At 61.0% G+C, this 176,218-nt stretch carries 170 protein-coding genes, 2 tRNA genes and 1 pseudogene (1 of these 173 only partly in view); 68 read left to right on the top strand and 105 right to left on the bottom strand.

Annotated elements, in window-relative coordinates; genetic code table 11:
* Nucleotides 1–201, top strand: a 201-nt coding sequence (locus RRH01S_RS34670; RefSeq protein ID WP_210165233.1) for a hypothetical protein, incomplete at its 5' end; no start/stop codon positions are given.
* A 482-nt stretch (nucleotides 202–683) separates the two neighbouring features.
* Nucleotides 684–2,633: a M23 family metallopeptidase gene (locus tag RRH01S_RS11970; RefSeq protein ID WP_042471777.1), complete on the top strand. Its 1,950-nt coding sequence runs from the start codon at nucleotides 684–686 to the stop codon at nucleotides 2,631–2,633.
* A 39-nt stretch (nucleotides 2,634–2,672) separates the two neighbouring features.
* Here the strand turns inward: RRH01S_RS11970 and RRH01S_RS11965 are convergent, their stop codons facing one another.
* The 7 genes from RRH01S_RS11965 to RRH01S_RS11935 all read right to left on the bottom strand — a co-directional run bounded on the left by RRH01S_RS11965 (nucleotide 2,673) and on the right by RRH01S_RS11935 (nucleotide 12,858).
* Entirely contained in the window at nucleotides 2,673–3,182 is a 510-nt protein-coding gene (locus tag RRH01S_RS11965) for a P-loop nucleotide/nucleoside kinase family protein (RefSeq protein ID WP_042471774.1), read from the bottom strand.
* A 150-nt stretch (nucleotides 3,183–3,332) separates the two neighbouring features.
* Nucleotides 3,333–5,933, bottom strand: coding sequence for an ATP-dependent chaperone ClpB (gene clpB / locus RRH01S_RS11960; protein ID WP_012652529.1), 2,601 nt, complete (start codon nucleotides 5,931–5,933; stop codon nucleotides 3,333–3,335).
* A 246-nt stretch (nucleotides 5,934–6,179) separates the two neighbouring features.
* Entirely contained in the window at nucleotides 6,180–6,884 is a 705-nt protein-coding gene (locus RRH01S_RS11955) for a DUF4167 domain-containing protein (RefSeq protein WP_012652530.1), read from the bottom strand.
* A 346-nt stretch (nucleotides 6,885–7,230) separates the two neighbouring features.
* On the bottom strand, nucleotides 7,231–8,106 hold the full coding sequence (prmC, locus tag RRH01S_RS11950) for a peptide chain release factor N(5)-glutamine methyltransferase (RefSeq protein WP_037218835.1): 876 nt from the start codon (nucleotides 8,104–8,106) through the stop codon (nucleotides 7,231–7,233).
* The gene (prfA, locus tag RRH01S_RS11945) at nucleotides 8,103–9,182 is read right to left on the bottom strand and encodes a peptide chain release factor 1 (protein ID WP_007692133.1); all 1,080 of its coding nucleotides are present in this window, start codon (nucleotides 9,180–9,182) and stop codon (nucleotides 8,103–8,105) included. Before prfA ends, prmC begins: the two co-directional genes overlap by 4 nt.
* A gap of 31 nt (nucleotides 9,183–9,213) precedes the next feature.
* A complete protein-coding gene (ptsP, locus tag RRH01S_RS11940; RefSeq protein WP_007692131.1) occupies nucleotides 9,214–11,481 on the bottom strand; it encodes a phosphoenolpyruvate--protein phosphotransferase in 2,268 nt (755 codons plus the stop codon).
* A 102-nt stretch (nucleotides 11,482–11,583) separates the two neighbouring features.
* Nucleotides 11,584–12,858 (bottom strand): aspartate kinase, encoded by a 1,275-nt coding sequence (locus RRH01S_RS11935; RefSeq protein ID WP_012652533.1) that lies wholly within the window; start codon nucleotides 12,856–12,858, stop codon nucleotides 11,584–11,586.
* Nucleotides 12,859–13,218: 360 nt separating this feature from the next.
* Between RRH01S_RS11935 and ubiG the strand changes: the two genes are divergently transcribed.
* Nucleotides 13,219–13,965, top strand: a complete 747-nt coding sequence (gene ubiG, locus RRH01S_RS11930; RefSeq protein ID WP_042471770.1) for a bifunctional 2-polyprenyl-6-hydroxyphenol methylase/3-demethylubiquinol 3-O-methyltransferase UbiG — start codon at nucleotides 13,219–13,221, stop codon at nucleotides 13,963–13,965.
* Between the two features lie 19 nt (nucleotides 13,966–13,984).
* Here ubiG and RRH01S_RS11925 read toward each other — a convergent pair whose 3' ends face one another.
* The 5 genes and pseudogenes from RRH01S_RS11925 to RRH01S_RS11905 form a co-directional block, all read right to left on the bottom strand.
* Nucleotides 13,985–14,542 (bottom strand): DUF3291 domain-containing protein, encoded by a 558-nt coding sequence (locus RRH01S_RS11925; protein ID WP_234711683.1) that lies wholly within the window; start codon nucleotides 14,540–14,542, stop codon nucleotides 13,985–13,987.
* Nucleotides 14,543–14,568: 26 nt separating this feature from the next.
* Complete coding sequence (locus tag RRH01S_RS11920; RefSeq protein WP_034521501.1) at nucleotides 14,569–14,997, bottom strand: DUF1178 family protein; 429 nt, start codon at nucleotides 14,995–14,997, stop codon at nucleotides 14,569–14,571.
* Nucleotides 14,994–15,851, bottom strand: coding sequence for a carbon-nitrogen hydrolase family protein (locus tag RRH01S_RS11915; RefSeq protein ID WP_042471762.1), 858 nt, complete (start codon nucleotides 15,849–15,851; stop codon nucleotides 14,994–14,996). The genes RRH01S_RS11920 and RRH01S_RS11915 overlap by 4 nt, the downstream gene beginning before the upstream one ends.
* 24 nt (nucleotides 15,852–15,875) lie before the next feature.
* Nucleotides 15,876–16,133, bottom strand: coding sequence for a glutaredoxin 3 (gene grxC / locus RRH01S_RS11910; RefSeq protein WP_012652538.1), 258 nt, complete (start codon nucleotides 16,131–16,133; stop codon nucleotides 15,876–15,878).
* A 30-nt stretch (nucleotides 16,134–16,163) separates the two neighbouring features.
* Nucleotides 16,164–16,926: pseudogene (locus tag RRH01S_RS11905) on the bottom strand (ComF family protein).
* 113 nt (nucleotides 16,927–17,039) lie between these two features.
* Between RRH01S_RS11905 and RRH01S_RS11900 the strand changes: the two are divergent.
* The gene (locus tag RRH01S_RS11900; protein WP_012652539.1) at nucleotides 17,040–17,924 is read left to right on the top strand and encodes a class I SAM-dependent methyltransferase; all 885 of its coding nucleotides are present in this window, start codon (nucleotides 17,040–17,042) and stop codon (nucleotides 17,922–17,924) included.
* 31 nt (nucleotides 17,925–17,955) lie between these two features.
* Here the strand turns inward: RRH01S_RS11900 and RRH01S_RS11895 are convergent, their stop codons facing one another.
* From RRH01S_RS11895 to RRH01S_RS11870, 6 genes are all read right to left on the bottom strand, one after another.
* The gene (locus RRH01S_RS11895; RefSeq protein ID WP_012652540.1) at nucleotides 17,956–18,138 is read right to left on the bottom strand and encodes a Flp family type IVb pilin; all 183 of its coding nucleotides are present in this window, start codon (nucleotides 18,136–18,138) and stop codon (nucleotides 17,956–17,958) included.
* Between the two features lie 78 nt (nucleotides 18,139–18,216).
* The gene (locus tag RRH01S_RS11890; protein ID WP_034522100.1) at nucleotides 18,217–18,531 is read right to left on the bottom strand and encodes a hypothetical protein; all 315 of its coding nucleotides are present in this window, start codon (nucleotides 18,529–18,531) and stop codon (nucleotides 18,217–18,219) included.
* Between the two features lie 306 nt (nucleotides 18,532–18,837).
* Entirely contained in the window at nucleotides 18,838–19,251 is a 414-nt protein-coding gene (gene mutT, locus RRH01S_RS11885) for an 8-oxo-dGTP diphosphatase MutT (RefSeq protein ID WP_012652542.1), read from the bottom strand.
* A complete protein-coding gene (locus RRH01S_RS11880) occupies nucleotides 19,248–20,057 on the bottom strand; it encodes a GNAT family N-acetyltransferase (RefSeq protein ID WP_034521504.1) in 810 nt (269 codons plus the stop codon). Before RRH01S_RS11880 ends, mutT begins: the two co-directional genes overlap by 4 nt.
* Nucleotides 20,038–21,279 carry a bifunctional glutamate N-acetyltransferase/amino-acid acetyltransferase ArgJ gene (gene argJ, locus RRH01S_RS11875; protein ID WP_042471755.1) on the bottom strand — a complete coding sequence of 414 codons (1,242 nt, stop codon included), beginning with the start codon at nucleotides 21,277–21,279 and terminating at the stop codon, nucleotides 20,038–20,040. The genes RRH01S_RS11880 and argJ overlap by 20 nt, the downstream gene beginning before the upstream one ends.
* A gap of 62 nt (nucleotides 21,280–21,341) precedes the next feature.
* Nucleotides 21,342–22,244: a peptidylprolyl isomerase gene (locus RRH01S_RS11870; protein ID WP_007692108.1), complete on the bottom strand. Its 903-nt coding sequence runs from the start codon at nucleotides 22,242–22,244 to the stop codon at nucleotides 21,342–21,344.
* Between the two features lie 246 nt (nucleotides 22,245–22,490).
* Between RRH01S_RS11870 and secA the strand changes: the two genes are divergently transcribed.
* The gene (secA, locus tag RRH01S_RS11865; RefSeq protein ID WP_042471752.1) at nucleotides 22,491–25,211 is read left to right on the top strand and encodes a preprotein translocase subunit SecA; all 2,721 of its coding nucleotides are present in this window, start codon (nucleotides 22,491–22,493) and stop codon (nucleotides 25,209–25,211) included.
* 116 nt (nucleotides 25,212–25,327) lie between these two features.
* On the opposite strand, the gene RRH01S_RS11860 is transcribed toward secA, so the two are convergent.
* Nucleotides 25,328–26,221, bottom strand: coding sequence for a LysR family transcriptional regulator (locus RRH01S_RS11860; RefSeq protein ID WP_037218850.1), 894 nt, complete (start codon nucleotides 26,219–26,221; stop codon nucleotides 25,328–25,330).
* 124 nt (nucleotides 26,222–26,345) lie between these two features.
* Here RRH01S_RS11860 and RRH01S_RS11855 point away from each other — a divergent pair, with 124 nt between their 5' ends.
* Complete coding sequence (locus RRH01S_RS11855; protein ID WP_007692105.1) at nucleotides 26,346–26,555, top strand: 4-oxalocrotonate tautomerase; 210 nt, start codon at nucleotides 26,346–26,348, stop codon at nucleotides 26,553–26,555.
* A gap of 155 nt (nucleotides 26,556–26,710) precedes the next feature.
* On the opposite strand, the gene RRH01S_RS11850 is transcribed toward RRH01S_RS11855, so the two are convergent.
* Nucleotides 26,711–27,340, bottom strand: coding sequence for a glutathione S-transferase family protein (locus RRH01S_RS11850; RefSeq protein WP_042471747.1), 630 nt, complete (start codon nucleotides 27,338–27,340; stop codon nucleotides 26,711–26,713).
* A 238-nt stretch (nucleotides 27,341–27,578) separates the two neighbouring features.
* Between RRH01S_RS11850 and RRH01S_RS11845 the strand changes: the two genes are divergently transcribed.
* A complete protein-coding gene (locus RRH01S_RS11845; RefSeq protein WP_037218851.1) occupies nucleotides 27,579–28,994 on the top strand; it encodes a lipopolysaccharide biosynthesis protein in 1,416 nt (471 codons plus the stop codon).
* 2 nt (nucleotides 28,995–28,996) lie between these two features.
* Entirely contained in the window at nucleotides 28,997–30,268 is a 1,272-nt protein-coding gene (locus RRH01S_RS11840) for a GNAT family N-acetyltransferase (protein ID WP_012652549.1), read from the top strand.
* Here RRH01S_RS11840 and RRH01S_RS11835 read toward each other — a convergent pair.
* The 4 genes from RRH01S_RS11835 to lepB all read right to left on the bottom strand — a co-directional run bounded on the left by RRH01S_RS11835 (nucleotide 30,265) and on the right by lepB (nucleotide 34,591).
* Nucleotides 30,265–31,911, bottom strand: a complete 1,647-nt coding sequence (locus tag RRH01S_RS11835; RefSeq protein WP_042471743.1) for an AMP-binding protein — start codon at nucleotides 31,909–31,911, stop codon at nucleotides 30,265–30,267. The two genes, RRH01S_RS11840 and RRH01S_RS11835, sit on opposite strands and share 4 nt — an antisense overlap.
* Before the next feature lie 174 nt (nucleotides 31,912–32,085).
* A complete protein-coding gene (locus RRH01S_RS11830) occupies nucleotides 32,086–32,916 on the bottom strand; it encodes an EamA family transporter (RefSeq protein WP_042471739.1) in 831 nt (276 codons plus the stop codon).
* Nucleotides 32,913–33,497 (bottom strand): TetR/AcrR family transcriptional regulator, encoded by a 585-nt coding sequence (locus tag RRH01S_RS11825; RefSeq protein ID WP_034521515.1) that lies wholly within the window; start codon nucleotides 33,495–33,497, stop codon nucleotides 32,913–32,915. Before RRH01S_RS11825 ends, RRH01S_RS11830 begins: the two co-directional genes overlap by 4 nt.
* Before the next feature lie 140 nt (nucleotides 33,498–33,637).
* The gene (gene lepB / locus RRH01S_RS11820; RefSeq protein WP_052365202.1) at nucleotides 33,638–34,591 is read right to left on the bottom strand and encodes a signal peptidase I; all 954 of its coding nucleotides are present in this window, start codon (nucleotides 34,589–34,591) and stop codon (nucleotides 33,638–33,640) included.
* Between the two features lie 248 nt (nucleotides 34,592–34,839).
* Between lepB and RRH01S_RS11815 the strand changes: the two genes are divergently transcribed.
* Together RRH01S_RS11815 and RRH01S_RS11810 are read left to right on the top strand one after the other, a co-directional pair.
* The gene (locus RRH01S_RS11815; protein WP_012652554.1) at nucleotides 34,840–35,820 is read left to right on the top strand and encodes an aldo/keto reductase; all 981 of its coding nucleotides are present in this window, start codon (nucleotides 34,840–34,842) and stop codon (nucleotides 35,818–35,820) included.
* Nucleotides 35,821–36,040: 220 nt separating this feature from the next.
* The gene (locus tag RRH01S_RS11810) at nucleotides 36,041–36,835 is read left to right on the top strand and encodes a class I SAM-dependent methyltransferase (protein ID WP_037218854.1); all 795 of its coding nucleotides are present in this window, start codon (nucleotides 36,041–36,043) and stop codon (nucleotides 36,833–36,835) included.
* Between the two features lie 7 nt (nucleotides 36,836–36,842).
* Here RRH01S_RS11810 and RRH01S_RS11805 read toward each other — a convergent pair whose 3' ends face one another.
* Nucleotides 36,843–37,430 (bottom strand): TetR/AcrR family transcriptional regulator, encoded by a 588-nt coding sequence (locus RRH01S_RS11805; protein ID WP_007692093.1) that lies wholly within the window; start codon nucleotides 37,428–37,430, stop codon nucleotides 36,843–36,845.
* 236 nt (nucleotides 37,431–37,666) lie between these two features.
* Between RRH01S_RS11805 and RRH01S_RS11800 the strand changes: the two genes are divergently transcribed.
* Together RRH01S_RS11800 and RRH01S_RS11795 are read left to right on the top strand one after the other, a co-directional pair.
* The gene (locus tag RRH01S_RS11800) at nucleotides 37,667–38,965 is read left to right on the top strand and encodes an MFS transporter (RefSeq protein WP_042471735.1); all 1,299 of its coding nucleotides are present in this window, start codon (nucleotides 37,667–37,669) and stop codon (nucleotides 38,963–38,965) included.
* Between the two features lie 150 nt (nucleotides 38,966–39,115).
* Nucleotides 39,116–39,200 (top strand) — tRNA-Leu (locus tag RRH01S_RS11795).
* Between the two features lie 123 nt (nucleotides 39,201–39,323).
* Here the strand turns inward: RRH01S_RS11795 and RRH01S_RS11790 are convergent.
* Nucleotides 39,324–40,148: a helix-turn-helix domain-containing protein gene (locus tag RRH01S_RS11790; protein ID WP_012652557.1), complete on the bottom strand. Its 825-nt coding sequence runs from the start codon at nucleotides 40,146–40,148 to the stop codon at nucleotides 39,324–39,326.
* A gap of 97 nt (nucleotides 40,149–40,245) precedes the next feature.
* On the opposite strand from RRH01S_RS11790, the gene RRH01S_RS11785 reads away from it, so the two are divergent.
* The 3 genes from RRH01S_RS11785 to RRH01S_RS11765 all read left to right on the top strand — a co-directional run bounded on the left by RRH01S_RS11785 (nucleotide 40,246) and on the right by RRH01S_RS11765 (nucleotide 43,839).
* The gene (locus RRH01S_RS11785; protein WP_042471731.1) at nucleotides 40,246–41,175 is read left to right on the top strand and encodes a phytanoyl-CoA dioxygenase family protein; all 930 of its coding nucleotides are present in this window, start codon (nucleotides 40,246–40,248) and stop codon (nucleotides 41,173–41,175) included.
* Nucleotides 41,176–42,717: 1,542 nt separating this feature from the next.
* Nucleotides 42,718–43,311, top strand: a complete 594-nt coding sequence (locus RRH01S_RS11770; RefSeq protein WP_012652559.1) for a YqaA family protein — start codon at nucleotides 42,718–42,720, stop codon at nucleotides 43,309–43,311.
* A 15-nt stretch (nucleotides 43,312–43,326) separates the two neighbouring features.
* Nucleotides 43,327–43,839: a disulfide bond formation protein B gene (locus RRH01S_RS11765; protein WP_012652560.1), complete on the top strand. Its 513-nt coding sequence runs from the start codon at nucleotides 43,327–43,329 to the stop codon at nucleotides 43,837–43,839.
* A gap of 29 nt (nucleotides 43,840–43,868) precedes the next feature.
* Here the strand turns inward: RRH01S_RS11765 and RRH01S_RS11760 are convergent, their stop codons facing one another.
* On the bottom strand, nucleotides 43,869–44,426 hold the full coding sequence (locus RRH01S_RS11760; RefSeq protein WP_007693658.1) for an HNH endonuclease: 558 nt from the start codon (nucleotides 44,424–44,426) through the stop codon (nucleotides 43,869–43,871).
* 111 nt (nucleotides 44,427–44,537) lie between these two features.
* Entirely contained in the window at nucleotides 44,538–45,182 is a 645-nt protein-coding gene (locus RRH01S_RS11755) for a DNA-3-methyladenine glycosylase family protein (RefSeq protein ID WP_012652562.1), read from the bottom strand.
* 43 nt (nucleotides 45,183–45,225) lie between these two features.
* Between RRH01S_RS11755 and gluQRS the strand changes: the two genes are divergently transcribed.
* Nucleotides 45,226–46,107, top strand: a complete 882-nt coding sequence (gene gluQRS / locus RRH01S_RS11750; protein ID WP_042471829.1) for a tRNA glutamyl-Q(34) synthetase GluQRS — start codon at nucleotides 45,226–45,228, stop codon at nucleotides 46,105–46,107.
* On the opposite strand, the gene RRH01S_RS11745 is transcribed toward gluQRS, so the two are convergent.
* Complete coding sequence (locus RRH01S_RS11745) at nucleotides 46,072–47,004, bottom strand: YihY/virulence factor BrkB family protein (RefSeq protein WP_012652564.1); 933 nt, start codon at nucleotides 47,002–47,004, stop codon at nucleotides 46,072–46,074. The two genes, gluQRS and RRH01S_RS11745, sit on opposite strands and share 36 nt — an antisense overlap.
* Nucleotides 47,005–47,102: 98 nt before the next feature.
* Here RRH01S_RS11745 and RRH01S_RS11740 point away from each other — a divergent pair, with 98 nt between their 5' ends.
* The 6 genes from RRH01S_RS11740 to RRH01S_RS11715 all read left to right on the top strand — a co-directional run bounded on the left by RRH01S_RS11740 (nucleotide 47,103) and on the right by RRH01S_RS11715 (nucleotide 51,686).
* Nucleotides 47,103–47,936, top strand: coding sequence for an SDR family oxidoreductase (locus RRH01S_RS11740; protein ID WP_034521543.1), 834 nt, complete (start codon nucleotides 47,103–47,105; stop codon nucleotides 47,934–47,936).
* Nucleotides 47,937–47,958: 22 nt separating this feature from the next.
* Nucleotides 47,959–48,162, top strand: a complete 204-nt coding sequence (locus RRH01S_RS11735; protein WP_007693648.1) for a twin transmembrane helix small protein — start codon at nucleotides 47,959–47,961, stop codon at nucleotides 48,160–48,162.
* Between the two features lie 13 nt (nucleotides 48,163–48,175).
* Entirely contained in the window at nucleotides 48,176–48,754 is a 579-nt protein-coding gene (locus tag RRH01S_RS11730; protein WP_034521548.1) for a cob(I)yrinic acid a,c-diamide adenosyltransferase, read from the top strand.
* A 198-nt stretch (nucleotides 48,755–48,952) separates the two neighbouring features.
* A complete protein-coding gene (locus RRH01S_RS11725; protein WP_034521550.1) occupies nucleotides 48,953–49,702 on the top strand; it encodes an electron transfer flavoprotein subunit beta/FixA family protein in 750 nt (249 codons plus the stop codon).
* A 24-nt stretch (nucleotides 49,703–49,726) separates the two neighbouring features.
* The gene (locus tag RRH01S_RS11720) at nucleotides 49,727–50,656 is read left to right on the top strand and encodes an electron transfer flavoprotein subunit alpha/FixB family protein (RefSeq protein WP_012652568.1); all 930 of its coding nucleotides are present in this window, start codon (nucleotides 49,727–49,729) and stop codon (nucleotides 50,654–50,656) included.
* Between the two features lie 151 nt (nucleotides 50,657–50,807).
* Nucleotides 50,808–51,686, top strand: coding sequence for a 3-hydroxybutyryl-CoA dehydrogenase (locus RRH01S_RS11715; RefSeq protein ID WP_007693639.1), 879 nt, complete (start codon nucleotides 50,808–50,810; stop codon nucleotides 51,684–51,686).
* Nucleotides 51,687–51,918: 232 nt separating this feature from the next.
* Here the strand turns inward: RRH01S_RS11715 and tlpA are convergent, their stop codons facing one another.
* Nucleotides 51,919–52,584 carry a thiol:disulfide interchange protein TlpA gene (tlpA, locus tag RRH01S_RS11710; protein WP_012652569.1) on the bottom strand — a complete coding sequence of 222 codons (666 nt, stop codon included), beginning with the start codon at nucleotides 52,582–52,584 and terminating at the stop codon, nucleotides 51,919–51,921.
* A 23-nt stretch (nucleotides 52,585–52,607) separates the two neighbouring features.
* On the opposite strand from tlpA, the gene argH reads away from it, so the two are divergent.
* The 4 genes from argH to RRH01S_RS11690 all read left to right on the top strand — a co-directional run bounded on the left by argH (nucleotide 52,608) and on the right by RRH01S_RS11690 (nucleotide 58,596).
* A complete protein-coding gene (gene argH / locus RRH01S_RS11705) occupies nucleotides 52,608–54,008 on the top strand; it encodes an argininosuccinate lyase (protein ID WP_034521553.1) in 1,401 nt (466 codons plus the stop codon).
* Nucleotides 54,009–54,107: 99 nt separating this feature from the next.
* A complete protein-coding gene (gene lptM / locus RRH01S_RS11700; RefSeq protein ID WP_007693633.1) occupies nucleotides 54,108–54,302 on the top strand; it encodes an LPS translocon maturation chaperone LptM in 195 nt (64 codons plus the stop codon).
* 13 nt (nucleotides 54,303–54,315) lie between these two features.
* The gene (lysA, locus tag RRH01S_RS11695) at nucleotides 54,316–55,587 is read left to right on the top strand and encodes a diaminopimelate decarboxylase (RefSeq protein ID WP_007693631.1); all 1,272 of its coding nucleotides are present in this window, start codon (nucleotides 54,316–54,318) and stop codon (nucleotides 55,585–55,587) included.
* A 249-nt stretch (nucleotides 55,588–55,836) separates the two neighbouring features.
* Nucleotides 55,837–58,596 (top strand): TIGR02302 family protein, encoded by a 2,760-nt coding sequence (locus tag RRH01S_RS11690; RefSeq protein ID WP_034521556.1) that lies wholly within the window; start codon nucleotides 55,837–55,839, stop codon nucleotides 58,594–58,596.
* 52 nt (nucleotides 58,597–58,648) lie between these two features.
* Here the strand turns inward: RRH01S_RS11690 and RRH01S_RS11685 are convergent, their stop codons facing one another.
* The 3 genes from RRH01S_RS11685 to RRH01S_RS11675 all read right to left on the bottom strand — a co-directional run bounded on the left by RRH01S_RS11685 (nucleotide 58,649) and on the right by RRH01S_RS11675 (nucleotide 60,476).
* Nucleotides 58,649–59,008 carry a response regulator gene (locus tag RRH01S_RS11685; RefSeq protein WP_007693627.1) on the bottom strand — a complete coding sequence of 120 codons (360 nt, stop codon included), beginning with the start codon at nucleotides 59,006–59,008 and terminating at the stop codon, nucleotides 58,649–58,651.
* 180 nt (nucleotides 59,009–59,188) lie between these two features.
* Nucleotides 59,189–59,737 (bottom strand): hypoxanthine phosphoribosyltransferase, encoded by a 549-nt coding sequence (hpt, locus tag RRH01S_RS11680; RefSeq protein ID WP_034521559.1) that lies wholly within the window; start codon nucleotides 59,735–59,737, stop codon nucleotides 59,189–59,191.
* An 88-nt stretch (nucleotides 59,738–59,825) separates the two neighbouring features.
* Nucleotides 59,826–60,476: a hypothetical protein gene (locus RRH01S_RS11675; RefSeq protein WP_034521564.1), complete on the bottom strand. Its 651-nt coding sequence runs from the start codon at nucleotides 60,474–60,476 to the stop codon at nucleotides 59,826–59,828.
* A 210-nt stretch (nucleotides 60,477–60,686) separates the two neighbouring features.
* Between RRH01S_RS11675 and ftsE the strand changes: the two genes are divergently transcribed.
* The 4 genes from ftsE (at nucleotide 60,687) to RRH01S_RS11655 (ending at nucleotide 64,076) form a co-directional block, all read left to right on the top strand.
* Nucleotides 60,687–61,346 carry a cell division ATP-binding protein FtsE gene (gene ftsE, locus RRH01S_RS11670; RefSeq protein ID WP_007693621.1) on the top strand — a complete coding sequence of 220 codons (660 nt, stop codon included), beginning with the start codon at nucleotides 60,687–60,689 and terminating at the stop codon, nucleotides 61,344–61,346.
* Nucleotides 61,339–62,385: a cell division protein FtsX gene (locus RRH01S_RS11665; protein ID WP_080705428.1), complete on the top strand. Its 1,047-nt coding sequence runs from the start codon at nucleotides 61,339–61,341 to the stop codon at nucleotides 62,383–62,385. The genes ftsE and RRH01S_RS11665 overlap by 8 nt, the downstream gene beginning before the upstream one ends.
* 84 nt (nucleotides 62,386–62,469) lie before the next feature.
* Entirely contained in the window at nucleotides 62,470–63,177 is a 708-nt protein-coding gene (locus RRH01S_RS11660; RefSeq protein WP_042471825.1) for a YdcF family protein, read from the top strand.
* A gap of 98 nt (nucleotides 63,178–63,275) precedes the next feature.
* A complete protein-coding gene (locus RRH01S_RS11655; protein ID WP_012652577.1) occupies nucleotides 63,276–64,076 on the top strand; it encodes a lysophospholipid acyltransferase family protein in 801 nt (266 codons plus the stop codon).
* On the opposite strand, the gene RRH01S_RS11650 is transcribed toward RRH01S_RS11655, so the two are convergent.
* On the bottom strand, nucleotides 64,073–64,606 hold the full coding sequence (locus RRH01S_RS11650) for a gamma-glutamylcyclotransferase (protein ID WP_012652578.1): 534 nt from the start codon (nucleotides 64,604–64,606) through the stop codon (nucleotides 64,073–64,075). The genes RRH01S_RS11655 and RRH01S_RS11650 overlap by 4 nt on opposite strands.
* A 51-nt stretch (nucleotides 64,607–64,657) precedes the next feature.
* On the opposite strand from RRH01S_RS11650, the gene RRH01S_RS11645 reads away from it, so the two are divergent.
* The 3 genes from RRH01S_RS11645 to RRH01S_RS11635 all read left to right on the top strand — a co-directional run bounded on the left by RRH01S_RS11645 (nucleotide 64,658) and on the right by RRH01S_RS11635 (nucleotide 66,268).
* Nucleotides 64,658–65,671, top strand: a complete 1,014-nt coding sequence (locus RRH01S_RS11645) for a DUF2125 domain-containing protein (RefSeq protein ID WP_034521567.1) — start codon at nucleotides 64,658–64,660, stop codon at nucleotides 65,669–65,671.
* Between the two features lie 77 nt (nucleotides 65,672–65,748).
* Nucleotides 65,749–65,997: a type II toxin-antitoxin system Phd/YefM family antitoxin gene (locus RRH01S_RS11640; RefSeq protein WP_012652580.1), complete on the top strand. Its 249-nt coding sequence runs from the start codon at nucleotides 65,749–65,751 to the stop codon at nucleotides 65,995–65,997.
* A complete protein-coding gene (locus tag RRH01S_RS11635) occupies nucleotides 65,987–66,268 on the top strand; it encodes a type II toxin-antitoxin system RelE family toxin (protein WP_012652581.1) in 282 nt (93 codons plus the stop codon). The genes RRH01S_RS11640 and RRH01S_RS11635 overlap by 11 nt, the downstream gene beginning before the upstream one ends.
* 46 nt (nucleotides 66,269–66,314) lie before the next feature.
* Here the strand turns inward: RRH01S_RS11635 and RRH01S_RS11630 are convergent, their stop codons facing one another.
* The 3 genes from RRH01S_RS11630 to RRH01S_RS11620 form a co-directional block, all read right to left on the bottom strand.
* Nucleotides 66,315–67,244, bottom strand: coding sequence for a prephenate/arogenate dehydrogenase family protein (locus tag RRH01S_RS11630; RefSeq protein ID WP_034521570.1), 930 nt, complete (start codon nucleotides 67,242–67,244; stop codon nucleotides 66,315–66,317).
* A complete protein-coding gene (gene hisC / locus RRH01S_RS11625) occupies nucleotides 67,241–68,350 on the bottom strand; it encodes a histidinol-phosphate transaminase (RefSeq protein ID WP_012652583.1) in 1,110 nt (369 codons plus the stop codon). The genes RRH01S_RS11630 and hisC overlap by 4 nt, the downstream gene beginning before the upstream one ends.
* 103 nt (nucleotides 68,351–68,453) lie before the next feature.
* The gene (locus RRH01S_RS11620) at nucleotides 68,454–69,233 is read right to left on the bottom strand and encodes a class I SAM-dependent methyltransferase (protein ID WP_007693610.1); all 780 of its coding nucleotides are present in this window, start codon (nucleotides 69,231–69,233) and stop codon (nucleotides 68,454–68,456) included.
* A 55-nt stretch (nucleotides 69,234–69,288) separates the two neighbouring features.
* Here RRH01S_RS11620 and gloB point away from each other — a divergent pair, with 55 nt between their 5' ends.
* From gloB to RRH01S_RS11605, 3 genes are all read left to right on the top strand, one after another.
* The gene (gloB, locus tag RRH01S_RS11615) at nucleotides 69,289–70,059 is read left to right on the top strand and encodes a hydroxyacylglutathione hydrolase (RefSeq protein WP_007693609.1); all 771 of its coding nucleotides are present in this window, start codon (nucleotides 69,289–69,291) and stop codon (nucleotides 70,057–70,059) included.
* A complete protein-coding gene (locus tag RRH01S_RS11610) occupies nucleotides 70,059–70,484 on the top strand; it encodes a cupin domain-containing protein (protein WP_034521573.1) in 426 nt (141 codons plus the stop codon). Before gloB ends, RRH01S_RS11610 begins: the two co-directional genes overlap by 1 nt.
* Nucleotides 70,485–70,616: 132 nt before the next feature.
* Nucleotides 70,617–71,774, top strand: a complete 1,158-nt coding sequence (locus RRH01S_RS11605) for an esterase (protein WP_034521576.1) — start codon at nucleotides 70,617–70,619, stop codon at nucleotides 71,772–71,774.
* Nucleotides 71,775–71,804: 30 nt separating this feature from the next.
* On the opposite strand, the gene yddG is transcribed toward RRH01S_RS11605, so the two are convergent.
* On the bottom strand, nucleotides 71,805–72,704 hold the full coding sequence (gene yddG / locus RRH01S_RS11600; protein WP_034521580.1) for an aromatic amino acid exporter YddG: 900 nt from the start codon (nucleotides 72,702–72,704) through the stop codon (nucleotides 71,805–71,807).
* A 47-nt stretch (nucleotides 72,705–72,751) separates the two neighbouring features.
* Nucleotides 72,752–73,528, bottom strand: a complete 777-nt coding sequence (locus RRH01S_RS11595) for a DUF3108 domain-containing protein (protein ID WP_012652588.1) — start codon at nucleotides 73,526–73,528, stop codon at nucleotides 72,752–72,754.
* A 244-nt stretch (nucleotides 73,529–73,772) separates the two neighbouring features.
* Here RRH01S_RS11595 and rpmB point away from each other — a divergent pair, with 244 nt between their 5' ends.
* On the top strand, nucleotides 73,773–74,078 hold the full coding sequence (rpmB, locus tag RRH01S_RS11590; RefSeq protein ID WP_007693604.1) for a 50S ribosomal protein L28: 306 nt from the start codon (nucleotides 73,773–73,775) through the stop codon (nucleotides 74,076–74,078).
* Between the two features lie 116 nt (nucleotides 74,079–74,194).
* Nucleotides 74,195–74,833 carry a queuosine precursor transporter gene (locus RRH01S_RS11585; RefSeq protein WP_034521583.1) on the top strand — a complete coding sequence of 213 codons (639 nt, stop codon included), beginning with the start codon at nucleotides 74,195–74,197 and terminating at the stop codon, nucleotides 74,831–74,833.
* A 49-nt stretch (nucleotides 74,834–74,882) separates the two neighbouring features.
* Here RRH01S_RS11585 and RRH01S_RS11580 read toward each other — a convergent pair whose 3' ends face one another.
* From RRH01S_RS11580 to RRH01S_RS11565, 4 genes are all read right to left on the bottom strand, one after another.
* The gene (locus tag RRH01S_RS11580) at nucleotides 74,883–75,899 is read right to left on the bottom strand and encodes an esterase-like activity of phytase family protein (RefSeq protein WP_034521586.1); all 1,017 of its coding nucleotides are present in this window, start codon (nucleotides 75,897–75,899) and stop codon (nucleotides 74,883–74,885) included.
* 86 nt (nucleotides 75,900–75,985) lie between these two features.
* Nucleotides 75,986–77,884 carry a cobaltochelatase subunit CobT gene (gene cobT, locus RRH01S_RS11575; protein ID WP_034521589.1) on the bottom strand — a complete coding sequence of 633 codons (1,899 nt, stop codon included), beginning with the start codon at nucleotides 77,882–77,884 and terminating at the stop codon, nucleotides 75,986–75,988.
* A gap of 17 nt (nucleotides 77,885–77,901) precedes the next feature.
* Nucleotides 77,902–78,891, bottom strand: a complete 990-nt coding sequence (gene cobS / locus RRH01S_RS11570) for a cobaltochelatase subunit CobS (protein WP_007689997.1) — start codon at nucleotides 78,889–78,891, stop codon at nucleotides 77,902–77,904.
* A gap of 308 nt (nucleotides 78,892–79,199) precedes the next feature.
* A complete protein-coding gene (locus tag RRH01S_RS11565) occupies nucleotides 79,200–79,820 on the bottom strand; it encodes a J domain-containing protein (RefSeq protein WP_007689999.1) in 621 nt (206 codons plus the stop codon).
* Between the two features lie 106 nt (nucleotides 79,821–79,926).
* Between RRH01S_RS11565 and RRH01S_RS11560 the strand changes: the two genes are divergently transcribed.
* Nucleotides 79,927–80,214 (top strand): BolA family protein, encoded by a 288-nt coding sequence (locus tag RRH01S_RS11560; RefSeq protein ID WP_012652592.1) that lies wholly within the window; start codon nucleotides 79,927–79,929, stop codon nucleotides 80,212–80,214.
* Nucleotides 80,215–80,220: 6 nt separating this feature from the next.
* On the opposite strand, the gene RRH01S_RS11555 is transcribed toward RRH01S_RS11560, so the two are convergent.
* From RRH01S_RS11555 to RRH01S_RS11545, 3 genes are read right to left on the bottom strand one after another with little or no spacing between them, the layout of a single operon-like run.
* The gene (locus RRH01S_RS11555) at nucleotides 80,221–81,531 is read right to left on the bottom strand and encodes an HlyC/CorC family transporter (protein ID WP_034521591.1); all 1,311 of its coding nucleotides are present in this window, start codon (nucleotides 81,529–81,531) and stop codon (nucleotides 80,221–80,223) included.
* On the bottom strand, nucleotides 81,528–82,661 hold the full coding sequence (gene aroB / locus RRH01S_RS11550) for a 3-dehydroquinate synthase (protein ID WP_042471721.1): 1,134 nt from the start codon (nucleotides 82,659–82,661) through the stop codon (nucleotides 81,528–81,530). The genes RRH01S_RS11555 and aroB overlap by 4 nt, the downstream gene beginning before the upstream one ends.
* Entirely contained in the window at nucleotides 82,658–83,248 is a 591-nt protein-coding gene (locus RRH01S_RS11545) for a shikimate kinase (RefSeq protein ID WP_012652595.1), read from the bottom strand. Before RRH01S_RS11545 ends, aroB begins: the two co-directional genes overlap by 4 nt.
* A 160-nt stretch (nucleotides 83,249–83,408) precedes the next feature.
* Here RRH01S_RS11545 and RRH01S_RS34380 point away from each other — a divergent pair, with 160 nt between their 5' ends.
* The 5 genes from RRH01S_RS34380 to RRH01S_RS11520 all read left to right on the top strand — a co-directional run bounded on the left by RRH01S_RS34380 (nucleotide 83,409) and on the right by RRH01S_RS11520 (nucleotide 87,324).
* On the top strand, nucleotides 83,409–83,576 hold the full coding sequence (locus tag RRH01S_RS34380; RefSeq protein ID WP_007690010.1) for a hypothetical protein: 168 nt from the start codon (nucleotides 83,409–83,411) through the stop codon (nucleotides 83,574–83,576).
* Between the two features lie 11 nt (nucleotides 83,577–83,587).
* Complete coding sequence (xerD, locus tag RRH01S_RS11535; protein ID WP_037218894.1) at nucleotides 83,588–84,547, top strand: site-specific tyrosine recombinase XerD; 960 nt, start codon at nucleotides 83,588–83,590, stop codon at nucleotides 84,545–84,547.
* Nucleotides 84,548–84,610: 63 nt separating this feature from the next.
* Complete coding sequence (locus tag RRH01S_RS11530) at nucleotides 84,611–85,564, top strand: acetyl-CoA carboxylase carboxyltransferase subunit alpha (RefSeq protein WP_012652597.1); 954 nt, start codon at nucleotides 84,611–84,613, stop codon at nucleotides 85,562–85,564.
* A 229-nt stretch (nucleotides 85,565–85,793) separates the two neighbouring features.
* Entirely contained in the window at nucleotides 85,794–87,098 is a 1,305-nt protein-coding gene (locus tag RRH01S_RS11525) for a L,D-transpeptidase family protein (RefSeq protein WP_042471717.1), read from the top strand.
* Nucleotides 87,091–87,324, top strand: coding sequence for a sulfurtransferase TusA family protein (locus RRH01S_RS11520; protein WP_007690018.1), 234 nt, complete (start codon nucleotides 87,091–87,093; stop codon nucleotides 87,322–87,324). Before RRH01S_RS11525 ends, RRH01S_RS11520 begins: the two co-directional genes overlap by 8 nt.
* Before the next feature lie 125 nt (nucleotides 87,325–87,449).
* Here RRH01S_RS11520 and RRH01S_RS11515 read toward each other — a convergent pair whose 3' ends face one another.
* Both RRH01S_RS11515 and RRH01S_RS11510 read right to left on the bottom strand, forming a co-directional pair.
* Entirely contained in the window at nucleotides 87,450–88,631 is a 1,182-nt protein-coding gene (locus RRH01S_RS11515; protein ID WP_042471714.1) for a CobW family GTP-binding protein, read from the bottom strand.
* Between the two features lie 13 nt (nucleotides 88,632–88,644).
* A complete protein-coding gene (locus RRH01S_RS11510; RefSeq protein ID WP_012652600.1) occupies nucleotides 88,645–89,811 on the bottom strand; it encodes a D-alanyl-D-alanine carboxypeptidase family protein in 1,167 nt (388 codons plus the stop codon).
* 302 nt (nucleotides 89,812–90,113) lie between these two features.
* Between RRH01S_RS11510 and RRH01S_RS11505 the strand changes: the two genes are divergently transcribed.
* From RRH01S_RS11505 to RRH01S_RS11495, 3 genes are all read left to right on the top strand, one after another.
* Nucleotides 90,114–91,274, top strand: coding sequence for a M20 aminoacylase family protein (locus RRH01S_RS11505; RefSeq protein ID WP_012652601.1), 1,161 nt, complete (start codon nucleotides 90,114–90,116; stop codon nucleotides 91,272–91,274).
* A gap of 120 nt (nucleotides 91,275–91,394) precedes the next feature.
* A tRNA-Arg gene (locus tag RRH01S_RS11500) sits at nucleotides 91,395–91,471 on the top strand.
* Nucleotides 91,472–91,583: 112 nt separating this feature from the next.
* Nucleotides 91,584–92,075 (top strand): P-loop NTPase family protein, encoded by a 492-nt coding sequence (locus tag RRH01S_RS11495; RefSeq protein WP_234711682.1) that lies wholly within the window; start codon nucleotides 91,584–91,586, stop codon nucleotides 92,073–92,075.
* Here the strand turns inward: RRH01S_RS11495 and RRH01S_RS34795 are convergent.
* Nucleotides 92,072–92,506, bottom strand: coding sequence for a DUF6074 family protein (locus RRH01S_RS34795; protein ID WP_234711681.1), 435 nt, complete (start codon nucleotides 92,504–92,506; stop codon nucleotides 92,072–92,074). The genes RRH01S_RS11495 and RRH01S_RS34795 overlap by 4 nt on opposite strands.
* A gap of 88 nt (nucleotides 92,507–92,594) precedes the next feature.
* Between RRH01S_RS34795 and RRH01S_RS11485 the strand changes: the two genes are divergently transcribed.
* Nucleotides 92,595–93,188 carry a GNAT family N-acetyltransferase gene (locus RRH01S_RS11485; protein WP_042471709.1) on the top strand — a complete coding sequence of 198 codons (594 nt, stop codon included), beginning with the start codon at nucleotides 92,595–92,597 and terminating at the stop codon, nucleotides 93,186–93,188.
* 34 nt (nucleotides 93,189–93,222) lie between these two features.
* Here RRH01S_RS11485 and RRH01S_RS11480 read toward each other — a convergent pair whose 3' ends face one another.
* Nucleotides 93,223–93,489, bottom strand: coding sequence for a BON domain-containing protein (locus RRH01S_RS11480; protein ID WP_039973618.1), 267 nt, complete (start codon nucleotides 93,487–93,489; stop codon nucleotides 93,223–93,225).
* A 205-nt stretch (nucleotides 93,490–93,694) separates the two neighbouring features.
* Between RRH01S_RS11480 and dxr the strand changes: the two genes are divergently transcribed.
* Entirely contained in the window at nucleotides 93,695–94,888 is a 1,194-nt protein-coding gene (gene dxr / locus RRH01S_RS11475; protein ID WP_042471707.1) for a 1-deoxy-D-xylulose-5-phosphate reductoisomerase, read from the top strand.
* Between the two features lie 51 nt (nucleotides 94,889–94,939).
* On the opposite strand, the gene RRH01S_RS11470 is transcribed toward dxr, so the two are convergent.
* Nucleotides 94,940–96,208 (bottom strand): alginate lyase family protein, encoded by a 1,269-nt coding sequence (locus RRH01S_RS11470; protein WP_234711680.1) that lies wholly within the window; start codon nucleotides 96,206–96,208, stop codon nucleotides 94,940–94,942.
* A 108-nt stretch (nucleotides 96,209–96,316) separates the two neighbouring features.
* On the opposite strand from RRH01S_RS11470, the gene RRH01S_RS34790 reads away from it, so the two are divergent.
* Entirely contained in the window at nucleotides 96,317–96,469 is a 153-nt protein-coding gene (locus tag RRH01S_RS34790) for a hypothetical protein (RefSeq protein ID WP_234711679.1), read from the top strand.
* A 354-nt stretch (nucleotides 96,470–96,823) separates the two neighbouring features.
* Here RRH01S_RS34790 and hemA read toward each other — a convergent pair whose 3' ends face one another.
* From hemA to RRH01S_RS11450, 4 genes are all read right to left on the bottom strand, one after another.
* Nucleotides 96,824–98,035 (bottom strand): 5-aminolevulinate synthase, encoded by a 1,212-nt coding sequence (gene hemA / locus RRH01S_RS11465; protein WP_034522106.1) that lies wholly within the window; start codon nucleotides 98,033–98,035, stop codon nucleotides 96,824–96,826.
* Nucleotides 98,036–98,254: 219 nt separating this feature from the next.
* The gene (locus tag RRH01S_RS11460) at nucleotides 98,255–99,049 is read right to left on the bottom strand and encodes an FAD binding domain-containing protein (RefSeq protein ID WP_007690043.1); all 795 of its coding nucleotides are present in this window, start codon (nucleotides 99,047–99,049) and stop codon (nucleotides 98,255–98,257) included.
* 18 nt (nucleotides 99,050–99,067) lie between these two features.
* Nucleotides 99,068–101,413 carry a xanthine dehydrogenase family protein molybdopterin-binding subunit gene (locus RRH01S_RS11455; protein WP_012652619.1) on the bottom strand — a complete coding sequence of 782 codons (2,346 nt, stop codon included), beginning with the start codon at nucleotides 101,411–101,413 and terminating at the stop codon, nucleotides 99,068–99,070.
* A gap of 83 nt (nucleotides 101,414–101,496) precedes the next feature.
* Nucleotides 101,497–101,985, bottom strand: a complete 489-nt coding sequence (locus tag RRH01S_RS11450) for a (2Fe-2S)-binding protein (protein ID WP_012652620.1) — start codon at nucleotides 101,983–101,985, stop codon at nucleotides 101,497–101,499.
* A gap of 296 nt (nucleotides 101,986–102,281) precedes the next feature.
* On the opposite strand from RRH01S_RS11450, the gene RRH01S_RS11445 reads away from it, so the two are divergent.
* The 3 genes from RRH01S_RS11445 (at nucleotide 102,282) to RRH01S_RS11435 (ending at nucleotide 109,097) form a co-directional block, all read left to right on the top strand.
* Nucleotides 102,282–102,599, top strand: coding sequence for a YMGG-like glycine zipper-containing protein (locus RRH01S_RS11445; RefSeq protein WP_007690049.1), 318 nt, complete (start codon nucleotides 102,282–102,284; stop codon nucleotides 102,597–102,599).
* Nucleotides 102,600–102,923: 324 nt separating this feature from the next.
* On the top strand, nucleotides 102,924–104,849 hold the full coding sequence (locus RRH01S_RS11440) for an autotransporter assembly complex protein TamA (RefSeq protein WP_110924619.1): 1,926 nt from the start codon (nucleotides 102,924–102,926) through the stop codon (nucleotides 104,847–104,849).
* Nucleotides 104,850–104,912: 63 nt separating this feature from the next.
* On the top strand, nucleotides 104,913–109,097 hold the full coding sequence (locus tag RRH01S_RS11435) for a translocation/assembly module TamB domain-containing protein (RefSeq protein ID WP_042471700.1): 4,185 nt from the start codon (nucleotides 104,913–104,915) through the stop codon (nucleotides 109,095–109,097).
* A 54-nt stretch (nucleotides 109,098–109,151) separates the two neighbouring features.
* Here RRH01S_RS11435 and RRH01S_RS11430 read toward each other — a convergent pair whose 3' ends face one another.
* The 3 genes from RRH01S_RS11430 to RRH01S_RS11420 form a co-directional block, all read right to left on the bottom strand.
* Entirely contained in the window at nucleotides 109,152–109,880 is a 729-nt protein-coding gene (locus RRH01S_RS11430; protein ID WP_042471698.1) for a haloacid dehalogenase type II, read from the bottom strand.
* 102 nt (nucleotides 109,881–109,982) lie between these two features.
* The gene (locus tag RRH01S_RS11425; RefSeq protein ID WP_110924618.1) at nucleotides 109,983–110,753 is read right to left on the bottom strand and encodes a helix-turn-helix domain-containing protein; all 771 of its coding nucleotides are present in this window, start codon (nucleotides 110,751–110,753) and stop codon (nucleotides 109,983–109,985) included.
* Nucleotides 110,754–110,860: 107 nt separating this feature from the next.
* Nucleotides 110,861–111,289 carry an Lrp/AsnC family transcriptional regulator gene (locus tag RRH01S_RS11420; protein WP_007690060.1) on the bottom strand — a complete coding sequence of 143 codons (429 nt, stop codon included), beginning with the start codon at nucleotides 111,287–111,289 and terminating at the stop codon, nucleotides 110,861–110,863.
* Nucleotides 111,290–111,425: 136 nt separating this feature from the next.
* Here RRH01S_RS11420 and rocF point away from each other — a divergent pair, with 136 nt between their 5' ends.
* The 3 genes from rocF (at nucleotide 111,426) to RRH01S_RS11405 (ending at nucleotide 114,197) form a co-directional block, all read left to right on the top strand.
* Complete coding sequence (gene rocF / locus RRH01S_RS11415) at nucleotides 111,426–112,361, top strand: arginase (protein WP_042471694.1); 936 nt, start codon at nucleotides 111,426–111,428, stop codon at nucleotides 112,359–112,361.
* A 20-nt stretch (nucleotides 112,362–112,381) separates the two neighbouring features.
* Entirely contained in the window at nucleotides 112,382–113,584 is a 1,203-nt protein-coding gene (rocD, locus tag RRH01S_RS11410; RefSeq protein WP_042471690.1) for an ornithine--oxo-acid transaminase, read from the top strand.
* 136 nt (nucleotides 113,585–113,720) lie between these two features.
* Nucleotides 113,721–114,197 (top strand): chemotaxis protein CheW, encoded by a 477-nt coding sequence (locus RRH01S_RS11405; protein ID WP_007690066.1) that lies wholly within the window; start codon nucleotides 113,721–113,723, stop codon nucleotides 114,195–114,197.
* 84 nt (nucleotides 114,198–114,281) lie between these two features.
* Here the strand turns inward: RRH01S_RS11405 and RRH01S_RS11400 are convergent, their stop codons facing one another.
* The 10 genes from RRH01S_RS11400 to RRH01S_RS11355 all read right to left on the bottom strand — a co-directional run bounded on the left by RRH01S_RS11400 (nucleotide 114,282) and on the right by RRH01S_RS11355 (nucleotide 124,856).
* Nucleotides 114,282–115,943 carry an OFA family MFS transporter gene (locus RRH01S_RS11400; RefSeq protein WP_012652628.1) on the bottom strand — a complete coding sequence of 554 codons (1,662 nt, stop codon included), beginning with the start codon at nucleotides 115,941–115,943 and terminating at the stop codon, nucleotides 114,282–114,284.
* Between the two features lie 118 nt (nucleotides 115,944–116,061).
* On the bottom strand, nucleotides 116,062–116,319 hold the full coding sequence (locus tag RRH01S_RS11395; protein WP_007690081.1) for a formate dehydrogenase subunit delta: 258 nt from the start codon (nucleotides 116,317–116,319) through the stop codon (nucleotides 116,062–116,064).
* Nucleotides 116,309–117,136, bottom strand: coding sequence for a formate dehydrogenase accessory sulfurtransferase FdhD (gene fdhD / locus RRH01S_RS11390; RefSeq protein WP_042471686.1), 828 nt, complete (start codon nucleotides 117,134–117,136; stop codon nucleotides 116,309–116,311). Before fdhD ends, RRH01S_RS11395 begins: the two co-directional genes overlap by 11 nt.
* 34 nt (nucleotides 117,137–117,170) lie before the next feature.
* Complete coding sequence (gene fdhF / locus RRH01S_RS11385; RefSeq protein WP_042471682.1) at nucleotides 117,171–120,050, bottom strand: formate dehydrogenase subunit alpha; 2,880 nt, start codon at nucleotides 120,048–120,050, stop codon at nucleotides 117,171–117,173.
* A gap of 5 nt (nucleotides 120,051–120,055) precedes the next feature.
* Nucleotides 120,056–121,612, bottom strand: coding sequence for a formate dehydrogenase beta subunit (locus RRH01S_RS11380; protein WP_042471678.1), 1,557 nt, complete (start codon nucleotides 121,610–121,612; stop codon nucleotides 120,056–120,058).
* Nucleotides 121,609–122,028 (bottom strand): formate dehydrogenase subunit gamma, encoded by a 420-nt coding sequence (locus tag RRH01S_RS11375; protein ID WP_374188751.1) that lies wholly within the window; start codon nucleotides 122,026–122,028, stop codon nucleotides 121,609–121,611. Before RRH01S_RS11375 ends, RRH01S_RS11380 begins: the two co-directional genes overlap by 4 nt.
* A 178-nt stretch (nucleotides 122,029–122,206) precedes the next feature.
* A complete protein-coding gene (locus RRH01S_RS11370; protein ID WP_012652634.1) occupies nucleotides 122,207–123,103 on the bottom strand; it encodes a LysR family transcriptional regulator in 897 nt (298 codons plus the stop codon).
* Between the two features lie 120 nt (nucleotides 123,104–123,223).
* Complete coding sequence (locus tag RRH01S_RS11365; RefSeq protein WP_012652635.1) at nucleotides 123,224–123,571, bottom strand: DUF3088 domain-containing protein; 348 nt, start codon at nucleotides 123,569–123,571, stop codon at nucleotides 123,224–123,226.
* A gap of 73 nt (nucleotides 123,572–123,644) precedes the next feature.
* Entirely contained in the window at nucleotides 123,645–123,983 is a 339-nt protein-coding gene (locus RRH01S_RS11360) for an ArsR/SmtB family transcription factor (protein WP_034521629.1), read from the bottom strand.
* 102 nt (nucleotides 123,984–124,085) lie between these two features.
* On the bottom strand, nucleotides 124,086–124,856 hold the full coding sequence (locus tag RRH01S_RS11355; RefSeq protein WP_007690093.1) for an SDR family NAD(P)-dependent oxidoreductase: 771 nt from the start codon (nucleotides 124,854–124,856) through the stop codon (nucleotides 124,086–124,088).
* Between the two features lie 98 nt (nucleotides 124,857–124,954).
* On the opposite strand from RRH01S_RS11355, the gene RRH01S_RS11350 reads away from it, so the two are divergent.
* Both RRH01S_RS11350 and glpD read left to right on the top strand, forming a co-directional pair.
* Nucleotides 124,955–125,728 (top strand): DeoR/GlpR family DNA-binding transcription regulator, encoded by a 774-nt coding sequence (locus RRH01S_RS11350; RefSeq protein ID WP_007690094.1) that lies wholly within the window; start codon nucleotides 124,955–124,957, stop codon nucleotides 125,726–125,728.
* Nucleotides 125,729–125,845: 117 nt separating this feature from the next.
* Nucleotides 125,846–127,357: a glycerol-3-phosphate dehydrogenase gene (gene glpD / locus RRH01S_RS11345; RefSeq protein WP_037218908.1), complete on the top strand. Its 1,512-nt coding sequence runs from the start codon at nucleotides 125,846–125,848 to the stop codon at nucleotides 127,355–127,357.
* A gap of 10 nt (nucleotides 127,358–127,367) precedes the next feature.
* On the opposite strand, the gene soxR is transcribed toward glpD, so the two are convergent.
* Nucleotides 127,368–127,832: a redox-sensitive transcriptional activator SoxR gene (soxR, locus tag RRH01S_RS11340; protein WP_007690096.1), complete on the bottom strand. Its 465-nt coding sequence runs from the start codon at nucleotides 127,830–127,832 to the stop codon at nucleotides 127,368–127,370.
* Between the two features lie 74 nt (nucleotides 127,833–127,906).
* Between soxR and RRH01S_RS11335 the strand changes: the two genes are divergently transcribed.
* Together RRH01S_RS11335 and RRH01S_RS11330 are read left to right on the top strand one after the other, a co-directional pair.
* Nucleotides 127,907–128,482: an NADPH-dependent FMN reductase gene (locus RRH01S_RS11335; protein WP_007690097.1), complete on the top strand. Its 576-nt coding sequence runs from the start codon at nucleotides 127,907–127,909 to the stop codon at nucleotides 128,480–128,482.
* A gap of 185 nt (nucleotides 128,483–128,667) precedes the next feature.
* Complete coding sequence (locus RRH01S_RS11330) at nucleotides 128,668–129,879, top strand: acyltransferase family protein (protein WP_042471671.1); 1,212 nt, start codon at nucleotides 128,668–128,670, stop codon at nucleotides 129,877–129,879.
* A gap of 67 nt (nucleotides 129,880–129,946) precedes the next feature.
* Here RRH01S_RS11330 and RRH01S_RS11325 read toward each other — a convergent pair whose 3' ends face one another.
* Genes RRH01S_RS11325 through RRH01S_RS11315 form a run of 3 tightly spaced genes read right to left on the bottom strand, consistent with a single transcriptional unit; the run spans nucleotide 129,947 to nucleotide 133,736 of the window.
* Complete coding sequence (locus tag RRH01S_RS11325) at nucleotides 129,947–131,068, bottom strand: mandelate racemase/muconate lactonizing enzyme family protein (protein ID WP_042471668.1); 1,122 nt, start codon at nucleotides 131,066–131,068, stop codon at nucleotides 129,947–129,949.
* Nucleotides 131,069–131,089: 21 nt separating this feature from the next.
* Nucleotides 131,090–132,589 (bottom strand): aldehyde dehydrogenase, encoded by a 1,500-nt coding sequence (locus RRH01S_RS11320; protein ID WP_012652643.1) that lies wholly within the window; start codon nucleotides 132,587–132,589, stop codon nucleotides 131,090–131,092.
* Nucleotide 132,590: 1 nt separating this feature from the next.
* Complete coding sequence (locus RRH01S_RS11315; protein ID WP_042471664.1) at nucleotides 132,591–133,736, bottom strand: iron-containing alcohol dehydrogenase; 1,146 nt, start codon at nucleotides 133,734–133,736, stop codon at nucleotides 132,591–132,593.
* 118 nt (nucleotides 133,737–133,854) lie between these two features.
* Here RRH01S_RS11315 and RRH01S_RS11310 point away from each other — a divergent pair, with 118 nt between their 5' ends.
* Nucleotides 133,855–134,754: a LysR substrate-binding domain-containing protein gene (locus RRH01S_RS11310; RefSeq protein WP_012652645.1), complete on the top strand. Its 900-nt coding sequence runs from the start codon at nucleotides 133,855–133,857 to the stop codon at nucleotides 134,752–134,754.
* Between the two features lie 73 nt (nucleotides 134,755–134,827).
* Here the strand turns inward: RRH01S_RS11310 and RRH01S_RS11305 are convergent, their stop codons facing one another.
* The 6 genes from RRH01S_RS11305 to RRH01S_RS11280 all read right to left on the bottom strand — a co-directional run bounded on the left by RRH01S_RS11305 (nucleotide 134,828) and on the right by RRH01S_RS11280 (nucleotide 140,420).
* The gene (locus RRH01S_RS11305; RefSeq protein ID WP_012652646.1) at nucleotides 134,828–135,235 is read right to left on the bottom strand and encodes a F0F1 ATP synthase subunit epsilon; all 408 of its coding nucleotides are present in this window, start codon (nucleotides 135,233–135,235) and stop codon (nucleotides 134,828–134,830) included.
* Nucleotides 135,236–135,310: 75 nt separating this feature from the next.
* Nucleotides 135,311–136,741, bottom strand: a complete 1,431-nt coding sequence (atpD, locus tag RRH01S_RS11300; protein ID WP_034521637.1) for a F0F1 ATP synthase subunit beta — start codon at nucleotides 136,739–136,741, stop codon at nucleotides 135,311–135,313.
* A 23-nt stretch (nucleotides 136,742–136,764) separates the two neighbouring features.
* The gene (locus RRH01S_RS11295; RefSeq protein ID WP_012652648.1) at nucleotides 136,765–137,649 is read right to left on the bottom strand and encodes a F0F1 ATP synthase subunit gamma; all 885 of its coding nucleotides are present in this window, start codon (nucleotides 137,647–137,649) and stop codon (nucleotides 136,765–136,767) included.
* A gap of 29 nt (nucleotides 137,650–137,678) precedes the next feature.
* Nucleotides 137,679–139,208: a F0F1 ATP synthase subunit alpha gene (gene atpA / locus RRH01S_RS11290; protein WP_034521639.1), complete on the bottom strand. Its 1,530-nt coding sequence runs from the start codon at nucleotides 139,206–139,208 to the stop codon at nucleotides 137,679–137,681.
* Nucleotides 139,208–139,774 (bottom strand): F0F1 ATP synthase subunit delta, encoded by a 567-nt coding sequence (locus RRH01S_RS11285; RefSeq protein WP_007690120.1) that lies wholly within the window; start codon nucleotides 139,772–139,774, stop codon nucleotides 139,208–139,210. Before RRH01S_RS11285 ends, atpA begins: the two co-directional genes overlap by 1 nt.
* 262 nt (nucleotides 139,775–140,036) lie before the next feature.
* The gene (locus tag RRH01S_RS11280; RefSeq protein WP_037218917.1) at nucleotides 140,037–140,420 is read right to left on the bottom strand and encodes an AGROH133_08824 family phage infection protein; all 384 of its coding nucleotides are present in this window, start codon (nucleotides 140,418–140,420) and stop codon (nucleotides 140,037–140,039) included.
* Between the two features lie 254 nt (nucleotides 140,421–140,674).
* On the opposite strand from RRH01S_RS11280, the gene RRH01S_RS11275 reads away from it, so the two are divergent.
* Nucleotides 140,675–141,730: a nucleotidyltransferase family protein gene (locus RRH01S_RS11275; protein ID WP_234711678.1), complete on the top strand. Its 1,056-nt coding sequence runs from the start codon at nucleotides 140,675–140,677 to the stop codon at nucleotides 141,728–141,730.
* Nucleotides 141,731–141,732: 2 nt separating this feature from the next.
* Here RRH01S_RS11275 and RRH01S_RS11270 read toward each other — a convergent pair whose 3' ends face one another.
* On the bottom strand, nucleotides 141,733–143,964 hold the full coding sequence (locus tag RRH01S_RS11270; protein ID WP_012652653.1) for a primosomal protein N': 2,232 nt from the start codon (nucleotides 143,962–143,964) through the stop codon (nucleotides 141,733–141,735).
* A gap of 178 nt (nucleotides 143,965–144,142) precedes the next feature.
* Between RRH01S_RS11270 and RRH01S_RS11265 the strand changes: the two genes are divergently transcribed.
* A complete protein-coding gene (locus RRH01S_RS11265; RefSeq protein WP_042471661.1) occupies nucleotides 144,143–145,348 on the top strand; it encodes a S41 family peptidase in 1,206 nt (401 codons plus the stop codon).
* Between the two features lie 80 nt (nucleotides 145,349–145,428).
* Here RRH01S_RS11265 and RRH01S_RS11260 read toward each other — a convergent pair whose 3' ends face one another.
* Complete coding sequence (locus RRH01S_RS11260) at nucleotides 145,429–146,157, bottom strand: nucleoside/nucleotide kinase family protein (RefSeq protein WP_052365199.1); 729 nt, start codon at nucleotides 146,155–146,157, stop codon at nucleotides 145,429–145,431.
* The gene (locus tag RRH01S_RS11255; protein WP_042471658.1) at nucleotides 146,154–147,110 is read right to left on the bottom strand and encodes a GNAT family N-acetyltransferase; all 957 of its coding nucleotides are present in this window, start codon (nucleotides 147,108–147,110) and stop codon (nucleotides 146,154–146,156) included. The genes RRH01S_RS11260 and RRH01S_RS11255 overlap by 4 nt, the downstream gene beginning before the upstream one ends.
* A gap of 243 nt (nucleotides 147,111–147,353) precedes the next feature.
* Here RRH01S_RS11255 and RRH01S_RS11250 point away from each other — a divergent pair, with 243 nt between their 5' ends.
* Nucleotides 147,354–148,289, top strand: a complete 936-nt coding sequence (locus RRH01S_RS11250) for a tyrosine recombinase XerC (protein ID WP_012652657.1) — start codon at nucleotides 147,354–147,356, stop codon at nucleotides 148,287–148,289.
* Between the two features lie 133 nt (nucleotides 148,290–148,422).
* Entirely contained in the window at nucleotides 148,423–149,514 is a 1,092-nt protein-coding gene (locus RRH01S_RS11245; RefSeq protein ID WP_042471655.1) for a TraB/GumN family protein, read from the top strand.
* Here the strand turns inward: RRH01S_RS11245 and RRH01S_RS11240 are convergent.
* The 19 genes from RRH01S_RS11240 to sdhC all read right to left on the bottom strand — a co-directional run bounded on the left by RRH01S_RS11240 (nucleotide 149,492) and on the right by sdhC (nucleotide 170,824).
* Nucleotides 149,492–150,004: a DUF2867 domain-containing protein gene (locus RRH01S_RS11240; protein ID WP_042471654.1), complete on the bottom strand. Its 513-nt coding sequence runs from the start codon at nucleotides 150,002–150,004 to the stop codon at nucleotides 149,492–149,494. The two genes, RRH01S_RS11245 and RRH01S_RS11240, sit on opposite strands and share 23 nt — an antisense overlap.
* Nucleotides 150,005–150,106: 102 nt before the next feature.
* Nucleotides 150,107–152,968, bottom strand: coding sequence for a M16 family metallopeptidase (locus RRH01S_RS11235; protein ID WP_178128652.1), 2,862 nt, complete (start codon nucleotides 152,966–152,968; stop codon nucleotides 150,107–150,109).
* A 116-nt stretch (nucleotides 152,969–153,084) separates the two neighbouring features.
* Nucleotides 153,085–154,491 (bottom strand): dihydrolipoyl dehydrogenase, encoded by a 1,407-nt coding sequence (gene lpdA, locus RRH01S_RS11230; RefSeq protein ID WP_012652661.1) that lies wholly within the window; start codon nucleotides 154,489–154,491, stop codon nucleotides 153,085–153,087.
* Nucleotides 154,492–154,600: 109 nt separating this feature from the next.
* A complete protein-coding gene (locus RRH01S_RS11225; RefSeq protein ID WP_042471649.1) occupies nucleotides 154,601–155,239 on the bottom strand; it encodes a LysE family translocator in 639 nt (212 codons plus the stop codon).
* Nucleotides 155,240–155,257: 18 nt separating this feature from the next.
* Nucleotides 155,258–156,013, bottom strand: coding sequence for an SDR family oxidoreductase (locus tag RRH01S_RS11220; RefSeq protein ID WP_042471646.1), 756 nt, complete (start codon nucleotides 156,011–156,013; stop codon nucleotides 155,258–155,260).
* Nucleotides 156,010–156,513 carry a hypothetical protein gene (locus RRH01S_RS11215; RefSeq protein ID WP_012652663.1) on the bottom strand — a complete coding sequence of 168 codons (504 nt, stop codon included), beginning with the start codon at nucleotides 156,511–156,513 and terminating at the stop codon, nucleotides 156,010–156,012. The genes RRH01S_RS11220 and RRH01S_RS11215 overlap by 4 nt, the downstream gene beginning before the upstream one ends.
* Nucleotides 156,513–157,262 carry a DUF4241 domain-containing protein gene (locus tag RRH01S_RS11210; RefSeq protein WP_034521664.1) on the bottom strand — a complete coding sequence of 250 codons (750 nt, stop codon included), beginning with the start codon at nucleotides 157,260–157,262 and terminating at the stop codon, nucleotides 156,513–156,515. The genes RRH01S_RS11215 and RRH01S_RS11210 overlap by 1 nt, the downstream gene beginning before the upstream one ends.
* 21 nt (nucleotides 157,263–157,283) lie before the next feature.
* Nucleotides 157,284–158,522: a 2-oxoglutarate dehydrogenase complex dihydrolipoyllysine-residue succinyltransferase gene (odhB, locus tag RRH01S_RS11205; protein ID WP_007690156.1), complete on the bottom strand. Its 1,239-nt coding sequence runs from the start codon at nucleotides 158,520–158,522 to the stop codon at nucleotides 157,284–157,286.
* Nucleotides 158,512–158,754 (bottom strand): hypothetical protein, encoded by a 243-nt coding sequence (locus RRH01S_RS11200; protein WP_007690158.1) that lies wholly within the window; start codon nucleotides 158,752–158,754, stop codon nucleotides 158,512–158,514. Before RRH01S_RS11200 ends, odhB begins: the two co-directional genes overlap by 11 nt.
* A gap of 15 nt (nucleotides 158,755–158,769) precedes the next feature.
* Nucleotides 158,770–161,754: a 2-oxoglutarate dehydrogenase E1 component gene (locus RRH01S_RS11195; RefSeq protein ID WP_034521666.1), complete on the bottom strand. Its 2,985-nt coding sequence runs from the start codon at nucleotides 161,752–161,754 to the stop codon at nucleotides 158,770–158,772.
* Between the two features lie 176 nt (nucleotides 161,755–161,930).
* A complete protein-coding gene (sucD, locus tag RRH01S_RS11190) occupies nucleotides 161,931–162,833 on the bottom strand; it encodes a succinate--CoA ligase subunit alpha (protein ID WP_007690166.1) in 903 nt (300 codons plus the stop codon).
* Between the two features lie 6 nt (nucleotides 162,834–162,839).
* Nucleotides 162,840–164,036 (bottom strand): ADP-forming succinate--CoA ligase subunit beta, encoded by a 1,197-nt coding sequence (gene sucC / locus RRH01S_RS11185; protein WP_034521669.1) that lies wholly within the window; start codon nucleotides 164,034–164,036, stop codon nucleotides 162,840–162,842.
* A 27-nt stretch (nucleotides 164,037–164,063) separates the two neighbouring features.
* Nucleotides 164,064–165,026, bottom strand: coding sequence for a malate dehydrogenase (mdh, locus tag RRH01S_RS11180; RefSeq protein ID WP_007690171.1), 963 nt, complete (start codon nucleotides 165,024–165,026; stop codon nucleotides 164,064–164,066).
* 179 nt (nucleotides 165,027–165,205) lie between these two features.
* Entirely contained in the window at nucleotides 165,206–166,366 is a 1,161-nt protein-coding gene (zapE, locus tag RRH01S_RS11175) for a cell division protein ZapE (RefSeq protein WP_042471643.1), read from the bottom strand.
* A gap of 62 nt (nucleotides 166,367–166,428) precedes the next feature.
* Complete coding sequence (locus RRH01S_RS11170) at nucleotides 166,429–166,962, bottom strand: protease inhibitor Inh/omp19 family protein (protein WP_034521674.1); 534 nt, start codon at nucleotides 166,960–166,962, stop codon at nucleotides 166,429–166,431.
* A 365-nt stretch (nucleotides 166,963–167,327) separates the two neighbouring features.
* The gene (locus RRH01S_RS11165; protein WP_007690177.1) at nucleotides 167,328–168,107 is read right to left on the bottom strand and encodes a succinate dehydrogenase iron-sulfur subunit; all 780 of its coding nucleotides are present in this window, start codon (nucleotides 168,105–168,107) and stop codon (nucleotides 167,328–167,330) included.
* A gap of 17 nt (nucleotides 168,108–168,124) precedes the next feature.
* The gene (sdhA, locus tag RRH01S_RS11160; protein ID WP_007690179.1) at nucleotides 168,125–169,966 is read right to left on the bottom strand and encodes a succinate dehydrogenase flavoprotein subunit; all 1,842 of its coding nucleotides are present in this window, start codon (nucleotides 169,964–169,966) and stop codon (nucleotides 168,125–168,127) included.
* 7 nt (nucleotides 169,967–169,973) lie between these two features.
* Nucleotides 169,974–170,354: a succinate dehydrogenase, hydrophobic membrane anchor protein gene (gene sdhD / locus RRH01S_RS11155; protein WP_042471639.1), complete on the bottom strand. Its 381-nt coding sequence runs from the start codon at nucleotides 170,352–170,354 to the stop codon at nucleotides 169,974–169,976.
* A 71-nt stretch (nucleotides 170,355–170,425) separates the two neighbouring features.
* Complete coding sequence (gene sdhC, locus RRH01S_RS11150; RefSeq protein WP_007690183.1) at nucleotides 170,426–170,824, bottom strand: succinate dehydrogenase, cytochrome b556 subunit; 399 nt, start codon at nucleotides 170,822–170,824, stop codon at nucleotides 170,426–170,428.
* Nucleotides 170,825–171,137: 313 nt separating this feature from the next.
* On the opposite strand from sdhC, the gene RRH01S_RS11145 reads away from it, so the two are divergent.
* Nucleotides 171,138–171,542, top strand: coding sequence for a hypothetical protein (locus tag RRH01S_RS11145; RefSeq protein ID WP_012652673.1), 405 nt, complete (start codon nucleotides 171,138–171,140; stop codon nucleotides 171,540–171,542).
* A gap of 6 nt (nucleotides 171,543–171,548) precedes the next feature.
* Here RRH01S_RS11145 and RRH01S_RS11140 read toward each other — a convergent pair whose 3' ends face one another.
* The 5 genes from RRH01S_RS11140 to tsaD are packed head-to-tail and all read right to left on the bottom strand — an operon-like array spanning nucleotide 171,549 to nucleotide 175,063.
* Complete coding sequence (locus tag RRH01S_RS11140) at nucleotides 171,549–172,199, bottom strand: class I SAM-dependent methyltransferase (protein ID WP_042471635.1); 651 nt, start codon at nucleotides 172,197–172,199, stop codon at nucleotides 171,549–171,551.
* A gap of 21 nt (nucleotides 172,200–172,220) precedes the next feature.
* Nucleotides 172,221–172,652, bottom strand: a complete 432-nt coding sequence (locus RRH01S_RS11135) for an EVE domain-containing protein (RefSeq protein ID WP_007690188.1) — start codon at nucleotides 172,650–172,652, stop codon at nucleotides 172,221–172,223.
* A 3-nt stretch (nucleotides 172,653–172,655) separates the two neighbouring features.
* The gene (locus RRH01S_RS11130; protein WP_007690190.1) at nucleotides 172,656–172,949 is read right to left on the bottom strand and encodes a YciI-like protein; all 294 of its coding nucleotides are present in this window, start codon (nucleotides 172,947–172,949) and stop codon (nucleotides 172,656–172,658) included.
* A 30-nt stretch (nucleotides 172,950–172,979) separates the two neighbouring features.
* The gene (locus RRH01S_RS11125) at nucleotides 172,980–173,969 is read right to left on the bottom strand and encodes an NAD(P)H-dependent glycerol-3-phosphate dehydrogenase (RefSeq protein WP_012652675.1); all 990 of its coding nucleotides are present in this window, start codon (nucleotides 173,967–173,969) and stop codon (nucleotides 172,980–172,982) included.
* The gene (tsaD, locus tag RRH01S_RS11120; RefSeq protein WP_012652676.1) at nucleotides 173,966–175,063 is read right to left on the bottom strand and encodes a tRNA (adenosine(37)-N6)-threonylcarbamoyltransferase complex transferase subunit TsaD; all 1,098 of its coding nucleotides are present in this window, start codon (nucleotides 175,061–175,063) and stop codon (nucleotides 173,966–173,968) included. Before tsaD ends, RRH01S_RS11125 begins: the two co-directional genes overlap by 4 nt.
* 84 nt (nucleotides 175,064–175,147) lie before the next feature.
* Here tsaD and hemC point away from each other — a divergent pair, with 84 nt between their 5' ends.
* Nucleotides 175,148–176,077 (top strand): hydroxymethylbilane synthase, encoded by a 930-nt coding sequence (gene hemC, locus RRH01S_RS11115; RefSeq protein WP_042471630.1) that lies wholly within the window; start codon nucleotides 175,148–175,150, stop codon nucleotides 176,075–176,077.
* Nucleotides 176,078–176,082: 5 nt separating this feature from the next.
* On the top strand, nucleotides 176,083–176,218 hold the 5' portion of the coding sequence (locus tag RRH01S_RS11110; protein ID WP_012652678.1) for a uroporphyrinogen-III synthase. It continues 590 nt past the right edge of the window; 136 of the gene's 726 nt are visible here — the first part of the coding sequence; the start codon lies at nucleotides 176,083–176,085; the stop codon falls past the right edge of the window.

The following is a 176,218-nucleotide window of genomic DNA, read 5'->3' as shown; positions in this document are numbered from 1 at the left end:
ATCATTATCCGCATCACTGCGATCAATAATGAGGTGTATTCTCTTGTTCAAAACGTGACCGTCGAAGTCTATTCAAAGGATCCAAATCTCTTCAGATCCCGCAAGCTCCGCCGCCCACGTTTCTCTTTCTTCTCATCTTCAATTGTCAAAGAACAGACCAGTAAAACCAGTCAAAACCTTTTCCCTCAGACCCCAGGATAAACCCAGAACCACCAATCAGCATCACAGCCAATTCTTCAGGAAACACCAGAGCGAAAGACTTCGTCGCTAGCAGCGCCGCCGCCCTCGTTCAGTGAGTGGGCTTATAATCCCCACCCCTCGATCAAGTCAACAGACGATTTTGAAAAATGCCAAAAAAAGAACAAGTGATTGATTCTTATGATAGTTTTATGAAGGCTGCCGAAGCCGGCTCATAATAGACCCCAAAAACCCCGATAACACCGCCAGACCACGCTGGAACGGTGCCATTATACGTGGGGGATCGCATAGTATGACAATGAGCAGCCCTTGATCCCCACCCTATCGACACCAGATAAAGCCGATCTTGTCACTGAAACCGGGGCTCTCGAAGCACCGAAACAGTCCACAGACCAGATGCGCCTCATTTGACTCGTCCGTCATAAATATGCACATCTTCGCCCCCAGCTACACGGCTCGCATGAAGGAACCGGATCTCGATTGGCATGATGACGGACAAGATGATGCTCCGATCGCTCGGAAACGAGCCGCCAATCCTGGCCGATGGCAGGCGGGCGCCGGACCGACGCGAGGTTTCCCTACGCTGGCTCTCCGGAACGTTCCTCACAGGCATCACCTCCAGTATATTGATGGGCGTTGCTCTGTTTGCAGCCCTTGACGGGCGCCAGCAGCTCGCCATTCCCGCCGAAGCCTACGCGACATCGGACAGCGGCAACCATGACAGCACCGAGGATCAGGTCGTCCGCGGCGGCCGCCTCGTGTCGACCGCCATCGCGTCCAAGCCGTCCGACCGGAGCATCCTGGAAGTCTCGACGGTGGTGCGCGACGGCGACAAGGAAGTGGTGCGCCGCCAGCCCTTCGCGCATGTGAAGATCGCGCTTGCCACCAACCGTGTCGCCACAGAGACCTATCCGGCCTTCGATCCCTTGGCGATCTTTTCCGCCGACGAGAACATTCCGCCGCCCGCCAATCGTACCGGCGCCATCTACGGTTCCGACGTCGAATCCGAGGTCAGCCTGAAGACCGTGCCTTTCCCGGCCAAGGATGTGCCCTTCCCGCTCGCCGGCTCGATGTCGCTGGACGAGGTCGAGGAGAATGTCCGCTCCAACGGCTCCGTGCTCACCGACGGTAACACCCAGCTTTCCGCGCTCTATTATATCGACCCGCGTCGTTTTGCGACGGACGACACCGATGTCGACCTGACCGCCGGGCTTGCCGCCCGCATCGTCGAAGAGAACATGTCGGTCTCCGCGCCCGAGGCGGTTACGCCGCAGACACAGGAATTTGCCGACGACATTATCCCGGTCCGGGAAAACACGCCGATCGCAACGGCGCTTACCGGTGCCGGCTATCTCAAGGCGGATGCGGACGACATCACCGCAAAGATCGTGCCGTTGTTCGGCGCCTCCAATCTTTCCGGCGGCGATGTGTTGCGCATCGGCATCTTGCAGAAGGGCGAGCAGGCAAGGATCATTCGCGCAAGCATCTATCGCGGCACCAAGCATGTCCTGACCGTCGCCGAGAATGATCATGGCGATTTCGTTGCCGGCAGCGAACCGCCGATGCTCGATGCCATCGCAACCGCCTTCGACAATGACGCGCCGGTGGTTGCCACCGGCCGCGACCTGCCGAGCGTTTATGACGGTATCTATCGCGCCGCCCTTTCCTACGGCATGTCCAGGGAAATGGTGGCGCAGATCGTCAAGCTGCTCGCCAGCAACGTCGATTTCCAGGCGCAGCTGAAGCCGACGGATTCGCTGGAGGCCTTTTTCTCCGTCGCCGACGCAAACGGCCAGGCGACGGCCGATTCCGAACTGCTCTACGTCAACGCCAAATTCGGCGACACGGTCACCCGCTTCTACCGCTTCGAGGATCCGGACGATCATTCGATCGACTACTTCGACGATAGCGGCAAGAGCATCCGGCAGTTCCTGCTGCGCAATCCCGTGCCGACCGGCATCTTCAAGTCCGGCTTCGGCATGCGGCGCCACCCGATCCTCGGCTTCGCGCGCATGCATACCGGCGTCGATTGGGCAGCGCCCCGCGGCACGCCGATCATCTCTGCTGGCAACGGCATCGTCGAAAAGGCCGGCTGGGATTCCGGCGGCTTCGGCAATCAGACGTTGATCCGACATGCCAACGGCTATGTCTCCTCCTACAACCACCAGAGCGCCATCGCCAAGGGCGTGGTTCCCGGCGCCAAGGTGGTGCAGGGGCAGGTCATCGGCTTTATCGGCTCGACGGGTCTGGCCACCGGACCGCACCTGCATTACGAGCTGATCGTCAACGGCACCAAGGTCGACCCCCTGCGCATCCGCCTCCCCGGCGGCAAGACGCTGGACGGTGTCGCACTCGCCAAATTCCAGGACGAGCGCAAGCGCATCGATACGCTTCTGAGCGACGAAAAGTCGAAGCAGGTTGCAAGCAAGGACTAAACCCCAGGCGTTTGACCAGCCTGGCGGCAACCAGAGATTTCAGTCCTGACTATGCCCCAGCCGAACCAACAGCTCGGCAATGAGATCATCCACGGCCTTATGAGCGGTATCGACGACGATCGGGCGGGTGCCCCAGTCCTCATAATGCCGGTTGACGGTCTTGTCCCATGTCGGCTTTACCAATCCTTCGATATCCGTCATCCGCGTTTCAGCACGGCGGCGATGTTCGGCCCTATCCGAACAGACGACTTCCACTTCGACCGCTTGCGCGCCTGCCCGCTTTGCGACCGATAGCCAGGCATCACGCGTGATACGGATGGAATTGACCGAATCCGCGACGACCGTCTGTCCCAGCTTGAGGTTGTCCTCGGCGACACCATAGGCAATCATATAGCCGGCCGGGCCTTCATCCGCTTTCAGAACATCGGAATTTCGCAATGCGTGCTCGATTGTATCGACCCGGACATACATAGCCTTCAACCGTTTCGCCAAGGCCTGCGCAGTCGTGGTTTTACCGCTGCCCGGCAAGCCCCCGAAGATAATAAGCATGATGATGTCCCCTCTCCGAGCGATTCTCCAACGCCATGCAAGCTTCACCGAAGAGTTTTGCGGCGGCAAGGCGCTTTCGACACACGCCTCGGACGAAAAATGGCGGCCCGAGAGCCGCCATTTCATAGAGTCAAATCATGACCGCGTCGCTTACGCCGCTTCGTTGACCGGCTGGCGCGGGCGGAACAGCAATCTGTCGGAACCGCTGGTGACCAGTACGCGCGACCCATCCGGCAACTGGCCGGAGAGAATCTGCTCGGCGAGTGGATCCTGGACGTATTTCTGGATCACCCGCTTCAGCGGTCTTGCGCCATAGACCGGATCATATCCCCTATTGGCGAGCCAGTTGCGGGCATCCTCGTCGAGTTCGAGCGCGATCTTGCGTTCGGACAGCAGCTGCAGTAGCCGCTCGAGCTGGATATCGACGATCGCCCCCATCTCTTCGCGCTTCAGGCGATGGAACAGGATGATCTCATCGACACGGTTCAGGAATTCCGGCCGGAAATGCGCCCGCACCACATCCATCACCTGCTCGCGCACCTGTTCACTGTCATCACCCTCCTTAAGCTGGGTCAGGTATTCAGCACCGAGGTTCGAGGTCATGATGATCATGGTGTTGCGGAAATCGACCGTGCGGCCCTGTCCGTCCGTCAACCGCCCGTCATCCAGAACCTGGAGCAAGATGTTGAAGACATCGGGATGCGCCTTTTCGATCTCATCGAACAGCACGACCTGATAGGGCCTGCGGCGGACGGCTTCGGTGAGCGCGCCGCCTTCTTCATAGCCGACATAGCCGGGAGGAGCGCCGATCAGCCGGGCAACGGAGTGTTTCTCCATATATTCCGACATGTCCATGCGTACCATGGCCGTATCATCGTCGAAGAGGAAGCGGGCAAGTGCCTTGGTGAGCTCCGTCTTGCCGACGCCGGTCGGGCCGAGAAAGATGAACGAGCCGATCGGCCGGTTCGGATCCTGCAGGCCGGCGCGCGAGCGGCGAACGGCGCGCGACACCGCCTGAACGGCATCGCCCTGACCGACGACCCACTTCGCCAGCTCGTCTTCCATCCGCAGCAGCTTGTCGCGCTCGCCTTCCAGCATCTTGTCCACGGGAATCCCGGTCCAGCGGGAGACGATATGGGCGATGTTGTCGGCGGTGACCACTTCCTGCACCATGGAATCGCGACCGCCATCTTGCTCTTCAGCAGTCTGGAGATCCTTCTCCAGATTCGGGATCACACCATAGGCAAGCTCGCCGGCACGCTGGAACTCACCCTTGCGCTGGGCAATGGCCAATTCGTTGCGGGCCTCGTCGAGCTTTTTCTTCAGATCGGCGGCAAGACCGAGCTTCTGCTTTTCGGCCTGCCAGCGCGCGGTCAGTGCGTCGGCTTCCTCTTCCAGCGACGTCAGCTCAGTCTCCAGCCGCTTCAGCCGGTCGGCGGAGGCCTGATCGGTTTCCTTCTTCAGCGCTTCGCGCTCGATCTTCAGCTGGATGATGCGACGATCGAGTTCGTCGAGCTCTTCTGGCTTCGAATCCACCTGCATGCGCAGCCGCGCGGCGGCCTCGTCCATCAGGTCGATGGCCTTGTCCGGCAGGAAGCGGTCGGTGATGTAGCGGTTCGAAAGCGTCGCAGCGGCCACCAAGGCGGCATCGGCGATGCGGACTTTGTGGTGCTGCTCGTATTTTTCCTTCAGGCCGCGCAGGATCGAGATCGTGTCCTCGACCGTCGGCTCTTCAACCATGACCGGCTGGAAACGACGGGCAAGCGCCGGATCCTTCTCGACATGCTTGCGGTATTCGTCAAGCGTGGTCGCGCCGACGCAATGCAGCTCGCCGCGGGCAAGAGCGGGCTTCAGAAGGTTGGAGGCGTCCATGGCGCCATCGGCCTTGCCGGCGCCGACCAGCGTGTGCATCTCGTCGATGAACAGGATGATCTCGCCGTTTTCCGACTGCACCTCGTTGAGCACGGCCTTCAGCCGCTCTTCGAACTCGCCGCGAAACTTCGCGCCGGCAATCAGGGCACCCATGTCGAGCGCCATCAGCTTCTTGTCCTTCAGCGATTCCGGCACGTCACCATTGACGATGCGCAACGCCAAGCCTTCGACGATCGCCGTCTTGCCGACGCCGGGTTCGCCGATCAGCACGGGGTTGTTCTTCGTGCGGCGGGAGAGGACCTGGATGGTGCGCCGGATTTCGTCGTCGCGTCCGATCACCGGATCGAGCTTGCCCTCGCGGGCCTCGGCGGTGAGATCGCGGGCATACTTCTTCAGGGAATCGAAGCCCTGCTCCGCGTTGGCGGAATCGGCGGTGCGGCCCTTGCGGATATCGTTGATGACCTGGTTGAGCCCGGCCGGCGTGACGCCAGCCTTCTTCAGCGTGGCCGAGGTCGACGCAGACGATTCGATCGCCAGCGCCTGCAACAGGCGCTCGACCGTGACGAAACTGTCGCCGGCCTTCTTGGAGGCTTCCTCGGCAGTGGTGAAGACCTTGGCAAGCGGCTGCGAGAGATAGACCTGGCCGTCGCCGCCGGACACTTTCGGGAGCTTGGCAAGGGCGGCATCATTAGCGAGACGCGCAGCCTTGGCATCGCCGCCAGCGCGCTCGATCAACGAGGCAGCCATGCCCTGGTCGTCGTCCAGAAGCACCTTCAGCACATGCTCAGGCGTGAATTGCTGGTTTCCTTGCGACAAGGCATTGGTTTGCGCAGACTGCAAAAAGCCGCGCACGCGCTCGGAGTATTTTTCAATATTCATAGTAGACCTCCATGAATCGCTCTGCCCAGACTGGCACAGATCGATGTTTGAGATTGAGCCCCCTGAAAAGGCAGACCCCGCCCGCCGCCGATTGAGATTTGCGGCAAGGCAACAGGGGAGAATATGGGAGGGGATTTGAAGAGTTTAAAGGGTGCCGGAAACGAAAAACCCCGGCTCGCGCCGGGGTTTTTGTAAACACATGACTGGCTCCGCCTTTGCAGCAGCGACCGTGCATATGAACAATCTTTATTCCGTAGCAGCTTCCACCAGTGCGGGGGCTTCGCTCGGAACAGCTTCGCCTTCGCCCTGACCTTCAGCATCGGCATTGCGGCGCGGCTGACGACGGGGACGGTTGCCGGCATTGCGACGGCGGGGCTGGCGTTCGCCGGCAGCGACGGGCGTTTCTTCCTCGATCGCAACTTCGGCCGGAATGCCTTCGATCACCGGCTGCGGGCCGGTACCGTCGATAACCTCGGGCTCAGGCGCGGCAACGACGGCTGGAGCAGGAGCGCGGACACGTACCGGAGCAGGAGCCGGCGCCATCTGCGGCTGATCATCCATGTCATTGTCGTTCGCATCCATGTCATCCATGTCGCGGTCGGCATTGTCACGATCGTTGGGGTTCTGGTGTTCATCGCGCTGAAAGCGTTCCTGCATCTGCGCCTGCGCGCTGGCAATGATCCGGTTGTAATGTTCAGCGTGCTGAAGATAGTTTTCCGCCATAACGCGGTCGCCGGAGCTCTGCGCGTCGCGAGCAAGCGTCGCGTACTTCTCGGCGATATGCTGCGCGGTTCCGCGGATTTTCACATCGGGACCGGAGCTGTCGTAAGTCCTGGTCAGCGGGTTTGAGCCCTTGCGGTTGAAATTGTTATTGTTGTTATTGTTTCCGCCGCCGCCGCCGTTGTTGTTACCACGCCCCCGACCGCGCTTATTCTGCTGTCCTGGCCTCATAGATCCTTCACCTGAATTTTCTTAGTTGGGATGAAATTATAAACGGCACCTGCCGCCGTGGCTGGAAACCTCCAAGCCAGAGCCTGCGTGCCGCAAGCAAACTGCGCCTTTAGCGCTCGTCTGCCGCTCGACTACGTCAGATTAACTGATCACGCATTGGGTTATCTTCAACCTTTGACACTCTTATCAGAGAGCGGATCCCCGAGGCTGTCCAAGACAGGCGAATCGTCTCGCCTATTCCCAGCCGCCCAACGCGTGAGCGCAACCTATATCGCTTCCTCAGGAAATCCAAGCCTTTTCTTTGCGATAACAACAAGGTCCCACTGACCTGCTGCAAATTGTCGCGTTAATGGTGATATTGAAACACGAGCACCCGGTCGTTGTGTCCATAGTCCCGGGCCGCTTCGATTAGGAAAAATCCTGCTCCTTCAAAAACCGAAGTCACCGTCTTGCGCTGATCATAACCGATCTCCACACCGACAATACCATCCTGGTGTAGAAATCGCGCCGCATCCTTTGCGATTGCTCTGTAAGCATCCAGCCCATCAAGGCCGCCATCGAGAGCTGCCGGAGGATCGAAATTCTTTACTTCTGGAGCGAGAGTGGAAATGACACTGGACTCAATATAGGGCGGATTTGAGACAATAACGTGAAATCGACCGTGGATGGCCTCAAACCAGCTTCCCTGCACCGTGTCAAACCGCTCGGCCAGACCATTGCGCGCAGCATTCGCCCGCGCCGTTTCCAAAGCTTCGCCGGAAATATCGGAACCGATGCCCATCGCCTGCGGGCACTCATGAAGAAGCGCGAGACAGATGGCCCCGGTTCCCGTTCCCATGTCCAATAGATGGATCGTCCCATGGTCCGTCGCAAGGCGGCGCGCGTGTGGCAGCACGGTATCGACCAGAATTTCCGTATCGGGACGCGGCTCCAGCGTCGCGGGCGACAGTGCCATGGGCAGGCCGTAAAATTCCCGCTCGCCGAGAATGCGATGCACCGGCTCGTGATTAAGCCGACGTGCAATCGCCGCCCGCGCTGCTTCCACGCGATCCGGCGCCACGGCCTCGGCGCCACGCGTGACCAACTCCGTCGATGAGAGTTGAAGAAGACCGCCGACGAGGATGCGGGCCTCGGTGGCTGGATCATCGAGATCGGCCTCGATGAAGCGGGCGCGCACCTCCTGGAACAGTCCAGCGACGGTTGCTCCCGGTCCGCCGCTCATGCCTGTTCGCCAAGCTGGGCGAGCTGGCTCGCCTGATAGTCCGCGCGGAGCGCATCGACCACTTCGTCGATCTCGCCTTCCATCATCCGGTCGAGCTTATAGAGCGTCAGGTTGATGCGATGGTCGGTGACGCGCCCCTGCGGGAAATTATAGGTGCGGATGCGCTCGGAGCGGTCGCCGGAGCCGACCTGGCTCTTGCGGTCGGCAGACCGCTCACTGTCGGCGCGTTGGCGCTCCATGTCAAAGAGACGCGAACGCAGCACCTGCATCGCCTTGGCGCGGTTCTGATGCTGCGACTTTTCCGAGCTTGTCACCACGATCCCCGAGGGAAGATGGGTGATACGCACCGCCGAGTCCGTCGTGTTGACGTGCTGGCCGCCCGCACCGGAGGAACGCATGGTGTCGATGCGGATATCCTCGGCGCGGATCTCGATATCTATTTCCTCGGCTTCCGGCAAAACGGCGACGGTTGCCGCCGATGTATGGATGCGCCCGCCCGCCTCGGTTTCCGGCACGCGCTGCACGCGATGTACGCCGGATTCGAATTTCAGCCGCGAGAACACGCCCTTGCCGGTGATCGTCGCGATCACTTCCTTGTAGCCGCCGGCTTCACCGTCGCTGGCCGAGAGGATTTCCACCTTCCAGCCATTGTTCGCGGCGAAGCGCTCATACATGCGAAAAAGATCGCCGCCGAAAAGGGCGGCTTCCGAGCCGCCGGTTCCGGCGCGGATTTCGAGGATCGCGCTCTTCTCGTCGGCGGCATCCTTCGGCAGCAGCAGGATCTGGATGTCCTGTTCCAGGAGCTCGATCCGCTCCTTGACCTCGGGCAATTCCATGTCGGCGAGATCGCGCATCTCGCGATCGACCGACTTGTCGGCGAGCATGGCTTCCAGATCCGAAGCCTCGGCGATCGCCTTCTCATAGTCGCGGATCTTGGCGACGACCGGCTGCAGTTCGGAATATTCGGAAGCAAGCTTCACATAGACGTCCGCCGCCGGCCCGGCGGACATACGCGCTTCGATCTCGCCGAAACGGCGTTCCAATTCGCGCATTTTTTCAATGGGAAGGTTTGCCACCCCGCACTCCAATTCTTCTTATTTGTTCTGTCTACAACGGAATATTGTGGCTCTCGGCGAAGCCCGCAAGGATGTCGCGCATTGAAGCCGTCGGACGCTTGTCGTCCAGCGCCTCTTCCATGACCTTCGACAAGGCCTGGAGATCGAGACCCAACAGCATCGCCTTGACCGGGCCGATGGAGGCCGGCGACATCGACACCGAGCGGAAACCGAGGCCCAGCAGCGCCATGGCCGAAATCGTCTTGCCGGCAAGTTCGCCGCACAACGTCACCGGCGTCTTGTTGCGCTCGCCGGCTCGTACGATGTCGCGCAGGATGCGCAGGAACGGACGCCCGAGCGGGTCGAAACGATCCGAGACGCGCGCATTGCCGCGATCGACGGCCATCGAGAATTGGAAGAGATCGTTGGAGCCGACCGAGACGAAATCGACCGCCGCCATCAGCTCGTCGAGCTGCCACAGCAGCGCCGGCACTTCCAGCATGGCGCCGAATTGCAGCTTGCGCGGCAGGGCATGGCCGAAACGCGATAGATGCTGCACTTCCTTCTGCAGGAGTTCGCGCACCGCCTCGATCTCGGAGACCTCGGTGACCATCGGCACCATCATCTTCAATTCGCCGTCGGCGGCGGCCTTCAGCATGGCGCGCAACTGCGTGCGCAACAGACCGGGCCGATCGAGCGACAGGCGAATGGCGCGCCAGCCGAGCGCCGGGTTTTCTTCCTCATGAGCGCGGAAATAGGGCACAACCTTATCGCCGCCGATATCGAGCGTCCTGAAGGTGACGACGCGCCCGCCCGCCTGCTTCAGCACGCTGCGATAGAAGGCTTCCTGCTCTTCCGCCTTCGGCATGGTCGAGGCGATCATGAATTGCAGCTCGGTGCGGAACAGGCCGATGCCTTCCGCGCCGGATTCGGCAAGTTGCGGCAGATCGACCAGCAGACCGGCATTCATCAACAGCGAAATGCGCTGCCCGTCCCTGGTGACCGACTCGACCGAACGCAGCGCCCGGAACTGCTCCTGCCGGCGGGCGCGGAAACGCACCTTTTCTTCGTAAGAACGCTGGTGATCGGCCATCGGCCGCAGATGCACATGGCCGCCGTCGCCATCGATGATGACGGAATCGCCGTTTTCCGCGAGCGCCACAACGCCCGCTGCCTGGCCGACGACCGGGATGCCCATGGCGCGGGCGACGATGACGACGTGGCTGGTAACCGCACCCTCTTCCAGCACCAAGCCGCGAATATTGGCGCGGGGATAATCAAGCAGCTCGGCAGCGCCCATGGCGCGCGCAAAGATCACTGCATCGTTCGGGAAGCCGTCGGCGGCCGTGCGGCCGGAATAGCCGGTGAGCTGGCGGAGCAAGCGGTTGGCCAGATCCTCAAAATCATGCATGCGCTCACGCAGATACGGATCGGTCAGGCGCATCATCCGCGCCTTGGTGTCGCTCTGCACCTTCTCGACCGCGGCTTCCGCGGTCAGGCCGTTGCGGATCGCCTCTTCGAGCTTGCGCACCCAGCCCTGGTCATGGGCGAACATGCGGTAGGTTTCCAGAACCTCACGATGCTCACCCTCCATGGAGACGTCGCGGCGCGACAGCATGTCGTCGATGGAGATGCGCAGCGAACCGAGCGCCTCCGCCAGCCGGCCGATTTCCTTGTCGGTATCCTCGTTCAGGAGATTGGTGACGACGATGCGCGGCTCGTGCAGCACGACATAGCCAAGGCCGACGCCTTCATTGTAGCTGTCACCGTCGATGGTGACCGAGCGGGTAAGGTCGAGCTCGAGGCCCGGCTTGGTGATCTTCTTCAGCTCACCGGTGGCGATCATCTCGGCCAGCACCATCGCCGTCGTCTCGAGCGCTTCCAGCTCTTCTTCGCGATAGTTGCGGCTCGCCTTGTTCTGCACGACGAGAACGCCGAGCGAGCGGCCGGTGCGTAGGATCGGCACGCCGAGGAAGGAGTGGTAGACCTCTTCGCCGGTTTCCGGCAGGTAGCGGAAGGCGGGATGCGATTGCGCGTCCGAGAGATTGAGCGGCTGGGCGGAAGCGGCGATCGTGCCGACCAGGCCTTGGCCCATCTTCAATTGCGAAAGGTGGACGGCTTCCTTGTTCAGGCCTTCGGTGGCGTAGAGTTCGAGCACGCCGTCGGCGCGCAGCACGTAGACCGAGCAGACCTCCGCGACCATGTTGCTGGCGATCTGGCGGACGATCCGGTCAAGACGCTCCTGCGGCTCCAGCGGCTCCGCCATCAATTCGCGCAGCCGCTTGAGCAGAACGCGTGGACCGCCGGATAGGTCTCTCATTGCGTCTCTAGCTCCCGAAATCAAGATATTGCCGCCAGTCTTGCCCACGTCAGGGCCGGCCGAAACTCACCTCCGTCACGGTCCGTTGTCAGCAATCCTTTATCAACTCTTATCCAGACCGTAGCAGGAATGCAAAGTCCTGACTGCGAGTTCCGCATAAGGACCGTCGATCAGGATGGAAATCTTGATTTCCGACGTCGTAATAGCCTTGATGTTGATGCCTTTTTCGGCAAGTGCCTGGAAAGCGGTCGCAGCAACGCCGGCATGCGAGCGCATGCCGATGCCGATGACCGAAACCTTGACGAGGCCTGATTCGTTTTGGACGACGTCGTAGCCGATCTTGTCCTTGTTCTCGCCGAGAACGCGCAGCGCCTTTTCAACATCGCCCGAAGGAACCGTGAAGGTCATGTCGGTCTTGGAACCGTCTTCGGAAATGTTCTGGACGATCATGTCGACGTTGATATGGCTTTCGGCCAAAGGCCCGAAGATCGCGGCGGAGACGCCCGGCCGGTCGGCAAGACGGCGCAGCGAGATCTGGGCTTCATCCTTGGCATAGGCAATGCCGGTGACTACTTCCTGTTCCACGATTTCTTCCTCGTCACAAATCAGCGTTCCGGGCGGGTTCAACAGATCGCCCATGCCCGGAGCATCGGGATCTTCAAATGAAGAGCGCACGAAAGTGCGGACCTTAAAGACCATTGCCAACTCGACCGAGCGCACCTGCAGCACCTTGGCGCCGAGCGAGGCCATTTCGAGCATTTCTTCGAAGGCGATCTTCTTCAGACGACGTGCCTTCGGTTCGATGCGCGGATCGGTCGTGTAGACACCGTCAACATCGGTATAGATATCGCAGCGATCAGCCTTCACCGCTGCGGCGATCGCCACGGCAGAGGTATCGGAGCCGCCGCGACCGAGCGTCGAAAGACGATTGTCCGGGCCAAGGCCCTGGAAGCCGGCGACGACAGCCACCTGGCCTTCCTGCATGCGGCGAATGATATCCTCGCCCTCGATTTCAAGAATACGGGCCGCGCCATGGGCATTGTCGGTGCGGATCGGGATCTGCCAGCCCTGCCAGGAGCGGGCATTGATGCCCATCGCCTGCAGCGCGATCGCCAGGAGACCGGAGGTCACCTGCTCGCCGGAAGCGACGATGGCGTCATATTCCCGCGCATCGTAGATGGAATGATTGGCGCCAGCGACCTTGGGCATGTTCTGCACCCAGCCGACCAGCTCATTGGTCTTGCCGGACATAGCGGAAACGACGACCGCGACCTCATGGCCCGCGTCGACTTCACGTTTCACATGGCGTGCAACATTCCTGATACGGTCCAGATCCGCGACGGACGTTCCGCCGAATTTCATCACGATGCGTGCCATGTGCCTCTACCAGTATCAGCGCCGGGCGGCCGAAACGCGATGAGCCCGGCATGCAAAATAGCCCTTCCGGTGCAATGGCCGGAAAAGCCTAATCTCAATGGGGGCGTCTCTTAGCGAGTTTGGCAGGCGGGTGCAATAGCATGGCGCGGCGTAATAGTTCTCTTTGATACTCCACTTTGATACTCGACCAGAGCCTGCCGAGGATCGCCCCTTCCTTCTGACGATTTTAGGTGTTGACGAAAGCTGCGACAAGAACGCGGCCGGTCGTGGCGGCTTCAAAGTCGCCCAGCCCTTGACATCGGCTTGCGATCGTCCGACTTCACATCTACCGAAGTGCCACCCAGACCAAGGAACGGAACCATGAGCGAAGCGGCGAAAAGCACGATCGACCAGAGCGAAGTGGATCGCTTTTCCGCCATGGCGGCGGAATGGTGGAGCCCGACCGGCAAGTTCAAGCCGCTGCACAAATTCAATCCGGTGCGGCTTGCCTATATTCGCGACCATGCCTGCGAGAATTTCGACCGCGATCCGAAGAGCGCCCGGCCGCTGGAAGGCCTGCGCGTGCTCGATATCGGCTGCGGCGGCGGATTGCTGTCGGAGCCGGTCGCCCGCATGGGCGCCTCGGTCGTCGGTGCCGACCCTTCCGAAAAGAACATCGGCATCGCCTCGACCCATGCCAAAGCCTCCGGCGTTCCCGTCGATTATCGCGCCGTCACCGCCGAGCAACTGGCCGAGGCCGGCGAGACTTTCGATATCGTGCTCAACATGGAAGTGGTCGAGCATGTTGCCGACGTCGAGTTTTTCCTGACGACCTGCGCCAAGATGGTGCGCCCAGGCGGCCTGATGTACGTCGCCACCATCAACCGCACGATGAAGGCAGCGGCACTCGCCATCTTCGCCGCCGAAAACGTCCTGCGCTGGCTGCCGCGCGGCACGCATCAATATGAAAAGCTCGTCCGTCCGGAAGAGATCGAAAAGCCGCTCGCCGCCGACGGTCTCGAGATCATCGCCCGCACCGGCGTCTTCTATTCGCCGCTACAGGACCGGTGGAACCTATCGAAGGATATGGATGTGAACTACATGTTGCTGGCGAAGCGGGCGGGCTGAAAGCCATCTTGCTGTTGGATCAAGCTTTCAGCGTCAGCACATGCGTCAATAGATCGCGCTGGCCTATGGCATTCAACACCGCGATCTCTTTGACCTTCTCTCGGTCGATCGTCGCAAGGTTTCCATCGGCATCATAGGGTTGCTTGAAGGTGAAAGCCGCAGCGCTCGGCCCTTCATCGTAAAGCCGTTCCAGCCGCTCGGTTCCCTCTTTCCATTCGGGGACAACACCAGCGCTAACCCACCATAGGACCAGTGCCGGCCAGCTTTGCTTCACGTTCCAATGCCGCGCATGCTTCAGGGCATCGGCATGGACGCCGCTATAGGAAAAAGCCATCAGGGATTCGATATCGGCCCAGAGCGATAGCGAGGACGGTGCCGACACAAAGCCGCTGCCCTCGATGAAGCGTGGAAAGACTTGGCGGCCCCAGCATGCCGGACCTGGCACGCCGTCATAACCGGAGCGGCCGACGAAGCCATGGGCACGAGCAGCAGCCTCGAAATTGGCCTCTTCTCGCAGGCGAAACCCTTCAACCTCTGGGCTTTCATATGGTGCCACATGCAGCCAAAAATTGTACATAGCAAGATATCTGCCGCCATGTGGCATCAGTTGATATCGTCCGGCAAAACTGGGATCGCCGCGATCTCGATGCCTTCCTCGACCAGCGCCTGCGCCTCGTCCGGCGTCGCCTTGCCGATGATCCCGCGGGCGTCGGCCTCGCCATAGTGGATCTTGCGGGCCTCTTCCGGGAATTTCGCGCCGACATCCTCGGCATTCGCCTTGATGCTGTCGACCGCCTCCTTGAGCTTGATCATCGCCTCCTTGCGGACAGCGTCCATGGCAAGCGTCTGCAACTCGTCCTTCTTGCGCGCAGTGGAAACCGACGGCGCCATCAGGAGTTTGGAGATCGCACCCGAATTGCAGACGGGGCAGGTCAGGAAACCGCTTGCGACCTGGCGGTCGAAATCGGCGCTTTCCGAAAACCAGCCCTCGAACTCATGCGCCTTGTCACATCTCAGCGAATAACGGATCAAGCAGCGACGCCTCCAGCCGTCGGCGTCGCGATCTTCTCCAGCGAGAATTCACGCGCATTCTTAAGATTGGGGATCTTGTCATGGGCGGATTTGACCGCCGCAACGTCGATCTCGGCGACGAGGACCGCCTCGCCCGTGCCGCCGGCCGCCGCCAGCACCTTGCCCCAGGGATCGATAATCATCGAATGGCCGAAGGTCTCGCGTCCATCCTCATGCTTACCTGCCTGGGTGGCGGCGATAACGAACATGCCGTTCTCGATCGCCCGCGCTCGGAGCAGAATTTCCCAATGCGCCTCGCCGGTCTGCCGGGTAAAAGCGGCCGGCACCGTCATCACCTGCGCACCTGCAACAGCCTGGGCGCGGAAGAGCTGCGGAAAGCGCACGTCGTAGCAGATGGAGAAGCCAAGCTCGGCAAAAGGCAGCGACACGATGCGCGCCTCGGAGCCGGGACGATAGACCGCGCTCTCGCGCCAGCTCTCGCCATTGTCGAGATCGACGTCGAACATGTGGATCTTGTCATAGCGGCTGATGAGCTTGCCATCCGGCCCGAAGAGGAAGCCGCGATTGGCGATCTTGCCATCATCAAGCGGGATCGCCGTCGAGCCGACATGCACATGGATGCCGAGTTCCTTGGCAAGGTCCGACGCCGTGTTGACGATGATGTCATTGGCCTCGTCACGCAGCACGGCGCGCAGGCCCAGCCGGTCCTTCTGCACGGCGCCGGTCATTTCCGGTGTCTGCACATAGACGGCACCCTGCGCCGCCGCCTCGCGAACCAGCCGTGCCATGTCGGCGGCATTCTTCACCGGATCGACACCGGAACACATCTGAATGGCGGCGGCTTTGAAGGTCATCATTGTCTCCGAGGGTGATCCAGCTCAGGCGGCCAGCAGCGGATCAAGCTTGCCGGCCCGATCGAGCGCATGGATATCGTCGCATCCGCCGACATGCTCGCCATTGATGAAAATCTGCGGGAAAGTCGAGTGGCCTTTGGCCTTCTCGATCATCTCCTGGCGCAACTCGGGCGAATAGGTGGCGTTATGTTCGACATAGTCGACGCCCTTGGCTTCGAGCAGGGATTTCGCCCGGGCGCAGTAGCCGCAGAACTCACGCGTATAGATGACAACGGATGCCATGATCCACTCCGGAAAATTGCAGGTTACCTGTCATATAAGCACGTCGACAGCCCTTGCAAAGGTCAAAACCGTCACATCCGAGGCACCGGCTTTCTTCAGCACCCGCGTCGCCGCGGCCACCGTCGCGCCGGTCGTATAGACGTCGTCGATCAGCACGACGCGGCGGCCAAAAATATCGCTGGTGCGACCCTCGGGAATGGCGAAAGCGCCGCGCACATTATCCTGTCGCGCCTTCGCGCCGAGACCGACCTGCTGGCTCGTCCGCTTGATGCGCAGCAGCGTCGCTGCCAGCAACGGTTTGCCGGAGAGGTGGGCGAGATGCCGCGCAAGCTCAGCCGCCCGATTGTACTTGCGCGAGAACAGCCGCGCCCGATGCAGCGGCACCGGAATGATGGCATCGCAGGCGGCAACCGCGCCGTCGCTGGCCCGCCATCATCGGCGCCAGATCCGTGCGGTCGCGATATTTCAGTCCAAGCACGAGATCGCGGACGAAGCCGTCGTGAATGGCCGCGGAGCGCAGCCGGTCGAAGACGGGCGGATCAGCGATCGCCTCGGCGCTCAGGATCCCCGTGCCGAGATCATGGGTGAACGGGCTGCCCAGCACCTCGCAATAGCGCCGCTCGATGAAACGGACGCCGGACCAGAAGGTCGGGCAGAGGCTGCGATGCGCGCCCGTCGAGGCGCCGCAGCCTGGACAGGCTGGCGGATAGACGAGATCGGCGAGCGCCAGCCATGGTTTTGCCAAGCCGGCGCGCAATCTCGACAGCGTGATTTCGTCCCCGATGATGCCCATACGCCCCATAATGCCTATATGATTGACACTAGCTTTTTCCCGCAGGCTTTGCGAAGGGAAAACATGGCTGGCCGCGAGGCTGCGCCGATGAGATCAGATTGCAGGAAACCGCCATGGACATCGTGTTCGACCAATCGCTGCTCGCCGCCCGAAGGCACCGGGCGTTGAAACAGGGGGACACGAAAGCCGCCTTCCTGCTGGAGATCGCCGCCCGCGAATTGGCCGAGCGGCTCTCCGTCATCGAGCGGCATTTCGACGAGGCGATCGAGCTGCATGGCGCAACCGGCATTGCGGCACGCGAGGCGCTTGCGACCGGCAAGATCGGCCATATCAGGCGCATCGAAGGCGAGGCCGGCTTTGCCGCCCCCGGCGAGGAGCTGATCAAGGCACCGCTGGAGGAGCTGCCGCTGGCGGCCGAATCCGTCAATCTGGTGCTGTCGCCGCTCAGCTTGCATGTCACCAACGACACGCCCGGCGTCTTCATCCAGGTGCGGCGCGCGCTGAAGGCCGACGGCCTGTTCCTGGCCGCGATCCCCGGCCTGGGCACGCTGCAGGAGCTGCGCGACGTGCTGCTCGCCACCGAGATCGAGCTAACCGGTGGCGCCAGCCCGCGCGTCATCCCCTTTGCGGAGGTCCGCGATGTCGGCGGCCTGCTGCAACGCGCCGGCTTCACCCTGCCAGTGATCGACGCCGAGAGCTATACGGTGCGCTACGACAATCTCTTTGCACTGATGCGCGACCTTCGCGCCATGGGCATGACCAATCCGCTTGCCGACCGCAGCCGCAAGCCGCTGACGCGCGCCTTCTTCCTGCGCGCCGCAGAGCTCTATGCCGAGCGCTATTCCGACCCCGACGGGAGAATAAGGGCGACCTTCACAATTATCTATGCATCCGGCTGGACGCCGCATGAAAGTCAGCAGAAGCCGTTGCGGCCGGGCTCGGCCAAGGCACGGCTCGCCGACGCCCTGAAAGTCGAAGAGCACAAGCTCAAACAATAGATGGATGGGAATCGAACTGGAGCTGAGCGTTTCAGTTCGCCGGCGTTACCGGGCCGTTCAGCGTGTTGGAGACGAGGTTGAACACGTTTGTCAGGCTGCCGCCGAAAGCGCCAAGGCCGCTGACGATCGCCACCGACATGAGGGCCGCGATCAGGCCATATTCGACGACCGTGGCACCGGTCCTGTCATTGAAAAAACGTCGAACGGAACGCATACGCTTCAAGCTCCTAGCTTTTGAAAACGAGCGAATCCGGCGCGTTCATGCACCCGATAGGCTTAACCTCTATAGCAATCAGCAACCGCCGTCGGCACCATAGCCTTGGACGATGCAGACTGAACCGGGCTCCTGCTGCAGGACGCTGCGGCGGATGGTGTAACGCTTGCCGTCTTCGGTTCGCTGAATGGAGCCAGTTGTCATAGTGTCGAGATCGGGCGCGCTGGCAAGCACGTTGGACTTGGACTTGTCGGACAGCATTGGCGTCAGAATAAGCGACAGCGCGACCGCCGCTGTTCCAAACAGCAAAGCGATATTCAACGCGCCGGTCCTACGCGACGTGGAATAGGACTGTTCTTTTTCCTGAACAGCTTTCCAGAAATCGTCGTCCATCATGTCAAGCCTTCTTTAACGCAAACACCAACTGCTTGATTGCGACCATTGAATGCCAGAAGGTCATAAACGATCCCTTAATATCCACAGGTGAAATCGAACCATGTCGAATCGTGAGACAACGCTTTCTGACCTCTAATTTACTGATATTAAACAATTAATTTAAATTAACTATGTTTTAGCCAACAGCGGTTATCGGTGCATTGATTGCGACGACGATACCGCCGGCGACACAATTACACCTCGAGCGCGCATGTGCGGCTTTCGCCATCGATCTTGACGGAGATAATTTGGACTTCTTTGAACCTACAGCAGATCCTGTAGAAACGGGATCAACGGCTCGTCGGCCGGCGGCATCGGGTAGTCGCGCAGGGCCTGCGGCCGTACCCATTTGATCGCCTGGCCTTCGCGACCATGCGGGATACCCTCGTAACGCCGGCATATATAAAGCGGCATCAGTAGGTGGAAGGTCTCGTAGGTATGGCTGGCGAAGGTCAGCGGCGCGAGGCAAGCAACCTTGGTCTGGATGCCGAGCTCTTCCTCAAGCTCGCGGATCAGCGTTTCCTCCGGCGTTTCGCCGGACTCGACCTTGCCGCCGGGAAATTCCCACAGGCCGGCCAGCGATTTGCCTTCCGGCCGTTGCGCCAGAAGAATGCGGCCATCGGTGTCGATCAACGCACAAGCGGCGACGAGAATGATCTTGCGGCCGGCTTCGCTCATGCTTCCCCCGGGGAACGCCAGTAGCAATAACGATAGGCCTCGCGGAAACCGAAACGGGCATAAAGCGCCAGCGCCGGATCGTTGGTTGCGCCGACCTGAAGCCAGGCGGTGCGGGCACTGCGCATGCGCGCCCAGCGCAGCGCCGACGTCAGGATTTCGACACCCAATCCCTTGCGCCGATGTTCGGCCGAAACGGAAACCGACAGGATACCGGCAAGATCGTTGTCCTGCACGCAGAGCGTCGTCGCCACCGGCCCGGCATCGTCATTCTCGATGACGAAAAGACCCGATGGCGGCTTGATGCCGCTCACCACTTCCGCCAGGGCAGGCTTGAGCGCAGGATCGGCGCGATCGACCAGCAGGCTGGCGTCGACATAGCGGCCGACATCATGGCTCGGCAGATGGTCCAGCGCATCCGGCAATTCGAGATCAACGAGATCGGCGATCATGACGATGGTCTCGTCGAACCGTATCCAACCCTTGCTCTGCAACAGCTCGATCAGCATCGGCGAGGCCAGCGGCGTTTCGCGCACCACCATCAGCCGGCCATAGGCTTCGAACTTGCGCTGCGCCTTCGTCAGCCGGATCTCCAGATCACGATGGTCGGAGGGATCAAGCGGCACGACACAATTCAGCCGCTTCGACGGATGGCCCGCCGTCAACCGCACCTGCCAGCTACCGTCATACTGCACGGACGAAGCAGGCCAGGCCCGGAAGCCAACAGCTTCGAGCCTGCGCACCAACGGCAGTTTGTTCATCGTGGACAGCGCATGCATCAGTTCAATATCAGCTCCGGTAGTCGCCATTGATGGCAACATATTCCTTGGTGAGGTCGCAGGTCCAGACCGTTGCCCGGCCATTGCCTATACCAAGGTCGACTTTCACGGGAATATCCTGCTGCTTCATCACGTTGGAAGCGGCTTCCTCGGAATAGGTAGCATCGCGTTCGCCGTTGACGGCGACGCGGACATCGCCGAACCAGATGGCAAGCTTGTCGCGATCGGCCATTTCGCCAGCCTTGCCGACAGCCATGACGACGCGGCCCCAATTGGCGTCCTCGCCGGCGGCCGCGGTCTTGACCAGCGGCGAATTAGCGATCGATAGCGCGATACGCTTGGCACTAGCATCACTCTCGGCGCCGGTGACCGTGATCTCCAGCATCTTGGTGGCGCCCTCACCGTCGCGGACGACCTGGATGGCGAGATCCTTGAGGAGCTCGTTCAGCGCTGCGCGGAAGCCAGCAAGCTTCGGGTCATCGGCGCGCTCGATATGCGCCTGACCATCGGCAGCGGCGGCACCGGTGGCAAACAGCATCAGCGTATCCGAGGTCGACGTGTCGCTGTCGATCGTCATCGAATTGAAGCTCGGGCCGACGCCGTCGGAGAGCAGAGCCTGCAGGGCGGAAGCGGAAATATCGGCATCGGTGACGACGAAGGACAGCATCGTCGCCATGTCAGGCGCGATCATGCCGGCGCCCTTGGCGATGCCATTGATGGTGACCTTGACGCCGCCGATCTCGGCGCTGCGGGTGGCAACCTTCGGATAGGTGTCCGTGGTCATGATCGCCTTGGCGGCTTCGAACCAGAAGTCGCCGGTGGCATCCTTCGCCATGGTGTCGAGCACGCCGGCAAACTTGGTCGCGTCGAGCGGCTCGCCGATGACGCCGGTCGAGGCGAGGTAAACTTCGTTCTCACCGCAGCCGACGGCGGCGGCAGCCGACTTGGCGGTCAGCTCAGTCGCCTGGCGACCCTTGAGGCCGGTAAAGGCATTGGCATTGCCGGAATTGACGACGACGGCGCGGGCGATGCCATGCGAAAGGTTCGACCGGCAGAAATCGACCGGAGCCGAGGGGCACTTCGAGCGGGTGAAGACACCCGCGACGGCGGCCGGCTTATCGAACACCATGAGCAGGACATCGGTCCGGTTCTTGTACTTGATCCCGGCGGACGCCGTGATCATGCGGACGCCGCGCAAAGCCGGCATGGCAACGAAGGATTTGGGAGCAAGCGGAGAGACGGAACCGGACATGAGGCCACCTGATAATGAAGGGCCCGGAAAAACCGGGCCCAGATGGTTGTGACTGCGACTGCTTACTGCTGCGGCTGGGCGTCAGGCGCAATGGCGTCGTCCGCCGGTGCTGCATCCTGCTGCTTCTGCGCATCTTCATAGGCCTTGCTGAGCGCCGGATCGCTGATCGCGACCTTGGTGTTCTGTTTGGCCTTGTTCAGGAGTTCAAGATACTTGTCGCGCATGACGAGCTGACGAACCTGATCCTTCACCTGGTCGAACGGCGGTGGCGGAGCAACGCGCTTGTCTTCGACCTTGATGACGTGCCAGCCAAAATCGCTCTTGACCGGGGTCTTGGTGTAGGTGCCGACCGGCAGTGCGAAGGCTGCGTCTTCGAATTCCTTGACCATTCGGCCATGGGCGAAATAGCCGAGATCGCCGCCGTCGGCCTTGTTCGGGTCGGTGGACTTTTCCTTGGCGAGCGTGGCGAAATCCTTGCCGGCGTCGAGTTCCTTGATGATTGCCTTGGCTTCGTCCTCGGTCTTCACCAGGATATGGCGGGCATGGACTTCTTCCTGCTTCGGCAGGGCTGCGACTTCCTTGTCGTAGCGAGCCTTGACTTCATCGTCGGTGATGCCGTCGGCGACATGGGCCTTGAAATAGGCATTGTGCAGTTCGCGGTCGCGCAGATAGGCCATATGCGACTGGAAGTCCGGCGTCTGGTCGAGCTTTTCGGCAGCGGCGTCCTTGGCGAGCAGCTTCACGTCGATCGAAGCCGAAAGGGCGGCGACCTTTTTCTGGTCGTCAGGAAGCTGGCCGAGCTGCGGGTCGAGGTTGGCGATCGCGAGATCGAGTTCGGACTGATGGATTTCGACATCGCCGACCTTGGCGACAACCGGATCCTTCGCATCATCGGCAAAAACCGGCGCATGCAACGTAACGAATGTTGCGAAAGCAACCGCGGCAAGTTTATTGTAGTTCAACATAAAATAACCTTTCGGTGGTCTCGACCGGCTCGAAGCTGTGAATCCGGCAGGAAAAAAGCCTTCAGCAGGAGAATGTGGCCTTTCTGTATCGGCCAATTCCCGTTGACATCAATCGACCCCCCTCTTATCTGTCACGCAACCTCGCGTCCAGAACAGTTTCCGGGCGTTTTGTGCTGAACTCCCGTTTTTTTCGGAGATGGATGAAGCAGAAAACGACAGGATGAAATCTCAGAAAGGACCATTCAGATGGTCAGCCTAGGTGGAATTGCCCGCAAGTTGTTTGGCTCGTCCAACGACCGCCGGGTCAAGTCGTACCAGCCAAATGTCGTTGCGATCAACGCGCTCGAAGAGCAGATGCGTGCGCTGTCTGATGAAGCCCTCGCCGCCAAGACGGTTGAGTTTCGCCAGCAGCTTGCCGATGGCAAGACGCTCGACGATATTCTCGTTCCGGCCTTCGCCGTGGCGCGCGAAGCCTCGCGGCGCGTCCTCGGCATGCGACCTTTTGACGTACAGCTCATAGGCGGCATGATCCTGCATTCCAACGCCATTGCCGAGATGAAGACCGGTGAAGGCAAGACGCTGGTCGGAACCCTGCCGGTCTATCTGAACGCGCTTGCCGGCAAGGGCGTTCATGTCGTCACGGTCAACGATTACCTGGCGCAGCGCGACAGCGCCACCATGGGCCGCCTCTATGGCTTCCTTGGCATGCGTACCGGCGTCATCGTCCACGGCCTGTCGGATGACGAGCGTCGCGACGCCTATGCCTGCGACATCACCTACGCCACGAACAACGAGCTCGGCTTCGACTACCTGCGCGACAACATGAAGTACGATCGCGGCCAGATGGTGCAGCGCGGTCACAATTTCGCGATCGTAGACGAAGTGGACTCGATCCTGGTCGACGAAGCGCGCACGCCGCTGATCATCTCCGGCCCGCTCGACGACCGCTCCGATCTCTACATCACCATCGACGCGTTCATTCCGGGCCTGACGAAGGACGACTACGAGATCGACGAAAAGCAGCGCTCGGCCAACTTCTCCGAAGACGGCACCGAGAAACTGGAAACCATGCTGCGCGAGGCAGGCCTCTTGAAGGGTGAATCGCTCTACGACGTCGAAAACGTCGCGATCGTCCACCACATCAACAACGCGCTCAAGGCCCACAAGCTGTTCCAGCGCGACAAGGACTATATCGTCCGCAACGACGAAGTCGTCATCATCGACGAATTCACCGGCCGCATGATGCCGGGCCGCCGCTATTCGGACGGCCAGCACCAGGCGCTGGAAGCCAAGGAACGGGTGCAGATCCAGCCGGAAAACCAGACGCTGGCGCAGATCACCTTCCAAAACTACTTCCGCATGTACGACAAGCTTGCCGGCATGACCGGCACGGCATCGACGGAAGCCGAAGAATTCGGCAACATCTACGGCCTCGACGTCATCGAAGTGCCGACCAACCTGCCGATCCAGCGTATCGACGAGGACGACGAGGTCTATCGTACGCATGAAGAGAAGTTCAAGGCGATCATCGCCGAGATCCTGGAGGCGCATAAGCGCGACCAGCCGGTGCTCGTCGGCACCACCTCGATCGAAAAGTCGGAACTTCTCGCTGAGCTGATGCGCAAGCAGGGCTTCACCAACTTCCAGGTCCTGAACGCCCGCTACCATGAGCAGGAAGCCTATATCGTCGCCCAGGCCGGTGTTCCCGGCGCCGTGACGATCGCCACCAACATGGCCGGCCGCGGCACCGACATCCAGCTCGGCGGCAACCTCGAAATGCGCGTCGAACGCGACCTGCATCAGGTGGAGCCTGGCCCCGAGCGCGACGCGGCGATCGCCAGGATCGCCGAGGAAATTCAAGTGCTCAAGCAGCGGTCGATCGCTGCCGGCGGTCTCTACGTCATCGCCAGCGAACGCCATGAAAGCCGCCGCATCGACAACCAGCTGCGCGGTCGTTCCGGCCGTCAGGGCGACCCCGGCCGCTCGAAATTCTACCTGTCGCTCCAGGACGACCTGATGCGTATCTTCGGCTCTGACCGCATGGACGGAATGCTGCAGAAGCTGGGCCTCAAAGAAGGCGAAGCCATCGTCCATCCCTGGATCAACAAGGCCCTGGAACGCGCCCAGAAAAAGGTCGAAGCTCGCAACTTCGACATCCGCAAGAACGTTCTGAAGTATGACGACGTGCTGAACGACCAGCGCAAGGTCATCTTCGAGCAGCGCGTCGAGCTGATGGATGCGACCGATCTCACCGAGACCGTCGGCGACATGCGTCACGACGTCATCGAGGATCTGGTTTCCAAGCACATTCCCGAACGCGCCTATGCCGAGCAGTGGGATGCCGACGGCCTGAAGACCGCCGTCGCCAACTTCTTCGACCTGGACCTGCCCATTCACGATTGGGTCAAGGAAGAGGGCATTGCCGAGGACGACATCCGTGCCCGCCTGACGGAAGTTGCCGAAAAGGCCGCCGCCGAAAAGGCCGAGCGCTTCGGCCCCGAGATCATGACCTATGTCGAGCGCTCCATCGTGTTGCAGACGCTGGACAATCTCTGGCGCGAGCACATCGTCAACCTCGATCACCTGCGCTCCGTCATCGGCTTCCGCGGCTACGCCCAGCGCGATCCGCTGCAGGAATACAAGGCCGAAGCCTTCGAGCTCTTCCAGGCCCTGTTGAACAATCTTCGCCAGGCCGTCACCGCGCAGCTTTCGCGTGTCGAGCTGGTACAGCAGCCGGCCGAGCCGCAGCCCCCCGCGATGCACGGAAGCCATATCGACGCCACCACCGGCCAAGACGAATTCGCGCCGCTCGCTATGATCAACGAGACCGTCGTTTCTCCGGAAAACCGCGACCCGCAGAACCCGACGACCTGGGGCCGCATCGGCCGCAACGAGGCCTGCCCCTGCGGCTCCGGCAAGAAGTACAAGCATTGCCACGGAGCATTCGAGAACAACGAAGTGGTTTGAGGCTTCGCAATCTCTTAGCAACAATCAAAATGCCGCCTTTTGGGCGGCATTTTTTTGTGCGCAATGCAGACTAGCGTTGTTCGCCCGAAACGCCCGAGCGACATGCAGCGGGATCGCTATTCAGCAGATGCGCCAAAGCGTTTCAGCAGAAAATCGATCATGCTGCGCAGTTTCGCGGTAGGCCGGCGATCCACGGCATATAGCAGGTACATCGGCGAGGCGACGGGCGTCCATTCGGGCAGAACCTGCACAAGGCGGCCTCTAGCGAGATCATCAGCAAGCATGACTTCCGGCTGAAGAACAATACCCGCGCCATTCAAGGCCGCTACGCGCAGTGCATCACCATTGTCGGCAGACAATCGCCCGCTCACATCGGACCGCCATTCGCCATCCGGGCCGAACAGGTGCCACTGATCCCGGTGGCGCCAATAGGAGAGGCCGAGACAGTCATGCGCGGAGAGATCCCTCGGGTGTACCGGCGTGCCCCGCCGCTCCAGATAGGACGCTGAGGCGGCCATTATTCTTCGATATGGCTGGAGAGGACGCGCCACCAAATCGACCTCTGTGACACTGCCTATCCTGATTGCAAGTTCACAGCCTTCCCGCGACAGGTCCGGCACCCCGTTGTCCAGCATGACGTCGACGCTCACGGCTGGGTACATGGCGAGATAGTCGGACAGTGCCGGCATCAGGCGATGACTTCCGAAAGTGACAGGGGAGACGATGCGCAGGAGACCACGGGGCTCGGCTTGCAATTCGCTTGCGCTTGCATCAGCCAGTTGCACATCGGCCAACACTTGCTTGCAGCGCTCGTAATACAGCCGGCCGATTTCGGTGAGCTGCTGACGCCGGGTGGTTCGGTGCAGCAGGCGAGCTCCCAAATGTGCCTCTATTGCCCGGATTTGCTTGCCCGCCATGGTCGGCGACACTCCGGCAGCGTCGGCCGCGGCGCTAAAGCTGCCGTGCTCGACCACCCGCACGAACATGGCCATACCGGATAATTTATCCATATTATAAACCCAGAGGTTCTAAATGAATGAACATAGAGCACGTTTATCGCAGGCAAGCCAGCGGTCATAGTTCCCTTGCCTCAGCCATCTCAATGCGAGAAGGCAGTGAAACAGGAGCTCTCCAATGCCAACAATTCACCTCGAAATGCATCCCGGCCGAACGCTCGAGCAAAAGCGTGATTTCGTCCGCAAGGTCACTCAGATTACCGCTGAAACGCTCGCTTGCCCGACAGACAGTGTGGATGTGTTGATCAGCGAGATTTCTCGCGAACACTGGGCCAAGGGCGGCCAGCTCGTATCGGACAAGGTTGCGCCCCAGAAAACCGCACAATGACGCGATGATGTCCGCAGCACCAACTGCAGCGACATTGCCATCTATCGATCGATAAAATGCCGCCTCCGGGCGGCATTTTGCCTATGCAACGATCAGAGAATGACCCAATCTAGCGGCTTCGACGTGGCGCCGGTTCGCAAGCAAACCCAGCGAACTCAGACAGCGGAATACGGATCGTCGCTATATGGGTAGATCGGATAGCCGGAACCGATGATCCCCCGCACGCGATCAAACCAGGCGGCAAGTGCTGGATAATCGGTGAGAGCGAAGCCGCAATCCTCCGCTCGGTGGCCATAGGCGTAGACCGCAATATCCGCGATCGTAAACTCATTGCCGACAAGAAACGGCGTATCTGCAAGGCCACGCTCCAGCGCGGCGAGAGCACGAGCTCCGGCTGCGCGTTTGGCGGCGACCATGGCCTGATTTAGCTCGAGCCGTCCCGTCAACGTCCAGAAGCGCAGCGTACCGATGACCGGCTCGACATGATATTGCTCGAAGAACAGCCACTGCATGACCTTGGCGCGTTGATAGCGCTCCGCCGGGAAAAATGGCGTGCCTTCGGCGAGATAAGCAAGGATGGCGTTTGATTCAGCGATCGCCCGCCCATCCTCTAGTTCAAGAACGGGAATACCGCCTGCCGGGTTAAGATCGAGAAAGGCATCCGTCCGACCCTCACCCTCGAAAATCGACACCAAGCGGCTCTGGTATGGAATGTTCAGCAGCCCAAACAGGACCCTGGCCTTCCAGCCGTTCTGTGACGGCAGATAGTCGTAAAGCGTGAGCATGTGGATCCTCCACTGGTGATACATGGACTCTGTGCGCTGCGCCCACCACGGACCACCCGATTCTTGCGCGGGTACCAATAGAGATGGCTGCCGATCGCTGCTCCCTCCAAATGGCATTTGGTAAACAACCACACCGCTCCCCATGTCATTTTTACCCGCGATAAGAACCGATTCTTAACCCTCCTCTGCCAAAGCTATCGCGAGGTTGAGCTCATATTTAAAGTATTGCGTAACGATCATGACGGTCTTTCAAACAGCTGAGAGAATGCTGCCGTCCGGGCTGCGGATCGTGCTGTCGCCATATTTGCGCAAACTCGCCCCTCTTCTTACCGGCACCGACGAAAAATCCATCTCCCAACGCATGGCGCTCATCGCCTTTACCATCCGCATCGCCGGTGCCGCCCTCGCCTTCGTCTCGCAGATCGCGCTTGCCCGCATGATAGGCCGATTTGAGTACGGCATCTTCGTCTTCGTCTGGGTGTTGATGATCCTGTTCGGCAATCTCGCCTGCCTCGGCTTCCCGACCGCCATCATCCGTTTCCTGCCGCAATATGACGCCAGCGGCAATCACGACGCCATTCGCGGCCTGAACCGCACCGCGCGCCTCTTCGTGCTCTCCGTTGCCGGCGGACTGGCGCTGGTCGGCATGGTGACACTTCATGCCTTCAGCGGCATGATGGAAAGCTATTATGTGATGCCGATCTTCCTTGGCCTCATCGCCGTGCCGATGATCGCGCTCGGCGACGTGCTGGACGGCACGGCGCGCGCCAATCATTGGCCGGTCATGGCCCTGAGCCCGACCTTCCTCATCCGCCCGACGCTGATCCTGCTCTTTATGCTAGCCGCAATCCTCGCCGGCGCCGCGCATGATGCGGTCACCGCCATGATGGCAGCGCTTGCAGCCGCATTCGTGACCGTCCTCTGCCAGTATCTCGCGGTCACCTTCCGCCTGCGCCGTCACTATCCGAACGGCCCGAAAACCATCGAGTTCAACGCCTGGCTCGCCGTCGCCTTCCCGGTCTTCCTGGTCGAGGGCGTCGGCTATCTGCTGACCAATTCCGATGTCGTCGTGGTCGGCATCTTCCTTGATCCTAGCCAAGTCGCCGTCTATTTCGCCGCCGCTAAGATCATGGCGCTGGTGCATTTCGTTTATTTCGCCGTCAAGGCGGCCATCGGCCCGCGCTTTGCCGCCATCATCGCCGAGAACGACCGGACCAAGCTCGCAACCTACGCGACCGAGGCCACGCGCTGGACCTTCTTTCCGGCACTGGCCGTCGGCCTTGTCGTGCTGGCCGCCGGGCAATTCCTGCTCTCGCTGTTCGGCGCCGCCTTCACCCAGGGCCAGGTGGTGATCGCCATTCTGCTTGCCGGGGTTCTTGTGAGGGCATTGGTGGGCCCGGCCGAGATACTATTGATGATGGCGGACCGGCAGATGCTCTGTGTCTATCTCTATGCTGTCGCTCTCGTCGCTAATATCGGCCTGAACCTCCTGCTCATTCCGCATTTCGGGATCGAAGGTGCGGCCATCGCCACGGCGAGCGCCATGGCGGTCGAGGCCGTGCTGCTGCACATTGCCGTGCGCCGGGCGCTCGGCATCGTGCTTTTCGCCCTCATCCGCAGACCGATGACACTAGCAACCAGCGGGGCACTCTGACCATGGCGCGCGCTCCCTTCACCCAAAGCACCGACAGCCAAGTGAATGCGCTCACGCATACGCTCGCGGCGCTGCATTTCGAGCCGCCCAAAGCCGAGGCCCGCGTCGAGGTCGGCCGAACCGGCCGCGAACTCTGCCTCTATCCCGGCAAGCTCGGCTATGAGCTGCAGGACGAGCTGGATTTCCTTTCCAACCGCGCGATGGAGCCGAACGTCTTCTTCTCGGGCCGCTTCCTGGCGCCGGCCATGCCGCGCCTCGAGGACCGACACATCCGCCTTGCGCTGATGCGCGACCAGAGCGGCGCCCGCAGCCGGATGCGCCTGCTAATGCCCTTTACCGTCGACAAGCCGGGTTTCGCCATCGGCCCGTCGATCATTCGCGTCTGGTCGAACTCCTTCGGTCCGCTCGGTACGCCGCTGGTGGATGCCGAGGAGGCTGGCGAAACGCTCGATAATCTCTTCGAGGCGCTGATCCAGCGTGAGCTGCAACTGCCGACGATGCTGGTGCTGCCCGATATCCGCCTGAACGGCCGTTTCGCGCAGATGGCAAAGGCCGTCGCCATCGGCCGCAACCTGCCGCTGACCGTCGCCAACCCCTATCGGCGACCGATGCTCCACAGCAGCGACGATGCGCTCGCCTATCTCAAGCGGACGATCTCGAACGCGCATCTGCGCGAGATGCGCCGGCAATGGCGCCTGCTGGAAAGCCACGGCGAGGTTGTCTACTCCGTCGCCCGCCAGCCGCGCGAGATCCATCAGCGCATGGAGGAATTCCTGGCGCTGGAGGCGAGCGGCTGGAAGGGCAAGAAGCGCAGTGCGCTGGTGACCGACCGTCACCACGCGGCCTTTGCCCGTGAAGCCGTTTCCAATCTTGCCGCCGTCGACGCCGTGCGTATTCACACCATCGACCTCAACGGCCGGGCGATCGCCTCGATGATCGTACTGATGATGGGCGGCGAAGCCTATACCTGGAAGACCGCCTATAACGAGGACTATGCTCGCTATTCCCCGGGCAAGCTGTTGCTGGGCGAATTGACGGAATGGCATCTCGACGACGCCAACATCGTCCGCTCCGATTCCTGCGCTGCACCAGACCATCCCGTCATGAGCCGCTTCTGGCAGGAGCGCGAGGACATGGGCACGCTAATCATCGGCCTGACCCAGAACGGCGACCGCGACGTGCGGCAAGTGGCGGCGCAGTTGCACATGTATCGCAGCACCCGCAACATGGCGAAGCTGCTGCGCCAGAAGATCTTGTCGCTGACAAAGCGCTAGTCTTTCGTATCAACGGTCTCGGCGGCGGCCCGGTCGCGCAGCAAGCGGCGGATCACCTTGCCGGAGGTCGTCAGCGGCAGTTCGTCGACGAATTCGATCTCGCGCGGATATTCATGCATGGAGAGCCGGGTCTTCACCCAGTCGCGAATTTCAACGGCCAGCGCCTCGCTCGGCGCGTGGCCGGGTGCCAGCACCACATAGGCCTTGACGATCTCGGTACGCACGGCATCCGGTTTGCCGACTGCCGCCGCCAGTTGCACGGCCGGATGACCGCCGAGGCAATCCTCGATCTCGCTGGGGCCAATGCGATAGCCCGACGAAGTGATGACGTCGTCGTCGCGGCCGATGAAGGAGATATAGCCCTCCGCATCCTGCCGGCCGAGATCGCCGGTCAGCATCCAGTCGCCGGCAAATTTCGCCGCCGTCGCCTTTTCGTCCTGCCAATAGCCGAGGAACATCACCGGATCGGGCCGCTTTATGGCGATCTGCCCGCTCTCGCCCACCGGCACCTCCCTGCCCTCGGCATCAACGATCGCCACGCGATGGCCGGGCACCGGCTTGCCAGTCGCCCCGCCACGGCTGACGCCGAAAGCGGCGCTGGAGGACAGAACGAAATTGCACTCGGTCTGGCCGAAGAACTCGTTGACGGTCACGCCGAGGGCGGATCGCGCCCATTCATAGGTCTCGCGCCCGAGCGCCTCGCCGGCCGAACCGACGGTGCGCAGCTTGAGGTTATAAAGCGCTCGCGGATTGTCGACCGATTTCAACAGCCGCAGCGCCGTCGGCGGGATAAAGGCATTTCGCACGCCCATCTCGGCCATGATGCGGAAGGCCGTGTGAGCATCGAATTTCTGCGCCGGCGAGGAAACGACGGGCACGCCGAGCATCAAGCTTGGCAGCAGCGCGTTCAGAAGACCGCCCGCCCAGGCCCAATCCGACGGCGTCCAGAGCTTGTCGCTTGGCCGCGGAAAACCCTCGTGGGCAAACTGCATGCCGGGAATATGCCCCGGCAGAACACGGTGGCCATGCAGCGCACCCTTCGGCGGCCCCGTCGTGCCGGAGGTGAAAATCATCAGCGCCGGATCGTCCGGGCCGGTATCGGCGACCTTGAAGAGCGGCGGATGCGCAACGACGAGATCGGCAAAGCCGGCCACCCCGTCCTCGCCGCCATCGATGCTGATCACATGGGTCAGTTCCGGCAGGTGACCGCGGATCGGCCGCAGCCGCTCGAGGCCGAACCGGTTGGTGACGATGGCCGAGGCGCCCGAGACCTTCAGCCGATATTCCAGCGCTTCCGCACCGAAGAGCAGCGCCAACGGCAGGGCAATCGCGCCCATCTTGTAGATCGCGACATGCGCGACAACCGTTTCGAAACTTTGCGGCAGGAGCAGCGCCACCCGATCGCCCCGCTCAACACCGAGCGCCCTCAAAGCATTGGCGAAGGCGGCAGACCGATCTCGCAATTCGCCATAGCTCAGACTGAGATGATGGCCATCCGGGCTGAAATGTTCGAGGCAGATCCGCTCCGGCTCCCGCTCGGCCCAATCGTCGCAGACCGCACGCCCGATATTGAATTTCGCCGGAATCTCCCAGTGAAAATCACGGTAAAGGGCCTCATAGGTGTCGCGCGGGGGCAGTTTCATGCGGAATTCCGGAAAAATGTTGCAGCGCAGCTAACACCTGTCGCCCTTGGGGTTCAAGGAAACATTTGAGATTGCCACCCTCCCCAGCGGACGAATCGCCTTATTTATTGAACAATACTTCGAGGCTCTTCACGAACTGATGCGCCAATCGAGAGTTTCACGCCAAGGTCGTGTTTAATGCCCGAGCAGGATTGCACCTGACGCAACGATCACGCAGGCGATGATACGTCGAACAGCGAGGGCTTCACCGAGAAACAGCCAGCCGATTAGAACAGCGAATACGACGCTTGTTTCCCGTAGTGCCGTGATCGGGCCGGCCGGCCCGAGGGCGAATGCCGCAACAATGACGCCATAGGCAACCATCGCGACCAGACCGCCTCCAAGCGCCTTCCATGTATCCGGTGCTCGAAAGTCGACGACGAGCCGCCGACGCAGAACGAGGAATGCGACCAGCAGGAATGCCCCGTAGAGCACAAGCACCCAAGCCGTATAGGCCCCGCTTTGCCCGGTTTGACGCACTCCGATGGAATCGACTGTCGCATAGGCGGCGATGATTGCCCCTGTCACCAACGCGAACAGAATGGATGAGGTGGAGGCTCGCCCCTTCCCCAGAGCAAGACTCATAATCCCTAAAGCAACAAGGACGACGCCGGCAATCTGGTAGGAATTGATTTCGTCGCCAGTGATGATGAAACCGCCGACCGTCACCAGCAGCGGGATCGTTCCTCGCACAATCGGATAGACCTGCCCCAACTCCCCGTAACGATAGGCCGCGACGAGAAAGATGCTGTATCCCACCTGAAGGGCAGCCGAGAGAACGATATAGAGCCAAGCCCCCGACGCCGGTAAGGGATAGATCAACACAAAGGGAAGCGCGACGATCGTGCTGGCGAAGCTCATGACCGTCACGGTCCAGAGCCGGTCACCGCCGCTTCGCAAGAAGGCATTCCATGTAGCGTGCAGGATTGCGGCGGACAGCGCGAGACCGATGACAGCCGCGCTCATTGAGGCGGTCCCGCCGATGCCATAACATCGGCCGCTGCCCTTCGGGCGCTGGCAATTGCTGCTTTGCCTTGTCCCATATGGGCGAGCAGCGTTGCGCCCTCGATCAACATGAACAGGGTTGTGGCGACGTGTTCGGCCCGATCAATGGGCAAATCCTGCGCCAGAATATCCCGCATCCGTTGTTGCAGGCCGCGTTTTTGCCGTGCAACCGCCTCGAACGCGGCATGAGCAGGCTCTCCGAACTCGGCAATCGCGTGCTGGAAGAGACAGCCGTGGAAATCCAGTCTCTCAAACCAGCGTTCGTGCCAGTCCAGAATCGCCACGATCTTCTCGTATGGCGTCATCGATGTTCCGGTCAGCTGGTCGAGTTGGCGATTGAAGCGCTCCGCTCGCCAATCCAGAACCTCGACAATCAGCCCATCCTTGTTTGGGAAGTGCCGATACATAGTCATCTTGGCGACTGCAGCCTCGGCAATGATCTTGTCTATCCCCGTGGCGTGGAAACCGTCGCGCTTGAACAGGCGATAGGCGGTCTTGATAATATGTTGGCGCTTCTCGGTGGCATCGGCACGTAGCGGCATGGCAAAGCCCTTAATGATACAGACCTGTCTCACTCATATAAGGGTTGCCAAGTTTGGTCAACGGGCGATCGCACTTCCCAAGCGAGCTATTCAAGAAAACAATTGGGATAGCCCCGTCCCACCGAGCGTAGCCGCCACGCCTAGCGCACAAGCGACCAGCCGGTCTTCGTCCCGACGCGGTGAAACAACAGCCAGAACTTGCCATAAATATTCGCCTCCGGCACGAAGCCGACATCGAAGCGGCTATCGTTGGAATTATCGCGATTGTCGCCCATGACGAAATAATGTCCCTCGGGCACGCTGTATTCGCCGGTATTGTCTGCTCGGGAATTCGGCGAGAGATCGAGCGTCCGATAGCGGATACCGTTGTCCAGAACCTCGCCGAAGACGGGAAGCACACCCGGCTCCATGCTGTAAGTCGATGTGATCGTGCCCTCGGCATCGCGCGGCACGGCCTGTCCGTTGATGAAAAGGATTCCACCCTTCATCTGGACGTGATCCCCGGGCAATCCGATGACGCGCTTCACGTAGTCGACCTCCGGCGCCGGAGGATAGGCAAAAAGGACGACGTCGCCTCGCTCGGGCTTCGCGCCGAACATTTTCAGCGGAATCCAGTCGACCCGGTACGGAAAGGAATAGCGCCCATAACCGTAGTTGAATTTTGTCACGAAGGCATAATCACCCGGTGTCAACGTCGGCATCATCGAACCGGAAGGGATTGTAAAAGGCTGGGCGACGAAGGAGCGGATGAGGAGCGCGACGACGATCGGCAACAGCCAGAAAAACAGGAAGATATTGTACCAGCGGGAGAACCAGCGATATTGCCAATCGACCGTTCCTCTTCGCGCCAGCAAATAGCCGTGGATGCAGCCGAGCAGATGGAAGCACGCCGCCGCAACCGCCGCAGCCGCCATCAGGGTCAATTGCGGCAGCGCGAAGACTGCGAAAAACACCGCCAGATTGGAGAGTAGGAGATAGGCAACGGCCAGACGCCCCTTGCCGAGATAGGCCATGACCATGGCTGGCCCAAGGACCAGGCCGATGATCGCGGCCGCAAGCGGGCGGCGGTCCCGGAAGAATCGAATGAAACGCATGGAAGCTCTCCGGCTGCTCGAACCGCCATCGTTACACAACCAGTGCCTGCGTTTGAATGCCCCAGTATGGCAATCCCCACAAACTGCGCCATCTTTGTTTAGTGCTGCTTCAAAGCCTATCGCGAATTATTGAGCTAATCGGTGGAGCTTTGCTCCGCTAGTCTGATTATGATGGCACATCCACTCTGCCCCATTGCGACGGCGGAGCGCCTGCCTATCGGATATCCAGAACAGGATGGAGACGATTGATGGAATACGTGAAGTTTGGCAAAACCGGTCTTGAAGTGTCCCGCATCTGCCTGGGCTGCATGACCTATGGCGACCCCAACAAGGGCACGCATGCCTGGTCGCTGAAGGAAGAGGAGAGCCGCCCGCTGCTCCGGCAGGCGATCGAGGCCGGCATCAATTTCCTCGACACCGCGAACACCTATTCCAACGGCTCATCGGAAGAGATCGTCGGCCGCGCCATCAAGGACTTTTCCCGCCGCGAAGACATCGTACTCGCCACGAAGGTGTTCAATCGCATGCGTCCCGGCCCGAACGGCGCCGGCCTGTCGCGCAAGGCGATCTTCGATGAGATCGACAACAGCCTGCGCCGCCTCGGCACCGACTATGTCGATCTCTACCAGATCCACCGCTGGGACTACACGACGCCGATCGAGGAAACGCTGGAAGCGCTGCACGACGTCGTCAAGGCCGGCAAGGCCCGCTATATCGGCGCCTCCTCGATGTATGCCTGGCAGTTCGCCAAGGCGATCTACACCTCGCGTCTTAACGGCTGGACCGAATTCGTCAGCATGCAGGATCACCTGAACCTGCTCTATCGCGAGGAAGAGCGCGAAATGCTGCCCTTCTGCGAGGACCAGAAGATCGCCGTCATCCCCTGGAGCCCGCTGGCCCGCGGCCGCCTCACCCGTGATTGGGACGAGGCAACGGCGCGCACGGAATCGGACGAATTCGGCAAGACGCTCTACACCCAGGCGCTCGAATCCGACCGCAAGGTGGTCGAGGCCGTCGGCGTGATCGCCAAAGCTCGCGGCATTGCCCGCGCCCAGGTCGCCACCGCCTGGATCCTGCAGAAAAGCGCCGTCACCGCCCCGATCATCGGTGCCTCCAAGCCCGGCCACATCACCGATGCTGTCGCCTCGCTGGCGGTCAAACTGACGCCGGAAGAGATCGAGGCACTGGAATCGCCCTATATCCCGCACGGGGTTGCCGGGTTTAAGTGAGGATTTTGGAGCTGGCCAGGCAAAGGCAGGGATGCCGCCTCTATCTGTCTGGCCCCTCACCCAATCCGCTCCCCGTTAATGCGGGGAGCGGATTGGGTGAGGGGTAATCCCGATCTCCGAAGCGAATTGAGCCCGCGGCAAATCGCGCAAACGTTATTTCACGCCTCGGTCACAGTTGAGTCATAACAGGGTAAGCCTCCCTACCCCCGAGGATCCACCCATGCCCACCATGCCCTTCGAAGCGCGGCGTTTCCAATCCACCGCGGCCTATTACCTGCGCTATCGCATTCCCTATCCGGACACCTTGATCGCCCGCGTTGCCGAGCGCAGCAGCCTGAAGGCCGGCGACCATGTGCTTGATCTCGGCTGCGGTCCCGGCCAGCTTGGGATTGCCTTTGCGCGGCTTGAGGGTGCCACTGTCACCGCCATGGACCCGGAGCCGGAAATGCTTGCCGCCGCCGAAGCCGGCGCGAAGGAAGCCGGCGTCGGGATCACCGTCCGCCAAGGGTCTTCCTATGATCTCGGGCCGGATATCGGCAAGCTGCACCTCTGCATCATGGGCCGCTCCTTCCACTGGATGGATCGCCCGGCCACGCTTGCGGCACTGGACCAACTGATCGAGCCTGATGGCGCGGTCGTGCTGTTCCACGACAAGACGATACTGGCGAGCCCGGATTGGCGCGGTATCGTCGAAAAACTGGCGGAAACTTTTTCGCCGGAGCGGCACGAGGAGCGCCTGTTGCGCAAGGGCAAGACCTGGGCGCCGCATGAAACCATGCTGCTCGCTTCGCCCTTCCGCAACCTCGAGCGCATCGGCATCGTCAGGGAATATGTACGCGATATCGAAGACATCGTCGGCCGCGTCTTCTCGATGTCCTCCACCTCGCCGCAAGCGCTTGGCGACAAGCTGGCGGATTTCGAGGCCGCACTCCGGGCCGAATTGCGAGAGGTCGCTCCCGACGGCAAGATCACCGAGATCGTCGAAGCCAACGGGCTCCTCGCCTTCCGCGACTAAACCGTTGTCATTCCTTGCCGCTCTCCGGTGCGGGCGTTAGCTCCTGCCGGGTGGCGGCCAAGAATTCCTGCGATAGCTCGGGATTGTCCATAGCGCGCGCCAGGATGACGGCACCGACCATGGCCGAAAGGCTGACAAGCGCCTTGCGGCGGCGCTCCTCCTGCGTTTCGCCGGGTGTGATCTCCTCGAGGATCGCCGCCATGCCCATCAGGCCGCCGGTAAAGGTTGACTGCATTTTCGGGCCATGACGGCTGACTTCCTGCGTCAGCGCCGCGAAGACGCAGCCGGTCGCATGCTCCACGACATTGCGATGCGAAAGATAATGCGCGAGCAGCGCTTCCAGCGGCTCGTCCGGCGCACCGTCGACCACATGCTTCCAGCGCTCCAGCGAGCGCGACACCAGCGCCTTGCTAGCCTCGCAGGCGAGCTCATCCTTGGATTCGAAATGACCGTAGAAGCCGCCATGCGTCAGCCCGGCCGCCTTCATGATGTCGGCGACGCCAATACCGTCAAAACCCTTTTCGCGAAAAAGATCGCCCGCGACGGCAAGGATCTTCTCACGGTTCTCGGCGAATTTTTCGCGGCTCACTCTCATCAAAAAACTCCATCAGAGCTTCAATAATTCTTGATTGACAATTTATATGATGACCATCATGAATATGCAACAAATATGATCATGATCATCTAAATGCCTTTGCACAATCGTTCAAGCCGGGAGAAGGGCATTGCGATACGAGCGAATATGACATCACCGACTCTTTTCAGGCTGGCAGCCGCTGATTTTTCCCGATCTTGAACGCCCAAACACGAAACCCCACTGGAACGCATCCCATGGTCTCCACAGTCCTCGCCTCAACGCTGGCCCGCCGCAACATCCATTACGGATGGGTCGTCGTCGGTGCCACCTTCCTCACCATGCTCGTCACCGCCGGTGCCATGGGCGCGCCCGGCGTGCTTATCAAGCCGCTGGAAGACGAGTTCGGCTGGAGCACGTCGTCCATTTCCTCCGCGCTCGCCGTCCGCCTGGTGCTGTTCGGCCTCATGGGTCCTTTCGCCGCCGCCTTCATGAATTATTTCGGCGTCCGCAAGGTCATCGTCTTTGCGCTCGCCACCATCAGCGTCGGCTTCATCGGCTCGCTGTTCATGACGCAAGTCTGGCAGTTGCTGCTCTGCTGGGGCATCATCGTCGGCTTCGGCACTGGCCTCACCGCCATGGTGCTCGCCGCCACGGTCTCGACGCGTTGGTTCACCAAGCATCGCGGCCTCGTCATCGGCATGCTCTCGGCAAGCTCCGCCACCGGCCAGCTCGTCTTCCTGCCGCTGATGGCCGAGCTGACGACGCGCTATGGCTGGCGCACCACCGTGATTTTCGTCTGCGGCATGATCGTCGTCGCAGCCCTGATCGTGCTGCTCTTGATGCGCGACCGGCCTTCGGACATTAACTTGCCGCTCGTCGGCGAGATCCACGTCACGCCACCGCCGCCCGCCACCAAGAGCCTGAAGGCGGCGCTCGCCTCACCGATCGTTATCCTGAAGGAAGCCTCGACAAGCTCGACCTTCTGGATCCTCGCCGCCACCTTCTTCATCTGCGGGCTCTCCACCAATGGCCTGATCCAGACGCATTTCGTCACGCTCTGCGGCGATTTCGGCATCGTGCCGGTGGCCGCCGCCAGCGTGCTGGCGGTCATGGGCATCTTCGATTTCTTCGGCACCATCGGCTCCGGCTGGCTCTCCGACCGCTTCGACAATCGCTGGCTGCTCTTCTGGTATTACGGCCTGCGCGGCCTGTCGCTGGTCTATCTGCCCTTCAGCAATTTCACCTTCTACGGCCTGTCAATCTTCGCCGTCTTCTACGGCCTAGACTGGATCGCCACCGTGCCGCCAACCGTCAAGATCGCTGCCGACCGCTTCGGCCGCGAAAAGGCCGGCCTCGTCTTCGGCTGGGTGTTTGCCGCCCATCAGCTGGGCGCCGCCACCGCCGCCTTCTGCGCCGGCCTGACCCGCACCGAGCTCAACACCTACCTCCCCGCCTTCTTCGTCGCCGGCGCCTTCTGCGTGCTCGCCGCGATCCTGGCACTGACCATCAGCAAGCCCGGCTCGACGGATAGAGCTCCGGCAATGGCGCACTGAGGCGGGGGCGTCCCGCCAACAAAACGGCCCATGGCACCCTGTGCGCCATGGGCCATATCTCAAGTACCGGAAAACACCTGCATTCCTTCGCCAGCCGTCTTGCGCGCCCGGGCGATCACATGCTAGACACCCGCCTCGTCAGGATACGTTGCCCCATTGGCGGAATTGGTAGACGCGCTCGACTCAAAATCGAGTTTCGAAAGAAGTGCTGGTTCGACTCCGGCATGGGGCACCACCATCCAGAATTTTCATCAAATTCACCCAGGTTTTCCGCTCTTTGCCTTCAGCAAGACATGGCATCGTTCGAGACCATATCGATAGGCGATGAAAGAGGAACTGGGCGAGTCATCCCAACCGCTCAGCCTCTCATATACCGCGCCCGGAATTCGCTCGGCGTGCAGCCTTCGCGCCCGTGGAACAGTCTCGAAAAATAGAAGGGGTCCTTGATTCCGACTGCGGCGGCGATGATCTCGATCGTTTCAGCCGTTGTCGCCAGGAGCTCCTTGGCGTGATCCACGCGCATCCGAAGCTGAAACGCCTTTGGCGGCAGACCGGTTTCTTCGATAAATTTCCGGCGCAGTGTGGCAGTCGACATCCCATGCTCGGCGGCGAACGCGGCCAGGTCCAGCGGCTGCATTGTCCTTTTCCGCAACGCTTCGACGATCTCCGCGATATCGGTCGTATCGTGACGCAAAGGCGTGGCACGACTTGCCTGCCTTGCCGCCAGGACGACGATCTGGTGCAGAGCCAGCGCGGCGGATGCCCTTCCAAGGCTCTTATCGTCCAGCAGATCGGCGTGAAGATTGCGGAAGAGGCGCTGCATCGGGTCGAGATTCCGAAGTGCTACGACCGGATCGCGTTCGCTGAAGAGTCGCAACCGCACGAAGTCGCGCGTGAAAGAGCCTTCGAAAAGCGCCCATCGCTCGCTCCAGCCGTCGGCATCCGGACCATAGGAATGCTGGCGGTTTGGAAACAGCCAGAAAAGGGCTGGCCCCTCGACGCTCCGCCGGCCGCAGGCATCGGTCTCGATAAAACCCCGGCCCTGCTCCACCAGAACAACCGCATGACTCGGCAACTTCCGGCATTTGACCGCATGAGTGACATGCTGCCGTCCGCTGCCGATGACGGCAAGCCCACCGGCGGCGGCAAGGGAGGACCGATAGATTGCTTCCGTTGAGTTCATGACGAGCGAAAAGTCCAGTATGGCTTTCCTCCATGTGAGTAATTGCCATCATTTGCTAGGTTCTCGATACAACAAGCTCAAGCATCGGACGAGTGAAATGTCAATTTCGAGACAGATTACGCAGCCAGACGAGGAAAGGTTGTCCCTTACCGCAAACGGAAAGACCCTGTCGATGACCGCGGAGCGGTTCGGGTATTTGACCCCCACCGATCCGAATATAGGCGTCGAGGCGATCCGTCGCCTCTATGAGGAGAACGGCTACGTATGGCTGAAGGGCTTCTTGCCGCGAACCGAGGTCATCGAATTCCGGGGCTGGGTCTTTGCTCATCTGGCGAAAATAGGCCTGATCGAGCAAGGCACGGATCCTCGACATGGGATCGCATCGGCAGCAGGGCGGGAATATAGCGCGGCGGATCGCTGCCTCATGTCCCTGGTTCGCTCCACGACATATGAGGGCTTCTGTGCGCAGCCTCGAATCGCTCACTTTATGGATGAATTCCTGTCGGGCATTTCCTACCTGCACAAACGCAAGATCATGCGGTTTACCCGGCCGGGAACAGCGACCGCAACGCCGGCGCATTATGATCTTGTCTACTTGCGTGGGGGCACGAGCCGAGTGGTAACGGCATGGATTCCGATCGGCGACACTCCCATCGACATGGGCGGCCTGGTTTACCTCGAAGGATCGCACGCGATTGGCCTGAAGATGGAGCGCGAATTTAGCGAGTGCAACAAGGATCTCAGTCCCGAAGAACAAGTGAGCGCTTACAATAGCAATATGACGGAAGGCGGCTGGGTTTCAAAGGACCTGCCGGACATGGCGGAGCGGTTCAACACGCGCTGGCTCGCCGCAAATTATGAGGCAGGCGACATCATGCTCCACTCGCCGTTCATGATCCACGCCTCGACGACCAATCAGGATAGAGAACAACGACTGCGCCTCTCCACCGACATCAGATACCAGAATGTCGATGACGAGATCGACGTGCGATGGAACAACCATTGGACCCTCGGCGACATGTTGTAACTTTGAGTTCGGTCCGGTTGCTCTCGCCGGTGAAACAGAACGACCTGAGCAAGGCAAAAAATGCGGCCGCGTTTGATGGCCGGACAGCCAAATTTCACGCAAAAGAAAACCCGCCGGAAGCGGGCTTCTGATGAGAGCATTCAATTGGCTGAGCAAGTTTTTCAAGCGACCGTCAGTGGCCACCTCAACGAGGTCGTCAAAGCGGACGCTGCGGGCGTGTCGGCCGTTCCCGCTCTATACGCAGAGCTTTAAGAAGTGCCGCCTTCTCCAGCCGTTGGGGGACTTTGCCTGTGGTGATCTCGCGAAACACCGTGTCGGTCTTTTCGCTGATCTTGCACCTGAATCCCTTGCGGGTTTTCAAGGTTGGAGCGATATGGACTGGCATTATCTGCATCCTCCGTTTGAGTTGCTGGTCGGTTGGGCAAGGCTTTCATCACGAATATCATAATGGCGTCCGCCGTCATCGCTGACGGCTCTTACGTATCGTTGCATGCCAAGAGAAAAGAAGACGATTTCACTTTCGCACAAAAGCGGAAACCGTTTCCTATGAGAGCCTTCATAGCACGGTTTTCTGGGAACATTTTACTTTAATTTCACATTAACTTTTATATCAGCGTAACTCATTGAACATGCACGCAAGAACCCGGCCATACCTTGAAACAACGAAGCGCTCCCTCAAGTTACGGCCGGGATCTGCGGATGGAAAACCCGCCATTGCTGGCGGGCTTTCTCTACTGCTGAGCAGGTGCCGTCGCGGGCGGCGTTGACGTTGCCGGTGGCTGTGTCGTCGCAGGCGGCTGGGTCGTTGTGGTCTGAGACGACGGAGCTGTTGCTTCCATCGAGCTTGTGTGAGGCCAGAAGTTCCACGCCAATGCGGCTATAACAGCCGCCGCCAAGATAACCAGCCACGATGCCCAGGGCGGGCGGCGTGACAGCGGCGGCGTTCCGAGGTCTGGATTTGGTCTATTGAAATCATTGCTCATAGCGATACTCCTCCACATCACGAACCATAAACCCTTGGATGCAGAAAAAGTTCCAAAGCACGGTAGGGTACATGTGATAAGGGTGTCAGCCATGCAACAGGCGCCACCCAGCTGGGCAGCGATCAACAGAATTCAGTGAATCACAGGAAGATTAGCAATGAGCATGAGAGCAATACCGGCGGATATAACCGATGTTTCGATGAAGAAAATCGCGTACTGTCGTCCGGTGAAAAATAAATTAAACCGCCTCATCTAAATTCTCCTTGCATGATTATTCTAATTATTGCCCCAGCATAACATGGATTACCCAGAAATATTTATTTTCTTTGAATAATTCGTCACAGACATGGATAGAGACTGAACACGGAGACTGCAAAAACCGTCATTGGCACGGTATCCAAAACCCGAAACATAAGAAAACACTAAACAAAAACGCAGCGACGCCGATCACCCCGGCTTCACGAAAAATTTTGACTTTGTGCTGCCCGCCCAAGCTTGCGGCCATTTACAGCCACAATCCTCGTCCCTAAAGGTGTGCAACGCAGCAAAAGGGGGTACCATGCTACGTAGACTCTACGATTGGACCATGTCGCTGGCCGGCCGCAAATCGGCGGAAGTCTGGTTGGCCGTTATCGCCTTCGTCGAAAGCTCCGTCTTTCTTGTCCCCGCGGATGTCCTGTTCCTGCCCATGTCGCTGGCAAAGCCCGAACGGGCCTGGCGCTATGCGCTGACAGCGACCATCGCCTCCGTGCTCGGCGGCATCGCCGGCTGGGCGCTCGGCTACTACGCCTTCGAGACCATCGCCAAGCCGATCCTGGAATTCTACGGCAAGCTCGACGCCTTCAACCAGATGAGCGCAGGCGTCACCTACGAATGGATTGTTTTGCTGCTGGTTACCTCGGGCCTTGCGCACCTTCCGCCGATCAAGGTGGTGACGATCCTGTCCGGTGTCGCTCACATCGATCTCGGCCTGTTCATCATCTCGGCCATCGTCGCGCGTGGCGCGCGCTTCTTCTTCCTCGCCTTCCTGCTGCGCCGCTACGGCGAATCGATCCGCCACTTCATCGAGAAACGCCTCGGCCAAATCACCATGGTCGCCGCCGGCATTCTCATCGCCCTTTACGGCATCTTCCATTTTGCTCTGGCAAACTGACCACGGAGCCCCCTGATGTCCCAGACTTTGACCTCCTCTCGCGCCGGCCTTGGTTATTCGGCACTGCTCGCGATCGGCATGATCATCGTTGTCGGCTCGGCGCTTGGCTTCCAGCATATTGGCGGCTATATCCCCTGCGCGCTCTGCCTGGAGCAGCGCCAGCCCTATTACTACGGCATTCCCGTCGCAATCGTCGCAGCCCTAACGGCCATCCTTCGCCTGCCCTCCTGGATCACCCGCACGCTGCTGGCGATCGCCGGCCTGATGATGGTGGTCGGCGGCGGCATCGGCGTCTATCACGCCGGCGTCGAATGGCACTTTTGGGCCGGTCCCACGACCTGCTCCACCTCGGCCAGCAGCATGACACAGAATGCCGGCGACCTCCTGAACGAACTCAGCACCATCAAGGGGCCCTCCTGCACGGAAGCCGCCCTGCGCGTCCTCGGCATCTCGATGGCGGGCTGGAACGTCGTCGCCAGCGTGATTCTTGCGGTGATTGCCTTTGTGGGCGTGAAGAAGGCTGCATAGCCCCTTCTCTCCAGCGGAGAGAAGGTATTTTAAGGCTGCAGTTCCGTATCCCAGTAGAGATAGTCGAGCCAGCTGTCGTGCAGATAGTTCGGCGGGAACAGCCGGCCGTTATTGTGCAGGTCTTGCACCGTCGGCTGATATGGCTTCTGCGCCGGGAACATGCCCGCCTGCTTCGGCAGCTTGCTGCCCTTGCGCAGGTTGCATGGCGAGCAGGCTGCCACGACGTTCTGCCACGTCGTCTCGCCGCCATGGGCGCGCGGGATGACATGGTCGAAGGTCAGGTCGTCATGGGTGCCGCAATACTGGCACTCGAACCGGTCACGCAGGAAGACGTTGAACCGGGTAAAGGCCGGGTTGCGGGACGGCTGAACGTAAGTCTTGAGGCAGACAACGCTCGGCAGCCGCATCGAGAAGCTCGGCGACGATACGCACTGATCGTATTCGGCGATGATATTCACACGGTCAAGGAAAACCGCCTTGATCGCGTCCTGCCAGGACCAGAGCGACAAGGGGTAATAACTCAGCGGTCTATAGTCAGCGTTCAGCACGAGCGCCGGTAAGGACTGCGGGGAGACTGCAATCGTCAAGGAACCCTCCTGATCGATTCGGCATCTGCACCTGTATATTAGGCCGGTTGTTACAGGATTGTGAAGTCCAATAAATTCAGTGAAAAGAGGCTGATCTATGAGACCCACCGATTAATCGATAGGCAGCGCGTCGCGCCGGGTCTTGACGGCATAATAAGCCCAGAAAAGCCGGGCCGCGACCGAGCGCCAGGGCGCCCAGACCGCCGCTTCCCGGGCCAAAAGCTTCGGCAGAGGCCTGATCTCATGGCCGAACGCCATGCCAACGGCCGCCTGCAGGGCGACATCGCCGACCGGGAACACATCTGCGTGACCGCCGCAAAACATCAGGTAGACCTCCGCCGTCCACGGCCCTATCCCCTTGATCGACGTCAGTTCGGACAGCGCCTTTTCCGGACTTTCAGCACTCAACGACAACAGATCGATTCGGCTTTCGACAACCGCATCGGCAACCCGCGCCAGCGTGTCCGCCTTGATTCGCGACAGCCCGAAAACCCGCCAGGCATCCGGCTCCAGCCCCGCATAGGCCTCGGCCGTCACCCGGCCGAGCCTCGCCATCATCCGCCCCCAGATCGCGTCCGCGCTTGCCCGCGACACAACCTGTGAGACGATGATATGGGCCAGCCCCTCGAAGCCCGGCTCGCGCAGGCGCAGCGGCACCGGGCCAGCCTCTGACACAATCTGCCGCAGGCGTGGATCAAGCTCGACCAGCGCCGCCAGTCCTTGCCTGATATCGTCTTCATCGCGAATGATGTGCATGGCGTCTCATGGTCCGGGATTAAAATTCGTGGCAGAAGAAAGCATGATCGCGATTCCCCGTCAAAAGCCGAGATTCCGCTTTGCACCGAGCCCGAACGGCCCGCTGCATCTCGGCCATGCGCTGTCGGCGATCCTCAATCACGACTTGGCAATCAAGGCCGGCGGCGATTTTCTCCTGCGCATCGAGGACATAGATCAGGCCCGCTGTACACCCGATTTCGAAACGGGGATTTTAACCGACCTCCGCTGGCTTGGTCTTTCATGGGAGGAGCCGGTGCGCCGGCAGTCCCAGCATTTCCCAGCCTATCAGAGCGCCTTGCAGTCGCTGATCGACCGCGGCCTCGTCTATCCCGCCTTTCTCACGCGCGGCGAGGTGAAGGCGCGGGTCGCGGCGGGTGAAACAAGCGGCAAGCCCTGGCCGCGCGATCCGGACGGCACGCCTCTTTATCCACCCGACGATCGCGAGCGCAGTGTCTCTGAGAGGCAGCGATTGCTGGACGCCGGCCTCAAGCACGCCTGGCGGCTCGACATGGAGAAAGCTATCGCCGAGGTCAACCAGCCGCTCCAGTGGCGTGAAAGCGGCGATAGCGAGACGGGCGATATCCTTGCCGATCCCGCTGCATGGGGCGATGTCGTGCTGTCGCGTTCCGATGCGCCGTCGAGCTATCATCTCTCCGTGGTCGTCGACGACGCGGCACAGGACATTACCCATGTCGTGCGTGGTCTCGACCTCTTCCACGCCACCTCGATCCACCGCCTGTTGCAAAGCTTGCTCGGCCTGCCGGAGCCGCTCTACCACCATCACCGGCTGATCCTCGGCGACGACGGTCGGAAGCTGTCGAAGAGCCAGGGCGACACCGGCATCGCCGAATGGCGCCGGCAAGGCCTGTCACCGGCGCAGCTTCGCCGCCGCATCGGCCTCTGATTGCTGCTTGTCGACGTCTGGCTTGTCGACTTGCGGGCCAGCCACCTTGCCGAACAGCAGGCGCCGCACCTTGAACTTCATCAACGCCGCATTGATCTCCGCGCCCATGATGAAGATCACCGCGAGCATATAGAGGAAGATCAAGACGATCATCACCGAGGCGAGGCCGGCATAGGTGGCGGTGTAATTGGCGAAGGTCGAGAGATAATAGGCAAAGAGCAGCGCCCCGATCGACCAGAAGACCAGGGTCAGGAAGACGCCGGGGATGACGTCGAACAATCGCCGCCGCCCCGCCGCCAGCCACAGATGCAGGATTAGCAGCCCCGCCACCAACAGGAAGATGGTGCCGTAGATTCGCCAGCTGAAAACGACGTCTAGGATATCGGCGAGCCCTGGCAGCCACTGCCGCGTATAATTCAGCGCCAGCGGCACGGCGACAAGCAGAATGCTCAGAAGCGCAAAGATCAGAACCGCGATCAGCACATAGCCGAGGCTGGCGAGGCGGTTGAAATACCACGGCCGCGTTTCCGGCACGCGATAGGCGCGGTTGAGCGAAATGCGCAGCGCCTCGACACCGTTGGAGGCGAAATAGGCGGCCGCCAGCACCGAGATCGTCAGCAGCCCGCCGCGCGGAATGGTCAGCACCTGCACCACCTGATCGGCCACCGGCTTGGCGATCGCTTCCGGCCAGGTGTCGAAAATCAGGTGCACGGCGGTCGAGGAAAACTGGCTGGCGCCGAGGAAGCTCGCAAGCGCGGTGCCGAAGATCAGAAACGGGAAAACCGCCAGCAGCGTTGAAAGCGCAACATGGCTCGCCATGGCGAACCCATCGTCCTCGACGAAATGGAACACTGCATCGTAGACGACCTTGTAAAGCGCACGCACGAATGTCGGCATTCCATCTCCGCTTGCTCCCGGTCCTCATCCACCGGTTGTCGATTGTATCGGGCTCCTGAATATGGGAAACGACTCCCACTTTGTACAGGAATCATTCCATGGCAGATCAACGCACCATCATCGTGACGGGCTGCTCCTCCGGCATCGGCGCTTATTGCGCCCGGGCGCTGAAGGCCGATGGCTGGCGGGTTTTCGCGACCGTGCGCAAGGAGGTCGACCTCGGCCCGCTCGAGGCTGACGGTATCGAAACGCTGCTGATGGATTACTCTCGACCTGACACGATCTCGTCGCTGGTCGCGACAGTCCGCGAACGGACCGGCGACCGCATCGACGCCCTGTTCAATAATGGCGCCTATGGGCAGCCGGGCGCGGTGGAAGACCTCTCCACTGATGTGCTGCGCGAGCAGTTCGAGACAAATTTCTTCGGCTGGCATGAGCTGACGCGGCAGGTGATCCCGCTGATGCGCGCTCGAGGTCAGGGCCGCATCGTCAATTGCTCCTCCATTCTCGGCCTCATTCCCTATCGCTTCCGTGGCGCCTATACGGCCTCGAAATTCGCGCTGGAGGGGCTGACGATCACGCTCAGGATGGAGCTGCAGGATAGCGGCATCCATGTCAGCCTGATCGAGCCCGGCCCGATCGCCACGCGCTTCACCGCCAATGCACTCGCCAAGATCGAGGAACATATCGATCTCAAACATTCGGCCCATGCCGTCGAATACCGGCGGCAGCTGGCGCGACTGAATGGCACAGGTCCGGTCAACAAGCATAAATTGGGATCCGAAGCCGTCTATGACGTGTTAAAATCCGCCTTGAATGCGAAAAATCCGCGTCCGCACTATCTCGTGACCACCCCTGCCAAACAGGGCGTTCTTCTGAAAAGGCTGTTGCCGGCTAACCTTTTCTATCGTCTGATGCGCCGGCTGGATTAAAAGACGGGGACGGAGGAGAGCCATGTCCACATTTACCTATATCGCCGCCATCATTGTCATGGGCCTTGTCGTGCTCGTCCTCATTCGCGGCCTGTTCAACATGATGAAGGGTGATAACCCCAATCTCTCCAACCGGCTGATGCAGCTTCGCGTGCTGCTCCAGGCGGTCGCCGTCATCCTGATCATGCTGACGCTGTGGCTGACCGGCGGCGGCCGTCCGGCCTGATTGCGGGATCAAGATGGTCAAGCTCAACAAGATCTACACCAAGACCGGTGACGACGGCACGACCGGCCTCGTTTCCGGCCCACGCCGGCTGAAGCACGATCTGCGCGTCGAATCCTACGGCACCATCGACGAAACCAATTCCGTGATCGGCGTTGCCCGGCTGCATACGGCCGATATGCCCGAGCTCGATGCCATGCTGATGCGTATCCAGAACGATCTGTTCGATCTCGGCGCCGATCTCTCGGCGCCGGAAACCGATGAACCGCTTCCCTACGAGCCGCTGCGCATCATCGACAATCAGGTGTCGCGTATCGAACATGATATCGATGCTCTGAATGCCGGTCTCGAACCGCTGAACTCCTTCGTCCTGCCTGCCGGCAGCCCCGCATCCGCCCATCTCCACCTTGCCCGCACCATCGCGCGACGCGCCGAGCGGCTGATGGTGGCGCTGTCGCGCACCACGAGCGAGCGCGTCAGCCCGGCGGCATTGAAATACGTCAACCGCCTCTCGGACTTCCTGTTTGTCGCCGCGCGCCATGCCAATGATCGCGGCCGCGCCGATGTACTCTGGGTTCCCGGCAAGAATCGGTAACAAGGCAAATTATGCCTCGTACCGGGTGATCATATTGACGTTAACGTAAACGTTATTTACACCCCTAAAGCAATTTGCCTGTCTGCGGCATGGAAGCGTTGTAATTGGGAAAAAAACGCGTATCCATGTCGCCATTCGACAAACGGAACGGCGCTAAACAGGCCATGGTCTAGAGCGCAGTGTTGAAGGAAGGATTCCATGAAGATTCTGGTCCCCGTGAAGCGGGTAGTTGATTACAACGTGAAGATCCGTGTGAAGCCGGATGGGACTGGCGTTGAGCTTGCCAACGTCAAGATGTCGATGAACCCGTTCGACGAGATCTCGGTCGAGGAAGCGCTGCGGCTGAAGGAAGCCGGCAAGGCTGAGGAAGTCGTGGTCGTCTCGATCGGGCCTGCCAAGGCTGAAGAGACGCTGCGCACCGCACTCGCCATGGGCGCCGACCGGGCGATCCTGGTCGAGACCGATGATGCCGTCGAACCGCTGGCCGTCGCCAAGATCCTGAAGGGTGTAGCAGACGCCGAACAGCCAGGCCTGATCATCGTCGGCAAGCAGGCGATCGATGACGACAGCAACCAGACCGGCCAGATGCTGGCGGCCCTCCTGGGCTCGGCACAGGCGACCTTCGCCTCGAAAATCGAGATCGGCGACGGCAAGGCAACAGTGACCCGCGAAGTCGATGGCGGCCTGCAAACCATCGAGATCAAGCTTCCGGCCGTTGTCACCACCGACCTTCGCCTCAACGAGCCGCGCTATGCCTCGCTGCCCAATATCATGAAGGCGAAGAAGAAGCCGCTCGACAAGAAGACACCGGCCGATTTCGGCGTCTCGACCGAGCCGCGCCTGAAAGTGCTGAAGACGGAAGAGCCGTCCGGCCGCAAGGCGGGCATCAAGGTGGGTTCGGTCGCCGAACTCGTCGAGAAGCTCAAGACCGAAGCCGGCGTGCTTTAAGGACAGGAAAGGGAGACAATCATCATGGCCATTCTTCTTCTGGCTGACCACGACAATCAAAGCCTTTCCGACCAGACCGCCAAGACGCTGACGGCTGCCGCCAAGATTGGTGGTGACGTGCATATCCTTGTCGCCGGTAAGGGTGCCAAGGCTGCCGCCGATGCCGCTGCAAAGCTTGCCGGCGTCTCCAAGGTGCTGCTGGCCGAAAGCGACGAGCTGGCCAACAACCTCGCCGAACCACTGGCCGATCTGATCGTATCGCTGGCCGCAAGCTACGACACCATCATCACGGCCGCCACGTCGGTCGGCAAGAACGTGCTGCCGCGTGTCGCAGCCTTGCTCGACGTCGCCCAGATCTCTGAGATCACCGAGGTCGTCTCCGCCGATACCTTTAAGCGCCCGATCTATGCCGGCAACGCCATTCAGACGGTGCAGTCGAGCGATGCGAAGAAGGTGATCACCGTTCGCACGGCGTCCTTCGCATCTGCCCCGGAAGGCGGCTCAGCTGCCGTCGAGGCGATCGCCGCGGTTGCCAATCCCGGTCTTTCCAGCTTCGTCAGTGATGCGCTGTCCTCATCCGACCGTCCGGAACTGACCTCGGCGAAGATCATCATCTCCGGTGGTCGTGCGCTTGGTTCCGCCGAGAAGTTCCGCGAAGTCATCCTTCCCGTCGCCGACAAGCTCGGTGCCGCCGTCGGCGCATCGCGCGCGGCCGTCGATGCCGGCTACGCGCCGAACGACTGGCAGGTGGGTCAGACTGGCAAGGTGGTCGCACCGCAGCTCTACATCGCCTGCGGCATCTCCGGCGCCATCCAGCATCTGGCCGGCATGAAGGACAGTAAGGTCATCGTTGCCATCAACAAGGACGAAGAAGCCCCGATCTTCCAGATCGCCGACTATGGCCTCGTCGCCGATCTCTTCGAGGCGCTGCCGGAACTCGAAAAGGCGCTCTGATCGCGCCTCTTGATCTCTTTCGCAGTTGCGAAAGACTGGAAAATTGTCCTTTATGGGTCTATCAATCTTGCCGGGCTAGAAATAGTCCGGCAAATTTATGACGAAAAGCATGGCGCGCCGCCGAGAACGCGCCGCCCCGGGGGAGTTGGCAATGAGTTCGCTGAAGACGATCGGTATTATCGGAGCGGGCCAGATGGGCTGCGGCATTGCCCACGTATCCGCCATGGCCGGTTATAAGGTGCATATCTACGATCTCTCGCAGGAACGCATCGAAAGCGGCCTTGCCACCATCAACGGCAACCTTGCCCGCCAGGTCTCCTCCGGCAAGATGACCGACGAGGAACGCAAGGCGGCGCTGGCGCTGATATCGGGCTCTTCCGACCTCAACGATCTCGCCCAGGTGGACCTCGCCATCGAGGCCGCGACAGAGGACGAAAGCGTCAAGCGCAAGATCTACGCTCAGATTTGTCCGATCCTGAAGCCCGAGGCGATGCTCGCCACCAATACCTCATCGCTGTCGATCACCCGGCTCGCCTCCGCGACCGACCGGCCGGAACGCTTCATGGGCATCCACTTCATGAACCCGGTGCCGGTGATGAAGCTCGTCGAGCTGGTGCGCGGCATCGCCACCGAGGAAACGACCTTCTCCGCTGCCAAGGAATATGTCAGCTCGCTGGACAAGACGATCACGGTGGCCGAAGACTTCCCGGCCTTCATCGTCAACCGCATCCTGCTGCCAATGATCAACGAGGCGATCTACACGCTTTACGAAGGCGTCGGCACCGTCGATGCCATCGACACCGCCATGAAGCTCGGCGCCAATCACCCGATGGGGCCGTTGCAGCTTGCCGATTTCATCGGCCTCGACACCTGCCTGTCGATCATGCAGGTCCTGCATGACGGCCTGGCGGACTCGAAATACCGCCCCTGCCCGCTGCTGGTGAAATATGTCGAAGCCGGCTGGCTCGGCCGCAAGTCCGGTCGCGGCTTCTACGATTATCGCGGCGAAGTGCCAGTTCCGACACGGTAACTTTTACGGTGGCCTCCGGGCCGACCCTCGTGGTTCGAGGCCCTGCCGCCACCGCTACGCTCTGGCGTCAGCGCACCTCACCATGAGGGTGGAGCAAAGCCACCCGCCAACCGAACGGATGGTGTTGAAACCAGCGGAAATTTCATCAAGCGTAACGGGTTAGCCCTCACCCTGAGGTGGGAGTGCAGCGACCCTCGAAGGGCGAGGGCGGATGTTCAGGCAACCAGACCGCTCAAATCCCCACCGCCGCCTTGATCAGATTTTTCGCATCGTCGCTGTCCCACGCCGCCGGGCCGTTCATGGCTGAGACGAGGCAGCCCTTGCCGTCGATCAGCAGTGTCACCGGCAGACCGAAGGCCAGGCCCTGTTTCTTCAGCGCATTGAAGACGCCCATGGTGCTGTCGCGATAATAGCCAAGCTTGTCGATGCCGTAATCGGTGCGAAACGCTTTCGGCTTCTCATCGTCTCCAGTGTCGATATTGACCGCGACAACCTCGAACTTGTCGTTGCCCATGCTCTTCTCCAGCGCGTTCAAGGCCGGCATTTCCTCGCGGCAGGGCACGCACCAGGTCGCCCAGACATTGAGCAGCAGCGTCTTGCCGGAGAAATTGGCGATCGACAGCGGCTGGCCGTCCGCTCCCTTGAAGGAGACGTCGTGCAGTGAGATCGGCGTCTGCGGCGCGGCCATGGCGGCCACTTGTCCCTTGGTGAAGGGCGTCAGGGCCGCGGCGCGATCCTTGGCCGTTTCGCATTGTCCGGAGGAGGCCGTTTCACCAATACCATTGCCATACCCCGCCTCCTTCACGTATACCGCTGCCGCACCGGCGACGACCCCGGCGACGGCGGCAAGCAGGACAAGTTTCACGGACGGCAGACCAAACGGCTTCTTCGCTGTCATTACATTCTCCAGGTAGGCATCTCATGGCTGACGGCACGGACACCAAATCCTCCAACCAGATGTGGGGCGGACGTTTCGCCTCCGGCCCCGCGGCCATCATGGAGGAGATAAATGCATCGATCGGTTTCGACAAGAAGCTGTTTGCACAGGATATCCGCGGCTCCATCGCCCATGCCACCATGCTTGCCCATCAAGGCATCATTTCAACCGAGGATAAAGACAAGATCGTTCACGGGCTGAACACGATCCTGTCAGAGATCGAAGCCGGGAATTTCGAATTCTCCCGCAGCCTCGAAGACATCCATATGAACGTCGAGTCGCGGCTTGCGGCCCTGATCGGTCCGGCCGCCGGACGGCTGCACACGGCCCGTTCGCGCAACGACCAGGTGGCGCTCGATTTCCGCCTCTGGGTCAAGGAAGAGCTTCAGAAATGCGAACAGGCGCTGACCGGCCTGATCGCCGCCTTCCTCGACCGCGCCGAGGAGCACGCCGACACCGTCATGCCCGGCTTCACCCATCTGCAGACCGCGCAGCCGGTCACCTTCGGCCACCATTGCATGGCCTATGTCGAGATGTTCGGCCGTGACCGTTCGCGCGTGCGCCATGCCATCGAGCATATGGATGAATCGCCGATCGGCGCTGCCGCCCTTGCCGGCACAGGCTTCCCGATCGATCGCCACATGACGGCCAAGGCGCTCGGCTTCCGCGAGCCGACCCGCAACTCGATCGACACCGTCTCCGACCGTGACTTCGCCATCGAGTTCCTGTCGATCGCCGCTATCGCCGGCATGCACCTGTCGCGGCTGGCCGAAGAAATCGTCATCTGGTCGACGCCGCAATTCGGCTTCGTTCGCCTCTCCGACGCCTTCTCCACAGGCTCGTCGATCATGCCGCAGAAGAAGAACCCGGACGCGGCCGAACTGGTGCGCGCCAAGACCGGCCGCATCAATGGCTCGCTGGTGGCGCTCCTGACCATCATGAAGGGCCTGCCGCTGGCCTATTCCAAGGATATGCAGGAAGACAAGGAACAGGTCTTCGACGCCGCCGAAAGCCTGGAACTGGCGATCGCCGCCATGACCGGCATGGTGCGCGACATGACGATCAATGCCGCCCGCATGAAGGCCGCCGCCGGATCCGGCTATTCGACCGCGACCGACCTTGCCGACTGGCTGGTGCGCGAGGCAGGTCTGCCCTTCCGCGACGCCCATCATGTCACCGGACGCGCCGTGGCGCTTGCCGAGAGCAAGTCCTGCGATCTCGCCGAACTGTCGCTGGAAGATCTGCAGGCAATCCACCCTGCGATCACCGACAAGATCTTCGACGTCCTGACGGTCGAAGCCTCGGTCGCCAGCCGCAAGAGCTTCGGCGGCACGGCGCCGTCGGAAGTGCGCAAACAGATCGCTTTCTGGCGCGCCCGCAACTGAGACAATCGCCGGAAACCACACTCTAACAATCAGGGTGCACAAGGCGCGGAAACTTCGCTATGAAGATTGCTTCCGCGTTTGCCGCCCAAGAGGATTTCGATGCAGATCAACATGCCGCATATCATCCGCCTGACCGTCGTCCTTTCGGTCATCGGCCTTGCCGTCGTCGGATGTGGCCGCAAGGGCGATCTCGATCCGCCGAGCGCTGCGGCGACCAAGGGCGGCGACGTCTCCAAGCCGACGAAACAGCCAGGCACCGAGGACAAGAAGTTCCTCCTCGATCCGCTTCTCTAAGCAGGCCGCGACCGTGAACCATTTCCAGTACCGCGACGGCATTCTCTACGCGGAGGACGTTCCCGTTCCCGAAATCGCCAAGGCGGTCGGAACGCCCTTCTACGTCTATTCGACGGCAACGCTCGAGCGGCACTACCGCGTCTTTTCCGAAGCCTTCAGCGATGTCGACGCCATGGTCTGCTACGCGATGAAGGCCAATTCCAACCAGGCGGTGCTGAAGACGCTTGGCCGTCTCGGCGCCGGTGTCGACGTCGTCTCCGTCGGCGAGCTGCAGCGCGCCCTTGCCGCCGGCATCCCGGCAAACCGCATCATGTTCTCCGGCGTCGGCAAAACCGCGCAGGAAATGGATGTCGCGCTCGAAGCCGGCATCTATTGCTTCAACGTCGAATCCGAGCCGGAACTGGAAGTGCTGAACCAGCGCGCCGTCCGCGCCGGCAAGATCGCCCCTGTCTCCTTCCGCATCAATCCCGACGTCGATGCCCGTACCCATGCGAAGATTTCGACCGGCAAGAAGGAAAACAAGTTCGGCATATCCTGGGAACGCGCCCGCACCGTTTATGCCCGCGCCGCCAATCTGCCGGGTATCGACGCCACCGGCATCGACATGCATATCGGCAGCCAGATCACCGAGCTGCAGCCCTTCGAGGATGCCTTCAAGCTGCTGCGCGAACTCGTCGAGACGCTGCGCGGCGACGGCCATGACATCCACCATGTCGATATCGGCGGTGGCCTCGGCATTCCCTATCGCGACGACAATACCCCGCCGCCGCTACCCGACGCCTATGCCCATATCGTCAAGGATCAGCTGCGCGGCCTGAACTGCAAGATCGTCACCGAGCCCGGCCGCCTCATTGTCGGCAATGCCGGCATCCTGGTGACGGAAGTCATCTATGTGAAGGACGGCGGCAACAAGAGCTTCGTCATCGTCGACGCCGCCATGAACGACCTGATCCGCCCGACGCTCTACGAGGCCTATCACGAGATCCGCCCCGTCGAGATCACCGCGGCCAATGCACCGCGCATCAAGGCCGATATCGTCGGCCCGGTCTGCGAAACCGGCGATTATCTGGCGCTCGATCGCGAAATGGCGATGCCGAAGCCCGGCGATCTCCTGGCCGTCAGCTCCGGCGGCGCTTATGGCGCGGTCCAGGCCGGCACCTATAACAGCCGGCTTCTGGTGCCCGAAGTGCTGGTCAAGGGCAGCGATTTCCACGTCATTCGTCCGCGCCGGACCTATGAAGAGCTGATCGGCCTCGATTCGATTCCCGCCTGGCTCAGCGCATAACCCCGAAAGTCGGAATCGATTTTCGGACAGGATTATGCGCCGGCTTCATCGCGCGGCTTAATCACGTTTAAGCGAAATCCGACGAAAAAATGGCCTTTGGCGCCGCTTGCTCTCGTCTTCGCCACAAAGAATGTTATCTTTCCATGACAGGCGTCTCGCCGGGCGCTGTAAACTTGGGCGTGTGAGACGCCCCGCCATTTCCAATGGGCAGATAGCCATCCACGTCAGATCGGGGAGAAAACCGGACCGATGACCAGCCCAAGCAACCCCAAGAAGGGCGCTTTCGCCAGCCGTCCGGCGCTGGCACGGCTGGTTGCGGTCAAACGTCTCTTCGCACGGCTGGTGCTGGTGTGCGAGCAGATCCTGCCCCTGCTGCTGCTACCGCTATCGATCCTTGCCCTTTTCCTTTCGGCCGCCTGGTTCGGCATATTCCGCATCGCGCCGGATATGCTGCGCCTAGCCTTGCTTGCTGCGTTTGCCATCACCTTCGCAGCCGCCTGCTTCCCCTTCCGCCGCCTGCGCTGGCCGACCGTCGGTGAAGCCGACCGGATGCTGGAGGAGCGCAACGGTCTCCCCCACCAGCCGGTCACCGTGCAGGAAGACGAGCCGGCTTTCGACACGCCCTTTGCCCGGGCGCTGTGGCGGGAGCACCAGACCCGCATGGCGGCGCGCATCGCGGCGCTGGACGCCGGCTTCCCCCGCCCGGATATTGCCCGCTACGACCGCTTTGCGCTGCGCACCATTCCGGCGCTGCTGCTGGTGACGGCTTTCAGCTTCTCCATGTCCAACAGCGGCGGCTCGCTGAGCGATGCCTTCCTCGCGCCTGCCATCACGTCGAACAATCCTGATGTCCGCGTCGACGCCTGGGTGACGCCGCCCTATTACACCGGCGAAGCGCCGATCTACCTGACCGGCAATGCCGCCAACGCCGGCGACAGCGTCAACGTCCCGCAATTCTCCGAGCTCACCGTGCGCGTCACCGGCGCCTCCGCGGATGAGAAAGCGCTGTTCAAGCCCGCCGACAGCGACACCAGCACCGAAATCCCCGAACAGGTCGCCGACGCCGGCAAGCAGGCACCGGCAAATGGCGATACGACCGCGCCCACCGCGCAACCCGTCGCCGACACCGCTTCGCCGCCCGCGGCGCCCGGCACGGCTGCAATGGTTGCTCGCACCCATGTGCAGAAGCTGGAAAAGGGCGGCAAACTGACGGTCAACGGCAAGTCCTGGTCCTTCAATGTCGTCGTCGACAAGCCACCGGAAATCGCCTTCGACGGCATTCCGCATGCCACCGCCAACGGCTCGCTCGAAATCGGCTTCAAGGTGAAGGACGATTATGGCGTCGAGGAAGCCCGTGCCGAGATCATGCCCGTCGATGCCGATCCGCAGGCCACCCCGCTCTATGGCCTACCGGAATACAAGCTGGAGATCTCGCGTCGCGACCGCCGTGACGGCAAGGGACTGACGAGCCGCGATCTGACGCAGGATCCGCTTGCCGGCAAGAAGGTGCACATCACCCTCGTCGCACGCGACGGCGCCGGCCAGACCGGCCGCAGCGCGCCCTATGAGATGACCCTGCCCTCGCGCAACTTCGGCCAGCCGCTCGCCGCCGCCGTCGCCGAGGAACGTCAGGTTTTCGCGCTCGATACCCGCAAGATGCCGGAGGCGATCGAACTCAACAAGTCGCTGACGATCCGTCCGGACGAGACGATCCCCGATCTCGGCAATTACCTGCTGATCAAATCGGCACTGACGCGCATGAAGCTCGCCGGCGGCGATGCCGCGTTGAAGGATACTGCCGACTATCTCTGGCAGATCGCGCTCGGCATGGAAGACGCACAGCTGACCGACGCGGAGAAGGCGCTCCGCGACGCGCAGCAGAAGCTCTCCGATGCCCTACAGCGCAATGCGCCCGACGCGGAAATCAAGAAATTGATGGATGAGCTGCGCAAGGCGATGGGCGACTATATGAAGGAGCTCGCCGAGCGCATGAAGAACATGCCGGCGCAGCCCAACCAGAAGTCGGCCAATATCCTGCGCCAGCAGGATTTGCAGCGGATGATGGACCAGATCGAGAATCTTGCCCGCTCCGGCAACCGCCAGGCGGCACAGCAGATGCTGTCCGAGCTGCAGCAGATGATGAACAACCTGCAGGCAGGCCGCCCGCAACGTGACCAGAACCAGCAGCAGGGCCAGGCAAACGACAAGATGCGCCAGCAGATGGACAAGCTCGGCCGCATCCTGCGCGACCAGCAGAAACTGATGGAGCAGACCTTCAAGCTCGACCAGACCATGCGCGACCGCATGCAGCGCGGCGATCCCAACGAGGACGGCGACGACGCGCTCAACCAGCCGATGCCGGGTCTGGACGATCCGCAGCAGCCGGACATGGGTCAGCAGGACCAGAACCAGCGGCCGGGCCAGAACCAGCAGGGCCAGCAGCAGCCGGGTCAGAAGCAGGGCGACAACGAGACGGACGGGATGACCGCCGACCAGTTGCGCGATGCGCTTAAGCAATTGCGCCAGCAGCAGGATGATCTCGGAAAACAACTCGGCGAGCTGCAAAAGGAACTCGGCTCCATGGGCATGAAGCCGAACCAGAATTACGGCAAGGCGCAGCAGGAGATGAAGGGTGCGGCCGGCGAGCTCGGCCAGGGCAATGGCGAGACCGCCGTGCAAGGCCAGGGCCGTGCGCTCGACGCTCTGCGCAAGGGCACGCGCGATATGATGAACCAGCTCATGGCGCAGATGCAACAGCAGGGCCAAGGCCAGGGCCAACAGCAAGGTCAGGCCGGCCAGGGCAACCAGAACGGCCGCGACCCACTTGGCCGTCTGCGCGACGGCCCCCCCGGAATATTCGATGAAACGAACGAGAACAAAATACCGAAAATCATCGATGCGCAGCGCGCCCGTGAAATTCTCGACGCCATCCGCGAGCGCCTGAGCAACAATCCGTCACTGTCCGACGAACGGAACTATCTGGAACGCCTGCTCGATATGAGGCAGTAGGCTTGTATCGCCTTCGCCACTGTAGGCGAAGGCCCCCCTTCGATAGCGCCGATCAGGCTGCCAGAGCGCGGGCAACCGCCTTGCGGATATCCGGCAGAGCGAAGGGTTTGGAGACGACATCGACGATCTTTTCCATGAGGTCGTCGGCACGTTCGCGCTGCTCGGCATAACCGGTCATCAGCAGGATCTTCATACCGGGGCAGGTCGAGGCCGCCTGGTGCGCCAGCTCGATGCCGTCCATCACCGGCATGCGGATATCGGAGAGCAGCAGGTCGTAGACGCCCTGCTTCAGTTTTTCCAGACCTTCGGCGCCGTCGGCCGCCTCTTCAGTCTCGTGGCCATCCAGGCGCAGCGCCCGGGCGACAAAGGTGCGAAGAGAGTCCTCGTCTTCCGTGATCAGAATTCTTGCCATGGTCTATGCTCCGTGGTCCGTCATGTTCCGAGATCGAAATCACCAGAATTCCGTTTGCGATCGGTAAACGACGGAGGTGCAATCCCGTCCCGTGGTTAACGGTTCGTCATCGCTGGAGCATATTGAGACAGTCTGTCGGAGCGCCGGATTAACCTGGAATCGGCGCCCCACGAACCAAAGCTATTCGCCGGCGTCGCCGGTCACAACGCCCACGAAGGGTAGCTCGCGGAAGGCATAGGCGACATCCATGCCATAGCCGACGACGAAATAATCGGGGCATTCGAAGCCGACATAATCGGCCTCCAGCTCTTCCTGGCGCTTGACGCTCTTATCGAGCAGCACGGCGAGCGAGACGTTGCGGGCGCCGCGCTCATAGAGCAGTTCCTTGGCGAAACGCAGGGTCCGACCGGATTCCAGGATATCGTCGACCAACAGCACGTCGCGATCCCTAACGTCGCTGTCGATGTCCTTGACGATGCGAACGCCCTGGGACGTCGTGCCCGCGCCGTAGCTCGAGAGCGTGATGAATTCGACTTCCGGTGCAAGCCCGGTGTCGTGCAGCGCACGCAGCAGGTCGGCCGCGAAAATGAACGAGCCCTTGAGGATGGCGATGACGAGGAGATCCTTCGTCGGCCCGCTGGCGATCTGCGCCGCCAAAACCTTGTTACGCTCGGCGATCTGCTCGGCGGTGAAAAGCGGCTCGATATTCTTCCCGCGTACGACAGGCATTGATTGGCATGCTCCATGGCTGTGCTGCGGCACTTGTCCGCTGATCAAGCCCTAGCCCGTAGCACAATCACAAGAGCCGACACACCCCCTAAGGCATGAAGGAAAGCCGAACATCCGGCGTTTTTCCACCGGGATGCTGCAATCTGGTAGAAAAACCACGGCTTTCATGCGGCCCTATACGGTCCACGGGCGGGTTCACCACGACGCTGGTCAGCAACTGATCGCCGGAGAAGATATCGGCGCGCACCGGCGACACTGTCAGCGTGGCGCCTGTCTGGTTCTCGATGATGCCGTTGACGGTCAGCACCCGCATGCCGTTCTCGTCGCGCGGCGTCAGCGTCACATGAGTAAATTGCAGCGGTTCCGACGTTGCCTGCGCCGGCGTGCCGGACAATCCGGAAAAGCCGCCGGCAAGACCGAAAACCAAGATCGCGAGCGCTGCGATCAGCGCCACGAAACTGCGCCGCGATGCCCGCTGCAGCCATCCCTCGGCAAGACGCAAGCCTGTCATCGCGCGAACGTGAACGGCCCCCGGAGCCGGCCGGGGCTGCGGTCTTGCGCGGCTGCCCTTCTCGTGATTGCCGTTGGCGCGGCCGGGAATAACGGTCACGAACTCGGCGTCGACAATATCCGGCTTCGATCCGAAACGATGGGATAGTTGCGAAGCCGCTGCGCGTTCGGGCGGAAGCAGGTCATAGACCAGCCCCGCCTGCTGCCGACGGTGGCGAAAAGCACCCATGACGACCTCCCTTTCCGGTGATCCACATGGTTTCCACGCCCATCTGAATTCTGGGCATTGAAACGAATCCTGCCCAGTCGTAAATTTTAATGGTTAATGCTTCGCAAAGACCGCCATGAATGGGGCGCCTTCCCAGCAAAATTTACCGTCCGTTAACGCAATTGGTTAACAAGTCGCCTGATTGAACACCGCGGAAGACTGGACTGCCCGTTGATCCATTTTGAGAACGTCGGTTTGCGCTATGGCATGGGTCCGGAAATCCTCCGCGACCTGACCTTCGACATTCCGAAGAAATCGTTCCAGTTCCTGACAGGCCCCTCCGGCGCCGGCAAGACGACCTTGCTGCGCCTGCTGTTTATGTCGCTGCAGCCGACCCGCGGGCTGATCCGCATGTTCGACCGCGAAATCTCCTCGATCCCGCGCAACGAGCTACCGCTGTTGCGCCGTCGCGTCGGCATCGTCTTTCAGGATTTCCGTCTGCTCGACCATCTGACGACCTATGAGAACGTCGCCCTTCCCCTTCGTGTGCGCGGCAAGGACGAGAGCTCCTATCGCAACGACGTGCTGGAATTGCTGAAATGGGTCGGTCTCGGCGAGCGCATCAATGTGCTGCCGCCGGTTCTGTCGGGCGGCGAGAAGCAGCGCGCCGCCATCGCCCGCGCGCTGATCGACCGGCCGGAAATCCTGCTTGCCGACGAGCCGACCGGCAATGTCGATCCGCCGATGGCGCGACGACTGCTCAACCTGTTTCTCGAGCTCAATCGCCTCGGCACGGCCGTCGTCATCGCCACGCACGACCTGACGTTGATGGATCAGGTCGAAGCCCGGCGCATGATCCTGTCGGGAGGGCATCTCGATATCTATGACTGAGCCCACACCCCGCAGGAGCCCCGCCAATGCGAGGGCTGCTGGCAACACGCAAAGACCCACGACCACGCCGCCCGAGAAGAGACGGCCGGAGATGCGCGTGCGCCCGACAGGGCCGATCGTGCCCTCCTCCAACATCCAGGGCAATGCGCTGATCGTCGTCATCGCCATCATGGCGTTCCTCGCCTGCCTGACGCTCGGCGCCGTCAGCATGGTGCGCTCGACGGCGGCGAGCTGGGAGAGCCAGATCGCCCGCGAGATCACCATCCAGATCAAGCCGGACGACAATCTCGACATGGACAAGGCGCTTATCAGCGCCCGCGATATCGCGCTTGGCTTCGTCGGCACAAAGAGCGGCCAGATCGTCGACGAGGCGGCGACCGCCCGCCTGCTCGAGCCCTGGCTCGGCTCCGGCCTCGACCTTAAGGAACTGCCCGTCCCACGCCTAGTGATCATCACCATCGACGAGACGCACCCGCCGGATTTCGAGGCGATGCGCAGCCTCCTCAAAGGAGAGATTCCGCAGGCGACGCTGGACGACCATCGCACCTGGGTCGACCGGCTGGTCTCGATGGCGCACACCACCGTCCTCATCGGCACCGGCATCCTGCTGCTGGTCTTCACCGCCATGGTGCTGACCGTTGTCTTCGCCACCCGCGGCGCGCTCTCGGGCAACCGTCACATTGTCGAGGTGCTGCATTTCGTCGGCGCCGAGAGTACTTTCGTCGCCAACGAGTTCCAGAAGCATTTTTTGAAGATCAGCCTGAAGGGCTCCGCCGCTGGCAGCGCGCTTGCCGCCCTGTTCTTCGCCACCGCCGGCCTTCTGCAACGAAGCACGATCGCCACGCCGCAGACCGATCAGGCGACCGCCCTCTTCGGTACGTTCTCGGTCGGTACTCTGGGCTATCTTGGCATTCTCGCGACCATGCTCATCATAGCCTTGCTCACCACGGTCACGGCGCGCTTCACCGTCATGCGTACGATCGACGAGATCGATTTGGTTCGTTCCGACCCAGGAAGGGCCGAAAATGTACAGAATTGACGCTTTGGTAGTTATTTTTTACGGTTCAATGGCCCGTTCCTTGCCGCATTTCGGGTATAATAACGAATCATGAGCATGGACCTGATGAGTCGCAAGGCTGTGAGTTCTCAATCGTTGTGGGAGCGCTTCCACAGCGACAGGCCTGTGCGGCGCAGCTTTTTCCGCCGTTTTCTGCGCTGGGGTGGCTTTGCCTTCGTCTTCCTCGTCGCTATCGTTTTCGGCGGCTTCCTGCATTTTGCCGATTCGATCACCACGTTGAAGCCACCGCTGGAGCCGAAGGCGGATGCGATTATCGTTCTGACCGGCGGCTACCAGCGCATAGACCAGGCCGTGGAGCTGCTGCGCACCGGTGCCGGCAACCGGCTCCTGATCTCCGGCGCGCATCCGACGACGACGCCGTCGCAAATCCGCAAGCTGACGCAGAGCCCCGCCAACCTCTTCAATTGCTGTGTCGATATCGGCTACGACGCCATCGACACCATCGGCAATGCCCGCGAGGCGGCGAAATGGATCCACGCCAGAGGCTACAAGAGCATACTAGTGGTGACCAACAACTATCATATGCCGCGCAGCCTGGCGGAGCTTAAATATGTCGATCCGGCCACGGACTTCATTCCCTATCCGGTGGTCAATTCCGACCTCAAGACCAAGAACTGGTTCACGGATCCCAACGCGCTGCGTACCATGATCTATGAATACGCTAAGGTTCTTCTGGCTGGCGCCCGCAATATCACCGGTCTAGGGCGTCCGCTTGGTCTGCGCTCGCAAGAACAGAGCGACGATCCGGACTGAGATGCCGGGTGGCCTGCGGGCCGACTTTTTATTGACAGCGTAATCGTGTAGGCAAGGCTTCGAATGCTGGCGGAAGCCGGCGTATTGGGAAAGCCTTGATGATCACGCTGCGTTCGATCCTGTTCAATATCGCCTTTTATGCCAATCTGATCATTCGCATGATCGTGCTCACGCCGATCTATTTCCTGATGCCGCGCAAGGCCGCCTATGCGATCCCCAAGGCCTGGGCAAAATCCAGCGTCTGGCTGATGGAAAAAATCGTCGGCACCACCTTCGAGATCGAAGGCCTGGAGAATATCCCCAAAGGCAGCTACATCTTCGCGCCGAAGCACCAGTCCTTCTGGGACACGTTTGCGCTGCTGCCCTATCTCGACGATCCGGTCTACATTCTGAAGCGCGAGCTGATGTGGATTCCGCTGTTCGGCTGGTATGCGAAAAAGCAACGCATGATCCCTGTCGATCGCAGCGCCCGCGGCAAGGTGATGTTCGACGTGCTGAAACGCACGCGGGAGGAACTCTCGACCGGCCGCCAGCTGATCATCTACCCCGAGGGAACCCGCCGCCCGCCGGGCGCCGAGCCCGTCTACAAATATGGCATCGCCCGCATGTATCGCGACCTGGATATCCCGGTCGTCGCGGTCGCCATGCATCCAGGCCTGTTCTGGCCACGCCGCACCTTCCGCAAATATCCCGGCCACTTCAAGGTCCGCATCCTGCCGCCGATCCAGCCGGGCATGGACCCGGACTCCTTCTTCGAACGGCTGGTTCAGGAAACGGAGAAGGCAAGCGACGAGCTGCTGGTAGAAACCATCGCCAGCAACCCAAATCTACCCGTGCCGCCGACAGCCGCACAGCGTCTGGCTGACATCAGTAAGGCCAAGGTGGCGGCAGCGGGTTAAGACGCTTCCCGCATCCGCTCGATCTCGCCGGCGACCTGCTCCAGCCATTGGTCACGAATGCCCATCTCGCGCAGATGCGCCAGCGTATTGAAGACATAGGCATCGTTCGGTCCGGATTGGCCGACCGCCGATTCGACGATATGGGCCGCATCGATGGCGTCCAGGCCGCCGGCATATTGCCGGTGGTCGCGGTCAACAATATAGGCGACGGCGGTCACCCGCCGGCCATCGGCAAGGCGGATCGCCAAGGTCCTTTCCAGATAGACATGGGTAACCAGCTCGCGCTCGCGCAGATAGGTCAGCACCTCCTCCCATTCGGCGGCAGCCACACGAAAGGCCATGCCGCGGCAGGAACCACCGCGATCGAGACCCAGCACCAGCCCGGGGCTTGCCTCCGTGCCGCGATGGACCCAGGAATGAACGCAAAGGGAGCGGCGATAGCCGAAAATCAGCGCCTCTGATTTTTCGACATGACTAAACCCCGGATTCCACATGAGCGATCCGTAGCCAAATACCCAAAATTCGTCCATATCCAACGCCAAATCACTGTGACCACATCAGTTCAACCATTGGAGAACAACATGGCAGCGTCAAGCCAGAGCGTCACATCCGGCAGAGGCAAAAGCATTTGGCTCATCGGATTGGGGCTGATCGTGATCCTTGCCGGGCTTTACACCGGCGGCTGGTACTATGCGACGACGATGGTGAGGGCAAACGTGCTGAAGGCGCTCGGCCAGCAGAACGACACCGGCATTTCAGGCCAATGCGCCGACATGGCCTTCAGCGGCTTTCCTTTCTCGATCGGCCTCTCCTGCTCCAAGGTAAGCGTCGATAACCAGACCAAGGGCGTTTCCACCGCCTTCGGCAACCTCCAAGCCTCGGCGCCGGTCTATCAGCCGAACCATATCGCCTGGACGCTCAAATCACCGACGGAATTGCGCACCGCGCAAGGCCTGACCATCTCGGCCGCATGGACCGACCTCCAATCCAATCTCGTCGCCAAGGGTCGCGGCATCGAACAGAGCCAGATCGTCATCGACGGGCTGAAGGCCAGCATCGTCTCTTCCTCCACCGGCCAGAGCGCCGATGTGACCGCCGATCATACCGAGATGCATGCGCGCCAGAATGGCGACGATCTGGAACTGGCGATCGGCATCGAAAACGCCAACGCCACTATCAAGGATTTCCCGCAAGTCCTGCCGACGGCCTCGACAAGCGCCAATGTCACGCTGACCGGCAAGGCCGGCATGCTCGACGGCAGCGACAGCAACGGTCTTCATGGTGCCGCCGGCGTACTGCATCAGGCTGTCATCGATATCGGCGATGGCCGCGTTATGACCCTCTCCGGGCCTTTCAATTTCGATGATCAGGGCCTGCTGTCCGGCCAGTTCAAGCTGGAGATCAATCAGATCGGCCCCTGGGGCGATAGCCTGAAGGCAACGATCCCCGCCGCTAAGAATATCGTCAACACCGCCACCAAGCTGCTGAAGGCGCTCGCCAGCGGCGGCGACAAGGTCTCCGTCGACCTCACCGCCGATCGCGGCCGCCTTTCCCTCAGCGGCTTCATCCCGCTCGGGAAGATCCCACCGATTTGACCTCGATCATCGATCCCTTGAAGAGACCAGTTAAAAGCGCTATTTAAAGTGCTATTAAAAGATCCCTCGAGGGTACGATGACAAATGTAATTCTCGCTGAAGTGACCGCCAGCGTATCGGAATTGAAAAAGAACCCAATGGGAACCGTGGCAGCCGGCGAAGGGGCGACGGTTGCTATTCTCAACAGGAATGCGCCTGCATTCTATTGTGTCCCGGCCCGCCTCTATGAAGCGATGCTGGATCGTCTTGAGGATATGGAACTCAACGCCATCGCCGACGCGCGTGCGGGCGAGCCCATCATCAAGGTCAAGCTGGATGACCTATGAGCTGGGCTTTCTGCATGCCGCTTTAAAAGAGTGGCGAAAGCTCGATGCCAATACGCGGGAGCAATTTAAGAAGAAGCTTGCCGAGCGCTGCGAAAACCCGCGAGTACCGTCCGCCAAACTTTTCGGAAGCAAAGACCGGTACAAGATCAAATTGCGCGGCGTCGGCTATCGGCTTGTCTATGAAGTTCGCGACGAGCAGCTCGTGATTATCGTCGTGGCTGTCGGGAAGAGAGAGCGAAACGAAGTTTATAGAGCTGCAGATAGGCGCTGAGCCTTAATCTGCAGTGACGCTCGCCCTGCCCTCATCTGACTGGAACTTACTTCTTCCCATCCAGCGCGTGACGGCCAAAGTCCGGGGTATCGACATCCTGGCCAGCCTCGACGATCGAGCGGCGGATGGCGCGGGTGCGGCTGAAGAGTTCGAAGATCTTGTCGCCTTCGCCCCAACGGATCGCCCGCTGTAGGGAAGACAGATCTTCCGAGAAGCGCGACAGCATTTCCAGAATGGCATCGCGATTGTGCAGGCAGATATCGCGCCACATGGTCGGATCGGACGCGGCCAATCGCGTGAAATCGCGGAAGCCGGAGGCGGAATATTTGATCACTTCCGATTCCGTCACCGTCTCCAGATCGTCCGCCGTGCCGACAATGTTGTAGGCAATCAGATGCGGCAGATGCGAGACAATCGCCAGCACCTTGTCATGATGAGCGGCATCCATTTCGTCGACGCGCGAGCCGAGGCTTTCCCAGAAATGGCGAAGCCTCTTGATCGCCTGTTCATCCGTGCCGGGAATCGGCGTGAAGATGCACCAGCGGCCCTCGAACAGCCCGGCAAAACCGGCGTCAGGCCCGGACTTCTCTGTGCCTGCAATGGGATGGCCGGGGATGAAATACACGTTGTCGGGCATATGCGGCTGCATCTGCGCGATGACTGAGGCCTTGGTCGAGCCGACATCGGTGACGATGGCACCGGGCTTTAGATGCGCGGCAATCTCCTTGGCGACGCTTTCGGAAGCACCGACCGGCACGGAGACGATGACGAGATCGGCATCCTTGACCGCATCGGCCGACGACGGCGTGTAGCGGTCGCCGAGCTTCAGTTCCTCGGCACGCTTCAGCGTCTCGGCGCTGCGCGTCGCGATCACCACTTCCTTGGCAAGGCCGAGGCGCTTGATATCATGGGCGATCGAAGAGCCGATCAGCCCGATGCCGATCAGCGCGATCCGGTCGAACTGGATGCTGCTCATGCCTTGCGACCCATAAATTCAGTCAGCACATCGATGAAACCGAGATTGGCCTCTTCCGTGCCGATGCTGATGCGCAGCGAATTCGGGAAGCCGTAAGACCGCACCGCGCGCACGATGTAACCGCGGCTGGTCAGGAAATCATCGGCCTCAGTCGCGCGCTTGCCATCGACATCGGGGAAGTGGACGAGGACGAAATTGGCGACCGACGGTGTCACCTTGAGGCCGATCGCCTCGAGCGCCTGCGTCACCTTGTCGAGCCAGAGCGTATTGAACGCCACTGCCTTTTCCGTGAAAGCCTGGTCGCGAACGGCGGCAGCGCCAGCTGCAATGGCGCCGGCATTCATGTTGAACGGGCCGCGAACGCGGTTCAGCGCATCGATGATGTCGGCAGGCGCGTAGACCCAGCCGACGCGCAATGCCGCCAGGCCGTAGACCTTGGAGAAGGTTCGGGTCATGACGACATTGGGGTTCGCGGAAACAAGCTCGAGACCGGCCTCGTAATCGTTGCGGCGCACATATTCGGCATAGGCAGCGTCGAGCACGAGAATGACATGCTTCGGCAGGCTCGCCTGCAAGCGACGGATTTCGCTGACCGGGACATAGGTGCCGGTCGGATTGCCCGGATTGGCGATGAAGACCATCTTGGTCTTCTCGGTGACGGCGGCGAGGATCGCGTCGACGTCGACCGTGCAGTCCTTTTCCTTCACCGTGACCGGGCTCGCACCGGCAGCCATGATCTGGATCTTGTAGACCAGGAAACCATGCTCGGTGATGACGGCCTCGTCGCCGGCGCCGAGATAGACATGGCAGAGCAGGCCAAGCAGCTCGTCGGACCCATTGCCGCAGAGGATATTGGCCGGGTTCAAACCATGGACATCAGCGATCGCCTGGCGCAATTCCTTGGCCTGTCCGTCCGGATAGCGCTCCAGATTCGTCGCCGTTTCCCGGAAAGCTTCGATGGCCTTGGGGCTCGCGCCAAGCGGCGTCTCATTGGAGGAAAGCTTGAACACCCGCGCCACGCCCGGCGCATGCTCCTTGCCCGGCACATAGGCAGCAATATCGAGAATGCCGGGACGCGGGACGGGCTTGTTCATTTCCATGCTCATGGGATCGACCTTGGGAAGCGCCGGAAAACTCCGGCTTTAAACACCCCGTCGCATTAAAGCGGATTGACGAATTTGTCGAGTGTTTGCACGGCAGGAGATGGCGTCACACGCCATCGCGCGTCGTCGGTATGCCGCGCGGCGCCAGCACCGGCACGAAGACGCGACGGGAGGCGCGCACGGCAACCGGCAGACCCTGATAGAGCCGCTTCTGCGCCTCGACGATGATGACACCGGAAAAGGCCGGCCAGAGCGTGCGCCCGACCCGCTCGAAAGCGCGCCTGAGGCTCAGGACCGTGCGCAGCTTCGAGGGCGGAAAGAGCAACGCTTCAGCAGTCGCCCCCGGCGTGAAATTGGTCTCGCGCAAAAGCGAGGTAAGCTGGCCACGCGAATAGGGCCGGCCGGAGCCGAAGGGCGTATGCTCCATGCGTGCCCAGACGCCTCTGCGGTTCGGCACGACGATGACAAGGCGGCCGCCGGGCGCCAGCACTCGCCACAACTCCTTTAGCGTCTCGCGCGGGCTCTCGGCGAATTCCAGCGAATGCACCATCAGCACCCGGTCAATGGAGCTGTCCGGCAGCGGCAATTCCTCATCGAAGATCAGTGCCGTCGAGGACGCCGAATCCATCGGCCAGTTCACCGCCCCCTGCCCCGCCGGCATGAAGGCGAAGGTGCGCTCGGTGTCTGCGCGGAAGCGGTCGAGATAGGGAACGGCATAGCCGAGGCCGACAAGACGCTCCTCGGGCAGACGCGCCCAGATCGAGGACAGCGCCATGGTAATAGACTGCTCTGCCAAGCGACCGAGCTCGGAATGATAGAATTGGCGGAGGTCGACGATATCGGCGTGCATTGCCTCAAATGTTATCAGCCGAGCGTTGGACTTCAAGGCCGAACCGCCTACATTTCGAATCAACCCCCGTGAAATAAGGATGATGTCGACCATGAAACCTTTGGAATTAGAGGTATTTCTCTGCCGCTCCGATAATTTCGGCGTCCTCGTCCATGACCCCGAAACCGGCTATACCGCCTCGATCGACGCCCCGGAGGCCGGCCCTATTCTGGCGGCTGCCAAGCGCCGCGGCTGGACGATCACCCATATCCTCACCACCCATCACCACACCGACCATGTCGACGCCAATCTGGCACTGAAGGAGCAGTTCGGCTGCGAGATCATCGGCCCGATCGGTGAGGCCGTTGCCATTCCCGGTCTCGACCGCGCCTATGGCGACGGCGATAGCTTCGAGTTCGGCAATCATACCGTCGACGTCATCGAGACGCCCGGCCACACCGCCGGCCATATCTGTTACCACTTCGTCGACGACAAGCTGCTGTTTGCCGCCGACACGCTGTTCGCGCTCGGCTGCGGCAGGTTGTTCGAACGCCCGGCAATGGACATGTGGGCATCGTTGCAGAAACTTGCGGTATTGCCGGATGAAACAGCAATCTATTTCGGCCACGAATATACGCTGTCCAATGCCCGCTTCGCGTTGACGATCGACCCGGACAACGAACGGCTGAAAAGCCGTGCCGCCGATATCGAGGCGCTGCGGGCCGCGGGCAAATTCACCATTCCAACGACGCTGGCGCTGGAGAAGGAAACCAACCCCTTCCTGCGCGCCGCCGATCCGTCGATCCGCCGGCATCTCCTGATGGAAAGCCGCAGCAACGAAGAGGTCTTTACCGAGATCCGCAAGCGCAAGGATAATTTCTGATGCAGCCGCAAGAGATCATCGAGGCGCTGTCCATGCAGCGGCATCCGGAAGGCGGCTGGTATGTGCAGACATTCCGGGACGATCACGGCGGCGCGCGCGGCCATTCCACCGCGATCTACTACCTGCTGCAGGCGGGCGAACGCTCGCATTGGCATCGGGTGCACGATGCGGCCGAGGTCTGGCACTATTATGCTGGCGCACCGCTCGCCCTGCACCGCTCGGCCGATGGCAAGACGAGCGAGACCATCATCCTTGGCATTGACCTTCCGAAAGGCGAGCGCCCGCAGGCGATCATTCCCGCCGACTGGTGGCAATCCGCCGAAAGCCTGGGGGACTTCACCCTGGTCGGTTGCACGGTGGCGCCAGGTTTTGAATTTTCCAGTTTCGAAATGGCGCCCCCGGACTGGAAGCCCGTTTCGTCCTAAACATTTTACCATTCACCGACACGATAAGCGGCCCAGGACCGCTGCGTGCACCTGCCGCCTTGAAAAACCTTCGCGCTGTGTCAGCTTTACACCGGGAGAGAGACTATTGATTCATTCGGAGGAGGTTTTCTGGTGCGTTTGTTATTTCCCTTGTTCGTCGTGGCAGGCTGCGTCATGAGTGTTCCCGCCCTAGCCCTTGATGCCCCCGCCTCGCCGCCGGCGGATCGGCCGTTGAAGGAATTCGTCACCTCCGTCGAAAAAGACGGCTCGATCACCTTCCGGCTCTATGCCCCCTCCGCCAAGGCCGTGTCCGTCGTCCTCGGCTCGCGCGATCCAGTCGCGCTGCAACGTAGCGACGATGGCGTATGGAGTGCCAAGAGCGAACCGCTGAAACCCAATCTCTATGAATATTATTTCAACATCGACGGCTTCCGCAGCATCGACACCGGCGCCAATGCGCCCAAGCCGCAGCGGCAGGTGAATACCAGCCTCATTCTGGTGCCCGGCAGCATCCTCGACACCCGCAATGTTGCGCATGGCGACCTCAGGCTGGTGACGCTGCATTCCAAGGCGCTGAATTCCGAGCGGCAGATGTATGTCTATACGCCACCCGGCTACACCGATGCCTCAAAGCCGCTGCCGGTCGTCTATCTCTATCACGGCTTCGGCGACACGGTCGGCTCCTGGGTAACGCAGGGTCGCGCACCGCAGATCCTCGACAATCTTCTGGCGGAAAAGAAGATCGAGCCGATGATCGTTGTCATTCCCGACACGGAAACCGATATTCCCGATGCAATCGCCGAGAACTTCCCTGGCGCCGACCGCCGCAAGAATTTCTATCCGATCAACGCCGACGCAGCCGACCGGGAGCTGACCCAGGACCTCATCCCCTACATGAAGAAGCACTATCGGGTGCGCGACAATGCCGACGGGCGCGCCGTCGTGGGCCTGTCGCAGGGCGGATATCAGGCGCTTGTCTCCGGCCTCTCGCATCTCGGCACCTTCGGCTGGGTTGCGACCTTCAGTGGGGTTTCAACGACCACCGTGCCGAACAAGGCCGTTGATGCCGCGCTGAACGATCCCGCCAAGATCAACAAGGCGTTGCGCGGCTTCACGGTGACGGTCGGCTCGAAGGACCAGGTCACCGGCAAGGACATTGCCGGGCTCAAGGCAACCCTGGACGAAAAGAAGATTGCCCACGACTATCACGAATATCCGGACCTCCAGCATGAGATGGATGTCTGGCGGCCATCGCTGGTGGCGTTTCTGGAGAAGGTCTTCAAGAAATAGCACGGTCCGCTTCGGGCGCGTAAACTACACCTATTCCGCTACTTCCGCCTGCGCCGCCCCACCACTATCGCGGCGCAGGATCATCCGGTGCGCGGCAAGAACCGCGCCGCCGGTGACCAGCAGGCAAGCAAGCGCAATACCCCAGCTCGGCTCAGCAAAACCAAAAAGCGTCAGGATCAGCGTTGATAGCAGCGGCGCGGCATAGCTCGCCGCGCCAAGAATCTGGATATCGCCGTTCTTGACGCCGTAATCCCAAGCATAGAAGGCGGCCCCGACCGGGAAGAGCCCGAGCCCCAGCACCGCTGTCCACTGCGATGCCGTTTCCGGCCAGATCGTGTCCTCCAGGCCGAGATGGCACACCAGGGAAAGGGCCGAGGTCACCATGCAAAAGATCGTCACGACATCGGTCGACACCGCCTCAAACCGACGGGTGATCAGCGAATAGCCGGACCAAGTGAAGGCGCAGAGGAAGGCAGCGCCATAGCCGATGGCGTATGCGCCTTCGAAATGAAATCCGTTGCGGCCGACGATCAGCACCGTGCCGGCAAGACCCATCAGAGCGCCGACCATGTGATACCAGCGCAGCCGCTCGCCCGGCAAAAGTGCCGAGCCGACAACGATCAGCAGCGGCCAGAGATAGGCGATCAGCCCGGCCTCAACCGCCGGTGCCTGACGCAACGCCGTAAAATAGAGGAAATGATAGCCGAACAGCCCGGCAATGCCGGTGATCCACACCTTGGCCGGCTGGTGCAGCAGTTTTAGGCGCTCAGGCTTCAGCGCGAGAACGACGATGCCCGGGATACTGCCGATGGCAAAACAGATGGCGAGCAGCTGAAACGGCGGCATTTTGCCGGACGCCACCGTCAGCAGCGCCAGAAACGACCACATCAGGATGGCCGTGAACCCCGTCAATGTCGCTCGAAACCTCACCCCTGCCCCCACGGTCTGTTGCAGCGGGCGTCAGCATCGAAAGCCCGCTAGCTGCCGTATTTCACGGCAGTGATCGTCACGGTCCCATATTGGGTCGGGATGCGAACGTAAACCGGAGCATATACATTCATGACCTCGGCCTTGGCAAACCAGATCTCCATCCCGTCGCTCTTGGCGAGATAGAGATAGTCCTTGCGCGTTGACTTATAACCGCTCTTCGGCGTGAAGCGGACGCCGCAGGCGATCGTCTTGCCCTTGAAACCATCCGTCGAGAAGGGGTGCGACCCCTTCGGCGACAGTTTCAGATCCATCCGCATTTCGCCGTCGAAGACGGACAGCGTCTGGTTGCAGAGGTTGAGATTGGGGGTCGCCGGGAAAATCATGCCGGAAATCGGGTCAAGAACCGATTTCAGATCGCCGCCGCCAAGCGGAATCCAGCTCGCCGGCCGATTCGGTTCCGGCGTGATGCTGTTCGAGGTCACATTGCCGTCGGTATAGGCGACGTCATAGGTGCGCTCCCGTTTGCCGCTCTTGTAGTAGAGCGTGTAATGCGTCGCCTGCAGCCTGCTGTCGCCGACCACGCCGGTCACATCGGTTCTCGCATCGATCGAGGTAACGAGATCGGCAAGACCCGACGAGGTAATATCGCCTCGGATGGTGAACTGCTTGTCCTTGACCTCGGTCTTGAAATCCGCCCTGGCGATCGGAAGACCGGCGAGCGAGACGCGGTACTGGGTCTCATGCCGCACCGGATCGGCCGATGCCGACAGGGGCATCGACGCTACCAGGGCCGAAACAAAGAGCCACTTCCGAAAATGAATCATCACCGAAGCCTTCAACAAACAACAAAGAGCAGGCAAGATATATAGGCGCTTTATGTGCTCACTGCGACCACCAGAAAATAGCAGCTTTTTGACGGAATTGCGGGAAAGCTCAAGGTTTGGCTTGACGCGGACGGCTGCTCTGACTATAGAACCGCAACTTTCCAATTATGGCCTGTTGGATTGCGCGCTGGGTTTTGCCCGGAACGACTTTTCAGCGGCCGAGAAAAACAAAAGTAGGTGTTCCATGTCCCGCATGTGCGAATTGACCGGCAAGGCCGTCCTCGTGGGCAACAATGTCAGCCACGCCAACAACAAGACCAAGCGTCGGTTCCTTCCGAACCTCTGCCAGGTCACGTTGATCTCTGACGTTCTTGGCCAGCGTTATCGTCTGCGCGTTTCCGCTGCAGGCCTCCGTTCGGTCGAGCATCGTGGCGGCCTCGACGCTTTCCTTCTGAAGGCCAGCGAAAACGAGCTCAGCCAGCGTGCGCGCCTGCTGCGCCGCCAGATCATCAAGAAGACCGCCGAAGCCGCTGCTGCCGTAGCCGCTTAAGCTTTAGCACTTCTGACTAGCATACGGGCTGAGAGGCTTGCACGGATCATCTCCGGGCAAGCCTTTTCCCATGTCCGGTTTTCACTCCAACTGGTGGCATCTCCCAGGATAAAAAAATGCTTATGAAATCGCGCCATACCTTGATCTACGTTCTGCTGATGACGCTTGTCGTCGTCGCCTCGAACATCCTCGTGCAGTATCCGCTGCAGGCAACACTCGCCGGCATCAATCTTGCCGACATCCTGACCTGGGGTGCTTTCACCTATCCCGTCGCCTTCCTGATCACCGACCTGACCAATCGCCAGTTCGGGCCGAAGGCTGCGCGCAAGGTGGTGTTCGCCGGCTTCGTCGTCGGTGTCGCACTCTCCTTCGTCACCGCCCAGCCGCGCATCGCGATTGCCTCCGGCTCCGCCTATCTCGCCGGCCAGCTTCTCGACATCTCCGTATTCAACCGCCTGCGCCGCATGGCCTGGTGGCGCGCGCCGCTGTTCGGTTCGCTGATCGGCTCGATGCTCGACACCCTGATCTTCTTCTCCTTCGCCTTCGCGCCGTGGTTCGTCTTCTTCGGTCCGAACGATCCCTTCGCCATCGACTGGGCGCCGATTCTTGGCGTGTTTTCCACCTCGGCTCCGCGCTGGATCTCCTGGGCGATCGGCGATTTCTCGGTGAAGGTGACGGTCGGCCTCATCATGCTGCTGCCCTACGGCGCGCTGATGAACATGCTGAAGCCGATCCCGCAGGCGCCGACTGCGTAAGCATCAGCCATAATAGGCCGATGGAAGCCCGCGCAAGACGCGGGCTTTTTCAATTTTGGCTGACCAGCCTCTCGTCGTGCAGCCGGAATTCCAGCATCAGGCTTCGCTGCAGGATCGAATGATTGTCGTCGGAGACCATGATCAGATGGATCGTGCCGTCGGCCGCGCGGAAGGCGTCCAGCCCTTCCATATTGTCGATCTGGTAAGTGGAATTGGCTTCGAAGATGACGGTGCCGTCCACGACCGCGCCCGGCCTAATATCGCTGCCGGCAATACGGCGGATACGCACACCGATACCATGCGCCAGATCGAAACGCCGCTCCAACAGCAACAGATCGCCATCCGGCAGGAACACGCCGTCGCTGGCGTCGAAATCGTCGCTATGCCTCACGGCGAAGCGGCCCTTCAGAGGCCCATCCAGGATCGCCGCCAGCATATTGCCCTGATCATCCAGGCTGTCCTCCGCGACGATTACCGCAGCACCCGCAAGCGGGCTCGATTGCGGCGCGATCACCAGGGCTTCAAGGCTGCGGTTGGCACGCAATTCCTTTCTCGGGATGAGAATCGGAATGCTGCTATTGGGCGGCGATGTCTCGAAGCCGGGATCGGGATAGGCATCGACCCGGTGATACTGCTCATAGCTGACGAGCACATGGTCGCCCTTAAGCGCCAGCCCCTCCGCGTCCATCGCGCCCTTGCCGGCATCCGTCATACCGCGGCGGTCGATCATCGGCATGATGCGCGCATCGGCGATGCCCTTCAGCCTGCCATCCTCGTCGCGCTCGATGGTCCCGGTCAGCCAGTGGCCGGTATCCAGCACTGAGATGAAACGGCGTTGATCGGGTCGGAAACGGATGGCGGAGATGGCGCCGAGAAGCGGATTGCTCGAGCTAAGCTCAAGACCGCCCAGGAATTCGAGCGCGCCGAATCGGGTCAGCCCGGAACCGGCCTTGAATGCGGAGATCGCCGTCGCGTGGATCTCCGCCGGGCCGCCTTCCGGCGTATCCACGGCGGCGCAGCCGGCGAGCAGCATCACAAGCATGGTCGCGCGGCAGAAACGTTTCATGGGCTCTCACGGGGCCTACGGGATCAGGACGGCTATCGGTAAGCGCACCGGCCGAACGGCCGATGCTGGAAACAAGCCTAAGGCGTTCAGCTTGCGCGGCGCATACGCGAGCGCGGCTGGCTCGCCTGATCCTCGAACAGCGAGGCAAGCTGCTCGGTCATGGCGCCGGCCAGCTCGTCGGCATCGACGATCGTCACGGCGCGACGATAATAACGCGTGACGTCATGGCCGATACCGATCGCCAAGAGTTCCACCGGCGAACGCGTCTCGATCTGCTCGATCACGGCGCGCAGGTGCCGTTCCAGATAGTTGCCCGGATTGACCGACAGCGTCGAATCGTCGACCGGAGCACCGTCCGAGATCATCATCAGGATGCGGCGCTGCTCACGGCGGCCGAGAAGGCGGTTATGCGCCCAGATCAGCGCTTCGCCATCGATATTTTCCTTGAGCAGGCCTTCGCGCATCATCAAGCCGAGATTGGCGCGCGACCTGCGATAGGGCTCGTCAGCGGATTTGTAGATGATGTGGCGCAGGTCGTTGAGGCGGCCCGGCGTCTGCGGCTTGCCGCCGGCGAGCCACTTTTCGCGCGCCTGTCCGCCCTTCCAGGCCTTGGTGGTGAAGCCGAGAATCTCGACCTTGACACCGCAACGTTCCAGCGTGCGCGCCAGAATGTCGGCACAGGAGGCCGCAACCGTGATCGGTCGGCCGCGCATCGAACCGGAATTGTCGATCAGCAGCGTCACAACCGTATCGCGGAACTGCGTGTCGCGCTCCATCTTGAAGGACAGCGCCTGCATCGGGTCGATGATCAGACGCGTCAGACGCGCCGGGTCGAGATAGCCCTCTTCCAGGTCGAAGTCCCAGGAGCGGTTCTGCTGCGCCATCAGGCGACGCTGAAGGCGGTTGGCAAGCCGCCCGACTGCACCCTGCAGATGCGCAAGCTGCTTGTCGAGGAAGGCACGCAGGCGCTCAAGCTCGACCGTGTCGCAGAGTTCCTGCGCCGTCGTGGTCTCGTCGTATTCCTCGGTGAAGACGTGGTAGTCGACCTTTTCGTTGAAATCGGCAAAGGGCGTGTTCGGACGGCGGGTTTCGCCCGGCGTTTCCGAATCCTCTTCACCCTCTTCGCTCATGTCGTCATCGGAGATTTCGGCGCCGTCCATCTCGCCGTCGTCCATCTGTTCGTCTGAGGCTTCGCTGTCCTCGGCCGGCGCGGAGTCGGAGCCATCGTCGCTCTCGACATCCTGGTCGTCCTGATCCTCGCCGCTCGGCTTGTCTTCCTCGGCAGACTCCTCGTCGGAATCCGGCTCCATTTCCTGGTCGCCGTATTCCTCTGCCATCTCCATGGCCGTCAGCATGCTGCGGACAGCACGGGCAAAGCTTTGCTGGTCGTTGATGCTGGAGGTGAGATTGTCGAGTTCGCCGCCGGTCTTTTCTTCGATGAAGGACCGCCAGAGGTCGAGCACCTTGCCCGCACTTTCCGGAGGCTTCTGACCGGTCAGCTTCTCGCGCACGATCATCGCCATGGCTTCGCCGATCGGCGCATCTTCCTGCCGTTCGATGCCGGAGAAGTTCGCCTTGGCGTATTTTTCCGAGTTCATCGAGTTGAGGTTGGAGGCCACGCCGCTCATGCGCAGGGCACCGATCGATTCGACCCGCGCCTGCTCGACCGCATCGAAGATCGAGCGGGCGTCGGCGCCTTGCGGCGCCATGACGGCATGCACGCGGGCATCATGGCAGGCAAGCCTAAGCGCCATCGAATCGCCGAGACCGCGCGTCACCGCCAGCTCATGCGCCGTCGGCCGCTTCGAAAGCTCCGGCAGGCGAATGCGCTCGCCCGTCATTCCCGGACGCTCGTTGGCGAAGGCGACCTCGACCTCGGCATCGCCGGCGATCGAGCGCACGCAGCCGGTAATCGCCCGACGCAACGGCTCCATGTCCACCGGGGCGCCCGGCTTCGCTTTGGAATTGTCTCCGCGACCTGACATGACTTGTCGGTTCTTCCTTAGGCTTCGAGCACGATGTTGGCAGCACTTTCCTTCAGCTCGATGCCGAAGGCGCGCTGATAATGCTCGGCGACCAGCGGCCGCTCCAGCTCATCGCACTTGTTGAGGAAGGTGACGCGGAAGGCGAAGGCGACATCACCGAAGATTTCCGCATTTTCCGCCCAGGTGATGACCGTACGCGGGCTCATGACGGTCGACAGATCGCCGTTCATGAAGGCAGCGCGGGTCAGATCGGCGACGCGAACCATCTTGGATACGGTGTCGCGGCCCTTCTCCGTGCGGAAGGACTTCACCTTGGCGAGCACGATGTTGACTTCGTTTTCGTGCGGCAGGTAGTTCAGCGTCGTTACGATCGACCAGCGGTCCATCTGCGCCTGGTTGATCTGCTGCGTGCCGTGATAAAGGCCGGTCGTGTCGCCGAGGCCGATGGTGTTGGCGGTCGCGAACAGGCGGAAGGCCGGGTGCGGGCGGATAACGCGGCTCTGGTCGAGCAGCGTCAGGCGGCCGGAGGATTCCAGCACGCGCTGGATAACGAACATCACATCCGGACGGCCGGCGTCGTATTCGTCGAAGACGAGCGCAACATTGTGCTGGTAGGCCCAAGGCAGGATGCCGTCCTTGAATTCGGTGATCTGCAGCCCGTCCTTGACGACGATCGCGTCCTTGCCGACGAGGTCGATACGGCTGACATGGCTGTCGAGGTTGATACGCACGCAGGGCCAGTTGAGGCGGGCGGCGACCTGCTCGATATGCGAGGACTTGCCGGTGCCGTGGTAGCCCGAGATCATCACGCGGCGGTTATGGGCAAAACCGGCGAGGATGGCGAGCGTCGTCTCGCGGTCGAACAGATAGTCGGTGTCGAGATCAGGCACATAGGCGCCGCCCTTGCTGTAGGCCGGAACGCGAATATCGGAATCGATGCCAAAGACGTCACGGACCGAAACGGTGGTGTCGGGAGTCTCGGAAATATCAAGGTCAATCTTGCTCATCATGTCTCCAAGGCGGGTGACTGTCACCCAGCCATATCAATCTCAGCCATTTGTATCATGACGCCGCAGTTTATTGCCCGCATCCGTCTGGTCGGAACATCGGCGATACTTCTCCGGGACTGAAGCGAAACCTCGACGCGATGAAATGATCGCTTGCGAGCATTCTTGAACAGAGTCCCGGACAAGAAACGCCGCATCCGGAAAGTCGGCCGAGGTGCAGCCAGCCAATTGCGCACCCCGCCGCAGTTGCCCACGGCCTCAGCCGATTTGGACCATACCTGATTGAAGACGGAGAGCAAGGACAGGAATTAACAAAAACCGTTCTGTTTCAATAATTGATAAGCCTGGATGACCGCGCGGAAGCGCTCCTCCGAGCCGCGGTCGCCGCCATTGGCGTCCGGATGATGTTTTTTCACCAGTTCCTTGTAGCGGCTCTTGATTTCCGTCGAGGTGGCGTTGGCGCCGAGACCCATCGTATCGAAGGCCTTTGCCTCCAGCGTCTTCAGCTTGCGCTGCTCTGGAAAGCGCGGCCCGCTGCCCCGGCCGTCGCCATCCTTGACGAAGCCGAAGGGATCGCGAACCCGCGTATAGGCACCGGAGCGGACTTCCGATTGCAGAGGGCTGTTCTTCGCCGCCTTGTTGACGCCGACGGTCCAGGTCGGACGATGGCCGGTGATCGCTTCCTTCTGGTAGCGCGCGATCTCGCCGTCCGAGAGGCCGGAGAAATAATTGTAGCCCTTGTTGTAGTCCTTGACGTGCTCGAAGCAGAACAAAAAGAACTGCCCTTCCGCATTGCGCCCGACCGGAGCGCGATGCGTACCCTTTTTGTCGCAGCCGTCCCACTGGCACGTTGGCGGCGCCTGTTCGGGCTCCGGCTCACGTCTGCGGCGGGTTCGAATGCGATCGAAATATTTTGAATCAAGTTTCATGACGCCCTAATTATGAGGCCTCGATTACCCCACAACAAGAATTGACAAATGGGAATGTTATAGGCTTTGTGGGAACCTTTTTCGCGAACGAGGAAATGGCGGGAATATGGAAACGACGCTACAATCCCGCATTGAAAAAAAGCTCGTCGACGCCTTCGCGCCCGAGCGTCTTGCGGTCATCAACGAAAGCCACATGCACGCCGGCCACCAGCCCGACATGACCGGAACCGGCGAGACTCATATAAGAGTTCGAATCGTCTCCGCCAAGTTCGCCGGCATGCCCCGCCTTGCCCGCCACAGGGCGATCAACGAGCTTTTGAAGCCGGAACTGGATGCAGGACTGCACGCGCTCGCCGTGGAACCGGCGGCGCCTGGAGAAGCGGTGCGCTGGTAGCGAGCCCTATTCCGGCTTGTTCTCTTCCGTCTCGGCGGGGCGGATACGTAGCTTGGTGATGCGGTTCTTTTCCCGCTTCATGACGATGAAGCGCTTGCCGTAGAAGGTGAAAGCCTGGCGCTCTTCGGGGATAGTCATTGATTCGTGGATGACAAGGCCGGCGATCGTCGTTGCCTCCTCATCCGGCAGATGCCAGTCAAGCGCGCGGTTCAGGTCGCGGATCGGCACTACGCCATCGACGACGATCGAGCCGTCCGCCTCCTGGCGCACGCCCTGGATATCGAGATCGTGCTCATCGGCGATATCGCCGACGATCTCTTCCAGAATATCCTCTAGCGTGACGATGCCCTGCACCTCGCCATATTCGTCGACGACGACGGCGAAATGCTGCTTGCGGCGCAGGAAGGCATTCAGCTGGTCTTCGAGATTGGTGCTGTCCGGCACGAACCAGGGCTTCTGGGCGATCTTGACGATATCCAGGTTCTCCGGCTCGGCATTGCGCTCGGCCAGCGCCCTCAGGAGATCCTTGGCGTGCACGACGCCGATGATATTGTCGATCGTGCCACGCCAGAGCGGCATACGCGTATAGGGGCTGTCGAGAATGGCGCGCACCACGACATCGGGCGGATCGTCGGCATTGATGGCACGCATCGCTGTGCGGTGGACCATGATATCGGAGAGTTCCAGCTCGCCGAGATCAAGCACGCCGCCCAGACGGTCGCGGTCAGCCTTGACCACCGACCCCTCGCGATGCAGCAGATCGACGGCGCCGCGCAGCTCCTCATGCGCCGACAGCATCGACACTTCCCTGGAAAGGTTGATGCCGAAGACGCCGAGAATCTGCCGGACGATGGCATTCACGAAACTCGATATCGGCCCGACGACGGCGACGAAAAGGCGCACGGTGCCAGCAACATTGAGCGCAAACCGATCCGGCGCCGAGATCGCCCAGCTTTTCGGTAGCACTTCCGCGAAAATGACGAGGATGACGGTCATGGCCAGCGTTGCCAGCGCTACGCCGGAATTGCCGAAGAGACCGAGAAACACGCTGGTCGCCAGCGACGACGCCAGAATATTGGCGAGGTTATTGCCGATCAGCAGCGCACCGATCAGGCGGTCGCGGCGTTCGATCAGCTTGCGCACGATCCCCGCCCGCTCGTCGCCATTGGCCTCCAGCGTGTGAACGCGGCTACGCGAGGCCGCCGTCAGCGCGGTTTCCGAACCGGAGAAAAACGCCGACAGCAACACGAGCACGACGATCGAGGCGATCTCGGGCCAATATTCCAACAGAACCGCCAGCGTGCCTTCGACCGTCATTGCGGATGTTTTTCCTTGAGGAAGCTCAGAACCTCGGAGGACGGGACATCATCGGCCACGAAGGACTGGCCGATGCCGCGGGTGAGGATGAAGGTGAGCTGTCCGCTCTTGACTTTCTTGTCCTGCGCGATCGCATCCATCAGCACTTCGGCCGGCGGCAGCTCGCCTGGAATATCGCCCATCCGCGTCGGCAAGCCGACCGTCTTCAGATGTGCCGCAACGCGCTTGGCGTCATCGGGGCTTGCCAGATTGAGGCGCGAGGAAAACTCATGCGCCAGCACCATGCCGATCGCTACCCCCTCGCCGTGCACCAGCCGGCGGCTGTCATAGGCGGTGGCGGCCTCCAGGGCATGACCGAAGGTATGGCCGAGATTGAGCAGCGCTCGCGGGCCGTTTTCGCGCTCGTCGGCGACGACGACATCGGATTTCGCCTGACAGCTCGCCGCGATCGCCTCGATGCGCGCGGCACCTCCGGAAAACACATCCTGCCAGTTCGCTTCCAGCCAGGCGAAGAAATCCGGCTTGTCGATCAGGCCGTATTTGGCGACTTCGGCGTAACCGGCGCGGAATTCGCGTTGGCTGAGCGTGTTCAGCACGTCGGTATCCGCCAGCACCAGGTCCGGCTGGTGGAAGACGCCGACCAGGTTCTTGCCGTGATGCGTGTTGATGCCGGTTTTGCCGCCGACGGAGGAATCCACCTGCGACAGCAACGAGGTCGGCACCTGCACGAAACGAACGCCCCGGCGCACGATGCCAGCGGCAAAGCCGGAGAGATCGCCGATAACACCGCCGCCGAGCGCAATGACGGCATCGTTGCGCTCGATGCGCGCGGTCAGCACGGCGTCGCAGACGGTCATCAGATGTTCGAAGCTTTTAGTCTTCTCACCGGCCGGAAGCACCAAGCTGGACGACTGGATACCCGCCGCCTTAAGGCTCGCTGTCAGTGCATCGAGATAGATCGGCGCGACGTTTTCATCGGTGATAACGGCGGCCTTGCGGCCCTTCAGCCTCGTCGCGATTTCCGCGCCTGCCCGGGCAATCAGTCCCGGACCGATCAGAATGTCATAGGCGCGCTCGCCGAGCGGCACGCGGACAAGGCGTTCCGCTGGCGCGGATGTGATCGCATTCATGGCGTCTTGCTTTCCTGTCTTCCCTCGGCGATGGCCACAAGGACTTCATTGACCATGATATCCTTGTTCACATCGCGAGATAAAACCACGAGATCGGCTTCCGCATAGATCGGATAGCGCGCGGTCATCAGTCTTTCGAGGGTCTGTTTCGGGTTCTCGGTTTTGAGCAGCGGCCGCGTATCGCGCTTGCTGACGCGCTCCCACAGCACGTCGAGATCGGCCTTCAGCCAGACCGACAAACCGCTGCGTTTGACATGCCGGCGCGTGCGTTCGTTGATGAAGGCGCCGCCGCCGGTGGAGACGACGCGCGGCCCGCCCTTGAGCAGCCGCTTGATCACCCGCATTTCCAACGCCCGGAACTCCTCTTCGCCGTAAGCGGCAAACAGTTCCGGGATCGTCATGCGCGACACACGCTCGATCTCGATATCCGTATCGACGAAAGGAATGCCCAGCTGGTTTGCCACCACCCGACCGATCGAAGATTTACCAGCCCCCATCAGCCCGACGAAGACAAGATTACGCGTGCCCAGTGCGGCGCGCGCCCTGTCTCTGAGGCTTTCTGCAAGGGTCAGGACTTGTTCACTCATTGGCCCATTCACAATTTGTTTGGAAACGGTATCGTCAAATGCGCCTTTAGCGTCAAGACGCAGCAACGTAAACATGCCTGCATTATCCTTCGGCTAACGCTTGATGCATATGATTATAACCGATTACCGGACCAATGATTGGGACGAGGAGAGTTTTTGAATGCCGACCCTATTTCGTTTCCTCGTCATCTGCGCGGTCATCGCCGGATCGGTGTATGGGGCAATGTGGGCGCTGGTTCTCTTCGTCGATCCACAGCCGCGCGATGTAACGATCCGCCTGCCGTCGGAACGGATCAATCCACCAACGACCGGCTCGGTGAAACCATGAGGGCTGAGGCCATGGCGAGGGATTTGAGCCGCGTCCATATGGAAGCCTTTCTGGAAATGATGAGCGCGGAGCGCGGAGCGGCGGTCAACACGCTGCAATCCTACGAGCGCGATCTTGATGACCTCCATTCCTTTCTGTCCGAGCGCAGCGTCCGCCTGACCGAGGCCGGATCGAACGATCTCGGCGCCTATCTCTCCGGCCTGTCGCGCCAGGGCTTCAAGCCGTCGTCGCAGGCACGCCGGCTTTCGGCCATGCGCCAGTTCTACAAGTTCCTCTATGCGGAGGGGCTGCGCACGGACGATCCGACCGGCATTCTCGACGCGCCGAAGAAGGGCCGCGCCTTGCCGAAGACCATGGGGGTCGAGGAGGTGACGCGCCTTCTCACCCAGGCGGAAAAGGAAGCAGCCGAAGAAAGCCCCGATCAATTGCAGCGCCTGCGCATGTTGGTTCTCCTGGAACTGCTCTATGCCACCGGCATGCGGGTCAGCGAACTCGTGACCCTCCCGGCCAAGGTGCTGGACCAGGAAGGGCGCTTCCTGATGATCCGCGGCAAGGGCAATAAGGAGCGGCTGGTGCCGCTGTCGCAATCGGCCATCGCGGCGCTGAAAACCTATGGCAAGCTTCAGACGCAGGTGGCGGCCAACACCAAGCAGCCGGCACCGGAAAGCGCCTGGCTCTTCCCCGCAGCCTCCAAGCAGGGCTATCTGCCGCGCCAGGTTTTCGCGCGCGACCTGAAGGATCTCGCCATCCGCGCCGGGCTGACACCGTCGCTGATCTCGCCGCATGTCATGCGTCATGCCTTTGCCAGCCACCTGCTTGCTAACGGCGCAGATTTGCGCGTGGTGCAGGAATTGCTCGGCCATTCCGACATTTCGACGACACAAATCTACACACATGTACTGGAAGAACGCCTTCACCAGCTGGTGCAAACGCATCACCCCCTTGCCAAACAGGGCAAAAAACAGGAATAGGACCGGCACATAGATTATACGGGCCGTCTCTCGTCATAAGCAAAAGGATCGGAAACGCACCTCATGCACAATTATCTCGACTTCGAAAAACCCATCTCGGATCTCGAAGGCAAGATTCACGAGCTCAAGAAGCTCGCGAGCGAAGATGAGAGCATCGACACTTCGGACGAAGTGGGCCGGCTCGAGATTCGTGTTCGCGAGTCGATGGCCGACATCTACTCAAAGCTCAACGCCTGGCAGAAGACGCAGGTTGCCCGTCATCCGCAGCGCCCGCATTTCGTCGACTATGCCAAAGCGCTGTTCACGGAATTCACGCCGCTGGCCGGCGATCGCAAATTTTCCGAGGATGCCGCCATCCAGGCTGGCTTCGCCCGCTTCCGCGGCCAGCCTGTCGCCGTCCTCGGCCAGGAAAAGGGCAACGACACCAAGTCGCGCCTGAAGCATAATTTCGGCAGCGCCCGTCCCGAAGGCTACCGCAAGGCGATCCGCATCCTGGAAATGGCCGACCGTTTCCAGCTTCCGGTGATCACCCTCGTCGATACCGCAGGCGCCTATCCCGGCGTCGGAGCCGAAGAGCGCGGTCAGGCGGAAGCGATCGCTCGCTCCACAGAAATGTGCCTTGGCCTCAAGGTGCCGATCATCTCCGTCGTCATCGGTGAAGGCGGCTCAGGCGGCGCCATCGCGATCGCCGTCGGCAACCGCGTCTACATGCTCGAGCATTCGATCTACAGCGTGATTTCGCCCGAAGGTGCGGCCTCGATCCTCTGGCGCGATTCCACCCGCGCCAAGGAAGCCGCCACCAACATGAAGATCACCGCCGAAGACCTCAAGGGGCTTGGGATCATCGACGGCATCATCCCCGAACCGCTCGGCGGCGCGCATCGCGACCCGCAGACGGTGATCGCGGCGGCCGGCGACGTGATTTCCAACGCGCTCGGCGAACTCTCCAGCCGTTCGGGCGAACAATTGCGCAGCGACCGCCGGCAGAAATTCCTCAATATGGGTCGCAATCTCTAATTCGGATTTGATATCTGTAACCGCTCGGAACGGGAATGAGGCCAAATCTTGGCCACATTCTTGTTATCGAAGCATTATTGGCAAAGAAAAGCTTGCGACCGCGCCGCGGGCGCGTCATAGGCTGGTAAGGAATTATCAAGCATAAGCCGTCTATGCTTCCGTTTCATGTTTGGAAGGGGCGGCGAAACAGATCGTACGGCCGCTCTTCGCATCTATGGACTAAGTCAGAATGCGTATCCGTCACCTTGCCTATATGTCCCTGATGGCGCTGGCTCTCGCCGGCTGCAACGACGCGCTCGATACCGCGTCGATCGACCTGTCGAAGGTAAAGAACAAGGTCGAGCAACCGCTCCCCGACCGCATCCTTGCCGACATGACGAAAAAGGGCATGGACCGCAATTCGCCGATCATGATCCGTATCTTCAAGGAAGAAGGTACGATGGAGATCCTCAAGGCGAACCAGAACAATCGTTTCGAAGTGATCGCCAGCTACAGCATCTGCGCCTGGTCCGGCCGTCTCGGCCCGAAGGTCAAGGAAGGCGACCGGCAAGCGCCGGAAGGCTTCTACAATCTGACGCCGGCCAACCTCAATCCGAATTCCAAATACTATCTCGCCATCAATACCGGCTTCCCCAACCGCTATGACGCCGCCAATGGCCGCAGCGGCAACAACCTGATGATCCACGGCGCGTGCTCGTCGTCGGGCTGCTATTCGATGACCGACCAGCAGGTGCTGGAAATCTATGCCTTCGCGCGCGACGCCTTCAAGGGCGGTCAGAAGACAATCCAGCTGGAAGCCTTCCCCTTCCGCATGACGGCGGAAAACATGGTCAAGCACCGCCTCAGCTCCAACATCGAATTCTGGAAGATGCTGAAGGTCGGCTACGACAATTTCGAAGTGACCAAGCGTCCGCCGGAAGTCGAGGTCTGCGAGAAGAAATACGTCTTCAACCAGCAGTCCGGCGGCCCGTTCACCGCCGGCGGCAAATGCCCGGTGATGACGACACCGCCGGCGCTGCAGACCGCGCTTGCAACCTATGACAAGCAGTACCAGGCCGACTACGGCACCGCCCTGAAGAAATTCGACGGCATGGCCTGGTACGACCCGACCGAAGCCGAGCGCAAGGCCGTCGTTGCCAAGCAGCGCAAGGGCCACGATCTCGCCTATGCCCCGACCGGCACGGCGCTCGCCGCCGGCAAGATGATGAAGGTCGCCGATCTGGAATCGATGATGTCGAACCAGTCGGCACAGCAGATCGCGCGCGGCGCCACCACCGCCAATCCGACGACGGCGAGCATCCGCATGGCAACGGCCGCTCCGGCTCCGGTGGGTCCCGTTGCGCAGCAGCCGGTCCAGACCGATGAGATCGCAATCGCCACCAACATTCCCGCGAATGTGCCGATCCCGATGGCAAACCCCATGAACCCCATGGCCAGCGCGCCGCTCGCCTACGCACAGCCGCCGGTGGAAACCGCGCAGACCGACTCGGCCAAGAAGCCGCCCTTTTGGAAGTTCTGGGCCAAGGGTGAATAGCCTGGACGACGGGGTCTACGACCTGCGCGGGCTGAAATGCCCGCATCCAGCGATCAAAACGGAAAAACGCCTGCGCGGCATGCCAAGCGGTGCGGTTTTAACCGTTGAAACGACCGATCCCCTGGCAATCATCGACATCCCGCATCTCTGCAACGAGCAGGGCCATATCCTGCTGTCGAGCGAGAAGACCGAACGCGGCCATCGGTTCGTGATCCGCAAGGGGTAGCTAGTTGCAGCCGGTGGGCCATCCTCGTGGTTCGAGGGTCGCTTCGCTTCCGCCTCACCCTGTGAGGTGGCCCACAGGGCTCTCGAAGGGCGAGGCGGGTGTCTGATGTAGGCAGTATTAGGCTCTCAGAACCGCATACCCGGAACGGCGAGCGGATTGTCCTGAAGTGCGGTGCGATCCGGCATGTCGATGCTCGGCTTGCTGAGGAACGCGTCGAACAGGCCCTTCACGAAATCCTCCGGCAGATCCTTGGTGATGATCACCATGCGCGTGCGCCGGTCGTTCGGATCGGGCCAGACCGGCAGACGTACCGGCGGATGGAAGATATTCTGCACGCCATGCAGCACCACCGGACGCTCCGGCCTGTCCGACACGGACACGATCGCCTTCATGCGCAGGAGCTTCTCGCCATGCGCCGAGCGCAGCAGGTCGATGAACATTTCCAGCGCGACCGGATCGATCGGCTGCGTTTCGATGATCGAGAAGGATCGGATCGACCCGTCATGACGGGTCACGTCATGGGCGTGCTGATGCCGGTGGCCATGATGATGGTGCCCATGTCCGTCATGGTGATGGTCGTGATCGTGCCCATGGTCGTGGTGGTGATGATCATGGTCGTGATCATCCGCCTCCAGCTCGTCGTGCAGCCAGCGGCCGACGTCGGCAATCTTTGAGGCGGGATCATAGAGGCCATTGACGAGAATGGCGGCGCGGCCGGCCTCATCGCTGTCGGCCTTCAGCATTTGTGCCCGTGGATTGAGTGTCCTTAGCCGGCTTTCCAAAACACCTGCAGGAGCAGCGCCCTCGATACCGGTCTTGGAAACGATCAGCCGGTCGGCAACCGCCACCTGCTTGCGCGCTTCCTCGTGATTGTCGAGCGTCTGCAAGCCGTTGACGGCATCGACGACTGTGATCACGCCATCCAGATCGAAATTGTTGGCGATGATCGGATTGCCCATGATCGACTGCATCACCGGCGCCGGATCGGCAAGGCCTGTCGTCTCGATGACGACGCGCTTCAGCGGCTTGATGCGGCCAGTCTGCATGGCGTCCATCAGGTTCGCCAGCGTATCCACCAGCTCGCCGCGCACCGTGCAGCAAAGGCAGCCATCGGAAAGCTCGATGATGGCGTCGCCGGAGCTTTCGACCAGAAGATGGTCGATGCCAACATCGCCAAACTCGTTGATGATGACGGCCGCGTCGCGCATATCCGGATCCTTGAGGATGCGGTTCAGAAGCGTCGATTTACCGGCTCCGAGAAAACCGGTGAAAATCGATACCGGCACCCTCTGCTGCGGATTGCTCATGGTTCAGATCCGATCAGAAGGTGGGGCGTGGCATGGGGATCGGGATGCCGATAACGGAACCCGAGGTGGCGAGCTTGTCGCCCTTCGTGGTCTTGTCGCCCTTGGCCGTCAGGTCGGTCTTGTCGCCCTTGCTGGCGGTCGCGGCGTCCTGCCCGCCGATCAGGCCGGCATAGACGAAGTTCGGCTCGTGATCCATTTCGTGGATATAGGGCGAGGTCACCTTCATGCGGCCGGCTTCATCGCGCGTTTCGCTGCGGATCTTCGCGCCCTTGGCGCTGCAGATTTCGGCGGTGAGATCAGCGACCTGGTCCTGGCCCGGCCCATAGGGCCTGAGGTTCGCCAGCGTGTCCTTGCCGGAAAACTGGTTCTGGAAGCCCTTTTCCAGGAAATTGGCGGAATCATCGGCACGCGCCGCCAGGCTGTCCGTGCCGAGCACGACCGAGATCAGCGTACGGCCATTGCGGGTGGCGGACGCAATCTGGTTGAAGCCAGCAGCGCAGATAAAGCCGGTCTTCATGCCGTCGGCGCCATCGTAGCGGCCAATGAGCATGTTGATGTTCGGCACCTGCTTGACGCCGTTGGTGAAACCTTCCAGCGAGAAATAGCCGGCATATTGCGGGAACTCGCGACGCAGCGCGACGCTGAGAACAGCAAGGTCACGCGCGGTCGTATATTGGCCCTGGCCGGGCAGGCCGTTGGGATTGATGAAGTGCGTGTCGAGCATCCCGAGACGGGCCGCTTCCGCATTCATGCGTGCCACGAAGCCCTGCTGCGAACCGCCGATCGTCTCGGAAACGGCCATGGCGAGGTCATTTGCGGACTTGACCAGCATCATCTTCAAAGCATTGTCGAGCGTCATCTTCTGGCCCGGCTTGAAATACATCTTCGCGGCCGGCTGCGCGGAGGCAAGCTTGGACATGACGACGGGCGTGTCGAGCGAGACCTGCCCGGACTGGATGGCGCGGAAGGTGACGTAAGCCGTCATCAACTTGGTCAGCGACGCCGGATACCACTTGCTGAAGGCTTCCTGATGATCGAGCACGCGGCCGGTATTGGCATCGACGAGGACGTGCGGATTGGCATCGGCCACCTCAGCGGTCGACAGGAAAAGCATGGATGCGGCGGCGGCCATGGGAACAAGCCGCAAGGCGGCATACAAACGATTCTGCTTCGTCGGCACGATCTATCCTTCAGAAGTCCGAAATTCTCTCGAAAGCTCCGCCTATTTAACCTATATGGCTAGGAGAAGGCAAAGGCGATCGACGAGTTTATTTACCCGGAGGACCATACATTCGCCGAAAGCGAAACGGGTGCTCCAGTTCCATGAATTCAGACCATCTTACTCTTTTTCGACAGAAAAGTGGATGGTTTGGGATCACAGCCTTTTGATCATGCGCAGCGCTTTGAAACATGCGATGCGATGGTGATACGTGTTTGCCAGACCGAGTGCCGAACCCGATATTGAGCAGCAGGAAAGTCAATATGCCGATCTTGAACAGAGCCGCCGAACTTCAGGACGAAGTGACCGAATGGCGCCGCCATATCCATACGAACCCAGAACTCCTCTACGCGGTGGAAAAGACCGCCGCCTTTGTTGCCGAGAAGCTGAAGGCATTCGGCGTCGATGAGGTTGTCACCGGCATCGGCCGCACCGGCGTTGTCGGCCTGATCCGTGGCAAGGGTCCGGGCCGCACCGTCGGCCTGCGCGCCGACATGGATGCGCTGCCGCTCACCGAAATCTCCGGCAAGCCCTGGGCCTCCACCACGCCCGGCAAGATGCATGCCTGCGGCCATGACGGCCACACGGCCATGCTGCTGGGCGCCGCGAAATATCTCGCCGAGACCCGCAATTTCAGCGGCAATGTCGCCGTGATCTTCCAGCCAGCCGAAGAGGGCGGCGCCGGCGGCGACGCCATGGTCAAGGACGGCATGATGGAGCGCTTCGAGATCGCCGAAGTCTACGGCATGCACAACCTGCCGGGCCTGCCGGTCGGCCAGTTCGCCATCCGCAAGGGGCCGATCATGGCAGCGACGGACGAATTCACCGTCACCATCAAGGGCCGCGGCGGTCATGCCGCCTTGCCGCACAAGACGATCGACCCGATCGCCATCGGCGCCCAGATCATCACCAACCTGCAGCTCATCGCCTCGCGCAGCGCCGACCCGCTGAAGTCCGTGGTCGTCACTGTCACCAAGTTCAATGCCGGCAACGCCTATAACGTCATTCCCGACAATGCCGGTTTCGCCGGCACGGTGCGTACGCTCGATCCGGCGATCCGCGATCTCGCCGAGCGGCGCTTCAAGCAGATCGTCGCCGGCATTGCCGCCAGCCACGACGCCGAGGTCGATATCGAATTCCAGCGCAATTATCCGGTGACCTTCAACCACGCCGACGAAACCGACTATGCGCTTGCCGCCGCCCGCGACATCGCGGGTGTCACGAACGTCGTCCCCGATGTCGATCCGATGATGGGCGGCGAGGATTTCTCCTACATGCTGAACGCCCGCCCCGGCGCCTTCATCTTCATCGGCAACGGCGACACGGCAGGCCTGCACAACGCCGCCTACGACTTCACGGACGAAGCTATCGCCCACGGTGTCTCCTATTGGGTCCGCCTCGCCGAACAGCGCCTGGGCGCCTGAGGCTCCGCCGCCATTTGCCGTGCGCCTGACTAGGGCGTACGGCACCGCAAAAGCGAATTGTCCCTAGGACGTAAAAGGGCTTGGCTTCGCGCCTTTGCTTTTGTATGGATCATCTCATGTGGTCTCGTAGCTCAGCAGGATAGAGCACCAGATTCCTAATCTGGGGGTCACGCGTTCGAATCGCGTCGAGATCACCATCTTCTTCCTGAAACGACCACTACAGCCTTTGCGCCGATACCTCTGTCAGACTATCTTTCATCCATGACGCGGGTGATGGTGATCGGCAATGCGGGCGGCGGGAAGTCGACAATGTGCAGGATTTTGAGCACTGCACACGCGCTCCCCTATTACGCCATCGACAATATCCAGTGGAAGCCGAATTGGGTTCAGGCGTCTCGGTCTGAATTTACCGCCTCCCACGAGGCCTGGCTTTCACAAGAGCGCTGGCTGATCGACGGCTACGGATCGTGGGACTCCGTTCAACGTCGTATGGAGATGGCGGATACGATCGTTTTCGTCGATCACCCGATCTGGGTTCACTACTGGTGGGCCAGCAAGCGCCAGGTGAAGTCGCTCTTCTTTGGCCGCCCGGACGGGCCGGAAGGATGCCCGATGTTTCCGGTGACCATTCGTCTCTTCAAGATGATGTGGTCGCTGCATCGGGACATGCGGCCAAAGCTGCTTGCGGCCATCGAAGCGCATCGCGGGCACGCCCGGATCATCCATATTCGATCGCCAAAACAGCTTGCCGTGTTTGCCGCCGATCCAAGATCGGCGGCCCCAGAGCTTCGAAAGAGCTAGGCCAGCGCCTCTTCCGCAGCAAACACCAGCTCCAGCTCCATCTGAACCGCGCGCATGAACAGGCCGGCCTGATGACCAATCTCGTCCTCGGCGACACCCTGCCCCCTTAGCCCGGCTGCAAATCCGGCCATTTCCGACCGCCAAAAGCGATTTGCCGCCTCCCCATGCAATTGCTGCAGGGCTTCGGCACACCGTCTTACGTCTGCGGTTCGTCTGTCGGCCGGGAACTGTAGAAGCGTCATACCATCTCCGTCATTGCGGTTCGAATCACATAGCAATGCCGGTACCATCGCCGCCAGTTCTTCATAAAACGTGAACCATCTCAGAAGATTGCGCTCGAACAGCCAATGGAGATGTCGTGCTCGAACCAGCACATGAGCGCATTCGCTTGTCGCATAGGCTGCCCACGGCGTGTCGGTTGGCTTTTGCATATTGCCCTTGCAATTCGACGCGCCAGTTCCGATTGCTGTTTTAACATCCGAACGTGATCGGCATTGCCGTATCGACCAAGGAGCAGAGATGGCAGAACAGCAAGCGAGCGCAAGCTCCATCGTCCTGGCCGAGCCAAGCCTGCTGAACTTATCGGGCTTCGAGGACGCGCTGGCAAAGGGATGGTCACCCGATCCCAGGCGCCAGCAGGACAAGGCCTATGTCGAAGCCGAACTGGCTGCGCTCAGATATGACAGAGCGGGCTTCCTTGCCCGCTTCACATCCGGCGATGTCATTGCCACATCGGTGTCCGACCGCAGACCTCAGCATTTGGTCCTCCGGCCATTCTGGATCTGGGATGGAGAATTCTGCGGCTACATCACATTTCGGCATCTGCCCGGAACAAGCCAATTGCCGCTTCATCTACCGGGCCATGTGGGCTACTCGATCGTCCCGTGGAAACAGGGCAGAGGCTATGCCACGCAGGCGCTACGGCTCCTGCTGCCAATTGCAGCGCAGGCCGGCTTTGAAAGAATAAGCATCATCTGCAACGAAGATAACCTTTCATCGAGGCGGGTGATCGAGAAAGTAGGCGGCGTACTCTACCGCACCGGTGCCGATCCATCGGATGACCCGGATACGATCAAGCTGTTCTTTTGGTTGGCAACATTAAGCGGCTTGTAAATCTATGCGCGCCGGTCACAGTTTTCCGCACACCTCACCCGACCAGGATCCTGTTCCTCACCAGCCTCACCCCCGGCATCGCCTCCGCCACCGCGCTTGCGCGCTTCACCTCGTCAGACGTCGCCACTGTTCCAGCGAGGCGGATCTCCTGGCCGACGGCGGTAACCGTGACGTCGGAGGCGTCGAGACCGCCGGCGACGGCGAGTGCATTGGCAACCTCGCATTCCAGCGCGGAACGCATCGCGTTTTCGCTTTCGATCGTCGGTGCGATGCCGTGAAATGTAGCCGCCTTGAAAACCATTACCTGCTCGTCTCCTGCCGTTTCGCCGACATGAAACGTGGCACTCGGCAATTTGTTCACCGGCGGCACGTAAATTATCATTAAAATCAGTAATCTCCGGAGTGCTGGGCCGGGAGCGCGCGTTCGCCGCCAGGCGTGCGGACTTGCCGCCCTTCGCGATCTTCTGTAGAGCCATGGGCGACGACAGCAAGATGCGGATACCTGAATGACAACCGGGAGCAAGGCCAAACGCCGCCTGACGATATTGGGTTCGACCGGCTCGATCGGCCAGAACACGCTCGACGTCATTGCCCAACTGGGCGGACGCGACGCCTTCGAAATCGCAGCGATCACCGGACACGACAATATTGACCTCCTGGCAAGCCAGGCGAAAGCCTGTGGCGCAGCACTTGCCGTCACCGCCAATGAAGACCGCTATCAGGCGCTGAAGGATGCCCTAGCCGGCACCGGCATCGCCGCGGCCGCAGGCCGGAACGCATTGATCGAGGCTGCCTCCATTCCCTCGGACTGGGTAATGGCGGCAATCGTCGGCACGGCGGGCCTGGCGCCAACGCTTGAAGCCGCGCGGCGGGGCGCCGATATCGCGCTTGCCAACAAGGAATGCCTGGTCTCAGCCGGCGATCTTTTCGTGCGCGCCGTCGCAGAAGGCGGCGGACGGCTGATCCCGGTCGACAGCGAACACAGCGCTATTTTCCAGGCGCTGGAGGACGACCAGCAGCATGCGGTGGAACGCATCATCCTGACAGCCTCCGGCGGCCCCTTCCGCACCTGGTCGCGTGAGCAGATGGCCAATGTCACGCCGGCGACCGCGCGCGCGCATCCCAACTGGTCCATGGGTTTCAAGATCTCGATCGGCAGCGCCTCGATGTTCAACAAGGCGCTCGAGATGATCGAGGCCAAGCACCTGTTCAATGTCCGCCCGGACCAGATCGAGGTCGTGGTCCATCCGCAATCCGTCATCCATTCCATGGTCGGCTATACTGACGGCTCGGTGCTGGCGCAGCTCGGCTGTCCGGATATGCGTACCGCCATCGGCTATGCGTTGACCTATCCGTCCCGCACGAAACTCGACGTCGAGCGGCTGAATTTCACCAAGCTGGCGCGGCTGGATTTCGAGGCTCCGGATGAAGTTCGCTTCCCGGCGCTGCGTCTGGCGCGTACCGCCATGGAGCGCGGCGGACTGCAGGGCGCCATCATGAACGCGGCCGAGGAAATCGCTTTCCATGCCTTCGTGGATGGCCGTATCGGCTTCCTGGAAATGGCCGACATCGCCGAAGCCGTGATGGACCAGATGATCGCCACCGGCACCGCCGAAACGATGGATGCGGTCTTTGCCGCCGATGAGGAGGCGCGCCGTCGCGCGGGCGTCCTTGTGGCTCAACGGGAAAAGGCCGCGTAGCCGAGACTCCGGCGCAAATCCGAAAATCGAAAGCTCGTCGCCGCCAAACTGTCAGTCAAGCGTATAGAGAAGTGTGCCGTAGCCGAGCTGGTCATAGCCGCCACTGTTCGGGCCATAGTCGCCGCCGCCGCCTTCGGGACGAAGTTTGGCGGCGAAGGCGGAAACATTCGGGGCATCGAGCCCTTTCAGGACGACATAGTGGTTATAGAGCATCTCCCAGATCGGCCGCTCCGTTCCTCTGTCCGCCTCTGAAATCGCCGTCTGGGTGACGTCGCTGTTTTTATAGGTTGTGTACGGCACATCGTAGCCCAGATTGTATTTGGCGGCATATTCGGCACCGGCCAGCACGAGGTTGTTGTCGTAACCATAGAGATCGTCGCCCTGCGACCAAGCCATCTGGCAGATCGCGCCGACGAGAGCGATGTCGAGTGTCGTGTGTCCCTGGTCACGCCCCGACTCCTGGACTTGCGCCAGTCCGCCGTCATAGACCTTCCAGAACGTCTTGTTCAGCGCTCCATTTCCGGCGCCATTGTAGAGGTAGTCGATCGCCTCTTTGTAGATATCGACCCTATCCGTCAGCACCCCGATCGCCATTATCGAGGCAAGGTTGGAAAGATCCCAATTGGCCCAATAGTGGTCGACCTTGGCGCCGTTGTGCCGAACCAGAAAATCGTGGTTCATCGGGTAGAATATCGTAAGCATCATGGTCTGAAATCTGGCGAAATCATCGCCGGACCAGCCGCTATAGCCGCGCATGATCTCCGCCGCATTGGCCATTTCATAGCCGTAGATTCCCGCTGCGAGAAACTTGTCCGAGGTGCCGTCCACTTCCGTCAGCGTCGAGGACCAGTCGTTCAAGACCTTGATGGCCCTGATCGCGTAGGCCGGATCTCCACTGATCTTCCAGCGCAGAGCCAGGGCATAAGCGGCGGCGGCATCGTTGAAGAGCAGCGCATAGTTCTGGGCATGAACACCGTCATTGCCGCGAAAAATGACGGATACCGGCCTCGGCGTATACCCCAGTGACGCATGCCTGTTGTTGATCAGCTTTTGCCAGCCGCTGACGCTGGGCTCGGAACCGGCGGCGATCTGCTTGATGATCCGGTCGAAATCCGCTTGGCTCTGCAACAGGCCAGGATGGATGAATGTTCTTGCGCTGCTGCTTGTCGTGATCGTGTCGGTCTGGCCGGTAGCGCCGCCGTTGGTGGAAGCATTGTCGGAGGTCGAACTGGTGTTTCCTGCCGAAGCCTCCTCTTGCGGCGCGGCGGCACTCGTCGTGGAGACCGCGCTATCGGCTATGGCTCCTGCCTCCGATGTCACTGCCGATGAATCGCTGTTTGCGCTCGCTTGGCTCGTCGACGGCGCCGCTGTTTGAGTATCGGCTACGCTGTTATCAGTCAGGTTTTTGTTCAACGCGGAGACAATGACATGGACAAGGATATCGACGGGATTCGAATTCTTGCAGCCCGCCAGACCGAGGCAAAGAACCATCGCTACGACCAAACCAGCTTTTACTCGCTTGCTGCCATGGTCATGCACATACATAGTTCACCCGGATCCGCGTTGAGAAATTCCGCGTGACCGCCAGTTCTCGTAAGCCGCAAAACAGCTCGCCCACCGACAGCCTCGACTATTCCACATGACATAGATCACGGGCTCAACGTCCTTAGACCTAATTTTAGAAATTGGAGCTGTCTGCGCTCGCTTAACGAATGCCGCCTTCCAGAAAACAGCGCATAGCGGATTTCATCTGCGCATTTTGTATCTCTGTCGAGATCGGAGGCAAGCCGATGTCGTTCGCTCTCCCGACCGGCAACAGCTATGCTCATAGAGCGGTTCCTGGAAAAGTTATTTGTCTGGTTTAAATCATGCATCGGCGCTGCTGAATGCTACCGCAATCAGCAGATGTCACGACAGGATCAAGATGACAGGGCTTTAGGCCACAGCCCTTGCCAGCGCACAACGCGACCAGAGCGCGTGCAACGCTCCGACCAGATGCTCGATATCGGCGTCGGAATGCAGCGGCGTCGGCGTGATGCGCAGGCGCTCGGTCTTCTTCGGCACGGTCGGATAGTTGATCGGCTGGACGTAGACGCCGTTGTCGAGCAGGAGATCGGAGATCCACTTGCACTTGGCGGCATCACCGACCAGAACCGGCACGACATGGCTCGGGTTCGGCATATGCGGGATACCGGCGGCATCAAGCTGGGCGCGCAGCCGGCGGACACGGTCCTGATGGCGCGCGCGTTCGAACTGGCTGACCTTCAGATGCTGGATCGAGGCGACAGCGCCGGCGGCGAGCGAAGGCGGCAGCGACGTCGTGAAGATGAAGCCAGAGGAGAAGGAGCGGATGTAATCGCAAAGCGCCGTCGATGCGGCGATGTAGCCGCCCATGACGCCAAATGCCTTGCCGAGCGTGCCTTCGATGACCGTCAGCCGATCCATCAGCCCCTCGCGCTCTGCGATACCGCCGCCGCGCGGACCGTACATGCCAACGGCATGCACTTCGTCGAGATAGGTCATCGCACCGTATTTGTCAGCGAGATCGCAGATTTCCTTGATCGGGGCGATGTCGCCATCCATTGAATAGACGCTCTCGAAAGCGATCAGCTTCGGCGCCTTCGGATCGGCGGCCTTGAGCTTGGCTTCGAGATCGTGCAGGTCGTTATGCTTCCAGATGACCTTGGCGCATTTCGCGTGACGGATGCCCTCGATCATCGACGCATGGTTCAGCGCGTCGGAGAAAACGATCAAGCCGGGAATACGTGTGCCGAGCGTGCCGAGCGTCGCCCAGTTGGAGATATAGCCGGAGGTGAAGATCAGAGCGGATTCCTTGCCGTGCAAATCGGCAAGCTCCTGCTCGAGCATGACATGGTAGTGGTTGGTGCCAGAAATATTCCGGGTGCCTCCCGCACCCGCGCCACAGTGATCGATCGCCTCTTTCATCGCCTCGATCACTTTCGGATGCTGGCCCATACCGAGATAGTCGTTGGAGCACCAGACCGTCACTTCCTGCGGGCCGTTGGGCGTATGCCGGGTCGCGCGTGGAAAGCTGCCGCGATGACGCTCCAGATCGGCGAACACGCGGTAGCGGCCTTCCTTGTGCAGCCCGTCCAGCTCGCCCTTAAAAAATGCTTCGAAATCCATCATCTGCTCCAGAACCATGCAACCGTTTTTCCTGAATGCCGGTTCGCACGTCAACCCCTCAACATTGCTTTCACGCCCCACTGCGGCAAATGGCCCTTAATTTTGAACAATTCTAGACAAGAATAGACGATCACGGCGAATTGACAATTACAACCATGCCCGGCGCTGGGACGAACCGGAGGGCGACCGAGCCGCCACTCCGGCATTTTCCGTGGCGATCTATGCTGCCGCCACCGCGCGCTTGGCCATGACCTTTATCAAATTGGCGCGGTATTCGGCCGTGGCATGCAAGTCGGACATCAGCGCCGACGAATCGACGGTTGCGTTGGCAACGGCATCCGGCGCCCAGTTCGCCGCAAGCGCCTGTTCCATGCCGGCATGGCGGAACACGCCGTCCGCACCCGCGCCGGTAACCGCGACCCGAACGCCACCCACGCCCTTGGCGACGAAGACGCCGGTCATGGCGTAGCGCGAGGCCGGATTGGGGAATTTGGCGTAACCCGCCTTCTCCGGCGCCTCGAAGGTGATGGCGGTGATCAGCTCGCCGTCTTCCAATGCCGTCTCGAACAGGCCGGTGAAGAAATCATCGGCCGTAATCTGGCGCTTGTCTGTGACGATGGTGGCGCCCAAGCCCAGCATGGCCGAGGGATAGTCCGCCGCCGGATCATTATTGGCGACCGAACCGCCGATCGTGCCCATATGGCGAACATGCGGATCGCCGATCATGCCGGCGAGATCGCAGAGCGCCGGACAGACGGCACGGATCGCCGCCGAAGAGGCGACCTCCGCATGCGTCGCCGCCGCTCCGATGGTCACCCTGCGGCCATCGACGCGAATGCCCTTCAGCGACGGAATATGCCGGAGATCGACGAGATCGCTCGGCGAGGCCAGCCGCTGTTTCATGGTGGCGATCAGCGTCATGCCGCCGGAGACATATTTGCCCTCGTCGGCGCCCGACAGAAGCTTGACGGCTTCGTCGACCGAGGAGGCGCGGTGATAGTTGGTTGCATACATGGCTTTCTCCTCCTCTTCTCAGGCCACGGCCCGGGTGGCTTCCCATACCTTCAGCGGCGTGGCCGGCATGGTAAGCGTGTTGTTACCGATCGCATCGGTGATAGCGTTGATCAAAGCCGGAGGTGAACCAATAGCGCCGGCCTCGCCGCAGCCCTTGATCCCCAGCGGATTGCTCGGGCAAGGCGTGTTTTGATGCGACAGTTTGAAGGACGGCAGATCGTCGGCGCGCGGCATGGTGTAGTCCATGAAGCTTGCCGTCAGCAGCTGGCCGTTCTCGTCGTAATGCACGCCCTCGAGCAATGCCTGGCCGATCCCCTGCGCGATACCGCCATGCACCTGGCCCTCGACGATCATCGGGTTGATGATATTGCCGAAATCGTCGGCGGCGACGAACTGGATGATCTCGGTCTTGCCGGTTTCCGGATCGACCTCGACTTCGCAGATGTAGCAGCCGGCCGGGAAGGTAAAGTTGGCCGGATCGTAAAAGGCGGTTTCCTTCAGGCCCGGCTCCATGCCGGCAGGCAGGTTGTGCGCGGTATAGGCCGACAGCGCTACCTGAAACCACGGCAGCGACTTGTCGGTGCCGGCGACCTTCACCTCGCCGTTCTCGATGACGATATCGCTTTCGTCGGCTTCCATCAGATGGGCGGCGATCTTCTTTGCCTTGGCCTCCACCTTGTCGAGCGCCTTGACCACGGCGGACATGCCGACGGCGCCGGAGCGCGAGCCGTAAGTCCCCATGCCCATCTGCACCTTGTCAGTATCGCCATGGACAATGGAGATGCTGTCGATCGGCACGCCGAGCCGGTCGGCGACGAGCTGCGCGAAGGTAGTCTCATGTCCCTGGCCATGGCTGTGTGAGCCAGTCAGCACTTCGATGGTGCCGACTGCGTTGACACGCACCTCGGCCGATTCCCAGAGACCGACGCCGGCGCCGAGCGAACCGACCGCCTGGGACGGCGCGATGCCGCAGGCTTCGATATAACAGCTCATACCGATGCCGCGCTTCATGCCGCGCGCTGCCGCTTCCGCCTTGCGGGCAGGAAAGTTGCTCCAGTCCGCCTGCTGCATGGCGGCATTCAGCGACGCCTCGTAGTCGCCGGCGTCATAATTCATGATCACCTGCGTCTGATAGGGGAAAGAGCGGATGAAATTGGCGCGCCGCAACTCCGCCGGCGAAATGCCAAGCTCACGCGCCGCCGTTTCCATCGTGCGTTCCAGGAGGTAGGTCGCTTCCGGCCGTCCAGCGCCGCGATAGGCGTCGACCGGCACCGTATTGGTATAGACGGTGCGGACATTGGCGTGGATCGCCGGGATCGCATATTGCCCGGACAGCAGCGTCGCGTAGAGATAGGTCGGCACCGCCGAGGAAAACAGCGACATATAGGCGCCGAGATTGGCGATGGTGTCGACCTTCAAGCCGATGATCCGGTGTTCGGCATCGAAGGCCATCTTGACCTTGGAGACATGGTCGCGGCCATGGGCATCGGTGAGGAAAGCCTCGGTGCGGTCGGCCGTCCATTTGACGGGCACGCCGGTTTTCTTCGAGGCCCAGAGACAGACGATCTCTTCCGGATAGATATAGATCTTCGAGCCGAAGCCGCCGCCGACATCGGGCGCGATCACCCGCAGCTTGTTTTCCGGCGCGACATTGTAGAAGGCGCTCATCACCAGCCGCGCCACATGCGGGTTCTGGCTGGTGGTGTAGCAGGTATAGTGATCCTCAGCGGAATCGTAGATGCCGAGCGTTGCGCGCGGCTCCATCGCGTTCGGCGACAGCCGGTTGTTATGGATCTCGATCTCGGTGACATGCGCCGCAGCGGCAATCGCACTGTCGGTCGCAGCGCCATCGCCAATCTCCCAGTCGAAGATCAAGTTGCTTGGCGCCTCGGGATGAATCTGCGGCGCATCGGGCTTCAGCGCCTCGACCGCTTCGACGACGGCGGGAAGCTCATCATAATCCACCACGACGGCCTCGGCCGCGTCGCGAGCCTCGCCCAGGCTGTCGGCAACCACGATCGCCACGGCATCGCCGACATAACGCACGGTATCGACCGCCAGCGGCCGCCATGCACCCATCTTCATCGGCGAGCCATCCTTGGAATGGATCATCCAGCCGCAGATCAGATTGCCGATGCCATCGGCAAGCAATTGCTTACCGTCCAGCACCCCGATTACGCCCGGCATGGCCAGCGCCGCCGACGTGTCGAGGCCGGTAATCTTCGCGTGCGCGTGCGGGCTGCGGACGAAATAAGCGTATTTCATGCCCGGCGTCACCATGTCGTCGGTGTAGCGCCCCTTGCCCGTCAGAAATCGTTTGTCTTCCTTGCGCGTGACGCGCGCACCAATGCCTTCAACGCCCATGATATCCTCCCATTGGGGTTCCGGGCCCGGCAATCCGCCAAGATAACAGCCATTGGCGTTCGCCAGACAGTCTCGGTGAAATCTTACTCGGCCGCCTGCTTGGCGGCGTGCATTTCGGCATTGGCGGCAAGAACCGCCTGGACGATATTGTGATAGCCGGTGCAACGACAGATATTGCCTTCCAGCTCGGCCCGCACCGTCTTTTCGTCAAGCGAACCGCCGTGACGATTGATCATGTCGACCGCCGTCATCACCATGCCAGGCGTACAGAAGCCACATTGCAGGCCATGATGCTCCTTGAAAGCGGCCTGAACGGGATGCAGCTCGCCGTTGGCGGCCAGGCCTTCGATGGTCGTGATCGCCGAGCCAGACGCCTGCACGGCGAGGATCGAACAGCTCTTGACCGATTTTCCGTCCATATGAATCACACAGGCGCCGCACTGGCTGGTGTCACAGCCGACATGGGTTCCCGTCAGGCCAAGCTTTTCCCGGATGAAATGGACAAGCAGCGTGCGCTCCTCGCACTCGCCGCCGACCGTCCGGCCGTTCACCGTCAAAGTCACCTTTGCCATATTTTCCTCCACGCCTCTCCTCCAGAGGCAATTCCCATCATTTGACTTTTTTGAAGTACGATCAACCTCTACTTTAGAAGTAGGCGTGGATTTTCCCTCGCGCAATTTATTCCGCCTACCTATTGTAGATTCAGCTAGTTTAGCATTAAAGAAAATAAAGATGCCCAATGGACAATCATATTTTACGCGATATTTCTTCGTAGCTGCAGGACTGTAAGGACAGCCCATCGTGGTGGAGCTGAAGAATGGGACGACGTTGGCCGGGGGTCCGGCTTAACTAACGTTGGAGAGAGTGAATGAAGAAAGTTCTTATGCTCGCATTGGTCGGCTTGTCGATCGCAAGCTGCACCCCGACTGAACAAGGCGCCGGCATCGGCGCGGCATCCGGCGCCATCATCGGCGGCGCGGTGACCGGCAACGTCCGCGGCGCAGCCGTCGGCGCCGCGATCGGTGGCGTTTCCGGCGCTGTCATCGGCAGCGTCGCCGAACAGCCCGGCCAGTGCTACTACCGCGACCGCTATGGCCGTCGTTACATCGATAATTGCCCACGCGGCGGCTACCGTGATGATGGTGGCTATCGTGGCGGTTACGGCGGCTACAACAGCGGCTACTGATCAACAGCCAATAGAAATGACCAAGGTCCCGGGCCCAAAGCCCGGGATTTTTTGATTTCAGCCTCCTGGATTAAGAGCATCGGGGACGCAGCAACCTCCTCTTTACCGGCGGAAAATGACGGGCACCAACTGCCCTGTGGAAACAGCCGCAATGGCCCTAAGTCCCGGACGGAAATCCGGGATTTTTCATTTTTACGGCCGCCTTTTGTAAGTTTTCGTGTCTAAAAAGGTACACGCGGGACGCTTTTGTCTCTATGGTGCCCCCGCGTTAACCCCGGGGAAACACCAAACTGAGTAAGTTCTCACATAACCGTAAAGCGGCGTATGCGTAAAAGAACTGGCCCGAGAAAGAGTATTGCGTATCGGCGAGCAGGCACCGTAATGGCGGTTGCGGCAACACTTGCGCTCGCCCCGCTCTGTGCCAAAAACGCCTTTGCTTTCAAGCTGTTCGGCATGACCCTCTGGGGCGAGGACGAGACGACGGACCAGGTTTCCGATCCCGTCCGCTACACGGTCGATCTGAAGACCGACAATCTCGACAAGGACCTCAAGAAATCCCTGACCGACACGTCGATGCTGGTCGCCGACAAGAAGAAGCCGGTTTCCGGTGATCTCGGTGTCGTCATCAAGGCGCGCGACGATCGCGACCGGCTGATCGCTACCCTTTATGAAAAAGCCCGTTATGGCGCGGTGGTCACCATCACCGTCAACGGCACCAATCTGGACGCGCTGCCGCCGAACCCGACCTTCAGCCGCTCGACGCCCGTAGCCGTAACCGTCAGCGTCGATCCCGGCCCGTTCTTCAAGCTCGGCAAGGTCAATCTGCTGGGCGACGCGGCCGACCGCAACGTCACGCAATACGGGCTCGTCCCCGGCGGTGATGCCGGCTCGCTGACCATTATCAAGGCGGGCGACAAGATCGTCGCCGACCTTAAGAATGAGGGCCACCCACTCGCCAAACTGGACAGGCGCGATGTCGTCGCCGATCACGCGACCCGCACGGTCGAGGTGACCCTGAAGGTCGACAGTGGCCCGATCGCACCCTTCGGCAATGTCGGCGTTACCGGCCAGAAATCGGTCGATCCGGATTTCATCAAGCGCTATGCCCGCATCAACGAGGGCAAGCCCTATTCCCCGGACGAATTGAAGAAAGCCTCCGACCGGCTGCGCAAGCTCGGCGTCTTTTCCAGCGTCACCATCCGCGAGGCCGAAAAGCTGGCACCGGACGGCAGCATCCCGATGACCATCGAAGTGTCGGAAGGCAAGCAGCGCTATTTCGGGGTCGGCGCGCAATATTCCACCATCGACGGCTTCGGCCTGCAGGGCTATTGGGGCCACCGCAACCTGACCGGCCGGGCGGACTCGCTGCGCATCGAGGGATCTGTCTCCCGGCTCGGCGAAACCACCGATGTCGGCCAGCTCGACTATAGCGCCGGCATTACCTACGTGAGGCCCGCAACCCTATATCCCTCGGCGACCTTCACCACCGGCCTGAAGATGCAGAGCCTGCATCCGGATGCCTACGATGCCGATACCGCCACCGTGAGCGCCGGTCTTGCCTACGAGCTGTCCGATCAGGACACTGTCTCCGCCGGCGGCGAAATCTCCTATGAGCAGGACAGCACCGACGCCTATGGCGATCAAAACTATCTGACGGTTGCCATCCCGCTCGAATATGTCAGGGACACGCGCGATAACAAGCTGGACCCGACCGAGGGCTACCGCGCCTCGATCAGCGCCAAACCGAGCTATGAAGCGATGGGCGGTGCAGTGTTCAGCTCCTTCGAGGGCTCGATCACCGGCTATCAGGGCGTCGGCGCCAACAACAACGTCGTCTTCGCCGGCAAGCTTGCCCTCGGCTCGCTGCTTGGAGCCAACAGTATCGAGGACATTCCGGCCACCCGGCGCTTTTATGCCGGCGGCGGCGGCTCGGTGCGCGGCTACGCCTATCAGGAAATCACGCCCTACAACTCCAATGGCGATGCGCTCGGCGGCCGCTCCTATGGCACCGCCTCTTTCGAAGCTCGCATCAAGATCACCGACACGATCGGCATCGTGCCCTTCGTCGACATGGGCAGCGTCACCGACAGCGCGTTTCCCGACTTTTCCGATCTTCGCATTGGCGCGGGCGTCGGTGTGCGCTACGCTACGCCCTTCGGCCCCATCAGGCTCGATGTCGCCGTTCCCCTGAAGAAATATCCTGACGGTACGGCATATGGCATCTACGCCGGCATCGGCCAATCCTTCTGACCAGCCGTATGATCGGAGATCAGTTCAGCACGCGGTTACAAAATTGAGGTTACTGTCGCTCTCATGAGCATGTTGATTCGAATTCTCGGGAGATTGTTGCGCTTCGTCGGCTATGTCGTCGTGGCGATTCTCGTGCTGGCCATTATCGCTGTACTCGTCGTCGGCTTCGTGCCCGGCGCCACCGGCTATGCCGTGAACCGGGTGGCAAAGCTCGTCTCGACACCGGACCGCACCATCACGATTGCCCAGCCGTCCGGGCTTCTGACCGGCAGCCTCCGGGTCGGCGCAATCACCGTTACCGATACCAAGGGCACCGTTGCGAAACTGCAGAATCTGGCCATCGACTGGTCGCCGCTCTCGCTGCTGACGGGCACGTTCCATGCAGATCGCGTCGCCGCGGACGTCGTGGACCTTCAGCGCCTGCCAGTGTCGACGGTGAAAGCGGAACCTCGGGCCGCGACGAGTGAAAGCAGCGGCTTCTCGCTGCCCATCGCTCTCGATATCGGCGCCATCGCCCTGCCGGATCTACGCATAAGCCAAGCCGTCGCCGGCCAGGATTTCGCCCTTGTGGCCAATGGCAGCGTCAAGGCGAACAACAACAGCATCGATCTCGTCCTCAATGCCAATCGCCAGGATGTTCCCGACGCCAAGCTCTCGACCAACATCTCCTTTGCGCCAGCCGAAAACCGGCTGAACCTGAAGGCCGACGTCGCCGAACCGCGCGACGGCTTGCTCGCCGGACTGCTGCATCTGCCGGGTGGCCCGGCGATCGACATCAATCTCTCCGGCGAGGGGCCGCTGTCCAACTGGGTCGGCAAGCTGCAGGCGGCACTCGACGACAAGCCGACGGTCTCGATCAGCGGCCAGCACACCATGTCGGCGGACGGGCTGCATCATATTGACGTCAAGGGCGGCGGCGACGTCGATTCTCTGCTGCCACCGACCTTGCGCCCGCTATTTGCCGGCCAGACGACGATCGACCTCTCCGCCACCTTCGACGGCAAGGGCAAGATCGATATCCAGACCGGCAATCTCGCCACCGGCAGCGTCGTCATTGCCGCCTCCGGCACGCTCGATCCCTCGGGCAATAACAGCCTCAACGCCAACCTGCTCGGCACGTCGGGTCCGGTCGATTTCCGCTGGCCGATGGAAAACGGTGAGCTGCGGGCGAAGATCTCGCGCGCCGACCTCGCGCTGACGGGCGCCTCGCAGTCGGCGAAGATCGATGCCAAGGCTTCGCTCGAAAGTGCCAGCGCGCCGCAAGGCCAGATCGGCCAGATAAATCTCAGCGCCCAAAGCGACGCCTTCAACCTGGCCACCGCGTCCGGCCCGCTGCAGCTTCGCCTCGTGGTCGGTCAGACCGCATTCGTCAGCCCCGATCTCAACCGTCTGATCCGCGCACCGATTTCGCTGACTGCGCCGCTGCAGATCTCGCCCGACACGATCGGCTTCAACAACACGACGCTGGAAAGCGCCAGCATCGGCGGCACCGTCAACGGCAAGTATACGCTGTCATCGAAGGCGCTGACCGGCAACTTCAAGCTCTTCGCGCTGCCCGCCGTGCTGCCGGATGGCGTATCGAACAAGTTCGAGGGAACGATTTCGCTGGAAGGCCAGGTCGCCGGCACCGTGCCGACGAAGATCAACCTCTCCAATCTGGCGGTGAAATCGAATGTCGGCGAAATCAACGGCAATGCCACGCTCGATGGCCAGACGCTGGCGTCGAACCTGACAGCCAAGCTGCTCGACCTCTCCAAGCTGATCCCGAATGCCGAGGGACAGGCGGATATCGGCCTCAAGACCAAAGGTCCGCTGACAGCACTCGGCATCGACGCGACGGTGAAGGCCGTCAACGTCAAGCTCGCCGGGCGGTTGCTGGACACGCTTGACGTCGCGCTAACCGGAACCGCCGATCCGAATGCCCCACAGGCGGATGTGCAGGCGAACGGCGCCATCGACGGCAAGCCGATCAGCATCACCGCCAACGCCACCTCTCAAGGTGGCCGCACCAGCATTCCGGCGCTTGCCGTCGAGATCGGCCCCAACAAGCTGCAGGGCAAGCTGGATTTCTCGCCGAGTTTCGAACCGACCGGCGCGCTGACCTTCGATCTTCCCGATCTCAGCCTCATCGCCGCCCTCGCCGGACAAAAGGCGGCCGGCGACCTGAAGGGTACGCTCGACCTTTCCAACGCCAATGGCAAGATCGGCTTGAAGGTGGATGCCACCGGCGGCGGTATCCGCCGTGACGATCTCGTCATCGACAAACCGGTCATTGCGCTCACCGTCGATGACCTGAAATCCTTTTCCGCCAATGGCAGCATCCGTGCCGGCGCTATCGCATCCGGCGCCAATCGCATCGCCGATCTCGGTCTGACCTTCACGCAGCAGGGCAGCCGCACGGTGTTCGATCTCAAATCGAGCTATGACAACGCGCCGCTCACCGCCAGCGGCAATGTCGAGACCGGCGGCGGTCAGACGGTCGTCAGCCTCGACAGTTTCGCGGGTGCGCCGCGCACCATTCCGGTGAAGCTGGCCTCGCCGACCAAGATCACCATCAAGGACGGCACGGTTGCGCTGAACGGTCTGACCATCCAGACCGGCGGCGGCTCCGTGGTCGTCGATGGCACCGCGGGCCAGGCGCTGAACATCAAGGCCAAGATCGACAACCTGCCCGCCAGCCTCGCCAATGTCTTCGCCCCGACGCTTGCCGCCGAAGGTGCGATCTCCGGCACAGTGACCGTCACCGGTAAGCCGGCTTCGCCTGTCGTCGGCTTTCAGACCAATTGGTCAGGGGCTGCCACCAGCCAGACGAAATCGGCTGGGCTCGGTCCGCTCGGCATCAAGGCGAACGGCAAATTCGCCGATAACGTCGTCACCATCGACACCAACCTGACCGGCCAGAGCGGCCTGGCGCTGAACGGAGGCGGCACGGTCGCCGTTGCCGGCAGCAAGGCGCTGGCGATGAAATTTTCCGGCAACCTGCCCTTCGACGCGCTCGCCGGCCAGCTCGCGGCGCAGGGCTTGGTCATGACCGGCACGGCGAAGATCGACCTGCAGATCGGCGGCACGACCGCCGCCCCAGCTATTACCGGCACGATCACCACCGATGGCAGCCGGCTTGTCGATGTCCGCCGCAACCTCACGCTCAACGGCCTTGCGGTTACCGTCACGCTCGACGGCAAGCAGGCGGTGATTTCACGCCTCAACGGCAATCTCGCGAGCGGCGGCAGCGTCTCGGCGAGCGGCACGGTGGGCATCGTCGCGGACGGCGGCTTTCCCGCCGATATCCAGCTGAAATTCAACAACGCGACCTATGTTGACGGTACGCTGGTGACGGCAACCGTCAACGGCACGCTCGGCATCAAGGGACCGCTGATGACCGCACCGGTGCTGACGGGCAACCTGAAGCTCAACAAGGCGTCGATCACCGTGCCGGAAAAGCTACCGGCCTCGCTCTCCGAGATCAACATCAAGCACAAGAACGCTCCGGCCGCGGTCACCGCCCAGTTCAAGGATCAGAAGCCGCAGGCGCCAAGCAGCAAATCCACCAGCCTCGGCATCGAGATGCAAATCGACGCGCCGTCACAGATCTTCGTGCGCGGCCGCGGCATCGATGCGGAACTTGGCGGCAGCATCACGGTTCGCGGCACGGCGGCAAATCCAGTCGTCTCCGGCGGCTTCACCATGCGGCGCGGTCGCCTGACCATCCTCAGCCGCCGTCTGGATTTTACCGACACCAGCAAGATTACCTTCGGCGGCGACCTGACGCCGGCGCTCAACATGGAAGCCACCTCGTCGGTGAGCTCCACGACCATCACCGTGGATGTCACGGGCCTAGCGACCGACCCGCAGATCGGCTTCTCCTCCTCGCCTGCCCTGCCGCAGGACGAGGTGATGGCACAGCTGATTTTCGGCCAATCGATGTCGAAGCTGTCGGCGATGCAGATCGCCCAGCTCGCCGATGCCGCCAGCCAGCTCGCCGGCGGGCGCTCCACCTCGCTGTTCGACGGTCTGCGCAGCCATCTCGGCGTCGACGATCTCGACATCTCCACGGATTCGAACGGCCAGGCGCAGGTCGGCGCCGGCAAGTACCTGAACAAGCGCACCTATATCGAACTGCAGCAGGGCTCCTCCAACAACACCAAGGCGATTATCAATCTCGACGTCGGACGCGGAGTGAAGTTGCGGGGTGCCGCCGGCTCGAATGGCGCGGGCGAAGCAGGCATCGTCTACGAGCACGAATATTAGGGCGATATGGCCGGAAAGCCTGCTCACAGGCATTCCGGCTAACAGATACGTTAATCAAGCCCCAACGGCACTGCGATGCGTATCGACAAATTCGGCAAGGCTCTTGAACACGAAGTCCACTGGCGGGATGTTCGACGGCACCGGCGTGGCTCCGCCACCGGGCCGTCCGGAACGCCGGTCGATCCAGGCGCGGGCTAGGCCCGCCTTTGCCGCCGGCACATGATCGTGATGAAGGCTCTGTGCGGTGTGAAGCACCTGCGAAGGCGCAATACCAAAATCATCGCGCAAATGATCGAGCAGATAGGTGAAATTGCGCGGATCGGGCTTGTAGGACCCGATGTCTTCGGCCGTGTAGACCGCATCGAAATTTACCCCGAGTTTCCGATTGCTGGCCGCAAAGCTGGTGCGATCGACATTCGACAAGATGATGATCTTGTAGTGCTTCTTCAGATAGCAGAGCGCGCCGGCGGAATCCGGAAAAGGCGGCCAGTCCGGAACCGACATGCCGAAGCGGTCATGCATCTCAGAGGAGACGCGCGCACCCCAGAATTTGGCCATGCGCGCATGCACGATCCCGAGCAAAGAAGAATACCGGAGCGACGGCGTCTCAACCTCCTGCTCCATCTCCAGCCGGCCGAAGAGTTCGAGCGCCTCCTCGCGGTCCGTGGTCAGCCCGCCTTCGCTCAAGAGCGGTTGAAGAGCGTTCCAGAGGCCAGCCTCCCAATCGATGAGCGTGCCGTAGCAATCAAAGGTGAGAGCCTTGAAATCAGTCAGTTTGGTCAAGCGGGCCTCCTGAAGACAGATGTTTGTCTGGCGGAATTTCGCAGGAATCGGAGCCCTTGTGATGAGGCGAAGCTCCGAATGACTTGACCGAACCTCCGATCTTCAATCCGCGACCGACCTGCCATCTGCATCGGCATTACGGAAGGCCGATGGGGTCAAGCCGAATCTCTGCTTGAACTGTCGGTTAAAGGACGAAGCATTTCGATAGCCGAGATCATAGGCAATTTCCGAAATCGGCAGTGATGTGTTGACGAGCAGATCGACGGCACGGTCGAAAAGCTTCCGCAACTGGTATTGCCGCGGCGATTGACCGACCGCTTCCCGAAAAAGCGCATGGAACTGGCTTTGCCCAAGACCGGCCTTGCGCGCCATGTTCGTCACGCTGGTCTGCCCAAGGTCGTTTCCCAATGCGCCAGCCGCGTCAAGAACACGCCGTTCGGCCAGGCTCCGGGATGCAGCAGCCGTCGCCGGCTCCTGCTTGAGGAGCTGCAACCCGCTCAACGCCAGATGGGCGACATCCGGGGCGCGACGCCCATCCGCTTCGACCTCCCGGCCAAGCTGGTTGAAAAGCCGCCAGAGCCAAGGCTTGATCTTGATCGTCAAAGCCGACGCGTCGCTCAAGACGGAGGGAACAAGCGCGTCGGGAAGAGACGTAAGCTCCACGTCCATGACCATGAGGCTGCAATCGGCGCTCGGCACGAAATTGTGCATGCGGTCCTGCGGGATGATCGCCATGCTATTGCTTGAAACGACATCGGCCCGCCCTTCGACATCGACCAGCATGGAACCGCGCATGGGAAACAGAATCTGGCTATAGTCGTGACGATGACGATCCGGGCCGGCATATTGCCGGATTTCAAGATTGATTGACATGTTGACCTCGGGGCAAGCCACTCCATCTGACCAATTATGCGCGCGGGCATCGTCCGCAATAAGTATGCTCCAGAACAAACAACCTGACCACCGCTGTGGCCTCGTATTCAAAATCCCATCTTGCTCGTTTTCAGCAAGATATTAGACTCCGTCGTGTTGATGCCATTGATAAGCCGGATGCGGCGCAGCGTTTCGTCGAAGGAGGCGAGGTCACGGTCTTCGAGTTCGGCGATGAAATCCCACTTGCCGTTGGTGCTGTGCAGCGCTCTCACCTGCGGCAGGCCACGAAGCTGATCGGCGACCTTGTCCGCCAGCTTGCCGAGCACTTCGATGAGCACGATGGCGCGGACGCCGGCGGCGCGGGTTTCGTGGCCGGTTCGGATGGTGAAGGCGGTGATGGTGCCGGTGTCGACCAGCCGCTCGATGCGGGAAGTAACGGTCGCGCGCGAGGTGCCGGTCGCTGCCGCGAGCGAAGAGACGGAAGCGCGGGCGTTGTGGCGCAATGCACTCAGGAGGTCGCGGTCAAGATCATCCATGGACCTATCATTCTGTCAAAACGAACTTATCAATTTGTCGAAAACTACTCGATTTTCGACAATTTTCCATCTTTTTGCTGTCGCCTGCCTAACCAATAATGCGAATCAATAGCCCTAACCCTTTGGAGCGCCGCCGATGAGCGTAGAACCCACATCCGTCACCCTGATCGGCGTTCCGCTTGAGGAAGGCTCCGGCCGTCGCGGCGCCAGCATGGGGCCGACTGCCCTGCGCATTGCCGGCATCGCGACAATGCTGACCGAACTCGACCATCGCGTCACCGACAGCGGCGACCTGCATCCCACCCCCGCCGCCGACCTGCCGGACGATCCGAAAGCGCATCATCTAAAGATCGTCGGCGCCTTCACCCGCGCGCTTGAAGCCAAAGTCTATGACGTCGCTTCATCCGGCGGATTCCCGCTGATCCTCGGCGGCGACCACAGCCTTTCCATGGGCAGCGTCTCCGGCATGGCGCGCCATGCGGCAGAGGTCGGCCGGCCACTCTTCGTGCTCTGGCTGGACGCGCATTCGGACTTCAATTCGCCGGCGACATCGCCATCGGGCAATATTCACGGCATGCCCGTCGCCTTCTTCTGCGGCCAGGCGGAGATCGCCAATGTGCTGCCGGCCGGGCGGCCGCTGGTCGATCCGAAGAAGGTCTTCCAGGTCGGCATCCGCTCCGTCGATCCGCATGAGCGCGAGCAGATCCGCGAGCACGGCGTCAACGTCTTCGACATGCGCTCGCTCGACGAACAGGGTGTGGCCGCGATCATGCGCCAGGTGCTTGACACGATCAGCGCCGCCAACGGCCTGCTGCATGTCAGCTTCGACGTCGATTTTATCGATCCGGACATCGCACCGGGTGTCGGCACGACGGTGCCGGGCGGCGCGACCTATCGCGAAGCCCATCTGATCATGGAAATGCTGTCCGATAGCGGCCTCGTCTCATCGCTCGATCTCGTCGAGCTCAATCCCTTCCTGGACGATCGCGGCAAGAGCGCCCGTGTCCTGGTGGAGATGGCGGCAAGCCTGTTCGGCCGGCGCATCTTCGACCGCCCGACAAGAGCGGCATAGTATTTCTGGGGGAAATTACCATGAGCGCACCAGCCGATCTGATTGCCACCGAGCAGCGTCTCGGCGCCCATAACTACAAGCCGCTCGACGTCGTGCTCACCCGCGGCGAAGGCGTCTATGTCTGGGATACCGATGGCAAGCGCTATCTCGATTGCCTCTCGGCCTATTCGGCGGTCAACCAGGGTCATTGCCACCCGAAGATCCGCGAGGCGATGATCGAGCAGGCCGGCAAGCTGACGCTCACCTCCCGCGCCTTCCGCAACGACCAGCTCGCCTATCTCTACGAGGAACTGGCAGCACTCACCGGCTCCCACAAGATTCTGCCGATGAACTCCGGCGCCGAAGCCGTCGAAACCGCGATCAAGGCGGTGCGCAAATGGGGCTACGAGGTCAAAGGCGTGCCGGAAAACCAGGCGGAGATCATCGTCTTCGCCGACAATTTCCATGGCCGGACGCTGAGCATCATCAGCTTCTCGACCGATCCCGATGCCCGCGCTGGCTTCGGCCCCTATACGCCGGGTTTCCGCGTCGTGCCCTTCGGCGACGCCGATGCCTTCGCCGCCGCGATCAACAGCAACACTGTTGCGGCGCTGATCGAGCCGATCCAGGGCGAAGCCGGCGTCATCATCCCGCCTGCCGGTTATTTCACCCGTTTGCGCGAACTTTGCACTGCCAATAAGATCACGCTCATCCTGGACGAGATCCAGACCGGCCTCGGCCGCACCGGCAAACTACTGGCCGAGGAACACGAGGGCATCGAGGCCGACGTGACGCTGATCGGCAAGGCCCTGTCAGGCGGCTTCTATCCGGTCTCCGCTGTCCTCTCCAATTCCGAGGTGCTCGGCGTGCTGAAACCCGGACAGCATGGCTCCACCTTTGGCGGCAATCCGCTCGCCTGCGCCGTCGCCCGCGCGGCTCTGCGCGTCCTGACCGAAGAAGGCATGATCGAGAACGCCGCCGTCATGGGTGATTATTTCCTCGAAGGCCTGCGCTCGATCCGCTCCAACATCGTCAAGGATGTTCGCGGGCGCGGCCTGATGATGGCGGTGGAACTGGTGCCCGAGGCCGGAGGCGCGCGGCAATATTGCTATCAGCTCAAGGATCTCGGCCTGCTCGCCAAAGACACTCATGACCATACGATCCGCCTGGCTCCGCCGCTGGTCATCACCCGTAATCAGGTCGACTGGGCGCTGGAGCAGATCGACAAAGTCCTGGCGCGCTGAGCTCAACCTTTAGAAGAAACTAAACTACGCAAGGGCCGAAATCTCTTCCATAGGTTTAGGTTTGAGCAACATTCTTACGCTATCGTCCTGGATAGAGCGCCGGATTTGGCGCCATGCGTCAACGGGAAGAATGTTCATGGCCACGATCAATTCCACCAGCTTCAGCGGCGATACGCTGGAGATCATTGCCTTCCGGCTTCACGATCAGGAATTCTGCGTCAAGACCACCACGATCCGCGAAATCCGCGGCTGGGCGCCGTCAACGCCGATCCCGCATGCGCCGGCCGATGTCATCGGCGTCATGAACCTGCGCGGCTCAGTCATCCCAATTATCGATCTCGCCTACAAGCTGGGCATGGAGAGCACGGTCGCCAATGAACGCAGCGCCATCGTCGTGGCTGAGGTCCATAACATGGTCATCGGCATGCTGGTCGATCGCGTCTCCGACATTCTGACGATCGCTGCCGACCAGGTCCAGCCCGTCCCCGAAGTCACCGCCTCCTTCGACCGCGCCTACTGCGAAGGCATCATCGCCACCGAAAACGGCATGATCTGCTTCCTGAACCTTGCCAAGATGTTCAAGGAAGGCGAAGCCGAAGAACTCGCCGCCTGAGCGCCTACTTTTCATTTCAGTCCCCACGAAAAAGCCGCCCCGGTCGTCCGGGACGGCTTTTTCCATGCAAGTAGCGTGCCGGTTTCAGCCAAACAGTGCAAAAGTGCTTCTGATCGTCACCCAGACGCCCCAAAGCAACGGGATGCCGACGATCGCCCAGGCGATCAGCGCCTTGCCGTCGAACCCGCCCTTGCCGATGCCGAAGGAGCCCGTCGGGCCGGCATTGGCGGCGGCAGTCTTTGCCTGCAGCGCGGCCACTTCCTCATCCGACATGAACCACTTGTCCGCAAGCGGTCTTACCAGCGAGTTGGCAATCAGGCCCAGCGCCAGCATGCCGGCGAGGATATACATAGTGAAGGTATAGAGCTGCGCGCCTTCGACGCCAGCAGCCTTCTGTGCTTCACGGATGTAATTGACCACCACCGGGCCGACGATCCCGGCCGTCGCCCAGGCCGTCAGCAGCCGGCCATGGATGGCACCGACGAATTGCGTGCCGAAGATATCGGCAAGATAGGCCGGGATGGTGGCAAAGCCGCCGCCATACATCGAGAGAATGATGCAAAGGGCGCCGACGAACAGGACCTTGCTGTGAATGCCCGCCGCCCAGGGGGCAAGCAGGTAAAGCGCGATACCGATGAGGAAGAAGCAGTAGTAAGTGTTCTTGCGGCCGATCTTGTCGGAGAGCGACGCCCAGAAGAAGCGACCGCCGATATTGAAGAGCGACAAGAGACCGGCAAAGCCCGCGGCAATCGCTGCGATGGCCGCCACCTGTTCCTTGCTGAGATCGCCGAACTTCACATCCGGCAGGCCGATCAGCGCACCGCCGAAGATTTCCTGCAGCATCGGCGAGGCCATGCCGATGACGCCGATACCGGCAGAAACGTTGAGGCACAGTACCGCCCAAATCAGCCAGAACTGCTTGGTCTTATGGGCGTTGCGCAGATGCACATGCTTGGTCGTGATCATCGTGCTCTTGGCGGCGGGCGGCGTCCATCCCTCAGGACGCCAGCCGGCCGGCGGCAAGCGATAGCCGAAGGCGCCGCCCATCATGAAGACGAAATAGATCGCCGCCATGACGATGAAGGTCTGCCAGACGCCGACCGAACCATCGACGCGGAAATTGGTCATCAGCAGGTTGGCGAGCGGCGCGCCGATCATTGCTCCACCGCCGAAGCCCATGATCGCCATGCCCGTCGCCATGCCACGCCGGTCGGGGAACCATTTGATCAACGTCGAGACCGGCGAGATATAGCCGAGGCCAAGCCCGATGCCGCCGATCACGCCCGCGCCGATCCACATCAGCCAGAGCTGATGATAGATGACGCCGATCGCGGCAATCAGGATGCCGCCACACCAGCAGCAGGCCGAGACGACACCGGCCTTGCGCGGGCCGGCCCGTTCCAGCCAGCCGCCCCAGATGGCGGCGGAGGAACCGAGCAGCACGAAGAACAGCGTATAGATCCAGCCGAGATCGCTGACGCGCCAGTCGCAGCTTGTCGTGACCAAAGCGGAAAGGAGATTGAGGCTGGCGCATTCAGCCGAAGGCGGCGTCGTTGTGCCGAGCGCCTTCGACAGCGGCAGCCAGAAGACGCTGAAGCCATAGGCCATGCCGATGCAAAGATGGATCGCCAGGGCCGCCGGCGGCACCAGCCACCGGTTGAAGCCAGGCTTGGCGATAATGCGCTCGCGATCGAGCAGTCCCGGCGCCGCCGCGCCCCTTGAAATATCCGTTTCCGCAGTCGCCATGAACAACCCTCCTTGTTTCAGAGACCTGAATTCCCCAATAATTCCGCCTTGTACAGCAGCGACGGACGGATTTCCCTCTCCATCCAATAGATTTTAAAAATCAAAGACAAAGGCCGGATCAGTCTTGCTTGGCCGGCTCCGGTCTGTGGATCAGCGCGGAGGCCTCGATGACGAGAGGGCTCAAGTCGCTGTCTCCATGATCGATGATCTCGAAAAGCTGACGCCGCATGCGGGGCTCCCAGAATTTGTTGATATGCGTCGCGACACCCTGCGCCGATTCATGCGCCGGCTGCGTCTTGAAGAAGGTGGCGATCTGGTTGGCCATATAGACGAGCTTCGTCGCGGTCTTGCCGTGTGGTGTTTCGTCAGGCGACATCGGCGATGCTCCCCGGAGTAATACGCTGCGGATGGGTGAAAATCTCAAAATCGTCGCCGCGCACCAGCGCCACCAACGTCATGCCCGCCTCGTCAGCCGTGCGGATGGCAAGCGCCGTCGGCGCGGAAATGGCAACCAGAACCGAACTGCCCAGGATCGCCGCCTTCTGCACCATCTCGACCGACAGCCGGCTGGTGACCGCAACGACGCCATCGGCGCCCTTGTGACCGGAGCGAATGACTGCGCCGCAGAGCTTGTCCAGCGCATTGTGCCGCCCAACATCCTCGCGCACGGCGATCAGCCCCTGCCCCTGAACATAAAAGCCTGCCCCGTGCACGGCGCGGGTTTCGCGGTGCAAGGGCTGCGCATCATTGAGCAGCGCGATGGCGCGGACAATATCCTCATGCGACAGCGTCAGCTCGACGGCGGACACATCCGGCACCTTGCGCACCGCCTGCTCAATCGACTCGATGCCGCAAAGGCCGCAGCCAACCGGCCCGGCCATATGCCGCCGCCGAACGCGCAGCGCATCGGCGACGTCATCGACCAAGGTGATCTGCACATCGATCCCCTGCTCGTCTTCGACCGGTTCGACAGCGGCGATCTGGCCGATATCAGTGATGATGCCCTCGGTCAGGCTGAACCCGATGGCGAAGTCCTCGAGATCGTCAGGTGTTCCCATCATCACCGCATGCGAAGAGCCGCCATAGGAAAAGGCGATCGGCACCTCTTCTGGCACGATGCGGGAGCTGGAGCGGACGACGCCGTTGCGGCGCGCGGTTTCAGGGACGGTGGCGGTGGGTTTGAATTGGGTCATCGGCTTGTCGGGGTATCTCTCCACACATTCGAACTCACTCCGCAGCCTCCATTTTCCCAACAATCCGGCGAGATTGCCGGGCCTGTTCGTCATAGTCGATCTGCCATTGCGACGGGCCGTTCGATGGCGAGACCTGGACGGCCGTGACCTTATATTCCGGGCAATTGGTTGCCCAGTCGGAATAGTCGGTCGTGATGACATTCGCCTGCGTATCGGGATGATGGAAGGTCGTATAGACGACGCCTGGCGCAACGCGGTCGGTGATCAGCGCGCGCAACGTCGTATCGCCGGAGCGGCTGGCAAGCTTGATCCAGTCGCCCTCGCGAATACCGCGCTGCTCGGCATCGTGCGGATTCATCTCCAGCCGGTCCTCGGAGTGCCACATGACGTTCTCGGTACGCCGCGTCTGTGCGCCGACATTGTACTGACTGAGGATACGCCCGGTCGTCAGCAGCAGCGGGAAGCGCGGGCCGGTGCGTTCGTCGGTCGCGACATATTCTGTGCGGATGAACTTACCCTTGCCGCGCACGAAACCGTCGACATGCATGATCGGCGAGCCCAATGGCGTCTTCTCGTTGCAGGGCCACTGCACCGAGCCCATCTTCTCCAGATAGTCGTAGGAGACCAGTGCAAAGCTCGGCGTCGTCGCGGCGATTTCATCCATGATTTCGGAGGGATGCTGATAGTTCCAGCCAAGTCCCATGGCCTGCGCCATCTTTTGCGTCACTTCCCAGTCGGCATAGCCGTTGCGCGGGCTCATCACCTTGCGCACGCGGTTGATGCGACGCTCGGCATTGGTGAAGGTGCCATCCTTTTCCAGGAAGGTCGAGCCGGGCAGGAACACATGGGCGTAGTTGGCCGTCTCATTCAGGAAGAGATCGTGGACGATAACGCATTCCATCGCGGCAAGGCCGGCGGCGACATGCTTGGTGTCCGGATCGGATTGCAGGATGTCTTCGCCCTGGATGTAGAGGCCCTTGAACGTGCCATCGACGGCGGCGTCGAGCATGTTGGGGATACGCAGGCCCGGTTCGTTGTTGAGCTTCACGCCCCAGAGCTTTTCGAAGATATCGCGGGTCGCATCGTCGGAGATATGGCGATAGCCCGGTAGCTCATGCGGGAAGGAACCCATGTCGCAGGAGCCCTGGACATTGTTCTGGCCGCGCAGCGGGTTCACGCCGACGCCGGGACGGCCGATATTGCCGGTCACCATCGCAAGATTGGCGATCGCCATGACCGTCGTCGAGCCCTGGCTGTGCTCGGTGACGCCGAGGCCGTAGTAGATCGCGCCATTGCCGCCGTTGGCGAAGAGGCGAGCCGCGCCGCGCACCAGATCGGCGGGAACGTTGGTGAACTTTTCCGTCTCTTCCGGGCTATGCTGCGGCTCGGCAACGAAAGCAGCCCAATCCTCGAATTCCGACCAGTCGCAACGCTCGCGAATGAATTTTTCGTCGAACAGGCCTTCGGTGACGATGACATGGGCAAGCGCCGTCAGCAGGGCGACATTGGTGCCGGGCTTGAGCGGCAGGTGATAACTCGCCTCGACATGCGGCGTACGCACCAGATCGATGCGGCGCGGATCGATGACGATCAGCTTGGCGCCCTGACGCAGCCGCTTCTTCAGGCGCGAGCCGAAGACTGGATGGCCATCGGTCGGATTGGCGCCGATAACGATGACAACGTCGGAATGCTCAACGCTGTCGAAATTCTGCGTACCGGCTGAGGTGCCGAAGGCCTGGCCGAGGCCGTAGCCGGTCGGCGAGTGGCAGACGCGGGCGCAGGTATCGACATTGTTGTTGCCGAAGCCGGCGCGTATCAGCTTCTGCACCAGGAAGGTTTCTTCGTTGGTGCAGCGCGACGAGGTGATGCCACCGACGGATTCACGGCCATATTGATACTGGATGCGCCGGATTTCCGTGGCAACATGGGCGAAGGCCTCATCCCAAGTGACTTCGCGCCAGGGGTCGGTGATCTTCTCGCGCACCATCGGATTGAGAATGCGGTCCTTGTGGGTCGAATAGCCGTAGGCGAAGCGGCCCTTGACGCAGGAATGGCCGCGATTGGCCTGGCCATCCTTCCACGGCACCATGCGGACCAGTTCCTCGCCACGCATCTCCGCCTTGAAAGAACAGCCGACGCCGCAATAGGCGCAGGTGGTGACGACGGAATGCTCCGGCTGGCCGATCGCGATCACCGACTTCTCCGTCAGCGTCGCGGTTGGACAGGCCTGGACGCAGGCGCCGCAGGAGACGCACTCACTGTCGATGAAATGCTCATGCATGCCGGGCGACACACGCGAACCGAAACCCCGGCCCTCGATGGTCAGCGCGAACGTGCCCTGCACCTCTTCGCAAGCGCGCACGCAGCGGGAGCAGACGATGCACTTCGAAGGATCATAGGTGAAATAGGGATTGGACTCGTCCTTCGGCATCCATTTCAGATTGATGTCGCCGCTGTTGCGTGCCTTGACGTGATTGTCGCCCTCATAGCCATAGCGCACATCGCGCAGGCCAACGGCGCCGGCCATGTCCTGCAGCTCGCAGTCGCCATTGGCGGCGCAGGTCAGACAGTCGAGCGGATGGTCGGAGATATAGAGCTCCATCACGCCACGGCGGATATCCTTCAGCCGGTTGGTCTGGGTGTGCACCACCATGCCCGGCGAAACCGGTGTCGTGCAGGACGAAGGCGTGCCGTTGCGGCCTTCGATTTCGACGAGACAGAGGCGACAGGAGCCGAAAGCATCGACCATGTCGGTTGCGCAGAGCTTCGGCACCTGAATGCCGGCTTCCATCGAGGCGCGCATGATCGATGTGCCCTCGGGCACGGTGATCGGACGACCATCGACGGTCAGCGTCACCATGGTTTCGGAGCGGGAGGCGGGCGTGCCGTAATCGATTTCGGGAACGAGGGACATGGCTCTTACTCCGCCGCTTCAATCAAAGGGACCGGAGAGAAATCCTCCGGAAAATGCGTCATCGCGCTCATCACCGGATAGGGCGTGAAGCCCCCGAGCGCACAGAGCGAGCCGAACTTCATCGTGTTGCAGAGGTCGGCGAGCAGGACCCGGTTCTTCTCCGGCTCGATCCCACGCGCGATCTTGTCGGCTGTCTCCACACCGCGCGTCGAACCAATGCGGCAGGGCGTGCACTTGCCGCAGCTTTCGACTGCGCAGAACTCCATGGCGAAACGCGCCTGCTTCAGCATGTCGGCGGTGTCGTCGAAGACGACGATGCCGGCATGGCCGATCAGCCCGTCCTTGGCTGCGAAGGATTCGTAGTCGAAAGGCGTATCGAACAAAGCGCGCGGGAAATAGGCGCCCAGCGGTCCGCCGACCTGCACAGCTTTCACCGGTCGTCCCGTCGCGGTGCCACCGCCTATCTTGTCGATGATATCCCCAAGCGATAGGCCGAAGGCCGTCTCATAAAGGCCGCCATACTTCACATTGCCCGCGATCTGCAGCGGAATGGTGCCGCGCGAGCGACCCATGCCGAAGTCCCGATAGAAGGTCGCTCCCTTGTCCATGATCACAGGCACGGAGGCGAGCGAGATGACGTTGTTGATGACGGTGGGACAGTCGAACAGGCCCTTATGGGCTGGTAGCGGTGGCTTGGCGCGAACGATGCCGCGCTTGCCTTCCAGGCTGTTGAGAAGCGCCGTTTCCTCGCCGCAGACATAGGCGCCGGCGCCGGTGCGGATCTCGATATCGAAGGCCTTGCCGGAGCCGAGAACGGAAGCGCCGAGAATACCGGCGCGCCTGGCGACCTCGACCGCCTCCGTCATTACGGCGATGGCATGCGGATATTCCGAACGCGCATAGACGAAGCCTTTGGTCGCGCCCGTGGCAAGCCCGGCAATCGCCATGCCCTCGATCAAGACGAAGGGATCACCCTCCATGATCATCCGGTCGGCGAAGGTACCGCTATCGCCCTCGTCGGCATTGCAGACGATGTATTTGCGCGCTCCCGGCGCATCGAGCACGGTCTTCCACTTGATGCCGGTCGGAAAGCCCGCGCCACCACGGCCACGCAGGCCTGAATCCATGACCTCCGTGACGATATCAGCCGCAGCCATGCCGACAGCACGGCGCAGGCCCTTGAGGCCGCCATGGACTTCGTAATCTTCCAGCGAAAGGGACTCGATAACGCCGCATCGGGCAAAGGTCAGGCGGGTCTGTTCCCTAAGGAATGGGAGGTTTTCGACCTCCCCAAGACAGAGCGGATGCCCGCCGCCTTCAGCGAGCCCAGCGTCGAACAGCGCCGGCACGTCCTTGGCCTTCACCGGCCCATAGCCGATGCGCTTGCCACCGACTTCGACTTCAACCAGGGGCTCCAACCAGAACATGCCACGCGAGCCGTTGCGCACGATCTGCGCGTCCAGTCCACGGCCGGCGATCTGCCGCGCGACGGCTTCCGCCACCTTCTGAGCACCGAGCGAAAGAGCTGCGGCATCGCGGGGAACATAAATCTTCACCGTCATCGGCGCGCCTCCTTCACAAGATCTTCGGCACCTTCATCGTCGAGCCGGCCATACAGCTCGCCATCCAGCATCGCAGCCGGAGCGCAGGCGCAGAGCCCGAGACAGTAGACCGGCTCCAGCGTCACGCTGCCATCAAGCGTCGTCTGATGAAAATCGATACCGAGCAATCGCTTGACGCGCTCAGCCAGCTGATCGCCGCCCATCGACTGACAGGCCTCGGCGCGACAGAGTTTCAGGACATGTCGGCCAGCGGGATGATCGCGATAGTCATGATAGAAGGTCATGACACCATGCACTTCGGCGCGCGACAAATTCAATGCCTTGGCGATCAGCGGCAGCGTATCCTGCGGCACATAGCCGAACTCTTCCTGGATCCCGTGCAAGATCGGCAGGAGCGGACCTTCCATCGATTTCATGGCTTCGATAATGACGCCGGCACGGGCCGCGATTGCGCTCGAGCCAAGATGCAAACTCATAAGCAGCCCTCCCAGGCTTCTCCTCCGTAAACGCGCGACGACGCGGGCCTACATTCAGAGAGTCGCAGGGAAGAAGCGAGGGATCAATAAGGCAGTCTCGTCAAACGATAGAAAATTCCTATCGACCTTTATCGCTCTCCGCGAGCAATCGCGCCTCGTGCAACAGGGCCGAGACGAGCGGGGTAAACGGCTCACGATGGGTGGCGACCAGGCCGACGAGATGTTCGGCATCCGGCTCGGTGATCGGGATCTTGCGAATATCGGCGGGAAAACCGAAGGAATCGGCGATATTCTTCGGCATGATGCTCGCCCAGCGCCCGGTCTGGACATGGGAAAACAACACGATCATCGAATTGGATTCCAGCGTCGGTCTGACTGTCGCGCCGGCTTCGGCAAGGTGCCGATTGATGATGCGGCGGTTCTGCATGTCTGCGGTCAATAGACAAAGCCGAAGATCGCCCACTTCTTTCCAAGTCACAGTCGCGCGCTCGGAGAGCGGACTGCCCGCCGCCGTGATCAGATGATAGCGCTCGGCATAAAGCGGCACGCTGGTGACGCGCCCAAGCGGCTCGTTTTCCAGATAGGTGATGCCGGCATCGATCTCGAGATTTTCGAGCAGGCTCAGCACCTGCAGCGAATTGCGCGAGATGATGGAGAAGGTGACATCGGGATGCCGCTCCTGAAACGGCGCGGTGATCTTCGGCACCATGGCGAGCGCCGTTGGGATAGCCGCGATGCGGATATGGCCGGCAAGGCCCTTGTGCGCCGCCCGCATCTCCTCGCGCATCGTCCTGGCGTCACCAACGATCCGCCGCGCCCATTCGAGCACCCGCTGCCCTTCCGGGGTCAACCCCTGGAAGCGCGAACCACGACTGACAAGCATGACCCCGAGCTGATCCTCCAGCTGCCGGATCGCCGCCGACAAGGTCGGCTGCGTCACTCCGCATTCCTCCGCGGCACGGCCGAAATGCTTCTGGTTGGCAAGCGCGATGAAGAATTCCAGCTTGTCGATCATTCAACTCTCCCGAGAGGAAGAGTTAAACGGCCCAAGGCATGAGCGCAACATTGGAAAAGGAGAGGCGGAACCAACAGAGGCCACAGCCTTCCCTTTCAGATCAGATCGCCGGGTTCCCACTCACGGATGAGGATCGGGAAACCCATGCCGCTCGGAAAGTGCGGCAAGGATCTTGTCCTTGTCGGAAATGAAGGCACGACCCTCAAACACGCCGGTTTGATATTTCGACGTTTCACCATCCGCCAACACCAGCAGCGGCAGGGACTGATTTCCCTCCCCGACCAACGCGATGACGGGAAGCCTTGGCCGCGGCCACGCAATCCGCTCGACATCAAGCCGTTGTGCCAGCGCGGGAAATGATGCCAGAACCCCTTCCATCAAGGCACAATGCCAGCAATAGAAGCGCCGGCCGGGATAAGCGGGGTCCTCAAAATCGGGGCGCAGCAAAAAGAGTTTATCGCGGGTCATCATCGGTTCCGTCTATCTCGAACGATGAGAAGCGCAGCAATCCGTACGCGGCAAGCATCTCCTGGCGCCACGATCAGGAATCGAAACCGCAGAAAACCTCCCGCAGCGATTCGACCACGTCGCAGATTTCGGTACCGGCGACAGCATAATAGACGAGCCGGCCCTCGCGGCGTGTTTCGACCAGCTTCTCCAGCCGCAGCCGCGCCAGATGCTGCGACACCACCGCCTGCTGCAGACCGAGGATAGCCTCGATCTCCATCACGGTCTTTTCTTGCTTGGCCAACAGGAAGAGAATGATCAGGCGTGTCTCGTGCGACAGTGCCTTCAACAAAACGCTCGCCCGTCTGGCTCTCGCGTTCAGTTCTTCAACATTATGCTCCGCAATGCCACCAGGCGGTGGAGACAACGACATAGGACAGCCTCAGGCGATAAATTCGCATACAGATATGCGTATAATATTATGAATTGGGTGCCCGTTCAAAAAATGGCGGAACACCAAAAAAGGTCCATTTTATCAGCAGATAAGCTGCCCGCCATTAATCTCGATCACCTGCCCGGTGATGTAGCCGGATAAGCTCGGCGCCGCCAGGAAAAGATAGGTGGGCGCACAATCTTCCGCCGTGCCGAGGCGCTGCAATGGAATAGACCGGCGCGTCTGCTCCAACTTCTCCTTCGAGGAATAACGCTCGTGGAAATCGGTGGCGATGGTTCCCGGCGACACGCAGTTCACCCGGATGCCGTCCGGCGCCAGCTCCCGCGCCAGCGCTTTCGAATAGGTGGCGACGAAGGCCTTGGAGGCGGAATAGATCGCCGATCCCGGACTGCCGCCTGTGAGCGCCGAGATCGATACCGTATTGACGATCGCCGCCTGCCCGGCGCTCCTGAGCTGCGGCAGCAAGGCCCTTGTCACCTCTACAACGGAGGTCTGGTTGAGCTGGACGATCCGGCCATATTGCTCGTCGGTCAATTCGCCGGCGGGAAAGCGGCCGAGCATGGTGCCGGCATTGTTGACCAGCACGTCGATACGGTCGAATACGCCCGCAGCCGCAGCGGCGAAATCCTTCGTACCGTTCTCGCTGCTAAAGTCGGCCGGAATGAGAAAAGCGCGGCGGTCAAGCTCGGCCTCCAGCAGAAAATCCGGCAGCTCGCGTTTGCCGTCACGCCCGACATGGACGAGAACGCGCGCACCGCAATCGAGAAACTGCCGTGCCACCTCCAGCCCGATGCCGCGGCCGGCGCCGGTGATCACGACGTTGCGATTTTCGAATAGCTTCGGATGAAACATGATGGCCCTCTCAAATCGCAGAATCCGCGCACCGACAATTGCGGAATTTTCACTTTATCATATGATGATGAAAAAACGAAAGAAAGGGAGCGCAGATTATGTTCCTATCGGGACGGCAAACAGAGATTCTGGAGATCGCCAAGACTGAGGGGCGTGTGCTGGTGGAGGAACTGGCGTCGCGCTTTTCCGTGACACCGCAGACCATCCGCAAGGACCTGAACGATCTCTGCGACGGACGTGTCCTGTCGCGGGTCCACGGTGGTGCGATTTTTCCGGGTGGCACGGAAAACGTCAAATATGAAGCACGCCGCTCCATCGCCGCCCCGGAAAAGCAGGCGATCGGCCGGGCTGCCGCCGGGCTCATCCCCAATAACAGCTCGCTTTTCATCAATATCGGCACCACGACGGAAGCGGTCGGCGAGGCCCTTCTCGGCCATCACGAATTGATGGTCATCACCAACAATATCAACGTTGCCAATAAGTTACGGATTTTCCCATCGATCGAGGTCGTCATCGCCGGCGGCGTCGTGCGCGGCTCGGACGGCGGCATTGTCGGCGAGGCGGCGGTTGATTTCATCCGGCAGTTCAAGGTGGACTACGCCGTCATCGGCACCTCCGCCATAGACGCCGACGGCGCGCTTCTCGATTTCGATTTCCGCGAAGTGAAAGTGGCGCAGGCGATCATCGCCAATGCCCGCCATGTCATCCTGGTGGCCGACAGCACCAAGTTCGAACGCACCGCCCCGGTCCGCATCGGCCATCTGTCGCAGGTCCATACCTTCGTCACCGACGAATGTCGGATCGAATCCGTGCGTATCGCCGCCGCCGAACACGGCGTTCGCCTGGTCGAAACCGCACGCCGGCAGAGTTGACCACACGCAGAGCCCATCAAGAAACGTTCGTTTGACATTCGTATTGATTTCGCTTTAGATGGATTGATTTTCGAATTATCCATCTTCCAAGATGGCGGGGGCTTTGCGGAGGGGCGCGTGAGCGAGCAGATCCACGACATTTTCGTCATTGGCGGCGGCATCAACGGCTGCGGCATCGCCCGTGACGCCGTCGGGCGCGGCTACAAGGTCGCGCTTGCCGAAATGAACGATTTCGCCTCCGGCACATCGTCCGGCGCCACCAAGCTGATCCATGGCGGCCTGCGCTATCTCGAACATTACGAATTCCGCCTGGTGCGCGAATCGCTGATGGAGCGCGAAGTGCTCTGGGCGATGGCGCCGCACATCATCTGGCCGATGCGTTTCGTCCTGCCCTATCACAAGGGCGGCATCCGTCCGGCCTGGCTCATCCGCCTCGGCCTTTTCCTTTACGACCATCTTGGCGGTCGCAAGCTGCTGCCGCCGACGGCGACGCTCGACATGAAGACCGACCCGGCAGGTAAGCCGCTGAAGTCGCTGTTCACCAAGGCATTCGAATATTCCGACGGCTGGGTGGATGACGCCCGCATGGTCGTGCTCAACGCCCGCGACGCCGCCGATCGCGGCGCCACGATCATGCCGCGCACCAAGGTCATATCGGCCCGCCGTGACGGCGCCCTCTGGACGATCGAAACTGAGGACACCGTCACCGGCGAGAAGCGCCTCTTCAAGTCGCGCATGCTGATCAATGCCGCCGGCCCGTGGGTCGATCATGTCCTCTCCGACGCGTTTGGCACCAACCAGGCCCACAATGTCCGCCTGGTGCAGGGCAGCCACATCGTCGTCCGCAAAAAATTCAACGATCCGCGCGCCTATTTCTTCCAGAATCCGGATAATCGCATCATCTTCGCCATTCCCTACGAACAGGACTTCACCCTGATCGGCACCACGGACCGCGACTATAAGGACGATCCGAAGGATGTGAGGATTTCCGAAGAGGAAACCACCTATCTCTGCAACGCCGCCAGCGAATATTTCAAGGAGCCGGTTCGCCCCGAGGATATCGTCTGGACCTATTCCGCCGTGCGCCCGCTCTATGACGACGGCGCCACCAAGGCGCAGGAAGCGACCCGCGACTACGTGCTGAAGGTCGAGGGCGCGGAAGGTCAGGCACCGCTGCTCAACGTCTTCGGCGGCAAGCTCACCACCTATCGTCGCCTGAGCGAACATGCGCTGGAAAAGATCGGCGAAGCCATCGGCCTCAAGGGCACGCCATGGACGGCCAAGAGCTCCCTACCCGGCGGCGATTTCCCGGCCAAGGGTTACGAAGCCGAAGTGGTCAAGCTGAAGGCGCGTTATCCCTTCCTCACCGACCCGCACGCCCGCCGGCTGGTGCGCCGCTACGGCACCCGCGCCACCATGATCCTCGGAGACGCAAAGACCATCGCCGATCTCGGCCGCAGCTTCGGCAGCGATCTCTACGAGGCGGAAGTGCGCTATCTGATGGCACATGAATGGGCCTATACCGCCGCCGATGTCCTCTGGCGCCGTTCGAAGAAGGGGCTCTACCTCTCGAAGGACCAGGCCGCTGCGCTGGACGACTATATGGCCGGCACGCGGGTCCACGCATAAGTTCCCACCCTTACCCTTCGGGATCGAGCAATCTCGGCCCCGGCCCTTCCTCAGCCAGCACATCCCAGGGATTGCGCAGCGGACAGCTCTGCATCGAAAGACAGCCGCAACCGATGCAGCCGTCGAGCTGATCGCGCAGGCCCTGCAGCCGCCTGATCCGCGCATCCAGATCGTTCTTCCATTGCGCCGATAGATCCCGCCAGTCGGCACCCGTCGGCGTCCGGCTTTGCGGCAGCGTGTCGAGCGCTGCCTGGATTTCGGCAAGCGGGATACCCACGCGCTGCGCCACCTTGATCACCGCCACGCGGCGCAGCACCTCGCGGGCGTAACGCCGCTGGTTGCCACGACTGCGGTGGCTCTCGATCAGCCCCTTTGCCTCGTAGAAATGTAGCGCCGAGACGGCAACGCCGCTACGTGCCGCCACCTCGCCCACCGTCAACAATCTGGAAAATGTTTCAGAGTCTATTTTTGTCATGACAGGCTATTGACCTCAACTTTACTTGAGGTTTTATAGCTCTTGCTCCAAAGCGCGTAAAGCAGGAGCAACGCATGACAGAACCCACCCGCCTGGCAATCCTCTACGGCAGTACCCGCAAGGGCCGGCTATGCGACCGCGTGGTTAATTGGGTCGTCCGGGAACTGGCGCACTATCCGCTCATCGATATCGACGTCATCGATCCGCTCGATTTCGGCCTGCCGGTTCACCATGACGGCGAACATCCGGCGGTGGCAGCTCTTGCCGCACGGCTCTCGGACGCCGATGCCTTCATCGTCGTCACTCCGGAATACAATCACAGCTTCACGGCCTCGCTGAAATTCGTGCTCGATCTCGTCTACGAGCCGTGGCAAGGCAAGCCGGTCGCCTTCGTTTCCTATGGCGGCATTTCCGGCGGGCTGCGCGCAGTCGAGCAGTTGCGGCTGGTGTTTGCGGAATTGCACGCGGTCACCGTGCGCGACACCGTCAGCTTCGCCAATCCCTGGGGCCGGTTCGCCGAAGACGGCTCTCTCGAAAACCCGATCGAGGCGCGCCAATCGCTGGTGCGGATGATCGCGCGGCTGCATTGGTGGAGCGCGGCATTGAAGCCCGCCCGGGAGACACGCCCCTATCGCTCCGTCGCGGCTTAAGCGTTCGTCCACAATAGCCAACACCGCTCTTCCGTTTCTGGCAGGTACGGAAGACCGGCTCGGCGCCCGGGCCTGCGCCGCATACGCCCGGGCGCCTTTCTCCTCCTCAGTCGATCAAGCCACACCCTTGCCGACGCCGCCTCGATGGCCTAACCCAATATCTAGGCGGTTCCAGAGGGACGAGGATGGAGAAAGAGACGCGGCTGGGAGGAGCGGATTTCGTGCGCGCTGTAGCGTGCCTGATGGTGCTTGCCCACCATCTCGTGCTGCGAATGGACTTCAGCTACCTCCCCGATGCCCTGGCCCTGCCGCTCATTCTCGCACGCTTCGGCAATTACGGCGTCTCGGTCTTCTTTGTGCTCAGCGGCTTTTTGCTGTCGCGGCCCTTCTGGCTGGCGCTGGATAAGGGCTTGCCGCCGCCTTCGCTGACAATCTACGCCATGCGCCGGGCCGCCCGCATCCTGCCGGGCTTCTGGTTTGCCCTGACGGTCGGCTTCATCTTGAGTTTCACTGTCTATGATTTTCCGCTCGATCGCGAACTGGCCGGGCGCTACGTCTCCGGTTTCTTCCTGATGAGCCAGTGGCATTGGCGCACTTTCTTCCCGGTAGAGGATAACGGGCCGCTTTGGTCCATCCCCTTCGAGACGACCTGCTATGTGCTGCTGCCGATCGCTTTCCTGCTGCTCTTCAGCCCAGCCCTGAGACTGCGCACTGCCCTGCCTGCCCGTATGTTCTGGCTCGGCATCATCGCTTTAGCGCTTCTGGGCCATTGGCTGATCGTCACCTATATCCCGCTCGACAGCGTCGGGCGGGGCTGGGAGCATGGCTTCCAGGGCGGCGCAAAGGAGTGGATGCCACGCTATAATCCGATTGGTTTCTTTGCGATCTTTGCCATCGGCGCCCTGGCGTCAGGCATCCAGACCATGATCCCCAGCAAGCGCTCGCTGCTCTTTGATGTCCTGGCCAGCCTCGCTATGGTCATCGGCATCGCCGAAATCTGGATATCCGTCAGCGGTAGCTGGGAAGGTTACGGCTGGCTCGGCATTCCCTATCGCTTTCCGGTCTTTCCGCTCGCCGTTGCCGGCGCCCTCTGTGCCCTGCCGCAATCGATCGCCCTTCGCCACGTTCTCGACAATCGTCTCAGCCGCTATATCGCCACCGTCTCCTTCGGCGTCTATATCTGGCAGGATATCGTCTTGTTGTTGATGAAGAAGCTATTCCCCTGGACCTTCGGGACCGGCTCCGATGACGTGTTCGGCGGATGGTTCACCTCGAGCCTCATCGCAACCACCATCATCTTTGCGATCGGCACCCTCAGCTATGTCTTCCTGGAGCGCCCCGTCATGCGCTGGGCTCGTGCCCGCGAGCAATCGACAAGCAAGATCGTCCAAGCCTGATAAAAAGGCCGCCAAACGGACACCGCTGGACGGCAAAGAAGCTCGACTAGGGTTGCCGAGCATCCCGTCAGATACGCGTGGCTTTCAAGCGTTCCTCATCGAGAACAACCCCAAGGCCCGGTGCCTCTCCAAGATCCAGCCAACCATCCTGATGCGTGAGCGGCGACGCCATCGGAAAGTCACGTCGCGCCTCGCTCCATTCCGGATTGTCGTAGGGATATTCGAGCCAGGCCACATCGCCGACGCCCGCGCTCAGATGCGCGTTCGCCAGCACACCGATGCCGTTCGTCCAGGAGTGCGGGGTGAACTGCACGCCGGCCTCGCGCGCCTGATAGGCCAGCCGCCGGCAGCCGGTGATACCGCCGACAAGCGCCACGTCGGGCTGGACGACATCGAAGGCGCGTTCCTCGATGATATCGCGGAATTCATAGAGCTCGCGCGTCATCTCGCCGCCGGCGATGCGCAGCGATGTGGCCTGCTTCAGCTCTTTCATGCCCTTGCGGTCGGAGCGGTGCAGCGGCTCTTCCATCCAGTAGACGCCGAGCCGTTCCAGCTCCCTTGCCACCGTCAGCGCGTCCTTGAAGGTCCAGGACAACGTCGTGTCCCAGGGCATGCGCCAACCCTGATTGCAGTCGACCATAAGCTCCAGCCGGTCGCCGACCCGGGCGCGGACTGCCTCCAGCGCCTTTACATCGTCGCGCCAGCTGCTGCGGCCGCCTGACGACGAGGAAAAGCGCACTTTCATCGCCGGAAAGCCTTCGGCGATATAGCGCTCCGCCTGCTCCGCCATTGCGGCAGGCTCACGCAGGACGCCGGAGGAGGCGTAGAGCCGCACGCGGCTGGCACGGCCGCCAAGCATGCGCCAGACCGGCTCCCCGGTGATCTTGCCGGAGAGGTCCCACAGCGCCAGATCCATCGGCCAGCAGCGGCCATAGTGGAAATTGATGTGCGACAGGACTTCGTAATGGCGCTCGAGATGGCGCGGATCCTCACCGATGAACAGATCCTCATGCCCCTCGAAACCCTTCATTAGGTCGCCGGAGCCAATGCCTTCGCGACCCTCGTCATCGCGAATACGGACGATCGTCGCGTCGAAATTCCGGCGGGGCCGGCCGTCCCAGCTTGCCTTGAACGGCGGATCGAGCAGCAACCGATGATGGCTGATCTCGATGGAAACGATCCTGCTCATGATAGTGCCTCCCCGTGAACCTCAGCCGAACTGCTGCCAGATGGTCTTGTAGTCACAATATTTGTCGATCGCGTGCACCGAGCGGTCACGGCCGAAACCGGATTGCTTGAAGCCGCCGAACGGCGTGGCGAAATTCGACATGTCATAGGTGTTGATCCACACCGTACCCGCATGGATCGCCTCGGAAAAGCGATGGGCTCGGTCCATGTCCCTGGTGAAAACGGCACCGGCAAGGCCATAGATTGTGTCGTTGGCGATCTTCAGCGCCTCCTCCTCCGTATCGAAGGGAATAGCAGCCAGCACCGGCCCGAAAATTTCCTGCCGCGCCAGGCTCATGTCGTTGGTCATGTCGACGAAGACGCCGGGCGAGACATAATAGCCGCCGGTTTCGCTCAGCACCCGCTTGGCCCCGAAGGCGCGGCGTGCGCCCTCCTTCTCGCCGGTAGCGATCATCGAAAGCACCTTGTTCATATGCTCCTCCTCGATCAGCGCGCCGATCTGGGCGGCAGGGTCGAGCGGATGCTTCAGCGCGATGTCGGATTGCGTCACCGCCTCGATCTTTTCGATCAACTTATCCTGCACGGAGCGCTGCACGATCAGTCGCGTCGAGGCATGGCAGGTCTCGCCGGAATTGTAGAAGCAGCCCCAGGCGACAGCACTCGCGGCCACATCGAGATCCGCATCTTCGAAGACGACCAGCGGCGACTTGCCGCCAAGTTCCAGCGCCACGCGCTTGACGTTCGATTGCGCCGCATAGCCCATAATCAGCTTGCCGACCTCGGTCGAGCCGGTGAAGGCGATCATGTCGACATCCATGTGCAGCGCCAGCGGCTTGCCGGTCTCCTCGCCGTAACCGGTGACGACGTTGAGGACGCCGGCGGGCAGGCCCGCTTCGAAGCCAAGCTCAGCAAGCCGGATGGCCGAGAGCGAGGATTGCTCCGCCGGCTTCAACACCACGGAATTGCCAGCGGCGATCGCTGGCCCAAGCTTCCAGGCATCGATGATCATCGGATAGTTCCAGGGTGTGATCGCGCCGATGACGCCGAGCGGCACCTTGCGCACGAGAGCGCGGGCATTCGGGCCGGTCGGCGCGATCTCGTCATAGATCTTGTCGATCATCTCTCCATAGAACTGGATGCCGTCGGCGCAGAGGCGGACATCGACGGTGAGCGACGCCATGACCGGCTTGCCGACATCCAGCGTCTCCAGCATGGCGAGCTCCTCGCCATGGGCACGGATCAGCTCGGCCCATTTCAGCATGATCCTCTTCTTTTCCAGCGGCTCCTTCTTGCGCCAGACACCGCTTTCGAAGGTGGTGCGGGCGGCCACGACGGCAGCATCGATATCGGCGGCATTGCCACGCCCCAATTGCGCGCCCGGTCTGCCATCCATCGGGCGGATACGGGTGAAGGTCTCGCCGGAAGAAGAAGCCCGATAGGCGCCGTCGATAAAATGCCGCCCCTCGAGCTTCAGGCCGGAGAGAACGTTCTCCCAATAGTCGCGCGTATAGTCCTTGGTCATCTCAAATTCCTTTCGGCAGCGCCATGATGGCGGCGGCGAAGCGGTCGATCTCGGCATCCGTCACATCGCGGACGGTCGAACGCCGCATCGGCTGGTTTTCCGGCGCGCGCATTTCCTGCTCCAGATCGGCCTCATCGAAGGGCTTGAAGGCGGACGGCAGGGCGCGGACGATGCCGCAGCGATCCATCCAGCCGGAGACGAAGGCGGGCAGCGCGGCGGCACTTTCAAGACCGCAGGCTTTCGCGGCGGCATTGAGCTCATCCGTGCCGGCCTCGACCAGCCATGGCAGCGTTGCCTCAAAGCCGAGCGCGGTCGCCAGCCCATGGTGGACTGGTGCAAGGCCGGCCAGCGCATGACTGATATTATGCGCGATTGCCGTGCCGCAATTGTCGATGGCGATACCGGCAAAGCAGGAGCCGAGCAGCACATCGCCCCGCGCCTCGAGATTGCCGGGCTCTCTTACCGCCGTCTCCAGCGAGCCCGTGATCAGCCGCAGCGCCTGATGCGCGTAGAACTGCGCGCCGGGATGCGTGTTGCGGTTCGTCGCCGCCTCAAAGGCATGGATGAAGGCATCGAGGCCGCACCAGGCGGTGAGGCTGGCGGGCAGCGTCGTGGTCAGCACCGGGTCGAGGATGACGAGATCGGCCTTGGTTTCCGGCCCCCAGATCCAGAGCTTTTTGCCCTCCGGACCGGCGAAGATGTTGGTGGCCGAAGTCTCCGAACCGGTGCCGGCGGTGGTCGGCACCAGGATCTTCTTCAACGGCGTCTTTGGCAGCGGGTTGACGGCCAGCGCATAGAACATCGGATCGGCGCCGGAAGCGGCGCAACAGGCGGCGATCTTGGCGATATCCAGGGCCGAGCCGCCACCGACGCCGATCACCATATCCACGCCCTTGGCCGTCACCAGAGCTGCGCGAAGATGCGCGAGCTTCGGCTCACCGGAGAAATCCGAGAAGACCTCTGTCGAGATCCCTGCCCCGGCCAGATCGGCCTTGATCCTGTCGGCAAGACCCGATTGCGCCAGGAACGCATCGATTACCAGAAGAGTAGCAGTGACCCCCTCGAAGGATTTGACGGCGGCGGCAAGGTCAGCGAGTGCGCCGTCACCGAAGCGGATGTCAGGAATAGCAGAGATGGAGAAGGACACGGCAGATCACCCAGGAAAATGCGGTCGATTACGATGTCCTCATCCTGCATCACAATTTCAGCTCTTCAAATCCGCGCATTTATCGGGGATATTGATGATCTGAAGTTATGGAGAGACGATGCTCGAGAAAATACCGCTGGAGGCCTTCCGCGTGTTCGATACCGCGGCCCGGGCGATGAACTTTTCCCGCGCCGGCCGTGAGCTGAACATCACCCAAGCGGCCGTCAGCCGGCGTATCAAGGGGCTGGAGGATCACTTAGGCGCTATTCTCTTCACCCGGCGCGGCCGGAACCTGGCGCTGACGCCGGAGGGCGAGCGGCTGTCTCAGCGCGTGCGGGCAACACTCGAATATCTGGAGGAGAGCCTGGAGCCATTCCGCACCGGCGCCGGCGAAATCATTTCCATCGCCGCCAGTGGTTCAATCTCGCATCTCTGGCTCGGGAAGAGGCTCAGGGATTTCGGCAAGGAAAGCCCCGGCATTTCCGTACGCCTGCTGACCACGGACGTCCACTCGGAGCTGGCATCGGAGACCAACGATCTCATCATCATCTACTCCACAGGCGAACATCCACGCTGGAACCTGACGCCGCTGATGAAGGAAGTGCTGGTGCCGATCGCCTCGCCGGACTACCTCGCAAGTCGCGGCCTCGACCCGCAGGCGCTGACATCGGCCGATATCGCCGGTCTGGATCTGATCGACTACGAGCGCGCCAACGCCCACTGGATCAGCTTTCGCCAATGGTTCGGCCGCATCGGCGATCCGTTGAAGGGTAAGCTGCCGCGACCACGGCTCTCCTTCTCCACCTATATCATGGCGGTCGAAGCTGCCTTGCGCGGCGAGGGCATCGCACTCGGCAGCCTTGGGCTCATCGAAGACTATCTGCGCTCCGGCGCACTGGTCACGATCGGCAACGACCAGGTCGAAAGTGGCTTCGGCTACTATCTTGGCGCGCCGCGTTTCCGAACCCTCTCGGCTGAGGCCGGACAGTTGCACCGGCACCTGCTGGCAAACCAATAGCCTCGGCAGCACAACAAAAAAAGCGGCCGGGAAAGGCCGCTTTCGTTCGAAACCACTGACTGAACTCTAGGGATCAATCCTTCTGGATCGAGCCGCTCAGATGCGTGAGTTCCATGATGAAATGCTCAAGGCGGGACTTGTGCTCGTGATGCTCCGCATCTTCGAGTTCGGCCTTGGCGGCATTGATGCGGCGCGTCAGCTCATCCTGGTTCAGATCTTCAACCGGGATAGCGGACTCGGCCAGCAGCGTGCAGCCGGTCGGCAGAATGTCGGCGAAACCGCCGAACACGACGTAATCCTGCTTCTTGCCCGAAGCCGAATGCACCTTGACGACGCCCGGCTTGATCGTGGTCATGGTCGGCGCATGGTGGGCCATGACGGTCATCTCACCTTCGCTGGCGGGAATGACGACATCGATAACCTGCTCCGACAGAAGCAGACGCTCTGGAGACACCAGTTCGAAATTGAAATTGTCAGCCATGACCGCTCACTTCTCGATTGTCTTTATTTCAAGGCAACGGCGCACGAAAAACCGCGCGCCGTTGGATTGGCCTTATCAGGCAGCCAGCTTCTTGGCCTTTTCGATCGCTTCTTCGATCGAGCCGACCATGTAGAAAGCAGCTTCCGGCAGATGATCGTAGTCGCCGTTGACCAGGCCCTTGAAGCCCTTGATCGTGTCTTCGAGGGCGACGAGCTTGCCCGGCGAACCGGTGAAGATTTCGGCGACGAAGAACGGCTGCGACAGGAAACGTTCGATCTTACGGGCGCGGGCAACGGCCAACTTGTCTTCTTCCGACAGTTCGTCCATGCCCAGGATCGCGATGATGTCCTGGAGAGCCTTGTAGCGCTGCAGGGTCGACTGGACCTTACGAGCGATTTCATAGTGCTCTTCGCCGACGACCAGCGGGTCGAGCATGCGCGAGGTGGAGTCGAGCGGGTCGACGGCCGGGTAGATACCCTTTTCAGCGATCGAGCGCGACAGAACCGTCGTTGCGTCCAAGTGGGCGAACGAGGTAGCCGGCGCCGGGTCGGTCAAGTCGTCGGCCGGAACGTAAATGGCCTGAACCGAGGTGATCGAGCCCTTGGTCGTCGTGGTGATGCGTTCCTGCATCTGACCCATGTCGGTAGCAAGCGTCGGCTGATAACCAACGGCCGAAGGAATACGGCCGAGCAGAGCCGACACTTCCGAACCTGCCTGGGTGAAGCGGAAGATGTTGTCGACGAAGAACAGAACGTCCTGGCCTTCATCGCGGAAGTTTTCAGCAACCGTCAGACCGGTCAGAGCGACGCGAGCGCGGGCGCCCGGCGGTTCGTTCATCTGGCCGTAAACCAGCGCAGCCTTGGAGCCTTCGCCGCCGCCATGCTTGTTGACGCCGGATTCGATCATTTCGTGGTAAAGGTCGTTGCCTTCGCGGGTACGTTCACCCACGCCTGCGAATACCGAGTAACCACCATGCGCCTTGGCGACGTTGTTGATCAATTCCATGATCAGAACGGTCTTGCCGACGCCGGCGCCGCCGAACAGGCCGATCTTGCCGCCCTTTGCGTAAGGTGCGAGCAGGTCGACGACCTTGATGCCGGTGACCAGGATCTGGCCTTCGGTGGACTGCTCGACGTAAGACGGAGCTTCCTGGTGGATCGAGCGCTTGGTAGCGGTAACCAGCGGACCGGCTTCGTCAACCGGCTCGCCGATGACGTTCATGATACGGCCGAGCGTTTCGTAACCGACCGGAACCGAGATCGGCGCGCCGGTGTCGGAAACGGGCTGGCCGCGGACCAGACCTTCGGTGGAGTCCATGGCGATCGTGCGGACCGAGTTTTCGCCGAGGTGCTGCGCGACTTCCAGAACAAGGCGGCTGCCATTGTTGCTGGTTTCGAGAGCATTCAGGATCTTCGGCAGATCGCCATCGAAATGAACGTCAACGACGGCGCCGATAACCTGCGTAACCTTGCCGACCGAAACTGCGGCCTTAGCTGCGTCAGCCATAATCTTACCCTCTTTTCCTAACCTCAGAGCGCTTCCGCGCCCGAAATGATTTCAATCAATTCCTTGGTGATCTGCGCCTGGCGCTGGCGGTTGTAGCTCAGCGTCAGTTTGTTGATCATTTCACCGGCATTGCGCGTCGCATTGTCCATGGCGCTCATCTTGGAGCCCATTTCGCCGGCGACGTTCTCGAGGAGCGCGCGGAAAATCTGGACCGAGATGTTGCGCGGGATCAGGTCCGCAAGGATCGAAGCCGCATCCGGCTCGTATTCATAAACAGCACCCTTGTGGGCGGCATCTTCCTCAACAACGGCAGGAGCCGAAGCCGGGATAAGCTGCAATCCCGTCGGCACCTGGCTGATTACCGACTTGAACTCGGAATAGAACAGCGTGCAGACGTCAAATTCGCCGGCTTCGAACATCTCTATTATGCGCTTGCCGAGGGCGTCGGCATTCTCGAAGCCCACGCGCTTAACGTCGCGCAGTTCCTTGCGCTCGATGATCAGCGAAGCATACTCGCGGCGCAGAATATCGTAGCCCTTCTTGCCGACCGTGAAGATCTTCACGGTCTTGCCTTCGGCGAGCAGCTTGCGGACGTGATCGCGGGCAAAGCGCGCGATCTGCGAATTGAAGCCGCCGCAAAGGCCGCGTTCAGCCGTGCAGACCACGAGCAGATGCACATCGCTCTTGCCGGTGCCCGTCATCAGAAGCGGCGCACCGTCAGCATCGCTGACGGCTGCCGTGATGTTGGCAAGAACGGCGCCCATGCGCTGCGAATAGGGCCGTGCGGCCTCAGCCGCCTCCTGGGCACGCCGAAGCTTCGCCGCGGCGACCATTTTCATCGCCTTGGTGATCTTCTGCGTCGCCTTGACGGAGGCGATCCGGTTTTTCAGATCCTTAAGTGAAGGCATCCGGTATCCGTCCTAGAAGTGAGGTCCGATCAGGCGAAAGACTTGGCGTAGCTGTCGAGAGCAGCCGTAAGCTTGCTCTTGGTCGCGTCGCTGATGGCCTTTTCGGTGCGGATCGTATCGAGGAGTTCCTTGCCTTCCGAGCGGAGGTACGAAAGCAGACCCTGCTCGAACTTGCCGATCTGCGGAACAGCGATCTTGTCGAGGTAGCCGTTGACGCCGGCGAAGATTACCGCAACCTGCTCTTCCACCTTCAGCGGCGAGAACTGCGGCTGCTTCAGGAGTTCGGTCAGGCGTGCGCCGCGGTTCAGCAGGCGCTGCGTTGCGGCATCAAGGTCCGAACCGAACTGAGCGAAGGCGGCCATTTCACGATACTGGGCGAGTTCGCCCTTGATCGAGCCGGCAACCTGCTTCATCGCCTTGATCTGCGCGGACGAACCAACGCGCGAAACCGACAGACCGACGTTAACGGCCGGACGAATGCCCTGATAGAACAGGTCGGTTTCGAGGAAGATCTGGCCGTCGGTGATCGAGATCACGTTGGTCGGAATGAAGGCCGAAACGTCGTTGCCCTGCGTTTCGATGACCGGCAGAGCGGTCAGCGAACCGGCGCCCAATTCGTCGTTCATCTTAGCAGCGCGCTCAAGGAGACGCGAATGCAGGTAGAAAACGTCGCCCGGATAGGCTTCGCGGCCCGGCGGGCGGCGCAGCAGCAGCGACATCTGACGGTATGAAACGGCCTGCTTCGACAGATCGTCATAGCCGATCAGGGCGTGCATGCCGTTGTCGCGGAAATATTCGCCCATGGCGCAACCGGCAAACGGTGCCAGGAACTGCATCGGAGCCGGATCGGACGCCGTTGCAGCAACAATGATCGAGTACTTCAGGGCGCCGCGCTCTTCGAGCACCTTGACGAACTGAGCAACGGTCGAACGCTTCTGACCGACGGCGACGTAGACGCAGTACAGCTTTTCGCTGTCCGGGCCGACATCGTGGATGGCCTTCTGGTTCAGGATCGTGTCGAGAATGATGGCGGTCTTGCCGGTCTGGCGGTCACCGATGACCAGCTCGCGCTGGCCGCGGCCGACCGGGATCAGCGCGTCGATAGCCTTGAGGCCGGTCGACATCGGCTCATGAACCGACTTGCGCGGGATGATGCCCGGAGCCTTGACGTCGACGCGCGAACGGCGGGTCGCGTTGATCGGGCCCTTGCCGTCGATCGGGTTGCCGAGGGCGTCAACGACGCGGCCGAGCAGTTCCGGACCGACCGGAACGTCGACGATCGCGCCAGTACGCTTGACGGTGTCGCCTTCCTTGATGTCGCGGTCGGAGCCGAAGATGACCACGCCGACATTGTCGGATTCGAGGTTCAGGGCCATACCACGAATGCCGCCGGGGAACTCGACCATTTCGCCGGCCTGGACATTGTCCAGACCGTAGACGCGGGCGATACCGTCACCGACGGAAAGAACCTGGCCGACTTCGGAGACTTCGGCTTCTTGGCCGAAATTTTTAATCTGATCTTTCAGAATTGCGGAAATTTCCGCGGCGCGGATATCCATCAGCCGACCTCTTTCAATGCAAGCTTAAGGGTAGAGAGTTTGGTGCGAAGGGACGTATCGATCTGGCGCGAACCGACCTTAACGATCAGACCACCCAGGATCGACGGATCGACCGTGACGGCAATCGCCACGTCCTTGCCGGTTACGCCCTTCAGCGCCGCCTTCAATTCATTTTCCTGCGCCTTCGTCAGCGCATGAGCCGAGGTGATCTCGGCGGAAACTTCTCCGCGATGCTGCGCGGCAATAATACGGAAAGCCTTGACCATGCCCGGCAGCGCAAAAAGGCGCCGGTTCTTTGCCACGACTTTGAGGAAATTGGTAAAATAGGCGCCGAAGCCTGCCTTGGTCGCCAGAGCCTGAACTGCACCAACCTGCTCTTCAGCCGAAAAGACCGGGCTGGAGATGAAACGCTTCAGATCACCGCTGTCATCCAGCATGGCTTGAAACCGATCGAGATCGGCGGTCACTGCCGGAACAGCACCCTCCTCAAGGGCCAGCTCGAACAATGACGAGGCATATCGCTCTGCAACACCAGAAATATGCTGGGATGTGTCTGCCACGGGCACAAAATTCCCTGATTTCAACCCAAGAGTTCAGCTTCCGGGGCACGGAAGCCACATGCTCTTGAATTCGTTTTGATTTCCCCCAGAAATCAACAGGAGCTTCCTCCTGCCGCATCCGAAATTCGGGGTTCGTCTAACATAGGATATTGAGACTCGCAACACGCGTATTCGCCGAATACGCCATTCGAGTGAATTTATGATGGCAAAAGTTCAGAACCATGGGGATAGAGCGGGCAATGACAGCCGGCGCATGCCCGATTTTGGCTCAAATGTAACCAAATCCGTAAAGAAGGGGTAGAGCGGCCAATGCAACCTGAACAACCAGAAGCAGCAGATTGAGCCACGCTTTTCCCCGGTCGGACATGATCGAAAGAATTCTACCGAAGGCGGCGACCGCAAACGACGCCCCGAGCGCCAGATAGATCATCGGCTGGGCGAGCAATATCGCGACCACCCCGAAGCCGAGATAGAAACCGCCAGCCGAGCGCGCCTCGGCATAGGCCTCCGATCGCCCTTCGCGCACCTGCAGCCGAAGAAAGCGATAGGTGTAGCCCGGCGCGAACATCACAACGAGACCGATGAAGGCCGTAAACGCTGCCGAGCAATAGGCAAGCCGCTCGCCCAGGTCAGTCGGAAAATAGAACTCCATCGATCGTCCCCAAATCAGCCCAAATCAAATCAACCATATGAACAGATCGACATATGGCATGAAGTGCGACAAGAGGGAATGCGGAATGGAATGCCTTAGCACATTATACTTCGCATCGTAATGCTATGAAAATATTTGATTTATCCCTTTTAACTGATATCTTCCTTAAGAAGGGATAATTTTCTGCTGGAGGCATCGCTTCGCTGAAATGAATTTATCCCTTTTCAGCAGGAAAGTCATATAAAAGGGATAAATTGTTTTATTTCAATGAAATGAAGAGCAATCAAATAAGACAGACGATCGATACGGAGCAGCTATTCGAAGCATGGCTGGCCGTAAATGCCGATCTATCTCATCGATTTGCAGGCTCCATGGCATGGAAAACCGTTTCCGGGCGCGATTACCTATATCGCAAGACAAAAACCTCGTGGAAATCACTCGGCCCGCGCTCTTCCGAAACGGAACGCACCTATATGCAATTCCATGAGGGCAGAAGCGAACGTCGGCAGCACTTGGCCACGTTATCGACGCGGCTCGATGAAATGGCCGCCATCAACCGGGCCATGCGGCTTGGCAGGATGCCGTTGACGACGGCTCGTATCCTGCGGGCGCTTAACAAGGCGAACCTTATCGGAAATGCTTTGGACATTGTCGGTACCAACGCACTTTTTGCCTATGAACGGCTCAGCGGCGTCAAGATCGACAGCAGTCTGCTCGCCACTGGGGATATCGACCTGCTGTTCGATGCGCGAACCAACCTCAACCTTTTGCGGAGGAGTATCGGCGCGGAAGGTCTGATGGGCGTCTTACGCACAGCCGACAAATCATTTCATGCACTTGGCAAGCGGAGCTTTCGCGCAGCAAACAAGGATGGATATCTGGTCGATCTGATCGGCCCTATGCCATCACGTCCACTCAACAGTTCCAGACCTGCCGGCATTGGCGAGAATGAGGATGATCTCGCCGCCGTCGAGATCCAGGTTCTGCAATGGCTCATAAACAGCCCTAAAGTAACAGTTATCGTTCTTGATGAGCGCGGCTATCCCGTACACTATACCTGCCCCGACCCGAGAAGTTTTGCCCTACACAAGCTTTGGCTCTCACGCCGGGAAGATCGCGACCCCTTGAAGAAGCTCCGCGATGAAGCGCAAGCTTATGTGGTCGCCGATATGATAGGCCGTTACGTGCCACATCTCCGATTTGACGACACCGCACTCGGCGCGGTTCCCAAGAGCCTGCGAAGCCTGTCTCGTGAGCTACAAGAGACAACACACAAGTCGCCGGACGATAAGATCGAACCGAACTGGTAACCTCACAAAAAGCTCTGTGGATCGATATCCAGCTGAACATGCACCGAGCCGCGCTCCTTCGGCGCCTGCGCCAACAGGGCCCGGAGGAACCCCTGCATGTCGGAATTGCGCTTGCCGTGCACCAGCAGGCGGAAGCGATGGCGGCCGCGCACCAAGGCAAGCGGTGCTTCCGCCGGTCCGAGGACGGAGATGCCCTGCACCTGTGGCGCCGCACTGCGCATGCTGCGCGCGTGGGTCTCGGCATCCTGGCGGGTCTCGGCCGAGACGATGATCGAGGCAAGCCGTCCGAAGGGCGGCAGCACCGCCCTCTCCCGTTCTGAAATCTCGCGCTCATAAAAGGCGCTGGCATCGCCGGAGACGATTGCCTGCATGACCGGATGCTGCGGCTGATAGGTTTGCAGCAGGCCATGACTCTTGAGGCCGGTTCGCCCGGCGCGGCCTGTCACCTGCGACAAGAGCTGGAACGTCCGCTCGGCGGCGCGCGGATCGCCATTGGCGAGGCCGAGATCGGCGTCGATAATGCCGACCAGCGTCATCAGTGGGAAATTATGCCCCTTGGCTACGAGCTGCGTGCCAATGACGATATCCGCCTCGCCCTTGGCGATGGCGTCGAGCTCCAACCGCAGCCTTTTGACACCGCCCATGATGTCGGAGGAGAGCACGATCGTCCGCGCCTCGGGAAAATGCCGCTCGACTTCCTCAGCGATACGCTCGACGCCGGGGCCGCAGGCGACAAGATGGTCGAGCGTGCCGCATTCCGGGCATGCCTCCGGCGTCCGCTCGGCATAGCCGCATTGATGGCACTGGAGCTGGCCGCGAAACCGATGCTCCACCAGCCAGCTCGAACATTGCGGGCACTGAAAGCGATGGCCGCAGACCCGGCAGAGTGTCAGCGGCGCATATCCGCGCCTGTTGAGGAACAACAGTGACTGCTGGCCCTTCTCCACCGTCTTGCCGATCGCCCGGATCAGCAATGGCGACAGGAAGCCTCCGCGCTCCGGCGCATGTCGGCGCATGTCGACCAGATGCAGGTCCGGCATTGCCGCATCGCCGAAGCGGGTCGGCAGATGGATGGTGCTGTAGCGCCCGCTCTGGCCATTGACCTGGCTCTCGACCGAGGGCGTCGCCGAGACCAGCACGACCGGGAAATCGGCGATGCGGCCGCGCACCACCGCCATGTCGCGGGCATTATAATAAACGCGGTCTTCCTGCTTGTAGGCGGGATCATGCTCTTCATCGACAATGATAAGGCCAAGATCCTCGAAGGGCAGGAACAGTGCCGAGCGCGCGCCGGCAACCACGCGCACTTCGCCGGTCACCGCCTGCCGCCAGACCTTTTCGCGCGTGCGTGGCGCCAGATCCGAATGCCATTCGGCCGGCTTGGCGCCGAAACGATCCTGGAACCGCTCAAGGAAGCTCGCCGTCAGCGCGATTTCCGGCAGAAGGATCAGCACCTGCTTGCCGCGCTTCAGCGTCTCGGCGATTGCCTCGAAATAGACCTCAGTCTTACCCGAGCCGGTGACGCCGTCGATCAGCGAGACGGAGAATTCCTGTTTGCGCACCTCCACCAATATCTCGTCGGCCGCTTCGCGCTGCGGGCCTTCGAGCCGCGAGGCGGCGTAATCCGGGTCGGGCTTGGCAACGAGCGGCGGCGGCGGCAGGAACACGGTTTCGAAGACGCCCTGCGTGATCAGCCCATCGATGACGCTTGTCGAAACGCCGGCCGCATGCGCCAGCCCGCTGCGCGTCCAGGAGAGGCCGTCATTCGCCATCTCCATCACCCGCACGCGGGCCGGCGTCAGCCGCTCCGGTGTGCCACCGGCAAAACGCAACCCCTCGACCATCGGCTCGGGATCGAAGGCAGCCGGGACCCTCAGCGCCATGCGGGCAACGAGGCCGGGCGGCGACAGCGTGTAAGCCGCGACCCAATCGATGAAATCGCGCATCTGCTTGGCAAGCGGCGGGCAATCGAAGACACGGCTGATCGGCCGCAGCTTCTTCGGATCGACGCCACCCTCGTCGCCACCATCCCAGACGACGCCGATCACCTGCCTCGGCCCAAGCGGCACCTGCACGACAGAGCCCGGCTCGACCGCCATGCCCTCCGGCACCGCATAGGAATAGGGTTTTGACGCCGGCATCGGCACCAGAACCGGAACCGTGCGGGTCATCACAGCTTTAGCGGGCGCGGCCTCGAACAACGCACCGAACAGATCGGAAGAATCTTTACTCATTGCGCCAGACCATGCCCCGAGCGGCGGCAAAAGGGAACCCGGGAGTGGCCCAAGCCATTCGCAAAATGCGGGCGGTCTGCAAGCTGCCCTGAATATTCGGGTCTTATGTGGCAATGCCACCAATGACCACTATCGGCCCAATCTGGACATCGACGAGCAACTATGCGCACCGTGAATCATGTCCCTGACGCAAGACCTCGAGAAAATTCTAGAAACTGTCCTGCCAACCGATCCCAGCTTTCGGCGGATCGAACAGGCGATGATAGACAGCTACGTTTATGACACTCGACGATACGCTTTGGAGGGCTCCAAAGAGGCCTTTCTGTTTTCCGCGATGCGCCTACTCGCACTTCCCGACAATGGACACACACGGCTGATCCCGAACGATTCCATCTCGGTGCTCCCGCTGAGGTTTGTGAGCGTCGGGACGGTGGTGCAGTTAACTGACACGGCACCAGAAACAACTGCGCCAAGAGGAGAGCTGATAGCAGTCAACGGCACACCTTTGGGCCAAATTGAAGCCGCCGCAGAGAAATTTCTGGCGGGAACGCGCCAGAGGAAACGGGTCATCGGCCCGATTCTTCTCGCATGGCCGTATGCATTAGCTCACCTAGGTTTTTCTTCAAAAGAGAATACGACTGAATATCGCGTGAAAGACGAGAATGGGCAGATAACCGATTTGAAAGTGGAGAACGGGCATACGGTTCCTGCATCGATGCTCTACCCAAGAAACGAGCATGGCAAGGCTGATCCGGCCTGGGTACCCGAGAGATTTGTGGAGATTAAGGACTGGCAGGGGCTTGGGCTTTCGATATTATTGCCAAGTTTCTTCGATCCAAGCGAAAGTGCGCTGCCGAAAGCCATCTCTGGTGCAGCGGAGCATGTAAGCACCTGCTCGAACAAAAAACTCTTGATTGACCTTCGCGGAAACACCGGTGGCGACTTCCTTCAAACGATGCCCTTGATCGACGCCATCTCTGAAAACGCAAGCAGGCAGGTTGTTGTGCTTGTCGACAAATTCACGTTTTCCGCAGCGATAGTGTTTGTAGCCATCCTCAAACATCGTTTGGGACGTAGGCTCAAACTCATCGGGGAAGAAATGGGCGACGGGTTGATGTTTTTTGCCGAGGGAGGGTTGTTCGATTTGCCGATCAGCGGAGCGGTCGTTCGATACTCATCAGCCTTTCACGACTGGGAGAACGGAACTAGCAACGAAACCACACCGGCTGAGATCGCGCGGCAAATGGTCCCGGCAGGAAAACTGAATTTGGATTGGGAATGGGAATGGGAATGGGAATGGGAATGGGAATGGGTCGTAAGGTCTACTGCTGAGAATGCACAAGGCGCATTCTATCAACAAATTCTAAAGAGTCTGAACGATTAGACGAACGGCGGCTCAGTCCGCAAAGTTGCCATAAATGCCCCGTCCCAGTTAGTGGCATCTGCTACCGAATTCCGTGAATATCAGAGATTTCGCGATACTGCTGAAAGCCTGCCATCTCCACGAACCCGAAGAGCAGGCTGTTCGAAATTGTCGTTGTTGAAAATGACATCGGCAGCGGAAGCAGGCGCGCACAAGCGCTGATAGAGATCAAAGGCCGGCCGATACCGATCGGCATAAAGCTGACGTGTGGTCTCTGTTCCGCCCAAGTACGCGGCGTCGCGATCTATGTCTCGTTGTTCGGAGACACGTTCCGTGGTTTCGACGAAGACCGTCAGGTCCCATCCGTCACGCAGCTCAGGGCGCTGGAGAAAGGTCCCGTCCACGATGAGGATAGCATCCGCCGAAGCGAATTGCGGGGCTTGTTCGATGGGAAAATCATTGTCGAGATCGAATGATGCCGTGCGGTACCAGCGATCACCACCCGGCCCCAAAGGAGAGAGAAGCAGCGCGTTGATAGCCGGAAGGTCGCGCGCGTCGTAATAATAGCCTTCGGCGGAATGCCGCCCGCGTGCATAACGTTCCACCCTTGGCCTATGGAAGCCATCGATCGATGTGCGAATAACGTCCCGGCCTTTAGCCGCGAGACAACTGGCCAGTTCGTTAGCCAGCGTTGTTTTCCCGGATGCTGTCCTCCCGTCGATCGCAACACGAATGGGCCTTGCCGATTCGACCTTTGCAATCATGGCGGCGAGATCAACCAACAAGGTTGTCCTCAATGAAGACACCTCATCGCTGACAACAGCGCTCATGCGGAGTGTTCCTTGACCTCGGCGACCATATCCGCAGGCTCAGCCGGCGCGCTCATCGGCGCAAACGTCGCATCGCCATCACGAGCCAGATCGAAGACCGTGTGCTTCTCCAGCGCCTTGGTCACTTCGTTGACATCGCCGTCGAGATGCTCGGCCGGAATCAGATTGCCGATCAGGAAATCAAAGCGGTCGCCGCGCTTGTTGAGGAGTTCGTGGAAAACCGTCATGTCGCGCAGCTCCGTCGACCATTTGGCGAACCAGTAGAACAATCCGGAATTGCGCGCCGTCAGATGCACCGGCAGGATCGGCAGATTGTATTTGCGCGCGAGCCCGACGGCCGAGGTCTTCCACGGCCGCTCGTTCAGTCTGCCATTTGCCCAATAGGCAATGCGGCCGGATGGGAAGAGCACGGTGACCTTGCCGTCGGCAACGGCTCGATTGGTGATTTGCAGCGTCTCGCGCGTCTTCAGCTTGCTCTTGTATTCGTCGCGCCATTCGACCGGGATGATCATCTCGGAAAAGCGCGGATTGACCCGCACAGCGTCGCGATTGGCAAAGACCATCATATCGGGCCGGCGCGATTTCAGGAGGTCGAACACCGCGACGCCGTCGGCAATGCCGGTCGGATGGTTGCTGACGAGAATGAAGCCGCCGGAAGCAGGAATACGCTCGGCATGGGTCACGCCAATGTCGAGCTTCAGCAGATCGCTCATATATTCGAAGCACTGGAAACCCGGCAGCTTGGCGACGTCATCGGCGAATTCGATCGCCTTGTTGTAGCGCAGCAACGTATAGAGAAAGGGCCGCATCACCGGCCAGAGCGGGTTGCGAACGATCTTCTGGCCGCGCTCGGCGATCAGCGTATCGACGATATGTCCGGGCTGGCCCTGGGACACCAAAGCGATCGCTTCTGCAAGTTGTCCCAATGCAGTTATCGAACCGCGACGTGCCATGAAATGCCCTGGATGGTTGGGTTGTACTCTATCGCAATCGAATATGATCGAAGCATGACAAGCGCCTCGCGCATAACCACTTAAATCCGATTTGATTTAAGGAACAGCTTATACGCAGTTGAAAAGGACTACTGTGTTCTTTCCGCACGCAAAGGAAGCGCGGCGCAGTAGGATTGTTAGCGATTCCATAACCTTCCCCACTTCAAAGTGGCAGAATGATTTTGGAATTCAAGGGGTTTTCCACTGAACGAGTTGTTGATCATTGCCGACCCCAAGTTGATGGACGAGCGCAGCCGCTGGTTGGAGGTGCTCGGCCAGGAGCGCCGGCTGTCCGCCCATACGCTGGATGCCTATGAGCGCGACACCCGACAATTCTTGACCTTTCTGACCGGCCATCTTGGCGGTCCGGCAAGCATCAATGATATCCAGGCGCTGCGGCCTGCCGATTTCCGTGGATTTCTCGCCGCGCGCCGCAAGGATGGCGCCGGCGCGCGTTCGCTCGGGCGCAATCTCGCCGGCCTTCGTTCGCTGCTGCGCTATCTCGAAAAGAAAGGCCTGGTGAATGCCGCCGGCGCCGGCGCGGTGCGCTCGCCCAAGCAGCCCAAGTCCCTGCCGAAGCCGCTCTCGGACACCCAGGCCATCACCGTCGTCAGCGACGAGGCGCAGCTGCACGAGGAGCCCTGGATCGCCGCGCGCGATGCGGCGGTACTGACCCTGCTCTATGGCTGCGGCCTGCGCATCTCCGAGGCGCTGGACCTGACGCCGGACGACATACGCCCCGGCGCAACAGCACTGCGCATCACCGGCAAGGGCAACAAGACGCGGCTGGTGCCGCTGTTGCCCGTCGTCGCCGAAGCGGTCGAGAGATACCGCGCGATCTGTCCCTATCATCTCGACGCCGGCTCTCCCCTTTTCCGTGGCGCGCGCGGCGGCAAGCTGCATCCGGGCATCATCCAGCGCGGCATGCAGAAACTGCGCAGCGCCTTCGGCCTGCCGGACACGGCGACTCCACACGCCCTGCGCCATTCTTTCGCCACGCACCTCTTGGCAGGTGGCGGCGACCTGCGCACAATCCAGGAATTGCTCGGCCATGCCAGCCTCTCGACGACGCAGGTCTACACCGGCGTCGATCAGTCGCGCCTGCTGGAAGTCTACGATCGGGCTCATCCGCGCGCGTAAGAAAGCGTTAACCCCTCGCGTTAAGGGAATATGCGCTTCGGGCGGATAGAGCAGAGACCAGTTTCGGCATGATCCCGTTCGGATGCTATTTCGCGGCTTTCGGGATCATATAGTCTGCTTTTGGAAGGTTGGGATGATATCTGCTCTCGGGATCAAGACGGCGCGGCTGACGGCACCGAGGCCCGGTGATATTTTCTTCTGGCTGGCGACGGCCTTTCCGGTGATGCTGGTGATCGCGCTGATCATTGCGGTGCTATCATCAGTGCCGGCGCATGCCGACGAAACCGCGTCGGATAGCTGCGGCGGCAAGAACCTCATGACGGAGCTGCAGAAGACCGACCCCGCGAAATATGCCTCGATCCTTGCCGATGGCGACAAGGTCGCGAACGGCAAGGGGATTTTCTGGAAAATCGAAAAACCCGGCCTGAAACCCTCCTGGCTGCTCGGCACCATGCATGTCAGCGACACGCGCGTCACGACCATGCCGAAGGGTGCGGCCGAGGCCAGCGCCACGGCCGATACGATCATCGTCGAATCCGATGAAATCCTCGACGACAAGAAGGCGGCGGCGGCCCTCTTCATTAATCCGTCGCTGACCATGCTGCCCAACGGCGGTACCATCGGCCAGCATCTGTCACCCGAGGACAACGCCCGGCTGGAAGCGGCCCTGAAACAACGCGGCGTGCCGCTTGCCGCCGTTTCCCACATGCAGCCCTGGCTGATTTCAAGCTCCTTCCAGATGACCGGCTGCGAAATCCGCCGCAAGGCGTCCGGCATAAAATTCCTCGATCAGAAGCTTGCCGCCGATGCCGCTGCGGCCGGCAAGCAGGTCAAGGGCCTGGAGACGCTTGCCGAACAGGCCAAGGCGATGAGCGACCTGCCGATCGAGCTGCACATGAAATCGCTGCTCCAGACGCTGGAACTCGGCGACAGGATCAACGACATCAACGAAACGATGACCGACCTCTACCTCGCCGGCAATGTCGGCGCGATCATGCCGATGCTGAAGAACATCGACCCAGACCAGAACCTGTCCGACGACGACGCCGGCACCTTCGAGCAGCGCATCGTGCTTGACCGCAACAAGGTGATGGGCGAACGCGCAGCCCCGATCCTCACCAAGGGCAATGTCTTCATGGCTGTTGGCGCTCTGCATCTGGCTGGCGATGAGGGATTGGTGGCGCTGTTGCGCAAGCAGGGCTTTACAGTGACTGCGGTCGACTGACCGCGCCCATTCGCTTGCCAAAATCGACCAGCATCGTCTGGACAATCAGCCGGTGGAACGGCGCGATCACGGCGAGATAGATCTTGCCAAGCAGGATGTTCCGCTTCACCAGCGTCGTCGCATCGACGAGCCGGCGTCCCTCACCATCATCCCGCACATCGATCACGACGCGGAAATCGAGGTGTTTGTCATCGAATCCGAGAACGACCTGGTTGTCTGATTTGCTGACAACCGGGAAGAAGCCGACCATCTCCGGCCCGTCCGGTGCACGATATCCACTGGATCTCAGGCCGAAAACGCCCGTCACTGCGTCACGCAGCCTCAGCAGCGACCGCACCCAGAGCGGAAAATGGTCGAGTATCATGCCCGCAGCAACGGTCGCCGTAAAATCCGATGTCGGAACTTGCAGCTCGAAACAATCCGCCCAATCAGCCCCCGGCAATGCGGGGTGTGGCATACGCGGTTCAATCATTATGGGCTTTGCCGGCATCGTCTCATCCGCTGTCTCGGTTGCCACAACCTAGCACAATCGACACCCAGCAAGGCAAACAAACGGTGGCTGCGGCAATTCGCCGGACCAACCGGAAAGGGGCTATCGCACAGCCGATCCGTTGCTCGGCAATATTTTCATCCGCCAGAAGGTCTCCGGCTTCAAATATGTGGTGGCGATGGCGCGGATATCCTGCGCTGTTATCGACTGATAGCCGTTGATGCTGCTGCGAATCCGCTCTAAGCGCCGAGGGTCTGTCTGGGCGCCGTGCAGGCCCTCCAGCCAGTAGCCGTTGGTCTGTTGCGAGCGCTTTATCTCCTCGATCATCGGAGCCTTTGCCCGTGTCAGCTCGTCCAGCGAGACGTCGCTATCCCGCAGATCGGCGGCGATCTTGTCTACGAGATCGAAGAAATGGTCCACTTTGGCAGGCGTTGTCTCGACATAGACATAGGTAAAGCCGTAGCCCGGGATCGATCGGGACAGATCGACATCGCCCTGCGGGCTATAGGTCGCGCCCTCTGCGACACGGAACTGGTCGACCAAGCGATTCTGGAAGATTGAGCCTGTAACATTGGCGGCAGCGGCACGCGGCAAATCCGATAGAAAATCACCGATCGGCGCGGCGACTACCGCGGCAGCGTTGTCGCTTCGCCCGTCCTGAAGGCGCTCGACCGGCTGAGGCGTCGGTGCCGGAAAACGCACGTTCGAGCCGCTCGCCTGCTCCTGCGCATCGGGACGGCTTGGCAGAGCGCCGAAGGTCTGCGCGGTCATGCGGATTGCGTCGTCCACCTTGATATCGCCGACGATGATGATCTCGATCTGCGCATTGGACAGGAGCGGCCGCAACAGCCCCTCGAAATCTTCCGGCTTGGCGTCACGCAATTGCGCCTGATCGGGGAAAGTCCAGCGTGGATCGTCGGAATGCAAAAGGCCGGCGAGATCGCGGCTAACGACCCCGCCGGGTGTCGCCTGAAGTTGGGGGAGACTGTTCAAGTAGGCCTGCTGGACTCGTTTGAAGACGTCGGGGCGATAGGCCGGGTCCGAGGCATAGGCCGTCAGGAGCTGCAATTGCATCGCCAGATCGTCGGGCCGCGTAGCTCCTTCGAATCGGAAGGCACCGTCCTGGATGGAGAAATCGTTGCCGACGACATTGCCGGCCAGAGCTTTCTGCATGTCGTCGTAATTGATCGCCTTCAAACCGGAAAGCGACATGGCCGGTGCCGCCCAGATCGGCAGCGGGCGATCATGCGGCAGATCGAGCCGGCCGCGGCCGATATTGGCACGGACCAGCACTTCATTCGTGCGAAACGTGGTCGGCTTGACCGTCAGCCTGACACCATTGGCAAAGCGCGCCATCGTGATGCCGAGATCCTCGACCGCATGTTGTTCGACGACAGACCCCGGCGGTCCGAAATCGCTATAGGGCCAGACGGCCGACGCCGCGTGTTCCGGCGCAGCAACAGGCACAGTACGTGAGTCGGCATAGGCCTTTTCGACGGTCGCGATACCGCCATCGGGCATTTGCGGGACTTGCAACACCAGCAGCGGACCATTGCCGGCAAAGACGCTCTGGAGCGTTCGGTTGACCTCATCCGCGGTCAGGCCCTTCATTGCGGCGTCGAAGAGCGAGAGGTCATCCGCCGGCGAGGTGAAAACCAGATTTTCGCCCGTGCTCCAGGCCAGTGTCGTGGCGATGTCGGGACTTGCGCGCGTCGCCGCACCGCCTGCGGCTGCCTGCAGCATCGAACGATATTCGGTGATTTCGCGATCGATTTCGCTCTGCTCGGCGCCGAACTGGGCAATACGGCGCTGCTCCTGATCGATTGCAACAAGCGCCGCTTGCCATTTGTCGGGATCGGAATCGGCGGCAATCATCGCGACGTGAGCTGACTTGTAGAGATCCTGCGATCCCGCCTGTGCGCTGACAAAGGGTGGATTGGGCTGCTGCGCCAAAAAGGACAAGCGCCGATTGAGCACGGCAAGACCGATGTTCTCGACCAAATCCGCCCGACGCTTGGCAACGCTGTCCGGAGAAGCATCATAGGGACTGGTCCAGGCGATCTGCACGCGGGTCGCTCCACCCGGCACGACGACGGCTCCCACTCGCTGCCCTTGCTTTTCAAGGACACCGATATCGGGCTCGGCCGGCGCCGGCGTCGCCGCCGTCCAATTGCCGAAACGGTTGCGAATATCGGCTTCGATCGCCACCGCATCGATATCGCCGACCACGATCAGCGTGGCGCGATCCGGGCGGTAGTTGCTGCGGTAGTAATCCCGCACCAGATCGACGGGTGCATTGCGGATGATATCGGTCTTGCCGATCGGCGACCGCAGGGGCACGCGCTGGCCCGGCAGCAGCAGATTCATGAAGCCGATACCGCCGCGATACTGCGGCGTATCACGCAGCTTCTCTTCCGAGAGGATGACACCGCGCTCGCGATCAAAGGCACCGGCATCGAGCGTGAGTTCGCTTGCCGTCTCGCGCATTAGCATCAGGCCGGTGGAAACCGTATCGGGCTTGGCCTCCGGGAGATCGAGCGCGTAGACGGTCTCGTTATAGCCGGTGGAAGCGTTGGTATCCGGACCGAAGGCCAGACCGAGACGCTGGAGAGTCCGAATCATCTCGCCTTCGGGCACATGGGTCGAGCCCTTGAAGGCCATATGTTCAAGAAAATGCGCCAGCCCCTGCTGGTCGTCATTTTCCTGGAGCGAGCCGGTCGCGATACGAAACCGGATCGCCACCTGCCCCGAGGGCGTTGCATTGTGCATGACGGCGAAGCGCATGCCATTGGGCAGCGTGCCAAAGCGAACACCAGATTCGGCCGGCAAATCACTGGTGGCTTGCGGCCAGCCAGAGGCCGGCACTTCGGCTTGAGCCGGCAGCGCGCCGGTCACAAGGACCGTGAGCGCCATGACCATGAAAAATCGGAGGAATGCGGCAGCGACTGGAACTTGGCGTGACATGCTTGCTTCGGTTTTGAGGAGAGCTTCGATGATGCGATGCACGAGAATATCCCGTTCATCGCATCATCACGCATGCATTGCAATCCCAGCTCTCAACCGAGAGATAAGGCCGGTTTTTACATATGGATCGGCTTGAAGAAGGTCGCGAGTGCGGCTTCCTTGACGGCTTCCGACATAGTCGGATGTGCATGGCAGGTGCGGCCGAGATCTTCCGAAGAGCCGCCGAATTCCATCAGCACGGTGATCTCGTGGATCATCTCGCCGGCACCGAAGCCGACGATGTGGCCGCCGAGAACGCGGTCGGTTTCCTTGTCTGCCAGGATCTTGACGAAACCGTCGGTCGCCAGCATGGCGCGGGCGCGGCCGTTGGCGGAAAACGGGAACTTGCCAACCTTGTAGGCGATGCCCGCAGCCTTCAGCTCTTCCTCGGTCTTGCCGACGGAGGCGACTTCCGGCTGCGTGTAGACCACGCTTGGAATGACGTCGTAGTTCACATGGCCCGCCTGACCGGCGAGGATTTCGGCAAGCGCTACGCCCTCGTCTTCCGCCTTGTGCGCCAGCATCGGGCCCTTCACCACGTCGCCGATGGCATAGATGCCGGGGACATTGGTCTTGAAGTGACCATCGATTTCGACGCGGCCGCGATTGTCGAGCGCAACGCCGGCTTCTTCGAGACCGAGGCCGGCCGTGTAGGGCTTGCGGCCGGTGGAGACCAGCACGACATCGGCGTCAAGCACGACCTTGTCGCCGCCCTTGACCGGCTCGAAGGTAACCTTGGCGCCCTTGCCGGACTTCTCGACGGCGACAACCTTGGCGCCAAGGTGGAAGGTGATGCCCTGCTTGGCGAGCATGCGCTGGAACTGCTTGGAGACTTCGCCGTCCATGCCGCCGAGGATGTTGTCGAGATATTCGACCACGGTGACCTTGGAGCCGAGACGCGACCAGACCGAACCAAGCTCAAGGCCGATGACACCGCCGCCGACGACGACGAGGTTTTCCGGCACCTTGTCGAGCGCGATACCGCCGGTGGACGAAATGATCACCTTCTCATCGATTTCGAGCGGCACGCCCGGAATGCCGGCAACATCGGAGCCGGTGGCGATGACGATGTTCTTAGCCTCGATCTCGGTCACTTTGCCGTCTTCGGCCGTGACGGAGACCTTGCCGGCGGAAACGATCTTGCCGGTGCCCTGGAAGGTATCGATCTTGTTCTTCTTGAAGAGGAAGGCGACGCCATCGACGTTCGACTTCACGGTCGCATCCTTGTGCGCCATCATCTTCGGAAGGTTAAGCGTCGGCGCAGAGACTTCAACACCGAGCGCATCCATGCCGTGGCCGGCATGATGGAACACTTCGGAAGCGTGCAGCAGCGCCTTGGACGGTATGCAGCCGACATTGAGGCAGGTGCCGCCATAGGTGGCGCGCTTTTCGATGACCGCGACCTTCAGGCCGAGCTGTGCGGCCTTGACGGCGCAGACATAGCCACCAGGGCCGGTTCCGATAATGATCACATCGTAAGACATGGCTTAATTTCCTTGTTTTGTATCTCTAGAGCGTCATGACGCTCTAATTATTTGATTCAGCATGATCTTATCCGAAAACCGCTACGCACTTTTCGGGATCATGCTCGAGTTAGTCGGCCGCCCGCGCCATGGCGAGGCGGATGCCGAAGCCGACAAGTGCGGCCCCGGTGATGCGGTTGAACCATTTGCCGCTGGCGATGAAACGATCGCGGATCGGCTTGACGGTGAAGAAGAGGGAGACACCGGCAAACCAGGCGACCAGCGCCGTCGCCATGCCGATGCCATAGCTGAACTGGATCAGCGCTGGCGTATCGTGATGCACGAGCGTCGAAAACAGCGACAGGAAAAACAGCACCGGCTTCGGATTGAGCGCATTGGTGATGAAGCCCGTCGCCAGGCAGCGCCAGACGGACACCGGCTTGCGGTCCTCGTCGGTGATCTCGATTTCCTTGACCTTGAAGCCCGGCTCTCTGAAAGACTTGATGCCGAGATAGACGAGATAGAGCACACCGGCCCATTTGATCGCGCTGAACAGCATCAGTGATTGCGAGACGATCAGGCCGAGGCCGAGAATGGTGTAGCTGATGTGGAAGAGCAACGAGAAGCCCATGCCGAGGCCGGTCATCATCGCCGCGCGGCGGCCATGCACGATGCTCTGGCGCAGGATCACGGCAAAGTCGGCGCCCGGCACGACGATGAAGATCGAAAATACGGCCATCAGGCCGAGGAATTCCCAAACATACTGCATAGTTTCCGCCTTCTCCGCTTAACGGCCGCCGCTCACATTGAGGATTGAGCCGGTTATATAGGATGCCTGGGGGCTCAATAGGTAGAGGACCGCGTCGGCAACTTCATCCGCCGTGCCGGCCCGCTGCATCGGAATGGTCGGGCTCAAGTCACGCACGCGGTCCGGCAACCCGCCGGAAGCATGGATATCGGTGTCGATGATCCCCGGACGCACCCCATTGACGCGGATGCCTTCGGTCACGACTTCGCGCGCCAGCCCGATCGTAAAAGTGTCGATCGCACCCTTAGAGGCGGCATAATCGACATATTGGCTGGCTGAGCCCAGGATTGCCGCCATCGACGAGATATTGACGATCGCTCCGCCCTTGCCGCCGTGACGGGTCGACATGCGACGCACGGCCTGCCCGGCGCAGAGGATCGAGCCGGTGATGTTGATGCGGAACATGCGCTCAAGCCTTTCGGGCGTCATCTCGTCCACGCGCTGCGGCACATCGACGATGCCGGCATTGTTGGCAAGACCGTCCAGCCGGCCGAAATGCTCATCGACAGCGGAAAAGATCGACTGGATGTCAGCCGCCACGCCGACATCGCCGGCAACCGCGATCGCCTCGCCGCCGCCATCCCGGATCGTAGTAACCACCGTCTCCGCAGCCGCCTTGTTGGAGGCATAGTTGACGGCCACGGCCCAGCCCAGCCGGGCAGCGGCTATCGAGACCGCGGCACCGATGCCACGGCTGCCGCCGGTGACGAGAAGAACAGGAGATTTGCCATTCATTCGTCGCATCCTTTCAAGGTCAGCACATCCCAGGGAGCGACGGTCGCCTTGCCTTCGCCCCAGATGATGGATTGCCGGATCGAAGGTCCGAGCGCCGGCAGGAACAGCCGCGCCGCGGCCCCGGCACCCTCCGTCGGCAGCGCACTGATATCGCCCTTCATGTCCGAAGCATAGATCATGCCCTGCCAGACGGTGCAGGCCCGCAGATCGGCGCCCGTCACGTCGCCATCCGGGCAATTGAACATGATCGTACCATTGGCGTGCGGCCCATCGTCCGAACGCATGATCACGCCTTCCGCCACGATCGACGTGTTGCGCACGGCAAACTTGAATTTGTTACTGACGGCCGCCGCCGGGCCTGCCGGTTCGAAACGCAGCTCGTAGGCATCGTCCATGTCGCCATAGACAGCCTTTTCCTGCGCGCATTCATTCGCATGCGCCAGCGCGGGAACGGCCATGAGCGCCATCATCGCCCAGCGCAGAGGGGCCAATCTCGCCATCACTCGCCCCCCGGTTCGCGCCGGCCGTCGGCATTTTCGGTCACCCCGAAATCCGTGAACAGCACAAGTGGGCGACCGTTGGCATCGAGGCCCCAGAAGACCGGATAGAAACCGTCGCCCCATCCGCTCCAGAAGACCGCGACATTGCCGCGCTTGCCGGCCACCGGCCGGTGCATGACATATTTGTCGTCATTCGCCTCGATCTCGGACGCCAGGACATCATCATAATAATTGATGTCGGAAGAGGACTTCTCGGTGCGAACCTGCTTTTCCCGTTCCTGGATCAAAGCATAGGTATCGGCGTCCATATAGCAGCCGAGACCGGCATCGACCGGATAGCCGAAGAACTCATCGCCCTTCAGCGACTTGATATCCTGACCGGCGATCACCGCCAACTCCCAGCGCACCGGCTTGCCTGGGCCAAATCGCAGGCTGGCGGCGGCGATGCGGCCGAAGGCTTGATAGAGTGTCACGGGATAGTTGCCGGGGGGAACTGTTCTGACGAAGGCCGGGCGGTCCGGTCCGACCAGCGGATCGCTGGCGACGATGCGGCCCGAGGTCAGTTCGACATCGCCCATATGGAAGACGGTGATCGACCTCGAGGCAAGATCGGCGTCGCTCAGCGACGCCAGATCGAGATTGCTGCTGAGCTTTGCCGCGTCGAGATCATCCGCGACGGCCGGCGATGGCAACCATGCAGCGACGGCACACAAAAGTCCGCGCATCGTCCGCATGGGCCATGTCCACATGAGCCAGCGCTCCCTTAGAGATTAGAGATCGAGAACGAGACGTTCCGGATCTTCCAGGCTTTCCTTGACGCGCACGAGGAAGGTCACGGCTTCCTTGCCGTCGACCATGCGATGGTCATAGGAGAGCGCCAGATACATCATCGGACGGATGACGACCTGACCGCCGATGGCGACCGGACGTTCCTGGATCTTGTGCATGCCGAGAATGCCCGACTGCGGCGCATTCAGGATCGGCGAGGACATCAGCGAGCCGTAGACACCGCCATTGGTAATGGTGAAGGTGCCGCCCTGCATGTCGGCCATCGACAGCGTGCCGTCGCGGGCAGCCTTCGCCAGACGGCCAAGCTCCTTCTCGACTTCGGCGATCGACATCTGGTCGGCGTCGCGAATGACCGGAACGACGAGGCCCTTGTCGGTGCCGACCGCCATGCCGATGTGGCAGTAGTTCTTGTAGACGATGTCGGTGCCGTCAATCTCGGCGTTGACAGCCGGAAGTTCCTTCAGCGCATGCGTGACGGCCTTGGTGAAGAAGCCCATGAAGCCGAGCTTCACGCCATGCTTCTTCTCGAAGATGTCCTTGTACTTGTTGCGCAGGTCCATGACGGCCTTCATGTCCACCTCATTATAGGTGGTGAGCATGGCAGCGGTGTTCTGCGCATCCTTGAGGCGGCGCGCGATCGTCTGGCGCAGGCGGGTCATCTTGACGCGCTCTTCGCGGCCGGCGTCTTCGACTGTCGTCGGCGCACGCGCGGCAACCGGAGCGGCCGGTACGGCAGCAGGCGCTGAAGCGGCCTTGGCAACGGCAGCGATGACATCACCCTTCAGAACCTGTCCGCGCTTGCCGCTACCATCGACCTGATCGGCAGAGACATTGCTTTCGGCAAGCAGCTTGGCGGCGGCGGGTGCCGGCGGCATGGCGGAAGCCGGAGCGGAAACAGCAGGTGCGGCGACCGGGGCAGCAGCAGCCGGAGCGGGTGCTGCGGCAGGCGCGGCAGCCTGTGCCGGAGCAGCGGCAGCGCCGTTGCCAGCCGAGATCTGACCGAGCAGCGCGCCGAGACCGACGGTCTCACCGGCCTGAGCGACGATTTCGGACAGCGTGCCGGCAATCGGCGAGGGAACTTCGATCGTCACCTTGTCGGTTTCCAGTTCGACAATCGGCTCATCGACCTTGATGGCGTCGCCGACCTTCTTGAACCAGGTGCCGACGGTCGCTTCGCTGACGGACTCGCCGAGGGTAGGAACGCGGATTTCAGTGGCCATTGTTCAGATCCTGATTTTTCGTCTTATGAGTTAGATAGAATTTCCGGCGACAGATGGCCGGGGAATGATCGAGAGTGTCGGCATTTGCGATGTCGATGACGCGCATATCGAAGGCACCATCGGCCTCGAACGCCCGGGCGGCGTGTTGCTGCATGGCTGCCATCTCCTCCCCTGTGGCGTCATGCGGAAAGCCGGAGCGCGATGGCACAAGTTTCAAATGAAAATAGGCCATCGCGCAACCCCTTGCTTAACCGCCGAGCGCATCCTCGAGGAATGCTGCAAGCTGCGACAGGTGCTTCGACATCAGGCCCGTCGCCGGAGAGGCGGCAGCCGGACGGCCGGTGTAGCGAACCCGCTGGTACTTGGCATCGATATGGGCAAGCACCCATTCCAGATAAGGATCGATGAAGGACCAGGCGCCCATGTTCTTCGGCTCTTCCTGGCACCAGACCATCTCCGCATTGCGGAAGCGGCTGAGCTCATTGATCAGCGCCTTGGCCGGGAACGGATAGAGCTGTTCGATGCGCAGCAGGTAGATATCGTCGATGCCGCGCTTTTCGCGCTCTTCCAGCAGGTCGTAATAGACCTTGCCCGAGCAGATGACGACGCGACGGATCTTGTTGTCCTTCTGCAGCTTGATCGGGCCGTCCTTGATCACTTCCGCATCGTCCCAGAGCAGGCGATGGAAGGAGGATTCCCCCGCCATCTCCGCCAGGCTCGACACGGCGCGCTTGTGGCGCAGCAGCGACTTCGGCGTCATCAGGATCAGCGGCTTGCGGAAGTCACGCTTCAGCTGACGGCGCAGGATATGGAAGTAGTTAGCCGGCGTCGTAACGTTGGCGACCTGCATATTATCTTCTGCGCAAAGCTGCAGAAAGCGCTCGAGGCGGGCCGATGAGTGTTCCGGGCCCTGGCCTTCATAGCCGTGCGGCAGCAGGCAGACGAGACCGGACATGCGCAGCCACTTGCGTTCGCCCGACGAGATGAACTGGTCGAAGACAACCTGCGCACCGTTGGCGAAGTCGCCGAACTGGGCTTCCCAGAGCGTCAGCGCATTCGGACGAGCCAGCGAATAGCCGTATTCGAAACCGAGAACCGCTTCTTCCGACAGCATCGAGTTGATGACTTCGTAGCGGGCCTGGGTCGGCGACAGGTTGGCGAGCGGAATATAGCGCTCTTCGGTTTCCTGATCGTAGAGAACCGAATGGCGCTGCGAGAACGTGCCGCGTTCGCAATCCTGGCCGGACAGGCGGATCTTGTGGCCCTCGATGACCAGCGCGCCGAAAGCCAGCGCTTCCGCCATCGCCCAGTCGATGCCTTCACCACTCTGCACCATGTTGGCGCGGTTTTCCATGAAGCGCTGGATGGTACGGTGCGCGTGGAAGCCGGCCGGGATTTCCGACAGCTTGCGACCGATCTCCTTCAGCGTCTTCATCGGCACTGCGGTCTTGCCGCGGCGCTGCTCATCGGCATTGTCGGCCGCATGCAGGCCCGACCACTCGCCATCAAGCCAGTCGGCCTTGTTCGGCTTGTAGTGCTGGCCGGCCTCAAACTCCTGCTCGAGATGGGCGCGCCAGTCGGCCTTCATCTTTTCGACTTCGCCGTCGGTCAGGACGCCTTCGGCGACCAGCCGCTCGGAATAGAGCTGCAGGACCGTCTTATGGGCGCGGATGACCTTATACATGTTCGGCTGCGTGAAGGACGGTTCATCGCCTTCATTATGGCCGTAGCGGCGGTAGCAGAACAGGTCGAGGACGACCGGCTTGTGGAACTTCATGCGGAATTCGGTGGCGATCTTGGCCGCATAAACAACGGCTTCCGGATCGTCGCCGTTCACATGGAAGATCGGCGCTTCGATCATCTTGGCGACGTCGGACGGATAGGGCGACGAGCGTGAGAAGGCCGGATTGGTGGTGAAGCCGATCTGGTTGTTGATGATCACATGCATCGTGCCGGCGACGCGATGGCCGCGCAGGCCCGACAGGCCGAGGATTTCGGCAACCACGCCCTGGCCGGCAAAAGCAGCATCGCCGTGGATCAAGAGCGGCACGACCTTGGCGCGCTCAGACAGCGGAATAATGTCGCCATCCCACTGGGTGGCACCCATATCCTGCTTGGCGCGGGCCTTACCCATCACCACCGGATTGACGATTTCCAGATGCGACGGATTGGCCGTCAGCGAAACGTGCACCTTGTTGCCGTCAAAATCGCGGTCCGAGGAGGCGCCAAGATGGTACTTGACGTCACCAGAGCCTTCGACTTCGTCCGGCGCGTAGGAGCCGCCTTTGAACTCGTGGAAGATAGCGCGATGCGGCTTGCCCATGACCTGCGAAAGCACGTTCAGGCGACCGCGATGGGCCATGCCGAACAAAGCTTCCCGGAGGCCGAGCTGGCTGCCGCTCTTCAGGATCTGCTCAAGCGCCGGGATCAGCGATTCGCCGCCATCGAGGCCGAAACGCTTCGTGCCCTTAAACTTGACGTCGAGAAACTGCTCATAGCCTTCGGCTTCGATCACCTTCTGCAGGATCGCCTTCTTGCGTTCGGGATTGAAAGCAATACCCTTATCGACGCCTTCGATGCGCTCCTGGATCCAGGCCTTCTCTTCCGGATTGGAAATATGCATGAATTCGACGCCGAGCGTCGAACAGTAGGTGCGCTCGAGGATCTCGATCATCTCGCGCACGCTGGCATATTCGAGGCCAAGCACGTTATCGATGAAGATCTTGCGATCGAGGTCAGCCTCGGTGAAACCGTAGGCCTCCGGCGACAGTTCCTTGTAATCTTCGACCGCAGCGGCGATGCCGAGCGGGTCGAGCTTGGCGTGCAGGTGGCCGCGCATGCGATAGGCGCGGATCATCATGATGGCGCGGACGGAATCGCGCGTCGCCTGCAAAACGTCAGTCGTGTCGGTCGGCTTGCCCTGAGCTTCGGCCTTGGCCTTCACCTTGGTCTCGATGACCTTTTCGACGATGCCCCAGTTGCCGTCGAGCGCGGAGACGAGCTCACCATTGGCCGGGATCGGCCAGTTTTTGCGCTGCCAGGAGGCGCCCTTGGCCGCCCGCTTCACGTCGTCGGGACTGTCTTCCAGCGCCTTGAAGAAAGACCGCCACTCGTCGGATACCGACGATGCGTCTTCCTCGTAGCGCGCGTAGAGCTGCTCGATATAAGCAGCGTTCGCACCGTCCAGGAACGAAGTGATCTGAAATTGCTCGTTGGCTTCTTGCCTTGCCATGGTGATATGCGGACGCCTTCGTCCGCCTCCCGACTTGTTTGCATTGCCGGCTTATGGACATCCGGCGACCGTATTTCGTTCGCGGCCGCTTGGACCGCACATCTGCACTTACGAATTGGAAGGCCGGACGGGATAGGCGGCTGCCGCTCCCCGTCCGGGTCTTGCTATAGGTAGGATCAGCCCTTCAGGACCTCCACCAGCGTCTTGCCGAGACGCGCCGGCGACGGCGACACGCGAATGCCTGCCGCTTCCATCGCCGCAATCTTGTCTTCCGCGCCGCCCTTGCCGCCGGAAATCACGGCGCCAGCGTGGCCCATGGTGCGGCCGGGAGGTGCCGTGCGGCCGGCGATGAAACCGACCATCGGCTTCTTGCGGCCCTTCTTGGCTTCGTCCTTGAGGAACTGCGCGGCTTCTTCTTCAGCCGAACCGCCGATTTCGCCGATCATGATGATCGACTTGGTTTCGTCGTCGGCGAGGAACATTTCCAGGATGTCGATGAATTCCGTGCCCTTGACCGGGTCGCCGCCGATGCCGACAGCCGTCGTCTGGCCGAGGCCTTCATTGGTGGTCTGGAACACGGCTTCATAGGTCAGCGTGCCCGAACGCGAGAGAACGCCGACGGAGCCCTTCTTGAAGATGGAGCCCGGCATGATGCCGATCTTGCATTCGTTCGGCGTCAGGACGCCGGGGCAGTTCGGTCCGATCAGCCGCGACTTCGACTTGTCGAGACGAGCCTTGACCTTGACCATGTCGGCAACCGGAATGCCTTCCGTGATGCAGACGATCAACGGGATCTCAGCGTCGATCGCTTCGAGGATCGCAGCCGCGGCACCTGCCGGCGGAACGTAGATGACCGAGGCGTTGGCGCCGGTGGCGTCCTTGCCTTCAGCGACCGACTTGAAGATCGGCAGCTTTTCGCCTTCCTTGCCGGTCCAGGTTTCGCCGCCCTTGGAAGGGTGGATACCGCCGACCATCTTCGTGCCGTGATAGGCAAGCGCCTGCTCGGTGTGGAAGGTGCCGGTCTTGCCGGTCAGGCCCTGAACCAGGACCTTGGTGTCTTTGTTGATGAGAATGGACATCTTGCCTCAGGCTCCCTTGACTGCCTTGACGATCTTCTGGGCGGCATCGTCCAGGTCATCGGCAGAGATGACATTGAGACCGGATTCATTGATGATCTTCTTGCCGAGCTCGACATTGGTGCCTTCGAGGCGAACGACGAGCGGAACCTTCAGACCGACTTCCTTGACGGCTGCGAGCACGCCTTCGGCAATGACATCACACTTCATGATGCCGCCGAAGATGTTGACCAGGATCCCCTGGACCGCCGGATCGGCGGTAATGATCTTGAAGGCGGCCGTGACCTTTTCCTTGGTGGCGCCACCGCCGACATCGAGGAAGTTCGCCGGCTCAGCGCCGTAGAGCTTGATGATGTCCATGGTTGCCATGGCAAGGCCGGCACCGTTGACCATGCAGCCGATATTGCCGTCGAGGGCGACATAAGCCAGGTCGTATTCGTGAGCCTGGATTTCCTTCTCGTCTTCTTCCGACTTGTCGCGCAGGGCGCGGATGTCTTCATGACGGAACAGCGCATTGCCGTCGAAGGAGACCTTGGCGTCGAGGACGCGCAGGCGGCCGTTGGTCATGACGATCAGCGGGTTGACCTCGAGCAGGGCCATGTCCTTCTCGACGAAGGCCTTGTAGAGGATCGGGAACAGCTTGGCGCCGTCCTCGCGAGCAGCCCCTTCGAGCTTCAGCGCGTCGGAAATGGCGGTCGAGTCGGCAGCCGTCACACCAGCAGCCGGATCGATGGCGACGGTGATGATCTTTTCCGGCGTGTCGTGCGCGACGGTCTCGATGTCCATGCCGCCTTCGGTCGATACGACGAAGGCGACCTGACCGACGGAGCGGTCGACCAGGATCGAGAGGTAGAGTTCGCGGTCGATGTCAGCGCCGTCTTCGATGTAGAGGCGGTTGACCTGCTTGCCGGCCGGGCCGGTCTGCTTTGTCACCAGCGTGTTGCCAAGCATGTCCTTGGAATTGGCAACGACGTCCTCGATCGACTTGGCGAGGCGAACGCCGCCCTTGGCGTCGGGGCTAAGTTCCTTGAACTTGCCCTTGCCGCGGCCGCCGGCGTGGATCTGGCTCTTGACGACGTAAAGCGGACCCGGAAGCTGCTTTGCGGCAGCTTCGGCTTCGTCTGCGGAGAAGATGGCAACGCCGTCCGCGACGGGTGCGCCAAAGGACTTCAGCAGAGCCTTGGCCTGATATTCATGAATGTTCATGGGTTTATCCCTGTTATAACGCGGAAATTACTTCAGCGACGGCGCGATGGTGATGCAGGCTTCGCAAAGACCGGCGACGGATGCGACCGACTTGTCGAAGGCTTCCTTCTCGGCCTTGTTCAGGTCGATCTCGATAATCCGCTCGATGCCGCCGGCGCCGATGACCGTGGGAACGCCGACATACATGTCCTTGACGCCGTACTGGCCATCGAGATGGGCAGCGCACGGCAGAACGCGCTTCTTGTCCTTGAGGTAGGATTCAGCCATGGCGATGGCGGATGCGGCCGGAGCGTAGTAGGCCGAGCCGGTCTTCAAGAGACCGACGATCTCGGCGCCTCCGTCGCGGGTACGCTGAATGATCTCTTCGAGGCGCTCAGCGGTGAGCCAGCCCATGGTGACGAGGTCGGTTAGCGGGATGCCGGCAACGGTGGAGTAGCGGGCGAGCGGGACCATCGAGTCGCCATGGCCGCCGAGAACGAAAGCGGTGACGTCTTCGACGGAAACGTTGAATTCCTTGGCGAGGAAGAGGCGGAAGCGCGACGAGTCCAGCACGCCGGCCATGCCGACAACCTTGTTGGCCGGGAGGCCCGAGAACTTCTGCAGCGCCCAGACCATGGCGTCGAGCGGGTTGGTGATGCAGATCACGAAAGCGTTCGGGGCATACTTCTTGATGCCGGCGCCGACCTGCTCCATGACCTTGAGGTTGATGCCGAGAAGATCGTCGCGGCTCATGCCCGGCTTGCGGGCGACGCCGGCGGTGACGATGCAGACGTCGGCACCTTCGATCGCGGAGTAATCACTGGCGCCGGTCAGGTTGGCGTCGAAGCCTTCGACTGGCGAAGACTGGGCGATGTCGAGACCCTTGCCCTGAGGAATGCCGTCCGCGATGTCGAACAGGACGATGTCGCCCAGTTCTTTCAAGCCAGCGAGATGCGCCAGCGTGCCACCAATCATGCCAGAACCAATAAGTGCGATCTTGTTGCGCGCCATTTCGGGGTATCCTTTGCGATCAAAATCCGTGGCGGGACGCCCACAAGGCATCCACCATTGCCGCCAATCGCATAGACCCAACGGCCGAAATTGGCAATTGATTATTTTGAGAGCAGGGATTTCAATCGGTTAGATCGATAATGTCTTACGTAAACGTAAGACATTCTGTCACCAATCTGTTACTCGGCAGCCCGTTTGGCGGGAGTCTGAGCGAGATATTCGGCGCTGCGCATCTCGAAAAGCCGCGATGCGGTGCGGTCGAATTCGAAGCCTTCCGTGCCGCGTCTTTCGACCAGCAGATCCTCCGGCATCGCCGCTGCTGAAACATAAAGCCGGATGGCGTGATCGTAAAGCGTGTCGATGAGGATGATGAAACGCTTGGTCTGGTTGCGTTTTTCCGGCCCGAGCTTCGGCACCCGGTCGAGAAAGATCGTGTCAAACCGCTTGGCGATCGCCAGAAAGTCGGCTGCCCCCAGCGGCGCATCGCAGAGATCGGCGAAGGAAAAACGCGCGATGCGATCGGCGGCAAACGGCACATGGATGGACCGCCCCTTCATCGGGATGTCCATGGGCTGCGGCTTGCGGCCATGCAGCGCCTGTACCCAGGACGCCTCCATCGCCATGTCGGTGCGCTCGTCGATCGGGATCAGATAGACCGGCTGACTGTTCAGCTTCTCCATCCGGTAATCGGTTGGCGAATCCAGCGTGACGACCTCGACATGGCGTTTCAGCAGATCGATGAAGGGCAGGAACAGGCCGCGATTGAGGCCGTCGCGATAAAGATTGTCAGGCTCGACATTCGAGGTGGCGACCAGCACACAGCCGAGCGAGAACAGCTCGGAAAACAACCGCGACAGGATCATTGCGTCGGCAATGTCGGTCACGGTGAATTCGTCGAAGCACAGCAGCTCGGCCTCGCTATAGAGGTCGGCCGCGACCGGCAGCACCGGGTCGGCCTGCTTGGTCTCGCCATTCTTGAATTTCAGCCGGTGAGCTGCGATGCGATTGTGCACATCGGCCATGAATTCATGGAAATGCGCCCGGCGCTTCTTTTTGGCTGGCGCCATGGCGAAGAACATGTCCATCAGCATGGTCTTGCCACGCCCGACGCTGCCATGGATGTAGAGACCGCGAACAATCTCGGCCGGCTTCTTGCGCGCAAACATCCAGCCGAGAGCGCTCGACTTGATTGCCGGCCGCTTCTGCTTGAGATTGGCAAGCACGCGATCGAGGGATTTCGCCACATCCATCTGCGCCGAATCCACCTGAAGCGATCCGGAGGCCGTCAGCGCCTTTAGCTGTTCGCCGACGCTGATGGAATAATCGGGCATGGGCTGCATGGGGAAATATCCACCTGTGCAAAGGGGAAGCGACCCGGACGGCCGCCCCCTTCAAAAGAGCTTTATCGGCTGAGGCTGATCGGCTGGCCGGACGCGGTCGAGCCATCGTAGCGCGAATCGGCTGTCTTGTAGAGCGAGCCGATCTGGTTGCCGTCACGGTCCTTGAGAAGAACCTGCTTGCCGGACACCGCCCAGGAACCCATCGCCGTCAGTTCACCGGCGCAACCGCGTGTACCGCCGCGCGATCCGCTACCGAGATTGGTGAGCGTCAGGAACATATCGCAGCTCGATCCGCCATTGCTGACCTTCCAGCTGCCGACCATGGACTCCTTGGTCACGTCCTGCGCGGATGCGGCCATCGCCTGCTGTTGCTGCGGATTGGCCGCGTTCGGCGCGTTCGACGGCGCCGCGGGAAACTGCGAACCATCGGCGCCGTTCGTCGGCGGTAGCTGGCTGGACTGCACGGAAGGAACAGGCTGAGCCTGCAAGGGTGGTGGGCGCGAATAGGACGTATCGTCGTTGTTGTATGCTGTGCGCTGGCAACCGGCAAGCGACAGACCTATCGCCGCAGCCGTCACTGCATATCTCAATTGCATCATCATACTCCTAATCGTCCACCGCTGACATTGGGAAACCGAGCACCCATAAAATTGGAACTAACGTATTTCATTTTGGTTAATCAAGTCGATACAGGCATAAATCGCCGGACGCCATAGCTGTTCAGGAATCCGGTGATTTCAAGGCTGAACGCGCCGGACCTCAGCCAGATAGAACTCATCGGTCAATTCTCGCACCCTTCCATCGCACTTTCGTGATGGCGAAACCTGCTTGAAAAGCCGCGACAAGGAGCAAACAGAGCCGGCAAAAACGCGGCAAGCCGCAACCGGTTTCGGCAGCGGCTCCCGTAGTTAAGCGTTCAGATCCTCGTCACCCGATGGGCTAAACAAACAATCGCCGGCGGTCAGACCCGCCGTTCGACCATCATCTTCTTGATTTCGGCGATCGCCTTGGCCGGGTTCAGGCCCTTGGGGCAGGTCTGGGCGCAGTTCATGATCGTGTGGCAGCGATAGAGGCGGAAAGGGTCCTCGAGATTGTCGAGACGTTCGCCCTTTGCCTCGTCGCGGCTGTCGATCAGCCAGCGATAGGCCTGCAGCAGAACAGCCGGACCGAGGTAGCGGTCGCCGTTCCACCAGTAGCTCGGACAGGAGGTCGAGCAGCAGGCGCAGAGGATGCATTCATAGAGGCCGTCGAGCTTCAGGCGGTCCTCATGGCTCTGCTTCCATTCCTTGGCCGGCGGCGGCGACACGGTCTTGAGCCAAGGCTCGATCGAGCGATGCTGGGCGTAGAAGTTCGTCAGATCCGGCACCAGATCCTTCACGACCGGCAGATGCGGCAGCGGATAGATCTTCACCGTGCCCTTGATCTCGTCCAGGCCCTTGGTGCAGGCGAGCGTATTGGTGCCGTCGATGTTCATCGCGCAGGAACCGCAGATACCTTCACGACAGGAACGGCGCAGCGTCAGCGTCGGGTCGATGTTGTTCTTGATGTAGAGCAAGCCATCGAGCACCATCGGGCCGCAATCGTCGACATCGATGTAATAGGTGTCGATGCTCGGGTTCAGACCGTCATCCGGGCTCCAGCGATAGACGCGGAATTCGCGCGTGTTCTTGGCACCCGCCGGCTTCGGCCAGACCTTGCCTTCGCGCATCTGAGAGTTCTTGGGGAGAGCGAGTTCAACCATGGTCAGTTCCTCTCAGATCAATATACTCGTGCCTTGGGCTCGATCTTGTGCGGATCGATACCTTCGGCAATCAGTTCGGTATGGACGGGACGATAGTCGAGCTTCACGTCGCCGGCTTCGTTGACCCAGGCAAGCGTGTGCTTGCGCCAGTTCTCATCGTCGCGGCCGCCGAACTTGCCTTCGGTATAGTCCTCGCGGGCATGCGAGCCGCGGCTCTCCTTGCGGGCCTCGGCGCCGTAGATCGTCGCGATGGCGTTGGTCATCAGATTGTGCAGTTCCAGCGTCTCGACGAGATCGGAATTCCAGATCAGCGAACGGTCGGTGACCTTAACATCGGACAGTTCCTTCCAGATCTCCGAAATGCGGCGGCAGCCGGATTCCAGCGATTCCTGCGTGCGGAAAACGGCGGCGTCTTCCTGCATGGCACGCTGCATTTTCTCGCGCAATACCGCCGTCGGCGTGCTGCCGCTGGCGTGACGCAGGCGGTCGAAGCGATCCATGATCTTGTCGCAGGCAGCAACGTTGACCGGCGGCACCGGGCTGACGCGGTCGATGACTTCGCCGGCACGAATGGCAGCGGCACGACCGAAGACCACGAGGTCGATCAACGAATTGGAGCCGAGACGGTTGGCACCGTGCACCGAGGCGCAGCCGGCTTCGCCGACGGCCATCAGACCCGGCAACACGCGCTCGGGATTGTTGCTGTCGGCATTCAGCACTTCGCCCCAATAGTTCGTCGGAATGCCGCCCATGTTGTAGTGGACGGTCGGCAGAACCGGGATCGGCTCGCGGGTCACGTCGACGCCGGCGAAAATGCGCGCGCTCTCGGAAATGCCCGGCAGGCGCTCATGCAGCACGGCTGGATCGAGATGGTCGAGATGCAGGAAGATGTGGTCCTTGTTCTTGCCAACCCCGCGACCCTCGCGGATTTCCAGGGTCATGCAGCGAGAAACGACGTCACGCGAGGCAAGGTCCTTTGCCGAAGGAGCATAGCGCTCCATGAAGCGCTCGCCTTCGGAATTAACGAGATAGCCGCCTTCGCCGCGCGCGCCTTCGGTGATCAGACATCCCGAACCGTAAATACCGGTCGGATGGAACTGCACGAATTCCATGTCCTCCAGCGGCAGTCCGGCGCGGGCCACCATGCCGCCACCGTCACCGGTGCAGGTATGGGCTGAGGTTGCCGAGAAGTAGGCGCGGCCATAGCCGCCGGTCGCCAACACCACCATCTTGGCAGCGAAGCGATGGATCGTGCCGTCATCGAGGCACCAGGCAACGACGCCGGTGCAGCGGCTGCCGTCATCCGACATGATGAGGTCGAGCGCGAAATACTCGATGAAGAATTCCGCATTGTTGCGCAGCGACTGGCCGTAGAGCGTATGCAGGATGGCGTGGCCGGTACGGTCGGCTGCCGCGCAGGTGCGCTGCACCGGCGGTCCCTCGCCGAAATTCTGCATGTGGCCGCCGAACGGGCGCTGATAGATCTTGCCTTCCTCGTTGCGCGAGAAGGGCACGCCGTAATGCTCGAGCTCATAGACCGCCTTCGGCGCTTCCATGACCATGTATTGCATGGCGTCGACGTCGCCGAGCCAGTCGGAGCCCTTGACGGTGTCGTAGAGATGCCACTGCCAGCTGTCCGGCGTCATGTTCTGAAGCGAGGCGGCAATGCCGCCCTGGGCTGCAACGGTGTGCGAACGGGTCGGAAAGACCTTGGTGATGCAGGCGGTGCGGAAGCCCTGTTCGGCCATGCCGAGCGTGGCGCGCAGGCCAGCGCCGCCGGCGCCGACGACGATCACGTCATAGGAGTGATCGACATACTTGTAGGCTTTGCCATTCTGAGCGGATGAGTTCGATGCCATGATGCAATTATCCTACGAACGCGATCTTCAGAATGGCGAAGAGACAGAGCCCCGCCATGACGATCGAGAAGAATGTGTTGAGCATGAGAAGGACGATCTTGCCGAATTCGCCGTGGACATAGTCCTCGATGATGACCTGCATGCCGAGCTTCATGTGAATGATACCGGAGATCACCATAAGGCCCATGATGACGGCGACGAAGGGATTCGACAGGGCGTGCACGACCTCCGCATAGGGAGCGCCTGCATGGATGATCAGGAAAATGACGAAGAAAATGAAGAGCGGGACGTTGGCGACGGCGGTCAGGCGCTGGCGCCAGAAATGGTCGGTGCCTTCCTTGGCGGAGCCAAGGCCGCGGACTTTGCCCAAAGGGGTACGCATATCCATGAGAAATATCCTTTAAAGCAATGATCCCGAACCGAAGGACCGCAAAGCGGCTTCGGACAGGATCATGCCGATCAAACCAGCCGGATGGCGATGCCGATAATCCAGACCAGCGCGGTCAGACAGAGCGAACCGACGAGCGTCGCCTTGGCCAACTTGGTCGAGAATTCCTTACCGAAGCCGTAGCCGAGGTCCCACATGAAATGGCGCAGGCCGCCGAGCATGTGGTGGAGCAGCGCCCATGTGTAACCGAACAGCACGAGCCGACCGATGATCGTGCCCATGATCCAGTTGACCAGTTCGAAATAGCCCTGGCCCGTCGCCGCGGCGATCAGCCACCAGGCAACCAGCACCGTACCGAAATAGAGCGCGCCACCGGTGATACGGTGCACGATCGACATGATCATGGTGGGAATAGGCTTGTAGATTTGCAGATGCGGCGACAAGGGCCGGTTTTGTGTGACGTTCGCCATCAGAACCTCGCGGCGTTACGATACGCTTCTATCCCGGATGTCTCCGGGGCAACGCACACGCGCGGGAAAATCCTGTGTGCGTTGCATCAATTGCGACCATTAATCACGGAAAGGCACGGCGACAAGCACAATTGCTGTCTGCCTCGAATTTAATCGATTCGGATCGTTCGACATCTTTGGCGCGTGCGTGAAAATCATGTCCCCAGATCGGGGCGTCAATATGATTTTCCCGTCTGCCAAGTGGACTTAACCACGCGCTTGCGGCATTCTGTTCTTCACACTTTATTAGGGATTTAGCGGGCGAGGAAAACGCATGCGGCAGCATCTTTTCAAGGCAACGGCGCTCGTTTTGGCGGCAGTTGCCGTTCTATCATCCGTATCGGTCTTGGCGGGTGATTATCGCCGGGAGCATCGGCCGTTCCATCATTCCGGCCCCCACCGGTTGCAGGAAATCTCCTGGCCGCAGCGCTCGGCACAGCCGCAGCCGGACAGAATCGTCCTGATGGACCGGCAATATGCGGCGGATGTCGGCACCTACGCCGGAACCGCGGATGTCTACCGGGCCAATGACGGAACCTACGTCCTTGGTTATGGCGGCTATGACCGATACCCCGACAAACCCGCGACACGGCTGAGACCCCGCGCCCAGGTGATCGATATCAAGCTTGCCGGCAATGCCTGCGCCTATGAAGCGGGCGTCTGCGTGATTCGCCCGTAAGGATCGTTAGTCGGCGAGAAACCGCCAAACCGTCGTCTTCTTGACTTCGCTATCCTCCAGCGCCCGCGTTACCGGCACCTGATAGCAGGCCCGCGCCTCCAGACGATCCTTAGGCAGGTAGGCGCGGCCCGGATCGCCGACCAGAACCAGAAGGCCCTCCCCCGCCAGCTGTCGAAGCCAGGGAATGAGCCGATCGGCAAAATCGCGATCGTAAAAGACATCCCCGGCGAGAACCACGTCTGCATCGATCGCCTGATTCACGAGATTGTCGTCGGTGAAATCGAGCACAACATCGTTTTCCATGGCGTTCAATCGCACCGCCGTTTCCGCCCAGGGGTCGATATCGGCGGCGAGCACCCGGCTTGCGCCCGCAAGCCTCGCCGCAATCGCCACCAGTCCCGAACCGCTGGCGAAATCGACAACCCGTTTGCCGGCAACCTCGTCGGGATGATCGAGGATATAGCGCGCAAGCCCTTGCCCGCCGGCCCAGGCGAAAGCCCAGAAGGGCGGCGGCAGGCCGATCTCCTCAAGTTCCTCCTCCGTTTTCAGCCAGAGATCATGGGCTTCGCTGGCCAGATGCAGCCGGATTTCCGGTGTATGCGGCGGCGCCATGACGCTGGTGTTCGCACGGATGAATGTCTCCGGATCGGTCTTCAAGCGGCCCTCGGGTCGAGAGTGTCAAACGGGCGGATTGTCGAGTTCGCCCATGCGGCAGACTTCGAGATACTCATCGTCCGTCACCGGCTGCACGGAAAGCCGCATCGAGGTGACGAGCGACATCTGCGAAAGCTTCGGATTGGCCTTGATATCCTTCAGCGACACCGGCTTCGGCATATCGCGCACGGCGCGGATATCGACGCAATCCCAGCGCGGATCGTCCTTGGCGGTGGCATCGGGATGCGACAGCGCGCAGACCTCGACGATCCCGACAATCTCCAGCCCGTCATTGGAATGGTAGAAGAAACCTTTGTCACCGATCTGCATCGTCCGCATGTTGTTGCGGGCAAGATAGTTGCGAACGCCGGTCCAGGCCGTGCCCTCGCTCCCGGCATCCTTCTGCTGCTGCCAGGACCAGGAGGACGGCTCAGATTTATACAGCCAATGCGCCATGCCTCATGCCTCCGGATTGTTGAAGACCCAGTTGAACGGCTTGACCTCGACACTCTCGAACAGGCCGGCCTTGGCATAGGGATCGGAATCGGCAATCGCCTTCGCTGCCTCTATCGTGTCGGCATTGACGATAACCAGGCTGCCATTCGGCTTGCCGTCGGCATCGAGGAACGGCCCCGCTATCTTCAGCGTGCCCTCGGCGTTGAGCTTGTTCAAATGCTCGACATGGGCGGGACGCGTGTCCATGCGGACATTCAGGTGACCAGGCTTGTCCTTGCAGACAAAGGCAAACAGCATTGTTTTATTCTCCTTTTGACATCCAGAAAACTATTCCGTCGTGATCGGCCGCGTCATCAATTGCTCAATGGCGGTCGGGATATCCAGCTTGCCGTCGATTATGGCCGAAACGGCTTCGGTGATGGGCATATCGACACCGAGACCCTGCGCCAGCTTCGCCGCGATCGAGGCGGCATAGGCGCCTTCGACCAGTTCTCCATGCGCGGGATCGACCGTCTGGCCCTGGCCTAGCGCAATGCCGAAGCGCAGGTTGCGGGACTGGTGGCTGGTGGCGGTCAGCACGAGGTCGCCGAGGCCGGAAAGCCCGCGCACGGTCTCCGCCTTGCCGCCCTTGGCAAAGACGAAGCGCGACATCTCAGCAAGGCCGCGGCTGATCAGCGCCGCGCGTGCCGAATCGCCGATCCCTCGTCCTTCAACGATACCGCAGGCAATCGCCAGCACATTCTTCAAGGCGCCGCCGAGCTGCACGCCAACGCGATCGGAAGAGGCGTAAAGACGGAAGGTGCGGCCGGAAATCGCCTGCGCCAGCCGTTCGGCCACCGCCATGTCGGCCGCCGCGATCGCCATGGCGGTCGGCAGGCCCTTGGCGATATCGGCGGCAAAGCCCGGCCCGGAGAGAACGGCGATGGCGTGGTGCGGCAATTCGCGTTCCAGCATGTCGGTCAGAAGATCGCCAGAGACCTTGTCGATGCCCTTGGCGCAGGTGACGACGACGGCGTCAGGCGCGAGATAAGGACCGTAGTGACGTGCCGCATCCGCTTGCGCCTGCGACGGCATGGCGAACAGCACGATGCCGGCATCCGAAATCGAGTCCGGCTCGGCGGAAAATTGCAGCAAATCCGGCAGTTCGATGCCGGGCAACGCCGTGTCATTCATCCGGTCAGTATTGAGATCGGCCATCAGCGCCGCCTTGCGCCCGACCAGTGTCACCTCGCTCTTGCCCGTCAAGGCGATGACGGCGGCGAGCGCCGTGCCGAAGGCGCCGGCGCCAATGACCGCGATCCGTTCGTTACCGCTCATGCCTTCGCTCCTCGTTTGCCGTGACCCAGAAGCGTTTCCGCCTTCTGATCGAGCGGCCAGCGCGAGCGCGGCTGCACATCGAGACCATCAGGTGCGGCCCCCGTTGCCATGCGCTCCAGCCCGGCCCAGGCGATCATCACGGCATTGTCGGTGCAGAGGCTCAGCGGTGGCGCGATGAAGCGGAAACCATTGAGATCGCAGAGCTCCTGCAGCGTGCGGCGCAGCTCGAGATTGGCGGCGACACCGCCGGCCACTACCAGTGCCGGCTTTTCCGCCGTCTTCGGAAACTCGCTCTTGAAGCGTTGCAGGCCACGCCCGATCCGATCCTTCAATGTGCGCGACACCGCCTTCTGGAAGGAGGCGCAGATATCGGCAATATCCTGCTCGCTCACCGGCGCGATCGTCGTCGCAGCCAGCCGCACCGCTGTCTTGAGGCCGGAAAAGGAAAAATCCAGCCGCGTCTCGCCGACCAGCGGCCGCGGAAGATCGAATCGGTCCGGATTACCCTTCTTCGCCGCCGCCTCGACGGCCGGACCGCCGGGATAGGGCAGGCCGAGCAGCTTGGCCGTCTTGTCGAAGGCTTCGCCCAGCGCATCGTCGATCGTCGTGCCCCAACGCTCGTACTGACCGACGCCGCGCACCAGGATCAGCTGCGTATGGCCGCCGGAAACGAGCAGCATCAGATAGGGGAAGGCGAGGCCATCCGTCAGCCGTGCCGTCAAGGCATGGCCTTCCAGATGGTTGATGGCATAGAGCGGCTTGCCGGTTGCCTTCGATATCGCCTTGCCGGTCATCAACCCAACGAGCAGACCGCCGATCAGGCCGGGGCCAGAGGTGGCCGCAATGGCATCGACATCGGCCAGCGACACATTGGCGCGCTTGAGCGCCTCGTCGATCAACGTATCCAGTGCTTCGACATGGGCACGCGCAGCAATCTCGGGCACGACGCCGCCATAGGCGCTGTGCTCGTCCAGCTGGCTCAAAACCACGTCTGAGCGTACGATGGCGGTGCCGTCATCCTGGCGCTCGACAATGGCCGCGGCGGTTTCGTCGCAGCTTGTTTCAATGCCGAGAATACGAAGAAAGGACGCCATGGAAGTCGTTCAATGCCTGTTGGTCGATTGCGATAAAGCGGAAATATGGTTACGGGGACTGTCGGTAACAACGGATCAAAGCGGATGCAAACAAAACCTTTCCGGATCGGCACGCGCGGCAGCCCGCTAGCATTGGCGCAGGCGCACGAGGCCCGTGACCGCCTGATGGCAGCGCACGGCCTGCCGGAAGAAATGTTCGAGATCGTCGCTCTGACCACCAAGGGCGACCGCATCGCCGATCGTACGCTGGCGGAAATCGGCGGCAAGGGCCTGTTCACGCAAGAGCTGGAAGAGAAACTGACCTCGGGCGAGCTCGACTTTGCCGTGCACTCGGCCAAGGACATGGCGACGAAACTGCCGGAAGGATTGGCGCTCACCGCCTACCTGCCGCGCGAGGATATCCGCGATTCCGTCATCGGCCGCACGGCGCCGAAGCTGATCGAGCTCCCGCATGGCGCAACCGTCGGCTCCGCATCGCTGCGCCGCCAGGCGCTGATCCGCCGCCTGCGCCCCGATATCAACGTCATCACCTTTCGCGGCTCGGTACAGACCCGGTTGCGCAAGCTGGAAGAAGGTCAGGCGGACGCAACGCTGCTGGCTGTTGCCGGCCTGAAACGGCTCGGCAAGGTGGACGTGATCACCGACATCCTCGATCCCGACGAATTCCCGCCGGCACCGGCCCAGGGCGCGATCGGCATCGAAAGCCGCATCGGCGACAAGAGGACGAACGACCTGCTCGCCGCCATCAATGACAGCCCGACCTTCGACATCGTTTCCTGCGAGCGCGGCTTCCTGGCGGCACTCGACGGCTCCTGCCGCACGCCGATCGCCGGCTACGCCGTCTGCGAAGGCGACCATATCCGGTTCTTCGGCATGATCCTGACGCCCGACGGCCAGCAGGTGCACACGACCACCATCGAGGGCAACCGTCGCGATGCCGAGGCGCTTGGCACCAATGCCGGCCAGGCTATCCGCGCCGAGGCTGGCAGCGCGTTCTTCGAAGACTGGACCTGACGCCCATGCGCGTCGTCGTCACCCGCCCCCAGCATTCGGGTGAACGCACCGTCCGGCGGCTGACGGAGATGGGACACGAGCCGCTGCCGCTGCCGCTGTCGGAGCCGGTGCACGATGTCGATGCAGCCCGACAGGCGCTGT

This window comes from Rhizobium rhizogenes NBRC 13257 (assembly GCF_000696095.1).
In the GTDB taxonomy this organism is placed as follows: Bacteria; Pseudomonadota; Alphaproteobacteria; order Rhizobiales; family Rhizobiaceae; genus Rhizobium; species Rhizobium rhizogenes.
Note: the sequence above shows the minus strand (reverse complement) of the source record. Positions and strands in the feature narration are given on the sequence as shown.

What these genes read in the sequence shown, in the direction of transcription:
- RRH01S_RS11970 (WP_042471777.1), top strand. Translation starts at nt 684, where the DNA reads ATGATGACGGACAAGATGATGCTCCGATCGCTCGGAAACGAGCCGCCA.
- RRH01S_RS11965 (WP_042471774.1), bottom strand. Translation starts at nt 3,182, where the DNA reads ATGCTTATTATCTTCGGGGGCTTGCCGGGCAGCGGTAAAACCACGACT.
- clpB (WP_012652529.1), bottom strand. Translation starts at nt 5,933, where the DNA reads ATGAATATTGAAAAATACTCCGAGCGCGTGCGCGGCTTTTTGCAGTCT.
- RRH01S_RS11955 (WP_012652530.1), bottom strand. Translation starts at nt 6,884, where the DNA reads ATGAGGCCAGGACAGCAGAATAAGCGCGGTCGGGGGCGTGGTAACAAC.
- prmC (WP_037218835.1), bottom strand. Translation starts at nt 8,106, where the DNA reads ATGAGCGGCGGACCGGGAGCAACCGTCGCTGGACTGTTCCAGGAGGTG.
- ptsP (WP_007692131.1), bottom strand. Translation starts at nt 11,481, where the DNA reads ATGAGAGACCTATCCGGCGGTCCACGCGTTCTGCTCAAGCGGCTGCGC.
- RRH01S_RS11935 (WP_012652533.1), bottom strand. Translation starts at nt 12,858, where the DNA reads ATGGCACGCATCGTGATGAAATTCGGCGGAACGTCCGTCGCGGATCTG.
- ubiG (WP_042471770.1), top strand. Translation starts at nt 13,219, where the DNA reads ATGAGCGAAGCGGCGAAAAGCACGATCGACCAGAGCGAAGTGGATCGC.
- RRH01S_RS11925 (WP_234711683.1), bottom strand. Translation starts at nt 14,542, where the DNA reads ATGTACAATTTTTGGCTGCATGTGGCACCATATGAAAGCCCAGAGGTT.
- RRH01S_RS11915 (WP_042471762.1), bottom strand. Translation starts at nt 15,851, where the DNA reads ATGACCTTCAAAGCCGCCGCCATTCAGATGTGTTCCGGTGTCGATCCG.
- grxC (WP_012652538.1), bottom strand. Translation starts at nt 16,133, where the DNA reads ATGGCATCCGTTGTCATCTATACGCGTGAGTTCTGCGGCTACTGCGCC.
- RRH01S_RS11900 (WP_012652539.1), top strand. Translation starts at nt 17,040, where the DNA reads ATGGACATCGTGTTCGACCAATCGCTGCTCGCCGCCCGAAGGCACCGG.
- RRH01S_RS11895 (WP_012652540.1), bottom strand. Translation starts at nt 18,138, where the DNA reads ATGCGTTCCGTTCGACGTTTTTTCAATGACAGGACCGGTGCCACGGTC.
- RRH01S_RS11890 (WP_034522100.1), bottom strand. Translation starts at nt 18,531, where the DNA reads ATGGACGACGATTTCTGGAAAGCTGTTCAGGAAAAAGAACAGTCCTAT.
- mutT (WP_012652542.1), bottom strand. Translation starts at nt 19,251, where the DNA reads ATGAGCGAAGCCGGCCGCAAGATCATTCTCGTCGCCGCTTGTGCGTTG.
- RRH01S_RS11880 (WP_034521504.1), bottom strand. Translation starts at nt 20,057, where the DNA reads ATGGCGACTACCGGAGCTGATATTGAACTGATGCATGCGCTGTCCACG.
- argJ (WP_042471755.1), bottom strand. Translation starts at nt 21,279, where the DNA reads ATGTCCGGTTCCGTCTCTCCGCTTGCTCCCAAATCCTTCGTTGCCATG.
- RRH01S_RS11870 (WP_007692108.1), bottom strand. Translation starts at nt 22,244, where the DNA reads ATGTTGAACTACAATAAACTTGCCGCGGTTGCTTTCGCAACATTCGTT.
- secA (WP_042471752.1), top strand. Translation starts at nt 22,491, where the DNA reads ATGGTCAGCCTAGGTGGAATTGCCCGCAAGTTGTTTGGCTCGTCCAAC.
- RRH01S_RS11860 (WP_037218850.1), bottom strand. Translation starts at nt 26,221, where the DNA reads ATGGATAAATTATCCGGTATGGCCATGTTCGTGCGGGTGGTCGAGCAC.
- RRH01S_RS11855 (WP_007692105.1), top strand. Translation starts at nt 26,346, where the DNA reads ATGCCAACAATTCACCTCGAAATGCATCCCGGCCGAACGCTCGAGCAA.
- RRH01S_RS11850 (WP_042471747.1), bottom strand. Translation starts at nt 27,340, where the DNA reads ATGCTCACGCTTTACGACTATCTGCCGTCACAGAACGGCTGGAAGGCC.
- RRH01S_RS11845 (WP_037218851.1), top strand. Translation starts at nt 27,579, where the DNA reads ATGACGGTCTTTCAAACAGCTGAGAGAATGCTGCCGTCCGGGCTGCGG.
- RRH01S_RS11840 (WP_012652549.1), top strand. Translation starts at nt 28,997, where the DNA reads ATGGCGCGCGCTCCCTTCACCCAAAGCACCGACAGCCAAGTGAATGCG.
- RRH01S_RS11835 (WP_042471743.1), bottom strand. Translation starts at nt 31,911, where the DNA reads ATGAAACTGCCCCCGCGCGACACCTATGAGGCCCTTTACCGTGATTTT.
- RRH01S_RS11830 (WP_042471739.1), bottom strand. Translation starts at nt 32,916, where the DNA reads ATGAGCGCGGCTGTCATCGGTCTCGCGCTGTCCGCCGCAATCCTGCAC.
- RRH01S_RS11825 (WP_034521515.1), bottom strand. Translation starts at nt 33,497, where the DNA reads ATGCCGCTACGTGCCGATGCCACCGAGAAGCGCCAACATATTATCAAG.
- lepB (WP_052365202.1), bottom strand. Translation starts at nt 34,591, where the DNA reads ATGCGTTTCATTCGATTCTTCCGGGACCGCCGCCCGCTTGCGGCCGCG.
- RRH01S_RS11815 (WP_012652554.1), top strand. Translation starts at nt 34,840, where the DNA reads ATGGAATACGTGAAGTTTGGCAAAACCGGTCTTGAAGTGTCCCGCATC.
- RRH01S_RS11810 (WP_037218854.1), top strand. Translation starts at nt 36,041, where the DNA reads ATGCCCACCATGCCCTTCGAAGCGCGGCGTTTCCAATCCACCGCGGCC.
- RRH01S_RS11805 (WP_007692093.1), bottom strand. Translation starts at nt 37,430, where the DNA reads ATGAGAGTGAGCCGCGAAAAATTCGCCGAGAACCGTGAGAAGATCCTT.
- RRH01S_RS11800 (WP_042471735.1), top strand. Translation starts at nt 37,667, where the DNA reads ATGGTCTCCACAGTCCTCGCCTCAACGCTGGCCCGCCGCAACATCCAT.
- RRH01S_RS11790 (WP_012652557.1), bottom strand. Translation starts at nt 40,148, where the DNA reads ATGAACTCAACGGAAGCAATCTATCGGTCCTCCCTTGCCGCCGCCGGT.
- RRH01S_RS11785 (WP_042471731.1), top strand. Translation starts at nt 40,246, where the DNA reads ATGTCAATTTCGAGACAGATTACGCAGCCAGACGAGGAAAGGTTGTCC.
- RRH01S_RS11770 (WP_012652559.1), top strand. Translation starts at nt 42,718, where the DNA reads ATGCTACGTAGACTCTACGATTGGACCATGTCGCTGGCCGGCCGCAAA.
- RRH01S_RS11765 (WP_012652560.1), top strand. Translation starts at nt 43,327, where the DNA reads ATGTCCCAGACTTTGACCTCCTCTCGCGCCGGCCTTGGTTATTCGGCA.
- RRH01S_RS11755 (WP_012652562.1), bottom strand. Translation starts at nt 45,182, where the DNA reads ATGCACATCATTCGCGATGAAGACGATATCAGGCAAGGACTGGCGGCG.
- gluQRS (WP_042471829.1), top strand. Translation starts at nt 45,226, where the DNA reads ATGATCGCGATTCCCCGTCAAAAGCCGAGATTCCGCTTTGCACCGAGC.
- RRH01S_RS11745 (WP_012652564.1), bottom strand. Translation starts at nt 47,004, where the DNA reads ATGCCGACATTCGTGCGTGCGCTTTACAAGGTCGTCTACGATGCAGTG.
- RRH01S_RS11740 (WP_034521543.1), top strand. Translation starts at nt 47,103, where the DNA reads ATGGCAGATCAACGCACCATCATCGTGACGGGCTGCTCCTCCGGCATC.
- RRH01S_RS11735 (WP_007693648.1), top strand. Translation starts at nt 47,959, where the DNA reads ATGTCCACATTTACCTATATCGCCGCCATCATTGTCATGGGCCTTGTC.
- RRH01S_RS11730 (WP_034521548.1), top strand. Translation starts at nt 48,176, where the DNA reads ATGGTCAAGCTCAACAAGATCTACACCAAGACCGGTGACGACGGCACG.
- RRH01S_RS11725 (WP_034521550.1), top strand. Translation starts at nt 48,953, where the DNA reads ATGAAGATTCTGGTCCCCGTGAAGCGGGTAGTTGATTACAACGTGAAG.
- RRH01S_RS11720 (WP_012652568.1), top strand. Translation starts at nt 49,727, where the DNA reads ATGGCCATTCTTCTTCTGGCTGACCACGACAATCAAAGCCTTTCCGAC.
- RRH01S_RS11715 (WP_007693639.1), top strand. Translation starts at nt 50,808, where the DNA reads ATGAGTTCGCTGAAGACGATCGGTATTATCGGAGCGGGCCAGATGGGC.
- tlpA (WP_012652569.1), bottom strand. Translation starts at nt 52,584, where the DNA reads ATGACAGCGAAGAAGCCGTTTGGTCTGCCGTCCGTGAAACTTGTCCTG.
- argH (WP_034521553.1), top strand. Translation starts at nt 52,608, where the DNA reads ATGGCTGACGGCACGGACACCAAATCCTCCAACCAGATGTGGGGCGGA.
- lptM (WP_007693633.1), top strand. Translation starts at nt 54,108, where the DNA reads ATGCAGATCAACATGCCGCATATCATCCGCCTGACCGTCGTCCTTTCG.
- RRH01S_RS11690 (WP_034521556.1), top strand. Translation starts at nt 55,837, where the DNA reads ATGACCAGCCCAAGCAACCCCAAGAAGGGCGCTTTCGCCAGCCGTCCG.
- RRH01S_RS11685 (WP_007693627.1), bottom strand. Translation starts at nt 59,008, where the DNA reads ATGGCAAGAATTCTGATCACGGAAGACGAGGACTCTCTTCGCACCTTT.
- hpt (WP_034521559.1), bottom strand. Translation starts at nt 59,737, where the DNA reads ATGCCTGTCGTACGCGGGAAGAATATCGAGCCGCTTTTCACCGCCGAG.
- RRH01S_RS11675 (WP_034521564.1), bottom strand. Translation starts at nt 60,476, where the DNA reads ATGGGTGCTTTTCGCCACCGTCGGCAGCAGGCGGGGCTGGTCTATGAC.
- RRH01S_RS11665 (WP_080705428.1), top strand. Translation starts at nt 61,339, where the DNA reads ATGACTGAGCCCACACCCCGCAGGAGCCCCGCCAATGCGAGGGCTGCT.
- RRH01S_RS11660 (WP_042471825.1), top strand. Translation starts at nt 62,470, where the DNA reads ATGAGTCGCAAGGCTGTGAGTTCTCAATCGTTGTGGGAGCGCTTCCAC.
- RRH01S_RS11655 (WP_012652577.1), top strand. Translation starts at nt 63,276, where the DNA reads ATGATCACGCTGCGTTCGATCCTGTTCAATATCGCCTTTTATGCCAAT.
- RRH01S_RS11650 (WP_012652578.1), bottom strand. Translation starts at nt 64,606, where the DNA reads ATGGACGAATTTTGGGTATTTGGCTACGGATCGCTCATGTGGAATCCG.
- RRH01S_RS11645 (WP_034521567.1), top strand. Translation starts at nt 64,658, where the DNA reads ATGGCAGCGTCAAGCCAGAGCGTCACATCCGGCAGAGGCAAAAGCATT.
- RRH01S_RS11640 (WP_012652580.1), top strand. Translation starts at nt 65,749, where the DNA reads ATGACAAATGTAATTCTCGCTGAAGTGACCGCCAGCGTATCGGAATTG.
- RRH01S_RS11635 (WP_012652581.1), top strand. Translation starts at nt 65,987, where the DNA reads ATGACCTATGAGCTGGGCTTTCTGCATGCCGCTTTAAAAGAGTGGCGA.
- RRH01S_RS11630 (WP_034521570.1), bottom strand. Translation starts at nt 67,244, where the DNA reads ATGAGCAGCATCCAGTTCGACCGGATCGCGCTGATCGGCATCGGGCTG.
- hisC (WP_012652583.1), bottom strand. Translation starts at nt 68,350, where the DNA reads ATGAGCATGGAAATGAACAAGCCCGTCCCGCGTCCCGGCATTCTCGAT.
- gloB (WP_007693609.1), top strand. Translation starts at nt 69,289, where the DNA reads ATGAAACCTTTGGAATTAGAGGTATTTCTCTGCCGCTCCGATAATTTC.
- RRH01S_RS11610 (WP_034521573.1), top strand. Translation starts at nt 70,059, where the DNA reads ATGCAGCCGCAAGAGATCATCGAGGCGCTGTCCATGCAGCGGCATCCG.
- RRH01S_RS11595 (WP_012652588.1), bottom strand. Translation starts at nt 73,528, where the DNA reads ATGATTCATTTTCGGAAGTGGCTCTTTGTTTCGGCCCTGGTAGCGTCG.
- rpmB (WP_007693604.1), top strand. Translation starts at nt 73,773, where the DNA reads ATGTCCCGCATGTGCGAATTGACCGGCAAGGCCGTCCTCGTGGGCAAC.
- RRH01S_RS11585 (WP_034521583.1), top strand. Translation starts at nt 74,195, where the DNA reads ATGCTTATGAAATCGCGCCATACCTTGATCTACGTTCTGCTGATGACG.
- RRH01S_RS11580 (WP_034521586.1), bottom strand. Translation starts at nt 75,899, where the DNA reads ATGAAACGTTTCTGCCGCGCGACCATGCTTGTGATGCTGCTCGCCGGC.
- cobT (WP_034521589.1), bottom strand. Translation starts at nt 77,884, where the DNA reads ATGTCAGGTCGCGGAGACAATTCCAAAGCGAAGCCGGGCGCCCCGGTG.
- cobS (WP_007689997.1), bottom strand. Translation starts at nt 78,891, where the DNA reads ATGAGCAAGATTGACCTTGATATTTCCGAGACTCCCGACACCACCGTT.
- RRH01S_RS11565 (WP_007689999.1), bottom strand. Translation starts at nt 79,820, where the DNA reads ATGAAACTTGATTCAAAATATTTCGATCGCATTCGAACCCGCCGCAGA.
- RRH01S_RS11560 (WP_012652592.1), top strand. Translation starts at nt 79,927, where the DNA reads ATGGAAACGACGCTACAATCCCGCATTGAAAAAAAGCTCGTCGACGCC.
- RRH01S_RS11555 (WP_034521591.1), bottom strand. Translation starts at nt 81,531, where the DNA reads ATGACGGTCGAAGGCACGCTGGCGGTTCTGTTGGAATATTGGCCCGAG.
- aroB (WP_042471721.1), bottom strand. Translation starts at nt 82,661, where the DNA reads ATGAATGCGATCACATCCGCGCCAGCGGAACGCCTTGTCCGCGTGCCG.
- RRH01S_RS11545 (WP_012652595.1), bottom strand. Translation starts at nt 83,248, where the DNA reads ATGAGTGAACAAGTCCTGACCCTTGCAGAAAGCCTCAGAGACAGGGCG.
- RRH01S_RS34380 (WP_007690010.1), top strand. Translation starts at nt 83,409, where the DNA reads ATGCCGACCCTATTTCGTTTCCTCGTCATCTGCGCGGTCATCGCCGGA.
- xerD (WP_037218894.1), top strand. Translation starts at nt 83,588, where the DNA reads ATGGCGAGGGATTTGAGCCGCGTCCATATGGAAGCCTTTCTGGAAATG.
- RRH01S_RS11530 (WP_012652597.1), top strand. Translation starts at nt 84,611, where the DNA reads ATGCACAATTATCTCGACTTCGAAAAACCCATCTCGGATCTCGAAGGC.
- RRH01S_RS11525 (WP_042471717.1), top strand. Translation starts at nt 85,794, where the DNA reads ATGCGTATCCGTCACCTTGCCTATATGTCCCTGATGGCGCTGGCTCTC.
- RRH01S_RS11515 (WP_042471714.1), bottom strand. Translation starts at nt 88,631, where the DNA reads ATGAGCAATCCGCAGCAGAGGGTGCCGGTATCGATTTTCACCGGTTTT.
- RRH01S_RS11505 (WP_012652601.1), top strand. Translation starts at nt 90,114, where the DNA reads ATGCCGATCTTGAACAGAGCCGCCGAACTTCAGGACGAAGTGACCGAA.
- RRH01S_RS11495 (WP_234711682.1), top strand. Translation starts at nt 91,584, where the DNA reads ATGTGCAGGATTTTGAGCACTGCACACGCGCTCCCCTATTACGCCATC.
- RRH01S_RS34795 (WP_234711681.1), bottom strand. Translation starts at nt 92,506, where the DNA reads ATGCAAAAGCCAACCGACACGCCGTGGGCAGCCTATGCGACAAGCGAA.
- RRH01S_RS11485 (WP_042471709.1), top strand. Translation starts at nt 92,595, where the DNA reads ATGGCAGAACAGCAAGCGAGCGCAAGCTCCATCGTCCTGGCCGAGCCA.
- RRH01S_RS11480 (WP_039973618.1), bottom strand. Translation starts at nt 93,489, where the DNA reads ATGGTTTTCAAGGCGGCTACATTTCACGGCATCGCACCGACGATCGAA.
- dxr (WP_042471707.1), top strand. Translation starts at nt 93,695, where the DNA reads ATGACAACCGGGAGCAAGGCCAAACGCCGCCTGACGATATTGGGTTCG.
- RRH01S_RS34790 (WP_234711679.1), top strand. Translation starts at nt 96,317, where the DNA reads ATGGACAAGGATATCGACGGGATTCGAATTCTTGCAGCCCGCCAGACC.
- hemA (WP_034522106.1), bottom strand. Translation starts at nt 98,035, where the DNA reads ATGGATTTCGAAGCATTTTTTAAGGGCGAGCTGGACGGGCTGCACAAG.
- RRH01S_RS11460 (WP_007690043.1), bottom strand. Translation starts at nt 99,049, where the DNA reads ATGTATGCAACCAACTATCACCGCGCCTCCTCGGTCGACGAAGCCGTC.
- RRH01S_RS11455 (WP_012652619.1), bottom strand. Translation starts at nt 101,413, where the DNA reads ATGGGCGTTGAAGGCATTGGTGCGCGCGTCACGCGCAAGGAAGACAAA.
- RRH01S_RS11450 (WP_012652620.1), bottom strand. Translation starts at nt 101,985, where the DNA reads ATGGCAAAGGTGACTTTGACGGTGAACGGCCGGACGGTCGGCGGCGAG.
- RRH01S_RS11445 (WP_007690049.1), top strand. Translation starts at nt 102,282, where the DNA reads ATGAAGAAAGTTCTTATGCTCGCATTGGTCGGCTTGTCGATCGCAAGC.
- RRH01S_RS11440 (WP_110924619.1), top strand. Translation starts at nt 102,924, where the DNA reads ATGCGTAAAAGAACTGGCCCGAGAAAGAGTATTGCGTATCGGCGAGCA.
- RRH01S_RS11435 (WP_042471700.1), top strand. Translation starts at nt 104,913, where the DNA reads ATGAGCATGTTGATTCGAATTCTCGGGAGATTGTTGCGCTTCGTCGGC.
- RRH01S_RS11425 (WP_110924618.1), bottom strand. Translation starts at nt 110,753, where the DNA reads ATGTCAATCAATCTTGAAATCCGGCAATATGCCGGCCCGGATCGTCAT.
- RRH01S_RS11420 (WP_007690060.1), bottom strand. Translation starts at nt 111,289, where the DNA reads ATGGATGATCTTGACCGCGACCTCCTGAGTGCATTGCGCCACAACGCC.
- rocF (WP_042471694.1), top strand. Translation starts at nt 111,426, where the DNA reads ATGAGCGTAGAACCCACATCCGTCACCCTGATCGGCGTTCCGCTTGAG.
- rocD (WP_042471690.1), top strand. Translation starts at nt 112,382, where the DNA reads ATGAGCGCACCAGCCGATCTGATTGCCACCGAGCAGCGTCTCGGCGCC.
- RRH01S_RS11405 (WP_007690066.1), top strand. Translation starts at nt 113,721, where the DNA reads ATGGCCACGATCAATTCCACCAGCTTCAGCGGCGATACGCTGGAGATC.
- RRH01S_RS11400 (WP_012652628.1), bottom strand. Translation starts at nt 115,943, where the DNA reads ATGGCGACTGCGGAAACGGATATTTCAAGGGGCGCGGCGGCGCCGGGA.
- RRH01S_RS11395 (WP_007690081.1), bottom strand. Translation starts at nt 116,319, where the DNA reads ATGTCGCCTGACGAAACACCACACGGCAAGACCGCGACGAAGCTCGTC.
- fdhD (WP_042471686.1), bottom strand. Translation starts at nt 117,136, where the DNA reads ATGACCCAATTCAAACCCACCGCCACCGTCCCTGAAACCGCGCGCCGC.
- fdhF (WP_042471682.1), bottom strand. Translation starts at nt 120,050, where the DNA reads ATGTCCCTCGTTCCCGAAATCGATTACGGCACGCCCGCCTCCCGCTCC.
- RRH01S_RS11380 (WP_042471678.1), bottom strand. Translation starts at nt 121,612, where the DNA reads ATGACGGTGAAGATTTATGTTCCCCGCGATGCCGCAGCTCTTTCGCTC.
- RRH01S_RS11375 (WP_374188751.1), bottom strand. Translation starts at nt 122,028, where the DNA reads ATGAAATCGATGGAAGGTCCGCTCCTGCCGATCTTGCACGGGATCCAG.
- RRH01S_RS11370 (WP_012652634.1), bottom strand. Translation starts at nt 123,103, where the DNA reads ATGATCGACAAGCTGGAATTCTTCATCGCGCTTGCCAACCAGAAGCAT.
- RRH01S_RS11365 (WP_012652635.1), bottom strand. Translation starts at nt 123,571, where the DNA reads ATGACCCGCGATAAACTCTTTTTGCTGCGCCCCGATTTTGAGGACCCC.
- RRH01S_RS11360 (WP_034521629.1), bottom strand. Translation starts at nt 123,983, where the DNA reads ATGTCGTTGTCTCCACCGCCTGGTGGCATTGCGGAGCATAATGTTGAA.
- RRH01S_RS11355 (WP_007690093.1), bottom strand. Translation starts at nt 124,856, where the DNA reads ATGTTTCATCCGAAGCTATTCGAAAATCGCAACGTCGTGATCACCGGC.
- RRH01S_RS11350 (WP_007690094.1), top strand. Translation starts at nt 124,955, where the DNA reads ATGTTCCTATCGGGACGGCAAACAGAGATTCTGGAGATCGCCAAGACT.
- soxR (WP_007690096.1), bottom strand. Translation starts at nt 127,832, where the DNA reads ATGACAAAAATAGACTCTGAAACATTTTCCAGATTGTTGACGGTGGGC.
- RRH01S_RS11335 (WP_007690097.1), top strand. Translation starts at nt 127,907, where the DNA reads ATGACAGAACCCACCCGCCTGGCAATCCTCTACGGCAGTACCCGCAAG.
- RRH01S_RS11330 (WP_042471671.1), top strand. Translation starts at nt 128,668, where the DNA reads ATGGAGAAAGAGACGCGGCTGGGAGGAGCGGATTTCGTGCGCGCTGTA.
- RRH01S_RS11325 (WP_042471668.1), bottom strand. Translation starts at nt 131,068, where the DNA reads ATGAGCAGGATCGTTTCCATCGAGATCAGCCATCATCGGTTGCTGCTC.
- RRH01S_RS11320 (WP_012652643.1), bottom strand. Translation starts at nt 132,589, where the DNA reads ATGACCAAGGACTATACGCGCGACTATTGGGAGAACGTTCTCTCCGGC.
- RRH01S_RS11310 (WP_012652645.1), top strand. Translation starts at nt 133,855, where the DNA reads ATGCTCGAGAAAATACCGCTGGAGGCCTTCCGCGTGTTCGATACCGCG.
- RRH01S_RS11305 (WP_012652646.1), bottom strand. Translation starts at nt 135,235, where the DNA reads ATGGCTGACAATTTCAATTTCGAACTGGTGTCTCCAGAGCGTCTGCTT.
- atpD (WP_034521637.1), bottom strand. Translation starts at nt 136,741, where the DNA reads ATGGCTGACGCAGCTAAGGCCGCAGTTTCGGTCGGCAAGGTTACGCAG.
- RRH01S_RS11295 (WP_012652648.1), bottom strand. Translation starts at nt 137,649, where the DNA reads ATGCCTTCACTTAAGGATCTGAAAAACCGGATCGCCTCCGTCAAGGCG.
- atpA (WP_034521639.1), bottom strand. Translation starts at nt 139,208, where the DNA reads ATGGATATCCGCGCCGCGGAAATTTCCGCAATTCTGAAAGATCAGATT.
- RRH01S_RS11280 (WP_037218917.1), bottom strand. Translation starts at nt 140,420, where the DNA reads ATGGAGTTCTATTTTCCGACTGACCTGGGCGAGCGGCTTGCCTATTGC.
- RRH01S_RS11270 (WP_012652653.1), bottom strand. Translation starts at nt 143,964, where the DNA reads ATGAGTAAAGATTCTTCCGATCTGTTCGGTGCGTTGTTCGAGGCCGCG.
- RRH01S_RS11265 (WP_042471661.1), top strand. Translation starts at nt 144,143, where the DNA reads ATGTCCCTGACGCAAGACCTCGAGAAAATTCTAGAAACTGTCCTGCCA.
- RRH01S_RS11260 (WP_052365199.1), bottom strand. Translation starts at nt 146,157, where the DNA reads ATGAGCGCTGTTGTCAGCGATGAGGTGTCTTCATTGAGGACAACCTTG.
- RRH01S_RS11255 (WP_042471658.1), bottom strand. Translation starts at nt 147,110, where the DNA reads ATGGCACGTCGCGGTTCGATAACTGCATTGGGACAACTTGCAGAAGCG.
- RRH01S_RS11245 (WP_042471655.1), top strand. Translation starts at nt 148,423, where the DNA reads ATGATATCTGCTCTCGGGATCAAGACGGCGCGGCTGACGGCACCGAGG.
- RRH01S_RS11240 (WP_042471654.1), bottom strand. Translation starts at nt 150,004, where the DNA reads ATGCCGGCAAAGCCCATAATGATTGAACCGCGTATGCCACACCCCGCA.
- RRH01S_RS11235 (WP_178128652.1), bottom strand. Translation starts at nt 152,968, where the DNA reads ATGTCACGCCAAGTTCCAGTCGCTGCCGCATTCCTCCGATTTTTCATG.
- lpdA (WP_012652661.1), bottom strand. Translation starts at nt 154,491, where the DNA reads ATGTCTTACGATGTGATCATTATCGGAACCGGCCCTGGTGGCTATGTC.
- RRH01S_RS11225 (WP_042471649.1), bottom strand. Translation starts at nt 155,239, where the DNA reads ATGCAGTATGTTTGGGAATTCCTCGGCCTGATGGCCGTATTTTCGATC.
- RRH01S_RS11220 (WP_042471646.1), bottom strand. Translation starts at nt 156,013, where the DNA reads ATGAATGGCAAATCTCCTGTTCTTCTCGTCACCGGCGGCAGCCGTGGC.
- RRH01S_RS11215 (WP_012652663.1), bottom strand. Translation starts at nt 156,513, where the DNA reads ATGGCGAGATTGGCCCCTCTGCGCTGGGCGATGATGGCGCTCATGGCC.
- RRH01S_RS11210 (WP_034521664.1), bottom strand. Translation starts at nt 157,262, where the DNA reads ATGTGGACATGGCCCATGCGGACGATGCGCGGACTTTTGTGTGCCGTC.
- odhB (WP_007690156.1), bottom strand. Translation starts at nt 158,522, where the DNA reads ATGGCCACTGAAATCCGCGTTCCTACCCTCGGCGAGTCCGTCAGCGAA.
- RRH01S_RS11200 (WP_007690158.1), bottom strand. Translation starts at nt 158,754, where the DNA reads ATGGCCTATTTTCATTTGAAACTTGTGCCATCGCGCTCCGGCTTTCCG.
- RRH01S_RS11195 (WP_034521666.1), bottom strand. Translation starts at nt 161,754, where the DNA reads ATGGCAAGGCAAGAAGCCAACGAGCAATTTCAGATCACTTCGTTCCTG.
- sucD (WP_007690166.1), bottom strand. Translation starts at nt 162,833, where the DNA reads ATGTCCATTCTCATCAACAAAGACACCAAGGTCCTGGTTCAGGGCCTG.
- sucC (WP_034521669.1), bottom strand. Translation starts at nt 164,036, where the DNA reads ATGAACATTCATGAATATCAGGCCAAGGCTCTGCTGAAGTCCTTTGGC.
- mdh (WP_007690171.1), bottom strand. Translation starts at nt 165,026, where the DNA reads ATGGCGCGCAACAAGATCGCACTTATTGGTTCTGGCATGATTGGTGGC.
- zapE (WP_042471643.1), bottom strand. Translation starts at nt 166,366, where the DNA reads ATGCAGCCCATGCCCGATTATTCCATCAGCGTCGGCGAACAGCTAAAG.
- RRH01S_RS11170 (WP_034521674.1), bottom strand. Translation starts at nt 166,962, where the DNA reads ATGCAATTGAGATATGCAGTGACGGCTGCGGCGATAGGTCTGTCGCTT.
- RRH01S_RS11165 (WP_007690177.1), bottom strand. Translation starts at nt 168,107, where the DNA reads ATGGTTGAACTCGCTCTCCCCAAGAACTCTCAGATGCGCGAAGGCAAG.
- sdhA (WP_007690179.1), bottom strand. Translation starts at nt 169,966, where the DNA reads ATGGCATCGAACTCATCCGCTCAGAATGGCAAAGCCTACAAGTATGTC.
- sdhD (WP_042471639.1), bottom strand. Translation starts at nt 170,354, where the DNA reads ATGGATATGCGTACCCCTTTGGGCAAAGTCCGCGGCCTTGGCTCCGCC.
- sdhC (WP_007690183.1), bottom strand. Translation starts at nt 170,824, where the DNA reads ATGGCGAACGTCACACAAAACCGGCCCTTGTCGCCGCATCTGCAAATC.
- RRH01S_RS11145 (WP_012652673.1), top strand. Translation starts at nt 171,138, where the DNA reads ATGCGGCAGCATCTTTTCAAGGCAACGGCGCTCGTTTTGGCGGCAGTT.
- RRH01S_RS11135 (WP_007690188.1), bottom strand. Translation starts at nt 172,652, where the DNA reads ATGGCGCATTGGCTGTATAAATCTGAGCCGTCCTCCTGGTCCTGGCAG.
- RRH01S_RS11130 (WP_007690190.1), bottom strand. Translation starts at nt 172,949, where the DNA reads ATGCTGTTTGCCTTTGTCTGCAAGGACAAGCCTGGTCACCTGAATGTC.
- RRH01S_RS11125 (WP_012652675.1), bottom strand. Translation starts at nt 173,969, where the DNA reads ATGAGCGGTAACGAACGGATCGCGGTCATTGGCGCCGGCGCCTTCGGC.
- tsaD (WP_012652676.1), bottom strand. Translation starts at nt 175,063, where the DNA reads ATGGCGTCCTTTCTTCGTATTCTCGGCATTGAAACAAGCTGCGACGAA.
- hemC (WP_042471630.1), top strand. Translation starts at nt 175,148, where the DNA reads ATGCAAACAAAACCTTTCCGGATCGGCACGCGCGGCAGCCCGCTAGCA.